Source organism: Hydrogenophaga sp. (assembly GCF_018780075.1).
In the GTDB taxonomy this organism is placed as follows: Bacteria; Pseudomonadota; Gammaproteobacteria; order Burkholderiales; family Burkholderiaceae_C; genus Hydrogenophaga.
Genome location: NZ_JADMKB010000037.1, coordinates 1 through 196,972, shown reverse-complemented (window position 1 = coordinate 196,972; position 196,972 = coordinate 1). Strand labels below are relative to the sequence as shown.

The following is a 196,972-nucleotide window of genomic DNA, read 5'->3' as shown; positions in this document are numbered from 1 at the left end:
TGCAGACCTACTTCACCGCCGGTGTGAAGGAAGTGCGCGCCTGGACCATCCACGTGGGCGACACCGGCCCGCAGGCGGCCGGCGTGATCCACACCGATTTCGAGAAGGGCTACATCCGCGCCCAGACCATCGCGTTCGACGACTTCATCCAGTTCAAGGGCGAGCAGGGCGCCAAAGACGCCGGCAAGATGCGCGCCGAAGGCAAGGAATACGTCGTCAAAGATGGCGACGTGATGAACTTCCTTTTCAGCAGCTGAAGCGCCATGACCGACACCGGCCGGCCCGAACCCCAACGCCTGGCCAAACGCCTGGCGGCCCAGTTGCCCTGTTCGCGCAGCGACGCCGAGAACTACATCGCCGGGGGCTGGGTGCGGGTGGATGGCAAGGTGGTCGAAGAACCGATGGAGCGGGTCAGCGACCACCAGACCGTGACGCTGGACCCCAAGGCCAAGTTGGAGTCGCTGGAGTCGATGACGCTGATCTGGCACAAGCCGGCCACCCGGGTGCTGCCCGACGAGCCGCTGCTGCCGGACGCGCTGGCCGCCAAGTGGTTCACCAACGCCAACCGTTTCAAGGGCGACCGTTCCGGCGTGCGTCCGCTCAAGGCGCACCTGCACAAGCTGCTGCCCGTGGCGCCGCTGGGCACCAAAGCCAGCGGCCTGATGGTGTTCACGCAGAACCCGGGCGTGGCGCGCAAGATGACCGACGACGCCGCGCAGCTGGAGCATGAGTGGCTGGCCGAGGTGGCCGCCGATCCCGAGCTGGAAGACGATGCGAGGCGCGAAGCAGTGCTTCGCTCGCTGGGCAAGGCGCTGTTTTTCGACGGCTGGGCCGTGCCTTCAGCGCGCGCCAGCTGGCAGAGCGAACTGCGCCTGCGCCTGGCGATCAAGGGCAATCGCCCCGGTCAGGTGGCGCACCTGTGTGAGCGTGCCGGCCTGCAGCTCACCGCTTTGCGTCGCCTGCGGCTCGGCCGCATCTCGTTGGCCGGTCTGCCGGTCGGCGAGTGGCGTTACCTGCTGGGTTACGAACGGTTCTGAAACCGGGCGGCCCACACGCTCAGGCCCATGGCCGACAGCATGAGCACGAGGCCGACGTTGTGCAGGTTCAGCATCTGACCCTGCGCAATCAGCAACCCACCCAACGCCGCCCCCAAGCCCTGACCGGCGTAGATGGCCGAGGTATTGAGTGCCACGGTCGCGGGGGCGAGCACGGGTGACAGCTGCACCAGTCGCGCCTGCTGCGCCGAGTTGGCCGCAAAGCAGCCGAGCGCCCAAGGCACCATCACCAGCGCCTGCACCCAGAGGCCGTGGCGGCCCAGTGGCCAGATCGCCAGACTCAGGGCCATCAGGCACAAGGTGAGCCACACCGCGCGCGGCGCGCCCAGGCGGTCCACCCAGCGCGTGAGCGCCACGTTGCCCGCCAGGCCAAACGCACCGAACCACAGGAACAACAGCGAGAGCGTGGTGGCGCTGGTGGCCAGCGTCTGTTGCAGGTAGGGCGCGAAATACGCAAACAGAATGAACTGCCCGAAGCCCGAGAGCAGGGTCACGCCCAGGGTCAACATCAGCGGCGCCGAGCCCAGGGTCTGGCGCCAGGCGTCGCGCGACAGCGCCGCGGGGCGGATGCCGTCGGGCATGGCGCGCCAGACCCAGGCCGCACTGAGCACGGCCATCACGCTCACCAGCCCGAAGGCCCATCGCCAGCCAAACGCGCCACCGATCCAGGCCGAGAGTGGCATGCCCATGACCGAGGCCACCGACCAGCCCATGAAGACGAAGGTGATGGCGCGTCCGCGCCGCTCGGGCGACACCATCAGGCCCACGCTGGCGGCCGCCTGGGGCGTGAAGATGGCGGGCGAGATCACGGCGAGCACGCGCAGCGGCAGCAGCGCGCCGTAGCTGGGCGCCAGGGCGCTCAGGCCCATGAGCAACCCGTACCAGAGCAGCGAGAGCGTGAGCAGGCGGCGCCGGTCCCAGCCCGCGACCAGGGTGGCAAACACCGGCGCGCCCAGCCCCATGAGGATGGCGCCGGCGGTGATCAGTTGCCCGGCCTGCGGGATCGACACGTCCAGCGACCGGCTGATGTCGTTGAGCGTGCCCGGCACGGCCATGATGCCGGTGCCGATGACGAAGTTGCCCATCATCAGGGCCCACAGCGCGGGCGCCGGCGCGGCGCCGGAACGGGGAGGGGTCATGGTGGTGAGGGTGAGGGTGAGGGTGGGGCCGCCAGTATCGGCGCGAACCCGCCCGCGCGCTCAGACCGGGAGTCCCCCCGGGAACACCTTGAGCAGCAGCACCGTGAGCACCAGGTAGCGCAGCAGCTTGCCCGCCGCCATGTAGGCCACACACGGCCAGAACGGGAACTTGAGCCAGCCCGCCACCGCGCACAGCGGGTCGCCGATGAGGGGCAGCCACGCCATCAGGCAGGCCTTGGGGCCGAAGCGCTGCAACCAGCGCAGCGCGTGCAGCTCGGTGGGTTGGTGGCGCGCCTTGTCGATCACCCGGTGCGCGCCCAGCCCCATGAACCAGCTCACCGCGCCGCCCAGGGTGTTGCCCACTGTGGCCACCGCGATGGCGTGCCAGAACAGGTCGGGGTTGAGCTTGAGCAGGCCAAACAGCGCCGCCTCGGACCCCACGGGCAGCAAGGTGGCGGACAGCAGCGACACCACAAACAGCGCCCCCAGACCCGCTTCGGGCATGGCCAGCCAATGGAGCAGTGAAACAAGCCAGTCGGGCATGGGCGGGATGTGCGGTGAAAGAGGCGAGAGCATATCGTCTGCTGAAAAAACAGGCAGATACAATGCCCCTCCCCATCCACGGCTTTGTCGACGGGCGGGGCCCCGCCACACCCCCACCCGAATTCATCCCGCGCCATGCAACTGGGCCCGTACACCCTGCCGAATGCCCTGTTCGTCGCCCCCATGGCGGGTGTGACGGACCGGCCGTTCCGCAAGCTCTGCAAGCGCCTGGGCGCGGGCTACGCGGTGAGCGAGATGGTGACCTCGCGGCCCGACCTGCAGGACAGCCTCAAGACCTCGCGCCGCGCCGACCACAGCGGTGAGCCCGGACCGATCGCGGTGCAGATCGCGGGCACCGACGCGGCCATGATGGCCGACGCCGCGCGCTACAACATCGACCGCGGCGCCCAGATCATCGACATCAACATGGGCTGCCCGGCCAAGAAAGTCTGCAACAAGTGGGCGGGTTCTGCGTTGATGCAGGACGAAGCGCTGGCCATCGAGATCGTTGAAGCCGTGGTGGCCGCCGCCGCGCCGCACGGTGTGCCGGTGACGCTCAAGATGCGCACCGGCTGGTGTGCCGACGGCAAGAACGCGCCGGCCATCGCACTCGCGGCCGAGGCCGCCGGCGTGCAGATGCTGACCGTGCACGGTCGCACCCGCGAGCAGGGTTACAAAGGGTTTGCCGAACACGACACCGTGGCCCTCATCAAGAGCCGGGTGAAGATTCCGGTGGTCGCCAACGGCGACATCACCGGCCCGCAGCAGGCGCGCGACGTGCTCGCCCGCACCGGTGCCGACGCCATCATGATCGGCCGCGCCGCCCAGGGCCGGCCCTGGATCTTCCGCGAGATCGCGCACTTCCTGGCCACCGGTGACATGCTGCCGCCGCCCGACCTGCTGGAGGTCAAGGCCTGGCTGCTCGATCACCTGGAAGACCACCACAGCCTCTACGGCGAGTACACCGGCGTGCGCAGCGCGCGCAAGCACCTGGGTTGGTACGCGCAGGCGTTGCCCCTGCCTGCGGGCGCCGCGGGGGTGTTCCGCCAACGCATCAACGCGCTCACCACCGCGCAGGCGCAGCTGGACTGCGTGCGCGACAGTTTTGACGCCTGGGCCGCCATCGGGCCCGACCACCCCATGACCCGAGAAGACAACTGGAAGCTGGCCGCATGAGCTCACCGAACAACCTGCACGACTGTGTGCGTGCCAGCCTTGAGGCGTATTTTCAAGACCTCGACGGCACCGACCCCGCCGGCCTGCACGACATGCTGGTCAAGGCGGTCGAGAAGCCCTTGCTTGAAGTCGTGATGCAGCAGTCGCAGAACAACCAGTCGCGCGCGGCGCAATGGCTGGGCCTGAACCGCAACACCCTGCGCAAGAAGCTGCTGGAACACAAACTCATCGATTGAGCCGCCCTGGCTTTCCTGCGCGAACCGAATTCAAAACCTCCCCGAGACCCCTTCCCATGCGAGCACTCATCTCCGTCTCCGACAAGACCGGCATCGTCGAACTGGCCCAGACCCTGCACGGTCTGGGCGTGTCCCTGATCTCCACCGGCGGCACCGCCAAGCTGCTGGCCGAGAAGGGCCTGCCCGTGACCGAGGTGGCCGAAGTCACGGCCTTCCCCGAGATGCTCGACGGCCGCGTCAAGACCCTGCACCCCAAGGTGCACGGCGGCCTGCTGGCGCGCCGCGATGTGCCCGAGCACATGGCCGCGTTGAAGACGCACGGCATCGACACCATCGACATCCTGATCGTCAACCTCTACCCGTTTGAAGCCACCGTGGCCAAGGCCGGTTGCACGCTGGAAGACGCGATCGAGAACATCGACATCGGCGGCCCGGCCATGGTGCGCAGCGCCGCCAAGAACTGGAAGGACGTGGCGGTGCTGACCGACGCGACCCAGTACCCGGCCGTGATCGACGAACTGAAGGCCAGCGGCAAGCTCAGCGACCAAACGCGCTTCGGCCTGTCCGTCGCCGCGTTCAACCGCATCAGCCAGTACGACGGCGCGATCAGCGACTACCTCTCGTCCATTCAGTTCGAAGAGGGTGCCAGCGTGCCGAAGCGCACCGAATACCCCGGCCAGTCCAACGGCCGCTTCGTCAAGCTGCAGGACCTGCGTTACGGCGAGAACCCGCACCAGACCGCCGCCTTCTACCGCGACCTCTACCCAGCCCCGGGCTCGCTGGTCACGGCCAAGCAGTTGCAGGGCAAGGAGCTGAGCTACAACAACATCGCCGACGCCGACGCGGCCTGGGAATGCGTCAAGAGCTTCGACGTGCCCGCCTGCGTGATCGTCAAGCACGCCAACCCCTGCGGCGTGGCCGTGGGCAAGGATGCGCTGGAGGCCTACAGCAAGGCCTTCCAGACCGACCCGACCAGTGCCTTCGGCGGCATCATCGCCCTCAACCGCGTGCTCGACGGCGCGGGTGCGCAGGCGATCAGCAAGCAGTTCGTTGAAGTGTTGATGGCCCCCGGCTACACGCCCGAAGCGCTGGAAGTCTTCAAGGCCAAGGCCAATGTGCGCGTGCTCGAAATCGCGCTCCCGCCGGGCGGCCCCACCGCGTGGGACAAGGGCCTGAACCTCAACGACGTGAAGCGCATCGGCTCGGGTCTGCTGATGCAGAGCGCCGACAACCACGTGCTGCAGCGCGCCGATCTGAAGGTGGTCACCAAGCTGCAGCCGACCGAGCAGCAACTCGAAGACCTGCTGTTTGCCTGGAAGGTGGCGAAGTTCGTGAAGTCCAACGCCATCGTGTTCTGCAAGGACGGCATGACCATGGGCGTGGGCGCCGGCCAGATGAGCCGCCTCGATTCGGCCCGCATCGCCAGCATCAAGGCCGGTCACGCCAAGCTGACGCTGCAGGGCACGGCGGTGGCGAGCGACGCCTTCTTCCCGTTCCGCGACGGTCTGGACGTGGTGGTGGATGCGGGCGCGACCTGCGTCATCCAGCCGGGTGGCTCGATGCGCGATCAGGAGGTGATCGATGCGGCCGATGAGCGTGGTGTTGTGATGGTGTATTCCGGCGTGCGCCACTTCCGGCACTGAGCCCTCCCCCGCGCGCCGCACCCTCGGTGCGTCACCCCCTCAAGGGGGCGTCACCTGCCGCCCGGCAAAGCCGGTTCCGCGGCGACCTTGATCCAGACCTTCTCCCGGTCTGCCGGTTCGTTTCTGGAGGGGCGGTGACCGAAGAGCTGCACACAAAAAAAGGCCGGAAACACCGGCCTTTTTTCTGCGGGTGAAGCGGTATCTCAGCCTAGCTGCTTGAACACCTCACGCGCAGCCGCCACGGTGTCCGCAATGTCTGCCGCTGTGTGCGCGGCGCTCACGAACCCGGCTTCGTACAGGGCCGGGGCGATGTACACGCCGCGGTCCAGCAGGCCGTGGAACAGGGTGTTGAACCGTGGGCCGTCGGTGGTCATGACCTTGGCGTAGTTCTGCGGCAGTTCATCGAACAGGAAGAAGCCGAACATGCCGCCCTGGCTGTCGCCGCACAAGGTCACGCCTTCGGCTGCGGCGGCGGAGGTCAGGCCGCTCACCAGCGACTGTGTGGTCGCCGACAACGCTTCGTAGAAGCCGGGCTTCTGGATTTCTTTCAGCGTCGCCAGACCACAGGCCGTGGCCACCGGGTTGCCGCTCAGCGTGCCGGCCTGGTAGACGCCACCCAGGGGGGCGAGCTGCTCCATCACCGCGCGCTTGGCGCCAAAGGCCGCCAGCGGCATGCCGCCTCCGATCACCTTGCCCATCACCGTCATGTCGGGCTCGAAGCCTGGGATCAGCTTGGCGTACACGCTCTGCGCGCCACCGAGCGCGACGCGGAATCCCGTCATCACCTCGTCAAATGCCAGCAGCGCACCGTGTTGCGTGCACAGCTCGCGGCAGCGCTTCATGAACGGCACGCTGGCGCGCACGAAGTTCATGTTGCCCGCGATCGGCTCAATGATCAGACAGGCCACATCGGCGCCGTGCTCGATGAACGCAGCCTCGAGCTGCTCGACGTTGTTGTATTCGAGCACGATGGTGTGCTGCACCACCTCGGGTGGCACGCCGGCACTGGTCGGGTTGCCAAAGGTGGCCAGGCCCGAGCCGGCCTTCACCAGCAGGGCGTCGGCGTGGCCGTGGTAGCAGCCTTCGAACTTGATGATCTTTTTGCGGCCGGTGGCGCCGCGCGCCAGGCGGATCGTGCTCATGCCGGCTTCGGTGCCCGAACTCACCAGTCGCACCATGTCGATGCTGGGCACCAGCTTGATGATCTCTTCGGCCAGCTCCACTTCGCGCTCGGTCGGCGCGCCGTAGGAGAAGCCTTCGAGCACGGCTTTCTGCACCGCGTCCAACACGGCCGGGTGGCCGTGGCCCAGGATCATCGGACCCCAGGAACCGATGTAGTCGATGTACTTCTGGCCGTTGGCGTCCCAGAAGTACGCGCCTTGTGCCCGCTGAACGAAACGCGGTGTGCCACCCACGGCACGGAACGCGCGCACGGGCGAGTTCACACCGCCAGGAATAAGTTGTTTGGCGCGTTCAAACAGCGCGAGGTTGCGGTCGGTCATGGAGCGTGCCTGTCAGGATGCAGAGGGATCAGTGTTTGGTCGTGTCGAGCGGAAAGTCGCTGGAATCCAGCCGACTGTCAGGGGCTTCGCCATCGCGTTCTTCCCCCGGCGCATCGCTGTCCTCGTCGTCTTCATGGGCCCAGAACAGGCGATCGGGCACGGCGTGGCCCATGCCAGGCTGGAATCCGGCGTCCAGGCACTGGTCGAGGTAGGTCAGTGCTTCGGCGCAGGCCGATTGCAGATCCGCGCCCGAGGCGATCAGCGCGCAGAGCGCCGCCGACAAGGTGTCGCCCGCCCCACTGAAGGTGGCGTCGAACCGTTCGTAGCGGGCCGTGGCCAGCACCGCTTCCGGGCTGGCCAGGTGGCTCTCGAGGTACTGGTCGGCGGCATTGAAACCGGTCACCAGCGTGTAGGGCACTCCGTGCACGGCGGCCGCCCGGGCGACCTCGCGCGCGTTCGGTGAGCGGTCACCCTCCCACTCGGGGAGCAGCCAGCGCGACAGCGTGCTGTGGTTGCCCACCAGCACGGTGGTTTGCGGCAGCAACAGTTCGACGCAGGCGTCGAGATAGGTTTCGATCGCCAGCTCGTCCCACCACGACAGATCGGGCATGTAGGTGATGACCGGCACCTCCGCGTAGTCGGTGGTGATGCCCGCGATGGCCGCGAGATTCTCGGGGCTGCCGACAAAGCCGACCTTGAAGGCCTGCACGGGCATGTCTTCGAGCGCTGCGCGGGCCTGGTCCGTCACCGCTTCTTCGTCGAACGCGAAATGGTCGTGGATCTCGGAGGTGTCGCGCACGTAGGTGCCTGTGACCACAGGAAGCACATGGGCCGAGGCGCTGGACATCGCGGTGAGGTCCGCCGACAGGCCGCCCGCGCCGCTCGGATCGTTGGCGTTGAACACCATCACGCAGGGCAGCGAGGTTTCACCGGGCTCCGCGATGGTGTCGGGCGCAGGGGGGGCAGGGGTTTGGGGCATGAAAGTGAGGGGTGCGTGACGCGTTTCACCGAAGCGGTTGTCCTCGGGATTTCCAGCAGAGAGAGTCCACTGGCGGCCCTCTATGGGTCGATACAATGGCCGGATTCTAAGACACTGCCCCCATCACCATGACCGATACCAAGACCTGGATGTGCCTCATTTGCGGCTGGATTTACGACGAGGCCACCGGGTCGCCAGATGAGGGTATTGCGCCCGGAACGGCATGGGCGGATGTGCCGATGAACTGGACCTGCCCCGAGTGTGGCGCCCGCAAGGAAGACTTCGAGATGGTCCAAATCTGAGGATCGCCAGTGTCCTGTCCCGTCTGACCCGTGCGACACTGTTTGGTGATCCGTTCTGAACCGCTTTCTGGAGTGAACCTGCCGTGAACACAACGCCCACTTTCAAGGTCCTCGTGGTGGACGACAGCAACACCATCCGACGCAGCGCCGAGATTTTCCTCAAGCAGGGTGGGCACGAGGTGCTGCTGGCGGAGGACGGCTTCGACGCTCTGGCCAAGATCAACGATTACCAGCCAGATCTGGTGTTCTGCGACATCCTGATGCCCCGCCTGGACGGCTACCAGACCTGTGCCATCATCAAGCGCAATGCGCGTTTCGCCAGCATTCCCGTGGTGATGCTGTCGTCCAAAGACGGCGTGTTCGACAAGGCGCGTGGGCGCATGGTCGGTTCGCAGGAATACCTCACCAAACCCTTCACCAAAGACCAGCTGCTGCAAGCCGTGCAACAGTTTGGCGCCCATCTCACAGGAGCCCCATGATGCCGATCCAAAAAATACTGGTGGTGGACGATTCCAAGACCGAGCTGATGGTCCTGTCGGATCTGCTGGTGAAAAATGGCTACAAAGTTCGAACCGCTGAGAATGCCGAAGAGGCCTTTCGTCGGCTCAGCGAGGAAAAGCCGGAATTGATCCTGATGGACGTGGTGATGCCCGGTCAGAATGGTTTTCAGTTGACCCGTGCGATCGCCCGGGATCCCCAATATTCCGACATTCCGATCATCATGTGCACCAGCAAAAATCAGGAGACCGACCGTGTCTGGGGCATGCGCCAGGGCGCGCGTGATTACGTCACCAAACCGGTGAATGCCGAGGAACTGATCTCCAAGATCCGGGCACTCGACTGAGGCGTCGCCCTCCGTCCATTGAAACCCCTCGAGCATGGCCAAACGACAGTCACTCAAAGATTTGCAGGTGCGTCTGGCGGAGCGGTTGACCGCCGCCAAGTCCGAGGCGGTCACAGCGTCCTGGTTGGCGGTGGAGACGGGAGGTCACCGGTTTTTGGTGCCCCTCGTGCAGTCCGGGGAAATCTTCTCCTGGGCCAACCTGCAAGCGGTGCCCTACACCAAGCCCTGGTACGTTGGCGTGGCCAGCCTGCGCGGGGGGCTTCACGGCGTCGTCGATCTGGGACAGCTCAGCGGTGCGGTGGCGGCAGGCCCCGATGCGCGGGTGTCCGATCGCGTGACGTCCGAGTCGCGTCTGGTCAGTTTGCACGCTGCCCTGGGTGTCAATGCTGTGCTGTGGATTGATCGCCTGCTGGGTCTTCGCAACCCCGCCATGTTTGAACGCCTGGCCGAGAGCCTGCCGAATGCGCCGGCCTGGTTTGCGCGGCGCCTGATCGACGGCGAAGGCCGTTCGTGGCAGGAGCTGAACCTTCAGGCACTGGCGGGTGACACGGAGTTTCTTTCGATCGCGGCCTGACACCGGCTTGATGCTGGCGCTTTCGGTGTTCGTCTTGTTTGGATGACCGGGTCGGTTTCGACCCTGATTTTCAGTTGGAAGGTTTTCTCATGGCCCTGCTTGATCGACTGTTCAAAAACAAAAATGCCGCAGAGCCTGATCTGAGCAATGCATCGCCCGAAGAGCTTGCTCGCGTCGCTGCAGAACGGCTGGCGCCCGCCGATGCGGACGACGACGGCTTCGGCGAAAGTCGGTTGAGTGAGCCACTCGAGGATTCGGCGGGCTCCGGCCTGCTCAGCCTGCCACTGCTGGGCCGCAGGACGGCTGAACAGCATCGACGCATCCTCGGTACCCTGTTGCTGTTCGCGGTGGTGGTGCTTGCGGCGGTGGTGTTTTTCGTCCTGAACAAGACCGACAAAGTGGGTCAGCAGGTGGCGGCCAGCGGCCAGGCCCTGATGCAGTCGCAGCGTCTGGCCAAAAGCGCATCGCAGGCCTTGATCGGCAGCCCTCCGGCCTTTGTCGAAGTGCGGGACAGCTCGGACATCCTCTCCGGCAACGTCGTGGCCTTCCGGCAAGGTGGGAGTGGTGGATCGGGTGCGGCCCAGCAAGCGGCCACCATGGACGCGCTGGCGCCACAGTTTCAAGAGCAACTGGCGCAACTCGGGCCCGTGGTCGAGCGTGCACGCGCCAACGCAGAAGTCATTCTGGGCCAGCAGAAGACCCTGACCCAGGTGGGCGATGCGCTGCGTTCCATCAACCGCCAGTCCTCTGACCTGCTGGAAATTGCGGAGACGGTGTCTTCGTTGAAGTTGCAGCTGGGCGCGCCTGCCACCGAGATTTCGGCCTCCGGCCAACTCGTGATGCTGACTCAGCGCATCGGCAAGTCGGCCAACGAATTCCTGACCATGGAAGGCGTGAGTCCCGAAGCGGTGTTCCTGCTGGGCAAGGACTTGAACACCTTCAAGGAAATCGCCGATGGCCTGCTCAATGGCAGCACCGAACTGCGCCTGAAGTCGTCCAGCGATCCGCAGATTCGTGAGCGTCTTGAGGCGTTGCTCAAGCTGTACGAACAGACCCGAACCGAAGCCGGCGCCATTCTGGGCAACCTGCAAGGGCTGGTGTCGGCGCGCGAAGCGCAGGCCGGCATCATTGCGGACAGCGAGCCGCTCCGGCTCGGTCTGGAGAAGCTCCAGAGCGACCTGTCCTCCAGCGCGGGCGTGGGCGGCACCGAGCTCGCGGCCTTGCTGCTGTCTTCCCTGTTCACGCTGCTGTGCGGTGCCGGTCTGGCGTACCTCCAGCTGCAAGACAGCCGGCAGCGGCAGTTGGTCGCTGAGGGCGAAAAGGTCGTGGCCGAGTCGCAGCAGCAGGACGCCAAACGCGTGAACGACGCCAACCAGGCGGCCATTCTGCGGCTCATGAACGAATTGCAGACAGTGGCCGAGGGCGACCTGACGCAGGAAGCCACGGTGACGGAAGACATCACCGGTGCCATCGCTGACTCGGTGAACTACACCGTGGAAGAACTGCGATCGCTGGTCGGCAACGTGCAGGCCACGGCCACGCGAGTGGCGCAGACGACGTCTGCGGTGGAAAGCACCTCGACCGAGCTGCTGGCGGCGTCCACCGAACAGTTGCGCGAGATCCGTGAAACGGGTCAATCGGTGCTGGACATGGCGGAACGCATCAACCAGGTGTCGGGGCAGGCGCAGGAGTCGGCCCATGTGGCGCGCACGTCGCTGCAGGCCGCCGAGTCCGGTCTTCAGGCTGTGCAGGATGCCATCGGCGGTATGAATGCCATCCGGGACCAGATTCAGGAAACCTCCAAGCGCATCAAGCGCCTCGGTGAGTCGTCGCAAGAGATCGGTGAAATCACGGAGCTGATTTCCGACATTACCGAGCAGACCAACGTGCTGGCCCTGAACGCCGCCATCCAGGCCGCATCGGCCGGTGAAGCCGGTCGCGGCTTCTCGGTGGTGGCGGAAGAAGTGCAGCGACTGGCCGAACGTTCTGCCGACGCCACGCGCCAGATCGCGGCGCTGGTGAAGGCGATTCAGACCGACACCCAAGACGCGGTGGCCGCCATGGAGCGCTCCACCCAGGGTGTGGTCGAAGGGGCCAAACTGTCGGACAACGCCGGTACCGCGCTGTCCGAGATCGATCGCGTGTCGCGCCGACTCGCCGAGCTGATTGAGCAGATTTCCAGCGCGACCTTGCGGGAAGCCGAATCGGCCAACGAGGTGGCGGGCAACATCCAGCACATCTTTGCGGTGACAGAGCAAACCGGCGAGGGCACACGCTCCACCGCCCAGCAGGTGCGTGAACTCTCGGCCATGGCCGAAGAACTGCGCCAATCGGTGTCGCGATTCAAGATCGCCTGATCTCCTTGCCGTCAGGCCTGAAACAACATGCTCGACACCCAGCACGACAGCCTTTCCACGGATGCTCCACTCGCCGATCTGGGCCCTTTGGCCTGGGTCTTTGAAGAGTTGCGCAAATCGCTGGATGGTGCCAACAAGGCCATCAAGCGTTTCGTCCGTGAAACGGAGCAATCCCGGCTGAGCGACCTGGAGGCGGTGGACCCGGGCTCTCTGCGGGTGGCGCGCCAGCAACTGCACCAGGCCGTGGGCGCGCTTGAAATGGTGGGGTTGCTCGCGCCGGCCCAGGTGCTGCGCGGCATGGAGGCCGCGGTGCAGCGGTTTGTGCAGCGTCCTCAGACCTGCACGACTGAAGCGGCGGGCAAGGTGGAGCGCGCCAGTTTCGCCCTGGTCGAATACCTCGAAGCCATCCTCAACAACAAGCAGGTTCAGCCGGTGGCGCTCTTCAGCCAGTACCGCGAGGTGCAGGAGCTGGCCGCGGCCGAGCGGGTGCATCCGTCGGACTTGTGGGCCTTTGACCAGCGTGGCATCGAGGTGGCGGCGCCGGTGGGTGTGGAGCCGCAAAAGGCCGATGCCCAGATGCGTTCGCGGTTCGACCGGGTCGTGTTGCTCATGATCAAGTCGCCGAGCCCTGCCGTCGGGACCCAGCTGGCACGGATGTGCGCCGGGCTGTCGGCCGGTGCGGATGTGCCCAGGGTGGTGACTTTCTGGCGCGTGGCCGCCGCGTATTTCGAGGCGGTGGCGCAGAACCTCGTGCCCTCCGACCTGTACGTCAAGCGCGCGGCTTCGCGCATCCTGCTGCAATTGTCCGGACTGGCACAGGAGAAGACGCGCGGCGACGTGTCAGAGACCCTGCTTCATGACCTGTTGTTCTTTTGCTCGCAGGCCCGACCCAAGGAAGGCGTGGCCGCTCCCCACTTGGTGGCCGTGCGCCATGCTTTTGGTCTGACCGATGCCGTCGCCGTGGACTACAACCAGGCGACGCTGGGGCGTTTTGATCCCGCCCTCCTGGTGCAGGCTCGCAAGCGCATCAACGCCGGCAAAGAGTCCTGGTCGCTGATGGCCGGTGGTGACATGGGCCGTGCGCGGCAGGTGCAGGACCAGTACAGCCTGATCGGTGACTCCTTGCTGCGCTTGCACCCGGCCAGCACCGTGCTGGCCCGTGCGCTGGTCAAGGCGGCCGAACAGGTGGCGCGTGTGCCAGGCACACTGAAGCCGGAACTGTCCATGGAGGTGGCCACCACCACGTTGTATCTGGAAGCGGCGTTCGAGGATTTTGACCCCAACGATCAGGAACTCACCGCCCGCACGCAGGCGTTGGCCGAGCGTCTGGAGCGGGTGCTGGCCGGTGAGTCCGCGCAGCCCCTTGAGCCCTGGATGGAGCAGCTGTACCGGCGCGTGAGTGACCGGCAGACGCTGGGCAGTGTGGTGGGCGAGCTCAAGGTGTCCTTGGGTGAGGTGGAAAAATCGCTGGACCAGTTTTTCCGGGCACCCCGGGAGAAAGCCTGTTTGCATGTGGCGGTCTCGCAGTTGGTGCAGATGCGCGGCGTGCTCTCTGTCCTGGGTCTGGACCAGGCGGTGAACACGGTCGGACGAATGCGCAGCTCGGTGGAGCAGATCCTGGACACCGAGGTGGACGAGGTGATGGCCCGTCAGGCCGGGACGTTTCAGCAGCTGGGCAACAACCTGAGTGCGCTCAGTTTCCTGGTGGACATGCTCAACTACCAGCCCGCGCTGGCCAAGAAGCTGTTTGTCTTCGACGAAGAGTCCGGTGAACTCAAGCCCCTGATGGGGCGCACCGTGGTGGACGTTCCCCGCGCGCAGGCCTCACACGAGGAGGCCCATGCGCTGAGCGCCGACGTGCAGCGAGTGGTCGACAGCGCGCAGAACTCGGTGGACCTGGCCAACCTGAGCGAGCAGCTGGGTTCGCTGGCCGATCAGGCCTCCCTGGTCGAGCAGCCTGGCGTGGCGCGTGCCGCGCGAGAAGCAGCGCAGGCGGTGGTCGGCGAGGATGCGGTGGCCGGCGCTCAGGCGCTGATCGGTCTGGCGCAGACTGGTGGAGAAGAAGCTGCCAGGCCGCCGGTTGTGCCGGTGTTGGATGCGGGTGGAGACGATGACGACGACCTCCTGGACATCTTCCTGGAGGAAGCACGCGAAGTCGTGGACCAGGGGCAGGCTGCCGTGGCGGCACTGGCGCACGAGCCGTCCAATCTGGAGCACCTCAGTACCCTGCGCCGCGCTTATCACACCCTCAAGGGCAGCTCGCGCATGGTGGGCTTGTCGGAGTTCGGAGAAGCCGCCTGGGCGATGGAGCAGGTGCTCAACGCAGCGCTCGCCGAGCAGCGCCCGACCGGGGCGCCGTTGCGATCCTTGGCCGAAGACTCGCTGAACTCGCTGGGTCACTGGGTGGAAGACATTGCCCAACACCGCGACGGCGACCGCAAGGCCCAGCCGTTCCGGGTCAGTGCCCAGGCCTGGCGCGATCACGCCCAGTACCTCCCGTTGGGTGCCGACGTGCAGGCGCAGGAACCGGTCGAGACGGTGGTCAGCGTGGAGGAGCCGGGTGAAGCGCCCGTGCAAGTCGAGACGGAAGACGCGCAGGTCGTCGCTCAGGATGTGCTGGAGGCGCCGGCCGCGGACTTTGGTGATTCCGCGGCAGTGGACCTCGATTTCAGTTTCGATTCGCCGCCGGCGACACCGCCCGTGTCGGATGAGCCAGCACCGTTGCTGAGCGACATCGATTTTGAGGACCTGGCCCAACACGCCTCGAAGCACACCGAGTCTTCGCCCCAGCCGGCACCGGAAGACGATGGCTCCTTATCCGATGACCCGTCCTCCATCTTCGACGACATTTCGTTGGACACCGAGGCCGCGTTGCCGCAGGCTCCCGATTTGCAGGACGGCATGCCGGGGCCACTGTTCCATCCGGACGAACCCGACAGTGTGTTGGTGGAAGAGGTCACCGCTGAGGCCCCGGCATGGGAGGCAGCTCCCGAAGAACCGCTGGAGGTGTCTTTCACTGACGTGGTGGACGTCTCCTTCGAGGCGCCGGAAACGCCTGTTGTGGATCCCATCGGCGATGACGTGCCTGACGAGCAGACCCGCCAGATCGGGCCGTTGCGCATCGGCATCCGGTTGTACAACGTCTACCTCAACGAGGCCGACGAATGGTCGCGCCGCCTGGGCACCTGCCTGTCCGAATGGGCGCTGGAGCGCCACGAACCCGTTCCCGATCAGGCCGAGGCCTTGGCCCACTCGCTCGCGGGCAGCTCCGCCACGGTCGGTTTCCAGCCACTGTCTGACATCGCTCGAGCGCTGGAGCATTCGCTGGCCTCGGTGGCCTTGCACCAGCAGGGCGGACAAGCGGCCACGGCCGAACAGGCCCAGTTGTTCGTGGACGCTGCCGAAGACATCCGACGACTGTTGCACCAGTTTGCTGCCGGTTTCTTCAAGGAGCCCAATGCCGAACTGCTGAACGCGCTGGACCTCCTGCTGCACCTGCCCGCGCCAGCGGACACCGGGCTGGGCGAACCATCGGAAGTCGACGTCCATGTCGAGTCCGACGCCGAGATCCTGGACCAGGAAGAGACCCAACCCGGGAATGATCCGGTGGTGGAGCTGGATCTGCCGGCGGAGGCGGACGCGGGTCCTTCTGCTTTTGCGCCCCCGGACTTCGAGCCGTCCGAGGTTGCTGGACTCGACACGTTGTTGTCCCCGTTGCCTCCGGAGGCTGCCGAGAGGGGGCCGGCGCAAGACATCGACGACGACATCGATGTGCTCGACACGATTGACGTGGACCTGTTCCCGATCTTTGCCGAGGAGGCTCAGGAACTGCTGCCGCAACTGGGTGGTGCACTGCGGCAGTGGATGGGGCGGCCCGACAACACCAGTGCCCGGGGCGAGGTGCTGCGCAACCTGCACACCTTGAAGGGCAGTGCGCGTCTGGCGGGCGCGCTGCGACTCGGCGAGATGGCTCACCGCATTGAAACGGCGGTGGAGCGACTGGGGTCTGAAGCGCCACAGCGAGCCGATCTGGAGCCCCTGCAGGCGTCTTACGATGCCTTGTGCGCGCGCTTCGACCTGCTGCGCCACACCGATGTGGAGTCGCATGGCGTGTTGCAGACCGCCCCCGAGCAGACGTTCGATGCGGCGTCCGTCGGCGTCGCTGCGGTGGAAGATGCGCCTCTGGCGGAAACCATTTCCGAGTCTGAGGCATTGCCGGTCGTCACCAGTGCGCCTGGCGTGCAGGGGTTGACCGGGATGACCCTGTTGCAGCCACCGGTGCTGGTGCCGCAGCGAGCCGGTGCAGCGGTCCGGGTCCGTCCCGAGCTGCTCGACCGCCTGGTCAACCAGACCGGCGAGGTGATGATCACCCGCTCGCGCATGGAGTCCCAGCTGGTGACCTTGCGTGGCTCGCTCAAGGACCTCGCAGGCAACCTCGACCGTTTGCGCCACCAACTGCGCGACATCGAGTTGCAGGCTGAAACACAGATGCAGTCGCGCCTGGCGCAAGCCCGCGACGCGGACCTGTCCTTCGATCCGCTGGAGTTCGACCGCTTCACGCGGGTGCAGGAACTCACCCGCATGATGGCCGAGTCGGTAAACGACGTTGCCACGGTGCAGCGCAACCTGCAGCGGGCGGTGGAGGCGACCGAAGACGGTCTGGTGGCGCAGGGGCGGCAAACCCGTGAGCTGCAACGCGATCTGCTGCGCACCCGCATGGTGGAGTTCGAGGGCATCTCCGAGCGGCTGTACCGGGTGGTGCGGCAGGCGTCCAAGGAGACCGGCAAACAGGTGCGACTGGACATCACGGCGGGTTACATCGAAATGGACCGCGGCGTGCTGGACCGCATGACCGCCGCGTTCGAACACCTGTTGCGCAACAGCGTGGTGCACGGCATCGAAATGCCGGAGCAGCGGCTGGCCTTGGGCAAACCCGCGGAAGGCCACATCGAGATTCGCCTGGCCCAGGAACTCAATGACGTGTCGGTGGTGTTCCAGGACGACGGCGCCGGGCTGGACCTCGTTCGCCTGCGTGAGAAGGCCGTGGCCCAGAACCTGGTCGAGGCCGGTGTGGTGCTCTCCGACGAACAGGCTGCGCAGCTGATCTTCACCCCCGGTCTGAGCACGGCCAGCGAAGTGTCGTCGTTGGCAGGCCGTGGCGTGGGCATGGACGTGGTGCGAAACGATGTGATTGCCCTGGGTGGCCGCGTCGAGACGCACACCCGCGCCGGGCAGGGCACCAACTTCAAGCTGGTGCTGCCGCTCACCACAGCGGTGACGCAGGTGGTGATGCTACGCACGGGTGAGCTGACCATCGGGGTGCCTTCCACGCAGGTGGAACTCGTGCGCCGCGTCGGTACCGACGAGCTGGCGCAGGCTTATTTGAAAAACACCTTGACGGTGGCTGGCGAAGAAGTGCCTTTCTACTGGGCCGGCGCGCTGTTGCAGTCGTCTGCCCAGACCCAGGAAGTCCAGGGACGCACCCTGCCCGTGGTGATTTTCCGAAGCGCTGCGCAGCGGGTGGCCATGCACGTGGACGAAGTGCTCGGCAACCAGGAAGTCGTGGTGAAGAACCTCGGCCCCCAGTTGTCCCGCCTGCCCGGTCTGGCTGGCATGTCGGTGCTCGCTTCGGGCGCGGTGGCGCTGATCTACAACCCGGTGGCGCTGGCCACGGTGTATGGCGATCAGGTGCAGCCGTGGGTGGAGGCGAAGAAGCGGCATGGCTTGCTGAACACGACCAACGACGACACCGGCTTGTCGGTGGAGATGGTGGTCAACGCCGTCCCGCTGGTGCTGGTGGTCGACGACTCGATCACCGTGCGCCGTGTGACGCAGCGCCTGCTGCAGCGCGAGGGCTACCGCGTGTCACTGGCGGCCGATGGCCTGCAGGCACTCGAACGCCTGCAGCACGAGCGCCCGACGGTTGTGCTGTCGGACATCGAAATGCCGCGCATGGACGGGTTCGACCTGGTGCGCAACATCCGCAGCGACCCCCGCCTGTCGGGGCTGCCGGTGATCATGATCACTTCGCGCATTGCCGAGAAGCACCGCGAACATGCGCGCGAACTGGGCGTGGACCACTACCTGGGCAAGCCGTACTCGGAAGACGAGTTGCTGGCCCTGGTGGGGCACTACGTGCAGAGCGCCGCTGCGGAAGTCTGAGCAGGCGCCGGCCTCACCCCCGATCCAGACCCCGGCCCTCGCGCCGGGGTTTTTCATGTGGTCGTCGAACCCGGTTTTTTCACCACCGCGTAGCGCAGCAAGGTGCGCTCGCGCGCCAGGGCATGGTCGACGATGGGGTGCGGGTAGGTCTTGCCCAGCTCGACGCCCGCGCCCACCAGCTCCAGTTCGCGGGCCGTCCAGGGGGCGTGAATCACGGCGTCGGGCAGCTGCGCCAGCTGCGGCAGGTAGCGCCGGATGAACTTGCCTTGCGGATCGAACTTCTCGCTCTGCGTCACCGGGTTGAAGATGCGGAACCAGGGCTGTGCATCGCAGCCGCTGGAGCTGGCCCATTGCCAGCCGCCGTTGTTGGCGGCGAGGTCGAAGTCGATCAGCTTCTCGGCAAAGTAGCGCTCGCCCCATTGCCAGTGGATGCCCAGATCCTTCACCAGAAAGCTCGCCACCACCATGCGCAGCCGGTTGTGCATGTAGCCGGTCTGGTTGATCTGCGCCATGGCGGCGTCCACCAGCGGGTAGCCGGTGCGGCCTTCGCACCAGGCGGCGAACAGCTCATGGGCGTGTTTGCCGTGTTCGAACTTGATGTGGTCGTACTCGGGCTTGAAGGCCTTCTCGACCACGTGCGGGAAATTGGCCAGGATCTGGTGGTAGAAATCGCGCCAGATCAGCTCGGACAGCCAGGTGCTGGCGCCCTGCATGCCTTGCAGGTGCATCTGGTAGGCGAGGGCCGCCAGCTGCCGGATCGACACCGTGCCGAAGCGCAGGTGCACGCTCAGGTAACTCGGCCCCTTGACCGCCGGGAAGTTGCGCGTGGCCTCGTAGCGGTCGATGCGCTCGACAAAGTCGTCCAGCAAGTGCTGCGCGCCGCTGGCGCCGGTGGGCATGGGCAGTTGTGACAGGTTGGTGGGCTCGAAATCGATGTCCGAGAGGCGCGGGACCGGTGCCTCCAGGGCTGCCGGCAGTGGCGCCAGCGAGGCGGCGTACCGCTCCACCGGGTAGGCCTTCAGGTAAAACGAATCCACTTGCTTGAGCCAGGCGTTCTTGTAGGGCGTGAACACGCCGTAGGGGTGCCCCGCCTGGGTCAGCACCTCGCGACGCTCGAAGATCAGGTGGTCCTTGTGGCCTTGGAACACGATGCCGGCGTGGGCCAGTTGACCCCGCACATGGGCGTCGCGCGCGTGCGCCGCCGGCTCGTCGTCGTGGTTGGCAAACACGGCCTGCACCCGCAGCTGCTGGGCCAGTGCCGGGATGTCGTCCTGCGCGCGCGCATGGCGCACGATCAGCCCGGTTCCCTCGCGCCCTGCGGCCCGGCCCAGCTCGCGCAGGCGGGCATCGAGCTCGATCACCGAGGCGTGGATGAACTCGACCCGGCGGTCCGCGCGGGGCAGGGGGTCGAGGATGTCGGTGTCGAAGACGAACACACACCAGAGCTGGCGGCATTGTTTGAGCGCGTGGTGGAGCGCGGCGTTGTCGTCGGCCCGCAGGTCTCGCCGGAACCACATCAGGCCTTGGTCGTAGCGGTTCATGGGGCGCGCTCGGGTGTGGGGAAGGGCATGGGGCCTGGGCATCGGCGGCTTAAAATCACCGCATGTCCGCCGATTCTGCCCCGATCAACCTCACCAATCATTTCCTGATTGCAATGCCCGGGCTCAGCGACGAGCTGTTCGGTCGCAGCGTCGTCTTCATGTGCGAACACAGCGAGCGCGGTGCGCTCGGTCTGGTGATCAACAAGCCCAGCGACATCCTGCTGCCGCGCCTGTTTGAAAAGGTCGATCTCGCGCTCGGGCGCGAAGACCTGGTGAACCAACCGGTGTTCCAGGGCGGCCCGGTGCAGACCGAACGCGGCTTCGTGTTGCACGACGCGATCGACGCCGGGGAGGGGGAAACGGTTTACGCCTCGACGCTCTCCATTCCCGGTGGGCTGGAAATGACCACCTCGCGCGACGTGCTCGAAGCCATGTCCTCGGGCGCCGGCCCGCGCCGCGTGTTCGTGACCCTGGGCTACGCGTCCTGGGGGCAGGGGCAGCTGGAGTCGGAGATCACCGAAAACAGCTGGCTCACGGTGGAGGCCGATCCGAGCGTGATTTTTGATGCGCCTGTGGAGCAGCGTTACGAACGGGCCATGGCCTTGCTGGGGTTGCAGCCCTGGATGCTGTCGCCCGACGCTGGGCACGCATGAAGGGTTGTGAGCCCCCACACTCCGCCGCGTTGCGGGCCGCTGCCCCCCAGAGGGACGGGGCCAGCCTTGGGGGCGGCCCGGCGGCTGTCCCGCCGCCTTCCGACGACCACCCCGGCGGTCCCGACGTCCCGGCCCGGTGCCAGATGTTCATGGCGTTTGACTACGGCCTGAAGCGCACCGGCGTCGCCAGCGGCAACCGCATCACCCGCACCGCCACGCCGCAGGCCACCATCGCCGCCGAGGGCGATGCCCGCTTCGCACAGATCGCGGCGCGGCTGAAAGAATGGCAGCCCGACGCGCTGGTCGTCGGCGTGCCCTTTCACCCCGACGGCGCGCCCCACGAGAACACCGCGCGGGCGCAGAAGTTCGCCCGACAGCTGCGCGGCCGCCATGGTCTGCCCGTGTTCGAGATGGACGAGCGCTACAGCACCACCGAAGCCCACAGCCTGGGCGCCAAGGACGCCGACGCGGCCAGCGCCTGCATCATCCTGGAACAGTTTCTGAGGAGCCTGCCTTGACCCAAACCATCCAGCTCGACGCCGAGCTGCTCTACACCGATCTGCTGCGCGGCGTGCAAACGCTGATCGCTGCCACCGCCCAGCCTGTGGTGCTCGCGGGCATCACCTCTGGGGGTGCCTGGCTGGCCGAACGCCTGCAGCGCGAACTGGGCCTGCCCGGTGACGCGGGCGTCATCTCCTCGTCGATGCACCGCGACGATTTCGCACAGCGCGGCCTGGCCATGTCGGCCCAGACCGTGTTGCCCTTCGACGTGAATGGCGCGCACGTGATCCTGATCGACGACGTGCTCTACACCGGCCGCACACTGCGCGCCGTGATCAACGAGCTGTTCGACTACGGCCGTCCGGCCAGCGTGCAGCTCGCGGTGCTGGTGGACCGGGGCGGGCGCGAGCTGCCGATCCAGGCCAATGTCTGCGCGGCCACCCTGAGTCTGCCGGCCAGCCAGCAGCTCGAACTGGCGCGCGACGACAACGGCCGCTTCCGCTTCGTGCTTGAAAACAAGGATCTCTGACGTGGCTCGCAACCCCCAACTGAACAAAAACGGCGAACTGATCCACCTGCTCTCCACCGAGGGCCTGTCGCGAGACATCCTCACCCAGATCCTCGACACCGCCGCCAACTTCGTGAGCGTGAGCGACCGCGAGGTGAAGAAGGTGCCGCTGCTGCGCGGCAAAAGCGTGTTCAACCTGTTCTTCGAGAACAGCACCCGCACCCGCACCACCTTCGACATCGCGGCCACGCGCCTCTCGGCCGACGTCTACACGCTGGACATCGCGCGCAGCTCCACCGCCAAGGGCGAGAGCCTGCTCGACACGATTGCCAACCTCTCCGCGATGGCGGCCGACATCTTCGTCGTGCGGCACAGCGAGTCGGGTGCGCCCTACCTGATCTCGCAACACGTGGCGCCGCACGTGCACGTGGTCAACGCCGGTGACGGCCGCCACGCGCACCCCACGCAGGGCCTGCTGGACATGTACACCATCCGGCACTACAAAAAAGACTTCACCCAGCTCTCGGTGGCCATCGTGGGCGACGTGCTGCACTCGCGCGTGGCGCGCTCCGACATCCACGCGCTCACCACGCTGGGCTGCCCCGACGTGCGCGTGGTCGGCCCGCGCACCCTGGTGCCGAGCGACCTCTCGCACATGGGCGTGCGGGTCTGCCACACGCTGGAAGAGGGCATCAGGGACTGCGACGTGGTGATCACGCTGCGCCTGCAGAACGAGCGCATGAGCGGCGCGCTGCTGCCGTCCAGCCAGGAGTACTTCAAGAGCTTCGGCCTCACGCCCGAGCGCCTGCGCTGGGCCAAGCCCGACGCCATCGTCATGCACCCGGGCCCGATCAACCGCGGCGTCGAAATCGAGTCGGCCGTGGTCGACGGACCGCAGAGCGTGATCCTGCCGCAGGTGACGTTCGGTATTGCCGTGCGCATGGCTGTGCTCGGCATCGTTGCAGGGAATGAGGCTTGACCCCCACGCTCCACCGCTGCGCGGGTCGCTGCCCCCCGAGGGGGCGCGTTTCGCCTTGGGGCGGCCCGGCGGCGAAACCACGCTTTTCAAGGTAAAGCTATGAAGATATTGATCCAGAACGGCCGCGTCATGGACCCGGCCAGCGGCCGTGACGAGATGGCCGACATCGCCATCGCCGCCGGTCGCATCATCGCCATCGGCAAGATCGCGCCCGACTTCCACCCCAACCGCACCATCGACGCCAGCGGCTGGGTGGTGGCGCCGGGGCTGTTGGACCTCGCGGTGCGGCTGCGCGAACCCGGGCAGGAACACGCCGGCATGCTCGAGAGCGAGACCACGGCGGCCGTGGCCGGCGGTGTGACCTCGCTGGTCTGCCCGCCCGACACCGAGCCGGTGCTCGACGAGCCCGGTCTGGTGGACATGCTCAAGTTCCGTGCCGAGAAGATGCACCGCACCCGCGTGTTTCCGCTGGGCGCGCTCACGCGCGGCCTCAAGGGCGAGGTGCTGACCGAGATGGCCGAACTCACCGAGTCCGGCTGCATCGGCTTCGGCCAGGCGGAGGTGCCCATCGTCAACGCCCAGGTGCTGCAGCGCGCGCTGCAGTACGCGGCCACGTTCGGCTACACCGTGTGGCTGCGGCCGCAGGATTTCTGGCTCGGCAAAGGCGTGGCGGCCAGCGGCCCGCTGGCCACGCGCATGGGCCTGGCCGGCATCCCGGTGATGGCCGAAACCATCGCGCTGCACACCCTGTTTGAACTGCTGCGCGCGGTGCACGGCAAGGGCAGCGAAGCGCGCGTGCACCTGTGCCGCATCAGCAGCGCCGCCGGTCTGGAGCTGGTGCGCCAGGCCAAGGCCGAGGGCCTGCCCGTGAGCTGCGACGTGAGCGTGCACAACCTCCACCTGACCGACACGGACATCGGCTACTACGACAGCCGCACGCGCCTGCAGCCGCCGCTGCGCCAGCAACGCGACCGCGACGCCCTGCGCGAGGGCCTGGCCGACGGCAGCATCGACGCGCTGGTGTCGGACCACAACCCGGTGGACGCCGACGCCAAGACCCTGCCCTTCGCCGAGGCCGAGCCCGGCGCCACGGCCGTGGAGCTGCTGCTCGGGCTGGCCTGCAAGTGGGCGCAACAGGACGGTCTGGGACTGATGCAGGCCTTGACGGTGTTGACCACCGGGCCGCAGGCGGTGCTCGGGCATGCGCTGGGCACCCTGCAGCACAGCGTGGGTCAGATCGCCGTGGGTGGGCAGGCCGATCTCTGCCTCTTCGATCCCGACGCGAGCTGGCGCGTGGACCCCGCCGCGCTGCGCAGCCAGGGCCGCCACACGCCGTTCGAGGGCCACGAGCTGCCGGTTCGCGTGCGCATGACGCTGGTCGGTGGCCAGGTGGCGCACGAGGCGGAACGCCGGCAGGCTGTGGCGTGAGCGCTGGCCGCTCGCGGGCCGGCGCCCTGTGGCGGCTGGTGCGTGCCACGGGGCATGTGCTGCACGGCCTGTGGATCATCCGCAGCGAGTTCGGGAAGCTCACGCCCGCCCAGACCCAGCTGATGGTGCGGGAGTGGACGCGCCAGATGCTGGGCATCCTGGGCGTGGAGCTGGTGGTGCAGGGCACCCCACCGACCCATGGCCCCTTGCTGCAGGTGGCCAACCACATTTCCTGGCTCGACATCCTGGTCATGAACGCCGCGCAGCCGTCGCGCTTCGTCTCCAAGGCCGATGTCCGGCACTGGCCGGTGATCCGCGGGCTGGCCGATGGCGCAGGCACCCTGTACATCGAGCGCGAGTCCCGGCGCGACGCCATGCGGGTGGTGCACCAGGTGGCCGAACGCCTGCGCACGCAGGACGTGATTTCGGTGTTCCCTGAGGGCACCACGGGCGATGGCCAGACCCTGCTGACCTTTCACGCCAACCTGCTGCAGGCCGCCATTGCCGCGGGCGCGCCGGTGTTGCCCATGGCCCTGCGTTACGCGGACCGCGACAGCGGCCAGCGCAGCGACGCGCCGCTGTTCATCGGCGACACCACGCTCTTCCAATCGATCTGGTCCACGCTGCGGGCCGACGGCGTGCAGGCGGTGGTGCGCTACGGCGAGCCCCAGCGCGACCACGGCCGGGACCGCCGCACCTGGGCGCAGGACCTGCGGACCGAGGTGGCCCGACTGATGCAGCCTGGCCAAGCGGGCGACTGAGACTCACGCGGTTTTGCATGGCGCCGGAGCGTCACCCGCACCGCATGAAGCAACCTAACCCAGGGCACCGCCGGGCCGGCTTTGCCGGACGGCCAGTGCCGCCCCCCTGGAGGGGGGTGACGCGAAGCGGCGCGGGGGGTCACTTCTTCATCTTCGCCAGCATCAGCTCGGTGTTGGCCTTGCGGTCGGCGTTGATGCGCTGCACGGTGGGCCGCTCGCCGATGCGCTTGAGGTAGTCGCGCACGGGCAGGTGGGCCATGCAGTCGTGGCCGTAGATCAGCTTGCTGGCGCTGCTCACCAGCGGCAGGTGCACCGCAGCGGCCACATCGGCCAGCGTGAAGCTGTCGCCGGCGAGGAAGGGCGAGTACTTCGCCAGCTTCGCGAACGCGGCGACGCTTTTCTCCAGCTGCACCCCGGTCTTTTCCTTGGCGGCGTCGCTGATCTTGCCGCCGAAGAAGGCCTCGGGGTAGAGGTTGCGCGCCACCAGCTCCATGTGCAGCTCGATGTAGCGCACCAGCTCGCGCGCCTTGGCCGCCGCGAACGGGTCGGCGGGCAGCAGCGGGTGCTGCGGGTACTTCGCTTCGAGGTATTCGAGGATGACGGTGGACTCGCTCAGCGCGCCCTCGTCCGTCTTGAGGTAGGGCACCTTGCCCAGCGGGCTGGCCTCGGGATCGGTCTGACCGACCCAGACCAGTTCTTCATCGAACGGCACGCCTTTTTCGAGCAGGGCGAGCTTGACTTTGCTGTAGTAGTTGCTGGCTGAAAAGCCGCAGAGGGTGAGCATGCATGTCTCCAGTGGGGTGGTGAGTGGCCATCGTAGTGGCGGCCGACGGGGAAGGCCAGTCGCCCAGGGCACTTCGCCTGTCCAAGAGGCGGGCTGATAAACTGCGCCGATGCCGTTTTCGCGCGTCCACCGCCGTTTCACCACCTGGCTGACCCTGCTCGCCATGGTGCTGGGCGCGCTGGCGCCCACGGTGGCGCAGGCCGTGGTGGCTTCGTCGGACCGCGCCGACTGGGTCGAGGTTTGCAGCGTCTCGGGGATGATCTGGGTCCAGGCCGGTACCGACGCCACGCCGTCGGACAGCCCATCGGCACCGGTCGCCGACGCCACCATGCACTGCCCGTGGTGCACCCTGCACGGCGGTGCCGCCCACCTGCCCCCGGTGTCTGCCCTGGCCGAGCCGTTGCCGCGGCAGACCGAGCCACCCCCCGCCTTTTTCCACGCTGTCACGCTCTCTGGCACCTGGGCCGTCGCCCACGCCCGCGCTCCGCCGCTCGCCATCTGAAATCGCCACGGTCGCACATCCCTCAGGGGGTGCTGCGTGTGTTTCCTGGTTTCTGGATGGTTCCATGTTCCGTCAATCCCCTGCTTCGCAGGCGCCTGCCTGCTGTGATCGCCTCGCGTTCAGCGCATGGCTGGGGGCGTTCGCCCTCGCCGGAGGCCTGAGCGCCTGTGACCGCTTGTCCGGTGCCCGCGCGGCGCCGGCGTTCAAAGGCATCGACATCACCGGCGCCCCCTGTGCGCGCGGGTTCACGCTGACCGACTTCAACGGTCAGGCGCGCAGCCTGTTTGACCGCGAGGGCCGCATCCGCGTTGCCCAGCGCCACGAACAGACCGCCGACGACCGCGCCGCCGACGTGAAGCGTCTGCTCCAGGAACAGCCGGCCTGACCGTTCAACCCTTTCCCTTTCCCGTTCCCTTCCCTCAACCTCCACAGGAGTTCCCATGAAAAAAATCCTCATCACCACCCTGCTCGCCGTGACCGCCAGCGCCTGGGCCCAAAGCCCGGCCAGCGTCGAGATCAAAGACCCCTGGGTGCGTGCCACCGTCGCCCAGCAGAAGGCCACCGGCGCCTTCATGCAGCTGACCGCCAAGGCCGACAGCAAGCTGGTCGAGGTCAAGTCCCCGGTGGCCGGTGTGGCCGAGATCCACGAAATGGCGATGGACAAGGACGTGATGAAGATGCGCCAGGTGCCGGGCCTGGCCCTGCCCGCCGGCAAGGCCGTCGACCTCAAGCCCGGTGGTTTCCACGTGATGCTGCTCGACCTCAAGGCGCAGGTGAAGGTGGGCGATGTGGTGCCGTTCACGCTGGTGTTCGAAGGCAAGGACGGCCAGCGCGAGAGCGTCGAGATCAAGGCGCTGGCGCGTCCGCTGAACATCGCTGCCCCCGCGGGCGGCATGAAGGGCGAGATGAAGCCCGCCGAGGCGCACAAACACTGACCCCGTTCGCTGAGCCTCCAGCCGCCCGGTCTTCACCATGTCCCACGCTTGGCCATCCCTGTCGCGGCGCATCGCGCGCGGGCTGGTGTTTGCCCTGTTGCTGGCCGCGCTGGCGCCGGCGGTGTCGCGCACGCTGGCCTCGTGGCGCGCGCCGGGGCAGGGTGGCTGGGTGGAGCTGTGTTCTGCCGACGGCGTGCAGCGCTGGTTGATCGGGGACCCGGGCCCCGAGGCACCGCCCCAGCCCGAGCACGGCACGCTGGAGGCCTGCGCCCTGTGCGTGCTGGCGTCGGAGCGCCTGGCGCCGTTGATGCCCACCCCGTGGGTGGCGCCGCCGATGCGGGGCGGATCGGCGCCGCCCCAGGCCTTGCCCTGGCGGTTCACCGCGTGGTCCACGCCTCGGCCGTCTGCCCGAGGCCCTCCGGTCGTGTCCTGATCCCGGGCGCCGCTCCCCATCGGGAGGGGTGGCCCTCATGGGTGGGCGTTCTGGCTCAGGGCCAGTGCGCCCGCACGTTGTCAGACACCTCCGGAATCGATCGATGAGCTTTTTTGCACCTCCCTCACCCCCCGCCGCCGCCCCGCTGGCGCGCGGCTTTTACGCCACCGCCTGGCGCTGGCACTTCTACGCCGGCCTCTACGTGGTCCCCTTTCTGCTCATGTTGGCCCTCACTGGCCTGGTCATGGTGTTCTTCACCGGTTTCCAGGACCGCCTGGGCTGGACGGTGAAGGTGGTCCCGCAGGCCGAAGCCCAGGCGGTCACGGTGCAGGCCCAGGCCGTGTTCACCCGGTTTCCCCAGGCGAGCCTGAAGGAGTACGTGGCCCCTCGCGGACCCGATGCGCCGAGCTGGTTCGTGGTGAAACACCAGGACACGACCGAGGCCATCGCCGTCAACCCGTACACGGCGGACATATTGAAGGTGGTGGACAAGGAGCACACCCTGTTTGCCTGGGCCGAACGCATCCACGGCACGCTGCTGATCGGCGACGTGGGTGACCGCCTCATCGAGGTGGCGGCGGGGCTGGGCATCGTGATGATCGTCAGCGGCCTCTATCTCTGGTGGCCGCGGGGCGACACGGCCTGGACCCAGGTGCTGGTGCCCAACCTGCGGGCGCGCGGGCGGGCGTGGTGGAAGTCCCTGCACGCCAGCGTGGGCTTCTGGCTCAGCGCGGTGCTGCTGGGCTTTCTGTTGACCGGCCTGTCGTGGACCGGGGTGTGGGGCAGCCAGTTGATGCAACCCTGGGGCAGCTTCCCCGACACCAAGTGGGACAACGTGCCCACATCGGACGCCACGCACGCGAGCCTGAACCCCGACGGCCTGCACGAGGTGCCCTGGGGCCTGGAGCAGACGCGCCTGCCCGCGTCAGGCTCGACCGCCGGCACGCCCGGTGTGCCCGCAGACCAGCCGGTGAATCTGGACGGCGTGGCCCGCCTGGCGCTCACGCTCGGCTTCACCGGCCAGCACCACATCCAGGTGCCCCAGGCCGCCGACGGCGTCTACACCCTCTCGGCCGACAGCATGAGCGGGGACCTGCGCAACCCCTGGGGTGACCGCACCCTGCACGTGGACCGCTACACCGGGCGGGTGCTGGCCGAGGCCCGGTTCGCCGACTACCCGCTGATGGGCAAGGTCATGGCGGTGGGCATCGCGCTGCACCAGGGCGACCTGGGCCTGTGGAGCGCCTGGCTCAACGTGCTGTTCTGTTCGGGTGTGGCGTTCCTGTGCGTCAGCGGCACCGTCATGTGGTGGAAGCGCCGCCCGGCGGGCGCGGGGCGCCTGGCCGCGCCGCCCGTGCCGCAGGACACCGCGCGGTGGAAAACCGGCGCGTTGGTGATGCTGGTGACCTCGCTGGCTTTCCCGCTGTCGGGCGCGGTGCTGCTGGGCGTGCTGGTGCTGGACTGGCTGGTGGTGTCCCGCTTGCCCGGCGTGAAGACCGCGCTGAGCTGAACTTCGAGAGGCGCGCCGCTCAGCGCTGAGCGGCGAGACCCGCCACGCGCGCCACGCCCGGCGCGGGCGGCGAGGTGGCCAGGCCGCCGCGCGCGAAGGTGACCACGTGGTCGACCTCGGCGCGGATGCCGATCCACTCGCCCACCGCGTGGTTGTGGTGCGAGGGCACGTGCGTCATCAGCACCTCGCCACTGGCCAGGCGCAGTGTGTAGAGAAACTCCGAGCCACGAAACGCCTTGCGCAAGATCTGCGCCTTCACCGGCGCGTTGTCGTCGTGCACGATGTCGTCGGCACGCAGCAGCACGTCGCACAGGCCCGAGGCGTAGGCCGTGGGCAGTGGGCATTCGTCCACGTCCTGCAGCGCGCCCAGCGGCGTCTGCACCGAGACCTCGTTGCCGTTCATGCGGATCTGCGCCGGCGCGAACACGCCGTGTCCGATGAACTCGGCCACGAAGCGCGTGGCCGGGCGGTGGTAGAGCGCGTAGGCGTCTTCCCACTGGTGCAGGTGGCCTTCGTGCATCACGCCGATCACGTCGCCGATGGCAAAGGCCTCCAGCTGGTCGTGCGTGACGAACAGCGCCGTGGCGCCAGCGGCTTTCAGGATGCCGCGCACCTCGTGCGCCAGGCGCTCGCGCAGGTCCACGTCGAGGTTGGAAAAAGGTTCGTCCAGCAGCAGCAGGCGTGGGCGCGGTGCCAGCGCGCGGGCCAGCGCCACGCGCTGTTGTTGCCCGCCCGAGAGCTCGTGCGGAAAACGCTTCTGCATGCCGTCCAGGCCCACCAGCTTGAGCACCTCGGCCACCCGCGCGTCGCGCTCGGCACGTGGCAGGCGGTCGATGCCGAAGGCAATGTTCCTGCCCACGTCGAGGTGCGGGAAGAGGGCGTAGTCCTGGAACACCATGCCGATGCGGCGTTGCTCGGCCGGCATGTGGTGCGTGCCGTCGCTGACCTTCTCGCCTTCGAGCGTGATGCTGCCGCCGCTGGCGCGCTCCAGGCCCGCCACCGCGCGCAGCAGAGTCGTCTTGCCGCAGCCCGAGGGGCCGATCAGCACCCCGATGTCGCCCGCGCGCAGCCCGAGCGAGACGCCGTCCACCGCGGCATGGGGCAGGCCGGGGTAGTGCACGCTGAGTTGGGAGACGTTGAGGAACATGGTGGTGCTTGTGGGTGGGTCATTGTAGATAACTACAATTCGCATTTGCATTGATGTGCATCAAAAGCCCCTCGCTGAACGCGGCGGGCCTGCGTGCCATCATCCCGCCCAGCCCTCTGTCTCCTCCCCCACCTCCCCCACTTCATGCTGCGTTGGTTGGCCCTCGCCCCGTTGATCCTGCTCGCGTGCCTGCTCACGCTGCCCGTGCTCTCGCTCGGCGGCTCGTGGTTCCAGTTCGACGCCGCGGCGCGCGACGTGCTCTCTCAGATGGCGCAGACCGTGTTGCCCGAGTACGCGCTCACCACCGTGGCGCTGTGCGTGGCGGTGGCTTTGGGTGTGGCGGTGGTGGGCATGCTCACCGCCAGCGCGGTGACCTTGTTCGAATTCCCGGGCCGGCGCTTCTTTGAATGGGCGCTGCTGCTGCCCCTGGCCATGCCGGCCTATGTGGTGGCCTACGCCTACACCGACTTCCTGCAGTTCAGCGGCCCGCTGCAGACCGGTTTGCGCGACAGCTTCGGGCTGCGCGGTCGGGTGTTTCCCGAAATCCGAAACACCGCGGGCGCGGTCTGGGTGTTCACCTTCTCGCTCTACCCCTATGTCTACCTGCTGGCGCGCACCGCGCTCTCCGAACGCGCCGCGCAGCTGATGGAGGCCGCGCGCCTGCTGGGTGCGCCGCTGTCGCGCCGCATCCGCGAGGTGGCGCTGCCGCTGGCGCGCCCGGCGGTCGCGGCCGGGGTGGCGCTCGCGCTGATGGAGACGCTGGCCGACTTCGGCGTGGCCAGCTATTTCGGCATCCAGACCTTCACCGCCGGCATCTACAAGGCCTGGCTGTCGATGGACATGCCGCTGGCGGCTGCGCAACTCGCCACCATGCTGCTGGCGCTGGTGGCGCTGCTGCTGTGGTTGGAGCAGCGCGCGCAGCGGCGCATGCGTTTCGCGTCGCTGCGGGGCCAGCGCGCCGGCAGCGCCGAGGCGCAACCGGTGCGCCTGCGCGGCGCGCGGGCGGCGGTGGTCTGGGTGGCCTGCGGGTTGCCGATCCTGTTTGGTTTCGTGTTGCCGGTGGTCTTCATGCTGCGCCCGCTGCTCGGCGGCTGGGAATCCCTGCCCTGGACGCAGTTCGTGCAGTGGTCGGGCAACAGCGTTCGGCTGGCGGCCCTGAGCGCCGCGGTGGCCACGGCGCTGGCGCTGGCGCTGGCGTTCGCCGCGCGCGCGCGCCCGGGCTTCGTGACCCGGTTCGTGGTGCAGCTCGCCAGCCTCGGTTACGCGGTGCCGGGCGCGGTGATCGTGGTCGGCCTGCTGCTGCCCGTGGGCTGGTGGATGACCGCGCGCCCCGAGTCCAGCGTGGGCTACTGGATCACCGCCACCGCGCTGGGCATCGTCTGGGCCTACCTGGTGCGCTTCACCGCCGTGGCGCTGCAGTCGGTGCAGAGCGGCTACGCCCGCATCCCGGCCAGCCTGGACGACTCGGCGCGCATGCTCGGCACCACCGGGCTGGGCCTGGCCCTGCGCGTGCACTGGCCATTGCTCAGGCGGTCCACGGCGGCGGCGGCGCTGCTGGTCTTCGTGGACGTGATGAAAGAACTGCCCGCCACCCTGGTGCTGCGGCCGTTCAACAGCGACACCCTGGCCGTGGTCACCTACCAGCTCGCGCGCGACGAGCGGTTGGGTGAGGCGGCGCTGCCCGCGCTCACCCTGGTGCTGGTGGGCCTGCTGCCCGTGATTCTGCTCAGCCGCACCTTGCGCCAGCGCTGAACCGGGCGTGCGTGACGACCGTCACGCAAAGGCAGCCAAAGGTTGCAACCAAGCCCGGAACTGGGGCCATTTCTGTTCGCTTTTCCCCTCAATTCCACGTGTCCATCGACCGATACTTTGTATACAAGTCATTGGAGATGCGCATGAAGAACAAGGGTTTCCGGATCGTCAATTGGGGTGTGTGGGCGCCTGCGGCTGGCCTGATGCGCCAGCTGCGTTTCCCCGGCAAGATGGCGCTGATCTCGGTCGCTTTCCTGTTGCCGCTGGCCTGGCTGCTGATGGGCTTCCTGGCGGGGGAACGCGAAGACCTTGAATTTGTGGCGCAGGAACGGCAAGGCGTGGCCTACAACCAGGCGGTCTACCGGTTGCTGGATGCTTCCGACCAATGGCGCTACGCGGCGCGCACCCAGGCCTATGGCGATGCCGGGGTGGATGTCGCTGCGGCCCGCCAGGCGTTTGACGAGCGCATGGCCTCCCTGCGCCAGCTCAGTCAACCGCACAACGCGCCTTGGGCGCTCGACCCGCTGTGGACCCGGATCGACCAGGACCTGGCGGCGGTTCAGAACGTATCGAAAGCCAACCCCGCCGACATCTACGGCGCCATGACGGGGCTGTCGCGCAGCATTTCGGCCTTGCTGGCCCAGGTGACCGACCGCTCGGGTCTGGCGCTGGACCCGGAGATGTCCTCTTATTACCTGATGAGCGCGACCCTGATGCGCGGTCCGGACATCATCCGCGGCACCAGCGAGTTGCGTGGCCTGGCGGGTGGTGCTTTGCGCGCCGGTCGCATCGAGCCCGAGCAGGCCGTTCGCATGGCCGAGCTGCGCTCCATCGTGGCGCACGAAATGGGCAAGGCGCGTGACGATCTGGGCAAGGTGCAGGGGGCCGAGCCGGTGCTCGCCCAAGACCTCGTGCTGGAAGCGCCTGGGGCCACCGCTGCGTTCATTCAGTCGCTCGACCGCCTCTTTCCATCGGGCGCGACCACGGTGCAGGGCGATGCCAAGGCCCTGATCGACCAGGCCAACCAGACCCTGGCGACGCAATACCGGCAGGTGGACGCCAACCTGGGCGTGCTGGAGCAGTTGCTGGGGCAACGCGCCAACCGCCTGCAGACCCAGCTCTGGATCAACCTCTCGGTGACGGCCATCGGCCTGCTGCTGGCGGTGTTTCTGGCCATGGGGTTTTACCGTTCCATGTTCGGCGGGTTCAAGGCTTTGCGCCGCCATCTGCTGGCGATCAGCATGGGCGACCTGCGCGCGAACATCAATGGCAAAGGCCACGACGAGGTCAGCGACCTGCTGCGCGAAGTGGGCTACATGCAGGCCTCGCTGCGCGAGACGGTGCAGCAAGTGCAGGGCGCCAGCGACTCGGTGGTGCAGGCCAGCATGGAGATCGCCGCCGGCACCCGCGACCTGGCGTCGCGCACCGAAGCCGCCGCCGCTGCACTGGAAGAATCGTCCGCCGCGCTCGAAGAAACCACCTCGTCGGTGGAACACACGGCCGAGTCGGCCCGCCAGGCCTCCCACATCGCCGTGGACAACGCCCAGGTGGCCGAACGCGGCGGCGCGGTGATGACACAGGTGGTTGAAACCATGGAGCGCATCCAGAGCTCGTCGCGCAAGATCAACGACATCATCGGGGTGATCGACGGGATTGCGTTTCAGACCAACATCCTCGCGCTCAATGCCGCCGTCGAGGCGGCCCGCGCGGGTGAGCAGGGCAGGGGCTTTGCCGTGGTGGCGGGCGAGGTGCGCAGCCTCGCCCAGCGCAGCGCGCAGGCGGCCAAGGAAATCAAGGCCCTGATCTCGTCCAGCGTGGACGACGTGAGCAGCGGCATGACCGTGGTGCGCAGCGCGGGCGAGACCATGCACGAGATCGTGACCCACGCCGACCAGGTGCGCCAGCTGCTGGACGAAGTGGCCAACGGAACGCGCGAACAAAGCATGGGCATCGGCCAGATCGGCCAGGCCGTGCAGGACCTGGACCGCAACACCCAGGCCAACGCCACGCTGGTGGACCAGACGGCCGTGGCCGCTGCGTCACAGCGCACGGCGGCCGTGCGCATGGCGGCTCAGGTGGACGAGTTCCGTCTGCCCGGTGCCGGCACGGGCACCAAGGCGCTGGTCGAGGGCGTCGATGTGGACGTCTTCATCGATGCCCACCGTCAGTGGAAGGTGAAGCTGCGCGACGCGATTGAAAGCCGCGACAAGGTGGACGTGGCTGCGTTGTCACGCGACGACTGCTGCGCGCTGGGCAAGTGGATCTATGGCGACGGCCAGCGCCTGAGCGCGCGGTCCGGCTTCGTGGACCTGATCGAGCGCCACAAACACTTCCACCGCGTGGCCGGCGGCGTGGCAGAGATGGTCAACCAGCGGCACTACCGGCAGGCCGAAGACGCCCTGGCACCCGGCACGCCGTTCTCGCAGGCCACCAGCGAGGTGGTGCTGGCGCTGTCGTCGGCCAAGCGGCTGGGGTTCTGAAGCGCCAGCCCTCAGCGGATCTCTTCGATTGACAGCTTTTTGTCCGTCACCACCGGCGTGATCAACCCGTAGCCCTGGTTCTGCCAGTGCACCAGCTCGGTCATGGCCGAGGGCGTGACCTCCACAAACGGCTGCAGGTCTTCGCGCCGGTAGCCGAAGTCTTGCAGCGCCAGGCCACAGACCTTGAACTTCACGCCCTGCTGGGCGTAGTAGCGCATGCGCTGCACCACCTCTTCGTATTTCGCTTCGTTCTTTTTCGCCACCGTCACCAGCTCGGTGCCGTGCAGCACCACGACCACGCTCATGTCTTCGGCAAAGAAGCTGTAGGGCGCCTCGACCAGGGGGTTCATGAACGAGCGCAGCCAGTGCAGCGCCGCCCCCATCTTGGCCGGGTGGTCGAGGTAGATGTCGAACAGCGCCTTGGGGTTCTTGTAGGGCGTCTGCACGAAGCTGGCCTGGGCCAGTGCGGCAGCGGGTGCGGCGGCCAGGCCCAGGGCCAGGAACAGGGCAGGAAGGGGGTTCAGGTGCATGGCGTGTCCAGGTCAAGGGGGTGTGTCAGCCTGCCTCGCCTGAAGGCAGCCGTTCTTCGACGCGCTGCTTCAGTGCCCCGAGCTGCTCGGTCAGCGCGCGCAGATCGGCCGCCCCCAGCGCGCCAAACAGCAGCTCGGCCACACCCGCTTCGGCCTGCTCGAAGCGCCGCACCTTCGCCACACCGGCCGGCGTGGGCAACAGCCGGTGGCTGCGCCGGTCCTCCGGGTGCTCTTCCTTGCTCAGCAGCCCCAGGTCCAGCAGCTCCTTGATCAGCCGCGCCACCTGACCCTTGTCGCGGCTGGTTTGCTGGGCCAGGCCCTGCTGGGTGATGCCCGGGTGGCGCTGGCACAGCTGCAGCATGCGCAGCAGCATGGGCGCCACGGCCGGCTCGGCGCCGTCCTGCAGTTCGTGGCGCAAGGCCTTCTTGACGCTGCCCAGCAACGACATCAGGGATTCCAGGGCGGCGGTCTGCGGGGTCGTGGGGTGGGGATTCATGCTTGACTGGTTGATAAGGTCAACCAAATGCGTTATTGTGTTGATATTGTCAACCAAATCGATCCACATGAAAACCTCTGCCCTGATGTCCTCCGCACCCACAACCCCGGCGCCTTCGCCCACCCCGGGCTTTCGCTGGCGCCGCCTGGTGCCCCTGTTCACCGTCATGCCGGTGATTGGCCTGATCCTCAGCGGCGTGATCACCTGGCTCAACCTGGGCTGGGTCGACGGCTTTTTTGGGCGCTGGATGATGGCGTTTGCCACCGCCTTGCCGGTGATGCCGCTGGGCTTCTTGACCCTGTTGACGCTGGAGCGTGTGCTGGGGCCTCGCCTGTCGGTGTGGCCCCGCGTGGTGGCCCAGGTGCTGCTGGCGCTGTGCACGGCGGTGGTGATGGAGTTGCTGCTGGCCAGTGCCGTGACGCTGAGCAACCAGGGGCTGAGCGCGGCGTTCCCCGGCCAATGGCTGGCGGCCTTCCTTCGCTCCCTGCCGGTCGGTGTGGTGATCGGCCTGGTGATGACCTTCCTGATCAAGCCGCGACTGACCCGCTGGATGGCGGCGGCGTGAGCGTGGTGTGGCGGCCGGGCAACTGGTACACCAACAGGAACCGCAGATAGGCTGTAGACCCGCATAAACGCTGGTTTTCGGCGCGATGGGTGCAGAATGTGCCCCCAAATGTGCCCCCAAACTGCGAAGGATGCCCCTCCATGCCGTTGACCGATGCCAAGCTGCGCACCCTGACCGAGCCCGGCAAACACTTTGACGGTGCGGGCCTGTACCTGGAGCTGACCGCAGCCGGCGGCCGGTACTGGCGCATGAAGTACCGCCACGGGGGCAAGGAAAAGCGCCTTGCCTTTGGGGTGTACCCAGCTGTTTCCCTCAAGGCCGCCCGCGACGCTGCGACCGAGGCCCGCAAGGTGCTGGCCGCTGGCGACGACCCTGGGGCGCTGCGCAAGGCCGCCAAAGCCCAGACCGCCCACGAAAACGCGACCACCCTGGAAGCGGTGGCCGGTGAATGGCTGGCGCACCAGTCGGGGCGCTGGGCTTCAATCACAGCCGACCGCGTGCGGGCCTCCCTTGAGGGGCACATTTTCCCGGCGCTGGGTGCCCGCCCGCTGGCCAGCATCCGGCCCGGTGAAGTCATGGCCGCCATCAAGACCGTGGAGGCCAGCGGCGCTGCCGATCAGGCATCGCGGGTGCTGCAGCGGGTGAAAGCGATCTACCGATGGGCCGTCACGCATGAGCGCATCGAGTCGAATCCCATGCTTGACCTGGTGCCCTCAGAAATCCTCAAGCCGCGACAGGTGGCGCACCGTGCCGCGCTGTCAGACCGGGAGCTGCCCGAGTTCCTGGGCAAGTTGGCCGCCTACGATGGCGACCCCAACACCGTGCACGCCCTGCGCCTGCTGATGTTGACCGCCACCCGGCCCGGTGAAGTGCGCGGCGCACGCTGGGCAGAGTTCGACCTTGAGGCCGCGCTGTGGACCATCCCGCCCGAGCGCATGAAGATGCGCACCGAACACCGCGTACCACTGTCCCGGCAAGCCCTTGAGGTGCTGCGCACCATGCAGCCCCTGAGCGGTGGGCGTGATCTGGTGTTCCCCAGCCCCTTCTATCCGGGCAAGTCCCTGAGCGAAAACACCTTCAATTCGGCCATGGCTCGCATGGGCTACAAGGGCAGCGCCACGGCGCACGGCTTCCGGGCGCTATTCTCCACGGTGGCCAATGAATGCGGGTGGAACCCTGACGTGATCGAGCGCCAGCTCGCCCACGCAGAGCGCAACGGCGTGCGGGCCGCGTACCACCGAAGCACCTACATGCAGGATCGCGAAAAGCTGCTGCAGTGGTGGGCTGACTACTTGGACGGGCGCAAGGCGGGCAAGGTGCTCAAGATGCCCAAGCGGGCCGCCTGAGGTGGCCGCCATGCTTTTACTTCCGGTGCTGATCCCCAAAACACCGGGAACACCGGGAACACCGGGAACAAACCAGCGGAACCCAGCGGGGCTGGGGCATGGCGGCCCGAGTGGCACCGGGAACAGAGCGGGAACAAACAGGGAACAGAGCGGGAACAGAGCGGGAACACTTTTAGATGATGAAAAAGTTCATTCATTCACACAGAGAAGCCGCCCCATGTCTTGCCCTTCTGGGGCTGTCTGCTGGCCATGCCTTCCCGGCCCCGCTGGTCTTGCGCCCTGGTGCCCTGCTACGTGGAGGCTCGCGCACCTTGCCGGAAAGCGGCGCGATGGGCTTCCCCTGGTGCCCATCCCCACCGGGGCGGCGCTCGCGTTCAACGGTGGCCCGTGCCACGAAAAGCCCGGCCCTTCAATTGCAACCCGTAACGCAACGCGATACAATCAAGCCGTGATCAAGTCATTCCGACACAAGGGCCTGCAGGCCTATTTCGAGCGGGGCACCAAGGCCGGAATTCAGGCCGTCCACGCCCCCAAACTGGCCCGGCTACTGGCACGTCTGAATGATGCCCAAAGCCCCACCGATATGAACCTGCCCGGCTGGGGGCTGCACCCCTTGCACGGCAACCTTGCAAACCATTGGGCCGTGTCGGTGAACGGCAATTGGCGGATGACATTCACCTTTGAAGGCACCGACGCGGTGCTGCTGGATTACCTCGATTACCACTGACCGACACACCACCGGAGCACCCGCCATGATGAAGAACCCCCCGCACCCTGGCCTGACCCTGCGTGACGACGTGTTGCCCGCGCTGGGCTTGAACGTCACCCAAGCCGCCGAACAGTTGGGCGTGTCCCGCGTGGCCCTGTCTCGCGTGCTGAACGCCCATGCGGCCATATCCCCCGCGCTGGCATTGCGCCTTGAGGCCTGGCTAGGGGTAGACCGTGGCGGCGCCGCCCGCCTGTGGCTCGCGCAACAGGCCGCCTATGACGAATGGCAAGCCCGTCAGTTGCTCAAGGCCGCGCCGCTGCGCATTCGCCCGGCTCTGGTGCCCGCATAAACCGATTCCCGCCACGCCCAGCGGCGGCGTGAGCTGGGCACACAAGGGGAGCAAGAACATGAGCGGACCGACACAAGCGGGCTTTGAAGAGGCGAGCCGGGCGGAAGCCCGAGAAGTTGCGCACTACGCTATGGCGGCAGTGGCGCGAGCTTTCAATCACTGCGGCAAGGTAGAGGTCCCGTACCGCTACAGCGATGCGGTGCAATCGCGTTTCCAAGCGCTGGCCGCTGAATTGGTGAGGCTTGTAGAACACGGCGCCATCGAACCCAACCCGGAGCACGGGCTTTACCTGAAGGCGCGTGCCGCCCGCAGCGATCCGGCATTGCTGGCATTGATCCGCAAGGCATCGCGCAAGACGCCCATTCGGAGCCGATGAATTCCGCCATGCCCAGCGGCGGTGTGAGCTGGGCAGCAACAGGGGATGACCAATGAACCAGACAAGCGATGAGCAACAGACGGCAGACGGTGAACTTGATGCGCTGTATGAGAAGGTGATGGCCTGCGAGCCGGCGCTGGCGCCGGATCAACTTGACAGAGTTGCCGGCATGGTGATGGATCAAGAGGCAACCGGCCGCCCGTGGCGACTGGCCGCGCTCTTGGCCACGAAGGACGGGGCATTTTTCAAGGACTTGGCGAACGATCCCGAGAAAGCCCAAGCCTTGGCACCCACGGTTTCGATGCTGCAGGACTTTGCAGAGCGGATGCGCGGGGTTGCAGAACTGGCCGAATGCGCAGCGGCCCGCGTCATGGTGGCCGGCTGCAATCACGAGAAGTTCAACGCCTGGGCGGCAGAGGAAGCCTGACACGCCAAGCCCAGCGGCGGTGTTTGCTGGGCACAAAAGGCGGCGGGGCTCGGTGTCACTACCACCGGCCCCGCCTGACCACCACCGAAGAACGGAGCTTCGACAATGGCTGATGTGAATTTTGCAGCAACGCGGGCCACACCCCGCAACCGAGTGAAGGCACGCGAGCTGGTGCCCTGCTACCGGGCCGGCGCCGGGCCTTCATCGTTTCGCCATGGGATGCCTGAGCATGAGCGCAGCGTGATCGATGCGGCCCTTGCCATCCTTGGGCGCTACCTGGGTGAGCCCGGCGCATCGTTCGACAGCCCCGACACGGTCCGGGAGTTCCTGCGACTGCACTTGGGCGCGGAGAAAACCGAGGTGTTCGCGGTGCTGTACCTTGACAGCCAAAACCGGGCCATTGCCTTTGAAACGCCATTCAATGGCACCCTGGCACAAACGAGCGTGTACCCCCGGGAGATCGCCCGCGCAGCTATTGCGCACAACGCGGCAGCCGTGGTCCTGGCGCACAACCACCCGAGCGGAGCGCTACAGGCAAGCCGGGCCGATGAAACCCTTACAGCCACCCTCAAGGCCGCGCTGGCGCTGGTGGACGTGCGGGTGTTGGATCATTTCATCGTGACCGGAAAAGGCTGCGCATCCATGGCCGAAATGGGGCTGGTGTAGCCCTGCGAAGTTTTCGCCACGCCTAGCCCGAGGCTGATCCCCGAGGGTGAAAAGCCGGAATCCTTCACCGGCCTGGCGCTGGCATCCCATGAAGGCCGCACCGTGAAGGGGGTGTGCATTGCGAAAGCCAGATGGCAAGGTTGGGCGGCCCAAGATGAGGGGCCGCGATGCGGCTGTGTTCCTGGCGCGATGGTGGCGGGTGAACTGTTTGCACGAGTCTGTTTCAGACGCTGACCAGTGGATCATTGAACACTGGCGAGAAAACACACAGCAAGGCCAAAAACCCGGCATCACCGATAGCGCCCACATTCGGGCCGCGATACGTCGCTGTGGTGAGACATGGCTGAAGGACGCAAGTTTTTCCCTGACCGATGGCCTGGGTTCCGCTTCCGAATCAACATCAATGGTGGTGCTTGATCCAGATAGGTGTATTTGGCGGGATGTGAGCAGCCTGCCTGGTGACTTCTGTCTTGACGCGTGTTTCATCTCTGCGATGGAGTTCGCCCTTCACGGACGGCCCAAGGTGATGATCTGGGGACCTGGCTTCAGGTCTGTCATACATGGTCACGGCGTTGCCATTGAGGACCGGTTGGGTGAGGTGCCAACGCTTATGGGGGATCGACAAGGACGAACCTTCGTTGCCTGCGCAATCGCGCAATCTGTAGGGCTGTTTCGACTCGGGAGGATTGAGCGGCTTCACGTGCCCAGTGGTAAGAGCTGGCAGTTTGGATCTAAAAGTTAGTGGTTGCACCGGCAAGAAATTAATTTCTTGCCTTTTGTCTTTGGAGGTCGGCAGAGACCATCGCGCCCATGTTCAACCAACATGGAGCGCAACAAGTGCAAACCAACCCCAGCGAACAACAGCGGAAGCCTGAAAAGCTGCTGCGCCTTCCCGATGTTGAGAGCCTGACCGGCCTCAAAAAATCAAGCATCTATGCGGGCATGAAGGCCAGCCCGCCCACCTTCCCCTATTGCGTTCGTCTGTCCACCCGTGCGGTGGCCTGGCGTGAATCCGACATTGCCACCTGGCAAGCCCAGCGCCAGCACACCGGGGGCCACCATGATTGACGCCCTGATATCGGGCCGCCTCCGCGGTGCCCCGTCATTCCGCACCGCTACCAACGGGACCCCCTTCGCTTCCTTCCGCGTGTCTGCCAGCGACCGCAAGGGCGAAAGCCTGCTGTGTTCCTGCATCGCGTTTTCACAGACCGCCATCGATGCCGTGCAACGCCTGAGCGACGGCGACAGCATCGCGGTAACGGGTGAAGCGACCATGACCACCTGGCAAGGCAATGACGGCACCCTGCGTCACGGCCTTGATGTGCTGGTGCATGGCGTGTTGACGGCCTACCACCTGGGCAGGAAGCGCAAGGCCAGCGAGCCCACTGGCGGCGACGACGAACGGGGGCCGCTGTGACCGCGCCCGAGTCACGACCCAAGACCCAGCCCGACGACCGCCCCGCCCAAGCGGTGCGCGTAGCCGACCACCTGGAAAAGCACCCCCACAGCACGCAAAAGGAAATTGACGCGGTTTGTGACACCGGGTGTATTTCCAAGGTGCTGTCAGACATGCCGCGCCCCGAGCTGGTGGGCATGGGCTACGGCCTGGCCTACGGCTGGCGCACCGTGCCATGTGCGAACGGAAGCCGAACGCGACAGGTGCGCACCTATGCCCTGTTGCACCGCCCGCGCACTCAGCCCGATCTCTTTACCCCCACATGACGCAAACCAACATCACGCCCGAGCTGATCCGCGCGGCCCTGGCGCACATACCGGCTAACCTGCAGCGCGACGAATGGGCGCGGGTGGCGATGGCCATCAAAAGTGAGTACCCGGACGGCACTGGCTTTGACCTGTTCGACCAATGGAGCGCCAGCGATCCCGACCGATACGAACCCAAGGCCACGCGGTCAACATGGCGCAGCGTCAAGGCGGGCGGCGGTGTGGGTGTTGCGACGCTGTTGCACCTGGCCAAAGAACACGGCTTCACGCTGCCCAAGGGCACGCAAGCCCCCGTGCCCCCCAGCGCCGAAGAACTGGCGCGGCGTGAGCGTGAGCGGGCACAGCGCCAGCAAGCCGAACAGGCCCGCATTGATGCCGCGCACGCGGCTGCAGCCGAGCAAACGGCGGCGCAGTGGCAGGCCGCCAGTGACGCAGGCAATAGCCCTTACCTGGTGCGCAAGGGTGTGCAGCCCCACGGCGTGCGCTTCGCAGCCGGTGGCGTGCTGCTGGTGCCCTTGCGCGACGGTGCGGGCACGCTGTGGAACGTGCAACGCATCGCGCCCGTGAAGCCCCAAGACGGCGCCCCGGAAAAGCTGTTCCTCAAGGGTGGCCGCAAGTCCGGGCTGTGGCACCTAGTGGGCGACCTGGCCACCAATGCCGCCCCGCCCGTGGTGCTGATTGCCGAGGGCTACGCCACGGCGGCCACGCTGCATGAAGCAACGGGGTACCCGGTGGCCGTGGCCTTTGATGCGGGCAACCTGCAGCATGTGGCCCGCGCCCTGCGCACGCTGTACCCGGCTGCGCTGCTGGTGGTGTGTGGCGACGACGACCGCGCCACCGAAGCCCAGACCGGCACGAACCCGGGCCGCGTGAAAGCTGCAGCGGCGGCCCGTGCGGTGCATGGCCTGGCGCTGTTCCCCAACGGCTTGCCCGATGGGGGTTCAGACTTCAATGACTTGCACCTGCACCACGGCGGGACCGCAGGCCTTGAGGCAGTGCGCGGCATCGTGGCCGCTGTGATCGATGCGCACACAGCCGCACAGCCCGCGCAAGGCACGCCAGCGGGCAAGGCAAGGGGCAGGGCAGGGCAAGCCCCCAGCGGCGGCGCTGGCGGCCCGCCTGCGAAGCCCGAGCACGCCCACGGCGAACCCGCCCCCGAGTGGGACCGATTCACGGTGGCCGATGCTGGCGTGCACTTCCAAGGGGTTGACCGCGACGGCAAGCCCACGGCCCCCGAATGGGTGTGCAGCCGCATGGACGTGGAAGCCCTGACCCGCGATCAAGACGGGCAGGGGTGGGGCTACCTGCTGACCTTTGCCGACCCGGTGGGCAAGCCCAAGCAATGGGCCATGCCCGCCCGGATGCTGGCCGGCGATGGCGGCGAATACCGGGCCGCGCTGCTGGGCATGGGCCTGCGCATCGCCCCGAGCCCCCGAGCCCGCAACCTGCTGACGCAGTACATACAGACCCGACAGCCCGCCGAATACGCCACGTGCACCGATCGCATTGGCTGGCACGGGCGGGCCTTTGTGTTGCCGCACGAGACCATCGGCGACGATGCCGAGCGCATCGTTTTTCAGACCGAGAACGCACAAGAAAACACGTTCCGCGTGAAGGGCACGACCGAGGAATGGGCGCAGCGCATCGCGGCCCCGTGTGCGGGCAATTCGCGCCTGGTGTTTGCCCTGGCCTGCGCCTTTGCCGGGCCGCTGCTGCGCCCTGCTGGTGTGGAGAGCGGGGGTTTTCACTTCCGGGGCGACAGCTCAAGCGGCAAGACAACGGCCCTCAAGGTGGCGGCCAGCGTGTACGGTGGCCCGTCCTACCTGCAGCGTTGGCGCACCACTGACAACGCCTTGGAAGCCATCGCGGCGCAGCACTGCGACGGCCTGCTGATCCTGGACGAACTGGCACAGGTGGACCCCAAGACGGCGGGCGAATGCGCGTACATGCTGGCGAACGAACAGAGCAAGGCCCGAGCGACCCGAACGGGCACGCCACGCGCACGCCTGTCCTGGCGCTTGCTGTTCCTGAGTGCTGGCGAGCTGGGGCTCGCTGATCACATGGCCGAAGGCATGAAGCGAGCCCGCACCGGGCAGGAAGTGCGCATGGCAGACATTCCGGCCGATGCGGGCAAGGGCATGGGCGCTTTTGAGAACCTTCACGACCACGAAGGCGGGTCGAACTTTTCGCGCTACCTGGTGGGGCAGGCGGGCAGCGTGTACGGGGCCACGGGCCGCGCCTGGCTGCAGTGGTTGACCGAGAACGCGGACACCATCAAGGGCCGCATCCGCACGGCATCGGCGGCCCTGGCGCTCCAGATCGTGCCCGAAGCTGCAGGCGGTCAGGTTGACCGGGTGGGCGCACGCTTTGCCCTGGTGGGCGCGGCTGGCGAGCTGGCCACAGCGGCGGGTCTGACGGGCTGGGCAGCGGGTGAAAGCGAGCGGGCCGCCCGTGAATGCTTCAATGCCTGGCTGGCGGCCCGTGGGGGCATCGGTAACGGTGAAGTGGTGGCCATGCTGCGACAGGTGCGGCGATTCCTTGAGGCGCACGGTGAAGGCCGCTTTACGTGGTGGCACCGGGCAGCCGACGACCACAACACCAAGACGTTGCACCGGGCAGGCTTCCGGCGCCTGTTGAATGACAGGGGTGAACCGATCAAGAGCAACCACGACCACGCCACGGACTACGGCGACCGAATGCCATCGGCTATGGGGGAGGGCGTGACCGTGGAGTATTTCGTTTTGCCCGAAGTGTTCAAGGGCGAACTGTGTCAAGGCTTCGACCCACAAGCGGTGGCCCGTGTGCTGTTGGATCATGAATGCCTGGTGCGCAAGGATGCCCAACGCTTCACCGTCAAGGAACGGTTGCCCAGCATGGGGCCCACCTGGTGCTACCGCATCCCGGCCCGCATCTTTGAACTTGACCTTTGAGCCCACCAGCCCGAGCCCGTGCAACGCGGGCCGGGTGGCTCAGGTGGCCACGGCGTGAGCGCCGGGCGGGCCGCCGATGGGCGGTGGTGCGGGAGTTTCTTTCGCGCCGATGTGCCCTTGGTTTGGGGGTACCAGACACCAGACCGAGGGGCGCAAGCGGCAACACCGGAAGCCCGCGCACGTTGCCGGAATGAGTTGTTCCCAGTGTTCCCAGTCGATTTGCGTTTGTTCCCAGTGGCATTGGGAACAGAAAATCTCAATGATGACAATGGGTTGCATGCGTTTTTCGAGTTTGTTCCCAGTGTTCCCACCAAATCAGGGCGACACCCTGAAGGAACCCACTCAAGGCGCACGCTGGCGCTTCCGGTCGCGGGTGGGTTCGGCGCGGCGCTGGAGGGCGGGTTGCTGGGCTTCCCCTGGTTGTGGCACTGGAGAGCCAACCCACTTTGCCGGGTCCTCCCTGGCCATCCTTCCCGAGGGTAATTCGCGCCCCAATGTCAGGTCAGTGAGTGCGGATCAAAAAGGGTGAACGGTGAATGGTGAATGGTGGACGCTGGGCCCTCCCGGTGCTGGCAGGTTAAGGTGCATCCGCATCCGTGTCGGCAGGCCTGTGATGCGACAGGAAGTTCACGGGTCCTCCCTGGTCATGCCGAATGAGGGTAGTTCGCGCCTCAAATTTTTGCCAGTCATGTGCCGGCGCAGGGGGTAAGTAAGCATGGTGATCAAGGGGGGGTCAACGGGTCCTCCCTGGCTTTCTCTGATGCGGGTAATTCGCGCCGCGATGGCGGACTGTTTCACGGGTGGCCCTAAGGGGGTTAAGTGAAGGTCCGGCCTCTTGATCTGTTGCGCCTGACATACAGCTTGGGCGCCGGACAGTGCCACCGGCCCGGGCTGATGCCCACAGATCACGACCATGTGCCCCCTGGCCTGCTCCCGCCCAACCACGGCAAGTCGGTGACCTGGTGCACCTGATCAGCAGCGCCTGCAGCTCGGGTCGGCGCCAGCACCACCGACCCTGAGCCGGTGCCCCCAGCCCTTCGACCTGGTGGGCCTGCTGCTCGGGTCAGATCGCCAGCCCCGGCGCCGGCAGCGCCAGCCCCACGGGCAAGCCCCCGACCTGGTGGACCTGATCGGCGAAGACTGCAGCCATGGCCGCTGCACAGAAGCCCCAGCGCGGCAAGCCCTTGACCTGGTGCGACTGATCGCCAGCCCCATGAGCCGCCCCTGGCCCCGTGGCTGGTGCGGCTGCAGTGGTGGGTGTGACAGCCGGGAGCTTGTGCCCCCTGCACCTTCTGCGCAGCGCTGCGACACGGGCAGGGGAGCGGTGAAAACACAAGGAGGGCAGGGCTTTTGGCCATGTGCCCCCACTTCCGGGCTTGGTGCCCCCAGATGTGCCCCCTTGTGCCCCCGGATGTTGCTAGACTTTCCCGGACCTTATCGCACCACAAATGCGGCGCCACAGAGTGAAAAAGAAAAAAGCCGGAAGGCTTTGGACCTTTCCGGCTTTGAATTTGGTACCACCAACAGGAATCGAACCTGTATCTAGCGCTTAGGAGGCACTCGTTCTATCCATTGAACTATGGCGGCGGGCGGTGGATTGTAAGTGGGGTCCGCGCCCGCTTCAGTCGAAGCGCTGGGTGAAGATCAGGTCGATGGCGTTTTCGGTGCCGGCGCGGGCGCGCAGGGTCAGGCGGCGCGAGAGGTCGTACAGGATGGACACGGTGCTCATCGCCCCGGCCAGGCTCTGTTCGTAGCTCAGGTAGAGGTCGCTGGAGAGGCGTTTGCCGACGGTGAGCGCGGCCTGGGTGGTGGTGCCGTCGCTGCCGGTGCTGGGGGCCGCGAAGCCGATTTCGTCCAGGCCCAGGGTGCGCGCCAGCGCGCCGTCGAGCGGTTCTCCGCCTTGCGAGAGCAGGCGGCGCGCGGCCTGCTGCAGCACGAAGGCCTGCGCCCCGGCCGTCGAGGCCGGGCGCCCCAGCACCAGCCAGGCCAGCTTGTCGGCCTCGGGCATGTCCGGGTCGGCGAACAGGCTCACGCGGGGCGCCTGCGCGTTGCCGCTGATCTGCACGCCCACGCGCTGTTCCACGTTGGCGGGCAGCTTGCGCACCGCGCGGATGTCCAGCGCCGGGTCGTCGTAGGGGCCGGTGAAACGCAGCGCGCCCGACTCGATGTTGAGCTGCTGGTCGTAGGCGCGGTAGGTGCCGCTGGCGGTGCGCACCTCGCCCAGCACGCGCGGCGTGGGCAGCGCCGGTGTGGCCTGCACCGTGAGCTGGCCTTCGAGCCGCGTCTGCAGGCCCTGGCCGCGCACCTCGAAACGCGGACCGAGGTCGAGCTGGATCGAAACGTCGGTCTGCACGCGCTGCGCCGAGCCCGCCTCGGTGGGCAGGGTCCGGGTGCTGCGCACGATCACATCGTTCCCCAAGGTCGGCGCCAGTTCGTCGGGCAGGACGAACATCGCGCTGTCGGCCGTGAGCTGCCCGCGCAGCCGCAGCAACGCGCCTTCGAGCTGGGCGTTGATCTCGCCCGAGAGCGTGAGGCGGCGGTCGGGCCGGTTGGAGACGCGCAGGCGCTGGGCCTTGGCCTGCAGGGTGATGACGGGTTCGCGCGCCAGGCCGTTGGCCGTGGGCCGCCAGGTGGCCTCGCCGCTGGCGTCGAGCGTGCCGCCGCTCTCGGCGCCGCCAGGGCCTTGCAGGCTGAAGCGGTCGACGCGGATGCGGTCGCCCGCGAGCGTGGCGCGCAACTGGCCGTTGGTGAGTGCAATGCCGTCGGCCACCGAGCGCAGGGCCAGCTCGTCGGCCGCCAGCGTGCCGCTCCAGGTGGGCGCGCCACGGGTGCCCGCGACCGTCGCGTCGGCGTTGAGCGTGCCTTGCATGCGCCAGCCGGGTGGCGCCAGCACCGACCACACGCCCACCTGCGGCAGCCGCACCTGCGCGGTGCCCTGGATCGGGGTGTCGGCCGGCCACCAGCGCTCCAGCAGGCCGGCCTCGGACGCAGCGTTGCCCGGGGCGACGGTGGCGTTCAGCTCGGCGCTGGCCTGGCCCAGGCGCTCGGTGTCCCAGCGCAGCTGTGCGCGCCAGCGGCGGTCTTGAAGGGCCAGGCTCACGCGCGCGTCGCGCACGCCAGCGTCGAGCGCCCCGTTGCCGTTGGCGGCCGTGGCGTCGGCCGGACCGGCCGCCCCTCCCCCCTGGCGCCAGCGCAGGCTGCCACTGCGCCGCTGCAGGCTGGCGGTGAGCGCGGGCGGCGTGCCGGCGTCGGCGGGCAGACGCACGTCCCAATCGGCATCGAACAGCAGGTCGCCGCTCAGTCCCGCCGCCTGCAGCGGGCCACGCGCATCGGGTTGCGCGAGGGCGGCGAGCATGTCGACCCAGGGCAGCGACAGGCCCTGCAGCCGGCCCTGCGTCTCCAGCGAGGCGCCTTGCCAGCGCAAATGCTGCCAGGCCAGGGTCAGCGGCGTGTCGGGGGTGGGGGCGCCCGCGTTCAGCGGACGCAGGAGCAAGCTGCCGGTGCCGGCGTCGAGCGACACGCTCTGACCCGGCACGCCCGTCCAGCCTAGGCGCAGCGGCTGCGGGCTCTCCAGCGCCCAGCCCGGCGCGGGGGCTTTCGGGTCGGCAGGGTTGGGCACCGGGTTCAGGCGCAGCGCGAGGCGGCTCAGGTCGATGTGCCCGCCTTCGCGCAGCACCGCGTTGGCGCGCAACTGCCCGGCCGTGTCGATCGAAGCGCGCCACGGCGCCACGGTGGCGCTGCCCTGCGCGCTGAGTTGCAGCGCCTGCAAGGGCCCTTGCGCCTGCAGCGCGATGCCCGCGAGCGCGAGCGGGCCGGTGGCGTCGCTCTCCAGCGCCAGCCGGGGCACGTTCAACGCCGCCTCCAGGCGCAGCGGCGCCACGGCGTCCGGGTCCGCGCCCGGCGCGGCCGGCCAGCCGAGCGCGCCCAGCCCGCCGTTCCATTTCAATGAAGCGTTCGCGTCACCCTCGGCGCTGTGCACGCCCTGCGCCGCGAGCGCCGCGCGCACCCGCTCGCCCACCCAGGGCAGGGTCTGCAGGCTGCGCACCCAGGCCAGCGCGCGCGCCGCGCTCGCGAGTTGCAACGTCGCTTCGCCCTGGCCCTGCGCGTGCGAAGCGAGGCCTTTCCACGCCAGGCCCAGACCGGGCAGCGCCAGGCTGCCCTGGCCGTCGTGGCGCAGCCGCGCCGTGTCCAGTTGTCCCTGGGCGTCGAGCTGCGCGCCCGCGATGGCGATGTGCGCTTCCGCCAGTTGCAGCAGACCGTGCCAGGCCGGTGGCGCAGCGGTGCCCGCCACGGCCGGTGCCGGTTGCCACAGCCCTTTGACCCGCACCTCGCTTTGCCGAAGCGCGGCCAGCGACACGCCGGCCGGCTGGCGCGCCGAGGGCGTGACCCGCGCACTCAGCTCCACGGCCTGCGGCGCGCTGGCGGTGGGCGCGGCGCGCGCGCTGGCCTGGGCGTCCAGGGCCGCCGGTGGCAGGGTGCTCCAGAGCAGGGCCGGGCGAACGCCGCTGGCCGTGGCTTCGCCTTGCCAGGCGCTGGGCAGGCGGGCGCCGCCGGCGGTGTCGAGGTCGAACGCGCCCTGGGCCTTCAACGTTCCGCCACCCAGCTCGGCCTGCAGGTCCGACACGGTCCAGCGCACGCCGCGCTGTTGAACCTCGGCGCTCAGGCTCTGCAGCGGGAGCCGCGCCTTGTCGGCCGGGCCGGGCAGGGCGTTGGCCAGCGTCACGCTCGCGCGCCACGCGGCGCCGTCGGGCTGCGCCTGTAGGCGGCCGCTGAGCGCGGTCATCGGCGCGGTGGGCCACAGCGCCGCGAGGTTCAGCGCCTGGGCGTTGGCGTCGGCACTGACCAGCGGCTGGGTCGCCCAGGGCATCACGCGCGCGGTGAGCGCGAGCGAGGGATGGGCGCCGGGTTCGGTCTTGCCCGTGGGGGTGGCGCTGCCTTGCACCTGGGCCGTGATGTCCAGCGCCGCCGCCGCGCCGCCCAGGTTGCCACGCACCTGCGCCTGGGCCGTGAGGCTCATGGCCTCGCCGTCGGGCACCCGGGTGGGCAGCGTGCCCTGCAGGTCCAGTGCCAGCGGCATGGGCGCCTCGGCACCCAGGGTCAGGGCGCCCTGGTAGCGGCCGTCGGCGAGTTGCAGGGTGTCCAGCCGCAGCCGGTGCGCGAAGGCGAGGCCGGTGGTGGCGGGCAGCGTTGGCGCGTCGCTGGAGGGGTCGAGAAGCCCGTAGTGGTAGTGGCCACGGATGTCGCTGAGCGTGAACGGCGAGGCGTCGGTGCCGATGTGCTCGAAACGGTCCACCGAAAAGGCCAGGCTCACCGGCAGCGGCAGCACGAGCCGCTCCAGCGGCTCGGTGGGCGTGGGTTCGCGGGTGTCGGTGATCCGCAGCAGCCGCAGGTGCGCCGAGCTGGGGTGCACACCCCGCCCGCGCAGGAGGCCGAGCCACAGCGCGTCGTCCCACTGCAGCACCACGCCTTCCGCGTGCACGGCCAGCGCGCCCCGGCGCCAGTCCAGCGCCGCCACCGTCACGCCGCTGCGCACGCTGCCTTCGACGCCCAGGGTGCGCAGCGTGCCCACCGTGTCGGCGCGCCGCTCCATCCAGCGCACGGCCCAGCCCACCGCCTGCGCCGCCGAGCCCGGCGTGCCGGCCCACCACCAGGTGGTGGCCAGCGTGGTGATCACCACCACCAGCAGAACGGCCAGCGAACGGACCACGAACCGGCCGATGCGCCGCCGCGCGCGCGGCGAAGGGGTGGGCGGTGGGGGCGGCGTGTCGTCGGTGGCGCTCATCGGTGTCAGAAGCTGAAGCCCACGTTCAGGTGCAGGCGCAGGCGTTTCGGCGTGACGCCGTAGGCGAGGTCCAGTTGCAGCGGCCCCACCGGGCTGTTGTAGCGCACGCCCGCGCCCACGCCGACCCGCGCCGTGGAGGGCGTGGTGCGGTTGGTGACGGTGCCGGCGTCCACGAACAGCACGCTTTCCCAGTCGGTGCGCACGCCCTGGCGCCAGATGGGGCGCTGCCACTCGAAGCTCGCCACCGCGAGGTAACGGCCGGCGGTCACGCTGCCGTCCGTCTGCATCACGCCGATGTCGCGCAGGCCGTAGCCGCGCACGGTGTTGTCGCCGCCGGTCAGGAACAGCTGCGTGTCGGGAATTGGTGCGTTCTGCTGGGCCAGCACCGCGCCGCCCTGCAGCCGCAGCGCCAGGCGCCCGAGCTGGCTGCGCGCGGCGGTGGTGTCGGAAGGGCGGTTGTCCGCGCCCGTGGCGGGCACGCTGCCCAGCGGCCAGTAGGCCAGCCAGCGGGCCTGGCTGGTGAAGAAGGGCTTGCGCGCGCCGTCCAGCGTCGTGCCCACGCCGAGGGTGAGCCCGAGACCGTAGCCCTCGTTGGGGTAGGGCAGGGTGTCGAAGCGGCGCCAGGTCCAGCCGTAGTTGGCCGACACCGCGGCCTCGTTGCCGTCGGACGAGGCCTGCGCCGAGACGGTGTTGACGGTGCGCGCGCGGTCGTACTGCACGAAATAGCGCCGGTCCAGCCGCGCCGTGGGCTGCGATTTGCCCAGGCTCAGCCGCAGGCTGGAGACGGTGGTCTCGTCGTCGATCTGGCGCGCCAGCCGGCCGCCCGCGAGCCACTGCCATCCCTTGTCTTCGATCGGTGCGGTCCAGTCCGAGGACAGCAACTGGTCGTTGCGTTCGAGCTGCAGCTTGCTCAGGGCCTGCCAGCCCAGGCCGGGCAGGCGCAGGTGCTTGTGTTCGGCGGACAGGCGCGGGCCGTTGTTGGTGCTGCCGCCCACGCCGAGCACGATGCTCTGCAGCGGCGCTTCTTTCACCTGCACCACCACCGGCGCGGGTGAGCCCGGGTCGTTGGCGGTCGTGTCCAGGTCCACGTAGGCAAACACCGAGCTGTAGTAGCCGGTGTCGACGATGCGCTGCTGAGCGTCCTGCAGTCGCGTGAGGCTGTAGTCCGTGCCCGGCCCCAGACCGGCCAGCCGCACCAGCCGCTGCACCGTGACCGGGTCGTAGCGCTCGGCGCCGTTCAGCCGCACCTCGCCCACCTTCACCGGCGCACCGGAGTCGAGTTCGATGTGCCAGAACGCCTGGTTCGCGCGGTTGTCGATGTCGCTCAGGCTGTTGACGATGCGCCCTCGCGGGTAGCGTTCGGCGGTGAGTTCGCGCAGCAGGTCCGACTTCAAGCGGCTCCAGCCGGCCTGCGTGAAGCCCTGGCCCACCGCCTGCTGGCTGCGTTGGCGCAGGGCTTCACGCTGACCGGCGGCCGCGTCGGCGCTGGCGATGTCGCCGCTGAGGTAGGCGGTGGCGGCGGCCACCTGGGTGGTCGGGCCCGGTGTCACGCGCACGAGCACATCGCCCAGGCCGCCGCCCGCCGACGGCTCGCGGGTCACCGAGATCTCGGGGGAAAAATAGCCTTGGGTGCCCAGCAGGTCGCGCAGGTTTTCGGGCGCCGCGACCAGCAGGCGGTCGAGTTCGCCCGTATCGAGATCGGACAGCGTGCGAAACCGCTGCAGTTCCATGTGGCGCAGCAGGAAGGCCTGCAGCGCCGGCGACGGGGTGTCGACGCGGATGCCGAAGCGCTCGCTCGCGGGTGCGTCACCCTCGGCCTCAGGCAACGCGCCTGGCGAAGGTGCCGGGGCGCTGAGGACTGCGGGTTCGGGGCTCTGCGCCACCACCGCGACCGGCCAGAGCGCCAGAAAGCAAAAGAGCCGTGTGCTCACCACACGGCCCCGCAAGCGAAGGTTCATTCGGGTCTATTTCGAGAGCATTCTCATCGTCTCTTCCAGGCCCCTCAAGGTCAGCGGGTGCATGCGCTGGCCCATGAGCTGCTGGATGATGCTGATGCTCTGTCGATACTGCCACACGCCCTGAGGTTCCGGGTTGATCCAGGCAAATTTGGGAAACGCGTGTGTGAGTCGTTGTAACCACTCGGCGCCGGCCTCTTCGTTGTTGTATTCCACGCTGCCGCCGGGCTGCAGGATCTCGTAGGGGCTCATGGTCGCGTCGCCCACGAAGATCAGTTTGTAGTCCTTGTTGTACTTGCGGATGATGTCCAGCGTCGGGAACTTCTCGGCGTAGCGGCGCTTGTTGTTCTTCCACATGAAGTCGTAGACGCAGTTGTGGAAGTAATAGAACTCCAGGTGCTTGAACTCGCTCTTGACCGCGCTGAACAGCTCTTCGACCCGCTGGATGTGTTCGTCCATGGTGCCGCCCACGTCCATCAGCAGCAGCACCTTCACGTTGTTGTGCCGCTCCGGGATCATCTTGATGTCCAGGTAGCCGGCGTTGGCCGCGGTGGCGCGGATGGTGTCGGGCAGGTCCAGCTCGAACTCGTTGCCCTCGCGCGCGAACTTGCGCAGGCGGCGCAGCGCCACCTTGATGTTGCGCGTGCCGAGTTCCTGCGTGTCGTCGTAGTCGCGGTAGGCGCGTTGCTCCCACACCTTCACGCCGCTCTTGTTGCCGCCCTTGCCGCCGATGCGCACGCCCTGCGGGTTCTGCCCGCTGTTGCCGAACGGCGAGGTGCCGCCGGTGCCGATCCACTTGCTGCCGCCCTCGTGGCGCTCCTTCTGCTCTTCGAGCCGCTTCTTGAGCGTCTCCATCAGCTCGTCCCAGTCCATTTTTGGCGCGTTGGCCTTCTGCTCGTCAGACAGGATGCGCTCCATCTCCTGGCGCAGCCAGTCGGCGGGAATGGGCTTGGTGAAGTCCGCGATCATCTCCACGCCCTTGAAGTAGGCGGCGAAGGCGCGGTCGAACTTGTCGTAGTGCTTCTCGTCCTTCACCAGCGCCGTGCGGCTGAGGAAGTAGAAGTCGTCCATGGTGCAGGCGTCGGGGTTGGTCGGGCCCACCACGTCCTGCTTCAAGGCTTCAAGCAGTGTGAGGTATTCCTTGACCGAGACCGGCAGCTTGGCCGCGCGCAGGGTGTAGAAGAAGTCGATCAGCATGGCGAATCCTCCGTATCGAGGTCGCGGGAGCCGTTCAGCGGTTCCGCTGGTTCATGAACACCAGCTTCTCGAACAGCGTGGTGTCCTGTTCGTTCTTGAGCAGCGCGCCCACCAGCGGTGGCACGGCGACCTTGCTGTCGGCGCTTTGCAGCGCTTCGAGCGGAATGTCTTCGGCCATCAACAGCTTGAGCCAGTCGATCAGTTCGCTGGTGCTGGGTTTCTTCTTCAGGCCGGGCAGGTTGCGCACATCGTAGAAGGTCTTCATCGCCACCTTCAGCAGGTCCTGCTTGAGACTGGGGAAGTGCACGTCCACGATCTTCTGCATGGTCTCCGCTTCGGGAAACTTGATGTAGTGGAAGAAGCAGCGGCGCAGGAAGGCGTCGGGCAGCTCTTTTTCGTTGTTGGAGGTGATGAACACCAGCGGGCGGTGCTTGGCGCGCACCAGCTCGCGCGTCTCGTAGCAATAGAACTCCATGCGGTCGAGTTCGCGCAGCAGGTCGTTGGGGAACTCGATGTCGGCCTTGTCGATTTCGTCGATCAGCAGCGCCACCGGCTCGTCGGCCGTGAAGGCCTGCCACAGCACGCCCTTGACGATGTAGTTGTGGATGTCCTTGACCTTTTCGTCGCCGAGCTGCGAATCGCGCAGGCGGCTCACCGCGTCGTATTCGTACAGGCCCTGCTGCGCCTTGGTGGTGCTCTTGATGTGCCACTGCAGCAGTGGCACGTTCAGCGCCTGCGCCACCTCTTCGGCCAGCATGGTCTTGCCGGTGCCCGGCTCGCCCTTGACCAGCAGCGGGCGCTTGAGCGTGATGGCAGCGTTGACGGCCAGCATCAGGTCCTGTGTGGCGACGTAGTTTTCAGAGCCTTGGAATTTCATGGGGGTGACGCGGTTGACGCTGCGGCGGGCCAGCGGATCAGGGTATTCAATAAGCGGTCGGCGATGATCGAGTCTATATAATCGTCTGTTGATTTTTATCAATCGTCCATCTCATTGTGCTTGCAAAATGAACCAACTGTTGCCCCTGATCACCCGTACCGTTGTCGCCGCTGCGACCCTTTTGGTGGCCGCCACGGCCGCTCAGGCTCAGGGCGTGACCGGCTCCGCTGATGCGGGCAAGAAGAAGGCCGAGATGTGCATCGGTTGCCACGGCATCGCGGGGTACCAGAACAGCTTCCCCGAGATCCACAAGGTGCCGAAAATCTCGGGCCAGTCCGACAAGTACATCGTGTCCGCGCTGACCGCCTACAAAAAGGGCGACCGCAAGCACCCGTCCATGCGTGGCATCGCTGCCTCGCTGTCCGAGCAGGACATGGCCGATCTGGCCGCCTTCTACTCGGCTCAAGCGGGCAAGGCACCGGGCGATGCGCCCAAGACCGCCAGCGCCGCAGCCGCCGCACTGATTGAGAAGGGTGCCTGCGCTTCCTGCCACGGCGCCAACTTCGCCAAACCCATCGACCCGACCTACCCCAAGATCGCCGGCCAGCACGCCGACTACCTGTACGTGGCGCTCAAGGCCTATTCGGTGGAAGGCAACAACGTGGTTGGCCGCTCCAACGGCATCATGGCCGGCATCGCCAAGCAGTTCAAGCCGGCCGAAATGCGCGAGATCGCCAAGTACCTCGGCTCGCTGGATGGCGACCTGCAGACCGTGCCGCAATCGCGCTTCCGCTGATCCGCGCCAACGCCCATGAAAAAGCCGCTCTCAGAGCGGCTTTTTTGTTGTGGGGATCTTGAAGCTGAAGCCATGCCGGGAGGTCAATCCTGTGTCGCCCGGCGCCGCACCTGGTCGATGTAGGCCTGGCCGTCGGGCGGGCGGCCGGCCCGCTGGCTTTCCCAGAGCATGGTGCCTAGGCATTCCATCACCTCGTGGTGCGCGGCGTGCAGATCGCCCCGGCGCGCCGCCAGCAACTCCACCGCCTGGCGGATGCCGGGGGGCTGGTCGATGCTGCACTGCTCGCTGATGGACAGGTGCATCGACAGGTGCAGGAACGGGTTCTCGTTGGTGCCGCTGCCCGGCTCCCCCAGGCGGGCCAGCGCAGTGTCCACATCGGACAGCTCGGCGTGGTACTCGGGGTGCTCGGCGATCCACTGACCGGCCAGCGTCTCGATGGCCTCCATGGGTTGTCCGCCCAGGCGCTTGGCGTGGACCGAACAGAAAAAGCGCCGCACATCGGCTTGGGACGGATTGAACATGGATGCATTATCCTGCATGTGTTTTTCGGTTTCGGCGGTGGATGACCTGTCACTTCAACGCCCGACGCGACCCACCACCCTATCGGAGACAAGCCATGACCCAAGCCTACATCTGCGACGCGATCCGCACGCCCTTCGGCCGCTACGGCGGCGCGCTCTCGAGCGTGCGCACCGACGACCTCGGCGCCATTCCCCTTCGCGCCCTGATGGCGCGCAACCCGAACGTCGACTGGGCCGCCATCACCGACGTGCTCTACGGCTGCGCCAACCAGGCCGGTGAAGACAACCGCAACGTCGCGCGCATGAGCAGCCTGCTCGCCGGCCTGCCGCTGGAGGTGCCCGGTGGCACCATCAACCGCCTGTGCGGGTCCGGTCTCGATGCCGTGGGCAGCGCGGCGCGTGCCATCAAGGCGGGTGAAGCCGGCCTGATGATCGCCGGCGGCGTGGAAAGCATGAGCCGTGCGCCCTTCGTCATGCCCAAGGCCGAAAGTGCCTTTTCGCGCAACAACGCCGTGTACGACACCACCATCGGCTGGCGCTTCGTCAACAAGCTGATGAAGGCCCAGTACGGCGTGGACTCGATGCCCGAGACGGCCGAAAACGTGGCGACCGACTTCAAGATCGAACGCGAAGCGCAGGACCGCATGGCCTTGGCCAGCCAGATGAAAGCCGTGGCGGCCATCAAGGCCGGCCACCTGGCGCGCGAGATCTGCCCCGTGAGCATCCCGCAAAAGAAGGGCGATTCGCTGGTGGTGGACACCGACGAACACCCGCGCGAAACCAGCCTGGAAACGCTGGCCAAACTCAAAGGCGTGGTGCGGCCCGACGGCACGGTGACCGCGGGCAACGCCAGCGGCGTGAACGACGGTGCCTGCGCGCTGCTGCTGGCCGACGAAGCCACCGCCGCCAAGAACGGACTCACCCCCAAGGCCCGCATCGTCGGCATGGCCACGGCCGGGGTGGCGCCGCGCATCATGGGCATCGGCCCGGCACCGGCAACGCAGAAGGTGCTTGCCCTCACCGGACTCAAACTCGACCAGCTGGATGTGATCGAACTCAATGAAGCCTTTGCCGCACAAGGGCTGGCCGTGCTGCGCCAGCTCGGTCTGCAAGACGACGATGAGCGCGTGAACGCCTGGGGCGGCGCCATCGCGCTGGGTCATCCGCTGGGCGCCAGCGGCGCGCGCCTGGCCACCACGGCGGTCAACCGCCTGCACGCCACCGGCGGGCGTTACGCGCTGTGCACCATGTGCATCGGCGTGGGGCAGGGCATTGCGCTGATCATCGAGCGCGTGTGAACGGTGACCAACGTGGCAGGGTGTTGGGCAACCGGAAGCGTGGTGTGACGTGCTGCTGATCACCGATCCGCTGTTTTACGCCGTCGCGATTCCCGCGGTGCTGCTCCTGGGCGTGAGCAAGAGCGGCTTTGGGGCCGGCTTCGGCTCGCTCGCCGTGCCGATGATGGCGCTGGCGGTCACGGTGCCGCAGGCAGCGGCGATCCTGATGCCGGTGTTGCTGGTGATGGACCTGCTGGGCATGGCGGCGTTTCGCAACAACGTGGACCGCCAGCTCTTGCGCTTCCTGTTGCCCTTCGGCCTGCTCGGCATCGTGATTGGCACGCTCTTGTTCAAGGTGCTGGATGCGAAGGTGGTGGCGGGCATCGTCGGCGGTTTCACGCTGTTGTTTCTCGCGCAGCGCCTGCTGTTTCCGCCCAAGGCCGACAGCCCACCACCACCCCGGTGGCTGGGGGCGCTGCTGACCACGACCTCGGGGTTCACCAGCTTCATCGCCCACGCAGGGGGGCCGCCGATCAACGCCTACGTGATTCCCTTGAAGCTCACACCGGTGCTGTTCACCGGCACCATGGCGTTCTTCTTTTTCTTCATCAACCTCGCCAAGTGGATTCCCTACGCCTGGCTGGGCCTGCTCGACATGCGCAACATGCTGACCTCGCTGGCGCTGTTGCCGTTCGCGCCCATCGGTGTCTGGGTGGGGGTGCGCATCGCGCACCGCATTCACCCGGTGTTGTTCTACCGGCTGGTGTACACCGGCATGTTCCTCACCGGGATCAAGCTGGTGTGGGACGGCTGGCCGTTAACATAGCAGCCGTTTGTCTTGCGCCCAAGGAGGCTGGATATGCCGGTGGTGGTGATCGCGAATCCCAAAGGGGGTGTGGGCAAATCCACCCTGTCGACCAACGTGGCCGGTTTCTTCGCGAGCCGAGGGCATTCGGTGATGCTGGGCGACGCCGACCGCCAGCAGTCGTCGGCGCTGTGGCTGCGCCTGCGCCCCCAGGCCGCCCGACCCATCCAGACATGGGACCTCTCGGGCGACCAGATCGCCCGGGCACCCAGAGGCACGAGCCATGTGGTGCTGGACACGCCGGCGGGCTTGCATGGTGGGCTCTTCAAGGACGCGCTCAAGCAGGCCGACAAGGTGCTCGTGCCGCTGCAGCCCAGCATCTTTGACATCTACGCCACGCGTGCCTTTCTGGACGAGCTGGCCGAGTCACGGCGTGCCGATAAGCTGCAGGTGGGCATCGTCGGCATGCGTGTGGACGCGCGCACCATCGCGGCCGAAAAGCTGCACGAGTTCGTGAACGGGCTGGGTCTGCCGGTGCTGGGTTTCCTGCGCGACACGCAGAACTACATCCATCTCGCGGCGCGTGGCCTGACGCTGTTCGATGTGGCGCCCAGCCGGGTGGAGAAAGACCTGGAGCAGTGGCAGGGCATCTGCGACTGGCTGGAGCGCTGAACGGTGGCCCGTTGAGGGGCCTGTCGCCGTGCCGACAGCGAGGCCCCGTGGGGCCGACTAGAGTCCTCAGCCATGAGAAGCTTTGAAACCCTGAACGATCTGGTGGCTTGCGTGGGCGAAGAAGTCGCCGTGAGCGACTGGGTGACCGTGACCCAGGACCAGGTCAACCGCTTTGCCGATGCGACCGGCGATCACCAGTGGATCCATGTGGACGTGGAGCGCGCCAAGGCGGGGCCTTTCGGGTCACCGATCGCTCACGGCTTTCTCACCTTGTCCTTGATCCCCGTGTTCTTCGATACGGCATTTGAAATCCGCCAGTCGGGCATGGGCGTGAACTACGGGTTGAACAAGGTGCGTTTCACGGCCCCCGTACCGGTGGGCAGCCGGCTGCGCGCGCGCATGACTTTGATGGCGGCCACGCCCATCGAGCACCACGGTTTTCAGATGACCTGGAGCGTTTCTGTCGAACGCGAAGGGGTCGACAAACCGGTGTGTGTGGCTGAGGCGCTGGTGCGCAGCTACCCCTGAACGCCTATCGTGTGCGCGGCCTACTTGATGCGCACGAGCTGACGGGGTTCGAGCCAGCCCTCAAACGCCGACATCAGGTTGTTGATGCGTTCGGCGGCGACCGCCTGGCTGGTTTGCTGTGAGATGAGTTGATAGGCGTCGTTGCGCAGCATCCAGAGCTCCTGGGCTGTCTTCGTCTGGACGATCTTGTGTCGCAGGCGCTGCGCCTGCACGCTGTCGCAATCGTCCATGCATTGCAACAAGGCGGTGCGAATGGACTGAAGGTCTTTCAGGCTGGCCGTTGCGCTCACGGGCTTGCGCGGCGCCATCTTGCCCTTGATGAGCCTGGTGAGTAGCGGAATCAAACAAATCTCCGGGATGCCTGGTGGGGGAGGCTGAACCATCGGCATGGCCGAGCAGCGGCGCATCGCTGGGCGCGACGGCAGGGTCGTATTGTGTGATCGGGTGCCGGGTCTGTGTGAGGTGCGTACCTCAGCCCATTGGTGAACTGCGTCACGGTGGTGTGGCTCCAAATCCCTGTTGCCGCCAGGCTTCGTAGGCGAGCACCGCCACGGCGTTGGACAGGTTCAGGCTGCGCTGGCCGTCGAGCATGGGCAGGCGCAGTTGCTGGGGGGTGGGAATGTGTTCTCGGACCTCGCCCGGCAGGCCATCGGTCTCCGACCCGAAGACCAGCCAGTCCCCAGGCATGTAGCTTTGCCCATACGCGTTGCCCTGACCTCGGGTGGTCAAGGCGTACATCCGGTGCAGATCGGGTTGTTCTGTCGCGATGAATGTGGACCAGTCGGCGTGGCGGCGCACGCGAGCGTATTCGTGGTAATCGAGACCGGCACGGCGCATCTGTTTGTCGTCCATTGAAAAACCCAGCGGCTCGATGAGGTGCAGATCGCAGCCGGTGTTGGCGCACAAGCGGATCACGTTCCCGGTGTTGGGAGGGATCTGTGGTGCTACCAGAACAATGCGGAACATGGGTTCAATGGACGCGGTTTGGCAGTGTCAACCAGTGGTCTGGTTTTGTGGTGCTCCCCTGCAACGCCGCGATGATAAGCGCATTGTTGTGGGCAGAGACACACCGTGCTCGGTGCGTTGGATTCTGTTCAATCCGATGGTGTGCGTGCCAGCACCAGCGCGGCGATGTCGGCCACGCCCGCCTGTTGCAGGGCCTGTGCCGCGCTGTTCAGCGTGGCGCCCGTGGTGCGCACGTCGTCCACCAGCACCACGCGGGCACCGGCCAGGCGCGGCACGTGATCGGGGTGAGCCGCGAACGCACCGCGCAGGTTGTTCAGCCGCTGTGCCTGCGGCAACCGATGCTGGTCTGGCGCATCGATCACACGCACCAGCGCGTCGGCCAGCGCCGCCCGACCGGTCCGGCGCTGCAACACCTTCGTGAGTTCCCAAGCCTGGTTGTAACCGCGCTCGGCCAGGCGGCGGGACGTCACGGGGATGGGTACCAGGAGCACGCCTGAAGGCAGCAGTCCGCGAGCCATCGCCTGTTCCAGCATCGGTTCGGCCAGAACGGTGGCCCAGCCGGGTTCGCCCCGGAATTTGAACCGCGCAATCAACGCGTCCCATGGGTAGCCATAGTCGACAGCCGCCGCGCAGCGAGCGATCAGCGGCGGTTGCGCGCTGGCAAGGCAACGCCCGCACAGCCCCCAGCCGGATGGGACCGGGCACGCGCACGCCGGGCAGCGCGCCGTCGATGACGCAAAGCGCTGCATGCAGGCCGAGCACACAGGCTGGGCCGGCCACCGTCCGCACACCTGGCAAGTGCCGGGCAGCGAAAACGCGTACTCGAGTGGCGGAAGCAGACGGGTCATGGTGGCGCCAATATACTGGCGCCAGCCCCGCAAGGGCCTTCATCATCACCTGCCTTCCCGTTGAACCACGCACCCGAAGACATCCCTGTGCCCGGCCTCGATCCTGTGGCCGCGGAGCGGTGGTTGGCACGCATCCGCGATCAGAGCCCCTGGCTGCATGAAGAGGTGGCCCGTCGCATGATCGACCGGTTGCAATGGTTTCGCGACCCTCCCGCCAGCTGGCTGCATTGGGAGCCGGTGCTCGGTGGCCTGCAGGCCCATCGCACTCTGGCGGAGCGTTTGCCAGCCGCCCGTTGCCAAGTGGCGGCGCACGACACACCGCGGGCCCTGGAGGCGACCAGGGAACCGGCCCGGCGTTCGTGGAACCCCTTGCAGTGGAAGCGGGGCCATGTCGCTGCCGGGGTCGACACGCCGGTCGCGATGCTGTGGGCCAACATGGCATTGCACCAGGTCGCCCGTCCGCAACCCCTGCTCCGACAGTGGCATGGGCAGATCCAGACCGATGGATTCCTGATGTTTTCCTGCCTGGGGCCCGACAGCCTTCGGGAGCTGCGTGCGGTGTACGCCCGGGCGGGGTGGCCCGATCCTGCGCACGCATTCACCGACATGCACGACTGGGGCGACATGCTGGTGCACAACGGTTTCGCGGAGCCCGTGATGGACATGGAGCGCATCTCGCTGTCCTACAGCGGCGCAGGCCCCTTGCTGGACGAACTTCGATCGCTCGGGCGCAACCTCAACACCGCCCGCTTCGGGGCGCTGCGCGGGCGTGCCTGGCGGCAAGAGCTGGAGCAGGCCATTGACCAGGGCCTGCCGAGGTCCGAGGACGGCCGCCTGCTGCTGACGTTTGAAGTCATCTATGGCCACGCCTTCAAGGCAGCCCCCCGCCCCCCGCGGGGTGACAGCCAGTCGGTGTCGATGGATGAGATGCGCGCCATGCTGCGCGACCGTCGCTCTTGAGACTCAGGGCACCGCCCTGCGCGGCAGGCCCCAAGGGCGGCGGCCGTCAAACCGTGGTTTTCGACGGCTACAATTGACATAAATCAAACCGCTCTGGCGGGTTTTTTGCCACGTCTGTGCGTGTTCGTGCGCCATTGGTGTCCACGTTCTGTCGTCGGGAAAGCATCGGCATGGTGATCTGAATGGCCTCGCTTTGGTGTTCGCCGATGGCGTGCGCCGGATCCTCTGGCGCATTGCTTGGGGTCACCGAGGCAGCTTGGCAGCGGGTCCGTGTTGTGCGCTCCCTGGTGTTGACCTGATTTTCTGGAGCCAAGCATCTCGCAGGTGTTGCCCTTTTCAGCCTTGGAGTTGCTGGAGCCGGGTGCGGTTTCAGGATGCGCGGTGGCGGTCGGTTCATGCAAGCGGGTCGTTTTGTGCGACCCGCATGTGCGTCCTGTGCTGGCCCTCGAATGGAGGGTTGGACCGAGAAGTGTTTGGGTGATGGTTGGGTATTCCCTGAGTGGGCGGCCCCCGGAAATTTTGTTCTAATCAGCATTGATATAAATCAATACTTATATTTGAGGCGTTAAACGTGAGTACGACAAAACAGACGGGTGATTCTTTGCTTGATCGACTGGGTGGCCTGCGCACCATGGCTTCCTCGCTGACCTTCGGTTCTGCGGTCTGGGTGACTGAAGCGGCCCATGCCGTGAATGACCTGCCTGGTGGCCCAGCGGTCAATCAACTCAATTTTGCCCCTGCTGCCACCAAGATCGCTGAAGAGCAGCACTGGCTTCACTGGTTCATGATGATCATCTGCACGGTGATCTTCGTGATCGTCTTCGGGGTGATGTTTTATTCCATCCTCAAGCACCGCAAGTCGGTCGGTCACAAAGCGCAGGAGTTGCCCGAGCCGATCTGGGTCGAACTCGGATGGACCATCGTTCCGCTGCTGATCGTGATCGGCATGGCACTCCCGGCCACCAAGGTGCTGGTGGCCCAGAAAGACACCACCAACAGCGACATCACCATCAAGGCCACGGGCATGCAGTGGAAATGGGGCTACGACTACATCAAGGGGGAGGGCGAGGGCATCGGCTTCCTCTCCACGCTGGACGTGAGCCACCGCGAAATGTCCAACAGCGGCAACCCGCCGGCCACCGACGACTACCTGCTCAAGGTGGACAACCCGATGGTGGTGCCCGTGGGCAAGAAGGTGCGCATCATCACCACGGCCAACGACGTGATTCACGCTTTCATGGTGCCGGCCTTCGGTATCAAGCAGGATGCGATCCCCGGCTTCGTGCGCGACACCTGGTTCCGTGCCGAGAAGACCGGCGATTTCTACGGCCAATGCGCCGAGCTGTGTGGCAAGGAGCACGCCTACATGCCCATCCATGTGAAGGTGGTGTCGGCCGAGGACTACACCAAGTGGGTGGACGGCGAGAACAAGAAAATGGCCGCTTTGGCCGATGATCCTTCCAAGGTGTGGACGCAAGCCGATCTGGTCAAGCGTGGCGAGACCGTGTACGCCGCCAACTGTGCAGCCTGCCATCAGGCCAATGGCAAAGGCGCCGGCCCGATCAAGCCACTGGACGGTTCGGCCGTGGTGCTCGATGCCGACAAGTCCAAGCAGATTGCGGTCCTCCTCAACGGCCAGAACAACGGTGCGATGCCAGCGTGGAAACAGCTGTCCGACACCGAGATCGCTGCCGTGATCACTTACACCAAGAACAGCTGGTCCAACAAGACCGAGCAGTTGGTTCAGCCTGCGGACGTCGTGGCCGCGCGCAAGTGAGCCGGGCACTGATAGCTATTTGAATTCCAAAGGAAACGATGATGAGTGCAGTACTCGATCCCCATGACGCTCACGCGCACGACGACCACCACGATCACCATGCCCCCACGGGATGGCGCCGCTGGGTCTACGCCACCAACCACAAAGACATCGGCACGCTGTACCTGTTGTTCGCGTTCACCATGCTCATGGTGGGCGGCGTGCTCGCGTTGCTGATCCGCGCCGAGCTGTTCCAGCCGGGCCTGCAACTGGTCAACCCCGAACTGTTCAACCAGCTCACCACCATGCACGGCCTGATCATGGTGTTCGGCGCCATCATGCCGGCCTTCGTGGGCTTCGCGAACTGGATGATCCCGCTGCAGATTGGCGCGTCCGACATGGCCTTCGCCCGCATGAACAACTTCAGCTTCTGGCTGATGATTCCGGCCGCCTTGATGCTGGTGTCCTCGTTCTTCATGCCGGGCGGGGCCCCCGCTGCCGGCTGGACGCTGTACGCGCCGCTGACCCTGCAGATGGGCCCCTCGATGGACGCCGGCATTTTCGCCATGCACATCCTGGGTGCGTCGTCGATCATGGGTTCGATCAACATCATCGTGACCATCCTCAACATGCGCGCGCCCGGCATGACGCTGATGAAGATGCCGATGTTCTGCTGGACCTGGCTGATCACCGCCTACCTGCTGATCGCCGTGATGCCCGTGCTGGCCGGCGCCATCACGATGACGCTGACCGACCGCCATTTCGGCACCAGCTTCTTCAACCCCGCTGGCGGCGGTGACCCGGTGATGTACCAGCACATCTTCTGGTTCTTCGGCCACCCCGAGGTCTACATCATGATCTTGCCGGCCTTCGGCATCGTGAGCCAGGTCGTGCCCGCGTTCTCGCGCAAGAAGCTGTTTGGCTACGCCTCCATGGTGTACGCCACGGGCTCCATCGCCATCCTGTCCTTCGTCGTGTGGGCTCACCACATGTTCACCACCGGCATGCCGGTGACCGGCCAGCTGTTCTTCATGTACTCGACCATGCTGATCGCCGTGCCCACGGGCGTGAAGATCTTCAACTGGATCGCGACCATGTGGAAGGGTTCGATGACCTTCGAGACCCCGATGCTGTGGGCTGTGGGCTTCATCTTCGTGTTCACCATCGGCGGCTTCACGGGCCTGATCCTGTCCATGGCGCCGATCGACATCAACTTCCAGGACACCTACTACGTGGTGGCCCACTTCCACTACGTGTTGGTGGCCGGTTCGCTCTTTGCCATGTTTGCCGGCATCTACTACTGGTTGCCCAAGTGGACCGGTGTGATGTACAGCGAAACGCGCGGCAAGATCCACTTCTGGTGGTCGATGATTTCGTTCAACGTCACCTTCTTCCCGATGCACTTCCTCGGCTTGGCCGGCATGCCCCGTCGTTATGCCGACTACCCGATGCAGTTCGCCGACTTCAACGCCATCGCGTCGGTGGGTGGTTTCTTCTTCGGTTTTGCGCAGGTGTACTTCTTCATCGCGGTGGTGATCCCGGCCATGCGCGGTCAAGGCTCCAAGGCTTCGCAGAAGCCTTGGGAAGGTGCCGAGGGCCTGGAGTGGGAAGTGCCTTCGCCGGCGCCGTTCCACACTTTCGAAACCCCGCCCAAGCTCGATGCCACCGCCACCAAGGTGATTGGCTGAATTGCCCCGCGTTGAAGACACAGAATTGGCCATGTCCTCCGACCAAAAAAAGCAGAACGCCCGTCTGGGCCTGATCCTCGCGTCCGTGGCCGTGGTCTTTTTCCTCGGCTTCGTGGGCAAGATGGTGTTGCTGGGCGGCTGATCGGCTTGTATGGGACTGCGTCGAGAAAACTTCAAGATGGTGGGCAAGCTCGGCGTGATCGCGCTGGGCATGTTCGCGTTTGGGTACGCGCTCGTGCCCATTTACAAAGCCATCTGCGAAGCCACCGGCATCAATGTGCTGGCGTTGGCCGAGCGCGAGGTGCCCGGGGCCAAGCCGAAGGCCGCGCTCAACACCCAGGTGGACACCTCGCGCACGATCACGGTGGAGTTCGATGTCAACGCCCGTGGCCCGTGGCATTTCAAGCCTGCGGTGCGGTCGTTGCAGGTTCACCCCGGTGAACTGACCACCGTGATGTATGAGTTCCAGAACATCCAGAACCGGACGATGGCCGCGCAGGCCATCCCGAGTTACGCACCGATGCAGGCCGCGTCCCACTTCAACAAGCTGGAGTGCTTCTGCTTCACGCAGTACACGCTAGCGCCGGGGGAGAAAAAAGCCTGGCCGGTGGCGTTTGTGATTGATCCGCGCCTGCCCAAGGACGTCTCCACGATCACGCTCTCGTACACCTTTTTTGAGGTGGGTGGCAAGGTGCCACAGGCGCCGCAGGATGTGGCCAAGGTACCTGTGGTGGCCCCGGTCGTCGGGCCCGGGGGCGCGGTATGAGCACACCCGCTCACCAGCGCAAGGGCTCGGTGCTGGGCACGGTCAAGGCCGTGCTCTGGGGCTTCCTGGGCGTGCGTCGCAACACGGACTACCAGAACGATGTGGCGCGCCTCAACCCGGTTCACCTCATCGTGGTGGGGATTGTGATGGCGCTGATTTTTGTCCTGTCCCTGATCCTGATTGTCAGCTGGGTGGTGGGTTGAGCCCTTCACCGGTTGTTCATTGATTTCCGATATCCATACAAGCGAAAGCACTTAGGAGTGAGCATGTCAGCAGCAACACACGGCACGACGCCCTATTACTTCGTCCCCGGACCCTCGCGGCACCCGGTGATGGCGGCCATTGGCCTTTTCTTCGTGATCCTGGGCGCGGGCCAGTGGGTCAATGGCGCCGACTGGGGCATGTATTCGCTGGCCTTTGGCATGGCGTTCTGGCTGATCGTGCTGTTCCAGTGGTTCCGTGAATCGGTGTCCGAGAGCGAAGGTGGCATGTACGGTCACAAGATCGACCTGTCGTACCGCTGGAGCATGAGCTGGTTCATCTTTTCAGAGGTGATGTTCTTCGGTGCTTTCTTCACCGCGCTCTGGTGGGCCCGTGTCCACTCGGTGCCTGCGCTCGGCAACATCGAGAACTCCCTGATTTGGCCCGATTTCACCTCGGTGTGGCCGAGCCTGCAGGCCGGTGCCACCGCTTCGCCCGCCGGGATCGTGGAGCCGTTCCAGACCATGGGGCCTTTCTGGCTGCCCACCATCAACACCGCGCTGCTGTTGACCTCCGGCGTGACGCTGACGATTGCCCACCATGCCCTGCAGGCCGGCAACCGCGGCAAGACCATCGCCTTCATGTGGATGACGGTCATCCTGGGCATCGTGTTCCTGTTCGTTCAGGGTTACGAATACGCCCACGCCTACAGTGTTTACAACCTGAAGCTGACCTCCGGCATCTTCGGATCCACGTTCTTCATGCTCACCGGCTTCCACGGCTTCCACGTGTTCGTGGGCATGTTGATGCTGCTGTTCATCACGCTGCGGCTCCAGAAAGGTCACTTCACGGCCCAGCGCCATTTCGGATTCGAAGGCGCGGCCTGGTACTGGCACTTTGTGGACGTGGTCTGGCTTGGCCTGTACATCCTCGTGTACTGGATGTGAACGCCCGGTTCCGGGCGGGATCGCCAGGAACCGGCCCAAAAAAGCGCCTCATGGCGCTTTTTTTGTTTCAACCCTTGAGGGGCAACCCGGTGGGTTGAATCCAGCCCATCCAGTAGCTGATGAGCACGACCAGGAACAGCAGGATGGAAAACCCGACGCGGAACGCGAGCGCGCGCGCCATGTGGTTCTTGCGCGGGGCCTCCGTGGGGTTGTCCGAGGTCGAGCCGCCGCGCATCATGAACACCAGCGCGGCCGCCAGACTGCCCAGGATGGCCACAAAGGCCACAATCACGATGTAGGTCATGGCCGGATTATCGGTGCATTGACCACCTCGGCCGTGCCGCTGCTCCCACCACCCATTGCCCTCGCATGCCTTCCAAGTCCCCCCGCTTCCGCTTCTGGCTCATCACGGTGGCCGCCGTGCTGAGTGCAGGATTGACCGCGTCCCTGGGCCTGTGGCAACTGTCGCGCGCGGCCCAGAAACAGACGCTGGAGGACCGCATCAACGAGCGGGCCGCGCTGTCGCCCTTGGGCGAGACCGGGTTGCCTGACGAAGCCGCTCTGGACGAGGCATTGCACCGACCCGTGCTGTTGCGCGGTGAATGGGTGCCCGAGGCCAGCGTGTTTCTGGACAACCGTCCCATGGGCGGACGCAGCGGGTTCATCCTCGTCACGCCCTTGCGGCTCAAGGGCAGCGGGCGGTCGCTGCTGGTGCAGCGAGGCTGGGTGCCGCGCGACTTCACCGACCGCAGCAAGGTGCCGGTGGTGCCCACGCCCGAGGGTTGGGTCGAGGTGAGCGGGCGATTGGCCCCGCCGCCGAGCCAGCTGTTCGAGCTGGGCGAAGCGGAGCGCGGGCCCATCCGGCAAAATCTCAGCATCGACGGCATGTCCCGGGACACTGGCCTGTCGTTGATGCCCGTGTCGGTGCTGCAGACCGGCGTGTCGCCGGAAGGCCTGCTGCGCGACTGGCCGCGCTTCGAAGCGGCGGTGCAAAAGCACCACGGCTACGCGGCCCAGTGGTTCGCTATGTGCGCGGTCATCGCCGGCCTGTATGTCTGGTTCCAATTGATTTCTCCCCGTCGATCACACTCTTCCCATGGCCCAGACCCCCGATGAACCCCTGACCCTCACGGTCCACAGCCTGCCGCGCGCGGACGTTTCCGACACGGCGGCCATGACCCGTTCTGGTCGCTGGAAGATGCTCCTGCTGCTGCTGGCTTGCGCGGCACCGGTGATCGCGTCGTACTTCACCTACTACGTGATCCGGCCGGAAGGACGGCGCAACTATGGCGAACTCATTGATCCCCAGTTGCCTCTGCCCGCGTTCACCGGTGTGGACGCGAACGGCCGCGCGGTGCCGCTGACCCAGCTCAAGGACCAGTGGCTCTTCATCAGCGTTGCCGACTCGGCCTGCGACGATGCCTGCCAGAAGCACCTGTATGTGCAGCACCAGCTGCGTGAAGGCCTGGGCAAGGACAAGGACCGCCTGGACTGGGTCTGGCTTCGCACGGGGGCGCCTGAACTCGCCGAACCGCTGAAGAAGGCCACCGCCAGCGCCACGGTGTTGCACGTGGATGCGAAGCTGCTGGCGACCTGGCTCACCCCCGCCGCGGGCCAGCGGCTGGAGGACCATCTGTACGTGGTCGATCCGATCGGCAACTGGATGATGCGTTTCCCTGCGCAGGCCGATCCGAAGCAGATCAAGCGCGACCTGGATCGCTTGTTGCGCGCCTCCGCGTTCTGGGACAAAGGCGGTCGAGTGGGTGTGGCGGCCGTGAACGGCGGTTGATGGATGTCCATGAACACGCCCGCCCTGTACGACTTCGCGCCGGTCGCCCGCCTGATGCTGCTGGGTGTGGTGATCGCCTTGGCCCCGCTGGCCTGGGTGTGGCTGCGCAACCGGCAGGCGAGCGTGGCGCACCGGCTGCAGGTGCTCACCCTGCTCACCCTGTTTCTCACCTTTGACCTGGTGCTGTTCGGAGCTTTCACCCGCCTGACCGACTCGGGGCTGGGCTGTCCCGACTGGCCCGGGTGCTACGGCAGCGTGAGCCCGGTGGGGGCCAGCGCCGCCATCACCGCCGCCCAGGAGGCCATGCCCACCGGCCCGGTCACGTTCTCCAAAGCCTGGGTCGAGATGGTCCACCGCTACCTGGCCACGGCCGTTGGCGTGTTGATCCTGGTGCTGGCCGCCGTGAGCTGGGTGGAGCGGCGGCGCTTGAGTGTGTCGTTTGGCTGGCCGCTGCTCACGCTGTTCTGGGTGTGCCTTCAGGGCGCTTTCGGGGCCCTCACGGTCACCATGAAGCTCTTCCCCGCCATCGTCACCCTGCACCTGCTCGGTGGGCTGGTGCTGCTGGCGCTGCTGCGCGCGCAGGCGGTGTCGTATCAAATGACCGCGCCCGACAGCACCGGGCGGGTTCCACTGGACCACCCGACCCGCGCGGCGTTGGTGCTGGTGTACGCACTGCTGTGGATGCAGATCGCGCTGGGCGGCTGGGTCAGCACCAACTACGCGGTGCTCGCCTGCAGCGAGTTCCCCACCTGTCAGGGCGGCTGGTGGCCGCCGATGGACCTGCGCGAAGGTTTCTCGCTGTGGCGCGCGCTGGGCATGAACGCCGAGGGCCAACCCATCACATTCGCCGCGCTCACCGCCATCCACTACGTGCACCGGCTGGCGGCGTATGCCGTGCTGGCCGCGCTGGGCTGGATGGCATGGCGCCTGTGGTCGGTGCCTGCGATGCGGACCACCGCGCGCTGGGTGCTGGCGCTGCTGCTGTGGCAGTTCGCCAGTGGGCTCACCAACGTCGTGTTCGACTGGCCCCTGCTGGCCGCCGTGGGCCACACGGCCGGCGCGGCGGGGCTGGTGATCGTGCTCACTGGCGCCGTGTTCGGCACCCGCAGCGCCCACGACACCGTGAGCGCACCCCGATTCAACGTTTCCCGATCGACCTGATGAGCACCGCGAATCCTTCCACCCTTGCCGCGCCGCTGTCCGTGTGGCGCCAGTTTCATGCGCTGACCAAGCCCCGCGTGATCCAGTTGATCGTGTTCTGCGCGCTGATTGGCATGGTGCTCGCCGTGCCCGGTGTGCCCAGCTGGACGCAGGTGCAGCTGGCGGCCTGGGCCTCGCTGGGCATCTGGCTGGTGGCCGGCGCGGCGGCGGCCTTCAACTGCGTGGTCGAGCAGCAGATCGACGCCAAGATGCGGCGCACCGCCTGGCGGCCCACGGCCAAGGGCGAGCTGGGCAACCTGCAGACACTGAGCTTTTCGGCCGGGCTGTGTGCGCTGGGTTCGGCCATCCTGTATTTCCTGGTCAACCCGCTCACCATGTGGCTGACCTTCGCCACCTTTGTCGGCTACGCGGTGATCTACACCGTGATCTTGAAGCCGCTGACGCCGCAGAACATCGTGATCGGCGGTGCTTCGGGCGCCATGCCGCCGGTGCTGGGCTGGGCCGCCATGACCGGCGTGGTTGCGCCGGAGGCGCTGATCCTGTTCCTCATCATCTTCCTCTGGACGCCGCCGCACTTCTGGGCGCTGGCGCTGTACCGCGTCGAGGACTACCGCAAGTCCGGCCTGCCCATGCTGCCGGTCACGCACGGTTCGGAGTTCACGCGGTTGCAGATCCTGCTCTACACCTTCGTGCTGTTCGCCGCCTGCCTGATGCCCTTCATCATGCGCATGAGCGGCTGGTTCTACCTCGCGGTGGCGGTGGTGCTCAGCATCGGTTTCTGTGGCTACGCCATCGCGCTGTGGCGCCACTACTCCGATGCGCTGGCCCGAAAGACCTTCCGCTTTTCCCTCATCCACCTGTCGCTGCTGTTCGCCGCGCTGCTCATCGATCACTACCTGCCATGATCCGTTCCAACCTTGGCTTTCGCCGGCCATTTCTCGCCCTGTGTCTGGTCGCTGCGGGGCTGGGTCTTGCGGGCTGCAAAGACGCGCCCAGCTTCAGCGCCGTGGACATCACCGGTGCCGACTACGCCACCGGTTTTTCGCTCACCGACCACAACGGCCAGGCGCGCACCCTCGCGGATTTCAAGGGAAAGGTGGTCGTGATCTTCTTCGGCTACACGCAATGCCCTGACGTGTGCCCCACCTCGATGACCGAGCTGGCACAGGCCAAACAGCTGCTCGGGGCCGACGGCGACAAGCTGCAAGGCCTGTTCGTCAGCGTGGACCCCGAGCGCGACACGCCGGAGATCATGAAGGCCTACATGGCGAATTTCGACCCGGGTTTCCTGGCGCTCTACGCGGCCCCCAACGCCTTGCCCGAACTCACCAAGAGCTTCCGCATCTACTACAAGAAGGTCGAGGGCAAGACGCCCACCAGCTACACCATGGACCACTCTGCCGGCAGCTACGTGTACGACACGCAAGGCCGTGTGCGCCTGTACACCCGCTACGGCGGCGGCGCACAGGCACTGGCCGACGACGTGAAGAAGCTGCTGGCGGAGTGAGCGCCGAGGCTTCAGCAACAACGTCGTCGGTAGAATCCCCGCGGGCACCCATCGGGGTGCCTTTTTAACTTCAGGGAGTTGTTGATGTCTCGTTCGTTCGTTCAAGCCGCCGCATGGGGGCTCGTGTCCGTGGTGCTGGTCGCATGTGGTTCCAGCCCCGAAAAATCCGCTGCGTCGTCGGTACCGGAAGCGCCCAGCAAGTACACGCAGGCCTATGTTTCAGCGATCTCAGTCACCCTGGTGGACGCTGCGCCAGACAGCAAGCGTCTTGAGGACAAACAGGTGTTTGAAAAGAAGCTGCCCGGCGTGATCCAGGCGGCATTGAAAGAAAACGGCCTTCAGGTGCTGAGCGAACACCCGGGACAGCGCGAAGGCGCGGTCGTGGTCCAGGCCAAACTCAGCTACGACCCGGGCAATCAGGCCTTGCGCTGGGTTGGCGGCATTGTGGGCGCGGGCAAAGCCACGGTGGACATCACCCTGGAGGCCACGGACGCCAGCTCGGGCAAGGTGGTCGCGTCGAAGCAGGAAAGTGACACCAAACGCGGCGGGATGTTCGGTGGCAACTTCTACGAAGACGCGGCCGAGACGCTGGGGGACACCACCGAAGAGCTGGTCGAGGACCTGGCGGCCATCAAGCGCTGAGCCACACCGCGCGCCTCAATCCACCTTCGCCCCGCTGAGCTTGACCGCGCGCTCGTACTTGGCGCGCTCGCTGTTCAGAAAGCCGGCAAAGGCTTCGGGCGAGCTCGGTGCGGGTTCGGCCATCAAGGCGGCGAAACGGCTCCTGACCTCGGGTGATTTCAGCGCTTCGGTGAACGCGGCGTTGAGCTTGCGCACGGTGTCGGCCGGTGTGCCGGCGGGCGCGACCAGGCCCCACCAGGTGTCGATCTCGAATCCCTTGAGCGTCTCGGCCACCGCAGGCACATCGGGCATCGCCGCGCTGCGTTGCGCGGTGGTCACGGCCAGCGCCCTCAGCTTGCCGGCGCGGATGTTGGCCGAGGCGGTGGCCAGGTTGTCGAAGTTGAAATCGACCTGACCCGAGAGCAGACCGAGCTGCGCCGGGTTGCCGCCGTTGTAGGGAATGTGCACCGCGAACACGCCGGCCTGGTGCTTGAACATCTCGCCCGCCAGGTGGCCCGCGCTGCCGTTGCCGCCCGAGCCGTAGTTGAGCTTGCCCGGGTGGGCCTTGGCGTAGCGGATCAGGTCGGCCAGCGTGGCGATGTTCAGGCGCTGCGCCGCTTCGGCGTTCATCACCAGCACGTTGGGCACGCGCAGCATCTGCGTGACCGGCGCGAAGTCTTTCACCGGGTCGTAGGGCAGCTTGGAGAACAGCCAGGGGTTGATGCCGTGCGACGCGGTGGTCGCGATGCCCAGCGTCAGGCCGTCGGGCGCGGCCTTGGCCACCGCCGCCACGCCGATGTTGCCGCCCGCGCCGGGCCGGTTGTCCACGATCACCGTGCCCAGCGAGCCCTTCACCGTCTCGGCCAGGATGCGCGCCGTCACGTCGATCGGCCCGCCGGCTGCGAAGGGCACGACGATGCGCGTGACTTTGTCGGTCTGGGCCCACGCAAGGGCCGGGGCGGCGGCGACCGCCAGGGTCAGGGCCGTGCGGGCAATCAGCTGGCGGCGGGTGTTCACTGGAAGACCCTCCGTGCTGCGCACTGCGGGGCGAGCGCCCTTCGGAACGGCCGGGCGGGCGCTCATGCTTTGTCCTTGGCGCTGGTGAACGAGTCGGCGTAGAACTCCTCGGGCGGCAGGCCGGCCTGGGCGGTGTACTGCGCACGGGCCGAATCCACCACGATGGGCGCGCCGCAGGCGTAGACCTGGTGGCCCGAGAGATCGGGGAAGTCCTGCAGCACCGCGCTGTGCACGAAGCCGGTGCGGCCGGTCCAGGCGTCTTCGGGCAAGGCGTCCGAGATCACCGGCACATAACGCAGGTTCGGCATGGTGGCCAGCTGGGCCTCGACCCAGGCGTTCTGGTACAGGTCGGACGGGCGGCGGCCGCCCCAGTACAGCGTGGCCGGGCGGGTGATGCCCTTGTGCTGCATGTGTTCGATCAGCGCCTTGATCGGTGCGAAGCCGGTGCCCGAGGCCAGCAGCACCAGGGGCTTGTCGCTGTCTTCGCGCAGGAAGAAGCTGCCGTAGGGTCCCTCGATGCGCAGGATGTCTTTTTCCTTCATGGTGCCGAACGCGTGGTCGGTGAACTTGCCGCCGGGCATGTGGCGCAGGTGCAGCTCGACCCAGTTGCCGCTGGCCTGCGTGTGGGGCGCGTTGGCCATGGAATAGCTGCGGCGGTCGCCGTCGCGCAGCAGGAACTCGACGTACTGGCCCGCGTGGTACTGGAAGGCGTCGGCCGCCGGCAGCTGCAGCTTGAGCACGATCACGTCGTGCGACACGCGCTCCAGGCTGCTCACGCGCACCGGCATCTTTTTGATCGGGAAGGCGCCGGCCTCGGTGACCTGGCGCGATTCCAGCGTCACGTCCGATTGCGCCACGCCGCAGCAGGTCAGCACGTAGCCCGCCGCTTCCTCTTCAGCGCTCAGCGCCTTGGCCTGGTGCGGGCCGTGGGCCACGCTGCCGCTCACCAGCTTGCATTTGCAGGAGCCGCAGGCGCCGTCCTTGCAGCCGTAGGGCAGGCCGATGCCCTGGCGGATGCCCGCGGCGAGGATGGCTTCGCCGGACTCGGCGCTGAAGACACGGCCACTGGGCTCGACGGTGATGGTGAAGGTCATGGTTTGAAAAGGGCTAAAGTGGTTGTCTCGGTGGTGCATGGCTTCGGCGTCGATCGGCCAAGCAACCCGCCATTCTCGCAAATCTGGCTTTGGCATGAACCCTTCTGGCGCTCTCCCTGCACGCTTCCGCCGCGAGCGGGTGCTCATCATCGGCTGCGGCGACGTGGGCCAGCGCGCGGCGCGCGCGCTGGGGTCGGGCCGGCGGATGCGCCTGCTGGCGCTCACCTCGTCGCCCGAGCGCAACGCCGACCTGCGCGCCCAGGGCATCACGCCGCTGCAAGGCAACCTCGACGATCCGCGCAGCCTGCAGCGCCTCGCCGGCCTGGCCACGCGGGTGTTGCACCTCGCGCCACCGCCCTCCGAAGGCCAGACCGACTGGCGGCTCGACCCCCGCACGCGGGACCTGGTGCGCGCCCTGGCCCGGCGCTCGGTGCCGGTGTCGCTGGTCTATGGTTCCACGACCGGCGTGTACGGCGACAGCCAGGGCCGCTGGGTGGATGAAGCCACGCCCACGCAGCCCAAGACGCCTCGGGCCTGGCGCCGTGTTGATGCCGAGGCCTCGGTGCACTGGCTCGGCCGCGCGCTCGGCGTGCGCACCTCGGTGCTGCGCATTCCCGGCATCTACGCCCCCGACCGCGCCGGCGGCACGCCGCGCGAGCGCTTGCAGCGCGGCACGCCGGTGCTGAGGGCGCAGGACGATGTCTACACCAACCACATCCACGCCGACGACCTGGGCCGCGCCTGCGCGCTCGCCCTGTGGCGCGGCCGGCCGCAACGCAACGTCAACGTCGTGGACGACAGCCAGTTCCTGATGGGCGACTACTTCGACATGGCGGCCGACCTGTACGGCCTGCCGCGCCCGCCGCGCATCGCCCGCGACGCGGCGGGCGACCAGCTGCCGCTGATGCTGCTGAGTTTCATGAGCGAGTCGCGCCGGCTGGACAACCAGCGCATGAAGGCCGAACTGCGACTGAGCCTGCGTTACCCGACGGTCAACGAAGGGTTGCGCTCCTGAAGGCGCTCCAAACGGTTTTTCATGGCTCCGGAGCGCCGCGCCGACGCATGAAACGGTGCAACCCAAGGGCACCGCCGGGCCGGCTTTGCCGGACGGCCAGTGCCGTCCCCCTCCCGCCGAAGGCGAGAGAGGGGGGTGACGCAAAGCGGCGCGGGGGGTGTCTCACTTCAGCCCGGTCCCGAGGTGACGATCAACGCGGCGGTGTGCAGCAGGTACACCGCCACCAGCACGCGGCCCGCCGTCTGGCCGAGCTGGGTCGGTCGCTGCGGAACGCGTCCCACCCAGTAGAGGCCCAGGGCCAGCGCGGCCATCACCGCCAGGTCGCGCACCAGCACCGTGGTCTCCACGTCCAGCGGTTCGATCAGGCCCGCCAGCCCGGCCACGGCCAGTGTGTTGAACAGGCCCGCGCCCAGCACATGGCCCAGCGCAATGTCGTCTTCGCCCTTGCGAGCTGCGGCGATGCAGGTGGCCAGCTCGGGCAGCGTGGTGCCCAGCGCCACCACGGTGAAGCCCAGCGTCAGGTCGCTGACGCCCAGCCCGTGCGCCACGTCCACCGCGCCCCACACCAGCAGCGCCGAACCGCCCGCCAGCACCAGCAGCGCGAGCAAGACCCGGCGCACGGCCTGACCCCGAGCCAGCGGGAGGGTGGGCATTTCCTGCGCGGTCTCGCGCGCCAGCTCGTCGGGTTCGCTGCGGCGCGACTGTCGCCACGACCAGACCAGCAGCGCCACGAAACCCGCCAGCAGCAGCGCAGCGTCGAGCCGGGAGAGCACGCCGTCGGCCACCAGCAGCGCGGTCAGCACAATGGCGGCGAGCAGCAGCGGCAACTCGAGGTGCAGCACCGGCGAGCGGGCTGCGATGGGCGCCACCAGCACCGTCACACCCAGCACCAGCGACATGCTCACGATGTTCGATCCCCAGGCGCTGCCCAGCGCCAGCGCCGGGTGGTCCTGCAGCGCCGCCGTGACCGCCACCGCCAGTTCGGACGCCGACGAGCCGAAGCCCACCACCACCAGCCCCACCAGCAACGGCGACCACCCGGCGCGCTGGGCCAACGCCGAGGCGCCGTCCACCAGCCGTTCGGCGCCCCACACCAGCAGGATCAGGCCGGCCAGCAAGGCAGGGATGGACAGCAGCATGGCGCGGGGTTCATGGGTTGTTGGACAATGGGCTCATTGTGTCAGCACCGCGCTGGCCGATGACGCCCTTCGCATGTCAGCCACCCTGCCACCGATCACCGAACCACCACCACCCACGGTCCGTCCGCCCAGCTTCTGGGACTCTCCCTGGCGCGCCCGGGTCGGACTCACGCTGGCGGCGGTGCTGGTCATGCTGTTGCTGCTGTGGTTGTGGCGGCCCTGGCTGCTGTTGCCCGGCACGCAGCCGCTGGTGATGGAAGGCGGCGACCCCTACCTGCGTGCGCTGATGCGCACCATCTCGGCCAGCGAATCCAATGTGCGGCGGCCCTACCACGTGATGTATGGCGGTGACTACGTGGGCACGCTGGACCGGCACCCCAACCGCTGCGAGTCGATCGGCCAGGGGCCGAACCGGGGCAACTGCTCCACCGCCGCCGGGCGTTACCAGCTGCTCTACAGCACCTGGCTGGAGCTGGCGGCGAAGTACCACCCGCAGCGCACCGACGATGCGATGGACGCCGTGGGCCTGAGCTTCGCCCCGGTGTACCAGGACGAGGTGATCCACGCCTGGCTGTCCGAGTCGCGCTGGGGCAACCTGCCGGCCCAGTTGCGCCAGGGGCGTATCCAGCCCGTGTTGCGGCGCCTCTCGGGCACCTGGACCAGCCTGGGCTACGGCATCGAGAACAACAGCATGAGCCGCGAACTGCCCAAGGTGTACCAGGGCCTGGTGAAGGACGAACTCGCGCGCGCGGGCACTGCGGAGAACCGTCCGGTCAAGGACCAGCCCAAAGCCCGCACGGCGAAAACCGACCGGAGCTGAGGGCGCGCGCCCGCGCAGGCCTTCACGCCAGCCTCGGCTTTCAGGGCGCCGCCGGTGCCCGCGCCACCAGCACCACAAACTCGGCCGGCACCGCATACCCGGTCCCCACATGCCACGGGGCGAGCGACGCCAGGTAGCGCTCCCGCACCCGCTCCCGCGTGGCCTCGTCAAAACGCGACCAGGCCAGCGCCACCGGGCCGCCGACCAGCGCGGCGTCACAAGCCTGCCCGCCGTCTTCGTAGGTCAGCGTGCTGCGCAGCCGGTGCTCCTCGACGGGCGCCAGGCTGGCCTCGGCGCACAGCCGTGCCAGCGCCCCCGCCTGCCCGAGGCGGAAAAACAGCGGGCAGACCTCGCTGGACACCTCGGCGTCGACGATGCCCAACACGCCCGCCCAGCCGCAGCGGGCGCGCTCGCCCCACACCGACGCCACCAGGCGACCGCCCGGACGCAGCACGCGCCGGGCCTCGCTCAACACGTGCTCGGGCCCGGGCACATACATCAGACCCAGCGAGCACAGCACCGCGTCCACGCTGCCGTCGGCCACCGCCAGGTGCTCCGCGTCCATGCGGGTGAAGCCGGCGTTGCTCACGCCCTGCCGTTGGGCCTGCTGCGCGGCCAGGGCGACCATCTCGCCCGACAGGTCGGTGCCCAGCGCGTGGCCCGACGGCGCCACCGCCCGCGCCGCCGCGAGGGTCACCAGGCCGGTGCCGCAGGCCAGGTCCAGCACCCGCTCACCCGGCCGCAAGGCCGCGCCGGTCAGCAGCGCCGCCTGCACACCCGCCAGCTGCGCGCCCCACAGCCCTTCGTAGCCCGGGGCCGCGAGGTCCCAGCCGTAGCGCTGGACACGGCGTTGCAGCCTCGGTTCCATGGTTCAGCGCACGGTGATCACGATTTCCAGGTACTCGCTGGGCACGACCAGCGAGGCGGCGCCCGCCCGGTTCAGGCTTTCCAGCAGCTCGATCAGCTCCCGCTCCAGCGTCTGTGCCTGCTCGGCCGGCAGCGCGGCGAAGGCCTTGTGCACCGGCCCGTACCAGTCGCGAAACACCTCGACAAAATGGGCGGCGGAGCGGTAGCGGAAGTTGAAATGGCGCGGCGTCACCTGGAGGCCCGCCGCGCGATCCCCGAACAGGTCCGCCACATGCGGCTCCACCCCCCACAAGGACGGCGGCGACACGCCGGCGGGCGGTGGCAGGTGGCGCCCCAGCACCTTGAACATGCGGCCCACCAGGCTGTCGGGCGTCCAGTTGGCCAGGCCGATGCGCCCGCCGGGGCGGCAGACGCGGGCCATCTCGGCGGCCGCCCGACGCTGGTCGGGCGCGAACATGACGCCGAAGGTTGACAGCACCGCGTCGAAGCTGCCGTCCGCGAAGGGCAGGGCCTCGACATCGGCGACCTGGAACTGCACGTTGAGCCGCTCGGCGCGCGCCCGCTCGGCGCCGCGTTCCAGCAGGCTGTTCACGTAGTCGGTGGAGGTGACGAGGCACCCCCGGCGCGCCGCGGCCAGGGTGGCGTTGCCGTTGCCGGCGGCCACGTCGAGCACCCGCTCGTCGCAGCGCAGGTCACAGGCCTCGGCCAGTTGCTCGCCGACGATCTGCAGCGTGGTGCCGATCACGGCGTAGTCGCCGCTGGCCCATGCGCCTTGTTGCCGGGTCTTGAGGGCAGAGAAATCAACGGGGGCGTTCATGGGGTGTCTCCAGTGGGTTGGGGGTGGAGGCACTGTGGCCCTTCGGGCGCGCCACGTCCTGCCCCGGCGTCGGCCTTGGCTGCTCCATCGTCCGGCCGGGCGGCCTGGCGTGGGTGCACCCTGTCCGAGCGTCCCGCCGCCTTGCCCCTTCGTCCACCGGCGCACGGACGCGGCGCGCGCCACTGGTCAACCCGACCCGCAACTTCCACAATGCGGTCAGACCCCATCCACCGGAGCCTCCCCATGAGCGCCACCGCCATCGCCGCCGCCCTGCAACGGGTGCAATCGGTTTTTCAGCGCCGTCCCGAGGCGGGCCTGCACGAAGACGCGCCTGCCCTGTCGCGCTGGACCGGCGGCATGCGGGTGGTCACGCATCACGCCGATGGCCACGCGGTGAGCACCGACATGCCGCTGGAGCTCGGCGGCAGCGGCGACCAGGTGAGCCCCGGCTGGCTGATGCGCGCGGGTCTGGCCTCGTGCACCGCCACGCGCATCGCCATGTCGGCGGCCACCGAGGGCATCGTGCTCGACCTGCTGGAGGTCGAGGCGGGCAGCCGCAGCGACGCCCGTGGCCTGCTGGGCATGAGCGGGGTGGACGGCCGCCCGGTGCCCGCAGGCCCGCTGGACATGCGGCTGCGGGTGCGGCTGTCCGCCCGGGGGGTGGCGGCCGAGCGGCTGCATGCGCTGGTCGAGGCCAGCTGCCGCCACTCTCCGGTGGGCGGCGCCATCGAAACCGCCATGCCCATCGACCTGCAGATCGACGTGCCGGCCCACTGATGGACGCCCTGTCCGAGACCTTGCGGGTGGTGCGCCTGGTCGGCGCGATCTTCATCCACGGGCGCTTCACCGCCCCCTGGTGCTACCAGTCGCCCCACGCCGACGCTGCGGCGCCCTTGCTGGAGCCCCACGCCGAGCGGGTGGTGATCTTCCACCTGATCACCGAGGGCGACTGCTGGGTCGAACTCGACGGCCAGCCGCCGGTGCATCTGATCGCGGGCGACGCCGTGGTGTTTCCGCAGGGCCACGCGCACCGCATGGCCTCCGAGCCCGGCCTGGCGCCGGCATCGGGCGCGCGGCTCGACGAGGTGCTGTCACGGCGCCCGCGCCTGCTGGCCTATGGCGGCGGCGGTGCGGGTTGCCGGCTGGTCTGTGGTTACCTGGCCTGTGACGCCCGCCTGGCGCGCATGCTGCTGAGCGGCCTGCCCCCGCTGCTGCGCGTCAACGTGCGCGGCTCCAACGCCGGCACCTGGCTCGAAGCCTCGCTGCGTTATGCCCTGGCCGAAGCGCGCTCGCCACGACCGGGGGGCGCCGGCGTGCTGGCCAAGCTGGCCGAAGTGCTGTTCATCGAGGTGCTGCGCATCTACATGAACGAAGCATCGAGCCCGGACGGCCACACCGGCTGGCTGGCCGGCGTGAACGACCGCGTCGTCGGTGCCGCGCTCAAGGCGATCCACGCCGCCCCCGCGCAGGCCTGGACGCTGGAAACCCTCGCGCGTTCGGCCAACACCTCGCGTTCGGTGCTGGCCGAACGGTTTCAGCAACTGGTGGGCAGTTCGCCCATGCACTACCTGGCGCAGTGGCGCATGCTGCTGGCCAGCCACCTGCTGTGCCGCAGCAACGCGCCCCTGGCGCACATCGCCGAAGAGGTCGGCTACCAGACCGACACCGCGTTCAGCCGTGCCTTCCGGCGCGAGTTCGGGCAGCCGCCCGCCACCTGGCGCCGCCAGCACGGTCAGCGCGGCCAACGCGAGGGGTTGCCCCACTGACCGCGTGACAAACAAAAAAGGCCGCACAGCGAAAACTGTGCGGCCTTGTCTGTGGTGCCCGGGGCCGGAATCGAACCGGCACGCCTTGCGGCGGGGGATTTTGAGTCCCCTGCGTCTACCAATTTCACCACCCGGGCGTTGACTGTGTGGAGCGCGAAATTATGGCACAGTGGCGCCCATGAACTATCCGACGATTGAAGATGCCATCGGTCACACGCCACTGGTGGCGCTGCAGCGCATCGGCGCCGCCGACCACCAGGCACGGGGCAATGTGGTGCTGGGCAAGCTCGAAGGCAACAACCCGGCCGGCTCGGTGAAGGACCGCCCGGCGCTCTCGATGATCCAGCGCGCCCAGGAGCGCGGCGAGATCCAGCCCGGCGACACGCTGATCGAAGCCACCTCGGGCAACACCGGCATCGCGCTGGCGATGGCCGCCGCCATCAAGGGCTACCGCATGGTGCTGATCATGCCGGAGGACCTGTCGATCGAACGCGCCCAGACCATGAAGGCGTTCGGCGCCGAGCTGATCCTCACACCCAAGAGCGGTGGCATGGAGTACGCGCGCGACCTGGCCGACAAGATGGAAAAAGAGGGCAAGGGCCGGGTGCTCGACCAGTTCGCCAACGCCGACAACCCGCGCATCCACTATGAAACCACCGGTCCCGAGCTCTGGGAGCAGACCGGCGGGCGCATCACGCACTTCGTGAGCGCCATGGGCACCACCGGCACCATCACCGGCGTCTCGCGGTTTCTGAAAGAGAAGAACCCGGCGATCCGCATCGTCGGTGCGCAGCCCAGCGAGGGCTCGCGCATCCCCGGCATCCGCAAGTGGCCGCAGGAGTACCTGCCCAAGATCTACGATCCCTCCGGCGTGGACGAGCTGGTGCTCGTGAGCCAGAGCGACGCGGAAGAGATGTGCCGCCGGCTGGCGCGCGAAGAAGGCATCTTCGCCGGCATCTCGGCCGCGGGCGCCTGCTGGGTGGCGCAGCAGATCGCGAGCCAGGTCGAGAACGCGACCATCGCCTTCATCGTCTGCGACCGCGGCGACCGCTACCTCTCGACCGGCGTTTTCCCCGCTTGACCGCATGAGCGCCGCGCCGGACCGCCCCAAGCAAGCTCGCACCGCAGCTCGAAGAGCGGAGGTTGCCTGATGAGCGCGGAGTTTCGTTTCTGCCCCAGCTGCGCCACACCGCTGGCCCTCGTCGGCAGCGAGGAAGACGGCGGTTACAAGGAGCGCCTGCGTTGCACGGCCTGCGGCTTCACGCACTGGAACAACCCCACACCCGTGCTGGCCGGCATCGTGCAGGTGGGCGACAAGGTGCTGCTGGCCCGCAACGCGGCCTGGCAGAACCGCATGTTTGCCCTGATCACCGGTTTCATGGAGGCGGGCGAGACGCCGGAAGAGGGCATTCGGCGTGAGATCGCCGAAGAGACGGGGCTGACCGTCACCGCCTTGCGCCTGGTGGGCGTGCACGATTTTCAGCGCATGAACCAGGTGCTCATCACCTACCACGCACTGGCCGAGGGCGAGATCCGGCTGTCGCCCGAGCTGGTCGAATACAAGCTGCTGCCTCCCGAACAGGTCAAGTGCTGGCCCGCGGGCACCGGGCTCGCCATGGCCGACTGGTTGCGCTCCTTGGGCATCGAACCGCAGTTCATGGAACTGCCGCCCAGCTGACACGGCATGGCGGCGCATACCAATTGATACATTTTTGACGGACCAGCGGCTGGCCCGCTTAAAATTTGCCATCTACAGGAAACCGCCATGAACGCCACCAGAGAACTCGATGCCCGCGGCCTGAACTGCCCGCTGCCCATTCTGAAGGCCAAGAAGGCTTTGTCCGACATGACCAGCGGCCAGACACTGAAGGTGATTGCCACCGACGCCGGGTCGGTCCGTGACTTCCAGGCGTTTGCCAAACAGACCGGCAACGAGTTGCTGGAGCAGGCCACCGAGGGCAGCGACTTCATCACGGTGCTCAAACGCCGCTGAAGCGTCGGTTCAGGGGGTTGCGGTGAGCCGCAATCGCCACCGATCTTTACCCCCATGGAAGTCCTGCTGATTGATCCGCTGGTTCCCGAAGCGCTGAGCTGGCTTCAGGAACGGCACGAAGTGACCGTTCTCCCCGAGCTGGGAGACGATCCGATGGCCTTGCGCGCGCAGGTCTACAAAACACGCGCGCTGGTGCTGCCGCCCCATGTGGTGGTGTCCAGAGAGTTTCTGGACTTTGCGCCGCTGCTCAAGGTGGTCGCGCGCATGCAGATCTCCAGCGACAACACCGACTTGGAGGCGTGTGCCCGGCGGCAGGTGCGGGTGGTGCAGGCGCGCAGCGCCACCGTCCGCTCCAACGCGGAGTACCTGCTCTATGGTCTCCTGATGCTGTACCGGCGTGGCATGGTGAGCGCGCTGCTGGGCCGCAAGCTGGCGCAGGTGCGCATGGGGCGCGAGCTGGCGGGCAGCACGGTGGGCCTGCTCGGCCTGGCGCCCGTGGCGCACACGCTGGCGCCCATGCTCAAAGGCCTGGGGGTGCGCCTGCTGGGTTACGACCCCGCGGTGCACCACGCGGCGCCCATCTGGGAGAAGCTGGGCGTTGAGCCCACCTCCGTCACCGATTTGCTGGCCCGTTCCGACGCGATCTCATTGCAGGTGGTCTACGCCTCGCGTTTTCGCGGCTGGATCAACGAGCGACTGCTCAACCATTGCAAGCCGGGGCAGCTCTGGGTGGGCGTGAGCCGCAGTTCGCTGTTCGATGCCGAGGCGCTGGCGCTCGCGCTGACCGATGGGCGCATCGATGCCTGCCTGCTCGACGGAGCCCACCCGGGCCTGGCCGCGCCGGGCACGCCGTTGCACGACATCCCCAACCTGCACCTCACGCCCCGCCTGGGTTCGCACACCCGGGAAGCCAAGCTGCGCGCCAGCTGGTACGTGGCGCACCGCATCCACGAATCGCTGTCGCCCACCGTGGTGCGGAGCGAGTTGCCGCTGAGCGACTTCTCGGTGCTGGACAGCCTGGACAGCTCGCCCGATCCCGAGTGGCCGCAGATCGAGACGCCCTCTCAATGGAGCGCGATGGCCCCGGGTGATGCCCCGCGCTGAGGCATCGCCCGCGGGCTGATCACAGGCGCGCGAGCTGCTCGCGCACCTTGGCCAGCGTGGCCGTGAAATCGGCCAAACGTTTCCTTTCCTGCTCCAGCACCGCCGCCGGCGCCTTGGCCACGAAGGCCTCGTTGCCCAGCTTGCCGTTGGCCTTGACGATCTCGCCTTCGAGGCGCGCGGCTTCCTTGGACAGGCGGACCTTCTCGGCGGCCACGTCGATTTCCATGAACAGGCAGAGGCGGGCGTCGCCCACCACCGCCACGGGCGCGGCTTGCGCGGCAGCGGCCCAGGCGGCCTCGTCGTCAAACACCTTCACTTCGTTCAGCTTGGCGAGGGCCTGCAGCACCGGCCCGGCGGCCTGCATGAAGGCCGTGTCGCCCAGCACATACAACGGCAGGCGCGTGGCCGGCGACACGTTCATCTCGCCGCGCAGCGTGCGGCAGGCGTCCACCAGGCTCTTGAGCTTGGCCACATGGGCCTCGGCCTCGGTGTCGATGCGCTCGGGCTGGCTCACCGGGTAGGCGGCGATGCTGACCGATGCACCGGCACGGCCGGCCACGGGAGCGACCTTTTGCCACAGCTCTTCGGTGATGAAGGGAATGACCGGGTGCGCCAGGCGCAGGATGGTTTCCAGCGTTCGGATCAGGGTGCGGCGCGTGGCGCGCTGCTGCGCTTCGTTGCCGGTGTTGATCTGCACCTTGGCGATTTCCAGATACCAGTCGCAGAACTCATTCCAGACGAAGTCGTAGACCGTGTTGGCCACGTTGTCCAGGCGGTACTCGGCGAAGCCCTGGGCCACCTCGGCCTCGACGCGCTGCAGCTTGGAGACGATCCAGCGATCGGCCTGGCTGAAACTCAGGTAGCCGTGCGCCGGGCCACCGACTTCGCAGTCGGCCTTGGTGTGCTCCTTCAGGCCGCAGTCCTGGCCTTCACAGTTCATCAGCGTGAAGCGGGTGGCGTTCCAGAGCTTGTTGCAGAAGTTGCGGTAGCCCTCGCAGCGCTTGCTGTCGAAGTTGATGCTGCGGCCCAGCGAGGCCAGCGCGGCGAAGGTGAAGCGCAGCGCGTCGGCGCCGTAGGCTGGAATGCCTTCAGGAAACTCCTTTTCGGTCTGCTTGCGCACCTTGGGCGCGGTCTCGGGTTTGCGCAGGCCGATGGTGCGTTTCTCCAGCAGGGGCGCGAGCGAGATGCCGTCGATCAGGTCCACCGGGTCGAGCACGTTGCCTTCGCTCTTGCTCATCTTCTGACCCTGCGCGTCGCGCACCAGGCCGTGGATGTAGACGTGCTTGAACGGCACGCGGCCGGTGAAGTGCGTCGTCATCATGATCATCCGGGCGACCCAGAAGAAGATGATGTCGTAGCCGGTGACCAGCACGCTGCTGGGCAGGTAGAGGTTGTAGTCGTCGGTGGCGGCCTCGCCTTGTTCAGGCCAGCCCATGGTGCTGAACGGCACCAGCGCCGACGAGTACCAGGTGTCCAGCACGTCTTCGTCGCGTGTCAGCACCTTGCCGGCGCCGGCCTGGGCCTGGGCGTCTTCGAGACAACGCGCCACGTAGACCTGGCCCTGCTCGTCGTACCAGGCCGGGATCTGGTGGCCCCACCAGAGCTGGCGGCTGATGCACCAGTCCTGGATGTTGTTCATCCACTGGTTGTAGGTGTTGACCCAGTTCTCGGGCACAAACGTCACCTCGCCCGACTGCACGGCGGCAATGGCCTTGTCGGCGATCGAGGTACCACTGGTGTTGTGTTCATTGCCCTTGGAGGTCATGGCCACGAACCACTGGTCGGTCAGCATGGGCTCGATCACCTGGCCGGTGCGGGCGCAGCGCGGCACCATGAGCTTGTGTTTCTTGACCTCGACCAGCAGGCCCTCGGCCTCCAGCTGGGCGACGATCTGCTTGCGCGCGACGAAGCGGTCCAGGCTCACGTAGGCGGTCGGGATGTCAGACGCTTCGGCGGCAGACACCTTGGCCTCCAGGCTGAAGATGGTCAACATGGCCAGGCCGTGGCGCTGGCCCACCTGGTAGTCGTTCGGGTCGTGGGCCGGTGTGACCTTGACCACGCCGGTGCCGAAGGCCTTGTCCACATACGCGTCGGCGATCACGGGCACGAGGCGGCCGGTGATCGGCAGCTTGACCTGCTTCCCGATCAGGTGGGCGTAGCGTTCGTCTTCCGGGTGCACCATCACGGCGGTGTCACCGAGCATGGTCTCGGGGCGCGTGGTGGCGACCACCAGCGACTCGGTGGAGCCGTCCACGGGGTAGCGGATGTGCCAGAGCGAACCGTCTTCCTCCTCGCTCTCCACTTCGAGGTCCGACACGGCCGACATCAGCACCGGGTCCCAGTTCACCAGCCGCTTGCCGCGGTAGATCAGGCCCTGCTGGTACAGCTTCACGAAGGTGTCGGTGACGACCTTGCTCAGCTTGTCGTCCATGGTGAAGTACTCGCGGCTCCAGTCCACGCTGTCACCCATGCGGCGCATCTGTGTGGTGATGGTGTTGCCACTCTGCTCTTTCCACTCCCACACCTTGGCGACGAAATTCTTGCGGCCCAGGTCGTGGCGGCTGAGCTTCTGCTCCTGCAGCTGGCGCTCCACCACGATCTGCGTGGCGATGCCGGCGTGGTCGGTGCCGGGCACCCACGCGGTGTTGAAGCCGCTCATGCGGTGGTAGCGCGTCAGCGAGTCCATGATGGTCTGGTTGAACGCGTGGCCCATGTGCAGCGTGCCCGTCACGTTGGGCGGCGGCAGCTGGATCGCGAAGTTCTTGCCCTGCGCGGCGGCCTCGGCGCTGGGGGCGGAGGTGCCCCGGAAACCGGCCACGCCGTAGCCGCGTTGCTCCCACTCCGGCCCCCAGTGGGCTTCGAGCGCGGCGGGCTCGAACGATTTGGAGAGCGATTGCAGGCCGGGTTGGAGCAGGGTGTCAGACATGGGGGTGGGCGCAAAAAGTGCAACGGCGCCCCGCAGGGCGCCGTCAGGGAAAGCTCGGGAAGTCCCTGATTTTATTCGAGGGGCTGGCGGGCGGCGGCGATGCACTCGGCAAGCACGCGCGCGTCGCCCACCTGGTTGGCCAGCAGCAGGATCAGGCGGGCGTTGAGCAGCTCGGACGATTCGCGGCTCAGGCCCTGGTGGGCGTCGAGCAGCTGCTCGTAGAAGCCATCGGCGTCCTGGAGGTTCGGGGTGGTTTTCATGGTGTGTCCAATGGGTTCAGCGCAGGCCGAGTGAGCGTTCGATGGCGGCGACCAGCCGGCCGTCCACCGCCTCGCCGGTGGCGGCCAGGTAGCCGTCGGGCCGCACCAGCGCCCAGGCGTGGCCGAACACATGGCAGGCGCCCTGCAGGTGGCCCTTGGGGTCGAGCACGTGTTCCACACACTGCGAGCGACCCTCTGTTGGCACCACCTGCACCGCGCGCAGCGGTGCGTCGGCGCACAGGCGGCGCACCCGCTGCAGCGCCGCGGCGGGCTGGTCGCCGAACACCAGCAGCAGCAGGTCGCCATGCGCCCAGTCGAGCAGGCGGTTGACCGTGCCTTCGCCGCCGTCGGCCCAGGTGAAGCGCACGTTCTGCACGCTCTGGCCGGCCGCGCTGCGGCCACGGTCTGTGTGGGCGTAGGTGCAGGCACCGGAGCCGCTGTAGGGGTTGGCCACGGCCATGCGGCCGGTGTTGACCATGGGGCGCGCGAAGGGGAATTGTTTGGCCAGGCCGATCACGGCGTGGCGGAACACACGCTCGATTCCGTCGGCCGGGCGCAGGAAACGCGCGGTGCGGTGCGTGACGCGCACGTTCTCGCGGGCTGCCTCCAGCCGCTCGTCGTTGAAGCTCTCCAGCAGGCTGGGGTGCGCCTTGCCCTGCAGCACGGCGGCGAGTTTCCAGGCCAGGTTGTCGGCGTCGGACACGCCGGTGTTGCCGCCGCGCGCGCCAAAGGGGCTGACGACCTTGGCCGAGTCGCCCATGAAGAACACGCGACCCTCGCGCATGCGGTGCACGCACTCGCTGCGGTAGGCGTAGGGACCGACCCAGACGATCTCGACACCCGCGTCGGGGCCGAACTGGCGCGCCAGCCGCTCGCGCACCACGTCTTCGCGGCTCACGTGTTCGGGGTCGGCGTTGGGCGCCATCTGGTAGTCGATGCGCCAGACGTCGTCGGCCATCAGGTGCTGCCAGACGGCGCGGTTCTCGTTGAACGGGGCTTCGACCCAGGTGTGGCGCTCGACCGGTGGCTGTTTCGTGAAGCGCACGTCGGCGATGCACCAGCGGTCGTCGCCGCGCTTGGTGTCGGCGGGGATCTGCAGCCACTTGCGCAGTGGGCTGTTGGAGCCGGTGGCGTCGATCACGTGCTCGGCTTCGATGCGGTAGCTGCCGGCGGGGGTGTCGACGGTGAGCGTGGCGTACTGGTCGTTCTGCTCGAAGGCGGTGAGGCGGTTTTGCCAGCGCAACTCGACCGCGCCCAGCGCCTGGATGCGGTCCACGAGGTAGCCCTCGATGTAGAACTGCTGGATGTTGATGAAGGCGGGCTGGCTGGAGAGGTGGAAGTTGCCCTGCTGGCGCAGGTCGAAGCTGTAGACCTCGTCGTCGCCGGCGAAGGTGCGGCCCACGCTCCACTGGATGCCTTTGGCCGCGATGCGCTCGAAGATGCCGAGGCGCTCGAAGATTTCGAGCGATTTCTGGGTGTAGCAGATGCCGCGCGACGAGGCGCCTTTGACGCCGACGGTGTTGTCTTCGTCGAGCAGCACGGCTTGCACGCCGAGGCGCGAGAGCGAGCAGGCGAGGGTGAGACCGGTGATGCCGCCGCCGACGATGACCACCGGGTGTCTGGTGGTCTGTTCGCTGCTGAGTTCGGGTGGCGGGACGAAGGGGTATTCGGGCAGCACGTAGCCGCTGCCCTGGGTGAACTCGTAGCTGTTGGTGTGGGCTGCTTCTTTGTATGTGTTGTGCTGCATCTTTGTCGTCCTCTGTCTTGTTTGGCTGGTTCAGGTTTCGCTCATCTTTCTCGCGGGCTCGGTAGGGCATGGCGCTCTGCTCCGCTCATGTCCCCCGGCTTGGCTGCGCCGTGCCTCCTCCTTTACTTCGCTGCGCAGAGCGCCATGCCCTACCGAGCCACCACATGTGGTTGAGCGGACGGGTACCCAACGTGTGCGCGCCAAAGAGGTCTGCGGCGGCCGGGGTGACCGGCGCAGCGAGGTAAAGGAGGAGACAACGGCGAAGCCGTTGGCGGGGGACACGAGCGGAGCCGGTCACCCCGGCCGCCGCAGACCGGAGTAATGCCAACGGCAAGGTCAATGCCAACCCACATCGGGTCAAGCCAAAGAACGACCCACAAACTCAGGCCGGTCGTTCTGCTGCGGCTTCAACGGCGCAGACGACTTGCCCTCGGCCCGCTCGCGCCGCCACTGCTCCTTGCGTGCGTTCCACTCCGCCAGCCTCGCGTGCGCCGTCTTGCTCTCCTGCAGCATCTCGAACTCATCCGCCAGCTGCGCGGTCAGCTCCATCCGGATGCCGTTCGGGTCAAAGAAATAGATGCTCTTGAAGATGTGGTGGTCCGTCACGCCCAGCACCTCCACACCGTGCGCCTGCAGCCGCACCTTGGTGTTTTCCAGCTCCTGCACCGTGTTCACGCGGAAACTGATGTGGTTCACCCACTTCGGCGTGTTCGGGCTCGGCAGCGCGGCCTCATCGTCGCCCAGGTCGAAAAAGGCGATGAACGAACCATCTTGCAGGCGGAAAAAGAAGTGCGTGTACGGGCAGTACTCGCCCGTGCTGGGCACCACGTCGCTCTGGATGATGTGGTACAGCGGCAAACCCAGGATGTCCTCGTAGAAGCGGCGCGTTTCCTCGGCGTCCTTGGCCCGGTAGGCGTAGTGGTGCAGCTGCTGAACGGCGGCGGGCGGGGGCAGGGCGGTGTTCATGGTGTGTCTCCTGTGATTCAACGGAGCATAACGAATTTATCTAAACGAAATTCTTTGCTGGCCGGTGTCCGCGCCAGTTTGAGGGTTTCCCGAGGGCTTGTCGATGGCGCTGCGAACGGTTATCAGTTGGGTGCTGCCCATAGCCTCGCGCAATGCTGCGCATAGCCCAGAACAATTGACGGCCCTCCGCGAACGGGCGTAAGGTGACCCTCGTCTCAGCGGGTCCGGCCTGTGTTTGGGCGGCCTCGCTGGGCGTTGTTCCACCCACGACAAGGAGATAGACCCATGGCCGCATTGAAAGGCTCGAAAACCGAGCAGTGCCTGAAAGACGCCTTCGCGGGCGAATCGCAGGCCAACCGCCGTTACCTGTATTTCGCCAACAAGGCCGACATCGAGGGCCAGAACGACGTGGCGGCTCTGTTCCGCTCCACCGCCGAAGGCGAGACTGGCCACGCCCACGGCCATCTGGAGTTCCTGGAGCAGTCCGGCGACCCGGCGACCGGCCTGCCCATTGGCTCGACCCGCAACAACCTCGCCTCCGCCGTGGCCGGCGAAACCCACGAGTACACCGACATGTACCCCGGCATGGCCAAGACCGCGCGCGACGAAGGTTTTGACGAGGTGGCCGACTGGTTCGAGACCCTGGCCAAGGCCGAGCGCTCGCACGCGAACCGGTATCAAAAAGCGCTCAACGAGCTGGTGGACTGATTGACTGGAACACCCCCGCCGCGCTGCGCGCGACCCCCTCAAGGGGGCAACGCTGGCGGCCCGGCGGAGCCGGTTCCGCGGCGTTCTGAGACTTCTCTCCGGACGCCGTTTTTGAAAGCGCTTTTTATTTTCTGAGCGCTTTCAAAAACCCACGATCCAACCCGCACAGACGAGGAGACGAGACATGGCCACCGAAGGCAACCTGCAGGCGCCCACGCGCCATGCGCTCGACTGGAAGAACCCCGACTTCTACGACGAAGAGAAGTGCTTGGTCGAGCTGGAGCGCATCTTCGACATCTGCCACGGTTGCCGCCGCTGCGTGAGCCTCTGCGGGTCGTTCCCCACGCTGTTCGACCTGGTGGACAACAGCGAGTCGCTGGAGGTCGATGGCGTGGCCAAGCAGGACTACTGGAAGGTGGTGGACCAGTGCTACATGTGCGACCTCTGCTACATGACCAAGTGCCCCTACACGCCGCCGCACGAGTGGAACCTCGATTTCCCTCACACCATGTTGCGCGCCAAGGCGATCAAGTTCAAGAAGGGTGAGGTCAAGCTCAGCGAGAGGCTGCTGGCCTCGACCGATCTGCACGGCAGCTTCGCCGGCATCCCCATCGTGGTCCAGGTCGCCAACGCGGTGAACAAGACCCAGTTCGCGCGCGGCGTGATGGAGAACGTGTTCGGCGTCGACAAGGACGCCTGGCTGCCCGAGCTGGCGACCAAGAAGTTCCGCTCGGGCACGCCAGCCGCCCAGGCGTCGAAGGTGGTGGACGGCGAAAAAACGCCCGGCAAGGTCGCGATCTTCTCCACCTGCTACATCAACTACAACGAGCCCGGCATCGGCCTGGACCTGCTCAAGATCCTCGACCACAACGAGATCCCGTACACCCTCGTCGAGAAAGAAAAATGCTGCGGCATGCCCAAGCTGGAGCTGGGCGATCTTGACTCGGTGCAGGCCAGCCAAGCCGCCAACATCCCGGTGCTCGCGAAGTACGCGAAAGACGGTTTCGCCATCCTCGCCGCCGTGCCCAGCTGCGCGCTGATGTTCAAGCAGGAAATCCCGCTCATGTTCCCGGACGACGCCGACACGCAGCTCGTCAAGGAACACATGTGGGACCCGTTCGAGTACCTGATGGCGCGCAAGCGCGACGGCCTGCTGAAGACCGAATTCCCGCAGAAGCTGGGCAACGTGAGCTACCAGATCCCCTGCCACGGCCGGGTGCAGAACATCGGCCGAAAGACCGAAGAGATGCTCAAGATGGTCCCCGACACCACGGTCAACACCATCGAACGCTGCTCCGGCCACGCCGGCACCTTCGGCGTGAAGAAGGCCTACCACCAGCAGGCCATGAAGATCGGCAAGCCCGTGTTCAAGGCCATGGCCACCATGAAGGACGGCGCGAAGCCCGACTACATCAGCTCCGACTGCCCGCTCGGCGGCCACCACATCGCCCAGGGCTTCGAGGTCAACGGCCTGGGTGCGCCGGAGCTGCAGCACCCCTTGTCGTTGGTCGCCAAAGCCTACGGTTTGAAATGACCCCCACGCTCCGCCGCTGCGCGGGTCGCTGCCCCCGAAGGGGGCGCGTTTCGCCTTGGGGCGGCCCGGCGGCAAAACCCTGAAAGACCACCATGCAACTCACCGGACACATCACCCCCGACAGCCTCATGGGCCTGGAGGCCTACAGCAAGTGGCGCAAGACCCACAAGCCCGAGGTCATCGCCCACCGCAAGCTGCGCAGCGTGCAGCTCGGCGAACACCTCAACCTGCAGTTCGAGAGCGAGACCACCATCCGCTACCAGATCCAGGAGATGCTGCGCATCGAGAAGATCTTCGAGGAAGAGGGCATCCAGCAGGAGATCGACGCCTACGCGCCGCTGGTGCCCGACGGCGGCAACTGGAAAGGCACGTTGATGATCGAATACACCGACGTCAACGAACGCAAGCGCGAGCTGGCCCGCCTCATCGGCGTGGAAGACCGCCTGTTTGTCGAGGTCGAAGGCATGGCCCGCGTCTATGCGATTGCGGATGAAGACCTCGACCGCGAGAACGATGAGAAGACCAGCGCGGTCCACTTCGTGCGCTTCGAGTTCACGCCCGCCATGCGCGCCGCCATCCAGGCCGGCGCGGCCGTCAAGCTGGGCTGTGACCACACCCACTACCCCGCGCACGTGCAGATTGGGCCGGAGACGCTGGCGAGCCTGGCGGGGGATTTGAAGTAGGCGCCCTCAGCCGGGGGAAGGCATCCCCCAGCGGACCCAGTCGAGGCCGGTGGGGGCTTCAATGCACAAGGGCCGGCCGGTGTGCGGGTGGGCCACCGTCAGCGACACCGCGTGCAGCCACATCCGCTGCACCCCCAGCCACGCCGCCACCGCCCGGTTCAGCGGACCTTTGCCGTGCGTCGAATCCCCGATGATGGGGTGCGAGATGTGTTTCATGTGGCGCCGCAACTGGTGGCGCCGGCCAGTCAGCGGTTGCAGTTCCACCAGCGCGCAGCGCAAGGTCTCGAAGCCGCCGAAGGCCAGCGGCCACTCGTGGCGCTCCAGCGTGCGGTAGCGGGTCTGCGCGTCCTGCAGCTCTTCGCGTTGAGACCGCATGTCGTCGGGCATTCGCTTGAGCGGATGATCGATCAGGCCTTCCTCCGATGGCCAGCCGCGCACCATGGCGTGGTAGGTCTTGCGCAGCCCTTCACCGCTGTCAAACGCCTTGCCCAGCGTGCCCGCGGTGCCCGCGTCCAGCGCGAACAGCAGCACGCCGCTGGTGCCTTTGTCGAGCCGGTGCACCGGCCAGACCGGCTGGCCGATCTGGTCGCGCAGCAGCTGCAGGGCAAAGCGGGTCTCGCCCGCGTCGAGGCCGGTGCGGTGCACCAGCAGGCCCGGGGGTTTGTGCACGGCTGCAAGATAATCGTCCCGATACAGGATTTCCAGCATGTTGTTTCTATTGTCCCCCGCCAAGGCCCTCGACTTCGAGACGCCGGCCCACACCAAGACCCACACCCAGCCGCTGTTCGTCGAGCAGGCGGCGGCGCTGATCGCCGTGCTGCGCGAGAAGTCGCCGTTGCAGGTGTCGGCGTTGATGGATTTGTCCGATCAGCTCGCGGGGCTCAACGTCGCCCGCTACCAGGCCTGGCAGCCGAAGTTCACCGCCAAGAACTCGAAGCAGGCGGTGCTGGCGTTTGACGGCGATGTGTACGGCGGGCTGGACGCGAAGACCCTGAGCGAAGAACAGCTGGGCTGGCTGCAGCAGCACCTGTGCATCCTGAGCGGGCTCTACGGCGTGTTGCGCCCGCTGGACCGCATGCAGCCCTACCGGCTGGAGATGGGCACGCGCCTGCAGACAGAAAAGGGCGCCAACCTCTACCGCTTCTGGGGCAGCCAGGTCTCGGACTACCTGAACCAGCGAGCGCGGGCCGACAAGAGCCCTGTGGTGATCAACCTCGCGAGCGACGAGTATTTCAAGGTGGTGGACCGCAAGGCGTTGAAGCCGCGCGTGGTGACGTGCGTGTTTGAAGAGCGCAAAGGCGAGAAATACCAGATCATCAGCTTCTTCGCCAAGCGCGCGCGCGGCCTGATGGTGCGTTACGCACTGCAGCAGCGCGCCGTGAAGCCCGAGCAGCTCCAGGGCTTTGACCTGGAGGGCTACCGTTATGTGCCCGCCGTGTCCCACCCCGACCGGCTGGTGTTCCGCCGTGAGCAAAAGCCTGCAGGAGCCCTTGCACCATGACCCAGACCGTCACGCCCGAGCTGCGCCAGTGGATCATCGAGCAGTCGTCCGCCGGCTGCCTGCCCGAGGCCGTGCTGGCCTCGATGGTGCAGGCCGGCTGGCGGCCCGAGGTGGCCGAGGCCGCGCTGGAGCAGACCCTGCGCGACCACCTGCAGCAACTGGGCGCGGGCCGGGCGGTGAGCCCTGCGCCCGCCACGGCCGTGCGCGGTGCGGTGGGGGTGAAGGTGCCTGATCTGGCGTTGACCGGTTCGCCGCGCCGCATCGATGCGGGCGACCGCATGGTCGATGTGGTGGTGTCGATGAGCCAGCCGCGCGTGGTGGTGCTCGGCGGCTTGCTGAGCCACGAGGAGTGCGACGGGCTCATCGCGGCCGCTCGCCCGCGCCTGGCCCGCTCGCTCACGGTGCAGACCGCCACCGGTGGCGAAGAGCTGAACCCGGACCGCACCAGCAACGGCATGTTTTTCAACCGGGGCGAGAGCGAGCTGATCCGGCGCCTCGAGGCGCGCATCGCGCACCTGGTGCACTGGCCGATCGAGAACGGCGAGGGCATCCAGGTGCTCAACTACCAGGTGGGCGCCGAGTACAAGCCGCACTACGACTACTTCGACCCGGCCGAGCCGGGCACACCGACCATCCTCAAGCGCGGCGGTCAGCGTGTGGGCACGGTCGTGATGTACCTCAACGAGCCGGCGCGCGGTGGTGGCACCACCTTCCCCGACGTGGGGCTGGAGGTGGCGCCCGTGCGCGGCAGCGCGGTGTTCTTCAGCTACAACCGGCCGCACCCCGGTACCATGAGCCTGCACGGCGGTGCGCCCGTGCTCGAAGGCGAGAAGTGGGTGGCCACCAAGTGGCTGCGCGAACGGGTCTTTGAATGAACGCGCCCCGGGTCGCAAGCCCACCCTGACCCCGTTGCCCCTCCCACCGCCGACCGCCGAGACACCCCCACCGTGAACATGACACCCGACCATTCCCCTCTGGGCAAACCCTCGGCCTACGTCGACCAGTACGACCCCTCGCTGCTGTTCCCGCTGCCGCGCGAACCCAAACGCACCGAGATCGGCATCACCGGCAGCGTGCCATTTCTGGGCGCCGACCTCTGGACCGCGTTCGAGCTGAGCTGGCTCAACCTGAAGGGCAAGCCGCAGGTGGCCATCGCCCACATCACGATCCCCTGCGAGAGCACGCACATCGTCGAGAGCAAGTCGTTCAAGCTCTACCTCAACAGTTTCAACAACACCCGGCTGCAGAGCGCCGACGAGGTGCGCGAACGCATCCGCGACGACGTGAGCGCGGCCATCTGGAGCGGCGGCCCGGTGAAGGCCGGGGCCGGGGTGCGCCTGTTGCTGCCCGAGCTGTTCGACTGCGAGCCGGTCAAGGAGCTCGAAGGACTGTCGATCGACCGGCTCGACGTGGAGTGCGACCGCTACCAGCCCGCCCCCGAGCTGCTGAGTGCCGCGCTGGACGAGAAGCCGGTCGAAGAAACCCTGGTGAGCGACCTGCTCAAGAGCAACTGCCTCGTCACCGGCCAGCCCGACTGGGGCAGCGTGCAGATCCGCTACAGCGGGCCGCAGATCGACCAGGCCGGGCTGCTGCAGTACATCGTGAGTTTCCGCAACCACAACGAGTTCCACGAGCAGTGCGTCGAGCGCATCTACATGGACATCATGGCGCGCTGCAAGCCCGCCAGGCTGATGGTCTACGCGCGCTACACGCGCCGCGGCGGCCTCGACATCAACCCCTGGCGCAGCAGCCACCCGCAGCTGCCGCCGGCGAACGTGCGCATGGCGCGGCAGTAGGGGTTGCTGGCGAGCGGTAGTTCCGTGCAACGCCAGGTCGCGCGGCGCGGGGGCGTCACCTCCGGCGCGACGTGACCCTCACCCAGGATGCGGTGGAACCGGCTCCGCCGGGCCACTCGCATCGCCCCCTTTGAGGGGGTCGCGCGCAGCGCGGCGGGGGTGGGCCATTTCACAACATCTTCTGGATCAGCGCGCCCTTGAACAGCACCGGTCCGGTCGGGCCGGTTTCGCTCGGCACACCGCCCTTGGGCTCGAGGCTGATCGCGAGCGCCGGCACTTCATTCACATCGCGCTGATCGGCCGCGAGCTGCAGCAGCTTCTCCTGGCTCAACACGCCCAGTGAGCGCGGCGCGGCGCCTGGCGGCAGGGCCCAGAGTTGCAGCGACTTGTCGGACGCTTCCTGGTAGCCGCCCACGCGCTGCAGCGTCAGCTTCCGGTTCTTCGGGTCGAAGGTCACCAGCATCGAGGCGCTGGCCTGCTCGTCGTTGAGCACGGCCACGTATTCAATCTGCGGTTGGGCACTGAGCTTCGCTTGCAGCTCGCCGATCTGCGCGCCCAGGTTGTCTTTCAGGCCCACGGCGGTGACCACGGCGAGCACGGTCGCCAGCGCGCCCGCACCGGCCGCGCCACGCCACAGCGCCAGGCTGCGGAACCATCCACCGGCGGTTGTGGCCTTGGCCTCGCGCGCGGCCGCCATTGCAGTCTGCTCGCGCTCGGCCCTGATCAGGTTGTGGATGCGCGTCCACACGGCTGGCGAGGGCTCGGCCTGCGTCTGCAACTCGGTCATGCTGGCCACGCGGCTTTGCCACACCAGCGCGGCCGCCCGCACGGGCGCCCGCTCGCGCGCCAGGGCCTCGAACCGGCGGCGCGCGCCGCCGCGCAGCGTACCGACGGCGTAGGCCGCCGCGAGGCGGTCGAGCAGTTCGGGGTGGTGGTGAATGTTCATGGACAAGCTTCAGTTTTTCATGGCGCCGCAGCACCAACCGCACCGCAAGAAGCGACGCCGCCCGGGGGCACAACCGGCCAGCGAGCGGTCCAACCCAAGGGCACCGCCGGGCCGGCTTTGCCGGACGGCCAGTGCCGCCCCCCTAGAGGGGGGTGACGCGAAGCGGCGCGGGGGGTGTTCATGCAAACCTCGCCATACAGATGCGCAGCTGGTCCAGCCCGCGCCGGATCCAGGTCTTGACCGTGCCCAGCGGCAGCTTGAGCTGCTCGGACAGCTCGCCGTGGCTCAGGTCGCGCAGGTAGGCCAGGCTCACCACCTCGCGCTGCTTGTTCTCCAGCCGCCCCAGGCACTGGTGCAGCGCCCAGGCCTGCTGGCTGGCGAGGCTGGTGTCCATGGGGTTGGGCGAGTCGCCCGCGAGCGTGTCGGCCATGTCATCGTCGATCTCGTCGCGCAGGTGCTCGCGGTCGGCCTTGCGGCGGCGCAGCAGGTCGAGCGAGCGGCTGCGCACGATCAGCCCCAGCCAGGCCATGGGCGGGCTCAGGCTCGCGCGGTAGTCGGGCGCGTTGCGCCAGATCTGCAGAAAGCTGTCTTGCAGCGCGTCTTCGGCCCACTCGTTCTTGCCGAGCACGCGCAGCGCCAGCCCGTAGAGCTTGCCCGAGGTCAGGTCGTAGAGCGCCTTCAGGGCGAGCTCGTCGCGCTGGGCGACGCGATCGATCAGGGTCATCAGGGTCTGGTCGGCGTCCATGGGGGGGATTGAGCGCGGGCGGTGTGATCAGTAGGTGCTGCCGGATTCGAACTGCACGCGCCGTGCTTTGCGTGGCTGCACCTGGGTCGGCACGTTCAAGGCGGTGACGGCCTGCACCTGCACGGTGATGGCGGCCTGGTCGACCAACTGGTCGGGGTGCCAGACCCGCAGGCGCATGGCGCCCTCGGGCACCTCGGCCAACGTGGCCACGCCGGTGTCCGAGGTTTTTGTGGCCCATGGCGAGGGCGAGACGTAGACAAACCCGCGCATGGAGCCGTGCAGGTGGCAGCCCAGCTGGACCGGGCCAGCCTTGTCCAGGGTCACCTCGGCGCTGGGTGGGTTCTGTCCTTGCACACGACCGGCCAGGCGGAGCTCAAAGCCGTAGGTGCCGCTGGCCACCAGGCCGGCGGCACCGCCGCGCACGTGGTGGTCCCAGCGGTCGAGGTTGGCGAACTTCACGCGCGAGCCCTCCGGCACCACGCTCACCGCCGGATGGAACTGCATCTTTTCTTGCGTGATGGTGGGGCTGGTGGGTTGCAGGGCCGGCATGGGTTGGCCCGCCGCCGGTTCGAGCACCACCACCGCATCGGGCAGGGGCTTGCCGTCGCGGGCCAGCACGGTGACTTGCACCGAGGCGGCCTGGGCCGTTTGAAGGCCTGCCGCCAGGCAGAGGGCCACGAGGGAGGGCTTGCGCATGGGTTCTCCAGTGTTCAGTTAACGGACGTTGACCACGTCCCGGTGCATCGGGGCCAGCAGGGCCAGCAGCTGATTCTGCCGGGTAAACGGAATCCCGCGTGCGTCCATGCTCTGCTGCAGCACCTCGACCAGGGCGTTGAAGTTTCCGCGGGTGATGTCCATGCTGGCGTGCGCTTCCTTCATGTTCGGGCCCTTGTAGACGCAGGGACCGCCCGAGAGCTGGCAGACCTGATCGGTCAGTTGCTTGGCGAGGTTCGCGAGGTTGGTCTCCTTGAACTGCTCGCCGATGCGGGCGTCGGCCTTCAGGCGCACCACGAAGTCGTCCATCAGGGCGCGGATGCCGGCCTGCTCGCCGAAGGCCTGGTAGAGGCCGGCGGCGGGTGCCACGGGGTAGGCCGATGCGGGCGTGACGGCCACCATGGGTTTGTCCATGGCCTGTGCGGCGGCGAGACTGCTGCCGAGGGACAGCAGCGAGAAGGCGGTGAGGGCGATGAGTTTTTTCATGATCGTGATCGTGTCGGTGTGAATGGGTGGGGTCGATGCGCTGCGGTCAGAACGCGATCTGGGCCGAGACGTAGGCACCGGTCTGCTTCTTGTTCTTGGTGGTCGCCGGTACGACGGTGCCGAGGTCCACGTAGGCCAGGGTCAGCGAGACGTTTTTGCTCGGCGCCCAGGCGATGAACACGTCTTTCCAGGCACCGGAGCGCAGGCCGTCGCCCAGGCCGGCGGCGGCGCCCGCCTTCTTCAGCTTGTTGGGCATGGCGCGGTACTCGACGCCCACCGCCAGGTTCTTGCGCAGCAGGTAGGCGACCGACAGCTCGGGCATGAACTGATAACCGTTGTCGGCGCCGCCCAGCGTGGCGCCGTGGCCGAGCAGGCCACCCTGGTTGGCCTTGGTGGCGCGCAGCGTGCCGTTCACCAGAACGCCCTGGGCGAGAAAAAGCTTGGTCGCGCTCACGTACACGTCGGTGCCCGAGCGCTTGGCGCCCAGCGCCTGCAGCGTGCTGTCCAGCCCGGTGGAATCCAGGCGCTTGTGCTGCACGCCCACGGCGATCTGCGGCATCAGCGAATCGCTGTCGAGGATCGCGTCGCCCGCCACGCGGAGCTTGGCGCCGACGATGTTCTGTTTCAGGTGCAGACCGGGCAGGCCCAGCAGCGTACCGGTGATGCCGGTGTCGAAGTCCTGGTGGCCGACCGACAGCTCCACGCGGTCGTGGATGCCCACCGCCACGCCGTAGGCGCTCAGGCCGTAATCCTGCGTTTCGGCGCGGCTCGCGTAGGCCGAGACACCGGTTTCACCGCCGGTGGCCTGGCTGCCGATCACGGCCCAGGGTGAGAGGCCGCCGCCGGCCGCGCCTTCGATGGTGCTCACGCCGCCGGTGAGCAGCAGCTTGCCGGTGTCGGCGTGGGCGGGCGCGGCCAGCAGGGTGCCGAGCACGGTGGCCGTGGTGGCCAGCGCCAGCAGGCCGGTCTTGGGGGTGGGGCGGTGGGAGGCGTGGGGTTGTTTCATGGTGGTTGGAAGGTGGGGCGGTGGGGGAGGATGCAGGCCAGGCGCATTCACCGCACCCGACGGACTCACTACGCAGACCGGTCACCGGCGGATTCAGTGGAGGTCAATTCCCCCGGTTTTTGAGGGTTACTTGAATCCAGTGCGTCGGGCCGCTGCGTATCCGGAAGGTCGGTACCGCAATCCATTGGCCGGCTGTTCGCTCCACTCCACACACCTCAAAGGACCCCACGCCATGTCAAGCATCGTCACCACCCCTTCTTCGGTCATCGCCACCCCCGCCTCTCGCCGTGGCTTCATGCGCAGCTCCGGCGCCCTCTCGGCCGTGGCCGTGGCCCTGCTTGCTGGCAAAGACGTGCTGGCGCAGGGCATGAGCGCCGACGTCTCCAAAGACGTGTCCATCCTCAACGTCGCGCTCGGCCTGGAGCACGAAGCCATCAACGCCTACCAGCTCGGCGCCGGCAGCGGCCTGCTGCAGAAGCCGGTGCTCGACATCGCGGTGCAGTTCCAGGGCCACCACAAAGCCCACCGCGACGCGCTGATCGCCACCATCCAGAAGCTCGGCGGCAACCCGGTCGCCGAGAAGAAACTCGACGATTACGCCAAGGCGCTGAACGCCGGTGCCCTCAAAAGCCAGGGCGACGTGCTCGACCTCGCCGCCCGCCTGGAGCTGGGCGCGATCAACGCCTACCTGGGCGTGATCCCCTCGCTGGGCAACAAGGACCTGGCCAAGGTGGCCGCGCGCCTGGCCGCCGACGAGACCATGCACTTCACCGTGCTGACCAGCGCCCTGGGCCGTCCGCTGCCCGCCGGCGCCCTGTCGTTCGGTGCCTGAAGATGCGCGCCGGTGCACTGGCCGGTTGGTCGCTCGCGCTGCTCGCCAGCGCGGGCGCACCGTGGGCCCACGCCCAGGGCGGTGACGCCGTGAAAGGCCGGCAGCTGTTCGAGTCGCGCTGCGTCGGCTGCCACAGCCTCGATCAACACCGCGTCGGCCCCGCGCTGGGCACTGTGGCCGGCCGCGCCGCCGGCAAGGCGCCGGGCTACACCTACTCGCCCGCCCTGGCCCAGGCCACCCACGTGTGGACCGGCGACCAGCTGCGGGCCTGGCTCACCGACCCGGAAGCGCTGGTGCCCGGCCAAGCCATGGGTTACAGCCTGTCGCAGGCGGACGACCGCCGCGACGTGGTCGCTTTTCTCCAGTCGCTGGCCCAGGCCCGCCCGGCCCAGTGACCCTCTTTTTCTCAACCACCCAGGAAACCACCATGTCCCTCCGCACCGCTTCCCTCACCACGCTCGCCACCGGCGCCGTGCTCGCCCTCTCCGCCTGCGCCACCGGCGGCCCGGCCATGGCGCCGAAAATGGCCAGCTTCTCGCAGGATGGCCTGCCCGCCGCCGTGCAGGTGCCCGCCGGCCACAAGGTCGCGATGGAAACCGTGGGCGTGGGCCAGATCACCTACGAGTGCCGCGCCAAGAAAGACATGGCCGGCCAGTTTGAGTGGGTCTTCGTGGGCCCCGACGCCAAGCTGATGGACCGCATGGGCCAACAGGTCGGCAAGTACTACGGCCCGCCCGCCACCTGGGAAAGCATGGACGGCTCCAAGCTCACCGCCACCCAGCTCGCCGTGGCGCCCGCCATGGCCGGCAGCATCCCGCTGCAACTGGTGAAAGCCAACCCCGCCATGGGCATGGGCGCGATGCAGGGCGTGAGCCACATCCAGCGCGTGGCCACCAAGGGCGGTGTGGCCCCAGCCATGGCCTGCGACGCGGCTTCGATGGGCAGCAAGCAGATCGTCAACTACCAGGCCGACTACATCTTCTGGCGGCCGGTGTAACACCCCCCGCGCCGCTTCGCGTCACCCCCCTCCAGGGGGGCGGCACTGGCCGTCCGGCAAAGCCGGCCCGTCGGTGCCCTTGGATTGGCGTTGCTGCTTGCGCAGGGGTTCCTTCTGAGGAAGTCCTGGTCGTCTGACCTCAGATCGAGCGGCAGAAACCTTCCAGCAGGTTGACCGCGTTGACGCCGACCTCGGCCACCGCGTAACCGCCTTCGAAGACGAACACCGTGGGCACGCCGGCCGCCGCGAGCAGGCGGCCCACGGTGTCGTAGTCCTCGCTCTTGAGGGTGAAGCCCGAGATCGGGTCGCCCTCGAAGGTGTCCAGCCCCATGGGCACCACCAGCGCATCGGCGTTGAAGTCGTCGATCGCGTCGATGGCAGTGTCCAGCGCGGCGCACCAGGCCTCGAAACCGGTGCCGCGCGGCAGCGGCAGGTTGAGGTTGAAGCCTTCTCCCGCGCCGGCACCGCGCTCGTCGGCATGGCCGAGGAAGAAGGGGTACTCGGTCGCCGGGTCGCCGTGCACCGAGGCGGTGAACACGTCGGCGCGCTCGTAGAAGATGGTCTGCGTGCCGTTGCCGTGGTGGTAGTCCACGTCCAGCACCGCCACGCGCTGTTTGCCGCCGTCGCGCAAGGCCTGGGCCGCGATGGCCGAGTTGTTCAAAAAGCAGTAACCGCCGAAGAAGTCCGGCCCCGCGTGGTGGCCGGGCGGTCGCGTGAGTGCAAACGCCGCGCGCTCGCCGGCCAGCAGCTCGCGCGCCGCCGCCAGCGCGCAGGCCGCGCCACCGCGCGCCGCCGCCCAGGTGCCCGCCGTCAGCGGCGATCCCGAGTCGTACGAAAACAGGCCGAGGCGCGCCGCGAAGTTCTGCGGCAGCACGTCGGTGCGGAAGGCGTGCCGGTTGCCCAGCGGCCAGACCGAGGGCAGGGCGTCGCGCTGCGCGTTCGCCGGGTCCATCGCCACCCACTCGTCCCACGCGCTGGCGAGGAACTGCGTGTAGCGCGCGTCGTGCACCCGCGCGATGGCGGCGTCCAGCTCGGCGTCGTTCACCTCCGGCGTGTGCAGGCCGCCCAACGAGCGCCGTTGCAGCTCGGCCAGCACATAGTCCAGCCGGGCCGGCACCTCGTGGCAGGGCACCATGCGGCCACGGAACATCTCTTCGCGCCCCTGGTGCAGGGCATGGTGGGGGTTGTGGAAGGTTTTCATCGGCGCAGTGTGTCACGGCGCTCGCCGGCGGTCGAGACCACTTCACTCAGGTGGTGCGGTGCCGGACCGACGGGCGCGGCAGAGCCCACTGTGATGCGTTGCGGCCCATCCCGCGTTCGCCTGCTCCGACCCGCGCCCGCAGCCAGCAACTCGTCGGCCTCGCCGGATGGGTGGCCCTGTGTTTCGCCATCGCCCGGCTGGCTGTTTGGTCCGCCGGTGCGCGCGCCCACCAGCGCCGCCTTCTGGCGCCTCCGGCCGCTGGCGGGCGCGCCTCATCCCACCAGCGCTGGGCTATATTGGCAACAGGAATCGTGGCCCACTGGGGACGTGGGCATCGGCGATGGTGGATGCCTTTGTCTGCTCCCGAGGTGACGGCGATCTATCTGGCGTCCGGCGTCAAAGGATTCGCCGCGTTCCTGGCAGGCTGCCCCACCGCGTGTGGTCACGTTGTCCCGTCGCGCTGAAGTGCCGCATTTGATGCCTCACCCCCTCTTCAAGGAGCCCACCATGTCATCTGGAAAAATCCTCGTCGCCCAGGGCGGCGGCCCCACCGCTGTCATCAACCAGTCGCTCGTGGGCGTGGCGCTGGAGGCGCGGCGCTTCCAGAACGTGAAGCGGGTCTACGGCGCGCGCCACGGCGTGCGCGGCATCGTGGACGAGAACTTCGTCGACCTCACGCAAGAGACCAGCCACAACCTCGAAGCCGTGGCGCGCACGCCGGCCTCGGCCCTGGGCTCCACGCGCGACAAGCCGGACCTGAAGTACTGCCAGGAAATCTTCAAGGTGCTCAAGGCGCACGAGATCGAGCACTTTTTCTACATCGGCGGCAACGACTCGTCGGACACGGTGCGCATCGTGAGCGAAGAGGCGCACAAGGCCAACTACCCGCTGCGTTCGATCCACATCCCGAAAACGATCGACAACGACCTGGTGGGCAACGACCACACGCCGGGCTTCCCCTCGGCGGCGCGTTTCGTGGCGCAGGCCTTTGCCGGGGCGAACCTTGACAACGCGTCGTTGCCCGGCGTCTATGTGGGCGTGGTCATGGGCCGGCACGCCGGCTTCCTCACCGCGGCGTCCGCGCTGGGCAAGAAGTTTCCCGACGACGGCCCGCACCTGATCTACGTGCCCGAGCGGGTGTTCGAGATCCCCAAGTTCCTGGCCGATGTGAAGGCGATGTATGAGCGCCACGGCCGCTGCGTGATCGCGGTGAGCGAGGGCATCCACGACGCCTCGGGCCAGCCCATCATCACCCAGCTGGCCAAGGACGTGGAGAAGGACGCGCACGGCAACGTGCAGCTTTCGGGCACTGGCGCGCTGGCCGACCTGCTGTGCGAGGAGATCAAGAACAGGCTGGGCATCAAGCGCGTGCGCGGCGACACCTTCGGCTACCTGCAGCGCAGCTTCATCGGCTGTGTGTCCGACGTGGACCAGCGCGAGGCGCGCGAGGTGGGCGAAAAGGCGGTGCAGTTCGCCATGTGGGGCAGCGTGGACGGCTCGGTGGCGATCAAGCGCACCGGCTTCTACTCGGCCGACTACGAGCTGCTGCCGCTCGACGCCGTGGCCGGCAAGACGCGCACCATGGAGGACGAATTCATCTCGACCAGCGGCACGGATGTGACCGACGCCTTCCGCCTCTACCTGCGCCCGCTGCTGGGCTCGGACATGCCCGACGCCTACCGCCTGCGCAACAACCCGGTGGCCAAGGTGCTGCGGCCCTGAGCGCGGGCCGATGGAGACACAGCAGCTTCTCGCTGGCGAGGCACGAAGGGCCTTGCGAGCGCTGGCCGGTCACTGACCGCTTCTACCGGCTGCGCATCGTGCCGCCGGGCGGCCTGCTGCGCCGGCGCCACCACCTGCGGCTGACGCGCGACGACCGGGTCTGGCCCGATGATCCTCGCGCTGCGGCGTCGGTCCACGCTCTGGAGAGCCGGCTGGCCGCCGTGCGCGCCGGGCTGTCCCCGATCGACGCGCTGTCGCTGAGCGAACTGATGGACGGTTCGGGCGGCGTGCCCCGGTCCTGACCTGGGTCAAGGGCGGCGCGGCCCGCGGGGCCGACACTCTGCGCCTCCTTCCTCACATCCTGTTCGTCCATGTCGGCATTGCTGCGCCTGTTCCGCTCCTCCGCTTCGGCTGCGCCGCCGCGTTCGAATGCGACCGCGCCCGGGCGCCACAAGCCGCACGAAGACGCGCAGGCGCTGCTGACCGGCACCCTCTTTGTGGCTCTGGGCGTGGTGCTGTTCGGCCACGTGGGGCTGCTCACGGGTGGCACCGCCGGGCTGGCGTTCCTCGTGCACTACGCCACCGGCTGGAGCTTCAGCGCGGTGTTTTTCCTGATCAACCTGCCGTTCTATGCGCTGGCCTGGCAGCGCATGGGCGGGCGTTTCACGGTGAAAACCTTTGCAGCGGTGGCGCTGCTCTCGCTGTGGGTGCACTGGGTGCCGGGCTGGATTCAGATCGGCGCACTGTCGCCCGGCTTCGCGGCCGTGGCCGGCGGCTTGCTGATGGGCGCGGGCATGCTGATGTTGTTCCGGCACCGGGCCAGCCTGGGTGGTTTCAACGTGCTGGTGCTCTACCTGCAGGAGCGGTTTGGCTGGCGCGCGGGCCACCTGCAGATGGCGCTGGACTGCGCCATCGTGCTCGCCGCCTTCTCGGTGCGGGCTCCGCCGCAGATCGCCTGGTCGGTGCTGGGGGCGGTGGTGCTCAACATGACGCTGGCGATCAACCATCGGCCCGGTCGCTACATGGCGGTGTGAGTGGGTCGGCCGGCAAAGCTGGCAGACTCGCGGCCATGTTGTTTCCATCATTTGTTTTCAGTGCGGCGCTGCTGGCGATCGCGGGCAGCGCGACGAGCGCGCAGGATGCCGCCCAACCGGGCTTCCAGTTCCGTGCCGACGGCACCTACGAAGCGCGCGTGACCCGCGTGACCGACGGCGACACGCTGTGGGTCAAGCCGCTGACCGGCGGCAAATACCGCAAGCTGCGCATCGACGGGCTGGACGCGCCGGAGATCTGCCAGGACGGTGGCCCAGCGTCCAAGGCCGCGCTGTCGGCGCGCGTGCTGGAGAAGGTGGTCGTGGTGCGCGAACGCCGCCGCGACGACTACGGCCGCCCGCTGGTGAAGCTGCAATTGGGCGGCGAGGACGTGGCCGGCTGGCTGGTGAGCGAAGGCCAAGCTTGGTCGTACCACTGGCGCCACAGCAACGGCCCCTATGCCGAGCAGGAAGACCAAGCTCGGAAATCACGCAAGGGCCTGTTTGCCCAGGAGCGGCCCGAAGTGCCGCGCGACTTCCGGCGTCGCAACGGGCCTTGTCCCTGGCCCTGAGTATTCGTCTTGCTTCAGTGTGACTGGCCGCAGACCGCACAACCGGGCTGGCGGGGCAGGGCAACCTGGGTGAACGACAGGTCGCGTCCGTCAATCATCAGCAGCTGCCCGGTCAGGCGCGAACCCATGCCACACATCAGCTTGAGGGCTTCGGCCGCCTGCATGGTGCCGACGATGCCGACCAGCGGCGCGAACACGCCCATGGTGGCGCAGCGCGTTTCTTCCACGTCGCTGGTTTCGGGAAACACGCAGGCGTAGCAGGGTGAGGCCGCATCGCGCGGGTCGTACACGCTGAGCTGTCCGTCCATGCGGATCGCCGCGCCCGACACCAGCGGCACGCCGTGGCGCACACAGGCGCGGTTGACCATGTGGCGGGTGGCGAAGTTGTCGCAGCAGTCGATGACCACGTTCACGTCCGGCAGCAGCCGGTCGAGCAAGGCGTCGTCGGCGCGCTGCACCAGCGCGTTCACCTGGGGGTCGGGGTTGATGGCGGCGATGGCGGCGCGCACGGACTCGGCTTTGGGCATGCCCAGGCGGTCCAGGGTGTGCGCGATCTGGCGCTGCAGGTTGGTTTCATCGACCACGTCGTGGTCCACCACGGTGATGCGGCCCACACCGGCACTGCCGAGGTAGAGCGCCACCGGAGAACCCAGGCCGCCCGCACCGATCACCAGCGCGTGGGACGCCAGCAGCTGTTCCTGACCCTCAATGCCCAGCTCGTTGAGCAGGATGTGGCGCGAGTAGCGCAGGAGTTGCTGGTCGTCCAAGGCCGTGGTCCGTCGCGCTGCGATCAGTTGTCTTTCTTCTCTTCTTCGCGCTCGGTCTGCGTCTTGCTGACCAGCACCGGGCGGCCTTTGAGCTTGTTCAGCGCCTGCTGCAGCTGGAAGTCTTTTTCGCTGCCGAACTCGGGGATCAGGCGCTGGCCGGGGTTCTTCTTGGCCTCGTCTTCCAGGCGCTTGCGGGCGGTTTCGCGGTCCTGCTCGCGCACCTGCTCGGCGGCGCGCTGGGCGTCGGTCATCGGTGTTTCGCCCGGCTTGGCTTCCTTGCCGTTGGTCAGGTGCTTGGTCAGGTCGGCTTCGCGGGTGCGCAGCGCGGCAAACACATTGCCTTCCAGTGTCTCGTCGACCATCACGTCGGGCACGATGCCCTTGGCCTGGATCGACTTGCCGCCCGGGGTGTAGTAGCGCGCGGTGGTGAGCTTGAGACCGGTGTCGGGGCCGAGCGGGCGCACGGTCTGCACCGAGCCCTTGCCGAAGGTCTGGCTGCCCAGGATGGTGCCGCGCTTGTGGTCCTGCAGGGCACCGGCCACGATCTCGCTGGCCGAGGCCGAGCCTTCGTTGACCAGCACGACCATGGGCACGTTCTTCAATGCGCCCTTGGTGGCCTCGGTCAGGCGCTTGATCGGGTCGCTGCCGCCACGGCGCAGGTAGTGCTGGGGCGCGGCGGTGTAGACAAACTTGCTGTCGGCGAGCTGGCCGTTGGTCGAGACCACGGTCACGTTCTCCGGCAGGAACGCGGCCGAGAGCGCCACGGCGGCGTCCAGCAGGCCACCCGGGTCGTTGCGCAGGTCGAGCACCAGGCCCTTGATCTTCGGGTCGGCCTTGTACAGGTCTTCGACCTTCTTGGCGAAGTCTTCGATGGTGCGGTCCTGGAACTGCGACACGCGGACCCAGGCGTAACCGGGCTCGACCATCTTGGTCTTCACGCTCTGGGTCTTGATCTCTTCACGGGTGATCGTGACGGGGAAAGTGCGGTTCTCGTCCTTGCGGAAGATGCTCAGCAGCACCTTGGTGCGCGGCTCGCCGCGCATGAGCTTGACGGCGTCGTTGATGCTCAGGCCCTTGACGGCGGTGTCGTCGATCTTGGTGATCAGGTCGCCCGACTTGAGACCGGCACGGAAAGCGGGGGAGTCTTCGATGGGCGACACCACCTTGACCAGGCCGTCTTCCATGGTGATTTCGATGCCCACGCCGACGAAGCGGCCGCTGGTGCCCTCGCGGAATTCCTTGAACGACTTCTTGTCGAAATACTGGGAATGCGGGTCCAGGCTGGCGACCATGCCCGAAATGGCTTCGGAAATGAGCTTTTTCTCGTCCACAGGCTCCACATAGTCGCTCTTGACCATGCCGAACACGGCGGCGAGCTGCTGCAGCTCTTCCAGTGGCAAAGGGGCCAGCGAACCGCGGGCCACAGCCTGCATCTGCACCGTGGTCAGCGCCCCGGCCACCGCGCCCACGGCGATCCAGCCCGCGATCTTCAGCTTGTGACCCACTTGTTTGCCCATCGAAATACCCCAAAAAAGGACGCCAGCTGGACGGTGACGTCACCGGGCTGGCAAATCAATATACACCTTGGAGCAAGGCCCCTTGATTCGGTTCCTTGCTATCGGCCAACTCAGTGTTTGCCTTGAGCGGCGACCGCTGCGGCGGCCTTCGCGGCGGCTTCGGCGTCGCCCAGGTAGTAGCTCTTGATGGGCTTGAGGTTGGCGTCGAGTTCGTAGACCAGCGGGATGCCGTTGGGGATGTTCAGGTTCACGATGTCGGCGTCGGAGATGCCGTCCAGGTACTTGACCATGGCGCGGATGCTGTTGCCGTGCGCCGCGATGACCACGCGCTGGCCGCTGGTGATGGTGGGGGCGAGCACTTCATTCCAGAACGGCATGACGCGGGCCACGGTGTCTTTCAGGCACTCGGTCAGCGGCACGGCATCGGCCGGGAGACCGGCGTAGCGGCGGTCGCTGCGCTCGCTGCGCGGGTCGGTGGCCTCCAGGGCCGGCGGCGGCGTGTCGTAGCTGCGGCGCCAGATCAGCACCTGTTCGTCGCCGTACTGCTTGGCCATGTCGGACTTGTTCAGGCCCTGCAGGCCGCCGTAGTGGCGCTCGTTGAGGCGCCAGTCCTTGACCACCGGCAACCAGCTGCGGTCCATCTCGTCCATGGCGAACCAGAGCGTGTGGATGGCGCGCTTGAGCACACTGGTGTAGGCCACGTCAAAGTCGTAGCCCTCGGCCTTGAGCAGCTTGCCGGCCGACATGGCCTGCGAGACGCCGGTGGGCGTGAGGTCCACGTCGGTCCAGCCGGTGAAGCGGTTTTCGAGGTTCCAGGTGGATTCGCCGTGGCGAATCAGGACGAGTTTGTACATGGGGTGGACGGGCGTTAGGGACGAAAAACAGCGCGCGGTGGCCGGATGCCAGCGCGCGCCAGCCACCCATTCTAAAATCCCAGGCTTAACTGGAAAGGTTGCTTGTGAGTTTCTTTATCGACAATTGGATGCTGCTGCTGGTGGCGTTGAGCTCCGGCGCCATGCTGATGTGGCCTGCGTTGGCCTCGGGTGGGGGCGGTGGCGCTGCCGGTGTCACGCCGGCCGAGGTGGTGCAGCTGATGAACCGCGAAAAGGCGGTGGTGGTGGACATTGGCGGGGCCGACGAGTTTGCGGCGGGCCACGTGGTGGGGGCGAAACACCTGCCGTTGGGCGAGCTGGAGGCCAAACTGACCGGCGCCGTGAAAAACAAGGCCACGCCGGTGGTGCTGGTCTGTGCCTCGGGCATGCGTTCCAAGCGTGCCGTGGCGATCGCCAAGAAGCTGGGCTACGAGAACGCCCGCTCGTTGAACGGTGGCATGGGCGCCTGGCGCGCCGCCAATCTGCCGGTGGAGAAGTGATCTCCCCTGCGCCGCTGCGCGGCGTCCCCCAGGGGGACAACGCGGGTGGCCCGGCGTAGCCGGTTCCACCGCGTTCTGTGTGGCGCACGCGCTCCGGTAATGTCTCTTTTGGAGTTTTGAGATGGCCCAAGTCAGAATTTATTCCAGTGACTACTGTCCTTATTGCAGCCGTGCCAAGGCCCTGCTGCAGCAGCGTGGTGTGACCGACTATGAAGAAATCGTGGTCGATGGCAAGCCCGAGCTGCGCGCCCAGATGACGAAGCTCACCGGCCGCACCAGCGTGCCGCAGATCTTTGTGGGGGAGACCCATGTGGGCGGCTGCGACGACCTGCACGCCCTGGACCGCAATGGGGGACTCGTGCCCCTTCTGCAGGCCTGATTTCCCCGGTGGCGTTGCTGAGATAATCGCCGCCAAAGCCCGCTGCGGGACCTCCGTCCCCTGGCGGGTTTCTGCCTTTTTCACCCTTTCAGAAAGCTTTTATGGCCGACCAAGATCCCATCTTCCAGATCCAGCGCGTTTACCTCAAGGAAGCCTCACTGGAGCAGCCCAACTCCCCGGCCATCCTGCTGGAGCAGGAGCAGCCTTCGGTGGACATCCAGCTGGGCGTGGAAGCCAATCCCGTGGCCGACGGTGTGTACGAAATCTGCGTGACCGCCACCGTGCAGACCAAGATCAAGGACAAGACCGTGTTCCTGGTCGAAGCCAAGCAGGCCGGCATCTTCGAAATCCGCCACCTGCCTCAGGACCAGATGGGCCCGATCATGGGCATCGCCTGTCCGCAGATCGTCTATCCCTACCTGCGTGGCAACGTGGCCGACCTGATCCAGCGCGGCGGCTTCCCGCCCGTGCACCTGGCTGAAATCAACTTCCAGGCCATGTACGAGCAGCAGCAGGCCCAGGCGGCCGAAGACGCACCGCGCATCGTCACGCAGTAAGCCTTCTTGGCGGCCCCGTCGATGAACATCGTGGTGCTCGGCGCGGGTGCCTGGGGCACGGCCCTGGCCATCAGCGCCGCCCGCCATCCCGGTCAACCGCACCGGGTCAGCCTCTGGGCGCGCGACGCGGCCCAGGTCGTGGCCATGCGCGCCTCCGGGGAGAACCACCGTTACCTGCCGGGTGTTGTCTTGCCTGCTGGCCTCATGCTGGCAGGCGACGACGGGCAGTGGCCCTCGGACCTGATCAAGACCGCCGACCTGGTGGTGATCGCGACGCCCATGGCGGCGTTGCGGGCCATGCTGGAGCGGCTCGTGGGCGTGCAGGCGCCGGTGGCCTGGTTGTGCAAGGGTTTCGAGGCCTCTGCGGCCGGGAGCGATGCGCCCGGGTTGCTGGGCCATGAAATCCGTGCGCAGGTCGCGCCCGGCCTTCGGGCGGGCGTGCTCAGCGGGCCCAGCTTCGCGCAGGAAGTGGCGCGTGGCCAGCCCACCGCGCTGGTGGCGGCCAGCGAGGACGCCAGCGTGCGCGAGGCGCTGGTGGCCGCTTTTCACGGCCCGTCCCTGCGGATCTATGCCAATGAAGACAGCGTGGGCGTGGAAGTGGGGGGTGCGGTGAAAAACGTGCTTGCCATCGCCACCGGCCTCTGCGACGGTCTGCAGCTCGGGCTCAATGCGCGCGCCGCGCTGATCACGCGTGGACTGGCCGAAATGACACGGCTCGGAATGGCGCTGGGCGCCCGCGCCGACACGTTCATGGGCCTTTCAGGGCTGGGCGATCTGGTGCTCACCGCCACCGGCGACCTGTCCCGCAACCGCAAGGTGGGTCAGTTGCTGGCCCAAGGCATGACGCTGACGCAGGCGGTGGACTCCCTGGGCCACGTGGCCGAAGGTGTCTACAGCGCCCGCACGGTGGTGCACCGAGCCCACCAACTGGGCGTGGACATGCCGATCAGCGAAGGGGTGGTGGCGCTGCTCGACGGTCAACTGAAACCCGAACAAGCCGTCACTGCACTGATGGGGCGCGATCCGACGGACGAGCAATCCCCCTCGCGCCGCGCTTAAGAGCGCGTCACCTCCCAAGGGGGCGATGCGAGTGGACCGGCGTAGCCAGCTCCACCGCACCCAGGATGAATGCATGCCAAGCCGGAGGGGTTTGCGCCAGGGCACCGCGGAAGCGGCTTCGCCGGGCCGCCAGTGCCGCCCCCTTGAGGGGGTGACGGGAGAAGCCCGGCGCGGGGGTGAACCTAGACTTCGAAGTTGTCGATCAAGCGCGTGCGCCCCAGCCGCGCCGCGCCCAGCACCACCAGCGATTGAGGGGTCAGCGCATCGGCCGCCTTCGGCAGCTGCAGATCGGCCCTGCGCCGCACCGTCAGGTAGTCGGGTTGCCAGCCGCGCATCGCCAATGCGCGCATGGCTCGGGCTTCCAGTCCTTCCAGCTGTTCGGGCATGGCGCCCGTTGCGGCCAGGGCGTCGCGGGCCAGCGCGCGCAATGCCAGCGACAGTTGCACCGCCTCGGCGCGTTCGGCCTCGCTCAGGTAGCCGTTGCGCGAACTCAACGCCAGTCCGTCGGCGGCGCGCTGCGTCTCGCCCGCGATGATCTCGACCGGCATGCCGAACTGCTGCACCATGCGCCGGATCACCATCTGCTGCTGGTAGTCCTTCTTGCCAAACAGCGCATGGCGCGGCCCCTTGGCTTCGGAGAACACGCACTGGAACAGCTTCATCACCACGGTGCACACACCGATGAAAAAGCCCGGCCGGAAGTGCCCTTCCAGGATGTCGGCCAGGTCGGCGGGCGGCTGGATCTTGTAGCCCTGCGGTTCGGGGTAGAGCTCCTTCTCGGCCGGCGCAAACACGATGTCGCAACCGGCTTGTTCCAGGCGGTCGCAGTCTGCCTGCAACGTGCGTGGGTAGGTGTCGAAGTCCTCATGGGGCGCAAACTGCAGGCGGTTGACGAAGATGCTGGACACGGTCACGTCACCCAGCGGCTGCGCCGTTCGCACCAGGTCCAGGTGCCCCTCGTGCAGGTTGCCCATGGTCGGAACGAACGCTGGCGAGTTGAACGGCCGCAGCGCGGAGCGGAGGTCTTGGATGGTGTGGACGAGTTGCATAGGAGCGAGGGGAAGTCTTGTCGAGGGGCGCCGCGGAACCGGCTTTGCCGGGCCGCCAGCGCCGCCCCCTTGAGGGTAGCGCCGAAGGCGCTGCGGGGGTGATCCAGCTACCAGGCGTGCAGCGTGTCGTCGGGGAAGCTGCCGTCTTTCACGGCCGCCACGTAGGCGGCCATCGCCTCGCGCACGCTGCTGGCCCCGTCCATGAAATTGCGCACGAACTTCGGGTTCTTCCCGAGGTTGATGCCCAGCATGTCGTGCATCACCAGCACCTGGCCGGCCGTGCCTTTGCCCGCACCGATGCCGATGGTGTGGCAGGTCTTGAGTTCGTTGGTGATCTCCGTGGACACGGCGGCGGGCACCATCTCGAGCACCATCATGGTGGCGCCCGCGTCCTGCAGCTCGGCGGCATGGCGTCTCAACACGAGGGCGGCGGCGTCGCCGCGACCCTGCACGCGGTAGCCACCCAGCGCGTGAACGGTCTGGGGTGTGAGGCCCAGGTGGGCGCACACCGGGATGCCGCGCTCGACCAGGAAACGCACGGTATCGGCCGTCCAGCCGCCCCCTTCGAGCTTGACCATGTGGGCCCCGGCCTGCATCAGCACCGAGGCGCTGCGCAGTGCCTGTTCCTTGCTCTCGTGGTAGCTGCCAAAGGGCAGGTCGCCGATCACCCAGGCCGTGGCCTGCACGCGCAGCATGCCGCGCACCACGCTTTCGGTGTGGTAGCGCATGGTCTCCAGGCTCACCCCCACGGTGCTGGACAGCCCCTGGCAGACCATGCCCAGCGAGTCGCCCACCAGGATGCACTCCACGCCGGCCGCATCGGCCACGGCAGCGAAGGTCGCGTCGTAGGCGGTCAGCATGGTGATTTTCTCGCCGCGGTCGCGCATTTCCTGCAGCCGCGGCAGGCTCACCGGCTTGCGTTGCGGCAACGGCGATGCCGAGGGCAGGGTGCCGTAGGGCGTACCGGTGGCGGGCTGGGCGGTGGGCTGGCTCATGGTGATGTCCCCTCGGCAGGTGGTCGGAATGGGGCGGACTATAGTCCATCCCGTGTGCCCCTTCCCGTTATGCTTCTGCCCATGAAACACCTGTCAGATTTCACCGCGGCCGACCTGGCCGAACTCGCCCGCAGCGACGTGGCACGCGCCCTGGCCGAAGATGTGGGCAGCGGTGACCTCACGGCGGCTCTCGTGGACCGCACGCGATCTGCCGTTGCGCGCATCCTCGCGCGCGAACCCGCCGTGATCTGTGGCGTATCCTGGGTCGAGGCCGCCGTGCTGGCGTGTGACCCCTCGGCGCGGCTGACCTGGCACGTCGGTGAAGGCCAGCGCTGTGTGACCGATCAGGTGGTGCTGGAGATCGAGGGCAACGCCCAGGCGCTGTTGACCGCCGAGCGCACCGCGCTCAACTTCCTGCAGCTGCTCTCGGCGGTGGCCACGAAGACGGCGGTGTTCGTCGATGCCGTCCAGGGCACGCGCGCGGCCATCGTGGACACGCGCAAGACCCTCCCCGGGCTGCGGCTCGCGCAGAAATACGCGGTCAAGACGGGTGGTGGCGTGAACCACCGCATCGGCCTCTACGACGCGGTGCTGATCAAGGAAAATCACATCGCCGCTGCCGGTGGTGTGGGCGCTGTGTTGAAGCGGGTGCAGGACACCGCCCCCCAGGCGCGTTTCGTCGAGATCGAGGTCGAGACCCTGGCGCAGCTGGATGAAGCACTGGATTGCGGGGCGCAGATGGTGCTGCTGGACAACATGGACATCCCCACGCTGCAGGAAGCCGTGCGCCGCAATGCGGGCCGGGCCATCCTTGAAATCTCGGGCGGCGTGAACCTTCAGACCGTGCGCGCCCTGGCGGACACCGGTGTGGACCGCATCTCCATTGGGGCTTTGACCAAGGACGTCAAGGCCATCGATTTTTCCATGCGGATGGAGCAACGCTCATGAGCAACGAAGCGATCATCGACGTCGAATACGAGCAGCCGGCCTGCCCGACGAAACACGCCTGGGCGCGGGTGCCGGTGGAGCCCGGCCCGAAGCAGCGTGCCGAACTCAAGGAGCGCATCCGTGCCCTGCTGAAAGAACGCAACGCGGTCATGGTGTCGCACTACTACGTGCACCCCGACCTGCAGGACCTGGCGGTCGAAACCGGCGGCATTGTGAGCGATTCGCTGGAGATGGCGCGCTTCGGCCGCGACCATGCGGCGCAGACACTGGTGGTCTCGGGCGTGCGCTTCATGGGCGAGACGGCCAAGATCCTGAGCCCGGAAAAAACCGTGCTCATGCCCGATCTGGACGCCAACTGCTCGCTCGACCTAGGCTGCCCCATCGACGAGTTCAGCGCGTTCTGCGATGCCCACCCCGACCGCACCGTGGTGGTCTACGCCAACACCAGCGCCGCGGTGAAGGCGCGCTCCGATTGGCTCGTCACGTCCAGCTGCGCACTCGACATCGTGAAGGCGCTCAAGGACAAGGGCCACAAGATCCTGTGGGCGCCCGACAAGCACCTGGGTGGTTACATCCAGCGCGAAACCGGCGCCGACATGCTGATGTGGAACGGTGCGTGCATCGTTCACGACGAGTTCAAGGCCTTCGAGCTGGAGGCGCTGAAAAAGGAACACCCGAAGGCCAAGGTGCTGGTGCACCCGGAAAGCCCGGCCGACGTGGTGCGACTGGCCGACGCCGTGGGGTCGACTTCGGCCATCCTGAAAGCCGCGCGCGAATTGGATGCCAGCGAATTCATCGTCGCCACCGACAACGGCATGATGCACATGCTGCGCCAGCAGAACCCGGGCAAGGTGTTCATCGAGGCGCCCACGGCGGGCAACAGCGCCACCTGCAAGAGCTGCGCGCACTGCCCCTGGATGGCCATGAACGGGCTGGCCGGTGTGGCGCAGGTGCTGGAAAAAAACCTGAATCAGATCCACGTGGATCCGGCGCTGATCCCGCTTGCCCGCCAGCCCATCGACCGCATGCTGGCGTTCACTGCCGCATTGCGCAACGGTCAGAACGCCGGCGCATTGGTGCCGAACATCGGCGCCGCCTGAAGGCTGTCGGTAGCGCCCATGAAAAAGCCCGCTGGCAGCGGGCTTTTTCATGGGCGTCTGAGGTTCAGAGCGGCACTTTTTTCAGCATTTCCAGACCGATCTTGCCTTCGGCGATTTCGCGCAGGGCGGTCACGCCGGGCTTGTTCTTGCTGTCGATCTTGGGCGCGTGGCCCTGGCTCAGCATGCGGGCACGGTAAGTCGCTGCCAGCACAAGCTGAAAGCGGTTGGGGATCTTTTCCAGACAGTCTTCGACGGTGATGCGTGCCATGTGCGGGCCTCGGTAAATGCGGTGGGGTTCAGAGGATGTTGAGCGCTTTGAAGGTATCGCTGCGGGCGATACGCTGGGCGGCGAACTTGAGCCGCTGGGCATGGACGATGGCCTTGAGGTCAAACAGGGCCCGCTCGAACAACTCGTTGATTATAACGAAGTCGAATTCTTTGGCGTGCGTCATCTCGTGAGCGGCGTTCTGCAGCCGGACTTCGATGACCTCGGCGCTGTCCTCGGCGCGCCGCTCCAGCCGGGAGCGAAGCTCCTCCCAGCTCGGGGGCAGGATGAAGATGAGCACAGCGTTGGGGAAGATGCGTTTGACCTGGATCGCACCCTGGAAATCGATCTCCAGCACCACGTCTGCGCCCTGTGCCATGCGCTGTTCGATGGCCTGCTTGGACGTGCCATAGCGGTTGCCATGCACCAGTGCCCATTCCAGGAAACCGTCCTGCAAGACCATCTGGTCGAAGGTCTCGCGGCTCACAAAGTAGTACTCGCGCCCGTGCAGTTCCTGACCGCGCGGGGGGCGCGTGGTGTGGGAGACCGATGGCACGACGCGTGCGTCGAGCTCCATCAGGGCCTTCACCAAGCTGGATTTGCCTGCCCCACTCGGGGCGGCGACGACAAACAGGTTTCCGGGGTATTCCATGGAATGGCTTATTCGATGTTCTGGACCTGTTCGCGCATCTGTTCGATCAACACCTTCATGTCGACCGAAATGCGGGTCAGTTCCAGGCTGGAGGATTTGGCGCCCATTGTGTTGGCTTCGCGGTGCAGTTCCTGGATCAGGAAGTCCAGCCGTTTGCCGACCTCGCTGCCTTTTTTGATCAGGCGCTCGATTTCTTCCAGGTGGGAATCCAGGCGGGTCAACTCTTCGGCCACGTCGATCCGGATGGCGAAGGCCGTGGCTTCGGTGAGGGCCCTGTCCTGAACGGTTTCGCTGGTGAGGGTGTTGGCGGTGCCACCGGCGGCTGCGCTGGCGTTCAGCGCCTCGTTCCAGCGGTCGATGAACCGCTGGCGCTGTTGCGCGACCAGCTGGGGAATCAGCGGTTGCGCGTCCCGCGCCAGCTGGCGCAACTGCTTCAGTCGGTCCAGCAGCATGTCGGCGAGGCGCTTGCCCTCGCGCTCCCGGGCGGCGACAAAACCGTCCAGGGTGGTCTGGGCCAGTTCCAGCAGGTGCTCGTGCAGGCCGCCGGGCAGGGCTTGCTGGCGCGACGTCAATTGCAGCACCTCGGCGACCGAGAGCGGTGCGGCCTTCGGGCACCAGGCCTGGATGCTGTCCTGCAGCCCCACCAGTCGCTGCAGGTCGGCCACGGAAGGTGGACGCACGGCGCCGTCCGAGCGGCCTTCGATCCAAGCGCGGACTTCCACCTTGCCGCGTTTGAGGCGTGCACCCAGCAGCTCGCGCAGCGCGGGCTCGGTGCCGCGCAAGTCGTCCGACAGCTTGAATGTGAGGTCAAGGAAGCGGCTGTTCACCGAGCGAATTTCCATGCCGAGACCCGGCTGGGCCTCTCCGGCGCTGGCGGCCTGAGGGCCGCCCGACTGGGCTGTGGCGTAGCCGGTCATGCTGTAAACTGCCATTGGACTGGGGCCCGATCCGAGTGAATGGTCCAAAACGAGCGTTCCGGAAACCACCCGAATTATGTCAAAGGTCAAACCTGCTTCCTTGCCACCGGACACCGTCATCGGCGGCTACCGCATTGTGCGCAAGCTGGCGGCAGGGGGATTTGGCGTGGTTTACCTCGCGGTTGACACCGAAGGCCAGCAGGTGGCGGTGAAGGAGTACCTGCCATCGTCCCTGGCCAGTCGTGGGCCGGGTGAGTTGTTGCCACAGGTGCAGCCTGAGAAGCTCTCCCTCTATCGCCTGGGTCTCAAGAGCTTCTTCGAAGAAGGCCGTGCGCTGGCCCAGATCTCCCACCAGTCGGTGGTGAGCGTGCTCAATTTTTTTCGCGAAAACGAAACCGTCTACATGGTGATGAACTACCTGGAGGGGTCTTCCCTGCAGGAATTCATCATCACCGCCCGCGAGCTGAAAAAGCAGAAGGTCTTCCGTGAATCGACCATTCGCTCGCTGTACGACGAGGTCTTGCGGGGGCTGCGCATCGTGCACCAGCACAAGATGCTGCATCTGGACATCAAGCCCGCCAACATCTTCGTGACCGACGACAACCGCGCGGTGCTGATCGACTTCGGCGCAGCGCGCGAGGTGCTGAGCAAGGAAGGCAACTTCATTCGTCCCATGTACACGCCCGGCTTCGCCGCGCCCGAGATGTACCGGCGCGATTCGAGCATGGGCCCATGGACGGACATCTACGCCATTGGAGCCTGCATCTACGCCAGCATGCAGGGTTACCCGCCCAACGACGCACCGCAACGGCTGGAGAAAGACCGGCTGTCGCTCGCACTCTCCCGCTTGCGCGGTGTCTATTCCGACAACCTGATCGAGGTGGTGGAATGGTGCATGTCGCTGGACCCGTTGTCGCGCCCGCAGTCGGTGTTTGCTCTGCAGAAAGAGCTCAGCCGCGAGACCGAACGCAGTTACACCAAACTGACCGTGGCCGAGAAGATGCGGCTGCAGTTTGACAACATCGTCTCCGACAACAAGAAATCACCGCGCAAATCGACCGTGGCCGGCACGAAGTTCAAATGAAGTTTTCGGTTTACCAGATCAGCCGTCAGGGAGGCCGTGAGCGCAACGAAGACCGGATGGGCTACGCCTACACGCGCGAGTCCGGACTGTTCGTGCTGGCCGATGGCATGGGTGGACATCCCGAGGGAGCGATGGCGGCCCAGCTGGCTTTGCAGACGTTCTCGGCCTATTTCCAGAAGGCCGCCAACCCGACGGTGCGCGAGGTGCCCGAGTTCCTCTCCAGCGCGTTGATGGCGGCGCACCACCAGATCATCCGTTACGCCGCCGAAAAAGGCATGCTCGACACGCCCCGGACCACGCTCGTGGCGGCCGTGATGGAGCGGGGCAACATGCACTGGGTCCATTGCGGTGACTCCCGCCTCTACTTGGTTCGCAACGGTGAATTGCTCACCCGCACCCGCGATCATTCCTACATGGAGCAGCAGGCCCACCTGGGTCGGGCCACGTCGCACATCAACCGCAACATCCTGTTCACCTGCCTGGGTTCGCCGGCCAAGCCCGTGTTTGACCTGTCCGGTCCGGTGCAGCTGCAGCAGGGTGATCGCGTGCTGCTGTGTTCCGATGGCCTGTGGGGCACGGTGAAGGATTTTGAGATCGCCTCCGAGCTGGCCAACCAGTCGCTGGAGCATGCCGTTCCCGACCTGGTGGAAATGGCGCTCAAGCGCGGTGGACCACGCTGCGACAACGTCACGGTGCTGGCGATGGAGTGGGAAACGCCCGGCGAGTACCAGACCACGCGCATTTCCACCGAAGACATCGAAGACGGTGTGTTCGCTTCCACCATCCAGTCGGGCGTGCTCGACTCGACCATCGAAGACCTGGACGACGAGGCGATCGAACGCTCGATCGCTGAAATCAACGAAGCGATCCGGCGCACCGCTGAAAAGAACGCTTAGGTAGGATCCCCCCGCGCCGCCTGCTGCGTCACCCCCAGGGGCGGTGCGAGCGGCCCGGCGGAGACGGTTCCGCCGCACGCTGGACCTGGCTGCCTTGTGCGCCTGAAGCTCCCCCGCTCATTGATTGTTCAACAGTTTGATAGAGGTTTTCATGACCGTTTCTTCCCGCCCCGGCCAACGGGCCGCCGACGCCCTGCGTCCCGTGCGCATCACCCGCGGGTACACCATCCACGCCGAAGGTTCGGTGCTGATCGAATTCGGCAACACCAAAGTGCTGTGCACCGCTTCGGTGGAAGAAAAAGTGCCGCCGCACAAAAAGGGCAGTGGCGAAGGCTGGGTGACGGCCGAATACGGCATGCTGCCGCGCGCCACCCACACCCGCAGCAGCCGCGAGGCCGCCAAAGGCAAGCAGAGCGGGCGCACGCAGGAGATCCAGCGCCTGATCGGTCGCTCGCTGCGTGCCGTGTTCGACCTGAAGGCCCTGGGTGAACGCACCATTTCGCTCGACTGCGATGTGCTGCAGGCCGACGGCGGCACACGCACCGCCAGCATCACCGGCGCCTTCGTGGCGGCGCAGGATGCGGTGAACAAGCTCCTGGCCGAAGGAAAAATTGTTGCCTCGCCGATCAAGGGCCCCGTGGCCGCCATCTCGGTGGGCCTTCTGGACGGCCAGCCGTTGCTGGACCTGGAGTACGTGGAAGACTCGGTCTGCGACACCGACATGAACGTCGTGATGACCGGCGCCGGGCATTTCGTGGAAGTGCAGGGCACCGCCGAGGGCGTGGCCTTCACGCGTGCGGAGATGGACGCGTTGCTGGCGCTGGCCGAAAAGGGCATCGGCGAACTGGTGGTGCTGCAGAAGCAGGCACTCGCATCATGATGCACCCACGCTCGTCACGTCGTGCGCTCGCTGCCCCCGTGGGGGGCGAGGGCTGGTTTGGCACGGCCCCGCGCTGCGACCGTTCATGAAACTGGTTCTGGCCTCCAACAACAAGGGCAAGCTGTTTGAACTGCAGGCGCTGTTTGCGCCGCTGGGCGTCGAGCTCGTGCGCCAGGCCGATCTGGGCATTCCCGAAGCCCCCGAGCCACACCGTACCTTCATCGAGAACGCGCTGGCCAAGGCGCGCCATGCGGCGCAGGTGAGCGGCCTGCCTGCGCTGGCCGACGACGCCGGGCTGTGTGTGGAGGCCTTCGGTGGGTTGCCTGGTGTGGACACCGCCTACTACGCGACGCAGTTCGGCTACGCCAAGGGCGATGACAACAATGTGCGCGCGCTGCTGGAGCAGATGGACGGTGTGAGCGACCGGCGCGCGGCGCTGGTGAGCACGCTGGTCGCCCTGCGCAGCGCCGACGACCCGGAGCCGTTGGTGGCCTCGGGCCGGGCGCCGGGGCTGATCACGCGAGAACCCATCGGCGAGAACGGCTTTGGGTTCGACCCCGTGATGTTCCTGCCGCAATTCGGTTGCACCTTTGCCCAGTTGAGCGACGAAAAAAAGAACGCCAACAGCCACCGTGGCAAGGCCGCCCAGCAGATGCTGGAACTCATGCGCACGCGCTGGTTTCAACCACCCGAAGCATGAGCGATACACCCCACTGGAGCGACATCCGCCACTGGATGCGCCCGGGCACGCTGCAGCTGCAGGGCCTGCCGCCGCTCTCGCTGTACATCCACCTGCCGTGGTGCCTGAAGAAGTGCCCTTACTGCGACTTCAATTCGCACGAATGGAGCGCCACGTCCGCGCCCGGTCAACCCATGCCGGAGCAGGCGTACCTCGACGCGCTGCGTGCCGACCTGGAGGCGGCCCTGCCGCTGATCTGGGGCCGGCAGGTGCACAGCATCTTCATCGGCGGCGGCACGCCCAGCCTGTTTGCCCCCGAGGCGATCGACCGCTTGCTGGGCGATGTGCGTGCGCTGCTGAAGCTGGATGCCGACGCCGAGATCACGCTCGAAGCCAACCCGGGCACGTTCGAGAAGGACCGCTTCAAGGCCTTCCGCGCGGCGGGCGTCACGCGCCTGTCCATCGGCGTGCAAAGCTTCAACGACGCGCACCTGAAGGCGCTGGGCCGCGTGCACGACCGGGCGCAGGCCATGGCCGCGGTGGAAGAGGCCGCGCAGGCCTTCGACACCTTCAACCTCGACATCATGTACGCGCTGCCGGGGCAGAACCTGGCGCAATGCGAAGACGACATCCGCACCGCGCTTTCGTTCAAGCCGCCGCACATTTCGATCTACCACCTGACCATCGAACCCAACACGGTGTTCGCCAAATTCCCGCCGCAGGTACCGGAAGACGACGACGCCTACGCCATGCTCGACCGCATCACCGAGCTGACGGCCGAGCAGGGTCTGGGGCGCTACGAGGTGTCGGCCTACGCGCGCAACGGGCACCGCTGCTGGCACAACCTGAACTACTGGCAGTTTGGCGACTACCTCGGCATCGGCGCCGGCGCACACAGCAAGCTCAGCTTCGCCCACCGGGTGGTGCGCCAGGTGCGTGCGCGCGAACCGCGCCTGTACATGGACAAGGCGCGCGCGGGCGATGCGGTGGTGAGCGTGGAAGAGGTGGCGCGCAAGGAACTGCCGTTCGAGTACATGCTCAACGCGCTGCGCCTGCGCCACGGTTTCGAGTTGCAGCAGTTCACGGACCGAACCGGTCTGCCGCTCTCCAGCATCCAGCCAGCACTGGACCAGGCGGTGCAGAAGGGCCTGATCGAATCGGCAGGCGGTGTGGTGACCCCGACCGAACGCGGTTTCGATTTTCTCAGCGACCTGCAGGGCCTGTTTCTGTCGAACTGACCTGCTGCCATCGCAGCGTCTGTCCTCTGAAGCCAAAACCCGGCGCGAGACCGGGTTTGCAGTTCTTGGCGGAGAGCAAGACCACCCACTTTGTGTGCCGCCGAAGTGCCGGAAGGCGCCCTCCAATCCTGGCGGCCAGGCCGATTGGCGCTCGTGCAGGAACATGGCGACGAAGGTGCGCCGGGAGTCGCCCAGCGTCGCTACGAACAAGTGAATCTTCAGCGGTTCATCGGCCACCGGCACACGCACGGTGCCGAAGTCGATCTGCAACTGGTGACCGGGTGGTGTCTCGTCGCGCACCGTGGCAACGCTCTGCGCCAGGACCTCGCGTCGAAGGTGTGCCAGGCACGTCCAACGGCGCGAACCTTGAGCGCTTCGCGCTGGAATGTCAGGCCGTTTCGTTCGTTGTGCCGGACACGTGGCGCATCACGTCCATGAACGCCAGCGCGGCCGGCGTGGGGGTTTCGCCCAGGCGGGTCAACATGCCGTAGTCGGGCATGCGGTCGGGCAGTTCAATGGGGATTCGCGTCAGCAGCCCCCGGTTGAAATAGCGCTCGACCAGGGCTTTGGGCTGCAGCGACAGCATGTCGGTGGTCTGCATCATCTCCAGGGCAAACAGGAATGAGGGCGTCTCAACCGTGCCCGAGGTGAGCGTCAGTCCGTTGCGGCCGAAGATGTCATCGGACACCTTGCGCACAGCGGTGGAGGAGGGGTAGAGGATCCAGGGCCAGTGCGACAGCTCTGCCAGGTCCAGATCGGGGGCGCCGCGCAAGGGGTGGTGGGCACCCGCCACCACCTGCATGGGCTCACTGGACAGTCGCTCGTATTGAAACTGGGTGCGCTGGGTCTCATCGGTGAACCGCCCGATCATGAGGTCGATCTTGCGCTCGGCCAGCCAGACCACCAACTGGTCGCTGCTTTGTTCCAGCACCTTCAACACCAGCAACGGGCGCAAGCGCTGAATTTCCGCGACAGAGGCGATCAGCGCATGGGCGGCCGAGCCCGTGATGGCGCCGATCGAAAGGTGACCGTGCCCACCTTGTTTGAGTGCATTGAATTCATCCACGAACTTGCGGTGATCTGCCAATGCGCTGGCGGCGTAGCGCAGCGTGAAAAGGCCCAGCTCGTTGGGGCGCATTCCGCGCGGCAGGCGCTCGAACAGCCGGGCCTCCAGGATCCCTTCGATGTCCATCAGGATCTTGGTGGCCGCGGGTTGCGTGATGTGCATCTGCTCAGCCGTCAAGCGCAGGTTTCGGGCCTGACCCAGGATGTCCAGGAACTGCAGGTGCTTGAAACGCAGGCGCGCGCAGGCTTGTGCAAGGGACACGGGTTTACCCGAATAGGGATCGTGACTCATAAGCATTTGGAATGGATGCTAGCAAAAAAGTCAGTGGACCCGCGGTATCCGCAAACCTAATCTCACGCCTGCATCGGGAGCCCAGAGGCCCGATGGCGCATTCCAGCGCGACCCATCATTCTTATTTGGAGACATTCATGAAATTCAAAGCCATGGCCCTGGCGGCCACGATCCTGGTTGCCATGTCCACACCGGTTGCGGCCCAGATCAAAGAACACGCTTTCAAGGTGGGCATCGGCCTGAGCGATGACCATCCCCAGGCCCTGGCTGTCAAATATTTTGCCGAGCAACTCGCGGCCAAAAGCGGCGGAAAGATGACCGCCAAGCTGTTTGCCAGCGGCACGCTGGGCAACGACGTGAGCATGACCTCGGCGCTGCGCGGCGGTACCCTGGAGATGACGGTGCCGGACAGTTCCACGCTGGTGTCCCTCTCCAAGCCCTTCGGTGTCATCAACCTGCCCCTGACCTTCAACAACGAGCAAGAGGCCGATGCGGTGCTCGACGGCCCGGTGGGCCAGAAGATGCTCGCCAATCTGCCGGAGAAGGGTCTGATCGGTCTGGGCTTCTGGGAAAACGGCTTTCGCCATGTGACCAACTCGCGCCGCCCTATCTCCAAGGCCGAGGACCTGGCCGGCCTCAAGCTGCGCGTGATCCAGAACCCGCTGTTCCTCGACACGTTCGGCGCCCTGGGTGCCAACGCCACGCCGATGGCCTTCACCGAGCTGTACACGGCCATGGAGCAGGGAGCGGTGGACGGTCAGGAGAACCCCCCCGCCACCATTCTGGCCAGCAAGTTCTACGAGGTGCAGAAGCACCTGGTGCTGTCGCGCCACATGTACAGCGCCTGGGTCCTGCTGATGTCCAAGAAGACCTGGGATGGGCTGTCGGTGCAGGAGCAAAAAGTCGTGCAGGACGCCGCCCGTGAGGCCACGCTGTACGAACGCAAGACCATCCGCGCCTTTGGCGACAAGGCGCTGGGCGAGTTGAAGAAGGTGGGCATGCAGGTCACCGAGCTGCCCGCCGCCGAGCAAGCCAAGCTGCGCACCAAACTGCAGCCGGTGTTGGCCAAGTACGCCAAGGAGTTTGGCGAAGACACCACCAAGGAAATGATGGCCGAGCTGGCCAAGGCCCGCACCAAGTAACAGCCTGACGCCATGATCAAGACCCCACGCCGCCCCTTCCGCTCCCGCGAGTGGTTCGCCGACCCGCAGCGGTCGGACATGACCGCGCTCTACCTGGAGCGCTTCATGAACTACGGGCTCACGCCCGAGGAGCTGCGTTCGGGTCGCCCCATCATCGGCATTGCGCAGACCGGCAGCGATCTCTCGCCGTGCAACCGCATCCACCTGGACCTGGCCAAGCGGGTGCGCGACGGCATCCGCGACGCGGGGGGCATCCCGATGGAGTTTCCCGTCCACCCGATCTTCGAGAACTGCCGCCGCCCCACCGCCGCGCTGGACCGCAACCTCGCCTACCTGGGCTTGGTGGAAATTCTGTACGGCTACCCCATCGACGCCGTGGTGCTGACCACGGGCTGCGACAAGACCACCCCCGCGGGTGTGATGGCCGCGTCCACCGTGGACATTCCGGCCATCGTGCTGTCGGGCGGCCCCATGCTGGACGGTTGGCACGACGGCGAGCTGGTGGGATCGGGCACGGTGATCTGGCGCAGCCGCCGCCAGCTGGCGGCGGGCGAGATCGACGAAGAAGCGTTTCTGCAGCGCGCCTGCAGCAGTGCCCCGTCGGCCGGCCACTGCAACACCATGGGCACGGCCTCCACCATGAACGCCGTGGCCGAGGCGCTGGGCCTGTCGTTGCCCGGTTGTGCGGCCATCCCGGCACCGTATCGCGAACGCGGCCAGATGGCCTACGAGACCGGGCGGCGCATCGTGGACATGGCCTACGAAGATTTGCGCCCCTCGCGCATCTTGACGCGTGAGAGCTTCCTCAATGCGTTGTCGGTGGTGAGCTGTGCCGGTGGCTCCAGCAACGCGCAAGTGCACATCATGGCCATGGCCCGCCACGCAGGCGTCGAGCTGAAGGCCCGCGACTGGACTGAGCATGCCTACGACCTGCCACTGCTGCTCAACATGCAGCCGGCCGGCCAGTTCCTCGGCGAGCGCTTCTTCCGCGCCGGTGGTGTGCCGGCCCTGATGTGGGAGCTGCAGCAGGCGGGCAAGCTGCACGGCGATTGCCTCAGCGTCACCGGCCGCAGCATGGCCGAGAACCTGCAAGGCCGCGAAACCCGCGACCGCGAGGTCATCAAGGCCTTTGATGCGCCGTTGATGGAGAAGGCCGGCTTCCTGGTGTTGAGTGGCAACCTGTTCGATTTCGGCATCCTCAAGACCTCGGTGATCTCGGCGACCTTCCGCGAGCGCTACCTGAACCGTCCGGGGCAGCACGGCATCTTCGAGGCCCGTGCCGTGGTGTTTGAAGGCGGGGACGACTACCACCACCGGATCAACGACCCGGCGCTGAACATCGACGAGGGTTGCATCCTGGTGATGCGCGGCGCCGGTCCCATCGGCTGGCCGGGCTCGGCCGAGGTGGTCAACATGCAGCCCCCCGATGCGCTGATCCGCCGTGGCATCAGCACCTTGCCCACGCTGGGGGATGGCCGCCAGTCCGGCACCGCGGACAGTCCGTCCATTCTCAACGTGTCGCCCGAAAGTGCGGTGGGTGGTGGGCTGAGCTGGCTGTTGAGCGGCGACATCATTCGCGTCGATCTCAACGCGGGAACCTGCGATGCGCTGGTGGCGCCCGAAGAAATCGCACGCCGTCGCCGCGAGCTGCCCGTGCCACCCGTGCCGCCCAGCCATTCGCCCTGGGAGGCGCTGTACCGGGAAAAAACCGGCCAACTCGCCGATGGCGCCACGCTGGATTTCGCGCTGGATTTCCGCCGCATTTCCGAACAGACCCCGCGCCACAACCACTGAACCTGGCCTACGCGGCAGGCCCGCCTGCACCCAGGCGGCGCTGCGGCATGGCCGAAACAACCCATCAATCAAAGGACCTTTCATGAATCCCGTTGTCGCCGCCGCCTGGACCCCTGGCCAGCACCCCTCCCAGATCCTGCCCGATGACGGCGTCGAGGGCACCCTGGTGGGGCGCGTCTGGCTCGGAGGCGCGCAGCCTGGCCCCGCCGTGGTGGTCCTGCGCCCCGATGGCGTGTTCGACCTGAGCACGCACTTCCCGACCATGAGCGCGTTGCTCGACACCGCGCAACCCGCCGACGCTGTGCGACAGATCGCCGGCCAGCGCCTGTGCGGCGTCGATGAGTTGCTGTCCAACAGCCTGCCCGGTCGCCGCGACGCATCGCTGCCCTGGTTGCTGGCGCCCTGTGACCTGCAGGTGGTGAAAGCCGCCGGCGTGACCTTTGCCGCCAGCCTGGTGGAGCGCGTGATCGAAGAGCAGGCCCGTGGCGATGCCAGCCGCGCCCAGCGTCTGCGCCAGCAGGTGACCGAGCTGATCGGCGCGCGCCTGACCGACATCCAGCCGGGCTCGCCGCAGGCCATGGCGTTGAAGGCGCTGTTGCAGGAAAAAGGCCTGTGGTCGCAATACCTGGAGGTGGGCATCGGCCCGGATGCCGAGGTCTTCACCAAGGCGCCGGTGCTGGCATCGGTGGGCTGCGGTGACGACATCGGCATCCGCGCGGATTCGGCCTGGAACAACCCCGAGCCCGAGGTGGTGCTGGCGGTGAACAGCCGCGGCGACATCGTCGGCGCCACGCTGGGCAACGACGTCAACCTGCGCGACATCGAAGGCCGCAGCGCACTGCTGCTGGGCAAAGCCAAGGATAACAACGCTTCCTGTGCCATCGGCCCCTTCATCCGGCTGTTCGACGAAGGCTTTGGTCTGGACCAGGTGCGTGGTGAGACCGTGCACCTGCGCGTGCTCGGTGCCGACGGCTTCGAGCTGCGCGGGATCAACACCATGGCCAGCATCAGCCGCGACCCGGCCGACCTGGTGGCCCAGACGCTGACCGCCCACCAGTACCCGGACGGTTTCATGCTGTTCCTGGGCACGCTGTTCGCCCCCATCGAGGACCGTGACCAGCCCGGTGGCGGCTTCACACACAAGCTGGGCGACGTGGTCACCATCCACAGCGCCTGGCTGGGGGCGCTTCACAACCGCGTGACCCACAGCGAAACGGCGCCGCCCTGGCGCTTCGGCCTGCGCGCCTTCATGGCCAACCTGGCGGCGCGCGGCCTTCTGAACGAAAAAACACGCTGATTCAACCCATCGACGGCGCAGACCTCGAGACGGAGACCCCCATGATCAACCACCTGATCGACCGGTATTGCCGGGTCGTCGAAACACTCATCGCGCTGGCCCTGGCTGTGATGGTGCTGCTCGTTTTTGGCAATGTTGTCCTGCGCTACGTCTTCAACTCGGGGATCGCCATCAGCGAGGAAATGTCGCGCTGGCTGTTTGTGTGGGTCACCTTCATGGGCGCCGTCGTGGCCGTCAAGGAAAAGGCCCACCTCGGCACCGATTTCCTGCTCGTCAGGTTGCCACCCTTTGTGCAGCGCACCTGCCTGGTCATCAGCTACCTGCTGATGCTGTACTGCACCTGGTTGTTGTTCAGTGGCGCGTTGACCCAGACCCTGATCAACGCGGACGTGGAAGCGCCAGTCTCTGGTTTCTCCATGGCCATCTTCTACGCCTCGGGCGTGTTTTTCGCCGTCTCTTCGGGGCTGATGCTGTTGCGTCAGCTCTGGCTGGTGCTGTCGGGCCAGGTGCGTGACGAGGACCTGGTCCACATCCAGGAGTCAGAAGAGTTGACCCAGATCGACGGGCTGCATCTCGATCGCAGCGACACGTACAAGTGACTCGACTTCACGGAGACAACACACCATGACCGTTTTCATCTTTCTGGGCTCGCTGCTGGCCGTCATGGCCATCGGCGTGCCCATTGCCTATGCGCTGCTGGTGTCGGGTGTTGCCCTGATGTGGCACCTGGACCTGTTTGATGCCCAGATCCTGGCGCAGAACGTGATCAACGGTGCCGACTCGTTCCCGCTCCTGGCCGTTCCGTTCTTCATGCTGGCCGGCGAAATCATGAACGTGGGTGGGCTGTCCAGCCGCATCGTCAAGCTCGCGCTCACCCTGGTGGGCCACAAGCGCGGCGGCCTGGGCTTTGTCGCGATCCTGGCGGCCTGCTTGCTGGCCGCGCTGTCGGGCTCGGCCGTGGCCGACACCGCCGCTCTGGCCGCATTGCTGCTCCCCATGATGGTCAAAGCCGGCCACGACAAGGCCCGTGCCGGTGGCCTGATCGCGTCCGCCGGCATCATTGCCCCTGTGATCCCGCCCTCGATCGGTTTCGTGGTGTTTGGCGTGGCCGGCAACGTGTCGATCAGCAAGCTGTTCCTGGCGGGCATCGTGCCGGGCCTGATGATGGGGCTGGCCATTGCCCTGGCCTGGTACGTTGTTTCGCAAACCGAGAACGTCACCCCGCCGCCCAAGGCCACCTCGGCCGAGCGCCTGCAAGCGTTCAAGGAATCGACCTGGGCGCTGTTCCTGCCGGTGATCGTGCTGGTGGGGCTGAAGATGGGCGTGTTCACGCCCACCGAAGCCGCGGTGGTTGCCGCGGTGTATGCGTCGTTGGTGGCCACGCTGGTTTACCGGGAACTGCATTGGCACCAGCTGCGCGAGGTGTTCGTCAGTGCGGCCAAGACCACCGCCGTGATCATGTTCCTCGTGGCGGCGGCCATGGTCAGTGCCTGGCTGATCACGGTGGCCGATATTCCGAAGCAGCTGATTGCACTGCTGGCGCCGCTGCTGGACAGCCCGACGTTGCTGATGATGGCCATCATGGTGCTGGTGATCGCGGTGGGCACGGCCATGGACATGACGCCCACCATCCTGATCCTGACCCCCGTGCTGATGCCGGTGGTCAAGGCCGCCGGCATCGATCCGGTGTACTTCGGTGTGCTGTTCATCATGAACAACGCCATCGGCCTGATCACACCCCCTGTGGGCACGGTGCTCAACGTGGTGGCTGGTGTGGGCAAGATGCGCATGGACGAAGTCACCCGTGGCGTCATCCCCTTCATGACCGCGCAGTTCATCGTGATGTTCCTGATGGTGCTGTTCCCGTCCCTGGTGCTGGTGCCGATGCGTTGGTTCATCAACTGAGCAGCCACTTCGGACCGTGAATTTGGTGACGCAGATGTCGCGACAAGGTCGATCCAGGCCGCACATTTGATGCGCAACGATGGGTTCTTGAAGCAAGACCGAGTCGGCCTGTCTTGGGTGGCCGGCATGCAGGTGGGCGGGGTCACCGCCAGCGACCAGCCATCTGCTGGCCGGCCATCGTGGCGAAGAAGGCCGCTGTTGGAGCCTTGTACCTGTTGAGTCCATCGCCTCACCAGGTGCCACAACGTGCCGCCGCCGACGATGGGCTGGGTGATGGGCAGAAAGCAGAAACGGGCCGCGAGGGCCCGTTTTTCTGGATGTCCTGGCGGAGACGGTGAGATTCGAACTCACGGACCCTTGCGGGTCGGCGGTTTTCAAGACCGCTGGATTAAACCACTCTCCCACGTCTCCGGGGTGGCAGGCATTGTAGCCGCCAGGGCGCTGGTCAAGGGGTGACCGGGCCCGGTTGCAGCATGCCGCGCTGTTCGATGAAACGCACGACCTCGTCGACACCGGCCAGGGTCTTGAGGTTGGTCATCACCCAGGGGCGGCGAGCGGTGTCTGGTCGCATGCGCGCGGTGTCTGCTTTCATGACCTCCAGGTCGGCGCCCACGTGCGGGGCCAGGTCGGTCTTGTTGATGACGAACAGGTCGCTCTTGGTGATGCCGGGGCCGCCCTTGCGCGGGATCTTCTCGCCCGCGGCGACGTCGATCACGTAGATCGTCAGGTCCGAGAGTTCGGGGCTGAAGGTGGCGGCCAGGTTGTCGCCGCCCGATTCGACGAACACGATGTCGGCGTTGGGGAAGTCGCCCAGCATGCGGTCGATGGCTTCGAGGTTGATCGAGCAGTCTTCGCGGATCGCGGTGTGCGGGCAGCCACCGGTCTCCACGCCCATGATGCGTTCGGCCGGCAGCGCGCCGCTGACGGTGAGCAGGCGCTGGTCTTCCTTGGTGTAGATGTCGTTGGTGATGGCGACCAGGTCGTACCGCTCGCGCATGGTCTTGCACAGCATTTCGAGCAGGGTGGTCTTGCCGGAGCCGACGGGGCCGCCGATGCCCACGCGCAGCGGGGGCAGGGTTTTGGTGCGGTTCGGGATGTGGTGCAGGGCGCTCATGGGGCGGGTCTTCAGGAACGGAACAGACGGGAATACTGGGTTTCGTGGCGGGCGCTGAGGATGGCGAGCCCGGGCGTGAAGGCCTGGCGCTCACCGTCTTCGAGCGCCAGGGCATGGTCCGCCGCGGCGGGGATCTCGCGTGCCAGGCGCGCGAGCATGCGTTGCCCGGCGCTCTGGCCCAACGGCACCGACTTGATGGCCGCCTGCACCATGTTCTCGGCCCAGCCGAAGGCGAAACCGAGCAGGCTGTCGCGGGTGCTGGCGCCGCTGCGGGCCGCGGCGCAGGCCATGGCCACCGGGTAGCAGGGCGGGTTCAGGCCGGCGGCCAGCAACTGTTCGAACACGCCCTCGCCGAGCTCACCCAGCGAGCGCGCCCACTCCAGCATCGAGCGGCCCATCTGTTCGGTCTGCAGGCGAAACTCGTGCGTCTCGCGCGTGCTCAGCACCCAGGCGTTGAGCTGGCGGATGCGGGGTTGGTCGCCCGCCTGCCAGGCGGGAATGGCCTGCGCCACCACGGCCAGGTCGCAGCGCGCGAGGCCCAGGTGCAGCTGGTCGACCAGCCAGCCCGCGGCGCTGGCTTCGTCGGTCACGAGCCCGGCATCAACGGCCGCCTCCAGCCCTTCGGAATACGAGAAACCACCCACCGGAAGCGTGGGCGAGGCCAGCCACAGGAGGTGCAGCAGGCCGCCGGCCGCCCGCGTGGGCGGCTCAGCCGTGGTCATGGCCGTGGTGGTCGTGCGGGTGGTGACCGTGGCCCGCGTGGCCATGGCCATGACCCTGGTGGGCATGTCCACCCGCCGGTGCGCTGCCGTGCGCCGCGTAGGCACCGCCCTCGGGCTCGAAGGCTTCGCGCACCTCGGCCACCGTCAGGTGCATGGCGCGCAGCATGTCGGCCAGCACGTGGTCGGGCTCGATCTTGAGGTGATCGGGTTTCAGCTCGATGGGCACGTGCCGGTTGCCCAGGTGGTAGGCGGCACGCATGAGGTCAAACGCGCTGTCGTGCGCATGGCCGTGGCTGTGATCGGTGCAGGCGGTGACCTTGAGCACCACCTGGGGGGCGGCCACCACCCGCAGCAGTGAGCCGTCTTGCGTGATCAGCACGTCGCCGCCGCGCACCACCGTGCCGCGCGGCAGGAACACGCCCACGCTGCGGCCATCGGACGCGGTCGCGTCGAAGCGGCTTTTCTGGCGCACATCCCAGTCCAGTTCCAGGTGCGCGGCGCGGCGCACCAGCACCGGCGCGAGCCCCTGGCCTTGGGGAATGAGCTTGGACACTTGAAGCATGAAAATATGAGCGATAAAGTTTTAAAACAAGAAGTATCGCTGAGCCATGGGCAACTTGCTGGCGGGCTCGCAGGTCAGCAGCACGCCGTCTGCACGCACGGTGTAGCGCTGCGGGTCGATCTCCATCTTGGGCAGGTAGCTGTTGTGCACCATGCTGGCTTTGGTGACACTGCGGCAGCCCTGCACCGCCACGGTGGCTTTTTGCAGGCCGTAGCGCTCGCCCACGCCGGCGCGCAGGCCGGCCTGCGAGACGAAGGTGAGACTGCCCTTGGCCAGCGCGCTGCCGAAGGCGCCGAACTGCGGCCGGTAGTGCACCGGCTGCGGGGTCGGGATGGAGGCGTTCGGGTCGCCCATGGCGGCCAGCGCGATGCTGCCGCCCTTCAAGACCAGGGCGGGTTTGACGCCGAAGAAGGCGGGCTTCCAGACCACCAGGTCGGCCCACTTGCCGACTTCGAGTGAACCGACGATGTGCGAGATGCCGTGTGCGATGGCCGGGTTGATCGTGTATTTGGCGATGTAGCGCTTGGCGCGGAAGTTGTCGTTGCGCGAACTGTCTTCGGGCAGCGAGCCGCGCTGGCTCTTCATCTTGTCGGCCGTCTGCCAGGTGCGGATCACCACCTCGCCGACGCGACCCATGGCCTGGCTGTCGCTGCTCATGATGCTGATGGCGCCTATGTCGTGCAGGATGTCTTCGGCGGCGATGGTCTCGCGGCGGATGCGGCTCTCGGCAAAGGCCAGGTCTTCGGGGATGCCGGCGTCCAGGTGGTGGCAGACCATCAGCATGTCGACGTGTTCGTCGAGCGTGTTGACGGTGTAGGGCATGGTCGGGTTGGTGGACGAGGGCAGGAAGTTGGCCTCGCCGACCACGCGGATGATGTCGGGCGCGTGGCCGCCGCCGGCGCCCTCGGTGTGGAAGGCGCAGAGCGTGCGGCCCTTGGTGGCCGCAATCGTGTCTTCCACAAAGCCCGATTCGTTGAGCGTATCGCTGTGGATCGCCACCTGGGTGTCGGTTTCCTCGGCCACGTCCAGGCAGTTGCTGATGGCGCTGGGCGTGGTGCCCCAGTCTTCGTGCAGCTTGAGGCCGATCACGCCGGCGTGAATCTGCTCGCGCAGCGGCGCGGGCTGGCTGGCGTTGCCCTTGCCCAGGAAACCCAGGTTCATGGCAAAGCCGTCGGCCGCCTGCAGCATGCGCTCGATGTGCCAGGGGCCGGGCGTGCAGGTGGTGGCGAAGGTGCCGGTGGCCGGGCCGGTGCCGCCGCCGAGCATGGTGGTGATGCCCGAGGTGAGCGCCTCGTCGACCTGCTGCGGGCAGATGAAGTGGATGTGGCTGTCGATGCCGCCGGCCGTGACGATGTGGCCTTCGCAGCTGATGACCTCGGTGCCCGGGCCGATGACGATGTCCACGCCGGGCATGGTGTCGGGGTTGCCCGACTTGCCGATGGCGACGATGTGCCCGCCCTTCAAGCCGATGTCGGCCTTGACGATGCCCCAGTGGTCGATGATGAGCGCGTTGGTCAGCACCGTGTCCACCGCGCCTTCTGCGCGCGTGCGTTGCGACTGCGCCATGCCGTCGCGGATGGTCTTGCCGCCGCCGAACTTGGCTTCTTCGCCGTAACCGCCCGCGGCCAGGGTGAAGTCTTTTTCCACCTCCACGATCAGGCCGGTGTCGGCCAGTCGCACACGGTCGCCGACGGTGGGGCCGAACATGTCGGCATAGGCGCGTTTGGGGATGCTGGCCATGGTATTTTTTCTGGCTGGGTTGTTCGCTGGAATGAGATCGGCGCGTGACAGTGGAGCGGCCACGGTAACGACCGTACACAGTCCTTTCGTTTGTCGGCTTGCTTCCGAGGGCCTTTGGTGCCTATAGTCTTCGGAATCGGTTGGTGCATGAATCGTGCCAAGGCTCACAACCCACCGGACCAGTCCAACCCTTTTTTCCTTTCCGAGTGTCTATGAGGTTGTCTGCTGTTTCTCCTCTCGTTGTCATGGCCGTTGCGCTACCGTTTCTTCTGGCCGCATGCGGCGGAGGTGGTGACGGGGACAGTAGCGCCGATGGCGGAAATGGAGGCGGCAGTGATGCGACCACCGGCACTCCGATCAATGCCGGCGCACCGGGCGGCCGGGTGACGGTACCGGCGGCGGGCCGGGCGGTGGACACCAGCCAGTCCGACCAGGTCGTTGGCACAGGCACCGTGGCCAGCTGCACAGGGGAGGCGGTGGTGCAGGCGGTGGCCCAGGGGGGCAAGATCCGGTTCAGCTGCGGGCCAGACCCGGTCACCATCACCCTGCCGCAAACAGCCAAGGTGTTCAACAACCGACCGGACGTGACACTGGATGGAGGCGGGCTGGTGACGCTCAGCGGCGGCGGCCGGGTGCGGATTCTCTATCAGAACACCTGCGATCCCGAGCAGGTCTGGACAAGTTCGCAGTGCAATAACCAGGAAACGCCCCGGTTGACGGTGCAGAACATCGGCTTCACCCAGGGCAACTCCATCGGCCAGCTCACCGATGGGGGCGGTGGCGGTGCCATCTTTGTGCGGGGCGGGCAGTTCAAGATCGTCAACAGCCAGTTCACCCGCAACCGGTGCGAGACCACCGGACCGGACATCGGCGGTGGCGCTGTGCGGGTGCTGAGCATCTACCAGAACCGGCCGGTCTATGTGGTGGGCAGCACCTTCGGCGGCGCAGCGGGTCAGGGCAACCGCTGTTCCAACGGCGGTGCGCTCAGCGGCATCGGTGTGTCCTACAGCGTCTACAACAGCGTGCTGTCGCACAACGCCGCGCTCGGCAATGGCGCCAATCCGGCGCAGGCGGGCACACCCGGTGGTGGCAGTGGTGGGGCCATTTACAACGACGGCAACTTCTTCACCCTGTCGGTCTATGGCAGCACGGTCAGCGACAACACGGCGGTCGAGGGCGGCAGCGCCGTGTTCTTCGTCAGCAACGACCGCAGCGGGCGCATGAACCTCAGCGACTCGGTGTTCGCGCGCAACCCGGCCACGAATTTCGGCACCGCCGGTCTGCCGGGTTTCTTCGTGCTGGCCGCGCCGGGCCAGCCGGTGGTGACCCGCACCACCTTCTCGCACTGAGGCACCGGCAGCAAGGGCTGGCTGGCGCTCAGGTCAGCGGGCCCTGCACCAGGCCGCGAAAGCCGACCACGATGCGGTCGCCGGCGAAGTCCACCAGCTCCACGGTGCGTTGTTGTCCGGGTTCGAAGCGCACGGCGGTGCCCGCCGCGATGTTCAGGCGCATGCCTTTCGCGGCATCGCGGTCGAAGCCGAGCGCGGCGTTGGTTTCGGCAAAGTGGTAGTGCGAGCCCACCTGCACCGGCCGGTTGGCCGTGTTCTGCACCACCAGCGTCAGCGTGCGGCGGCCGGGGTTGAGGGGGTGTTCCCCTGCGTCCACAAAATATTCACCGGGGATCATGGCGACTCCCTCACTTCTTCGACAGCCAGACCGCCAGCGCGATCAGGCCGGCGACCGCCACAAAACCCAGCGCGTCGGTGGGGTGCCAGTGGCTGCCGAACAGGCCGTGTCCATCATGGGCGAAGGCGGGCAGAGACGCAAAGGCAGCGGACAGGGTGAGCAGCGATTTCATGTCAGGGCTCCAAAAAAAGAAGGCGGTCGGCGCGAAGTGTCTGAGTCCGGGGATGCGGTGGAACCGGCTCCGCCGGGCCACTCGCATCGCCCCCTGGGGGGTGACGCGCGCAGCGCGGCGCGGGGGTTAAACAATGGGATCGTGCACCGTCACCAGCTTGGTCCCGTCCGGGAACGTGGCCTCCACCTGGATGTCCGGGATCATCTCGGCAATGCCCTCCATCACATCGGCGCGGGTGAGCACATTGCGGCCTTCGCTCATGAGCTGCGCCACGGTCTTGCCGTCTCGGGCGCCCTCCATCACGGCGGCCGAAATCAGGGCCACCGCTTCGGGGTAGTTGAGCTTCAGGCCACGCGCCATGCGCCGCTCGGCCAGCAGGGCGGCGGTGAAGATCAGCAGCTTGTCTTTCTCACGCGGAGTCAGTTCCATTTTTTCGCTTCGCTCAATTGGCGCGCGCGGCCGCACTTGCAGGCCGAACACGCGGGGTCAGTTCCACGCTGGGCTCGGGTTTCGATTCGTGAGACTGTCGAGCAAATTCCGTGCCCTTGCTGTCAGAGTCGGGCCAGCAGCTCGGCCTTCTTGGTGCTGTATTCGGCGTCGGTGAGCATGCCTTTGGCGTGCAGGCCCGCCAGGCGTTCGATGGCGGCGAAGGTGTCGGTGGCACCGGCTTCGGGTACCGGGTGGTACGCCATGCCGCTGGGCTGCGGCGCAGGTGGCTGCACCGCCATGCCATCGCGCGAAACCACCGGCAGGCTGGCCACGTCGATCAGACCGTACTGGCTGGAAAAACCCAGCGTACCGCCCGCGGATTGCTGCTGCGAAAAGCCGCCGATCTGGTGGTCCAGCGTGTCATAGACCGTGACCGATCCGTGGACCTCGATCGCCAGGCGCCGCGCCTGCGCAAAGTACGCGTAGCGCACGTTGTTCTGCGCGCCCGTGCTGTTGGGCCAGCGCAGGTCGGCCGGCCACCAGTCGCCACTGGTGCCGGGCGCGGGCGGCACGAACAGGCTGTTGGCGCCGAAGCCGCTGTCGCCCTGGCTTTGCATGCCACCACCCGAGTGGTTGGCCTGGATCTGGTGGTGGCCGCTGCCGCCCTGGCTTTGGCTTTGAAAGCTGCCGCTGCGCAGCAGGTCGGGCTGGTTGGCGATCAGGTTGGACAGCTCGCTGCAGAGGTTGTCGACCCGGCCCTTCAGGTGGTTGTTGAACATGTCCGAGACCATGGTCATGCCGCCGCGCATCCACTGGCCCGAGCCGCTGAATTCGGGGTGGTTGAACTGCGCCATGCTGCCGTTGCCGTTGATCACGGATTCGAGCATGGAGAGCGTGGCGTCGAAGCTGAAGCCGTGGCGCTGGGCGATGTCGTTGAGGGTCTGCTGACCCTGGGGGGAGAGTTGTCGCATGCTGAGGGTGTCTGGTGTGTGGTCTCGCAGTTTCGCAGAACCCCACTGGAAAATCAGCCTTGGCACGAATGCTGCGCAAAGCCTAGGGTGAACCTTGAACCCCACACCGCAATCGATCCACCGCCGGGCCGCCCCAAGGTGGATCAGCCCCCTTGGGGGGCAGCGACCCGCGCAGCGGCGGAGCATGGGGGCCATGACCCGGCTCCCCAACGCATCATCAAGGTGCGCCGCGACTACAACAGCTGGGTCGGCAGCGAGACCATGGAAGACTACGCGCTGCGTTACACGCCGCAGCGCTTTCGCAAGTGGTCCGAGTGGCGCGTGGCGAACACGGCGTTCGGCGCGGCCTCGTTCCTGATCCTGGAGGCCGTGGGCGCCACGCTGCTGGTGCAGTACGGCTTCGTCAACGCCGCGCTCGCCATCCTGGTCACGGGGCTGATCATCTTCCTGGCGGGCCTGCCCATCAGCATCTACGCCGCGCGCTACGGCGTGGACATGGACCTGCTCACGCGTGGCGCGGGCTTCGGCTACATCGGCTCCACCATCACCTCGCTGATTTACGCCTCGTTCACCTTCATCTTCTTCGCGCTCGAAGCGGCGGTCATGGCCTACGCGCTGGAGCTGGCGCTGGACATCCCGCCGGCCTGGGGCTACCTGATCTGCGCGCTGGTGGTGATCCCGCTCGTGACCTACGGCGTGTCGGTCATCAGCCGCTTCCAGGTCTGGACCCAGCCGCTCTGGCTGGTGATGATGCTGGTGCCGTTCGTGGCGGTGTGGACGCTCGATCCCGGTGCGTTCTCCAACGTGGTGCATTACGGGGGCGAATCTGGTGCGGGTGTGGCGTTCGATTGGCACCTGTTTGGTGCTGCTCTCACGGTCGGCATCGCGCTCATCACGCAGATGGGCGAGCAGGCCGACTACCTGCGCTTCATGCCGGCGCCCGAAAAAGGCCGGGCCTGGCGCTGGTGGGCCGGCGTGCTGGCCGGCGGGCCGGGTTGGGTGATCCTCGGCGTGCTCAAGATGCTGGGTGGCGCGCTGCTCGCCTACCTCGCCATCAGCCACATGGTGCCGCCCGACCGCGCGGTGGACCCGAACCAGATGTACCTCGCGGCCTACGAGTACGTGTTCCCGAACTACGGCTGGGCGGTGGTGGCCACGGCGCTGTTCGTGGTGGTGTCGCAGCTCAAGATCAACGTCACCAACGCCTACGCCGGTTCGCTGGCCTGGAGCAACTTCTTCTCGCGCCTCACGCACAGCCACCCGGGCCGCGTGGTCTGGGTGGTGTTCAACACGCTGATCGCCTTCATGCTGATGGAGATGAACGTGTTCCGCGCGCTGGGCGAGGTGCTGGGGCTCTACAGCAACCTCGCCATCGCCTGGATCATGGCCGTGGTGGCCGACCTCGTGATCAACAAACCCCTGGGCTGGAGCCCGCCGGGCATCGAGTTCAAGCGCGCCCACCTCTACGACATCAACCCCGTGGGCGTGGGCGCCATGGGCCTGGCTTCGGCGCTCTCGATCGCGGCGCACATGGGGTTGATGGGCGACACGGCGCAGGCGTTTTCGGCGGTGATCGCGATGGTGACGGCGCTGGTGGCATCGCCGCTGATCGCGTGGGCGACGCAGGGGCGGTATTACATTGCTCGCACCTCGCAATCCTGCGACAAAGGTTCTTGCGATGGTTGTGCGGGAAGCGGGGTAGCCCTCCCAGAAACACCGCGGAACGGGCTTCGCCCGGCCGCTGGTGTTGCCCCCCTTCAGGGGGGTGACGCCGCAGGCGGCGCGGGGGGTGCACTCCTCCGCTGCGTGATTTGTGAGCGTGAATACGAAGCGCCCGACATGGCGCACTGCCCGGCTTACCAGGGCCACATCTGCTCGCTGTGTTGCACGCTGGACGCGCGCTGTGGCGACCTGTGCAAGCCGCACGCGCGCCTGTCAGAGCAGTGGCAGGGCGCTTTGCGCACCGTGATGCCGCAGCGCATGTGGCCTTACCTCGAAGCGGGCCTCGCGCACTACCTGCTGCTCATGCTGGTGGTGGCGCCGGTGCTCGCGGCCGTGCTGGGGCTGCTGTACCGGCAGCAGGTGCAGGGCCTGGGGCAGCGTCTCGAAGCGGTGGCCGACGCCAGCCTGCTCGACGCCGCGCTGCGCTCGGGCTTCCTGCGGGTCTACGCCGTGCTGCTGCTGATCGCCGCCACCGTGGCCTGGTGGCTGGTGCTGGCGCACAAGAGCCGCGAGGTGGCGCAGGAAGAGTCGAACCGGCAGACGCGCCTGCTCATGCAGGAGATCGAATCGCACCGCCTCACCGACGAGGCCCTGCAGCAGGCGCGCCTGGCCGCCGAGCAGGCCAACCACGCCAAGACGCGCTACATCAGCACCATCAGCCACGAGCTGCGCACACCGCTCAACAGCATCCTGGGCTACGCGCAGCTCTTGCAGGAAGACACCGGCATGGCGCCCCACCGCGCGCAGGCCATCCGCGTGATCAACCGCGGCGGCGAACACCTGCTCTCGCTGATCGAGGGCACGCTGGACATCGCGCGCATCGAGTCCGGCAAGCTCGCGCTCGACGTGAAGCCCATGGCCTTCGCCGACGCCATGCGCGAGGTGGCCAGCATGTTCGAGCTGCAGGCCGCGGCCAAGGGCCTGCACTTCGCGTTCGAGACCGGCAACCGCCTGCCCGACGCCGTGCGCGCCGACGACAAGCGGCTGCGCCAGATCCTCATCAACCTGCTGGGCAACGCGGTGAAGTTCACGCGCGAAGGCGGGGTGCGGCTGCGCGTGACGCACGCGCGCGAGATGGCGCTGTTCGAGGTGCACGACACCGGCCCGGGCATGGGCGCGCCCGAGCTGGACCGCGTGTTCGAGCCGTTCGCGCGCGGCCAGGCCGAGGCCGCCGTGGCCTCGGGTGGCACCGGCCTGGGCCTGACCATCGCCAAGATGCTGACCGACCTCATGGGCGGCGAGATGACGGTGCGCAGCACGCCGGGCGAGGGCACGGTGTTCAGCGTGCGCCTGTTCCTGCCCGAGCTGCACGGCGCCGTGGTGCGGCGCGACGTGGCGGCACCCGCGATCACGGCCTACGAGGGGCCGCGCCACCGCGTGCTGGTGGTGGACAACGAAGAGAGCGACCGCGAGCTGATCGCGCGCTGGCTGCAGCCGCTGGGCTTCGAGGTGCTGCTGGCCACCAGCGGCCACGACGCGCTGGCCATGCTCGACGCACTGGACCCGGCGGGCGAGGGTGCGCCCCACGCCGTCTTCATGGACCTCGCCATGCCCGGCATCGACGGCTGGGAAACCCTGCGCCGCCTGCGCGCGCGCGGCTGGGGCGGCGTGCCGCTGGCCATCGTCTCGGCCAATGCGTTTGACAAGGGCCTGCAGATCGAAGGCGAAGGCGATCAAGGCCACCGCCCGCAGGACTTCTTCGTCAAACCCGTGCGTCGCGACGACCTGCTGGCCTGGCTGGGCCAGCGCCTGGGCCTGCAATGGACCCGGGGCGACACCGCCACGCCGGCCCCCGCCCACACCCCCCAGGCCCCCGCCGCCAGCAGCGAGGCCGAACTCGCGCCGCTGCTGGAGCTGGTGCGCCTGGGTTACTACAAGGGCATCGTGAACTGGCTCGACGACTGGGTGCGCCAGCGCCCCGAGCAGGCCGACTTTGCTCAGGGCCTGCGCACGCTCGCGCGCGAGTTCCGGTTCGAAGCCATCGAGCAGCGCTTGCTGGCGCACGGCGCCGCGCCTTCGGTGCCCGGTTCGCCATGAGCTGGAACGCCCGCTGTTGAACACATGAACCCCGCATGAACCGCCTTTCCCTGCCCGAGCCCCCCCGCGAGCACCTGAGCGACGCGCTGGTGGTGCTGATCGTGGACGACGTGCCCGACAACGTCGCCCCGCTGCACGACGCGCTCGACGAAGCCGGCTACACCGTGCTGGTCGCGCTCGACGGCGAGGCCGCCATCCGCCGCGCCACGCAGGCCCTGCCCGATGTGATCCTGCTCGACGCGGTCATGCCCGGCATCGACGGCTTCGAGGTCGCGCGCCGCCTCAAGGCCGACCCGGCCACCGCGCAGATCCCCATCATCTTCATGACCGGCCTGACCGAGACCGAGCACCTGGTGGCCGCGCTCGACGCGGGCGGCGCGGACTACGTGACCAAGCCCATCAAGCCGCGCGAGGTGATCGCGCGCATGGGTGTGCACCTGCGCTCGGCGCGCCACGCGCGCCAGGGCGCGGTGGAGCGCCGGCAGGCGCGTTACGCGCTCGACGCCTTCGGCTACGCCACCATCACCGTGCGCGAGCGCGACGGCCGCCTGATGTGGCAGACCCCGCTGGCGCGCGACCTGCTGCAGCGCTACTGCGGCACGGTGGCGCCCGACACGCCAGCCGAAGTTCTGCAATGGCTGCGCCGCCACCTGAGCGACGCCCAGGCCCAGCGTGAACCGCCCAGGCTCACGCTGGAACAGGGCCCGCGCCGCCTCACCTTCCGCCTGCACCAGCGCGTGGGCGACCAGGACGGCGCCGAGACGGTGGAAGCGCCGGGCGAAGGCGGCGACTGGCTGATCGTGATGCAGGAAACCTCGGACGCCGCCGTGCTCGAAGCCCTGGCGCAGTCCTTCGGCCTGACCGCGCGCGAGGCCGAGGTCTTGTACTGGGTGGTCAAGGGCAAGATCAACCGCGACATCGGCGACATCCTCGGCTCCAGCCCCGCGACAGTGAAGAAGCACCTCGAGCGCATCCACGCCAAGCTGGGGGTGGAGACGCGCACGGCGGCGGCGGCGATGGCGATCAACCGGGTGCCGTTGTTGCAGCCGAGGGGTGGTTAGGCGACACGCAGTGTGTCCCTCATTGGGCGCGGTTCCAGGGCAACAGGGCCCTAACAGTCGCCCAGGCGCCGAGCCCGCGTGACGCTCGACATCGGCGGCTGGCTGCCGCCGGAAGCCGACTCTTCCAAGACGTAGGCGTCCTCGCCAGAGACTTCGAGCGTTTTCATGTAACGCCGGTCCATGGCCAGGGCGTCGATCTTGCAAGTCGAGGCCTGGGTGTAGCGGTTGCCGCTGCGACGGGTGTCTTCGTAGGTGCAGCCGACTTTGGTCATGGACTGCTGCCAGAACGACATGGTCGAAACCGGATCGGTGCAGTTCTGGGTGGTGACGTCCTTGTTCGCGCCGTTGATCACGAAACTGCGGCGAAATTCCCACAAGCCCCGGCGCAACTTCGGAGCGACGCTGGAGGCCGATGAACCGGCCACCCTGCCCGGCAGAACGCTTGCTTTGGCGCCCTGGTTCGGCTCGGGAGGCTGGTCGCTGTAGGTGACCTTGCCGTCAGGGCCGATCACCTTGTGAACCTGAGCCAGTACTGCAGCCGGCCAGGCGATGGAGACACAAGTCGCTGCAATGGTGGTTGCACGAAGGAAGCTGGAGAATGTCATGTTTCACGCAGGTCCCACCTGGAAGCGTTGCGAGTGACACGTTCGCCCAGGGTGACCGCAGTAGCCTTTGATGGGCCATATTGTTGCTCACCCGAGGTCAGCTGCCCTGGCTGAAGCGATCGGTGCCGAATCGGAACACTGTTCGCGCTGAGAAGGGCCGATCGATCGACACGCGGTTGAGCGGAAACGCCGGGCAGTTCATGGCGTTGGGGTATTGCTGCGGCTCCAGGCAAATGCCGGCGCGCGGGCGGTGCACAACGCCCTGTTTGCCGATGTCGGGCACCGCGCCCGTGCCCAGCGGGTCGGCGGTGTAGACCTGCAGCACCGGCTCGGTGGTCCAGACCTGCAGCGTGCGGCCGCTGGCCTCGCTGCTCAATGTGGCGCACCACCGCTCGCCGCCGGTGCCGCCGGCGGTCAGCCGGTAGGCGTGGTCGATCACCAGCGGGGGCTCGCCGGGCGCCGCGCCACCCAGCCGGCGCGGTGAGCGCAGGTCCAGCGGGTGACCGCCGAGCGGCGCGAGGGCACCCGTGGCCACGTTGTCGGCGTCGGTCACCAGGCACTCGCCCGCGTCCACCTGCAGGCGGTGGCCGTCGATGGGGCGGTGGCCCGGGCCGTCGAGGTTGAAGAAGATGTGCGGCGTGAAGCTGGCCGGCGACGGCGGGCTGGCGTTGCAGACCGCCACCGCTTCGTGCTCCACCACCAGCGCGTGGTCGTCGGTGAGGCGGTAGGTGAGTGTCAGGTCCAGGATGCCCGGGTGGCCATCGTTCGACGGCTCGAAGCGCAGCCGCAGCGTGAGCTGGTCGGGCGCGTCCTGGTGGGCCGAGAACACGCGGTGGCGCGAACCGTTCGGTCCACCGTGGAGGGTGTGCGGGCCGGCGTTGGCGTCCAGCGGGTAGGTGGTGCCGTCCAGCGTGTAGCGCGCCTGCGCGATGCGCCCGGCGTAGCGCCCGATGAACGCGCCCATGGAAGGCGCGCCCGCCTGCAGCGCGGCCAGGCTGTCATGGCCCAGCGCCACATCGCCCAGCACGCCGTCACGGTCGGGCACGAGGATCTGCAGCACCTTGGCGCCCAGGTTGCAGACGGCGACCTCCATGCCGTTTGCATGGCGCAGGCGAAAGAGCGCGACGGGCTCGCCGCCGATCTCACCAAAGAAGCGCTGTGGGTCCAGGCGCAGATCCATCGCAGATGGCTCAGACCCGGCCACCGACTTCAGCGCGCTCGCGCGTCCATGCCCGCGCCTGCTCGCTCAGCGACAGCCCCAGGCCGGGGCGCGTCGGCACCCGCATGCGGCCGTTGGCGATTTCGATGCGCTCGTTGAACAGCGGCTCCAGCCACTCGAAGTGTTCGACCCAGGGCTCGGTCGGGTAGGCCGCGGCCAGGTGCACGTGCAGCTCCATCGCGAAGTGTGGCGCCAGCATCAGCCCCGCGTGATGCGCCAGCCCGGCCACCTTGAGAAAGGGTGTGATGCCGCCCACGCGCGGGCCGTCGGGCATCAGGTAGTCGGCCGCGCGGTGGCGGATCAGGTCCCAGTGCTCGCCCGCGCTGGTCAGCATCTCGCCGGTGGCGATCGGGGTGTCAAACTGCAGCGCCAGCGCCGCGTGGCCTTCGTGGTCGTAGGCGTCCAGCGGTTCCTCGATCCACACCAGGTTGAAGCCTTCGAGCGCGCGGCACATGCGCTGCGCGGTCGGCCGGTCCCACTGCTGGTTGGCGTCCACCATCAGCGGTACGGCGTCGCCCAGGTGTTCGCGCACCGCCTGCACGCGCTGCATGTCGATGCGGCCGTCGGGTTGGCCCACCTTGAGCTTGATGCCGCCGATGCCGCGCGCCACCGAGGCGGCGGCGTTCACCTTGAGCTGGTCGATCGGTGTGTGCAGGAAGCCGCCCGAGGTGTTGTAGCAGCGCACCGACTCGCGGTGCGCGCCCAGCAGCTTGGCCAGCGACAGGTTGGCGCGCCGCGCCTTCAGGTCCCACAGCGCCACGTCGAAGGCGCCGATGGCCTGTGTCGACAGGCCACTGCGCCCCGCCGACGCACCGGCCCAGCACAGCTTGTCCCACAGGCGCGCGATGTCGTTCGGGTCTTCGCCGACCAGGGCGGGCGCGATCTCCTGCGCGTGCGCGAACTGGCCCGGCCCGCCGGCGCGTTTGCTGTAGCTCAGGCCCAGGCCCTCGTGGCCCTGCTCGGTCTGCAGTTCGACGAACAGCATCGCGATTTCGGTCATGGGCTTCTGGCGCCCGGTCAGCACCTTGGCGTCGCTGATCGGGGTGGCCAGGGGCAGGTAACAGGACGAGATACGCATCCAGGCGATGCGGTCGGCGGGCGTGCTCATGTGGGGCAGCGCTCCGGGCTTACTGCGGCTTGATGCCGGCGGTTTTGATCACCTTGGTCCAGCGCGGCAGTTCGCTGGCGACGAAGTCCGTGTAGGGCTTGGCGCCTTGCACCGGCACCACGAAACCGTTGCCTTCCATCTTCTGCTTGATCGCGGGCGAGGCCATCACCTCCTTGAACGCGGCTTCGAGCTTGGCGACGATGGGCGCGGGCGTTCCCTTGGGCACCGACATGCCCGACCAGCTCAGCGCCTCGAAGCCCGGGTAGCCGGACTCGGCGACGGTGGGCACGTCGGGGTAGAGCGAATTGCGCTGCAGGCTGGAGACCGCCAGCGGACGCAGCTTGCCGGCCTTGATGTGGGGCAGTGCCACGTCCTGGTTGATGAACATCATCGGGATCTCGTTGCCCAGCAGCGCGGTCATCATCGGGCCGCCGCCGCGGTAGGGGATGCCGGTCATGAAGATGCCCGCGGTCTGCTTGAACAGCTCCATCGCCATGTGGCCCGAGGCCGCGTGGGTGTAGCCGTAGTCGAGCTTGCCGGGGTTGGCCTTGGCGGCCTTCACCAGGTCGGCCAGGGTCTTGTAGGGCTGGCTGGCGTTGACCACCAGCACGTTGGGGCCGCTGTGCACGTGGCTGATGTGAATGAAGTCCTTGATCGAGTCGTACTTGAGGTTGGGGTCCAGGCCGTGCGCCACGGCGTTCTGGCCCACGCCGGTCTGGATCAGGGTGTAGCCGTCGGCGGGCGCCTTGGCGCCGCGCTCGGTGCCGATCACGCCCCCGGCGCCGCCCACGTTCTCGACCACCACCGGCTGGCCCAGCGCCTTGGCCAGCGGCTCGGCCACCATGCGGCCCATCACGTCGCTGGTGCCGCCGGGCGGGAAGGCCACGATGATCTTGATGGGTTTGTTCGGGTAGTCGCTCTGCGCCAGGGCGATTTGGGGCAGGGCGGTGCCCAGAGCGGCCAGTGCGGATGCGGCGATCAGTTGTCGGCGGTGGTTCATGGTGTGTCTCCGTGGTGGATGGAAAGAGTCGCCGGTCGTGTCGCCGGCTTCAGGGGAAAACAGGATCGGAGCGGCGCCACCCAGGGCACCGCCGGGCCGGCTCCGCCGGACGGCCAGTGCCGCCCCCTTGGGGGTGACGCGAAGCGGCGCGGGGGGGGGTCATGTGATCGGCGCAGGGTTGAACAGCACCAGCGCGTTGTGCAGCTTCCAGCGCTCGGCCCAGGTCCTCTGGCCGCTGGCCACCGCGAGCATCAGCTCAAACAGCTCCTGGCCCACGCTTTCAATCGTGGCATCGCCGCTGGCGATCTGCCCGGCGTTCAGGTCCATCAGGTCGTGCCAGCGACGCGCCAGGTCGTCGCGCGTGGCGACCTTGATCACCGGGCACTCGGCCAGACCGTAGGGCGTGCCCCGGCCGGTGGTGAAGATGTGCAGGTTCATGCCGGCGGCGAGCTGCAGCGTGCCGCAGATGAAGTCGCTCGCGGGCGTGGCGGCGAAGACCAGGCCCTTCTGTGTCACCTTCTCGCCCGGGGCGATCACGCCGTGGATGGGCCCGTTGCCGCTCTTGACGATGGAGCCCATGGCCTTCTCGACGATGTTCGAGAGACCACCCTTCTTGTTGCCGGGCGTGGTGTTGGCGCTGCGGTCGGCCTGGCCGCGCGCGAGGTAGGCGTCGTACCAGCCGAGCTCGCGCACGATCGTGTCGGCGACGTCCTGCGTCGCCGCGCGGCGCGTGAGCTGGTCCACCGCGTCGCGCACCTCGGTGTTCTCGCTGAACATCACGGTCGCGCCGGCGCGCACCAGCAGGTCGGTGGCGTGGCCCACCGCCGGGTTGGCCGTGACGCCGGAAAACGCGTCGCTGCCGCCGCACTGCACGCCCACCACCAGATCGGACGCCGGGCAGGTTTCGCGCTGGCGGCGGTTCAGGCGCTCCAGGTGCACGCGCGCCTGCCGGAGGATGCTGTCGATCATGGACATGAAACCCACGTGGGCCTCGTCCTGCAGCACGACCACGTCGAGCTCGCTGCCGCGCTGGTCGCTGATCGGGATGGCCCCCGGAGGCAGCAGGCGCTCGGGCTGCAGCTTCTCGCAGCCCAGGCTCAGCACCATGACCTCGCCGCCGAAGTTGGGGTTGCTCGCGATGTTGCGCAGGGTGCGGATGGGGATGATGGCGTCGGGCGCGTCGATGGCGACGCCGCAGCCGTAGGTGTGTTCCAGGCCCACCACGCCGTCCACGTTGGGGTACAGCGGCAGCAGCTCGGCCTTGATGCGCTCCACCGCCACGTCCAGCACGCCGGCCACGCACTGCACGGTGGTGGTGATGGCCAGCAGGTTGCGCGTGCCCACGCTGCCGTCGGCGTTGCGGTAGCCCTCAAAGGTGTAGCCGTCCAGCGGCGGCAGATCGGCCGGCGGGGTGGGCGCGGGCAGGCCCTGCAGCGACACCGCGGCGGGCATCACCAGCCGCTGCTCGTTGACCCAGCCGCCGGCGGGAATGTCCACCGCCGTGTGGCCGATCACCACGTTGTAGCGGCGCACTTCGCTGCCGGCGGGCAGGTCGGTCAGCGCGACCTTGTGGCCCTGCGGCACGGCGTGCACCAGCACCGGCCCGTCGGCCAGCTGCGTGCCTGGCGGCAGGCCGCCCTGGTTGACGACCACCGCCACGTTGTCGGCTGGGTGGATGCGGATGGTGCGGGGGGCGGGGGTGTCCATGGCGGGTGCGTCGGGTTGAAAGGTCAGGGGGTTGGCGAGGGCAGCGGTTCACCGGCCAGGCCGGCGCGCAGGTTGGCGAGGGTGAGGTCGGCCATGGCCTGGCGTGTGTCGCGCGTGCCGCTCGCCATGTGCGGGGCCAGCACCACCTGTTCCATGTCGATCAGGGCCTGGGGCACGCGCGGTTCGTCGTCGAACACGTCCAGCGCGGCACCGCCCAGCTCACCGCTGTGTAGGCAGGCGATCAGCGCGGACTGGTCCACCACGCTGCCGCGTGCCACGTTGACCAGCAGGCCGTGGGGGCCCAGCGCGCGCAGCACCCCGGCGTCGATCAGGTGGCGGGTGTCGGCGCCGCCGGCCACGGTGAGCACCAGAAAATCGGCCCACTGCGCGAGCGCCAGCAGCGAGGGCTCGTGGCGCCAGTTCACGCCCTCGGCCGGGCTGCGCTTGGTGTAGGCGATGTCCATGTCGAAGCCGGCCGCGCGCCGCGCCACGGCCTGGCCGATGCGGCCCAGGCCCACGATGCCCAGCCGCTTGCCGCTCACCTTGGTGGCGAGCGGGAAGCGGCCCTGCAGCCAGTCGCCCCGGCGCACGAAGCGGTCGGCCGCGGCGATGCGGCGCGCACCGTCGAGCAGCAGGCCCATGGCCAGGTCGGCCACACAATCGTTGAGCACGTCGGGCGTGTAGCCCACCGGGAGGCCGCGCGCGCGACAGTCGGCCAGCGGCAGCTGGTCCAGGCCCACGCCGAAGGACGAGACCACTTTCAAGGCGGACAGCTGCGGCAGCCACGCGGCCGGCACGCCCACCGGCGCCGAGGTCACCACCGCCGTCGCGCGCGCCGCGTCGGCGGCGTTCGCCAGGGGGGCGCCGGCGTTCAGGGCCTGCGCGGGCAACACCTCGTGGTGTTCGCGCAGCGTGGCGTCCAGCGCGGGCATCAGGGGGCCGATCTGCAGGATCACGGCGCGGGGAGCAGCGGGGGCGGTCATGCGGTGGTGAAAGCAGACAGAAGGGTCAGACGGCGCCGTGCGATTCGACGTAGAGCGCGTACAGCGAATGGCAGCTGGCCATGTAGAGGCGGTTGTTCTTTGGGCCGCCGAAGCAGAGGTTGGCGCAGCGCTCGGGCAGGCGGATGTGGGCCAGCGGCTTGCCGGCGGGGCTGAACACCATCACGCCGTCCAGGTCTTCGGGCTTGCCCTTGAGCTGGTAGACCTTGCGGCCGCCCACGTCGCTGGGCTCGGCGTTCAGGGCGCCGTTGCTGCCCCAGCCGCACCAGAGGTTGCCGTCGCGGTCCACCTTGAAACCGTCGAGCGCACCGAAGTCGGCCGCGTCGATGAGCTTGCTCTTGTTGGCCAACGTGCCGTCGGCGTTGACGTCGTAGGCCCAGATGCTGCGGTTGGGTGTGCCCTTCCACTCCACCACGTAGAGTTTCTTCTCGTCGGGGCTGAAAGCCAGGCCGTTGGGGTTGACGAGGTCGGTGATGACGGCGCTGAGCTTGCCGTCGGCGGCGATGCGGTAGACGTTGGTGGTGGCCTGCTCGGGTTTGGCCCGGCTGCCTTCCCACTCGCCGTTGATGCCGAACAGCGGGTCGGTGAACCAGATGCTGTCGTCGGACTTCACCACCACGTCGTTGGGCGCGTTCAGGCGCTTGCCTTCGAAGCTGTCGGCCAGCACGGTGATCTTGCCGTTGGTCTCGGTGCGGGTGACGCGGCGCGTGACCGAGTGTTCGCAGGTGATCAGGCGGCCCTGGCGGTCGCGGGTGTTGCCGTTGGCCCAGTTGGCCTTGTCGCGGAAGACGCTGAAGGCGCCGGTCTTCTCGTCGAACTTCATGATGCGGTTGTTCGGGATGTCGCTGACCAGCAGGTGGCCCGGGGCGCCGTTGGCGCCGGGGAAGTAGGCCGGTCCCTCGGCCCAGCGCATGCCGGTGGCCACCTGCTCGATGGTGCTGCTGTAGATGCGGTACTTGGCGAACGACGGGTCGAGGATCTGCACCGACGGGTCGGGGTAGCGCTGGTTGGGCGTGAAGGCGAAGGCCTGCGCGAAAGCAGGTGCACCGGTGGCGGCCAGACCGGCCGCGCCAGCGGCCATGAGGAACTGGCGGCGGGTGTCGGGATGGGCGTTGTTCATGTTTGTCTCCTCTTGTTGTTCATCACTTCGGCTATCGATGACCCACCCGCAGCGATCGCGTCCAGGATGCCGCCGATCGGGCTTCGCCCGTCGGCAGGCATCGCCCCCCGGGGGGTGACGCGAAGCGGCGCGGGGGGTACTTCATCTGACCAGGCAAGGTTTCTTGTTGTCGAACTTCCAGCCCGGGATCAGGTACTGCATGGCGGTGGCGTCGTCGCGCGCGCCCAGGCCGTGCTGCAGGTAGAGCTGGTGGGCCTTCTCGACCTCGGCCATGTCGATCTGGATGCCCAGGCCGGGCTTCTTGGGCACCTGCACGTAGCCGCCTTCGATCGTCATCGGCTCTTTCGTCAGGCGCTGGCCGTCCTGCCAGATCCAGTGGGTGTCGATGGCGGTCACCTTGCCCGGTGCGGCCGCGCCCACGTGGGTGAACATGGCGAGCGAGATGTCGAAGTGGTTGTTGCTGTGCGAGCCCCAGGTCAGACCCCAGTCGCGGCAGGTCTGCGCCACGCGCACGCTGCCGGCCATGGTCCAGAAGTGCGGGTCGGCGAGCGGAATGTCCACGCTTTGCAGCGCCAGCGAATGCGCCAGCTGCCGCCAGTCGGTGGCGACCATGTTGGTCGCGGTGGGCAGGCCGGTGGCGCGGCGGAACTCGGCCATCACCTCGCGGCCGCTGAAACCGTCTTCGGCGCCGCACGGGTCTTCGGCGTAGGCCACCACGCCGCGCATCTTCTCGCCCAGGCGGATCGCGTCTTTCAGCAGCCAGCCGCCGTTCGGGTCCAGCGTCACCCGCGCGTCGGGAAAGCGCTGGTGCAGCGCGGTCACGGCCTCGACCTCTTCGTCGCCGCTGAGCACGCCGCCCTTGAGCTTGAAGTCCTGGAAGCCGTAGCGCTTTTGCGCCGCCTCGGCCAGGCGCACCACGGCCTCGGGCGTCATGGCTTTCTCGTGGCGCAGTCGGCACCAGTCGTCGGCCTGGTCCGGCTCGCTGGCGTAGGGCAGGTCCGTTTTCAGACGGTCGCCCACGAAGAACAGATAGCCCAGCATCTGCACCGCGTCGCGCTGCTGGCCTTCGCCGAGCAGGGCCGCGACCGGCACGCCCATGTGCTGGCCTTGCAGGTCGAGCAGCGCCGATTCCACGGCGGTGACGGCGTGGATGGTGGTGCGCAGGTCGAAGGTCTGCAGGCCGCGCCCGCCGCTGTCGCGGTCGGCGAACTTCGTGCGCATGGCGTTCAGGATCGCCTGCAAGTTGCCGACGGTCTGGCCTTCGACCAGTGGTCGTGCGTCCTCCAGCGTCTGGCGGATCTTCTCGCCGCCCGGCACCTCGCCCAGGCCGGTGTGGCCCGCGTTGTCGGTGACGATGACGATGTTGCGCGTGAAGAAGGGTGCGTGCGCGCCCGAGAGGTTGAGCAGCATGCCGTCCCGGCCAGCGACCGGGATGACACGCATCGATTGGACGATCGGTGCGGTCATGGGGGACTCAATCTGCCTTGATGTTTCTGGACGTGATCAGTTTTTGCCAGCGCGCAAATTCGCTGGCCTGAAAGGCCGCGAACTGCTCGGGCGTGTTGAGCACCACCTCGAAGCCCAGCTCCAGCAGCTTGGGCGTGACCGACGGGTCGTTGATGGTCGCCACCACGGCGTCGTACACGCGCTTCTTCACGTCGGCGGGCAGGCCCTTGGGCGCGGCCACGGCCTGCCAGGACTGCACGCCCGCGTCTTTCACGCCGCTCTCGTCCAGCGTGGGCACGTCGGGCAGCAGGGGCGAGCGTTTGGCGCTGGTGATGGCCAGGGCGCGCAGCTTGCCGGCCTTGATCTGCGGCATGGCGGTGTTGATGTTCATGAACGACGACTCCACCTGGTTGCCCAGCAGGTCGCTCATCACCGGGCCACCGCCCTTGTAGGGCACGTGCACGCCGCTGGTGCCGGTCTGTTGCCAGAAGAGTTCGGCGGTGAGGTGGTCGCTGCTGCCGTTGCCGGAGGAGGCGAAGGTCATCTTGCCGGGGTTGGCCTTCTGGTAAGCGATCACTTCGGCGACCGACTTGCGCGCCGAGGCGGCGGGCACGACCAGCACGTTGGGCGCCTGCACCACCACGGTGATGGGGTCCAGGTCCTTGAGCGCGTCGTACTGCACCTTGAACAGGTGCGGGGCGATCACGAAGGGGCCGAGCGAGGACACAAACAGGGTGTGGCCATCGGCCGGCGCGCGGGCCACATGGGTGGCGCCGATGGTGCCGGTGGCGCCGGCCTTGTTTTCCACGATCACGGTGGCGCCGCCGCCGAGCTTCTCGCCCATCTTGGCCGAGAGCGTGCGCGCGATCAGGTCGGTGGAACCGCCGGGCGGGAACGGCACGACCAGGGTGATGGGTTTGTCGGGCCAGGCGAAGGCGCTGAGGCTGGCGGCCGCCAGGGCCAGGGCAATCAGAGGTTTTTTCATGGTGAGGGTCTTCCCTTTGGTCATTCGATGGTGATTTTTTCTTCGCGCACGACCTGCGCCATCTCGGGCAGTTCGGCCTTGATCCAGGCGGCGAATTCGGCGCTGCTCATCTTCGAGGGCTCGGCGCCCAGGGTCTGCAGTTTTTCCTTCACGTCGGGCAGGGCGGTGATGCGTTGCACCTCGGCGTGGATCAGGTCCACCACGGCCTTGGGTGTGCCGGCGGGGGCCAGCAGGCCCTGCCAGCTGCCGGTCAGGAAGCTGGGTGTGGTCTCGGCCACGGCGGGCGTGTCGGGCAGCTCGTCCCAACGCTTGGCCGAAGACACCGCCAGCAGCTTGAGCTTGCCGGCCTTGACGTGCGGGTAGGTGGCGACCATGCCGTTGAAGGTCACGTCCATGTGGCCGCCGACCAGGTCGGTCATGGCCTGAGAACCGCCCTTGTAGGGCACGTAGTTCCACTGGATGCCGTTGCGGCGGGCGAACTGCACACCGGCCATGTGGGTGGCGCTGCCCATGCCGGCGGCGGCCGCGAAGTTCAGCTTGCCGGGGTTGGCCTTGGCGTACTTGACGAACTCGGCGAGGTTGTTGGCCGGCACCTTGGTGCTGGCCACCAGCAGGTGCGGCGAGTAGCCCACCATGGCCACCGGCACGAAATCTTTCTGCACGTCGAACGGCAGCTTGTACAGCGCCGGGCTGATGGTCAGGTTGCCCACGTCCATCAGCACGAAGGTGTAGCCGTCGGCGGGCGACTTGGCCACCAGATCGGCGCCCAGGTTGCCCGCGTTGCCGGCCTTGTTCTCCACCACCACCGGCTGGCCCAGCTTCTCGGTCATTTTCAGGCCGATCAGGCGCGCCAGCACGTCGGAGGTGCCACCGGCCGGGAAGGGCACGACGATGCGGATGGGTTTGTTCGGGTAGGCCTGGGCCAGGGCGGCGGTGCTGCCTAGGGCGAGGGTGGCGGCCGCAGCGGCCAGCAGGAAATGTCGTTTGTTCATGGTGTCTCTACTTGATGGTGGTGAAAGAGGGGGAGCCAGCCCAGGGCGCCGTGGAACCGGCTCCGCCGGGCCACCAGCGCCGCCCCCTGGGGGGTGACGCCGCAGGCGGCGCGGGGGGCGCTTCTATTGCGGGCCGAGTGCGTCGATCAGCGCCTTGAGTTCGTCCATCTCGGACGGCTTGAGGTCCGACAGCGGGGCGCGCACCGGGCCGGCGTCGTGGCCGACCAGCTTGGCGCCGGCCTTGATGATGCTCACGCCGTAGCCTTCGACGCGGTTGCGGATCTTCAGGTAGGGCATGAAGAACTGCCTGAGCAGCTGGTGTTGTGTGGCCATGTCGTCGGTGCGCACGGCTTCGTAGAACTGCATCGCGGTCTTGGGGATGAAGTTGAAGACGGCGGACGAATACACCGGCGTGCCCAGCGCCTTGTAGGCGGCGGCGTAGACCTCGGCCGTGGGCAGGCCGCCCAGGTAGGCGAAACGGTCGCCCATCTTCATGTAGATGGAGGACATCACTTCGATGTTGCCCATGCCGTCCTTGAACCCGATCAGGTTGGGGCAGCGGTCGGCCAGGATGGCCAGGGATTCGGGTGTGAGCTTGGTGCGGTCGCGGTTGTAGACGATGACGCCGAACTGCACGCTCTTGCAGACCGCTTCCACGTGGGCGATCAGGCCGTCCTGGCCGGCTTCGGTCAGGTAGTGCGGCAGCAGCAGGATGCCGTGGGCGCCCAGGCGCTCGGCTTCCTGGGCGTGGGCGATGGCCGTTCGGGTGGGGCCGCCGGCGCCCGCGATGATCGGCACCTTGCCGCGGCAGGTGTCCACCGCGGTCTTGATGACCTGGCCGTACTCCTCGCCGTACAGCGAGAAGTACTCGCCCGTGCCGCCGGCCGCGAACAGCGCGGTCGCGCCGTAGGGCGCCAGCCACTCCAGGCGGGCGGCATAGGACTTGGCGTTGAAGTCGCCCTGGGCGTCGAAGTCCGTCACGGGGAAGGACAGCAGGCCGGAGGACATGACTTGCTTGAGGTCTTGGGGGGTGTATTGCATGGTGGGCTTTCGTGTGAGAAAGAGGGAAAAGGAAGCGGTCAGAAGAGGGCTCAGAACCGCGGTTGATGGCCGGTGAACGACGGGTCGTACTTGCGCATCTGCGCCAGGTCGTCCCGGTTGCGGATGGGGGTGTTCAGGTAGTTGTCGTGCAGGCGGGCCAGGGCTTCGCGGTCGATGCTCACGCCCAGGCCGGGCGTGGTGGGCACGCGCAGGCTGCCGTCTTCAAACTTCAGGCGCCCGCCCTGCACCACCTCGTCGTCCTGCCAGGGGTAGTGCGTGTCGCAGGCGTAGGACAGCAACGGCACCGAAGCGGCCAGGTGGGTCATCGCGGTGAGGCTGATGCCCAGGTGCGAGTTCGAGTGCATGGACAGGCCCAGGCCGAAGGTCTCGCACATCAGCGCCAGGCGCTGCGTGGCGCGCAGGCCGCCCCAGTAGTGGTGGTCGGAGAGCACGATCTTCACCGGGCAGCCCATCTCCGCGTTGCGGCGGAATTCCTTGAGGTCGGTGACCACCATGTTGGTCGCCAGCGGCACGTCACACGCAGCGGCCACGGCCGCCATGCCGTCCAGGCCCGGGGCCGGGTCTTCGTAATACTCCAGCACGCCGCGCAGCTGCTCCACCACCTTCAGGCTGGTGGGCACGGTCCAGTTGCCGTTGGGGTCGATGCGCAGCGGCGCACCCGGGAAGGCCTTGGCCAGGGCCAGCAGGCCCGCCACTTCCTGATCCGGTGGCAATGCGCCGGCCTTGAGCTTGATGCTCTTGAAGCCGTACTGGTGAATCATGCGGCGCGCCTGGGCTACCAGCTGCTCGGGCGTGATGCCCTCGCCAAACGGGTCGGGTGCGTAGGGCTTGTCGATGTGCTCGGCGTACTTGAAGAACAGGTAGGCGCTGAACGGCACGGCGGGGCGCGCCGCGCCGCCCAGCAGGTCCACCACCGGTGCGTTGGCCAGCTGGCCCTGCAGGTCCATCATCGCCACTTCAAACGCGCTGATCACCTTGGCCACGGTCTTGGAGACGTGCGTGCCGGGCGCCAGCGAGACCTGCTGGCCCAGGAACTCCGAGGCGGTCTGCTTCGGTGTCACCAGCGCGGCGACGCGGGTCTCCATCTGATTCAACGCCCAGGGCGAGAGCCCGGTGAGCGCGGGCGCGGCCTGGGCCAGCGCGTCGAGCATGGGCAGGTCGCCGTAGCTTTCGTTGATGCCGACCAGGCCCGAGTCGGTCTCGATCTGAATGATCGAGCGCAGGGCCCAGGGCTCGTGGATGCCCGCGGCATTCAGCAGCGGCGGGTCGCGGAACGCGATCGGCGTCACGCGCACATGGCGGATGGCGTGGGAGGTCATTTCAGCAGCAGCCCTGGGAGCCAGAGCGACAGCGCCGGGATGTAGGTGACCGCGACCAGCACCAGCAGCAGGGCGCCGAAGAAGGGCATGAGCGCCTTCACGACCTGCTCCATCGGCAGCTTGGCCACGGCCGCGCCCACGAACAGCACACCACCCACGGGCGGGGTCAGCAGGCCGATGCCGAGGTTGACCATCATGATCATCCCGAAGTGCACCGGGTCCACGCCGATGCTGGTGATCACCGGCAGCAGGATGGGCGTGAGGATCAGGATCAGCGGCGCCATGTCCATCAGCGTGCCTAGCACGAGCAGCAGCACGTTGATGAGCGCGAGGATCACGTAGCGGTTGTCCGACAGCGCGGTCAGCGCGGTGGTGATCTGCAGCGGGATCTGCATCAGCGTCATGATGTAGCCGAAGCTCGCGGCGAACGCGATCAGGATCATCACGATGGACAGCGTCTTCACCGTGCGGTGCACCAGCTTGGGCAGCTCGCTCCACCGGTAGTCGCGGTAGATGAACATCGTGACGAAGAAGGCCCAGACCACCGCGATGGAGGCCGACTCGGTGGCCGTGAACACGCCGGAGAGGATGCCGCCCAGGATGATCACCATGGTCATCAGGCCCCACAGCGCGTCGGCGCAGATCTTCAGCGCCTGCTTCATCGGGATCACGTCACCCTTGGGGTAGTTGCGCTTGCGCGCCATGTAGAGGCACATGACGGCCAGCGTCAGCCCCAGCAGCAGGCCGGGCAACACCCCGGCGATGAACAGCGACGCGATGGACACCGTGCCGCCCGCGGCCAGCGAGTAGATCACCGCGTTGTGGCTGGGCGGGATCAGGATGGCCTGCACCGAGCCGCTCACCGTGACGGCGGTGGCGAAGTCGCGCGGGTAACCCTTCCTCTCCATCTCGGGGATCAGCACCGTGCCCACCGAGGCGGTGTCGGCCATGGACGAGCCGGAGATCGCACCGAAGAAGGTGGAGGCCAGGATGTTCACCAGCGACAGGCCGCCCTGGATGAAGCCGACCAGCACGTTGGCGAACGCCACCAGGCGCCGCGCCATGCCGCCTTCGGCCATGATGGCGCCGGCCAGCACGAAGAAGGGAATCGCGAGCAGCGAAAACTTGTTGACGCCGTTGGCGATGGCGATCATCACCGCGTCGAGCGGGATGTCGATGTACCAGGCGCCGATCAGCGCCGCCATGCCCATGGCGTAGGCCACGGGGGTGCCGATCAGGATCAGCACGAAGAAACTGCCGAGCAGGACGTAGGGTTCCATCACAGGGCTCCTGTTTCTGCGGATTCGTGGTCGAACGTGACCACGGCGCGCTGGCTCTGGTCACCCAGGAACATGTGTTCCAGCACGAAGAGGGCGGTCACGGTGCCGCCGATCGGCACCGGCAGGTAGCTGAAGCCCACCGGCATCCAGGGCAGCTCGGGAATCGACTGGCCCCAGGTGCCCATGCACAGCTTCACGCCGTACCAGAGGGTGAAGAGGCTGATGGTCAGCATCAGCGCGTGCACCACACCGCGCAGCGGGTGGCGCAGGTGCTCGGGCAGGCGGTCGGTGACCATGGCGACGGCGATGTGGCCGCCCGCGCGGTAACTCACCGCAGCGCCCAGGAAGGTGAACACCACCATGAGCAGGATGGAGATGGGCTCGGGCCACTGCGAGCCGGTGCCCAGCACGTAGCGCGAAAAAATGCCCCAGGGGATGAAGAGCGACATCGAAACGATGCACGCCCCCGCGACCCAGATGCAGGCCAGGTAGACCGCGTCAAGCGCGCGTGAGACGGGGTGTCCGCCCGGTTGGTGGTGACTCATAAACGAATCCAGAAGAGAAAGAAGAAGCAGAAGGAGCGGTGGAGCGAAACACCCAGCACACACCGAGGAACCGGCTTCGCCGGGCCTCTGGTGTGGTCCCCCCACCGGGGGGAAGCCGCGAAGCGGCGCAGGGGGGGTTACTTCACCGCCGCGATGCGGTTCATCAGGTCCACGTGCTTGGCGCCGTACTTGGCGCGCACCGGGGCGGTGGCGTCAAAGAAGGGCTTGTTGTCGATGGCGATGAACTCGACACCGGCGGCCTTGAGCTTGGCGGAGTACTCCTCCACGCTCTTGTCCCACAGCACGCGCTGCTCCATCTGCGCTTCGCGGGCCAGCTTTTTCACCAGCGTCTGGTCGGCCGGGGTCAGCTTGTCCCAGGTGACCTTGGACATCACCAGGATCTCGGGAATGATCAGGTGGTTGGTCTGGCTGTAGTACTTGGCCGGGGTGGTGTAGTGGTTGGCGGTGAAGTAGCTCGGCGGGTTGTTTTCCGCGCCGTCGATCACGCCGGTCTGCAACGAGGTGAACACCTCGCCGTAGGCCATGGCGATGCCGTTGCCGCCCATGGCGTTCATGGTGTCCACGAACAGCGGGTTGCCCATCATGCGAACCTTCTGGCCCTTGAGGTCGGCGGGGGTGCGCACCGGCTTCTTGGTGTAGAGGCTGCGCGCGCCACCGTCCATCCAGCCCAGGGCCACCAGGCGGGCCGGGCTGGCCGTGACCTTGGCCAGCAGTTCGTCGCCCACGGGGCCGTCGATCACGGCGCGCATGTGCTTGATGTCGCGGAACACGAAGGGCATGTTGAACACGTCCACCTCAGGCACCACCGGGCCGATCACGCCCAGCGAGATGCGGGCCATCTGGATCGCGCCCAGCTGCACCTGTTCGACGGCTTCCTTCTCCTGGCCCAGCACCGCGCCCGGGAAGGTCTGGACCTTGATGCGGCCTTGCGTGGCGGCATCGAGCTTCTTGCCCATGCTCTCCACGGCGGCCACGGTCGGGTAGCCGGCGGGGTGCGTGTCGTGCGACTTCAGCACGGTCTGTGCGTGGGCGGTCAGGGGCAGCAGGGTGGCCAGGACCATGCTGGCAATGAGTCGGCGTTGCAGTTTCATTGATGTCTCCGTTGGTGGTTGGGTTGAGGTGAAAAAAACCGTGCCGCCGCGTCAGGCGACGCAGCGTGGCTCGTCCAGGCCCCTCACGCCGGGACGCAGTGCAAAAACGCCGCCGGCCAGCGGCTGATCGGTGAGATCGCCGCCGGGCCGGATAGACGTGACGAACAGGATGTCGAGCCCGGCGCCGCCGAAGGCGCACATGGCCGGCTTCTTGACCGGCACGGCCAGCGAGCGGTCGAGCGTTCCGTCGGGCGTGAAGCGGTGCACCAGGCCCGCGTCGTTGCCGCAGATCCAGTAGCACCCGTCGGCGTCCACCGCGGCGCCGTCGGGGCGGCCGGGCAGGGGCTTGAAGTCGATGAGCACGCGGCGGTTGTGGGGCGTGCCGGTGTCGGTGTCGTGGTCGTAGGCCCAGACGGTCTGCACGTTGGGGTGCGAGTCCGAGAGGTACATGGTCTTGCCGTCGGGGCTGAAGGCCATGCCGTTGGGCGTGATGAAGCCGCCCTGCAGCGCGCGCAGCTCCGCGCCATCCAGCGCGTACAGGGTGCCCGAGGCACGCGCCAGCGACATGTCCATCACCATGGTGCCGGCGAGCAGCCGGCCCTGGCGGTCGCAGCGGCCGTCGTTGAAGCGCATGCCCGGCTCGGGCTGTTCGATGCGCGTGATCCACGCGCAGTCCACCGTGCCGTCGGCCTGCGGCGTCAGGCGCGCGATGCCGGTCTCCATGGCCGCGATCCACTGGCCGTGGGGCAGGGCGTCGCTGCCCGCGGCCAGGGCGATGCAGCCGGTCTGTTCGGGCGTGGGCCAGTGGCGGGCCTGGCCGCTGGCGCTGTGCCAGCACCACAGCGCCCGGCCCGGGATGTCCACCCACCACAGGCTCTGGCGCACGCTGTCCCAGACGGGGCTCTCGCCCACGCCGTTGCGCGCGTCCAGCAGCAGTTCGGCCTGTGGGGTGCTCATGTCAATGACGATGGAGAAGGGTTTGTTCCAGCACACACCACGGAACTGGCTTTGCCAGGCCGTAGGTGTGGTCCCCCCGGGGGGAAGACGCGAAGCGGCGCAGGGGGGTGTTCATTTGTTCGGGTCGGCCTTGACGAAGCCGCCGCCCTGGTAGATGGCCGCCGGGTCGTTCAGATCGGGTGCCGAGGTGCGCGCGAACACCGCGTCGCGGAACACGTCCGAGCTGTCCTGCGGCACGTAGCCGATGTGTTTGGCGCGGCTGTTGTCCCACCAGGTCACGGCGTTGTCCGACATGCCGAACACGATGCTGTGGCCCAGCACCGGGGTCGAGAGGCAGGCGCCGATCAGGCGGTGCAGGTCGTCGAAGCTCAGCCAGGTGGCGAGCATGCGGCGGTCGCGCGGCTCGGGGAAGGACGAGCCGATGCGCACGCAGGCGGTCTCGATGCCGTAGCGGTCGAAGTAGAAGCGCGAGAGGTCTTCGCCATAGGCCTTGCTCAGGCCATAGAAGCTGTCGGGCCGGGCCGGGTGGTCGGCAGTGATGGTCTCGCTCTGCTTGTAGAAACCGGTCACGTGGTTGGAGCTGGCGAACACCACGCGCTTGACACCGTGCTGGCGCGCCGCTTCGTAGAGGTGGTACACGCCCAGGATGTTGGCCTGCAGGATGGCCTCGAACGGCGCCTCGACCGAGATGCCGCCCAGGTGCACGATGGCGTCGCAGCCGGCCACTATGGCGTCGACCTCGGCCGCGTTGGCCAGGTCGGCCAGCACCACCTCTTCGCCGGCTTGGGCTTCGCCAATCGGCGACTTGTCAGACAACCTGAGCACATCGCAGTTGGCGGCCAACCGGGGGCGCAGGGCGGCACCGAGGCCGCCGGCGGCGCCGGTCAACAGCAGTCTGTGGTGCGTTTTCATAGGGTTTACCATGACAATGAAGGCTTTTTTGAGAGGGGTTGCACAGAGGTCTGGGGCTTTGCTACAGTTCGTTCATCCCGCCGACGTCTGTTGTGTGTTGTCAGACAACTGGGCGGATTGTGAAAACCCGCACGCCGGCTGTCAAGGAAAAAAACATGGACCCCGTGAAAACCCTAGGTGAGGAGACCGCTGTCACGGTCGCTGTGCCGGACCGCCCCCGCCGGGCGCGCGGCCTGGTGTCCGAAATCGTGGTCTCGCTGGGGGCCGACATCCGCGAGGGCCGGCTGCTGCCCGGGCACAAGCTGCCCACCGAGTCCGAGCTGGTGGGGCGCTTCGACGTGAGCCGCACGGTGGTGCGCGAGGCGATCTCGCGCCTGCAGGCCTCGGGCCTGGTCGAGACGCGCCACGGCATCGGCACCTTCGTCATGACCCCGCGCGCCATGCAGGCCACCTTCCGCATCGCGCCCGAGGACGTGGCCACCGCGGCCGACGTGATCGAGCTGCTGGAGCTGCGGATCAGCCTGGAGAGCGAGGCGGCCGCGCTGGCGGCGCTGCGGCGCTCGCCCGAGAGCCTGTCGGCGATGGCCGCGGCGCTGGCCGCGTTCAAGGTCGCGATCCACGCCGACTCCGACGCCGTGCCCTCGGACTTCCAGTTCCACGTGGAGGTCGCGCGCGCCACCGGCAACCGCCACTTCGCCGACCTGATGACCTACCTGGGCACCATGATCATTCCGCGCACCCGGCTCAAGACCGCCGCCAGCGCGCCCGAGGGGCGGCTGCCCTACCTGGAGCGCGTGCACCACGAACACGAGAGCATCCTCGACGCCATCCGGCGCCACGACCCCGAGGCCGCGCGCGCGGCCATGCGCACCCACCTCTCCAACAGCCGCGAGCGCCTGCGCCGGGCCCAGCCCGCCGACGATGCCGTGAACAACTGATCCTTCCCACCATTCCCTTTTTTCTTTTCTGCCAACAGACACCGGAACATGAACACCCTGCAATCCATCAACGCCCGCACCGGCGAAGCCCACGGCACCCCCCTGACCCCGTCCACCGCGCAGGACATCGACCGCGCCGCCACCGCCGCGCACGCCGCCTTCGACGCCTGGGGCCGCAGCAGCGGTGAACAGCGTGCGGCCCTGCTGCGCGCCCTGGCCGACGGACTGGAAGCCGAGCGCGAGACGCTGGTTCCCCTGGCCGACCTTGAAACGGCGCTCGGCCCGGTGCGCCTCAACGGTGAACTCGACCGCACCACCTTCCAGCTGCGCCGCTTCGCCGACATCGCCTTGCGCGGCGAGCCCTTTGCCGTGCTGAACGATCCGGCCGTCGCCGGGGGCCCGCCCGCCGGCCACCCGGCCATGGTGCGCCAGCGCATGCCGCTGGGCCCGGTCGCGATGTTCGCGGCCAGCAACTTCCCGTTCGCCTTTTCCGTGCTCGGTGGCGACACCGCCTCGGCGCTGGCCGCCGGCTGCCCGGTCGTGGTCAAGGCCCACCCCGGCCACCCCGGCCTGTCGCAGGCGGTGTTCGCCATGATCCAGCGCGTGCTGCAGGCGCAGGGCCTGCCCGCGGGCCTGATCGGTTTCGTGCAGGGCGCCGGCATCGAGGTCGGTGTCGGCCTGATCCGCCACCCGCTGATCGCCGCCGGTGCCTTCACGGGCTCCACCCGCGGCGGCGCCGCGCTGCAGGCCGAGGCCAACGCGCGCCCGCGCCCGATCCCGTTCTACGGCGAGCTGGGCTCCATCAACCCGCTGGTCGCGCTGCCCGCCGCGCTTGCCGCCAAGGGCGCCGAGCTGGCGGCGACGCTGGCCGGGTCCATCGCGCTGGGCTGCGGCCAGTTCTGCACCAACCCCGGCCTGCTGGTGCTGGTGGATGGCCCCGAGACCGATGCCTTCATCGGGCAGCTGACCCCCTCGCTCGCCCTGCAGAAGCCGCACCCGATGCTGACCGCCGGCATGCGCAAGGCCTTCGACACCGGCGTCAAGGCGCTGTTGGACGCGGGCGCGTCGCCCCTGCTGCAGGGCGAGGGCGTGGGCCCCGCGCCCGGCCCGCAGTTGCTGCAGGTCAGCGCCCAGCGCTTCATCGAGCACGCCGAACTGCGCGAGGAGGTGTTCGGCCCGAGCAGCCTGATCGTGCGTTGCGCCAGCGCGGCCGAGGTGCCGCAGGTGCTGGCCGCCGTGGGCGGCAGCCTCACCGTCACCGTCTGGGGCGCCGACGAGGACACGGCCGCGCACCGCGCCATCGTGCGCAGCGCCACCGAGATCGCCGGGCGTGTGCTGTTCGCCGGCGTGCCCACCGGCGTGGCCGTCACGGCGGCGCAGCAACACGGCGGCCCCTGGCCCGCGAGCACCTCGCCCATGACCACCTCGGTGGGCGACGCCGCGCTGGAGCGATTCCTGCGGCCGGTGTGCCTGCAGGACGCGCCGGCGTGGCTGCTCGCGCGCGGCGGCGTGCCGTGCTGAGCGGCCACCCCCCCGACGCCCACGGCACCCGATTCTTCAGCCGACCACGCCACGTGGTCTGGATCGCCACGCTCTGCTGCCTGCTCTGGGGCAGTGCCTACCCGGCGATCAAGGGCGGCTACGCGCTGCTGGACATCGCCCGCGGCGACACGGCCGCGCAGCTGGTGTTCGCGGGCTGGCGCTTCCTGCTCGCGGGCGGCCTGCTGCTGGTGATCGCGCGCCTGATGGGCAAACCGGTGACGGCGCTGGCGCCCGCGCAGTGGCGCCAGGTGACCCTGCTCGGGCTGGCGCAGACCTCGCTGCAGTACGTGTTCTTCTACGTCGGCCTGGCCCACACCACCGGCGTGAAAGGCTCCATCCTCAACGCCACCGGCACCTTCTTTTCCGTGTTGATGGCGCACTTCATCTACGCCAACGACCGGCTGAGCCGGCGCAAGGCGCTGGGCTGTGCGGTCGGCTTCGTGGGCGTGATGGTGGTGAACCTGCGCGGCGCGCAGGGGCTGGACGCCAGCTTCACCCTGCTGGGCGAAGGCTTCATCGTCATTGCGGCCTTCGTGCTCTCGGCCGCGAGCATCTACGGCAAGCGCGTCTCCCAGCGGCTGGACCCGATGGTCATGACCGCCTGGCAACTGGCCATCGGCGGCCTGGTGCTGCTGCTGGGCGGGCTGGGCGGTGGCGGCGCCATCGCCGGCTGGGGCGCCGGGTCGCTGGCCCTGCTGGGCTACATGGCGGTGCTGTCGGCGGCGGCGTTCGCGCTCTGGGCCGCGCTGCTCAAGCACCACCGGGTGGGGCAGGTCACGGTGTTCAACTTCCTGATCCCGGTGTTCGGCGCGCTGCTCTCGGCCCTGTTTCTCGGCGAGGCGGTGTTCGAGTGGCGCAACCTGATCGCGCTGGCGATGGTGTGCGGGGGCATCTGGCTCGTGACCACCGAAGCCGCGGCCACACCCGCACCGGCCGGCTGACGCAGCGCTCGGTCTGCCAGCGCACAGACGCACCGCGCGCTGGCGCCTAAGGTCCATCCATCTCATTGATGGATGGACCCCCATGCTGAAAAACAAAGTGGTGATCGTCACCGGTGCCGCCTCCGGCATCGGCCGCGCGATCGCCCTCGTGGCCGCCCGCGAAGGCGCGCACCTGGTGCTGGCCGACGTGGACGCCCACGGGGGCAACGAGACCCTGAATCAGGCGCGCGAGCTCGGCGCCGAGGGCCTGTTTGCGGCCTCCGACGCCGGCAAACCCGACGACGCGCAGGCGCTGGTGGACCAGACCATGGCGCACTTCGGCCGCCTCGATGTGGCCTGCAACAACGCCGGCATCGGCGGCGCCACCGCGCTGCTGGCCGACTACCCGCTCGACGCCTGGGCCGAGGTGATCAGGGTCAACCTCTCGGGCGTGTTCTACGGCATGAAACACCAGATCCCCGCCATGCTGCTCAACGGCGGCGGCGCCATCGTCAACACCGCGTCCATCCTCGGTGCGGTGGGCATGGCCACCGCGCCCGCCTACACCGCCGCCAAACACGGCGTGCTCGGCCTCACGCAGGCCGCCGCCATCGCCTACAGCGGCCAGGGCGTGCGCGTCAACGCGGTCGGCCCCGGCTTCATCCACACCCCCATGGTCCACGCGCTCGAAGACGACCCCGTCGCCCGGGCCGCGCTGATCGCCGCACACCCCATCGGCCGCCTCGGCCTGCCCGAAGAGGTGGCCGAGCTGGTGGTGTGGCTCGCCTCCACGCGGGCGTCCTTCGTGACCGGCTCTTACCACCCGGTCGATGGCGGCTACCTCGCCCGCTGAACCTCTGCCTTTTTCAGGAGCACCCTCATGACCCTTCGCCACCCCATCCGAACCGCCGTCCTGGTGACCAGCCTGAGCGCCCTGGCCCTGCTCGGCGCCTGCAGCAAACCCGCCGAACCCGAGGTCGTGGCCACGCCCGCGCCGCCCATCACCCTGGGCACCCAGGTGGACGACACCGTGATCACCTCCAGCGTCAAGTCGCTGCTGCTGGCCGACGAGCTCGTGAAGTCCTTTGACCTGCAGGTCGAGACCCGCAAAGGCGTCGTGCAGCTCAGCGGCTTCGTGGACAGCCAGGCCCAGATCGACCAGGCCGTGTCCCTCACCCGCGCCGTGGCCGGCGTGACTGACGTCGAGAACGGCGTGACCCTGAAGGGCGGCACGACCACCGTCGGCACCAAGATCGACGACGCCTCCGTGACCGGCCGCGTCAAGACCGCGCTGCTGGCCGATCCGGCCATCAAGAGCTTCGACATCAGCGTGGTCACCTTCAAGGGCGAGGTGCAGCTCACCGGCTTCGTCAACAGCCAGGACCAGATCGAACAGGCCGGCAAGCTCGCCAGCGCCGCCGAGGGCGCGACGGGCGTGAAAAACGAACTCATGATCAAGCAGTGAACACCATGACCACCATGAATACCTCCCACAAACTCACCTCGGTCGAAGACCTGCGCAGCCAGGCGCGCAAACACATTGAACGCGGCGCCGTCACCGCCGGCTACACCGCCGACCGCAGCAAGGTGCTGAAGATGCTCAACGAGGCGCTGGCCACCGAGATCGTCTGCGTGCTGCGCTACCGGCGCCACCACTTCATGGCGCGCGGCATCCACGGCCAGGGCGTGGGCGCCGAGTTCCTCGTGCACTCCAACGAAGAGCAGGGCCACGCCGACCAGCTGGCCGCGCGCATCGTGCAGCTCGGCGGCGAGCCCGACTTCTCGCCCGACAGCCTGAGCGAACGCAGCCACGCCGAATACGTGCCCGCCAAGACGCTGCCCGACATGATCCGCGAGAACCTCGTGGCCGAGCGCATCGCCATCGACAGCTACCGCGACATGGTGCGCTACCTCGGCGACCAGGACCCGACCACCAGCGACCTGCTCAAGCAGATCCTGGCGGTGGAAGAGGAACACGCGGACGAGCTGGCCGATTTGCTGGAAGGCATGCCGGCGGGCGAGGGCTGATTTTTCGGGATGACGCAAACCTCCTTGGGGCCATGCGGCGACGCATGGCCCTTTTTTTTGGGGCGACCACAGGTGCCCGGTTGCCAGACACCTCGCACCCCGCGTACGCCACCCGGCGTACATACGCCCTTCAGGGTTCTCCCTAGCATCCCCGGTGTCCGCTGTGAATCCCTCTTGCGAGGGCGGTCCGGCGGCCAGAGTCACCCCACCAACGGATGTTTTTTAGAACCCCTGGAGAAGCGCCATGATGCAACGTCGATTCACCCTCAAAGCCCTGACGGTCGCCACCGCCCTGGGCGCCTTCGGCCTCTCGGCCCACGCGGCCGACACGATCAAGGTCGGTGTGCTGCACAGCCTGTCGGGCACGATGGCCATTTCGGAAACCGTGCTGAAGGACGTGGCCCTGATGGCCATCGACGAGATCAACGCCAAGGGCGGCGTGCTCGGCAAGAAGCTCGAGCCCGTGGTGGTGGACCCGGCGTCCAACTGGCCGCTGTTCGCCGAAAAGGCCAAGCAGCTGATCGACCAGGACAAGGTCGCCGCCGTGTTCGGCTGCTGGACCTCGGTCTCGCGCAAGTCGGTGCTGCCGGTGTTCGAAGAGAAGAACAACCTGCTGTTCTACCCGGTGCAGTACGAAGGCGAAGAGCTGTCCAAGAACGTGTTCTACACCGGCGCCGCGCCCAACCAGCAGGCCATTCCCGCGGTGGAATACCTGATGAGCAAGGACGGCGGCTCGGCCAAGCGCTGGGTGCTGCTGGGCACCGACTACGTCTACCCGCGCACGACCAACAAGATCCTGCGCGCCTTCCTGAAGGCCAAGGGCGTGAAGGACGAGGACATCATGGAGGAGTACACCCCCTTCGGTCACTCGGACTACCAGACCATCATCGCCAACATCAAGAAGTTCGCGGCCGCCGGCAAGAAGACGGCCGTGGTCTCCACCATCAACGGCGACTCCAACGTGCCGTTCTACAAGGAACTGGGCAACGCCGGCCTCTCGGCCAAGGACGTGCCTGTGGTCGCCTTCTCGGTGGGTGAGGAAGAGCTGCGCGGCGTGGACACCAAGCCGCTGGTGGGCCACCTGGCCGCCTGGAACTACTTCATGAGCGTGAAGAGCCCGACCAACGCCGAGTTCACCAAGAAGTGGGCCGCCTACGCCAAGGCCAAGGGCATCGCCGGCCACAAGGACAAGCCGCTGACCAACGACCCGATGGAAGCCACCTACATCGGCATCAACATGTGGGCGCAAGCGGTCGCCAAGGCCAAGTCCACCGACACCGACAAGGTCATCGCCGCCATGGCCGGCCAGACCTTCAAGGCCCCGGGTGGTTTCACGTCCACGATGGACAAGGAAAACCACCACCTGCACAAGCCAGTGTTCATCGGCGAAGTGAAGGCCGACGGCCAGTTCAACGTGGTGTGGAAGACGCCGGGGCCGGTGGTGGCCGATCCCTGGAGCGACTACATCGCCGAGAACAAAGGCAAGGCCAACATGCCCGTGAAGAAGTGAGGGTCTGACGATGCGCTGGCTGCGTTCCTGCCTGGTGTTGCTGTGCCTGTGTGGCGCAGCCAGTGTGCAAGCCCTGACCCCCGCCGACGCGCTCGCGCTGGCGGCGGGTGAGAGCGATGCCCGCATCGCCACCCTCAACCGCCTCGCGGCGGCCCCCGATGAGAAGGCCGTGGCGCTGATGCAGGCGCTGGCCAACGGTGCCGTGAAGGTGCAGGGTGAGCAGGTGCTCATCCTGGCCGACGACGGCAGTGGCACCGACGCCGTGACCGGCGCGGCCGTCAACCCGGCAGACGATGCCGAAGACGCCATCGTCAACAACCGCATCCGCGGCGCGCTGGAAACGGCCCTCGCCGTGCGCGACCTGTTCCGCCCCGATCCCGGCCCGCAGCGCGAAGCGGCCGCCCTGCTGCAACGCAGCGCCTTTGACGAACCCGACGCCAGCCAGTTGCCGCTGGTGGAAAAAGCCCTGGCGGGTGAGCTCGACCCCGCCGCCCGAGACAGCCTGGAGCTGACGCGCGCCGCCATGCAGCTCGCCAGCGAAGACGAGGCGCAGCGCCTCGCCGCCGCACAGACCTTCGCCGAGATGGGCCAGCCTGCGCTGCGCCCCCTGCTCGCCAAACAGCTGGAGGCCGAATCCAGCGCCGCCGTGAAGGCCGCGCTCAGCGCCGCCTTGGCCTCGCTCGACCGCAGCCTGGCCGTGAGCAGCGCGCTCTCGCAGGCCTTCACCGGCATCAGCCTCGGCTCCATCCTGCTGCTTGCCGCGCTCGGCCTCGCCATCACCTACGGCCTGATGGGTGTGATCAACATGGCCCACGGCGAGCTGATCATGATCGGCGCCTACGCCACCTGGCTGGTGCAGGCCTTCTTCAAGGAAGCGCTGCCCGGCCTCTTCGACTGGTATTTGCTCGCGGCCCTGCCCGTGGCCTTCATGGCCTCGGCGCTGGTGGGCGCGGCCATGGAGCGCACCGTGATCCGCTTTCTCTACGGCCGGCCGCTGGAGACGCTGCTCGCCACCTGGGGCATTTCGCTGGTGCTGATGCAGGGCGTGCGCACGCTGTTCGGCGCACAGAACGTGGGCGTGGAAAACCCGAGCTGGATGAGCGGCAGCGTCACGCTGCTGGGCAACCTCACGCTGCCCTGGAACCGCATCATCATCGTCGCGTTCGCGGCCACCGTGCTGATCGGCGTCACGCTGCTGATCACCCGCACGCGCCTCGGCCTCTTCGTGCGCGGCGTGACGCAGAACCGGCCGATTGCCAGCTGCATGGGCGTGAACACCGCGCGCATCGACACCTACGCCTTCGCGCTCGGCTCCGGCATCGCCGGCCTGGCGGGCTGTGCACTGAGCCAGATCGGCAACGTGGGCCCCGACCTCGGCCAGAACTACATCGTGGACTCGTTCATGGTGGTGGTGCTCGGCGGCGTGGGCCAGCTCGCCGGCACGGTCTACGCCGCGCTGGGCCTGGGCATCCTCAACAAGCTGCTCGAAGGCTGGGCCGGCGCAGTGCTGGCCAAGATCGCGGTGCTGGTCTTCATCATCGTCTTCATCCAGAAGCGCCCACAGGGCATCTTCGCGATGAAGGGCCGCAGCGCAGAGGCATGAACACCATGACGACACAAGCCATTTCCCCTTCTGTCACCCTGCCGCAAGCCGGCCCCTTGCTCACCCGCACCGGCTGGAGCGGTGCGCTGGTCGCGCTTCTGATGGTCTGCGCCGTGGCGCCGGCGCTCAACCTGCTGGTGCCCGAAGGCAGCGTGTTCCATCTCTCCGACTACATGGTCGGCCTGCTGGGCAAGATCATGTGCTACGCCATCTGCGCGCTGGCCATGGACCTGATCTGGGGCTACACCGGCATCCTGAGCCTGGGCCACGGCCTGTTCTTCGCGCTCGGCGGCTACGTGATGGGCATGTACCTCATGCGCCAGATCGGCACCGACGGCAACTACAAGAGCGAGCTGCCCGACTTCATGGTGTTCCTGGACTGGAAGGAACTGCCCTGGCACTGGGCGCTGTCGGACAGCTTCATCGCCACGCTGGCGCTGATCGTGCTGGTGCCGGGCGTGGTGGCCTTCGTGTTCGGCTACTTCGCCTTCCGCTCGCGCATCAAGGGCGTGTATTTCTCCATCATCACGCAGGCGCTCACCTTCGCCGCGCTGCTGCTGTTCTTCCGCAACGAGACCGGCATGGGCGGCAACAACGGCTTCACCGATTTCAAGCGCATCCTGGGCATGCCGCTGGCCACGCAGCAGATGCGCATGACGCTGTTCGTCATCACCGGCCTGGTGCTGCTGGGCTTCTTCCTCTGGGCGCGCTGGCTGGTCAACAGCAAGTTCGGCCGCGTGCTGCAGGCGGTGCGCGACGCCGAAAGCCGCGTCATGTTCTGCGGCTACAACCCGCTGCCCTACAAGCTCACCATCTGGACGATCTCGGCCGTGATGTGCGGCATCGCCGGCGCGCTGTACGTGCCCCAGGTCGGCATCATCAACCCCGGCGAGATGAGCACCGCCGCCAGCATCGAGATCGCGGTCTGGGCCGCGGTGGGTGGCCGCGCCACGCTGGTCGGCCCCATCATCGGCGCCTTCATCGTCAACGGCGCCAAGAGCTGGCTCACCGTGAGCTTTCCCGAGTACTGGCTGTACTTCCTGGGCGCGCTGTTCATCGCCGTCACCTTGTGGATGCCGCAGGGTGTGGTGGGGCTGGTCAAGAAACTGCGCATGGGCAAAGGAGCCAAGGCATGACGCCCGACCTGATGGAAGAAGGCGCGCAGCGCTACCAGAAAATTCACGCGCTCGACACGTCGGCGCAGACCGAGTCGGGGGGCCGCGCCGCGGCCTATGGCCGCATCCACACGCCCGGCGAGGTGGACATCACGCACGGCCGCATCCTCTACCTCGAAGACGTGCACGTGAGCTTCGACGGCTTCAAGGCCATCAACGGCCTGAGCCTGGACATCGCGCCCGGCGAGCTGCGCTGCATCATCGGCCCCAACGGCGCCGGCAAGACCACGATGATGGACATCATCACCGGCAAGACCCGGCCCGACAAAGGCCAGGTGTTCTTCGGCAGCACCATCGACCTGCTGCGCTACCGCGAGCCCGAGATCGCCGCGCTGGGCATCGGCCGCAAGTTCCAGAAGCCCACGGTGTTCGAGCAGCTGAGTGTGTTTCAGAACCTGGAGCTGGCGCTGGCCACCGACAAGCGCGTGCGCCACAGCATGGTCTTCCGCCCCACCGGCGAAGAGAAAGACCGCCTGGGCGAGGTGCTCACCACCATCCACCTCGCCGGCAGCGCGGCGCGTCTGGCGGGCAACCTGAGCCACGGGCAGAAGCAGTGGCTGGAGATCGGCATGCTGCTGATGCAGGACCCGAAGCTGCTGCTGCTGGACGAACCCGTGGCGGGCATGACCGACGAAGAAACGGAGCGCACGGCGCAGCTGTTCCTGACGCTGAAAGGCAAACACTCTTTGATGGTGGTCGAGCACGACATGAGCTTCATCCGCACCATCTCCGAGAAGGTCACGGTGTTGTGCGATGGGTCCGTGTTGGCCGAAGGCACGCTGGATGAGGTGCAGGCCGATGAGCGGGTGATCGAAGTCTATTTGGGCCGTTGAGCCGCACACGGAGAACACCATGAGCCTGCTCGAAGTCAAAGACGTCAACCAGTACTACGGCGGCAGCCACATCCTGCGCAACGTGAACCTCACCGCCGAGCTGGGCCAGGTGACCGTGGTGCTGGGCCGCAACGGCGTGGGCAAGACCACGCTGCTCAAGTCGCTCATGGGCCTGGTGCCCATCAAGAGCGGCAGCATCACGCTCGACGGCGTGGCCATCGACAAAGCCACGCCCTACGAACGCGCCCGCATGGGCGTGGGCTTCGTGCCGCAGGGGCGCGAGATTTTTGGCCGCCTCACGGTGCAGGAAAACCTGCTGATGGGCCTGGCCTACAAGAAGGGCAGCACGCCGATTCCGGCCGAGCTGTTCGAGCTGTTCCCGGTGCTGAAGCAGATGCTCGGCCGCCGCGGTGGCGACCTCTCGGGCGGTCAGCAGCAGCAGCTGGCGATCGCGCGGGCGCTGGCCGCCGGCCCCAAGCTGTTGATCCTCGACGAACCCACCGAAGGCATCCAGCCCAACATCATCAAGGACATCGGCAAGGTGATCCGCATGCTGGCCGACCGCGGCAACATGGGCATCGTGCTGGTGGAGCAGTACTACGACTTCGCCGAAGAGCTGGCCGACCGGTACGTGGTGATGGAGCGCGGCGAAGTGATCGCCAGCGGCCCGGGCAGCGAGATGCAGAGCAAAGGCATCCGCCAGCTCGTGGCGATCTGACGAAAGGCAACCTGAAGATGGACACGAGCCTTGCCGGAGCACGTGCCCCAGCCGGGAACCCGGCGGAACCGGCTTTGCCGGGCCGCATCGGGTTGCCCCTTGAGGGGCGGAGCGGCCACACGCAGTGAGCCGCGATGGGGGTGGGCCTGGCTACCGGCTTTGCCGGGCCGCAGCTGTTGCCCCCTTGAGGGGGTGACGCCGCAGGCGGCGCGGGGGTGCTCCTACCCTACAGCGTTGACCTGCGCCAGCAAGCCTTCGTTCCGCGCCGGTGGCTTGTAGCCCGCCGGCAGCGACATGCCGCCCGCCGCGCGACCGGTGTGGCTCTGTTCGCCCAGCCCGGCGTGGATGTCGGTGGTGCGGTAGCGCTCGCGCAGCGTTTGCGCCTGCAGGCTGAGGGCCGCGTGATCGGGAATGCGCTCCTCGTGGCGGTGCAGCACCAGGTGGGCCGATTCGATCAACTTGGCGTTGAGCGTCAGTTCGCCGTGTTCGAGCAGCCGGAGCACCGCCGCCTGCGGGTCGCCCTTGAGGCTCAGGGTCATGGCCTCTTCGGTGAGCTTGAGGATCTGCGCATGGCCGGCGTGCACACGGTTGATGAAGTCGCTGCGACCCACGGCCGCGCAGGCCAGCAACTCGGTGAGCGCGCGGCTGGTGCAGAAGCGCACCGCCATGGTGTCCACCGCCGCGTCCACTTCGTAGAGCTGGATGGAACGGGCCGCGAGCCGCGTCATCAGCGCCAGCAGGTTGCTCGCCGACTCAAAATCGAACGTGGGTTGTGAGATGGTCTTGGCCATGCGGCGCACCTCGTCGAGGGCGCGCGCGGTCTGGTATTCCTGGATCGCCAGCAGGGCCTCGATCACGTCCTGCAGGCGCTGGTTGCGCTCGCTGGTGGGGTTCTTTTCCCGCAGGTGTTCGAGCTGCTCCCGGCATCGTTGCAACCCCCGCTGGTCGTTGCTGTCCAGCCTCGCGAAAGCGAGCAGCACCAGCGCCTGGGCGTCGTAGAGCTTGGAGTCCAGGCCGATGCGGGTGGCGCGGTCGAGCATCTCCACGCCTTCGTCGCGCTCGCCCGCGTACCAGGCCATCATGCCGTGCTTGAGCAGGCGGTTGACCGACGAGGGCGTGAGCTGGGTGGCCATCTTGAAGGTGGACAGCGCGTTCTTGAAATTGCCCAGCTCGAACTGCGCCCGGCCCATGATGTCGTAGGCGTCGGTGTAGCCGGGCTCGGTTTCGATCAGGCCCGCCAGCGTGGTGGTCGCGCGCTGGGGGTAGCCGCCTTCGAGCTGCGCGCGCGCCACGCCGAGTTTGGCCCAGGGCAGGGTCTTGGCCTGGACCACCGCTTCGTAGAGCTTCTCGGCGTCGGCCATGTGGCCGTTGCGCAGCATCAGCTCGGCGCCGATGCGCGCGGCGTACAGCCAGTAGGGTTTTCGGGCCTCAAAGTGCTGTTTGCACAGCTCGCCGGCTTCGTTGAACTGCTCGGCCTCGATGGCGGTGAAGATCTCCCGGAGCACCTGCTTGCGGTCCCGCGCCTGGCGGATGCGTTCGACCAGGCCGGCCGCCGTGTGGGGCTTGAGCAGGTAGGCGTCGAGCGCCGATTCGGCCGCCTCGGCCACCTTGCTGTACGAGGCCTCGGAGGTCACCATCACGAACACCGTGAAGAACGGCAGCAGCTGGTTGCGGCGCAGGTCGTCCAGCAGGTCTTGCCCGGTGGTGTTTTCGCGTTCGAAATACTGTTCGGAGATCACCACGTCGTAGGTGCCCATCTCCAGTTTGTTGCGCGCGTCGACCAGCCGCGAGCACTGCACGATGAAGCCCACGCCGGCCTCGCGCAACTGGTTCACGATGATGGAACGCGATTGCGGATGGCCGTCGATGACGAGCGCGCGGGCGTCGTAGAGATCGGTCGCGACGGGGTCCATGGGCAGGTCGGGTGGGGCGGTTCGGAGGATGGCGGTGCAACGGGAGCGCGGAACGCTCGGTGTCCTGCCACCATTGTGGGACGCCCGCCTCGGGCGCTATCGGCCGAACAGGGCCGCAAAAGCCGCCTTGTTCCGGCGCCGGGGCGCCACGCCGCTCACACCCGCCAGATGCGGGGCGGGGTGGCCGGCAGGCCCCAGGCGGCCGTGCGCAGGGCCGCCCAGGCCTGCTGCAGGCCGGACATCAGCGGCTCCACCAGTGGCGCCATGGCGCGCAGCACCAGCATCTGCGGGTTCGGGCAGGTGGCGGCGGCCTGCACCCCCGCCGGTCCGTCGGCGATGGCCGTGCGCACCGTCTCCAGCAGCTGTTCCTGCCGCGCGCGCCCGAGCGGGTGGCCGCAGGCCAGCAGCAGCGTGCCCATGCAGCGCTGGCCGCCCAGGCCCAGCGGGGAGTCGAGCAGGCGGATGTCGGCGGCGTCGATGCGCGCCTGCTCCAGCCAGAGGCCGGGCAGCTCCAGCCGCTGGCTGAAGCGGCCTTCGCTGAACGGCTGGCCGGCGGTGGGCAGGCCCAGCGCGGTGACGTCCCAGGCGAGCAGTTCGGCGCCTTCGGCGAGCGTCGCGGTGAGCGTGTTGTGGGCCTGGCAGCCGGGGTAGGCGATGGCTTCGAGCGGCAACCACTCCAGGCGCGCCCCCGCGTCCAGCGTCAGCGCCACCTGCTGCGTGGTGGGCAGGCCATCGCTGGCATAGAAGCGCGTGGCCCCCGGGGTGCTGATGAGGCCGTGAGCCCCGCTGCCCACCCGCACCTTCACGTCCAGCACGTCGCCACCCACCAGCCCGCCGGGCGGGTGGATGATCACGTTGTGGCAGATCGCATCGCCCTCGGGGTAGAGGCTCTTGAAGATGCGCAGCGGGCCGTTGTGGTCGTGGCGCAGCACGGTGCGCTGGGCGTCGAGGCGGTAGTCGAGATTCAGGTGGGCGTGCCAGGGCATCGGGCGAGTTTAAGGGGCGTGTTTGCGCACGCCGGAGGGCTCAGGCCTTCCAGAAGCCCTGGTGCGGCCCGCTCGCCTCGTCGATCAGCGCCGGGCCGATGCACTCGATGGCGTGGGGCGAGGCGTTGAACACGTCACGGCACGACAGCTCGGCGTCGCGCTGCTCGCCGCGTTCCCCGCGAAACACGCGCAGGCGCACCGCGTCGATGCCGAACACCACGCGGCCGATGGCGCTCCAGAAGATCGCGCCCGCGCACATCACGCAGGGTTCGGCCGACGAGTACAGCGTGGCGCGCGAGAGCGTCTCGCGGTCCACCGACGCGCCGAGCTGGCGCACCGCGTTGGTCTCGGCGTGGCCGGTGCAGTCACCGGTTTCGCTGGTGTTGCACCAGGCCTCGGCGAGCACGCGGCCGTCGTCGGCCACGACCACCGCGCCGAAGGGCCGGTTGCCGCGCTCGCGCGCCACGCGCGACCAGGCGATGGCCTGACGCAGGTAGCGGCCGTCGCGCTCGTCCAGCGGGCTTTCGGGCCGTGTCATGCCTTCACTGTGCGGGTGCTGGCGGCGGGCAGCATCGCGCGGTTGAACACGCTCTCGGTGCCCGGGCGGGACTTGAGGCCGAACACGTCGACCACGTCGTCCACCTGCTGCTCCAGCGTGCGCTTGAGGACGTCGCCCAGGCCGTGGCCACGCGTGTCGGCCGCGGCGATGTACTGCTGCGTGATGCGCCAGCGCTCCAGTTCCACGGCTTCGTTGAGGATGGGTTCGCGCAGCTTGGTGGCGGCGATGGCGGCGGTCGGGTCGGCCATGCTCTCCAGGATGGCGCGGTTGGTGGCGCGCAGAAAGGCGGCCACCACGGCCGGGTTCTGCGTGGTGAGCGCGCTGCTCGCGAGGATGGCGTTGCCGTACAGGTTCACGCCGGCCTGTGTGTAGGGCAGCACCGAGAGTTCTTCCTGTTTCATGCGCGCGAACAGCGAGACCGCGGAGTCGTGGAAGTAGGTGGCGCCGTCCACGTCACCGCGCACCACCACGTTGTCGCGCGAGGCGAAGTCGGTGGTGGACCAGGTGAACAGGTCGTTCTTCACGCGCAGCTTGCGCGCCACCATGGGCCAGGCCCTGCGCGTGGACTCGACGGCCGCGGCGGCGATCTTCTTGCCTTCGAGGCTGCGGAAGTCGGTGGTGATGCCGCGGTCCTTGCGGCCGACGATCACAAACGGTGCGCGGTTGTAGTACTGGTAGACCGCCTGCACCATCGGTGTGCCCGGGGTGTTGGCCTGGAACTCGATCAGCGAGCTGATGTCTCCCAGGCCCATCTGGTAGACGCCGCTGGCGATGCGGGTGATGGAAGCGACCGAGCCGGCGCCCACGTCGATGCTGACGTCCAGGCCTTCGTCCTTGTAGTAGCCGCGCTGTTGCGCGAGGAAAAACGGCGAGGTCTGGCCGGTGATGCGGAAGTCCAGCGTGAACTTGATCGGGGTGAGTTTGGGGGCCGACTGGCTCCAGACGGCGGGGGCCGCAAGGGCCGACACGGCGGCGGCGGAAGAGGCGAGGAAATGGCGGCGTTGCATGGTGGTGCTCCGGAATGGGCTTGTTGAAACCCCTGGCAAGCGGGACCGCCACCAGGGACACACAAGAGCAATTTCCGGGCGGGTGCGGCGGGTGCACCACGCTGAACGCTTCTACTCTTCAGCGACCGGTGCATGCACAAGCTGTGCCAGCGTTTGATCTGCGTCAAGGTGCGGCCCGGGCCGACCGGTGAACCGATGTCGCTGGGCTGGCTGGCCCAGGATTTGCATGATTTGTGGCGAGAGTAGAAGCGTTCACCAGCCTTGTGCACACCGCGCGCGCAGGCACCCCGCCTCTTCAGGCTGGCCGGAAATTGCTCTTGAAGTGTTCAACTTTCAGGAGTCTCCAATGACCAACGCTCTCTATGAATTCACCGAACTGCAAAAGGAATCGCGCATGGGCGCGATGGGTTCGGAAACGCATGCACGCGAGATCCGCGTGATCGACCTCTCCGACTTCGAGGCCCGCCGCGCCGAGATCGCCGACCAGCTCTGGAGCGCCGCGGTCGATGTCGGTTTCTTCCAGCTGGCTCACCACGGTGTGCCGCTCGACCAGATCCGCCACGCCTTCGCCATGAGCGAGCGCTTCTTCGCGCTGCCCGACAGCGTGAAGGCCCAGTACCCGCTGTCACGCAACGCCGGCTGGGAAAGCCGTTCGCAGGTGCGCCCCTCGACCGGCACGCCCGACCAGAAAGAGAGCTACCAGATCACGCGCCCGCGCATGGACGGTCTCTACCCGAGCGAAGAAGAGCTGGCGGATTTCAAGGCCACGATGCTGGCGTTCGAAGCCGCGAGCTGGAGCGTGGGCATGAAGGTGCTCTCGTGTTTTGCCGACAAGCTGGGCTTCGACCGCGAGTTCTTCACCCGCGCGCACGACCCGGCCAGCGAGACCTACCAGAGCACGCTGCGCCTGCTGCACTACTACGCCATCCCGCCCGAGGCGCAGGACTCGCTGGAACTGTGGCGCGCCGGCGCGCACACCGACTTCGACTGTCTGACCATGCTCTACCAGCGCGAGGGCCAGGGCGGCCTGCAGGTGTGCCCGGGCAAGGAATACGAAGCGCAGGAGTGGACCTCGATCCCGCCGAACGAGGACACCATCACCTGCAACATCGGCGACATGCTCATGCGCTGGAGCGACGACCAGCTGCCCAGCAACTTCCACCGCGTGAAGAACCCGGTGCCCGGCGAGTCCATGGGACCGCGCTACAGCCTGGCCTTCTTCTGCCAGGCCAACACCGACGCGCTGATCACGTCGCCCTCGGGCAAGTACCCGCCGATCACGGCCGGCGACTACCTGGCCGAGCGCATTCGGGCGAACTTCAACAAAAGGTATTGACGCCCCCCGCGCCGCCTTCGGCGTCACCCCCCACTGGGTGGCGGCACTGGCGGCCGGGCAGAGCCCGTTCCGCGGTGCCCTGGGTGAGGACATCGCTGTCCTCGTTGCCTATCCGCGCTTCGACCAGAAGCCCTGGTGTGTGGCGACCATCTCGGCTTCGACCTCGGCCACCGGGCCGATGACTTCGATGGCTTTCTGCCCGCGCGCGATGACCTCGCGGCAGGGCAGGGACAGCGTGGGGTTTTCTGCGTGGCTGCCGGTGAGCGCGAGCAGGGCTTCTTCGCTCGCGCCGTAGACGATGCGGCCGATGTTGGCCCAGTAGACCGTGCCGGTGCACATGGCGCAGGGCTCGAAGGTGGTGACCAGGGTGCACTGCGCGAGGTAGGCGCCGGGCCAGTTGTCCGCCGCCGTGCGCGCCAGCGTGGACTCGGCGTGGTTCACCGTGTCGATGTTGCCCTGCTCGGCCAGCACCGTCTCGCCATCGGGCGCGACCAGCAAGGCGCCGAACGGGTGGCGGCCCATGCTGGCGGCGCGCTGCGCCACGGCGTTGGCGCGGCGCAGGTGGCGAAGGGTCTGATCGGGGTTCATGGCGAGAAGACGAGACGGAGACAAGGTGGCCGGAGCGAGAGGGCGTTCATTCGGGGGCACCGCGGAACCGGCTCCGCCGGGCCGCCAGTGTCGCCCCCCAGTGGGGGGTGACGCCGCAGGCGACGCGGGGGGCGTTCAAGCATCATCCCTGGCTGCCTCGGTGCGCCCAGCCGGTGGTGTGTTTCTCAATGAAGCTGAACAGCTCGTACATCGCCATCGCCATCGCGCCCACCACCAGCAGGCCGCTGAAGGCTAGGCCCATCTGCATGGAGCTGCCGGCCGAGATCAGCAGGTAGCCGATGCCTTCGTTCGAGGCCGTCATCTCCGACACCGTGGTGCCCACGAAGGCCAGCGTGATCGCGACCTTGAGCGAGCCGAAGAAGTAGGGCATGGAGCGCGGCAGGCCGACCTTGGTGAGCACGTCCCAGCGCTTGGCGCCAAGCACGCGCAACACGTCTTCCAGCTCGGGCTCCAGCGTGGCGAGACCCGTGGCGATGTTCACCATGATGGGGAAGAAGCTGATGAGAAACGCGGTCAGGATGGCCGGGCCGACGCCGATGCCGAACCACACCACGAGGATGGGCACGAAGGCCGCCTTGGGCAGGGCGTTGAACGCCGTCATCAGCGGGTAGATCGCGGCGTAGGCCAGGCGCGAGCTGCCGATGAGAAAGCCCCCCAGCACGCCCACCACGATGGCGATGCCAAAGCCGGCCATCGTCACCCAGAAGGTGCGCCAGGCGTGGCCGAGGATGGTGACCTTGTGCTCCATCGTCTGCTCCCAGATGCGCGACGGGCTGGGGAAGATGAACTCGCTGACGCCGAAGCCGCTGCAGATCACCTCCCAGATGACGACGATGGCCAGCAGCAGCAGAAAGGGCGACCAGGTTTCGACTTGTTTTTTGTTCATGGTGAGAACTCCAAAGCGGAAGAGAGAAAAAGCGGCGAGCGAGATGTCTTCGAGCCAGAACACCGCGGAACTGGCTTTGCCAGGCCGCTGGTGTTGCCCCCTGGGGGGTGACGGCCGTCAGGCCGGCGCGGGGGGAGCCCCTCTCATCGCCCCGATGTGGCCCCTGAGTTCATGCACGATGTCCGTGAACTGCGGCGTGTACGTCACCTCCAGGTCGCGCGTGCGCGGGATCTCGATCTCGCGCTTCACCACGAAGCGACCCGGGCTCTTGCTCATGCAATACACCGTGTCGGCCAGGAACACGCTCTCGCGCAGGTCGTGCGTGACCAGGATGACGTTGAAGCGCTGCGCCTCCCAGAGGTCGCGCAGCGTGCACCAGAGTTCTTCGCGCGTGAACGCATCGAGCGCGCCAAAGGGCTCGTCGAGCAGCAGCATCTTGGGCTCGTGGATCAGCGCGCGGCAGATGCTGGCGCGCTGCTGCATGCCGCCCGAGAGCTCCCAGGGATACTTCTTCTCCATGCCGCCCAGGCCCACGCTGGTGAGCAGCTTGCTGGCTCTCTCTTCGAATTCTTTGCGGCGGTCCTTGAACTGGCTGCGGAAGGGCTCCACGATCTCCAGCGGCAGCAGCACGTTGTCCAGCGTGGTGCGCCAGGGCAGCAGCGAGGGCGCCTGGAAGGCCATGCCCGAGATCTTCAGCGGGCCGGTGACCGGCTGGCCGTCGATGGTGATCTTGCCCATGCTCGGCATCTTCAGGCCGGTGGTGAGCTTCATGAAGGTGGACTTGCCGCAGCCGGAGGGGCCGACGATGGCGATGAACTCGCCCTTCTTGACCTTGAGGTTGATGTCCTCGACGGCGAAGAGGTTCTTGGCCAGCAGGTCGTCGTTGTAGGCGAGCCAGACCTGGTCAAAATCGACGAAGGGTTTTTCGGTGCTGGAAGGGGTCGGGGCGTCGGTCATGGGGCGGTCCTGAAAAAAAGGCCAGCCACAGGTGTGCGGCTGGCCCAGGCCAAAAACGGTGGGCGCGAACCGCGCTTATTTCTTCGCGGGCGGCAGCACGTTGAGCTCGGCGGCGGTGGGCAGCATGGAGCCGTCCCAGACCGCCTTGGGGTCCACGCGGTTCTTGGTGCCGTAGGCGTCCGACACCTGCGAGGCCATTAGGCTCATGCGGCCCGGGTTGACCTGGCCGAAGCCTTCCTTGCGCGCGTCGGGGCTGGCGACCACCGAGTCCACGGCGAGCTGCAGGCGGCGCGTTTCCAGCGCCACGTTGATGATGCCGTCGCGGGCCTTCACGGTCTCGATGCCGGCGGCCGGATTGGCCATGACCTCCTTGGCGCCCTTGGCGAACGCGGCGAGGAAGGCCTTGACGGCGGCGGGGTTCTCCTTGATCAGCTTGGGGCTGGCGATCACCACGTTGCCGTAGAGCTTCACGCCGTAATCCGCGTAGGGCAGGATCACCACGTCTTCGGCCTTCACGCCGCGTGCTTCCAGGTTGAGCAGCGAGGTGAACGAGAAGCCGGTGATGGCGTCGATGTCACCACGCACCAGCATGGTCTCGCGCAGCGGCGGGTCCATCGAGGTCCAGGCCACGTTGGTGACCGCGTTCGCCTTCTGGAAGATCGGGAAGGCCTTGCGGCCGGCGTCGAACACCGGGGCACCGAGCTTCTTGCCGTTCAGGTCGGACGGTTTGGTGATGCCCGTTTTCTTCAGGGCCAGCACCGCTGCGGGCGTGTTGTTGTAGACCATCATCACGGCCACGGGCTTGTTGGGCGCGTCCGGGTTGTTGGCGTGGAATTCCATCAGCGCGGCCATGTCGGCAAAACCCATGTCGTAGGTGCCCGAGGCCACCCGCGTCACGGTGCCACCCGAGCCGTTGCCGGAGTCGATGGTCACGTCCAGGCCGGCGGCCTTGTAGTAGCCCTTGGCGGCCGATTGCAGGAACAGCGCGGCCGGGCCTTCGAAGCGCCAGTCGAGCTGGAACTTGATGGCGGTCTGTGCGTGGGCGGAGCCGAAGGCGGCAACGGCGGCCAGGGCGGCGGTGGTCTGGAGGAAGAAGCGCTTGTTCATGACGGTTCCGTTCAAGGGATGGATGGGTCGGCGGGCCACAGGCGGGGTTGGGGGATCTGTTAGCAAGTTGGATACCAGCGGACGACACGATCCGGAAACTGAACACACTATTTGTATACAGCGTTTGCGCGCATGTCTGCCCACCGATAGTTCCATTGCGGCTCAGGATGGTGCACGACTTCCCGTGCGGCACCAATCGGGGGCATCCCGAGGGTCGGCCATGAAAAAAGAGCCCTGAAGGGCCCTTTTCATGTGCTCGGTTCGCGCGGCCTTCAGGCGGGCATGGCGAATTCGGGGCCGTTGTAGTCGACCGGCACCTTGATCTGGCCAGCTGCGATGCCACGCGCCGTGGCCGCCACCCGCTCGCGCACCGGCGCGGGCACGTCCGGCGCCATCGACAGCCGGACGGCGCGTTCGTTCGCGATGCCGATGTGCTGGACCTGACCCGCGGGGAAGTGACCCGCCTGCGCGTCCTTGATGGCTTCGTACATGCCGATGCTGACGTCGGCGATGGCCGAGGCGACAAACACCTTCGGGTCGACGGCCACCCAGTCGATCACGTTGCCGATCTGGCGCGCGCCACTGGCGCGGCAGGCCTGGGTCACGCCATCGCGACCGGCGTTGAGCATGGTGAAGATCACGTCCGCGCCCGCCGCGATCTGGGCCGACGCGATGCGCTGTGACAAGGCGTTGTCGTCCTGATTGCCAGAGAAATTGGTCAGGACGCGGATGTCTGGCCGGGCGGCCTTGGCACCCGCCACGTAGGCGGCGCGGCCCTTGAGGCCTGGCCGCACGCGGATGCCGGACATGTGACCGATGACGCCGGTGCGGCTGGTCAGGGCCGCGAGCACGCCGCCCAGGTAGGCCGATTCTTCCTGGAGCACGTCGTAGCTGCACAGGTTGGCGGACTGGACCGCGCCCTGGGTGACGGCAAAGCGCACGCCGGGAAACTTCGCGGCCACCTCTGCGCAGGCCTCGTTGTTCTGCCCGCCATGGGCCACCACCAGATCGACCTCCGAGCCGGCCAGCTCGGTGAGTGCCGCCATCAGCTGCTCCTTTTTCGGCGGGATGTTGTCGATGTGGCGCGTCTGCACGCGCAGTTCGGTGCGCGCGCGCTCAAGCCCCGACCATCCCGCTTCCATGAAGCCCCGGTCGTTGATGCGACCGGCCAGCAGGGCGCCGACCTTGAAGTCGGGTGCGGCTTTCGCGGGGCCGGCGCAAGCCGTGATGACGGGCAGGGCGCCCAGGCCGGCCGCGCCCAGGACAAAACGCCGGCGGGTGGATGTGGAAGCAGGGAACTTGATTATGCTGGTCATTCGCACAGGGAGGGATGGTGGGAGTGGCGGGGTGGCCTGGACGCTTGCCGTTCAGTGTGCCTCGGCCTGTTGTGCGGCCCGGATCGCCGCCGCCTCGTCCGCTTGGCCACCGTTGAAGAAGAGGTTCAGCAACACCGCCGCGATGGAAGCAAGCAGGATGCCCGATTCGATCAGCGGGTGGATGCCGTGCGGCATCCACTGCTTGAAGTTGGGGGCGATCAGCGGAATCATGCCCACGCCGATGGCGATGGCCACGATCATGGCGTTGAAGCGGTTGCTCTTGAAGTCCACGCCCGCCAGGATGCGGATGCCGGTGGCGGCGACCATGCCAAACATCACCAGCCCCGCGCCGCCCAGCACCACCGTGGGCAGCGACTCGACCAAGGCCGCCATCTTGGGCAGCAGGCCCAGCACGATCAGGATCACACCGCCCGCCACGCAGACGAAGCGGCTTTTGACGCCGGTGACCGCGACCAGACCCACGTTCTGCGAGAAGCTGGTGTAGGGAAAGGTGTTGAAGATGCCGCCGATGAGGGTGCCCAGGCCATCGGTGCGCAGGCCGCGCGTGAGGGCGGCGCCGTCCACCTGGCGGTCGGTCATTTCGCCCAGCGCGAGGAACATGCCGGTCGACTCGATCATCACCACGATCATCACCAGCGTCATGGTGAGGATCAGGATGGGGTTGAACACCGGGGTGGCGATCTCGAAGGGCAGCACGATGTCGATCCAGTTCGCCTGGGCCACCTTGTCAAAGTTCATCAGGCCCATGGCCGCAGCGGCGATGCCACCGATGACGATGCCCAGCAGCACCGAGATGTTGGCCAGGAAGCCCCTGGCGTAGCGCGCGATCAGCATGATCGACACCAGCACCAGCGCCGCGATGCCCACACCGGTGAGGTCGGCGTACTTGGGGTTGGGCAGCTTGGGCACCAGGGCCAGGTCCTTCGGGATGGCCGGAAGCACCGAGCCCGGGGCGCCGGCCGAGGCGCTCACCTGGGCCAGCCACTGGGCGTGTTCGGGGCTGACGATGCTCGGCGCGGTCGGGCCGACCGGGTTGCCGAAGATCCAGTTGATGCCCACACGCATGAGGCTGATGCCGATCACCAGGATGATCGAACCGGTGACCACCGGCGGGAAGAAACGCAGCATGCGGCTGACCAGCGGCGCGATCACGATCGAGATCACGCCCGCGCCGATGATGGCGCCAAAGATCAGGCCCGCGCCTTCGGTGCCGGGGTTGCTGTTGGCCATGGCGACCATGGGCGCGACGGAGGCGAAGGTCACGCCCATCATCACCGGCAGCTTGATGCCGAACCACTGCGTGGCACCGAGCGACTGGATCAGTGTGATCAGGCCGCAGCAGAACAGGTCGGCCGAGATCAGCATTGCCACCTGCTCGGGGCTGAGCTTGAGCGCGCGGCCCACGATCAGCGGCACCGCCACCGCGCCGGCGTACATCACCAGCACGTGCTGCAGGCCCAGGGCCGTGAGCTTGCCGGCGGGCAGGACTTCATCCACTGGATGAACCGTTGTGGTCATGGAGGTCTCCTCATTGGGTGGGCTGTTTGCGACGGCGCACAGCCTGGATGGTATGTAAAACTGTATACAAATTATGTGTACGATCAGGTGATGGGTCGATAGGGAAAACCCCGGCTCGACCGATGGAGGGCAAAAAAAAGGACGCCGCAGCGTCCTCTTGTGCACCGGCGAAAAACGCTCAGCCGCGCGGGCTGGCGGCCGCGGCGAGCGCCGTCATGTTGAGCACCCGGCGCACCGTGGCCGCGGGCGTGAGGATGTAGGCCGTGCGGGCCACACCCATCAGCACCGGGCCCACGGTCACGCCACCGCTGGTGGTGGTCTTGAGCACGTTGTAGAGGATGTTGGCGGCGTCCAGGTTCGGGCAGATCAGCAGGTTGGCCGAACCGCTGAGCGTGGAGTCGGCCATGTAGGCGTTGCGGATCTCCGGGTTCAGCGCCGCGTCGCCGTGCAGCTCGCCGTCGCATTCGATGCCCGGGTGCTGGGCCACGAAGAGGTCGCGCGCGGCCCGCATCTTCTTGGCCGACGGGCGCTTGCTGGAGCCGAAGCTGGAATGCGAGAGGAAGGCCACCTTGGGCGGGATGCCGAAGCGCTGCACCTGCTGCGCCGCCATCCAGGCGATCTCGGCCAGCTGTTCGGCGCTCGGGTCTTCGTTCACGTAGGTGTCGGCGATGAACAGCGGGCCGCGGTCGGTCATGAGCGCGTTGACGGCGGCGTAGTTGGTCACGCCGGGCTGCTTGCCCAGGATCGCGTCGATGCGCTCCAGGTGCGTCGAATAGGTGCCGACCAGGCCGCAGATCAGCGCGTCCGCGTCACCCAGCGAGACCATCAGCGAACCGATGATGGTGTTGGAGCGGCGCACGGCGGCCTTGGCCACCTCGGGTGAGGCGCCGTTGCGGGCCATGAGCTTGTGGTACTGCTCCCAGTACTGGCGGAAGCGCGGGTCGCCTTCGGGGTTGACGTTCTCCACATCCACCCCCAGGCGGATGCGCAGGCCGGCTTTTTCGATGCGCGCGGCGATCACGGCCGGGCGGCCGATCAGGATGGGCTTGGCCAGGTTGTCGTCGATCGCCATCTGCGCGGCGCGCAGGGCGCGCTCGTCTTCGCCGTCGGCGTAGGCGACGCGCTTGCGGTTTTCGGGCAGGGCCTTGGCGGCGTTGAAGATCGGCCGCATGAGGATGCCGGTCTGCGTGACGAAACGGCCCAGGCTTTCCTTGTAGGCCTGCATGTCGGCGATCGGGCGCGTGGCCACGCCCGAGTCGGCGGCGGCCTGCGCCACGGCCGGCGCGATCTTCAGGATCAGGCGGGTGTCAAAGGCCTTGGGGATGATGTAGTCGGGGCCGAACACCAGCTCCTGGCCGGCGTAGGCGGCGGCCACCTCGTCGCTGATCTCGCTCTTGGTCAGGTCCGCGATCTGGCGCACGCAGGCCATCTTCATTTCTTCCGTGATCTTGGTGGCGCCGCAATCGAGCGCGCCGCGGAAGATGTAGGGGAAACACAGCACGTTGTTGACCTGGTTCGGGTAGTCCGAACGGCCGGTGGCGATGATGCAGTCGGGCCGCGCGGCCTTGGCCACTTCGGGCCGGATCTCCGGCTCGGGGTTGGCCAGCGCCAGGATGATGGGCTGCGTGCCCATGCTTTTCACCATGTCGGCGTCCACCACACCGGCGGCGGAGCAGCCCAGGAACACGTCGGCGCCGTTCATGGCGTCAGCCAGCGTGCGCGCGGTGGTGGTGCGGCAGTAGCGCTGCTTGGATTCGTCGAGCTTGCCGCCCACGGCGTCGGCGCGCTCGGTGTGGATCACGCCCTTCGAATCGCAGACCAGGATGTTCTCGATGTTCACGCCCAGGTTGACCATCAGGTCCAGACAGGCGATGGCCGCGGCGCCCGCGCCCGACACCGCCATCTTGATCTGGCCGATGTCCTTGCCCACCAGCTCCAGCCCGTTGATGAGGGCCGAGCTGGAGATGATGGCCGTGCCGTGCTGGTCGTCGTGGAAGACCGGGATCTTCATGCGCTCGCGCAGCTTCTTCTCGATGTAGAAGCACTCGGGCGCCTTGATGTCTTCGAGGTTCACGCCGCCCAGCGTGGGCTCCAGCGCGGCGATGATGTCGACCAGCTTGTCCGGGTCGCGTTCGGCGAGTTCGATGTCGAACACGTCGATGCCGGCGAACTTCTTGAACAGGCAGCCCTTGCCCTCCATCACCGGCTTGCTCGCCAGCGGGCCGATGTCGCCCAGGCCCAGCACGGCGGTGCCGTTGGTGATCACGCCCACCAGGTTGCCGCGCGAGGTGTACTCGGCCGCCAGCGAAGGGTCGGCTTCAATGGCCAGGCAGGGGTAGGCCACGCCGGGCGAGTACGCCAGCGACAGGTCGCGCTGGTTGGAGAGCGGCTTGGTGGGGTTGACGGAAATCTTGCCGCGGTTGGGCGAGCGGTGGTATTCAAACGCGGCGTCGCGCAGGGCTTGTTCGGCGGGGGTCATGGTGTCTCCAGAATCGGGCCGCCCGGCGTGGGCGGGCGGTCATTGTGGCACGCGGTCGACCAGCGATCTGCTGGGACATTCCACAGGAGGGTCAGTCGGTTTTCAGCAGGTCCAGCAGCGTGCGCGCGACCACCTTGGTGGCCCGCCTCAGGTCTTCCAGCACCAGGTTTTCGTCGGCGCGTTTGGCGTTCGACTCGCGCACGGTGTGCGGGCCGGCGCCGTAGATCACGCCCGGGATGCCGTGTTCGCCATAGAGGCGCACGTCGGTGTAGAGCGGTGTGCCCACCGCCGGGATGGTTTCGCCAAACAGTTCCTGGCCGTGTTTCTGGATCGCGCTGACCAGCGGCTGGTTGCCGGGCAGGGGCTTGAGCGCCCGCGCCAGCAGGATGCGCTTCACGTCCACGCTGATGGCGCGCCCCCCGCGTGGCGGGTTGAAGCTGGCGGCGGCCTCGGCGATGGTGCGTCGCAGGGCGGCCTCGACCTCGGTCGGGTCTTCCTCGGGGATCATGCGGCGGTCCACCTTGAGCACCACCTTGCCGGGGATCACGTTGGTGTTGGTGCCGCCGATGATCTGGCCCACGTTGAGGTAGGGGTGGGTGATGCCCTCGACGCTGGAGGTGACCTTCAGGTAGTCGGCATTGAGCGCGTACAGCGCGTTGAGGATGTGCACCGCGCCCTGCAGCGCGTCGGTGCCGCTGTCGGGGATGGCGGCGTGCGCCATGTCGCCGTGCACCGTCACCTCCAGCTGCAGGCAGCCGTTGTGCGCCACCACCACCTGGTAGCTGAAGCCGGCCGCGATCATCAGGTCGGGTTTCGTCAGGCCCTTCTTCAGCAGCCAGTCCGGGCCGACCTCGCCGCCGTATTCCTCGTCGTAGGTCACGTGCAGTTCCACGCCGCCCTGGAGTGGGGCGCCCAGCGATTCCACGGCCCGGATGGCGTGGGTGAAGGTGGTGATGTCGCACTTGCTCACGGCCGTGGCGCGGCCGTAGATCCTGCCGTCCACGATCTCGCCGCCATAGGGGGCGTGCGTCCAGCCTTCGCCGGGCGGCACCACGTCACCGTGCGCATTGAGCGCGATGGTCCGGCCGCCGTCGCCGTAGCGGCGGCGCACGATCAGGTTGGTGATGGTCTCCAGGCCGGCGGCCTTCACCTCGGCGTCGGGCACAGCGTGTTTTTCGGCGGTCAGGCCCATGGCGGCCAGCAGCTCGGCGGTGCGTTCGGCGTGCGGCGCGTTGTTGCCGGGCGGCGTGTCGGTGGGCACGCGCACGAGCGCCTGCAGGAAGCTCACCTGCTCGTCAAAGTGGGCGTCGATCCATTGGTCGAGTTGTTGGTAGGCGGTGGTCATAGGGTGTTGCGGTGGGTGGGGGCTTGGGCAGGCTCGCCCGAACGGTGAAAGAAGGGTTCAGTGGCCGGCGGCGAGCTGGTCGATCAGGTGCGCGAACGCGCGCACGCAGAGGTCCATGTCGTCGCTGGTGGTGGATTCGAGCGGGTTGTGGCTGATGCCGCTGTTGAGACCCCGCACGAACAGCATGGCCTGCGGCATCACCTCGTGCAGCTTCATGGCGTCGTGGCCGGCGCCGCTGGGCAGGCGGTGCAGCGGCACGCCGAGCGAGGCCACGGCGGCTTCCCAGCGCGCCTGCCAGGCGGGGGCGCTGGGCGCGGCGGCGGCGCGCATGGTTTCTTCCAGCAGGTGGCGCACGCCGCGGCGTTCGCAGATGGCCTGCAGCCGCGCGAGGATGTCGCGCGCCAGTGCGTCGCGCTGCGCATCGTTCGGCGCACGCAGGTCGATCGAAAACCGGCAGGCGCCGGGCACCACGTTGATGGAGCCGTTGGGCACCTGCAGCATGCCGATGGTGGCGACCGAGTCGCCGTCGGCCGCGGCGCGCTGTTCCGCGAAAAGCGCCAGCTCGGCCACGGCGCAGGCCGCGTCGCGGCGGCGGTCCATGGGCGTGGTGCCGGCGTGGCTGGCCATGCCGATCACTTCGCCCAGGTAACGCACGCTGGCGTTGATGGAGGTGACGACGCCCAGCGGCAGGTCGAGCTCGTTGAGCACCGGCCCCTGCTCGATGTGCACTTCGACAAAGCCGAGGTATTTCGAGGGGTCGCGCTGCAGCGCGGCAATGGCGTCCAGCGTCGCGGGCAGGCCGGCGTGCTGCATGGCCGCGCGCATGGTGATGCCGTCGGCGTCCTGCTGGTCCAGCCAGGCCGGGTTGAAGTGGCCGGTGAGCGCGCCCGAGCCCAGGAAGGTGGCTTTGTAGCGCTGGCCTTCTTCTTCGGCAAAGCCCACCACCTCGATGGCAAAGGGCAGGCGCCGGCCGGCCTGCTTCAGCTGCTGCACGCAGGCCATGGGCACGAAGATGCCGAGGCGCCCGTCGTACTGGCCGCCGTTGCGCACGGTGTCGTAGTGGCTGCCGGTGAGCAAGGCGGGCGCATCGGGCGTGTTGCCGTGGTAGCGGCCCACCACGTTGCCCACCGCGTCGATGTGCGCCTCGTCAAACCCCAGCGCCAGCATCTGCCGCTGCAGCTGCGCCGCACAGGCGCGGTGCGCGTCGGTCAGGTAGGTCACGGTGAGCTGGCCGAGCTCGGCGTAACCCGGGTCGGTGTGGCGGGCCAGGTCTTCGTGCCAGTCCCACACCGCGTTGCCCAGCGTGGGCTCGAAGCCGAACTTGTCGTTGAGCCGGATCTCGGCGATGCGGTGGATGTTGCGCAGGCACTCGGCGCGCTCGAAGTCCACCGGGTGGTGCAGGCGGCGCTCGAAGGTGGCGATGATCTGTGCCTTGGCGAGTCCCGTGCCGCGGGGTCCACGCACCGCGAGGATGAACGGGAAGCCGAACTTCGCGTTGTAGTCGGCGTTGAGCCGCTGGATGAGCGCGAACTCCTCGGGCGTGCAATGGGTCAAGCCGGCCTTGGTCTGCTCGTTCGTGGACTCGGCGGTGAGCGACTGGCTCACCATGGCCTTGCCCGCGAGCTCGGGGTGGGCGCGGATCAGGGCGAGCTGCGGCTCCACGCCGGCGCCGTCCAGCACGCGCACCATGGCGTGTTTCAGCGCGGCCAGCGACGCGAACGGCCGCTGCTGCAGCGCGGCCTCGGCGATCCAGGGCGAATGCTCGTACAGGCCGTCGAGCAGCATCACGGCTTCGGCCAGTGGCGCGGCGTTGAGTTGGTCCAGGGTGAGGGGCATGGCGGCGATCTCAGGCAGCGTTCAGGGGGTGCGTGGCGGTCCAGTGCCGCGCGATGTCCAGTCGGCGTGCCACCCACACCTTGTCGTGCGACTGGATGTGGTCGAGGAAACGCTGCAGCGCGGTGATGCGGCCCGGTCGTCCGAGCAGGCGGCAGTGCATGCCGATGCTCATCATCTTGGGGCGGTCCAGACCGTCCGGGTCGCCTTCGGCGTACAGCGCATCGAACGTGTCCTTCATGTACTGGAAGAACGGGTCGGCGTGCGAATAGCCCTGGGGCAGCGCGAAGCGCATGTCGTTGCAGTCCAACGTGTAGGGCACGATGAGCTGGTGCGCGTCGCTGCCGTCGGTCTTGCGCACCTTCATCCAGAACGGCAGGTCTTCGCCGTAGTAGTCGCTGTCGTATTCGAAGCCGCCAAAGTCGGCCACCAGGCGGCGTGTGCGGGGGCTGTCGCGGCCGGTGTACCAGCCCAGCGGGCGTTCGCCCGTCAGGCGCTGAATGATCGCCATCGCCTCGGCCATGTGGGCGCGTTCGGTCGCTTCGTCGATGGCCTGGTAGTGGATCCACTTCAGGCCGTGGCAGGCGATGTCGTACCCGAGTTCCTTGAACGCCGCGGTCAGCTCGGGGTGCTTCTGCAGCGCGGTGGCGACGCCGAACACGGTGAGCGGCAGGCCGCGCTGTTCGAACTCGCGCAGGATGCGCCAGACCCCGGCCCGCGAGCCGTACTCGTAGATGCCTTCCATGCTGATGTGGCGTTCGGGGAACGACGCCGGGTTGAACATTTCCGAGAGGAACTGCTCCGAACCCGCATCGCCATGCAGCACCGAGTTCTCGCCGCCTTCTTCGTAGTTCAGCACAAACTGCACCGCGATGCGGGCGCCATTCGGCCAGCGCGCGTGCGGCACGTCGCGGCCGTAGCCAATCAGGTCGCGGGGGTAGGGGGCGGTGGCGTCGTAGATCATGGGGACAGGGCCATGGAAATGTCGTTGGTCGGCAGCTTGCGGTCGAAGGTCAGGCCTTCTTCCACGTGCATCAGGTGTTGGTCCATCAGGCGCACGGCGGTGGCTTCGTCTTTCGCCGCCAGGGCCTTGACGATGGCGGCGTGCTCCTCGTTGGAGTGCTCGGCCGCGTTCGTGCTCTGGTACATCAGCGTGATGAGGGCGCAGCGCGAGATCAGTTCACGCAAGAGTTCGGCCAGCACCTGGTTGCCCATGAGCTCGGCCATGTGCACGTGAAAGTCGCCCAGCAACTCGGTGCGGCCGGGCACGTCCTGGTTGTCCACGGCCTGCTTCTCCTGCGCCACGTGCTCGCGCAGGGCCTTGATCTTGCTAGGGGTCACCTGGCGCACGAAAGCGCGGGTCATCTCGGCTTCGAGCATGCGGCGCACGGCAAACACCTGTTTGGCTTCGTCCACCGACGGCGCCGCGACAAAGGCGCCGCGCGCGGGCTCCAGCCGTATCAGTCGGTTCTGCGAGAGCTGGAACAGGGCTTGGCGCACCAGGGTGCGCGAAACGCCGAAGTGGTCAGCGAGCTTCTGCTCGGCCAGCTTGGTGCCCGGGTGCAACCGGTGCTCCACGATGGCCTTGGTGAGCGACTCGACAATCTGGCGGGTGCTGGAGGTTTCCATGCGGTCATCATAGTCAGAAAAACAAAAAGTGTATACACTTTCAGTCGACTGAATTCAACCTGGGAAAAAAGCGATGGGCCTCAGCACACATGTTCTGGACACGATGAACGGCTGCCCCGCGGCTGGCATGACGGTCGAGCTCTACACCACCGAGGGCGACGCGGCCACGCTGGTCAGGCGGTTTGCCCTCAACGCCGATGGCCGCAACCCGGACGGGCCGCTCTACGACAACGCGAGCCTGAAAAAAGGCACCTACCGATTGGTGTTTGACGTGAAGGGCTACTTCGCGGCCCAGGGCGTGGTCTTGCCCGAGCCGAATTTCCTCAACCGCGTGGCGCTGGACTTCGGCGTGGCCCACACCGACCAGCACTACCACGTGCCGCTGCTGGTGAGCCCTTGGAGTTATTCCACGTATAGGGGCAGCTGACGCTGCACCCCCCCCGCGCCGCTTCGCGTCACCCCCCAAAGGGGGGCGATGCGAGTGGCCCGGCAAAGCCGGTTCCACCGCATCCTGGGTGAAGGCATGTCGCGCCGGAGGGGGAGTTTGTTTCAGGGCACCGCCGGGCCGGCTTTGCCGGACGGCCAGTGCCGCCCCCCTTGGGGGGTGACGCCGCAGGCGGCGCGGGGGGTGTTACTTGCTTCTTTGTCCTTCGGTCAGCGTGTCGAGCTGGAAGTTGCCGCTCTTGTCCCAGAGCCACACCTCGGTGTAGGTCACGCCGCCCAGCCGAACCGGGGCGGGGAAGGGGGCGGCCTCATGCACCGTGCGTTCGATTTCCTGCACCACGTCGGGCGCGTGGCTGGGTGCCCGCATCCAGTTGAGGCGCCGCACCAGGCCCCGGTTGTCGAGTTCGACCTGCAGCACGCCGACCGCGTGCATCAGGGGTGGCATCTTGCCTTTGAAGATGCGGTGGGCGTTCTTGCCATAGAGGTGGCGGGCGCCGTCCTGACGGTATTCGCGGGGCGTGATCGCCTCCGATACCAGGGTGGGCGGTGGGAGGGTGTCCGCGATCGGGGCTTCGATCACCGGCGGCAGGTCTGGCAACACGTCCGGTGCTGGGGGCTTGGGCGCGGCGCAGGCCACCAGCAGCAGGGCGGTGCAGACCCCCAGCAGGCCCGCCGTGCGCCGGAGGGTCGCGGCCCAGTCTGCTGAGAACGAGGGAGTGGTCGGTGATGTGCTCATGGCGGTCTTTCGGTGGGTCTTCCTGGCGGCACGGCACCGCGGGAGGGTCGCGCCGGGCCGTCCCGACCCGGAGCCATACGGGCAGAGAGATGCAGTGTATGGGGCTTTGCCCATCCTCCCAAGGGGGGTGCCGGTGGATACTGCGCGCTCGCGTTCAAGTTGACGTTTCCTTACCGATTGTTCGGCAATCACGCCACACACACCCATGGAACTGGCCCTATTTTTGCAGCGTCTGGCCATCGAGGCCGCCGTCCTGGTGACGGTGGTGCAGGCGCGCGGCTCGGTGCCGCGCGAGGTCGGTGCCTGGATGGCGGTCTGGCCCCAGGGGCAGCTGGGCACCATTGGTGGTGGTCACCTGGAGTGGGACGCCCTGCGCCGCGCGCGGGAGCGCCTGGCCTCGGGCGAAGGCGGCGCCTGGGAGCACAGCGTCACGCTCGGTCCCAGCCTCGGGCAATGCTGCGGCGGCGCGCTGCGGCTGCGTTTCGAACCCGTGGGACCTGCGCAGGTGGAGGCGCTGCGGGCGCGGCTGGCGCCGGCGCTGACGCCGCTGGCGCTGTTTGGCGGGGGCCATGTGGGGCGGGCCATCGTCCAGGCACTCGCGCCGCTGCCGTATGCCGTGAGCTGGGTGGACAGCCGCGATGGCGTGTTTCCCGAGCCTCCGCTCGCAGGGGTGCATACCGAACACTCCGACCCGGTGCAGGCGGCGGTGCGCGAGCTGCCCGGTGGCGCGATGGTGCTGATCATGAGTTTCTCCCACGCCGAAGACCTCGACATCGTGGCCGCCTGCCTGGAGCGCCAGCGCGCGCAGGCCGACCTGCCGTTCGTGGGCCTGATCGGCAGCCGCACCAAATGGGCGACGTTCCGGCGGCGCTTGTCGGAACGCGGTTTCGCGGACAGCGAGCTGGACCACATTACCTGCCCCATCGGGCTGCCGGGCATCGTGGACAAAGCCCCGGCCGTCATCGCGGCCGCGGTCGTGGCGCAGTTGTTGCTAGTTCGTGACACCGCCGCCCCGGCCTGAGCCGCGGTCGTCTGGGGGTTTTCACGGGCCCGTCTGTCTTCAAAAAGTGTATACACTTTGAGGTCTGGTCGCAGCGGAGCTGGGTGTCTTTCTGATGAAGGCACGCCATCGCGGCCCTCAGTCGACTCAGAGCGCCCGCGGTGGTGAGTTGCAAACCCTGACGGCCGGGTCCGTCATGTTGAGGTGCCATGGAAACCTACCTGCTCGATTGGGCCAACCTGCTGGTGCGCTGGCTGCACGTGATCGTCGCCATCGCCTGGATCGGCTCTTCCTTCTATTTCGTCTTTCTCGACAGCAGCCTCACGCCGCCCGAAGACGAGCAGCTCAAAAAAGACGGTGTCAGCGGCGAGCTGTGGGCTGTGCACGGCGGCGGCTTCTATCACCCGGTCAAGTTCGCGGGCGCGCCACCCAAGCTGCCCGAGCACCTGCACTGGTTCTACTGGGAGAGTTACTCCACCTGGCTCTCGGGGTTCGCGCTGTTCCTCATCTCCTACCTCTGGAGCCCCAGCGTCTACCTGATCGACCCGCGCATCATGGAATGGAGCCCGGCGGGCGCGATTGCCGCCGCGCTGGCGTTCCTGGTGGTGTTCTGGCTGCTGTACGACGCCATCTGCCGCACACTGGGTCAGAGCGAGAACGGCGACGCCAAGGTGGGCGCGCTGGTGCTGGTGCTGGTCTGCATCGCGGCCTACGCCGCCACACAGATGTTCGCGGGTCGCGCCGCCTTCCTGATCGTGGGGGCCATGCTCGCCACGACCATGAGCGCCAACGTGTTCTTCTGGATCATCCCCGGCCAGCGCACCGTGGTGGCCGACATCCAGGCCGGCCGGCCGGTGGACCCGATCCATGGCCAGCGCGGCAAGCAGCGCAGCGTGCACAACACCTACTTCACGCTGCCGGTGCTGTTTGCCATGTTGAGCAACCACTACAGCTTCACCTACGCGAACGAACACAACGGGGTGGTGCTGATCGGCATGATGTTCGCCGGCGCCGCCATCCGCCAGTTCTTCGTCATGCGCCACGGCTTCAAGCTCGGCCGCAATCCGCACCCCTGGCCTTACGCGGCGGTGGGCGTGGTGGCGCTGCTGGCGCTGATCGTCTGGCTCAGGCCCGCGCCGGTGGCGGCGGTGGCCGTGCCCGAGACGGTGGGCTATGCGCAGCTCAAGCCGGTGATCGAGCAGCGCTGCGTCATGTGCCACGGTGAGGCCCTGCAGTCCAAGGGCGTGCGGCTGGACCAGCCCGCTGCCGTCAAACAGCACGCTCAAATGATCTATCAGCAGGTCGTGGTGATGAAGCTCATGCCCATGAACAACGCCACCGGCATCACCGATGCCGAGCGTGCCCTCATCGCGAAGTGGTTCAAGGACGGCGCACGGGTGGAGTGACCTCGGTGCTCAGGGGCGGCGTTGTTCTGCGGTAACCTCTGTGCCGCCGTCACAACACCACCCCCAAGACCATGAAAACCAAAGCCGCCGTCGCCTGGAAAGCAGGCCAGCCCCTGACCATCGAAACCGTGGACCTGGAAGGTCCGAAATTCGGCGAAGTGCTGGTCGAGATCAAGGCCACCGGCATCTGCCACACCGACTACTACACGCTCTCGGGCGCCGACCCCGAAGGCATCTTTCCCGCGATCCTGGGCCATGAAGGCGCGGGCATCGTGGTGGACGTGGGCCCCGGCGTGACCTCGCTCAGGAAGGGCGATCACGTCATCCCGCTCTACACGCCCGAATGCCGCCAGTGCAAGTTCTGCCTGAGCCGCAAGACCAACCTCTGCCAGCTGATCCGTGGCACGCAGGGCAAGGGGCTGATGCCCGACGCCACCAGCCGCTTCAGCCTGGACGGCCAGCCCATCTTCCATTACATGGGCACCAGCACCTTCAGCAACTACACGGTCGCTGCCGAGATCTCGCTGGCCAAAATCCGCGAAGACGCACCGTTCGACAAGGTCTGTTACATCGGCTGCGGCGTCACCACTGGCATCGGCGCCGTGATCTTCACCGCCAAGGTGGAAGCGGGCGCCAACGTGGTGGTGTTCGGCCTCGGCGGCATCGGCCTGAACGTGATCCAGGGCGCCAAGATGGTGGGCGCCGACAAGATCATCGGCGTGGACCTGAACCCCGAGCGCGAAGCCATGGCGCGCAAGTTCGGCATGACCCACTTCATCAACCCCAAGGACCACGCCAACGTGGTGGACGCCATCGTGCAACTCACCGATGGCGGCGCCGACTACTCGTTTGAATGCATCGGCAACACCAAGGTGATGCGCGACGCGCTGGAGTGCACGCACAAGGGCTGGGGCCGCAGCATCATCATCGGTGTGGCCGAGGCCGGCGCCGAGATCAGCACCCGCCCGTTCCAGCTCGTCACCGGCCGCAAGTGGGAGGGCTCGGCGTTCGGCGGCGCACGCGGCCGCACCGACGTGCCCAAGATCGTGGACTGGTACATGGAAGGCAAGATCAACATCGACGACCTGATCACCCACAAGCTCAAGCTGGAAGACATCAACAAGGGGTTTGAGTTGATGAAGAGCGGCGAATCCATCCGCAGCGTGGTCGAGTTCTGACCATGGCGTTTGACCGTCTTGAATTGGTGAGTGAGCACGGCAGCTTCGGCGGCGTGCAGCGGTTTTACAAACACGCGTCGAGCGAAATCGGTTTGCCGATGCGTTTTGCGCTGTACCTGCCGCCGCAGGCGCTGGCCGGGCAACAAGTGCCTTTGCTCACCTTCCTCGCGGGCCTGACCTGCACCGAAGAGACCTTCACCATGAAGGCCGGGGCGCAGCGGCTGGCGTCGCAGCTCGGCCTGGCCTTGCTGATGCCCGACACCAGCCCGCGCAACACCGGCGTGGACAGCGAAGACCACCACTGGGACTTCGGCGCGGGCGCCGGCTTTTACCTCGACGCCACGCAGGCGCCCTGGTCGGGCCACTGGTGCATGGAGAGCTACCTGCTGAAGGAGTTGCTGCCGGCGGTGACCAACGAGTTCAAGCTGGATGACCAGCGCCAGAGCCTGTTCGGCCACTCCATGGGCGGCCACGGTGCGCTCACTCTTGCGCTGCGCCACCCGGGCGTGTTCCAGAGCCTGTCGGCCTTCGCGCCGATCTGTGCGCCCACGCAATGCCCCTGGGGCCACAAGGCGTTCACCGGTTACCTGGGGCAGGACGAGAGCACCTGGGCCGCACACGACGCCAGCCTGCTGATGACGGCGCAAACCAGCGCGCCGTACCCCGGCGGCATCCTGATCGACCAGGGCCTGGCCGACAAATTCCTCGCCGAACAGCTGTACCCCGAGGCGTTTGAGGCAGCCTGTGCGAAGGCGGGTCAACCACTCACGCTGCGCCGCCAACCCGGCTACGACCACGGCTACTACTTCATCAGCAGCTTCATCGACGACCACCTGCG

Annotated in this window: 193 protein-coding genes, 3 tRNA genes and 1 pseudogene; 110 read left to right on the top strand and 87 right to left on the bottom strand. The window is 67.3% G+C overall.

All coding sequences use genetic code 11. From position 1 onward, the window contains the following. The coding region (locus IV088_RS09250; RefSeq protein ID WP_291100844.1) for a DUF933 domain-containing protein at window positions 1–257 on the top strand (257 nt) is incomplete at its 5' end. A gap of 6 nt (window positions 258–263) precedes the next feature. Then, on the top strand, window positions 264–1,037 hold the full coding sequence (locus IV088_RS09245; protein WP_291100841.1) for an RNA pseudouridine synthase: 774 nt from the start codon (window positions 264–266) through the stop codon (window positions 1,035–1,037). Here IV088_RS09245 and IV088_RS09240 read toward each other — a convergent pair. Continuing rightward, window positions 1,022–2,194: an MFS transporter gene (locus IV088_RS09240; protein ID WP_291100837.1), complete on the bottom strand. Its 1,173-nt coding sequence runs from the start codon at window positions 2,192–2,194 to the stop codon at window positions 1,022–1,024. The two genes, IV088_RS09245 and IV088_RS09240, sit on opposite strands and share 16 nt — an antisense overlap. A gap of 60 nt (window positions 2,195–2,254) precedes the next feature. Further along, window positions 2,255–2,737 carry a YqaA family protein gene (locus IV088_RS09235; RefSeq protein ID WP_291100833.1) on the bottom strand — a complete coding sequence of 161 codons (483 nt, stop codon included), beginning with the start codon at window positions 2,735–2,737 and terminating at the stop codon, window positions 2,255–2,257. 135 nt (window positions 2,738–2,872) lie between these two features. Here IV088_RS09235 and dusB point away from each other — a divergent pair, with 135 nt between their 5' ends. The 3 genes from dusB to purH are packed head-to-tail and all read left to right on the top strand — an operon-like array spanning window position 2,873 to window position 5,792. Then, window positions 2,873–3,913, top strand: a complete 1,041-nt coding sequence (gene dusB, locus IV088_RS09230) for a tRNA dihydrouridine synthase DusB (RefSeq protein WP_291100830.1) — start codon at window positions 2,873–2,875, stop codon at window positions 3,911–3,913. Beyond that, on the top strand, window positions 3,910–4,149 hold the full coding sequence (locus IV088_RS09225) for a helix-turn-helix domain-containing protein (RefSeq protein WP_291100827.1): 240 nt from the start codon (window positions 3,910–3,912) through the stop codon (window positions 4,147–4,149). The genes dusB and IV088_RS09225 overlap by 4 nt, the downstream gene beginning before the upstream one ends. A gap of 56 nt (window positions 4,150–4,205) precedes the next feature. Next, window positions 4,206–5,792: a bifunctional phosphoribosylaminoimidazolecarboxamide formyltransferase/IMP cyclohydrolase gene (gene purH / locus IV088_RS09220; RefSeq protein WP_291100824.1), complete on the top strand. Its 1,587-nt coding sequence runs from the start codon at window positions 4,206–4,208 to the stop codon at window positions 5,790–5,792. Between the two features lie 203 nt (window positions 5,793–5,995). Here the strand turns inward: purH and hemL are convergent, their stop codons facing one another. Further along, window positions 5,996–7,294 (bottom strand): glutamate-1-semialdehyde 2,1-aminomutase, encoded by a 1,299-nt coding sequence (gene hemL, locus IV088_RS09215; protein ID WP_291100821.1) that lies wholly within the window; start codon window positions 7,292–7,294, stop codon window positions 5,996–5,998. A gap of 28 nt (window positions 7,295–7,322) precedes the next feature. Beyond that, complete coding sequence (locus tag IV088_RS09210; RefSeq protein WP_291100817.1) at window positions 7,323–8,273, bottom strand: bifunctional hydroxymethylpyrimidine kinase/phosphomethylpyrimidine kinase; 951 nt, start codon at window positions 8,271–8,273, stop codon at window positions 7,323–7,325. Window positions 8,274–8,401: 128 nt separating this feature from the next. On the opposite strand from IV088_RS09210, the gene IV088_RS09205 reads away from it, so the two are divergent. The 6 genes from IV088_RS09205 (at window position 8,402) to IV088_RS09180 (ending at window position 18,512) form a co-directional block, all read left to right on the top strand. Beyond that, on the top strand, window positions 8,402–8,575 hold the full coding sequence (locus IV088_RS09205; RefSeq protein ID WP_291100814.1) for a rubredoxin: 174 nt from the start codon (window positions 8,402–8,404) through the stop codon (window positions 8,573–8,575). Window positions 8,576–8,658: 83 nt separating this feature from the next. Next, window positions 8,659–9,054: a response regulator gene (locus tag IV088_RS09200; protein ID WP_236962318.1), complete on the top strand. Its 396-nt coding sequence runs from the start codon at window positions 8,659–8,661 to the stop codon at window positions 9,052–9,054. Then, entirely contained in the window at window positions 9,054–9,419 is a 366-nt protein-coding gene (locus tag IV088_RS09195; protein WP_291100870.1) for a response regulator, read from the top strand. Before IV088_RS09200 ends, IV088_RS09195 begins: the two co-directional genes overlap by 1 nt. Before the next feature lie 34 nt (window positions 9,420–9,453). Then, window positions 9,454–9,993, top strand: coding sequence for a chemotaxis protein CheW (locus tag IV088_RS09190; protein ID WP_291100810.1), 540 nt, complete (start codon window positions 9,454–9,456; stop codon window positions 9,991–9,993). 89 nt (window positions 9,994–10,082) lie between these two features. Next, window positions 10,083–12,350, top strand: coding sequence for a methyl-accepting chemotaxis protein (locus IV088_RS09185; RefSeq protein WP_291100807.1), 2,268 nt, complete (start codon window positions 10,083–10,085; stop codon window positions 12,348–12,350). A 27-nt stretch (window positions 12,351–12,377) separates the two neighbouring features. Further along, a complete protein-coding gene (locus IV088_RS09180; protein ID WP_291100805.1) occupies window positions 12,378–18,512 on the top strand; it encodes an Hpt domain-containing protein in 6,135 nt (2,044 codons plus the stop codon). A 53-nt stretch (window positions 18,513–18,565) separates the two neighbouring features. Here the strand turns inward: IV088_RS09180 and IV088_RS09175 are convergent, their stop codons facing one another. After that, window positions 18,566–20,053 carry a deoxyribodipyrimidine photo-lyase gene (locus IV088_RS09175; RefSeq protein WP_291100803.1) on the bottom strand — a complete coding sequence of 496 codons (1,488 nt, stop codon included), beginning with the start codon at window positions 20,051–20,053 and terminating at the stop codon, window positions 18,566–18,568. A 62-nt stretch (window positions 20,054–20,115) separates the two neighbouring features. Between IV088_RS09175 and IV088_RS09170 the strand changes: the two genes are divergently transcribed. The 6 genes from IV088_RS09170 (at window position 20,116) to IV088_RS09145 (ending at window position 24,883) form a co-directional block, all read left to right on the top strand. Then, the gene (locus IV088_RS09170) at window positions 20,116–20,706 is read left to right on the top strand and encodes a YqgE/AlgH family protein (protein WP_291100800.1); all 591 of its coding nucleotides are present in this window, start codon (window positions 20,116–20,118) and stop codon (window positions 20,704–20,706) included. Between the two features lie 143 nt (window positions 20,707–20,849). After that, window positions 20,850–21,224: a Holliday junction resolvase RuvX gene (gene ruvX / locus IV088_RS09165; protein ID WP_291100797.1), complete on the top strand. Its 375-nt coding sequence runs from the start codon at window positions 20,850–20,852 to the stop codon at window positions 21,222–21,224. Next, window positions 21,221–21,736 (top strand): bifunctional pyr operon transcriptional regulator/uracil phosphoribosyltransferase PyrR, encoded by a 516-nt coding sequence (gene pyrR, locus IV088_RS09160; RefSeq protein WP_291100794.1) that lies wholly within the window; start codon window positions 21,221–21,223, stop codon window positions 21,734–21,736. The genes ruvX and pyrR overlap by 4 nt, the downstream gene beginning before the upstream one ends. Then, the gene (locus tag IV088_RS09155; protein WP_367171577.1) at window positions 21,729–22,694 is read left to right on the top strand and encodes an aspartate carbamoyltransferase catalytic subunit; all 966 of its coding nucleotides are present in this window, start codon (window positions 21,729–21,731) and stop codon (window positions 22,692–22,694) included. Before pyrR ends, IV088_RS09155 begins: the two co-directional genes overlap by 8 nt. Before the next feature lie 99 nt (window positions 22,695–22,793). After that, on the top strand, window positions 22,794–24,122 hold the full coding sequence (locus IV088_RS09150) for a dihydroorotase (protein WP_291100788.1): 1,329 nt from the start codon (window positions 22,794–22,796) through the stop codon (window positions 24,120–24,122). Then, complete coding sequence (locus tag IV088_RS09145; protein ID WP_291100785.1) at window positions 24,119–24,883, top strand: 1-acyl-sn-glycerol-3-phosphate acyltransferase; 765 nt, start codon at window positions 24,119–24,121, stop codon at window positions 24,881–24,883. Before IV088_RS09150 ends, IV088_RS09145 begins: the two co-directional genes overlap by 4 nt. A gap of 139 nt (window positions 24,884–25,022) precedes the next feature. On the opposite strand, the gene IV088_RS09140 is transcribed toward IV088_RS09145, so the two are convergent. Then, window positions 25,023–25,667, bottom strand: coding sequence for a glutathione S-transferase family protein (locus IV088_RS09140; protein WP_291100783.1), 645 nt, complete (start codon window positions 25,665–25,667; stop codon window positions 25,023–25,025). Between the two features lie 109 nt (window positions 25,668–25,776). Here IV088_RS09140 and IV088_RS09135 point away from each other — a divergent pair, with 109 nt between their 5' ends. The 5 genes from IV088_RS09135 (at window position 25,777) to IV088_RS09115 (ending at window position 29,047) form a co-directional block, all read left to right on the top strand. Beyond that, the gene (locus tag IV088_RS09135) at window positions 25,777–26,169 is read left to right on the top strand and encodes a DUF2946 domain-containing protein (RefSeq protein WP_291100782.1); all 393 of its coding nucleotides are present in this window, start codon (window positions 25,777–25,779) and stop codon (window positions 26,167–26,169) included. Window positions 26,170–26,233: 64 nt separating this feature from the next. Then, complete coding sequence (locus IV088_RS09130; RefSeq protein WP_291100780.1) at window positions 26,234–26,554, top strand: hypothetical protein; 321 nt, start codon at window positions 26,234–26,236, stop codon at window positions 26,552–26,554. A gap of 55 nt (window positions 26,555–26,609) precedes the next feature. Next, window positions 26,610–27,104 (top strand): copper chaperone PCu(A)C, encoded by a 495-nt coding sequence (locus IV088_RS09125; protein ID WP_291100778.1) that lies wholly within the window; start codon window positions 26,610–26,612, stop codon window positions 27,102–27,104. A gap of 37 nt (window positions 27,105–27,141) precedes the next feature. Beyond that, window positions 27,142–27,537 (top strand): DUF2946 family protein, encoded by a 396-nt coding sequence (locus tag IV088_RS09120; RefSeq protein ID WP_291100776.1) that lies wholly within the window; start codon window positions 27,142–27,144, stop codon window positions 27,535–27,537. A gap of 103 nt (window positions 27,538–27,640) precedes the next feature. Further along, window positions 27,641–29,047, top strand: coding sequence for a PepSY domain-containing protein (locus IV088_RS09115; protein WP_291100774.1), 1,407 nt, complete (start codon window positions 27,641–27,643; stop codon window positions 29,045–29,047). Between the two features lie 19 nt (window positions 29,048–29,066). On the opposite strand, the gene IV088_RS09110 is transcribed toward IV088_RS09115, so the two are convergent. Beyond that, complete coding sequence (locus IV088_RS09110; protein ID WP_291100771.1) at window positions 29,067–30,194, bottom strand: ABC transporter ATP-binding protein; 1,128 nt, start codon at window positions 30,192–30,194, stop codon at window positions 29,067–29,069. Window positions 30,195–30,338: 144 nt separating this feature from the next. Between IV088_RS09110 and IV088_RS09105 the strand changes: the two genes are divergently transcribed. Together IV088_RS09105 and IV088_RS09100 are read left to right on the top strand one after the other, a co-directional pair. Then, the gene (locus IV088_RS09105) at window positions 30,339–31,946 is read left to right on the top strand and encodes an iron ABC transporter permease (RefSeq protein ID WP_291100769.1); all 1,608 of its coding nucleotides are present in this window, start codon (window positions 30,339–30,341) and stop codon (window positions 31,944–31,946) included. Window positions 31,947–32,089: 143 nt separating this feature from the next. Then, window positions 32,090–34,426: a methyl-accepting chemotaxis protein gene (locus IV088_RS09100; protein ID WP_291100767.1), complete on the top strand. Its 2,337-nt coding sequence runs from the start codon at window positions 32,090–32,092 to the stop codon at window positions 34,424–34,426. A gap of 11 nt (window positions 34,427–34,437) precedes the next feature. Here IV088_RS09100 and IV088_RS09095 read toward each other — a convergent pair whose 3' ends face one another. Beyond that, entirely contained in the window at window positions 34,438–34,956 is a 519-nt protein-coding gene (locus IV088_RS09095; RefSeq protein WP_291100765.1) for a DsrE family protein, read from the bottom strand. Window positions 34,957–34,981: 25 nt separating this feature from the next. Continuing rightward, window positions 34,982–35,452 carry a MarR family transcriptional regulator gene (locus IV088_RS09090; protein ID WP_291100763.1) on the bottom strand — a complete coding sequence of 157 codons (471 nt, stop codon included), beginning with the start codon at window positions 35,450–35,452 and terminating at the stop codon, window positions 34,982–34,984. A 67-nt stretch (window positions 35,453–35,519) separates the two neighbouring features. Between IV088_RS09090 and IV088_RS09085 the strand changes: the two genes are divergently transcribed. The 11 genes and pseudogenes from IV088_RS09085 (at window position 35,520) to IV088_RS09035 (ending at window position 44,542) form a co-directional block, all read left to right on the top strand. Further along, complete coding sequence (locus tag IV088_RS09085; protein ID WP_291100760.1) at window positions 35,520–36,017, top strand: DUF2798 domain-containing protein; 498 nt, start codon at window positions 35,520–35,522, stop codon at window positions 36,015–36,017. A 140-nt stretch (window positions 36,018–36,157) separates the two neighbouring features. Beyond that, entirely contained in the window at window positions 36,158–37,363 is a 1,206-nt protein-coding gene (locus IV088_RS09080) for an integrase arm-type DNA-binding domain-containing protein (RefSeq protein ID WP_291100757.1), read from the top strand. Between the two features lie 448 nt (window positions 37,364–37,811). Beyond that, window positions 37,812–38,090 (top strand): type II toxin-antitoxin system RelE/ParE family toxin, encoded by a 279-nt coding sequence (locus IV088_RS09075; protein WP_291100755.1) that lies wholly within the window; start codon window positions 37,812–37,814, stop codon window positions 38,088–38,090. Between the two features lie 25 nt (window positions 38,091–38,115). Continuing rightward, entirely contained in the window at window positions 38,116–38,421 is a 306-nt protein-coding gene (locus tag IV088_RS09070; RefSeq protein ID WP_291100753.1) for a HigA family addiction module antitoxin, read from the top strand. Window positions 38,422–38,479: 58 nt separating this feature from the next. Then, on the top strand, window positions 38,480–38,797 hold the full coding sequence (locus IV088_RS09065) for a hypothetical protein (protein WP_291100750.1): 318 nt from the start codon (window positions 38,480–38,482) through the stop codon (window positions 38,795–38,797). 52 nt (window positions 38,798–38,849) lie between these two features. Beyond that, a complete protein-coding gene (locus tag IV088_RS09060; protein WP_291100747.1) occupies window positions 38,850–39,224 on the top strand; it encodes a hypothetical protein in 375 nt (124 codons plus the stop codon). A gap of 297 nt (window positions 39,225–39,521) precedes the next feature. Next, window positions 39,522–39,890 (top strand): annotated as a pseudogene (locus IV088_RS09055) (JAB domain-containing protein); the annotation flags it as partial. Window positions 39,891–40,700: 810 nt separating this feature from the next. After that, on the top strand, window positions 40,701–40,958 hold the full coding sequence (locus tag IV088_RS09050) for an AlpA family transcriptional regulator (RefSeq protein ID WP_291100745.1): 258 nt from the start codon (window positions 40,701–40,703) through the stop codon (window positions 40,956–40,958). After that, window positions 40,951–41,307 carry a single-stranded DNA-binding protein gene (locus IV088_RS09045; protein WP_291100742.1) on the top strand — a complete coding sequence of 119 codons (357 nt, stop codon included), beginning with the start codon at window positions 40,951–40,953 and terminating at the stop codon, window positions 41,305–41,307. The genes IV088_RS09050 and IV088_RS09045 overlap by 8 nt, the downstream gene beginning before the upstream one ends. After that, complete coding sequence (locus IV088_RS09040) at window positions 41,304–41,612, top strand: hypothetical protein (protein WP_291100739.1); 309 nt, start codon at window positions 41,304–41,306, stop codon at window positions 41,610–41,612. Before IV088_RS09045 ends, IV088_RS09040 begins: the two co-directional genes overlap by 4 nt. Then, window positions 41,609–44,542, top strand: coding sequence for a DUF927 domain-containing protein (locus tag IV088_RS09035; RefSeq protein WP_291100736.1), 2,934 nt, complete (start codon window positions 41,609–41,611; stop codon window positions 44,540–44,542). The genes IV088_RS09040 and IV088_RS09035 overlap by 4 nt, the downstream gene beginning before the upstream one ends. Before the next feature lie 1,512 nt (window positions 44,543–46,054). Here IV088_RS09035 and IV088_RS09030 read toward each other — a convergent pair. From IV088_RS09030 to IV088_RS09010, 5 genes are all read right to left on the bottom strand, one after another. After that, window positions 46,055–46,129, bottom strand: a tRNA-Arg gene (locus IV088_RS09030). Window positions 46,130–46,163: 34 nt separating this feature from the next. Continuing rightward, window positions 46,164–50,324: a translocation/assembly module TamB domain-containing protein gene (locus IV088_RS09025; RefSeq protein WP_291100733.1), complete on the bottom strand. Its 4,161-nt coding sequence runs from the start codon at window positions 50,322–50,324 to the stop codon at window positions 46,164–46,166. A 5-nt stretch (window positions 50,325–50,329) separates the two neighbouring features. Further along, window positions 50,330–52,282 carry an autotransporter assembly complex family protein gene (locus tag IV088_RS09020; protein WP_291100731.1) on the bottom strand — a complete coding sequence of 651 codons (1,953 nt, stop codon included), beginning with the start codon at window positions 52,280–52,282 and terminating at the stop codon, window positions 50,330–50,332. 6 nt (window positions 52,283–52,288) lie between these two features. After that, a complete protein-coding gene (locus tag IV088_RS09015; RefSeq protein WP_291100729.1) occupies window positions 52,289–53,476 on the bottom strand; it encodes a VWA domain-containing protein in 1,188 nt (395 codons plus the stop codon). A 34-nt stretch (window positions 53,477–53,510) separates the two neighbouring features. Then, complete coding sequence (locus IV088_RS09010) at window positions 53,511–54,353, bottom strand: MoxR family ATPase (RefSeq protein WP_291100726.1); 843 nt, start codon at window positions 54,351–54,353, stop codon at window positions 53,511–53,513. Between the two features lie 127 nt (window positions 54,354–54,480). Here IV088_RS09010 and IV088_RS09005 point away from each other — a divergent pair, with 127 nt between their 5' ends. After that, window positions 54,481–55,149, top strand: a complete 669-nt coding sequence (locus IV088_RS09005) for a c-type cytochrome (protein ID WP_291100723.1) — start codon at window positions 54,481–54,483, stop codon at window positions 55,147–55,149. Window positions 55,150–55,232: 83 nt separating this feature from the next. Here IV088_RS09005 and IV088_RS09000 read toward each other — a convergent pair whose 3' ends face one another. Next, window positions 55,233–55,670, bottom strand: a complete 438-nt coding sequence (locus IV088_RS09000) for a DUF1841 family protein (protein ID WP_291100720.1) — start codon at window positions 55,668–55,670, stop codon at window positions 55,233–55,235. 95 nt (window positions 55,671–55,765) lie between these two features. Between IV088_RS09000 and pcaF the strand changes: the two genes are divergently transcribed. The 4 genes from pcaF (at window position 55,766) to IV088_RS08980 (ending at window position 58,952) form a co-directional block, all read left to right on the top strand. Then, window positions 55,766–56,968: a 3-oxoadipyl-CoA thiolase gene (gene pcaF, locus IV088_RS08995; RefSeq protein WP_291100717.1), complete on the top strand. Its 1,203-nt coding sequence runs from the start codon at window positions 55,766–55,768 to the stop codon at window positions 56,966–56,968. A gap of 49 nt (window positions 56,969–57,017) precedes the next feature. Then, window positions 57,018–57,773 carry a sulfite exporter TauE/SafE family protein gene (locus IV088_RS08990; RefSeq protein ID WP_291100714.1) on the top strand — a complete coding sequence of 252 codons (756 nt, stop codon included), beginning with the start codon at window positions 57,018–57,020 and terminating at the stop codon, window positions 57,771–57,773. Window positions 57,774–57,806: 33 nt separating this feature from the next. Continuing rightward, window positions 57,807–58,424 carry a ParA family protein gene (locus IV088_RS08985; RefSeq protein ID WP_291100711.1) on the top strand — a complete coding sequence of 206 codons (618 nt, stop codon included), beginning with the start codon at window positions 57,807–57,809 and terminating at the stop codon, window positions 58,422–58,424. Between the two features lie 72 nt (window positions 58,425–58,496). After that, entirely contained in the window at window positions 58,497–58,952 is a 456-nt protein-coding gene (locus tag IV088_RS08980) for a MaoC family dehydratase (protein ID WP_291100707.1), read from the top strand. A gap of 20 nt (window positions 58,953–58,972) precedes the next feature. Here IV088_RS08980 and IV088_RS08975 read toward each other — a convergent pair whose 3' ends face one another. From IV088_RS08975 to IV088_RS08965, 3 genes are all read right to left on the bottom strand, one after another. Continuing rightward, window positions 58,973–59,296, bottom strand: coding sequence for a hypothetical protein (locus IV088_RS08975; protein ID WP_291100705.1), 324 nt, complete (start codon window positions 59,294–59,296; stop codon window positions 58,973–58,975). Window positions 59,297–59,444: 148 nt separating this feature from the next. After that, window positions 59,445–59,918: a tRNA (uridine(34)/cytosine(34)/5-carboxymethylaminomethyluridine(34)-2'-O)-methyltransferase TrmL gene (gene trmL, locus IV088_RS08970; RefSeq protein ID WP_291100703.1), complete on the bottom strand. Its 474-nt coding sequence runs from the start codon at window positions 59,916–59,918 to the stop codon at window positions 59,445–59,447. A gap of 128 nt (window positions 59,919–60,046) precedes the next feature. Then, window positions 60,047–60,436, bottom strand: a complete 390-nt coding sequence (locus IV088_RS08965; protein ID WP_291100700.1) for a ComF family protein — start codon at window positions 60,434–60,436, stop codon at window positions 60,047–60,049. 390 nt (window positions 60,437–60,826) lie between these two features. Between IV088_RS08965 and IV088_RS08960 the strand changes: the two genes are divergently transcribed. From IV088_RS08960 to IV088_RS08930, 7 genes are all read left to right on the top strand, one after another. Then, on the top strand, window positions 60,827–61,726 hold the full coding sequence (locus tag IV088_RS08960; RefSeq protein WP_291100698.1) for a biotin synthase: 900 nt from the start codon (window positions 60,827–60,829) through the stop codon (window positions 61,724–61,726). Window positions 61,727–62,357: 631 nt separating this feature from the next. Beyond that, a complete protein-coding gene (coxB, locus tag IV088_RS08955) occupies window positions 62,358–63,503 on the top strand; it encodes a cytochrome c oxidase subunit II (RefSeq protein WP_291100868.1) in 1,146 nt (381 codons plus the stop codon). 41 nt (window positions 63,504–63,544) lie between these two features. Continuing rightward, window positions 63,545–65,170 carry a cytochrome c oxidase subunit I gene (ctaD, locus tag IV088_RS08950; protein ID WP_291100696.1) on the top strand — a complete coding sequence of 542 codons (1,626 nt, stop codon included), beginning with the start codon at window positions 63,545–63,547 and terminating at the stop codon, window positions 65,168–65,170. Window positions 65,171–65,201: 31 nt separating this feature from the next. Next, entirely contained in the window at window positions 65,202–65,312 is a 111-nt protein-coding gene (locus IV088_RS08945) for a cytochrome oxidase small assembly protein (protein WP_291100694.1), read from the top strand. Window positions 65,313–65,321: 9 nt separating this feature from the next. Next, window positions 65,322–65,936, top strand: a complete 615-nt coding sequence (locus IV088_RS08940; protein ID WP_291100691.1) for a cytochrome c oxidase assembly protein — start codon at window positions 65,322–65,324, stop codon at window positions 65,934–65,936. Continuing rightward, window positions 65,933–66,139, top strand: coding sequence for a DUF2970 domain-containing protein (locus IV088_RS08935; RefSeq protein WP_291100688.1), 207 nt, complete (start codon window positions 65,933–65,935; stop codon window positions 66,137–66,139). The genes IV088_RS08940 and IV088_RS08935 overlap by 4 nt, the downstream gene beginning before the upstream one ends. Before the next feature lie 63 nt (window positions 66,140–66,202). Continuing rightward, window positions 66,203–67,084, top strand: a complete 882-nt coding sequence (locus IV088_RS08930) for a cytochrome c oxidase subunit 3 (protein ID WP_291100685.1) — start codon at window positions 66,203–66,205, stop codon at window positions 67,082–67,084. Window positions 67,085–67,151: 67 nt separating this feature from the next. Here IV088_RS08930 and IV088_RS08925 read toward each other — a convergent pair whose 3' ends face one another. Further along, entirely contained in the window at window positions 67,152–67,388 is a 237-nt protein-coding gene (locus IV088_RS08925; protein ID WP_291100682.1) for a twin transmembrane helix small protein, read from the bottom strand. 65 nt (window positions 67,389–67,453) lie between these two features. Here IV088_RS08925 and IV088_RS08920 point away from each other — a divergent pair, with 65 nt between their 5' ends. The 6 genes from IV088_RS08920 to IV088_RS08895 all read left to right on the top strand — a co-directional run bounded on the left by IV088_RS08920 (window position 67,454) and on the right by IV088_RS08895 (window position 72,183). Further along, window positions 67,454–68,200 (top strand): SURF1 family protein, encoded by a 747-nt coding sequence (locus IV088_RS08920; RefSeq protein WP_291100679.1) that lies wholly within the window; start codon window positions 67,454–67,456, stop codon window positions 68,198–68,200. Then, window positions 68,181–68,873 (top strand): hypothetical protein, encoded by a 693-nt coding sequence (locus IV088_RS08915; protein WP_291100676.1) that lies wholly within the window; start codon window positions 68,181–68,183, stop codon window positions 68,871–68,873. The genes IV088_RS08920 and IV088_RS08915 overlap by 20 nt, the downstream gene beginning before the upstream one ends. Window positions 68,874–68,882: 9 nt before the next feature. Next, window positions 68,883–70,034 (top strand): heme A synthase, encoded by a 1,152-nt coding sequence (locus IV088_RS08910; RefSeq protein WP_291100674.1) that lies wholly within the window; start codon window positions 68,883–68,885, stop codon window positions 70,032–70,034. Further along, on the top strand, window positions 70,034–70,939 hold the full coding sequence (gene cyoE, locus IV088_RS08905) for a heme o synthase (RefSeq protein ID WP_291100671.1): 906 nt from the start codon (window positions 70,034–70,036) through the stop codon (window positions 70,937–70,939). The genes IV088_RS08910 and cyoE overlap by 1 nt, the downstream gene beginning before the upstream one ends. After that, window positions 70,936–71,541 carry an SCO family protein gene (locus IV088_RS08900; RefSeq protein WP_291100668.1) on the top strand — a complete coding sequence of 202 codons (606 nt, stop codon included), beginning with the start codon at window positions 70,936–70,938 and terminating at the stop codon, window positions 71,539–71,541. Before cyoE ends, IV088_RS08900 begins: the two co-directional genes overlap by 4 nt. 84 nt (window positions 71,542–71,625) lie before the next feature. Continuing rightward, window positions 71,626–72,183, top strand: a complete 558-nt coding sequence (locus tag IV088_RS08895) for a DUF4410 domain-containing protein (RefSeq protein ID WP_291100666.1) — start codon at window positions 71,626–71,628, stop codon at window positions 72,181–72,183. A 15-nt stretch (window positions 72,184–72,198) separates the two neighbouring features. Here the strand turns inward: IV088_RS08895 and IV088_RS08890 are convergent, their stop codons facing one another. Beyond that, window positions 72,199–73,179 carry a tripartite tricarboxylate transporter substrate binding protein gene (locus IV088_RS08890; protein ID WP_291100663.1) on the bottom strand — a complete coding sequence of 327 codons (981 nt, stop codon included), beginning with the start codon at window positions 73,177–73,179 and terminating at the stop codon, window positions 72,199–72,201. Window positions 73,180–73,241: 62 nt separating this feature from the next. Further along, on the bottom strand, window positions 73,242–74,273 hold the full coding sequence (locus tag IV088_RS08885) for a CDP-6-deoxy-delta-3,4-glucoseen reductase (protein WP_291100660.1): 1,032 nt from the start codon (window positions 74,271–74,273) through the stop codon (window positions 73,242–73,244). Window positions 74,274–74,367: 94 nt separating this feature from the next. Here IV088_RS08885 and IV088_RS08880 point away from each other — a divergent pair, with 94 nt between their 5' ends. After that, on the top strand, window positions 74,368–75,288 hold the full coding sequence (locus tag IV088_RS08880; RefSeq protein ID WP_291100657.1) for an SDR family oxidoreductase: 921 nt from the start codon (window positions 74,368–74,370) through the stop codon (window positions 75,286–75,288). A 167-nt stretch (window positions 75,289–75,455) separates the two neighbouring features. On the opposite strand, the gene IV088_RS08875 is transcribed toward IV088_RS08880, so the two are convergent. Further along, on the bottom strand, window positions 75,456–76,427 hold the full coding sequence (locus IV088_RS08875; protein WP_291100654.1) for a calcium/sodium antiporter: 972 nt from the start codon (window positions 76,425–76,427) through the stop codon (window positions 75,456–75,458). 73 nt (window positions 76,428–76,500) lie between these two features. On the opposite strand from IV088_RS08875, the gene IV088_RS08870 reads away from it, so the two are divergent. Next, window positions 76,501–77,247 carry a glycoside hydrolase family protein gene (locus IV088_RS08870; protein WP_291100652.1) on the top strand — a complete coding sequence of 249 codons (747 nt, stop codon included), beginning with the start codon at window positions 76,501–76,503 and terminating at the stop codon, window positions 77,245–77,247. A 40-nt stretch (window positions 77,248–77,287) separates the two neighbouring features. On the opposite strand, the gene IV088_RS08865 is transcribed toward IV088_RS08870, so the two are convergent. Together IV088_RS08865 and IV088_RS08860 are read right to left on the bottom strand one after the other, a co-directional pair. Beyond that, the gene (locus IV088_RS08865; RefSeq protein WP_291100650.1) at window positions 77,288–78,115 is read right to left on the bottom strand and encodes a methyltransferase domain-containing protein; all 828 of its coding nucleotides are present in this window, start codon (window positions 78,113–78,115) and stop codon (window positions 77,288–77,290) included. Window positions 78,116–78,118: 3 nt separating this feature from the next. Next, window positions 78,119–78,931, bottom strand: a complete 813-nt coding sequence (locus IV088_RS08860; RefSeq protein WP_291100647.1) for a class I SAM-dependent methyltransferase — start codon at window positions 78,929–78,931, stop codon at window positions 78,119–78,121. 243 nt (window positions 78,932–79,174) lie between these two features. Between IV088_RS08860 and IV088_RS08855 the strand changes: the two genes are divergently transcribed. Together IV088_RS08855 and IV088_RS08850 are read left to right on the top strand one after the other, a co-directional pair. Beyond that, window positions 79,175–79,708 carry an OsmC family protein gene (locus IV088_RS08855; protein ID WP_291100644.1) on the top strand — a complete coding sequence of 178 codons (534 nt, stop codon included), beginning with the start codon at window positions 79,175–79,177 and terminating at the stop codon, window positions 79,706–79,708. Next, window positions 79,708–80,697, top strand: a complete 990-nt coding sequence (locus IV088_RS08850; protein ID WP_291100641.1) for an AraC family transcriptional regulator — start codon at window positions 79,708–79,710, stop codon at window positions 80,695–80,697. The genes IV088_RS08855 and IV088_RS08850 overlap by 1 nt, the downstream gene beginning before the upstream one ends. A gap of 52 nt (window positions 80,698–80,749) precedes the next feature. Here the strand turns inward: IV088_RS08850 and IV088_RS08845 are convergent. Next, window positions 80,750–80,834: transfer RNA gene (locus IV088_RS08845), tRNA-Leu, on the bottom strand. Between the two features lie 41 nt (window positions 80,835–80,875). On the opposite strand from IV088_RS08845, the gene cysM reads away from it, so the two are divergent. The 4 genes from cysM to IV088_RS08825 all read left to right on the top strand — a co-directional run bounded on the left by cysM (window position 80,876) and on the right by IV088_RS08825 (window position 83,794). Beyond that, complete coding sequence (cysM, locus tag IV088_RS08840) at window positions 80,876–81,778, top strand: cysteine synthase CysM (RefSeq protein ID WP_291100639.1); 903 nt, start codon at window positions 80,876–80,878, stop codon at window positions 81,776–81,778. 69 nt (window positions 81,779–81,847) lie between these two features. Continuing rightward, window positions 81,848–82,375, top strand: a complete 528-nt coding sequence (locus IV088_RS08835; protein ID WP_291100636.1) for an NUDIX domain-containing protein — start codon at window positions 81,848–81,850, stop codon at window positions 82,373–82,375. Between the two features lie 87 nt (window positions 82,376–82,462). After that, on the top strand, window positions 82,463–82,690 hold the full coding sequence (locus IV088_RS08830; protein ID WP_291100633.1) for a sulfurtransferase TusA family protein: 228 nt from the start codon (window positions 82,463–82,465) through the stop codon (window positions 82,688–82,690). A 54-nt stretch (window positions 82,691–82,744) separates the two neighbouring features. Next, on the top strand, window positions 82,745–83,794 hold the full coding sequence (locus IV088_RS08825; RefSeq protein WP_291100630.1) for an NAD(P)-dependent oxidoreductase: 1,050 nt from the start codon (window positions 82,745–82,747) through the stop codon (window positions 83,792–83,794). A gap of 19 nt (window positions 83,795–83,813) precedes the next feature. Here IV088_RS08825 and IV088_RS08820 read toward each other — a convergent pair whose 3' ends face one another. The 4 genes from IV088_RS08820 to IV088_RS08805 form a co-directional block, all read right to left on the bottom strand. Beyond that, window positions 83,814–86,720: a valine--tRNA ligase gene (locus tag IV088_RS08820; RefSeq protein WP_291100627.1), complete on the bottom strand. Its 2,907-nt coding sequence runs from the start codon at window positions 86,718–86,720 to the stop codon at window positions 83,814–83,816. A gap of 71 nt (window positions 86,721–86,791) precedes the next feature. Then, the gene (locus tag IV088_RS08815) at window positions 86,792–86,980 is read right to left on the bottom strand and encodes a DUF2783 domain-containing protein (RefSeq protein WP_236962254.1); all 189 of its coding nucleotides are present in this window, start codon (window positions 86,978–86,980) and stop codon (window positions 86,792–86,794) included. 16 nt (window positions 86,981–86,996) lie between these two features. Next, window positions 86,997–88,727 (bottom strand): FAD-dependent oxidoreductase, encoded by a 1,731-nt coding sequence (locus IV088_RS08810; RefSeq protein WP_291100622.1) that lies wholly within the window; start codon window positions 88,725–88,727, stop codon window positions 86,997–86,999. 357 nt (window positions 88,728–89,084) lie between these two features. After that, entirely contained in the window at window positions 89,085–89,693 is a 609-nt protein-coding gene (locus IV088_RS08805; RefSeq protein WP_291100620.1) for a VOC family protein, read from the bottom strand. A gap of 285 nt (window positions 89,694–89,978) precedes the next feature. Between IV088_RS08805 and IV088_RS08800 the strand changes: the two genes are divergently transcribed. The 3 genes from IV088_RS08800 (at window position 89,979) to IV088_RS08790 (ending at window position 92,618) form a co-directional block, all read left to right on the top strand. Further along, the gene (locus IV088_RS08800) at window positions 89,979–90,401 is read left to right on the top strand and encodes a rubrerythrin family protein (protein ID WP_077328371.1); all 423 of its coding nucleotides are present in this window, start codon (window positions 89,979–89,981) and stop codon (window positions 90,399–90,401) included. Window positions 90,402–90,585: 184 nt separating this feature from the next. Further along, on the top strand, window positions 90,586–91,935 hold the full coding sequence (locus IV088_RS08795) for a heterodisulfide reductase-related iron-sulfur binding cluster (protein ID WP_291100616.1): 1,350 nt from the start codon (window positions 90,586–90,588) through the stop codon (window positions 91,933–91,935). A gap of 92 nt (window positions 91,936–92,027) precedes the next feature. Next, on the top strand, window positions 92,028–92,618 hold the full coding sequence (locus IV088_RS08790; protein WP_291100613.1) for a DUF3501 family protein: 591 nt from the start codon (window positions 92,028–92,030) through the stop codon (window positions 92,616–92,618). 6 nt (window positions 92,619–92,624) lie between these two features. Here IV088_RS08790 and IV088_RS08785 read toward each other — a convergent pair whose 3' ends face one another. Further along, complete coding sequence (locus IV088_RS08785) at window positions 92,625–93,326, bottom strand: pseudouridine synthase (protein WP_291100611.1); 702 nt, start codon at window positions 93,324–93,326, stop codon at window positions 92,625–92,627. On the opposite strand from IV088_RS08785, the gene yaaA reads away from it, so the two are divergent. The 3 genes from yaaA (at window position 93,325) to queF (ending at window position 95,915) form a co-directional block, all read left to right on the top strand. Further along, entirely contained in the window at window positions 93,325–94,119 is a 795-nt protein-coding gene (yaaA, locus tag IV088_RS08780; RefSeq protein ID WP_291100608.1) for a peroxide stress protein YaaA, read from the top strand. The genes IV088_RS08785 and yaaA overlap by 2 nt on opposite strands. Continuing rightward, window positions 94,116–94,994 carry a 2OG-Fe(II) oxygenase gene (locus tag IV088_RS08775; RefSeq protein WP_291100606.1) on the top strand — a complete coding sequence of 293 codons (879 nt, stop codon included), beginning with the start codon at window positions 94,116–94,118 and terminating at the stop codon, window positions 94,992–94,994. The genes yaaA and IV088_RS08775 overlap by 4 nt, the downstream gene beginning before the upstream one ends. Before the next feature lie 78 nt (window positions 94,995–95,072). Next, entirely contained in the window at window positions 95,073–95,915 is an 843-nt protein-coding gene (queF, locus tag IV088_RS08770; RefSeq protein ID WP_291100866.1) for an NADPH-dependent 7-cyano-7-deazaguanine reductase QueF, read from the top strand. Between the two features lie 169 nt (window positions 95,916–96,084). Here queF and IV088_RS08765 read toward each other — a convergent pair whose 3' ends face one another. The 5 genes from IV088_RS08765 to IV088_RS08745 form a co-directional block, all read right to left on the bottom strand. Beyond that, window positions 96,085–96,861 carry an anti-sigma factor gene (locus IV088_RS08765; RefSeq protein ID WP_291100603.1) on the bottom strand — a complete coding sequence of 259 codons (777 nt, stop codon included), beginning with the start codon at window positions 96,859–96,861 and terminating at the stop codon, window positions 96,085–96,087. 178 nt (window positions 96,862–97,039) lie between these two features. Further along, window positions 97,040–97,606 (bottom strand): sigma-70 family RNA polymerase sigma factor, encoded by a 567-nt coding sequence (locus IV088_RS08760; RefSeq protein ID WP_291100600.1) that lies wholly within the window; start codon window positions 97,604–97,606, stop codon window positions 97,040–97,042. Window positions 97,607–97,633: 27 nt separating this feature from the next. After that, the gene (locus IV088_RS08755; protein ID WP_291100597.1) at window positions 97,634–98,302 is read right to left on the bottom strand and encodes a plastocyanin; all 669 of its coding nucleotides are present in this window, start codon (window positions 98,300–98,302) and stop codon (window positions 97,634–97,636) included. Window positions 98,303–98,320: 18 nt separating this feature from the next. Further along, complete coding sequence (locus IV088_RS08750; RefSeq protein ID WP_291100594.1) at window positions 98,321–98,806, bottom strand: group 1 truncated hemoglobin; 486 nt, start codon at window positions 98,804–98,806, stop codon at window positions 98,321–98,323. 46 nt (window positions 98,807–98,852) lie between these two features. Beyond that, window positions 98,853–99,812, bottom strand: a complete 960-nt coding sequence (locus IV088_RS08745; RefSeq protein ID WP_291100592.1) for a DUF3034 family protein — start codon at window positions 99,810–99,812, stop codon at window positions 98,853–98,855. Window positions 99,813–100,044: 232 nt separating this feature from the next. Between IV088_RS08745 and IV088_RS08740 the strand changes: the two genes are divergently transcribed. Genes IV088_RS08740 through IV088_RS08730 form a run of 3 tightly spaced genes read left to right on the top strand, consistent with a single transcriptional unit; the run spans window position 100,045 to window position 101,641 of the window. Continuing rightward, window positions 100,045–100,644 carry a ferritin-like domain-containing protein gene (locus IV088_RS08740; protein ID WP_291100589.1) on the top strand — a complete coding sequence of 200 codons (600 nt, stop codon included), beginning with the start codon at window positions 100,045–100,047 and terminating at the stop codon, window positions 100,642–100,644. A 2-nt stretch (window positions 100,645–100,646) separates the two neighbouring features. Next, window positions 100,647–101,039 (top strand): c-type cytochrome, encoded by a 393-nt coding sequence (locus IV088_RS08735; RefSeq protein ID WP_291100586.1) that lies wholly within the window; start codon window positions 100,647–100,649, stop codon window positions 101,037–101,039. A 32-nt stretch (window positions 101,040–101,071) separates the two neighbouring features. Next, entirely contained in the window at window positions 101,072–101,641 is a 570-nt protein-coding gene (locus IV088_RS08730; protein WP_291100583.1) for a DUF3455 domain-containing protein, read from the top strand. Window positions 101,642–101,780: 139 nt separating this feature from the next. Here IV088_RS08730 and IV088_RS08725 read toward each other — a convergent pair whose 3' ends face one another. Further along, the gene (locus tag IV088_RS08725; protein WP_291100580.1) at window positions 101,781–102,842 is read right to left on the bottom strand and encodes a histone deacetylase family protein; all 1,062 of its coding nucleotides are present in this window, start codon (window positions 102,840–102,842) and stop codon (window positions 101,781–101,783) included. 507 nt (window positions 102,843–103,349) lie between these two features. Here IV088_RS08725 and IV088_RS08720 point away from each other — a divergent pair. From IV088_RS08720 to IV088_RS08705, 4 genes are all read left to right on the top strand, one after another. After that, window positions 103,350–104,564 carry a 6-phosphofructokinase gene (locus IV088_RS08720; RefSeq protein WP_291100577.1) on the top strand — a complete coding sequence of 405 codons (1,215 nt, stop codon included), beginning with the start codon at window positions 103,350–103,352 and terminating at the stop codon, window positions 104,562–104,564. Between the two features lie 98 nt (window positions 104,565–104,662). Next, entirely contained in the window at window positions 104,663–104,866 is a 204-nt protein-coding gene (locus IV088_RS08715) for a hypothetical protein (RefSeq protein WP_291100574.1), read from the top strand. 69 nt (window positions 104,867–104,935) lie between these two features. Next, entirely contained in the window at window positions 104,936–105,598 is a 663-nt protein-coding gene (locus IV088_RS08710) for a YitT family protein (protein WP_291100571.1), read from the top strand. A gap of 35 nt (window positions 105,599–105,633) precedes the next feature. Next, entirely contained in the window at window positions 105,634–106,167 is a 534-nt protein-coding gene (locus tag IV088_RS08705) for a thermonuclease family protein (RefSeq protein WP_291100568.1), read from the top strand. A 14-nt stretch (window positions 106,168–106,181) separates the two neighbouring features. On the opposite strand, the gene IV088_RS08700 is transcribed toward IV088_RS08705, so the two are convergent. The 3 genes from IV088_RS08700 to gpmA form a co-directional block, all read right to left on the bottom strand. After that, window positions 106,182–106,934: a HesA/MoeB/ThiF family protein gene (locus tag IV088_RS08700; RefSeq protein WP_291100565.1), complete on the bottom strand. Its 753-nt coding sequence runs from the start codon at window positions 106,932–106,934 to the stop codon at window positions 106,182–106,184. 23 nt (window positions 106,935–106,957) lie between these two features. Continuing rightward, window positions 106,958–108,439 (bottom strand): S41 family peptidase, encoded by a 1,482-nt coding sequence (locus tag IV088_RS08695; protein WP_291100863.1) that lies wholly within the window; start codon window positions 108,437–108,439, stop codon window positions 106,958–106,960. 122 nt (window positions 108,440–108,561) lie between these two features. Then, window positions 108,562–109,305: a 2,3-diphosphoglycerate-dependent phosphoglycerate mutase gene (gene gpmA / locus IV088_RS08690; protein ID WP_291100562.1), complete on the bottom strand. Its 744-nt coding sequence runs from the start codon at window positions 109,303–109,305 to the stop codon at window positions 108,562–108,564. 104 nt (window positions 109,306–109,409) lie between these two features. Between gpmA and IV088_RS08685 the strand changes: the two genes are divergently transcribed. The 4 genes from IV088_RS08685 to IV088_RS08670 all read left to right on the top strand — a co-directional run bounded on the left by IV088_RS08685 (window position 109,410) and on the right by IV088_RS08670 (window position 111,818). Continuing rightward, a complete protein-coding gene (locus IV088_RS08685; protein WP_291100559.1) occupies window positions 109,410–109,823 on the top strand; it encodes a rhodanese-like domain-containing protein in 414 nt (137 codons plus the stop codon). Window positions 109,824–109,944: 121 nt separating this feature from the next. Further along, a complete protein-coding gene (gene grxC, locus IV088_RS08680) occupies window positions 109,945–110,202 on the top strand; it encodes a glutaredoxin 3 (protein WP_291100556.1) in 258 nt (85 codons plus the stop codon). 101 nt (window positions 110,203–110,303) lie between these two features. Continuing rightward, a complete protein-coding gene (gene secB / locus IV088_RS08675) occupies window positions 110,304–110,759 on the top strand; it encodes a protein-export chaperone SecB (protein WP_236962227.1) in 456 nt (151 codons plus the stop codon). Between the two features lie 21 nt (window positions 110,760–110,780). Beyond that, window positions 110,781–111,818, top strand: a complete 1,038-nt coding sequence (locus IV088_RS08670; protein ID WP_291100860.1) for an NAD(P)H-dependent glycerol-3-phosphate dehydrogenase — start codon at window positions 110,781–110,783, stop codon at window positions 111,816–111,818. 182 nt (window positions 111,819–112,000) lie between these two features. Here IV088_RS08670 and panC read toward each other — a convergent pair whose 3' ends face one another. After that, window positions 112,001–112,867: a pantoate--beta-alanine ligase gene (panC, locus tag IV088_RS08665; RefSeq protein ID WP_291100550.1), complete on the bottom strand. Its 867-nt coding sequence runs from the start codon at window positions 112,865–112,867 to the stop codon at window positions 112,001–112,003. A gap of 107 nt (window positions 112,868–112,974) precedes the next feature. Further along, on the bottom strand, window positions 112,975–113,862 hold the full coding sequence (gene panB / locus IV088_RS08660; RefSeq protein WP_291100547.1) for a 3-methyl-2-oxobutanoate hydroxymethyltransferase: 888 nt from the start codon (window positions 113,860–113,862) through the stop codon (window positions 112,975–112,977). Window positions 113,863–113,943: 81 nt separating this feature from the next. Here panB and nadC point away from each other — a divergent pair, with 81 nt between their 5' ends. Next, window positions 113,944–114,810: a carboxylating nicotinate-nucleotide diphosphorylase gene (nadC, locus tag IV088_RS08655; RefSeq protein WP_291100544.1), complete on the top strand. Its 867-nt coding sequence runs from the start codon at window positions 113,944–113,946 to the stop codon at window positions 114,808–114,810. After that, entirely contained in the window at window positions 114,807–115,910 is a 1,104-nt protein-coding gene (gene nadA / locus IV088_RS08650; protein WP_291100541.1) for a quinolinate synthase NadA, read from the top strand. Before nadC ends, nadA begins: the two co-directional genes overlap by 4 nt. A gap of 64 nt (window positions 115,911–115,974) precedes the next feature. Here nadA and rpoZ read toward each other — a convergent pair whose 3' ends face one another. Genes rpoZ through IV088_RS08635 form a run of 3 tightly spaced genes read right to left on the bottom strand, consistent with a single transcriptional unit; the run spans window position 115,975 to window position 117,759 of the window. Continuing rightward, complete coding sequence (gene rpoZ, locus IV088_RS08645) at window positions 115,975–116,178, bottom strand: DNA-directed RNA polymerase subunit omega (RefSeq protein WP_077334860.1); 204 nt, start codon at window positions 116,176–116,178, stop codon at window positions 115,975–115,977. Between the two features lie 28 nt (window positions 116,179–116,206). Further along, a complete protein-coding gene (gene gmk / locus IV088_RS08640; RefSeq protein WP_291100537.1) occupies window positions 116,207–116,827 on the bottom strand; it encodes a guanylate kinase in 621 nt (206 codons plus the stop codon). An 8-nt stretch (window positions 116,828–116,835) separates the two neighbouring features. After that, window positions 116,836–117,759 carry a YicC/YloC family endoribonuclease gene (locus tag IV088_RS08635; RefSeq protein WP_291100534.1) on the bottom strand — a complete coding sequence of 308 codons (924 nt, stop codon included), beginning with the start codon at window positions 117,757–117,759 and terminating at the stop codon, window positions 116,836–116,838. Between the two features lie 61 nt (window positions 117,760–117,820). Here IV088_RS08635 and IV088_RS08630 point away from each other — a divergent pair, with 61 nt between their 5' ends. From IV088_RS08630 to hemW, 5 genes are all read left to right on the top strand, one after another. Beyond that, a complete protein-coding gene (locus IV088_RS08630) occupies window positions 117,821–118,828 on the top strand; it encodes a serine/threonine-protein kinase (protein WP_077334863.1) in 1,008 nt (335 codons plus the stop codon). Continuing rightward, complete coding sequence (locus IV088_RS08625; RefSeq protein WP_291100530.1) at window positions 118,825–119,724, top strand: protein phosphatase 2C domain-containing protein; 900 nt, start codon at window positions 118,825–118,827, stop codon at window positions 119,722–119,724. The genes IV088_RS08630 and IV088_RS08625 overlap by 4 nt, the downstream gene beginning before the upstream one ends. A 151-nt stretch (window positions 119,725–119,875) precedes the next feature. Then, window positions 119,876–120,604 (top strand): ribonuclease PH, encoded by a 729-nt coding sequence (gene rph / locus IV088_RS08620; protein ID WP_291100528.1) that lies wholly within the window; start codon window positions 119,876–119,878, stop codon window positions 120,602–120,604. A gap of 85 nt (window positions 120,605–120,689) precedes the next feature. Then, entirely contained in the window at window positions 120,690–121,304 is a 615-nt protein-coding gene (gene rdgB, locus IV088_RS08615; protein ID WP_291100525.1) for an RdgB/HAM1 family non-canonical purine NTP pyrophosphatase, read from the top strand. After that, on the top strand, window positions 121,301–122,521 hold the full coding sequence (hemW, locus tag IV088_RS08610) for a radical SAM family heme chaperone HemW (RefSeq protein ID WP_291100522.1): 1,221 nt from the start codon (window positions 121,301–121,303) through the stop codon (window positions 122,519–122,521). The genes rdgB and hemW overlap by 4 nt, the downstream gene beginning before the upstream one ends. A 388-nt stretch (window positions 122,522–122,909) precedes the next feature. Here hemW and IV088_RS08605 read toward each other — a convergent pair whose 3' ends face one another. Further along, on the bottom strand, window positions 122,910–123,884 hold the full coding sequence (locus IV088_RS08605; RefSeq protein WP_291100519.1) for a LysR family transcriptional regulator: 975 nt from the start codon (window positions 123,882–123,884) through the stop codon (window positions 122,910–122,912). 131 nt (window positions 123,885–124,015) lie between these two features. On the opposite strand from IV088_RS08605, the gene IV088_RS08600 reads away from it, so the two are divergent. The 5 genes from IV088_RS08600 (at window position 124,016) to IV088_RS08580 (ending at window position 130,016) form a co-directional block, all read left to right on the top strand. Next, window positions 124,016–125,020 carry a TRAP transporter substrate-binding protein gene (locus IV088_RS08600; protein WP_291100516.1) on the top strand — a complete coding sequence of 335 codons (1,005 nt, stop codon included), beginning with the start codon at window positions 124,016–124,018 and terminating at the stop codon, window positions 125,018–125,020. 12 nt (window positions 125,021–125,032) lie between these two features. Beyond that, entirely contained in the window at window positions 125,033–126,814 is a 1,782-nt protein-coding gene (locus tag IV088_RS08595) for an IlvD/Edd family dehydratase (protein ID WP_291100513.1), read from the top strand. 82 nt (window positions 126,815–126,896) lie between these two features. After that, entirely contained in the window at window positions 126,897–128,111 is a 1,215-nt protein-coding gene (locus IV088_RS08590; RefSeq protein WP_291100510.1) for a fumarylacetoacetate hydrolase family protein, read from the top strand. A 41-nt stretch (window positions 128,112–128,152) separates the two neighbouring features. Further along, complete coding sequence (locus tag IV088_RS08585) at window positions 128,153–128,710, top strand: TRAP transporter small permease (protein ID WP_291100508.1); 558 nt, start codon at window positions 128,153–128,155, stop codon at window positions 128,708–128,710. A 25-nt stretch (window positions 128,711–128,735) separates the two neighbouring features. Next, window positions 128,736–130,016 (top strand): TRAP transporter large permease subunit, encoded by a 1,281-nt coding sequence (locus IV088_RS08580; RefSeq protein ID WP_291100505.1) that lies wholly within the window; start codon window positions 128,736–128,738, stop codon window positions 130,014–130,016. A gap of 323 nt (window positions 130,017–130,339) precedes the next feature. Here the strand turns inward: IV088_RS08580 and IV088_RS08575 are convergent. The 5 genes from IV088_RS08575 to ureC form a co-directional block, all read right to left on the bottom strand. Then, a tRNA-Ser gene (locus tag IV088_RS08575) sits at window positions 130,340–130,427 on the bottom strand. Window positions 130,428–130,461: 34 nt separating this feature from the next. Further along, window positions 130,462–131,130, bottom strand: a complete 669-nt coding sequence (ureG, locus tag IV088_RS08570; RefSeq protein WP_291100502.1) for an urease accessory protein UreG — start codon at window positions 131,128–131,130, stop codon at window positions 130,462–130,464. Between the two features lie 11 nt (window positions 131,131–131,141). Beyond that, window positions 131,142–131,852 carry an urease accessory protein UreF gene (locus tag IV088_RS08565; RefSeq protein ID WP_291100857.1) on the bottom strand — a complete coding sequence of 237 codons (711 nt, stop codon included), beginning with the start codon at window positions 131,850–131,852 and terminating at the stop codon, window positions 131,142–131,144. After that, a complete protein-coding gene (gene ureE, locus IV088_RS08560) occupies window positions 131,839–132,414 on the bottom strand; it encodes an urease accessory protein UreE (protein WP_291100501.1) in 576 nt (191 codons plus the stop codon). Before ureE ends, IV088_RS08565 begins: the two co-directional genes overlap by 14 nt. Window positions 132,415–132,435: 21 nt before the next feature. Next, entirely contained in the window at window positions 132,436–134,154 is a 1,719-nt protein-coding gene (gene ureC / locus IV088_RS08555; protein WP_291100498.1) for an urease subunit alpha, read from the bottom strand. Window positions 134,155–134,564: 410 nt separating this feature from the next. Between ureC and IV088_RS08550 the strand changes: the two genes are divergently transcribed. Then, on the top strand, window positions 134,565–135,503 hold the full coding sequence (locus IV088_RS08550) for a hypothetical protein (protein WP_291100497.1): 939 nt from the start codon (window positions 134,565–134,567) through the stop codon (window positions 135,501–135,503). Window positions 135,504–135,531: 28 nt separating this feature from the next. On the opposite strand, the gene IV088_RS08545 is transcribed toward IV088_RS08550, so the two are convergent. The 4 genes from IV088_RS08545 to IV088_RS08530 form a co-directional block, all read right to left on the bottom strand. Continuing rightward, the gene (locus tag IV088_RS08545) at window positions 135,532–135,840 is read right to left on the bottom strand and encodes an urease subunit beta (protein ID WP_291100494.1); all 309 of its coding nucleotides are present in this window, start codon (window positions 135,838–135,840) and stop codon (window positions 135,532–135,534) included. Between the two features lie 10 nt (window positions 135,841–135,850). Further along, window positions 135,851–136,012, bottom strand: a complete 162-nt coding sequence (locus IV088_RS08540) for a hypothetical protein (RefSeq protein ID WP_291100492.1) — start codon at window positions 136,010–136,012, stop codon at window positions 135,851–135,853. A 126-nt stretch (window positions 136,013–136,138) separates the two neighbouring features. Beyond that, window positions 136,139–136,441, bottom strand: coding sequence for an urease subunit gamma (locus tag IV088_RS08535; RefSeq protein ID WP_291100489.1), 303 nt, complete (start codon window positions 136,439–136,441; stop codon window positions 136,139–136,141). A gap of 122 nt (window positions 136,442–136,563) precedes the next feature. Further along, window positions 136,564–137,412, bottom strand: a complete 849-nt coding sequence (locus IV088_RS08530) for an SHOCT domain-containing protein (protein ID WP_291100487.1) — start codon at window positions 137,410–137,412, stop codon at window positions 136,564–136,566. A 261-nt stretch (window positions 137,413–137,673) separates the two neighbouring features. Here IV088_RS08530 and IV088_RS08525 point away from each other — a divergent pair, with 261 nt between their 5' ends. Both IV088_RS08525 and IV088_RS08520 read left to right on the top strand, forming a co-directional pair. Beyond that, window positions 137,674–141,171: an ATP-binding protein gene (locus IV088_RS08525; protein WP_291100854.1), complete on the top strand. Its 3,498-nt coding sequence runs from the start codon at window positions 137,674–137,676 to the stop codon at window positions 141,169–141,171. Between the two features lie 35 nt (window positions 141,172–141,206). Continuing rightward, window positions 141,207–142,232: a response regulator transcription factor gene (locus tag IV088_RS08520; protein WP_291100484.1), complete on the top strand. Its 1,026-nt coding sequence runs from the start codon at window positions 141,207–141,209 to the stop codon at window positions 142,230–142,232. A 50-nt stretch (window positions 142,233–142,282) separates the two neighbouring features. On the opposite strand, the gene IV088_RS08515 is transcribed toward IV088_RS08520, so the two are convergent. The 17 genes from IV088_RS08515 to IV088_RS08435 all read right to left on the bottom strand — a co-directional run bounded on the left by IV088_RS08515 (window position 142,283) and on the right by IV088_RS08435 (window position 160,602). After that, window positions 142,283–142,837 (bottom strand): DUF3617 family protein, encoded by a 555-nt coding sequence (locus tag IV088_RS08515; protein WP_291100480.1) that lies wholly within the window; start codon window positions 142,835–142,837, stop codon window positions 142,283–142,285. 97 nt (window positions 142,838–142,934) lie between these two features. Beyond that, window positions 142,935–144,017 carry an aldose epimerase family protein gene (locus IV088_RS08510; RefSeq protein WP_291100478.1) on the bottom strand — a complete coding sequence of 361 codons (1,083 nt, stop codon included), beginning with the start codon at window positions 144,015–144,017 and terminating at the stop codon, window positions 142,935–142,937. A gap of 10 nt (window positions 144,018–144,027) precedes the next feature. Beyond that, complete coding sequence (locus IV088_RS08505; RefSeq protein WP_291100476.1) at window positions 144,028–145,164, bottom strand: mandelate racemase/muconate lactonizing enzyme family protein; 1,137 nt, start codon at window positions 145,162–145,164, stop codon at window positions 144,028–144,030. Window positions 145,165–145,183: 19 nt separating this feature from the next. Beyond that, window positions 145,184–146,164, bottom strand: coding sequence for a tripartite tricarboxylate transporter substrate binding protein (locus IV088_RS08500; RefSeq protein ID WP_291100474.1), 981 nt, complete (start codon window positions 146,162–146,164; stop codon window positions 145,184–145,186). A 159-nt stretch (window positions 146,165–146,323) separates the two neighbouring features. Beyond that, a complete protein-coding gene (garD, locus tag IV088_RS08495) occupies window positions 146,324–147,871 on the bottom strand; it encodes a galactarate dehydratase (protein ID WP_291100472.1) in 1,548 nt (515 codons plus the stop codon). Window positions 147,872–147,894: 23 nt separating this feature from the next. Next, entirely contained in the window at window positions 147,895–148,854 is a 960-nt protein-coding gene (locus IV088_RS08490; RefSeq protein ID WP_291100469.1) for a 2-hydroxyacid dehydrogenase, read from the bottom strand. 25 nt (window positions 148,855–148,879) lie between these two features. Then, on the bottom strand, window positions 148,880–149,992 hold the full coding sequence (locus IV088_RS08485) for an SMP-30/gluconolactonase/LRE family protein (protein ID WP_291100466.1): 1,113 nt from the start codon (window positions 149,990–149,992) through the stop codon (window positions 148,880–148,882). Between the two features lie 141 nt (window positions 149,993–150,133). Next, window positions 150,134–151,459 carry a glucarate dehydratase gene (gene gudD / locus IV088_RS08480; protein ID WP_291100463.1) on the bottom strand — a complete coding sequence of 442 codons (1,326 nt, stop codon included), beginning with the start codon at window positions 151,457–151,459 and terminating at the stop codon, window positions 150,134–150,136. A gap of 7 nt (window positions 151,460–151,466) precedes the next feature. Then, complete coding sequence (locus IV088_RS08475; RefSeq protein ID WP_291100461.1) at window positions 151,467–152,423, bottom strand: tripartite tricarboxylate transporter substrate binding protein; 957 nt, start codon at window positions 152,421–152,423, stop codon at window positions 151,467–151,469. A 20-nt stretch (window positions 152,424–152,443) separates the two neighbouring features. Next, the gene (locus tag IV088_RS08470) at window positions 152,444–153,415 is read right to left on the bottom strand and encodes a tripartite tricarboxylate transporter substrate binding protein (RefSeq protein ID WP_291100458.1); all 972 of its coding nucleotides are present in this window, start codon (window positions 153,413–153,415) and stop codon (window positions 152,444–152,446) included. 123 nt (window positions 153,416–153,538) lie between these two features. Next, on the bottom strand, window positions 153,539–154,456 hold the full coding sequence (kdgD, locus tag IV088_RS08465) for a 5-dehydro-4-deoxyglucarate dehydratase (RefSeq protein ID WP_291100455.1): 918 nt from the start codon (window positions 154,454–154,456) through the stop codon (window positions 153,539–153,541). 50 nt (window positions 154,457–154,506) lie between these two features. After that, on the bottom strand, window positions 154,507–155,796 hold the full coding sequence (locus IV088_RS08460) for a glucarate dehydratase family protein (protein ID WP_291100452.1): 1,290 nt from the start codon (window positions 155,794–155,796) through the stop codon (window positions 154,507–154,509). Further along, window positions 155,793–157,076 (bottom strand): TRAP transporter large permease, encoded by a 1,284-nt coding sequence (locus tag IV088_RS08455; RefSeq protein WP_291100450.1) that lies wholly within the window; start codon window positions 157,074–157,076, stop codon window positions 155,793–155,795. The genes IV088_RS08460 and IV088_RS08455 overlap by 4 nt, the downstream gene beginning before the upstream one ends. Then, window positions 157,076–157,621 carry a TRAP transporter small permease gene (locus IV088_RS08450; RefSeq protein WP_291100447.1) on the bottom strand — a complete coding sequence of 182 codons (546 nt, stop codon included), beginning with the start codon at window positions 157,619–157,621 and terminating at the stop codon, window positions 157,076–157,078. The genes IV088_RS08455 and IV088_RS08450 overlap by 1 nt, the downstream gene beginning before the upstream one ends. Window positions 157,622–157,758: 137 nt before the next feature. After that, window positions 157,759–158,733, bottom strand: a complete 975-nt coding sequence (locus IV088_RS08445) for a TRAP transporter substrate-binding protein (RefSeq protein WP_291100443.1) — start codon at window positions 158,731–158,733, stop codon at window positions 157,759–157,761. A 51-nt stretch (window positions 158,734–158,784) separates the two neighbouring features. Next, on the bottom strand, window positions 158,785–159,690 hold the full coding sequence (locus IV088_RS08440) for an SMP-30/gluconolactonase/LRE family protein (protein WP_291100440.1): 906 nt from the start codon (window positions 159,688–159,690) through the stop codon (window positions 158,785–158,787). Window positions 159,691–159,801: 111 nt separating this feature from the next. Continuing rightward, window positions 159,802–160,602, bottom strand: coding sequence for an NAD(P)-dependent oxidoreductase (locus tag IV088_RS08435; RefSeq protein WP_291100438.1), 801 nt, complete (start codon window positions 160,600–160,602; stop codon window positions 159,802–159,804). A 155-nt stretch (window positions 160,603–160,757) separates the two neighbouring features. Here IV088_RS08435 and IV088_RS08430 point away from each other — a divergent pair, with 155 nt between their 5' ends. The 11 genes from IV088_RS08430 to urtE all read left to right on the top strand — a co-directional run bounded on the left by IV088_RS08430 (window position 160,758) and on the right by urtE (window position 171,869). Further along, a complete protein-coding gene (locus tag IV088_RS08430) occupies window positions 160,758–161,540 on the top strand; it encodes a FadR/GntR family transcriptional regulator (protein ID WP_291100436.1) in 783 nt (260 codons plus the stop codon). Between the two features lie 48 nt (window positions 161,541–161,588). Next, entirely contained in the window at window positions 161,589–163,061 is a 1,473-nt protein-coding gene (locus tag IV088_RS08425; protein WP_291100433.1) for an aldehyde dehydrogenase (NADP(+)), read from the top strand. Beyond that, the gene (locus tag IV088_RS08420; protein ID WP_291100850.1) at window positions 163,058–164,023 is read left to right on the top strand and encodes a DMT family transporter; all 966 of its coding nucleotides are present in this window, start codon (window positions 163,058–163,060) and stop codon (window positions 164,021–164,023) included. The genes IV088_RS08425 and IV088_RS08420 overlap by 4 nt, the downstream gene beginning before the upstream one ends. A gap of 82 nt (window positions 164,024–164,105) precedes the next feature. Continuing rightward, window positions 164,106–164,855 carry an SDR family oxidoreductase gene (locus IV088_RS08415; RefSeq protein WP_291100430.1) on the top strand — a complete coding sequence of 250 codons (750 nt, stop codon included), beginning with the start codon at window positions 164,106–164,108 and terminating at the stop codon, window positions 164,853–164,855. 27 nt (window positions 164,856–164,882) lie between these two features. Next, window positions 164,883–165,467: a BON domain-containing protein gene (locus IV088_RS08410; RefSeq protein ID WP_291100429.1), complete on the top strand. Its 585-nt coding sequence runs from the start codon at window positions 164,883–164,885 to the stop codon at window positions 165,465–165,467. Window positions 165,468–165,481: 14 nt separating this feature from the next. Next, window positions 165,482–166,030, top strand: a complete 549-nt coding sequence (locus IV088_RS08405; RefSeq protein WP_291100427.1) for a ferritin-like domain-containing protein — start codon at window positions 165,482–165,484, stop codon at window positions 166,028–166,030. A 244-nt stretch (window positions 166,031–166,274) separates the two neighbouring features. After that, window positions 166,275–167,540 (top strand): urea ABC transporter substrate-binding protein, encoded by a 1,266-nt coding sequence (gene urtA, locus IV088_RS08400; RefSeq protein ID WP_291100424.1) that lies wholly within the window; start codon window positions 166,275–166,277, stop codon window positions 167,538–167,540. Window positions 167,541–167,550: 10 nt separating this feature from the next. Next, entirely contained in the window at window positions 167,551–169,143 is a 1,593-nt protein-coding gene (gene urtB, locus IV088_RS08395) for an urea ABC transporter permease subunit UrtB (RefSeq protein ID WP_291100421.1), read from the top strand. 5 nt (window positions 169,144–169,148) lie between these two features. Then, on the top strand, window positions 169,149–170,279 hold the full coding sequence (gene urtC, locus IV088_RS08390; protein WP_291100418.1) for an urea ABC transporter permease subunit UrtC: 1,131 nt from the start codon (window positions 169,149–169,151) through the stop codon (window positions 170,277–170,279). Further along, a complete protein-coding gene (gene urtD, locus IV088_RS08385) occupies window positions 170,276–171,151 on the top strand; it encodes an urea ABC transporter ATP-binding protein UrtD (RefSeq protein WP_291100415.1) in 876 nt (291 codons plus the stop codon). The genes urtC and urtD overlap by 4 nt, the downstream gene beginning before the upstream one ends. 25 nt (window positions 171,152–171,176) lie before the next feature. Then, window positions 171,177–171,869 carry an urea ABC transporter ATP-binding subunit UrtE gene (gene urtE, locus IV088_RS08380; RefSeq protein ID WP_291100847.1) on the top strand — a complete coding sequence of 231 codons (693 nt, stop codon included), beginning with the start codon at window positions 171,177–171,179 and terminating at the stop codon, window positions 171,867–171,869. A 221-nt stretch (window positions 171,870–172,090) separates the two neighbouring features. Here urtE and IV088_RS08375 read toward each other — a convergent pair whose 3' ends face one another. The 4 genes from IV088_RS08375 to IV088_RS08360 form a co-directional block, all read right to left on the bottom strand. Beyond that, window positions 172,091–173,782, bottom strand: a complete 1,692-nt coding sequence (locus IV088_RS08375) for a response regulator (protein ID WP_291100412.1) — start codon at window positions 173,780–173,782, stop codon at window positions 172,091–172,093. A 155-nt stretch (window positions 173,783–173,937) separates the two neighbouring features. Then, window positions 173,938–174,768: an urease accessory protein UreD gene (locus IV088_RS08370; protein ID WP_291100409.1), complete on the bottom strand. Its 831-nt coding sequence runs from the start codon at window positions 174,766–174,768 to the stop codon at window positions 173,938–173,940. 40 nt (window positions 174,769–174,808) lie between these two features. After that, complete coding sequence (locus tag IV088_RS08365) at window positions 174,809–175,306, bottom strand: nucleoside deaminase (RefSeq protein ID WP_291100406.1); 498 nt, start codon at window positions 175,304–175,306, stop codon at window positions 174,809–174,811. Beyond that, entirely contained in the window at window positions 175,303–176,334 is a 1,032-nt protein-coding gene (locus IV088_RS08360) for an ABC transporter substrate-binding protein (protein WP_291100404.1), read from the bottom strand. Before IV088_RS08360 ends, IV088_RS08365 begins: the two co-directional genes overlap by 4 nt. Window positions 176,335–176,680: 346 nt before the next feature. Here IV088_RS08360 and IV088_RS08355 point away from each other — a divergent pair, with 346 nt between their 5' ends. Beyond that, complete coding sequence (locus tag IV088_RS08355; RefSeq protein WP_291100401.1) at window positions 176,681–177,670, top strand: 2OG-Fe(II) oxygenase family protein; 990 nt, start codon at window positions 176,681–176,683, stop codon at window positions 177,668–177,670. Between the two features lie 108 nt (window positions 177,671–177,778). On the opposite strand, the gene IV088_RS08350 is transcribed toward IV088_RS08355, so the two are convergent. From IV088_RS08350 to IV088_RS08300, 11 genes are all read right to left on the bottom strand, one after another. After that, window positions 177,779–178,258, bottom strand: a complete 480-nt coding sequence (locus IV088_RS08350; protein WP_291100398.1) for a nucleoside deaminase — start codon at window positions 178,256–178,258, stop codon at window positions 177,779–177,781. A 142-nt stretch (window positions 178,259–178,400) separates the two neighbouring features. Further along, on the bottom strand, window positions 178,401–179,165 hold the full coding sequence (locus IV088_RS08345) for an ABC transporter permease (RefSeq protein WP_291100395.1): 765 nt from the start codon (window positions 179,163–179,165) through the stop codon (window positions 178,401–178,403). A gap of 117 nt (window positions 179,166–179,282) precedes the next feature. Next, window positions 179,283–180,122, bottom strand: a complete 840-nt coding sequence (locus IV088_RS08340; RefSeq protein ID WP_291100393.1) for an ABC transporter ATP-binding protein — start codon at window positions 180,120–180,122, stop codon at window positions 179,283–179,285. A gap of 75 nt (window positions 180,123–180,197) precedes the next feature. Next, window positions 180,198–181,229: an ABC transporter substrate-binding protein gene (locus IV088_RS08335; RefSeq protein ID WP_291100390.1), complete on the bottom strand. Its 1,032-nt coding sequence runs from the start codon at window positions 181,227–181,229 to the stop codon at window positions 180,198–180,200. A gap of 272 nt (window positions 181,230–181,501) precedes the next feature. Continuing rightward, window positions 181,502–182,545 (bottom strand): BMP family protein, encoded by a 1,044-nt coding sequence (locus tag IV088_RS08330; RefSeq protein ID WP_291100387.1) that lies wholly within the window; start codon window positions 182,543–182,545, stop codon window positions 181,502–181,504. A 51-nt stretch (window positions 182,546–182,596) separates the two neighbouring features. Beyond that, the gene (locus tag IV088_RS08325; RefSeq protein WP_291100384.1) at window positions 182,597–184,084 is read right to left on the bottom strand and encodes a nucleobase:cation symporter-2 family protein; all 1,488 of its coding nucleotides are present in this window, start codon (window positions 184,082–184,084) and stop codon (window positions 182,597–182,599) included. A 178-nt stretch (window positions 184,085–184,262) separates the two neighbouring features. Then, complete coding sequence (locus IV088_RS08320; RefSeq protein ID WP_291100381.1) at window positions 184,263–186,563, bottom strand: NADP-dependent malic enzyme; 2,301 nt, start codon at window positions 186,561–186,563, stop codon at window positions 184,263–184,265. Window positions 186,564–186,654: 91 nt separating this feature from the next. Beyond that, window positions 186,655–187,908: a M20/M25/M40 family metallo-hydrolase gene (locus IV088_RS08315; RefSeq protein ID WP_291100379.1), complete on the bottom strand. Its 1,254-nt coding sequence runs from the start codon at window positions 187,906–187,908 to the stop codon at window positions 186,655–186,657. 57 nt (window positions 187,909–187,965) lie between these two features. Then, window positions 187,966–189,744: a 2-oxo-4-hydroxy-4-carboxy-5-ureidoimidazoline decarboxylase gene (gene uraD / locus IV088_RS08310; RefSeq protein ID WP_291100376.1), complete on the bottom strand. Its 1,779-nt coding sequence runs from the start codon at window positions 189,742–189,744 to the stop codon at window positions 187,966–187,968. Window positions 189,745–189,754: 10 nt separating this feature from the next. Further along, on the bottom strand, window positions 189,755–190,705 hold the full coding sequence (puuE, locus tag IV088_RS08305) for an allantoinase PuuE (RefSeq protein WP_291100373.1): 951 nt from the start codon (window positions 190,703–190,705) through the stop codon (window positions 189,755–189,757). Continuing rightward, window positions 190,702–191,370, bottom strand: a complete 669-nt coding sequence (locus tag IV088_RS08300; protein ID WP_291100371.1) for a GntR family transcriptional regulator — start codon at window positions 191,368–191,370, stop codon at window positions 190,702–190,704. Before IV088_RS08300 ends, puuE begins: the two co-directional genes overlap by 4 nt. A 73-nt stretch (window positions 191,371–191,443) precedes the next feature. Here IV088_RS08300 and uraH point away from each other — a divergent pair, with 73 nt between their 5' ends. Next, a complete protein-coding gene (gene uraH / locus IV088_RS08295; protein WP_291100368.1) occupies window positions 191,444–191,797 on the top strand; it encodes a hydroxyisourate hydrolase in 354 nt (117 codons plus the stop codon). A 204-nt stretch (window positions 191,798–192,001) separates the two neighbouring features. Here the strand turns inward: uraH and IV088_RS08290 are convergent, their stop codons facing one another. Beyond that, window positions 192,002–192,550: a hypothetical protein gene (locus tag IV088_RS08290; protein ID WP_291100365.1), complete on the bottom strand. Its 549-nt coding sequence runs from the start codon at window positions 192,548–192,550 to the stop codon at window positions 192,002–192,004. 205 nt (window positions 192,551–192,755) lie between these two features. Between IV088_RS08290 and xdhC the strand changes: the two genes are divergently transcribed. The 4 genes from xdhC to fghA form a co-directional block, all read left to right on the top strand. Beyond that, the gene (xdhC, locus tag IV088_RS08285; RefSeq protein ID WP_291100361.1) at window positions 192,756–193,571 is read left to right on the top strand and encodes a xanthine dehydrogenase accessory protein XdhC; all 816 of its coding nucleotides are present in this window, start codon (window positions 192,756–192,758) and stop codon (window positions 193,569–193,571) included. A 188-nt stretch (window positions 193,572–193,759) separates the two neighbouring features. Beyond that, the gene (locus IV088_RS08280; protein WP_291100358.1) at window positions 193,760–194,956 is read left to right on the top strand and encodes a urate hydroxylase PuuD; all 1,197 of its coding nucleotides are present in this window, start codon (window positions 193,760–193,762) and stop codon (window positions 194,954–194,956) included. A gap of 71 nt (window positions 194,957–195,027) precedes the next feature. Continuing rightward, window positions 195,028–196,134, top strand: coding sequence for an S-(hydroxymethyl)glutathione dehydrogenase/class III alcohol dehydrogenase (locus tag IV088_RS08275; protein ID WP_291100355.1), 1,107 nt, complete (start codon window positions 195,028–195,030; stop codon window positions 196,132–196,134). Between the two features lie 2 nt (window positions 196,135–196,136). Continuing rightward, a partial coding sequence (fghA, locus tag IV088_RS08270; protein WP_291100352.1) for an S-formylglutathione hydrolase occupies window positions 196,137–196,972 on the top strand: 836 nt, incomplete at its 3' end.

Coding starts and splice junctions, on each gene's coding strand:
- hemL (WP_291100821.1), bottom strand. CDS start 7,294: ATGACCGACCGCAACCTCGCGCTGTTTGAACGCGCCAAACAACTTATT.
- IV088_RS08375 (WP_291100412.1), bottom strand. CDS start 173,782: ATGGACCCCGTCGCGACCGATCTCTACGACGCCCGCGCGCTCGTCATC.
- IV088_RS08710 (WP_291100571.1), top strand. CDS start 104,936: ATGTCGGCATTGCTGCGCCTGTTCCGCTCCTCCGCTTCGGCTGCGCCG.
- IV088_RS08930 (WP_291100685.1), top strand. CDS start 66,203: ATGTCAGCAGCAACACACGGCACGACGCCCTATTACTTCGTCCCCGGA.
- IV088_RS08630 (WP_077334863.1), top strand. CDS start 117,821: ATGTCAAAGGTCAAACCTGCTTCCTTGCCACCGGACACCGTCATCGGC.
- rdgB (WP_291100525.1), top strand. CDS start 120,690: ATGAAACTGGTTCTGGCCTCCAACAACAAGGGCAAGCTGTTTGAACTG.
- IV088_RS08320 (WP_291100381.1), bottom strand. CDS start 186,563: ATGACCCCCGCCGAACAAGCCCTGCGCGACGCCGCGTTTGAATACCAC.
- IV088_RS08785 (WP_291100611.1), bottom strand. CDS start 93,326: ATGCTGGAAATCCTGTATCGGGACGATTATCTTGCAGCCGTGCACAAA.
- IV088_RS09100 (WP_291100767.1), top strand. CDS start 32,090: ATGAAGAACAAGGGTTTCCGGATCGTCAATTGGGGTGTGTGGGCGCCT.
- ureE (WP_291100501.1), bottom strand. CDS start 132,414: ATGCTTCAAGTGTCCAAGCTCATTCCCCAAGGCCAGGGGCTCGCGCCG.
- IV088_RS09195 (WP_291100870.1), top strand. CDS start 9,054: ATGCCGATCCAAAAAATACTGGTGGTGGACGATTCCAAGACCGAGCTG.
- garD (WP_291100472.1), bottom strand. CDS start 147,871: ATGGACACCCCCGCCCCCCGCACCATCCGCATCCACCCAGCCGACAAC.
- IV088_RS09005 (WP_291100723.1), top strand. CDS start 54,481: ATGAACCAACTGTTGCCCCTGATCACCCGTACCGTTGTCGCCGCTGCG.
- IV088_RS09130 (WP_291100780.1), top strand. CDS start 26,234: ATGTTCCGTCAATCCCCTGCTTCGCAGGCGCCTGCCTGCTGTGATCGC.
- dusB (WP_291100830.1), top strand. CDS start 2,873: ATGCAACTGGGCCCGTACACCCTGCCGAATGCCCTGTTCGTCGCCCCC.
- IV088_RS08365 (WP_291100406.1), bottom strand. CDS start 175,306: ATGACACGGCCCGAAAGCCCGCTGGACGAGCGCGACGGCCGCTACCTG.
- ureG (WP_291100502.1), bottom strand. CDS start 131,130: ATGAGCGCCCTGCACCACATCCCGAACCGCACCAAAACCCTGCCCCCG.
- uraD (WP_291100376.1), bottom strand. CDS start 189,744: ATGCCCCTCACCCTGGACCAACTCAACGCCGCGCCACTGGCCGAAGCC.
- IV088_RS08790 (WP_291100613.1), top strand. CDS start 92,028: ATGCAACTCACCGGACACATCACCCCCGACAGCCTCATGGGCCTGGAG.
- IV088_RS08530 (WP_291100487.1), bottom strand. CDS start 137,412: ATGCGACAACTCTCCCCCCAGGGTCAGCAGACCCTCAACGACATCGCC.
- rph (WP_291100528.1), top strand. CDS start 119,876: ATGACCGTTTCTTCCCGCCCCGGCCAACGGGCCGCCGACGCCCTGCGT.
- IV088_RS09085 (WP_291100760.1), top strand. CDS start 35,520: ATGAAAACCTCTGCCCTGATGTCCTCCGCACCCACAACCCCGGCGCCT.
- IV088_RS09245 (WP_291100841.1), top strand. CDS start 264: ATGACCGACACCGGCCGGCCCGAACCCCAACGCCTGGCCAAACGCCTG.
- IV088_RS08445 (WP_291100443.1), bottom strand. CDS start 158,733: ATGAAACTGCAACGCCGACTCATTGCCAGCATGGTCCTGGCCACCCTG.
- IV088_RS08605 (WP_291100519.1), bottom strand. CDS start 123,884: ATGCTTATGAGTCACGATCCCTATTCGGGTAAACCCGTGTCCCTTGCA.
- ruvX (WP_291100797.1), top strand. CDS start 20,850: ATGTTCATGGCGTTTGACTACGGCCTGAAGCGCACCGGCGTCGCCAGC.
- IV088_RS08425 (WP_291100433.1), top strand. CDS start 161,589: ATGAACACCCTGCAATCCATCAACGCCCGCACCGGCGAAGCCCACGGC.
- IV088_RS08910 (WP_291100674.1), top strand. CDS start 68,883: ATGAACACGCCCGCCCTGTACGACTTCGCGCCGGTCGCCCGCCTGATG.
- IV088_RS08765 (WP_291100603.1), bottom strand. CDS start 96,861: ATGAACATTCACCACCACCCCGAACTGCTCGACCGCCTCGCGGCGGCC.
- IV088_RS08775 (WP_291100606.1), top strand. CDS start 94,116: ATGACCCAGACCGTCACGCCCGAGCTGCGCCAGTGGATCATCGAGCAG.
- nadA (WP_291100541.1), top strand. CDS start 114,807: ATGAGCAACGAAGCGATCATCGACGTCGAATACGAGCAGCCGGCCTGC.
- IV088_RS08835 (WP_291100636.1), top strand. CDS start 81,848: ATGAGCGCGGAGTTTCGTTTCTGCCCCAGCTGCGCCACACCGCTGGCC.
- panC (WP_291100550.1), bottom strand. CDS start 112,867: ATGCAACTCGTCCACACCATCCAAGACCTCCGCTCCGCGCTGCGGCCG.
- IV088_RS08880 (WP_291100657.1), top strand. CDS start 74,368: ATGAACCCTTCTGGCGCTCTCCCTGCACGCTTCCGCCGCGAGCGGGTG.
- IV088_RS08980 (WP_291100707.1), top strand. CDS start 58,497: ATGAGAAGCTTTGAAACCCTGAACGATCTGGTGGCTTGCGTGGGCGAA.
- cysM (WP_291100639.1), top strand. CDS start 80,876: ATGAACTATCCGACGATTGAAGATGCCATCGGTCACACGCCACTGGTG.
- IV088_RS08985 (WP_291100711.1), top strand. CDS start 57,807: ATGCCGGTGGTGGTGATCGCGAATCCCAAAGGGGGTGTGGGCAAATCC.
- secB (WP_236962227.1), top strand. CDS start 110,304: ATGGCCGACCAAGATCCCATCTTCCAGATCCAGCGCGTTTACCTCAAG.
- purH (WP_291100824.1), top strand. CDS start 4,206: ATGCGAGCACTCATCTCCGTCTCCGACAAGACCGGCATCGTCGAACTG.
- IV088_RS09060 (WP_291100747.1), top strand. CDS start 38,850: ATGAACCAGACAAGCGATGAGCAACAGACGGCAGACGGTGAACTTGAT.
- IV088_RS08855 (WP_291100644.1), top strand. CDS start 79,175: ATGAGCGCCACCGCCATCGCCGCCGCCCTGCAACGGGTGCAATCGGTT.
- IV088_RS09120 (WP_291100776.1), top strand. CDS start 27,142: ATGTCCCACGCTTGGCCATCCCTGTCGCGGCGCATCGCGCGCGGGCTG.
- panB (WP_291100547.1), bottom strand. CDS start 113,862: ATGAGCCAGCCCACCGCCCAGCCCGCCACCGGTACGCCCTACGGCACC.
- gmk (WP_291100537.1), bottom strand. CDS start 116,827: ATGGAATACCCCGGAAACCTGTTTGTCGTCGCCGCCCCGAGTGGGGCA.
- IV088_RS09095 (WP_291100765.1), bottom strand. CDS start 34,956: ATGCACCTGAACCCCCTTCCTGCCCTGTTCCTGGCCCTGGGCCTGGCC.
- IV088_RS08300 (WP_291100371.1), bottom strand. CDS start 191,370: ATGGAAACCTCCAGCACCCGCCAGATTGTCGAGTCGCTCACCAAGGCC.
- IV088_RS09065 (WP_291100750.1), top strand. CDS start 38,480: ATGAGCGGACCGACACAAGCGGGCTTTGAAGAGGCGAGCCGGGCGGAA.
- IV088_RS08455 (WP_291100450.1), bottom strand. CDS start 157,076: ATGGAACCCTACGTCCTGCTCGGCAGTTTCTTCGTGCTGATCCTGATC.
- IV088_RS09000 (WP_291100720.1), bottom strand. CDS start 55,670: ATGTTCAATCCGTCCCAAGCCGATGTGCGGCGCTTTTTCTGTTCGGTC.
- IV088_RS08895 (WP_291100666.1), top strand. CDS start 71,626: ATGTCTCGTTCGTTCGTTCAAGCCGCCGCATGGGGGCTCGTGTCCGTG.
- urtC (WP_291100418.1), top strand. CDS start 169,149: ATGACGACACAAGCCATTTCCCCTTCTGTCACCCTGCCGCAAGCCGGC.
- yaaA (WP_291100608.1), top strand. CDS start 93,325: ATGTTGTTTCTATTGTCCCCCGCCAAGGCCCTCGACTTCGAGACGCCG.
- gudD (WP_291100463.1), bottom strand. CDS start 151,459: ATGACCGCACCGATCGTCCAATCGATGCGTGTCATCCCGGTCGCTGGC.
- IV088_RS09140 (WP_291100783.1), bottom strand. CDS start 25,667: ATGCTCACCCTCTGCGGCTTTTCAGCCAGCAACTACTACAGCAAAGTC.
- IV088_RS08355 (WP_291100401.1), top strand. CDS start 176,681: ATGACCAACGCTCTCTATGAATTCACCGAACTGCAAAAGGAATCGCGC.
- IV088_RS08670 (WP_291100860.1), top strand. CDS start 110,781: ATGAACATCGTGGTGCTCGGCGCGGGTGCCTGGGGCACGGCCCTGGCC.
- IV088_RS09015 (WP_291100729.1), bottom strand. CDS start 53,476: ATGCTGATCGACTTCTTCTACACCCTGCGCGCGGCCAAGCTGCCGGTC.
- IV088_RS08735 (WP_291100586.1), top strand. CDS start 100,647: ATGCGCGCCGGTGCACTGGCCGGTTGGTCGCTCGCGCTGCTCGCCAGC.
- IV088_RS09010 (WP_291100726.1), bottom strand. CDS start 54,353: ATGAAATTCCAAGGCTCTGAAAACTACGTCGCCACACAGGACCTGATG.
- IV088_RS08565 (WP_291100857.1), bottom strand. CDS start 131,852: ATGACCACGGCTGAGCCGCCCACGCGGGCGGCCGGCGGCCTGCTGCAC.
- IV088_RS08490 (WP_291100469.1), bottom strand. CDS start 148,854: ATGACCGCCCCCGCTGCTCCCCGCGCCGTGATCCTGCAGATCGGCCCC.
- IV088_RS09090 (WP_291100763.1), bottom strand. CDS start 35,452: ATGAATCCCCACCCCACGACCCCGCAGACCGCCGCCCTGGAATCCCTG.
- IV088_RS09180 (WP_291100805.1), top strand. CDS start 12,378: ATGCTCGACACCCAGCACGACAGCCTTTCCACGGATGCTCCACTCGCC.
- IV088_RS08525 (WP_291100854.1), top strand. CDS start 137,674: ATGGAAGACTACGCGCTGCGTTACACGCCGCAGCGCTTTCGCAAGTGG.
- IV088_RS08280 (WP_291100358.1), top strand. CDS start 193,760: ATGGAAACCTACCTGCTCGATTGGGCCAACCTGCTGGTGCGCTGGCTG.
- IV088_RS08815 (WP_236962254.1), bottom strand. CDS start 86,980: ATGAAAACCACCCCGAACCTCCAGGACGCCGATGGCTTCTACGAGCAG.
- IV088_RS09080 (WP_291100757.1), top strand. CDS start 36,158: ATGCCGTTGACCGATGCCAAGCTGCGCACCCTGACCGAGCCCGGCAAA.
- IV088_RS08800 (WP_077328371.1), top strand. CDS start 89,979: ATGGCCGCATTGAAAGGCTCGAAAACCGAGCAGTGCCTGAAAGACGCC.
- trmL (WP_291100703.1), bottom strand. CDS start 59,918: ATGTTCCGCATTGTTCTGGTAGCACCACAGATCCCTCCCAACACCGGG.
- IV088_RS09175 (WP_291100803.1), bottom strand. CDS start 20,053: ATGAACCGCTACGACCAAGGCCTGATGTGGTTCCGGCGAGACCTGCGG.
- IV088_RS09150 (WP_291100788.1), top strand. CDS start 22,794: ATGAAGATATTGATCCAGAACGGCCGCGTCATGGACCCGGCCAGCGGC.
- IV088_RS08415 (WP_291100430.1), top strand. CDS start 164,106: ATGCTGAAAAACAAAGTGGTGATCGTCACCGGTGCCGCCTCCGGCATC.
- rpoZ (WP_077334860.1), bottom strand. CDS start 116,178: ATGGCACGCATCACCGTCGAAGACTGTCTGGAAAAGATCCCCAACCGC.
- coxB (WP_291100868.1), top strand. CDS start 62,358: ATGGCTTCCTCGCTGACCTTCGGTTCTGCGGTCTGGGTGACTGAAGCG.
- IV088_RS08940 (WP_291100691.1), top strand. CDS start 65,322: ATGGGACTGCGTCGAGAAAACTTCAAGATGGTGGGCAAGCTCGGCGTG.
- IV088_RS08590 (WP_291100510.1), top strand. CDS start 126,897: ATGAATCCCGTTGTCGCCGCCGCCTGGACCCCTGGCCAGCACCCCTCC.
- queF (WP_291100866.1), top strand. CDS start 95,073: ATGACACCCGACCATTCCCCTCTGGGCAAACCCTCGGCCTACGTCGAC.
- IV088_RS08500 (WP_291100474.1), bottom strand. CDS start 146,164: ATGAACCACCGCCGACAACTGATCGCCGCATCCGCACTGGCCGCTCTG.
- grxC (WP_291100556.1), top strand. CDS start 109,945: ATGGCCCAAGTCAGAATTTATTCCAGTGACTACTGTCCTTATTGCAGC.
- IV088_RS08760 (WP_291100600.1), bottom strand. CDS start 97,606: ATGGACGCCGACCAGACCCTGATGACCCTGATCGATCGCGTCGCCCAG.
- IV088_RS08315 (WP_291100379.1), bottom strand. CDS start 187,908: ATGACCACCGCCTACCAACAACTCGACCAATGGATCGACGCCCACTTT.
- urtD (WP_291100415.1), top strand. CDS start 170,276: ATGACGCCCGACCTGATGGAAGAAGGCGCGCAGCGCTACCAGAAAATT.
- IV088_RS09115 (WP_291100774.1), top strand. CDS start 27,641: ATGAGCTTTTTTGCACCTCCCTCACCCCCCGCCGCCGCCCCGCTGGCG.
- IV088_RS08540 (WP_291100492.1), bottom strand. CDS start 136,012: ATGAAATCGCTGCTCACCCTGTCCGCTGCCTTTGCGTCTCTGCCCGCC.
- IV088_RS08935 (WP_291100688.1), top strand. CDS start 65,933: ATGAGCACACCCGCTCACCAGCGCAAGGGCTCGGTGCTGGGCACGGTC.
- IV088_RS08705 (WP_291100568.1), top strand. CDS start 105,634: ATGTTGTTTCCATCATTTGTTTTCAGTGCGGCGCTGCTGGCGATCGCG.
- pcaF (WP_291100717.1), top strand. CDS start 55,766: ATGACCCAAGCCTACATCTGCGACGCGATCCGCACGCCCTTCGGCCGC.
- IV088_RS08875 (WP_291100654.1), bottom strand. CDS start 76,427: ATGCTGCTGTCCATCCCTGCCTTGCTGGCCGGCCTGATCCTGCTGGTG.
- IV088_RS08410 (WP_291100429.1), top strand. CDS start 164,883: ATGACCCTTCGCCACCCCATCCGAACCGCCGTCCTGGTGACCAGCCTG.
- IV088_RS08360 (WP_291100404.1), bottom strand. CDS start 176,334: ATGCAACGCCGCCATTTCCTCGCCTCTTCCGCCGCCGCCGTGTCGGCC.
- IV088_RS09170 (WP_291100800.1), top strand. CDS start 20,116: ATGTCCGCCGATTCTGCCCCGATCAACCTCACCAATCATTTCCTGATT.
- IV088_RS08435 (WP_291100438.1), bottom strand. CDS start 160,602: ATGAAAACGCACCACAGACTGCTGTTGACCGGCGCCGCCGGCGGCCTC.
- IV088_RS08535 (WP_291100489.1), bottom strand. CDS start 136,441: ATGGAACTGACTCCGCGTGAGAAAGACAAGCTGCTGATCTTCACCGCC.
- IV088_RS08510 (WP_291100478.1), bottom strand. CDS start 144,017: ATGGATCTGCGCCTGGACCCACAGCGCTTCTTTGGTGAGATCGGCGGC.
- IV088_RS08520 (WP_291100484.1), top strand. CDS start 141,207: ATGAACCGCCTTTCCCTGCCCGAGCCCCCCCGCGAGCACCTGAGCGAC.
- IV088_RS08720 (WP_291100577.1), top strand. CDS start 103,350: ATGTCATCTGGAAAAATCCTCGTCGCCCAGGGCGGCGGCCCCACCGCT.
- IV088_RS08730 (WP_291100583.1), top strand. CDS start 101,072: ATGTCCCTCCGCACCGCTTCCCTCACCACGCTCGCCACCGGCGCCGTG.
- uraH (WP_291100368.1), top strand. CDS start 191,444: ATGGGCCTCAGCACACATGTTCTGGACACGATGAACGGCTGCCCCGCG.
- IV088_RS09045 (WP_291100742.1), top strand. CDS start 40,951: ATGATTGACGCCCTGATATCGGGCCGCCTCCGCGGTGCCCCGTCATTC.
- IV088_RS08335 (WP_291100390.1), bottom strand. CDS start 181,229: ATGAACAAGCGCTTCTTCCTCCAGACCACCGCCGCCCTGGCCGCCGTT.
- IV088_RS08870 (WP_291100652.1), top strand. CDS start 76,501: ATGTCAGCCACCCTGCCACCGATCACCGAACCACCACCACCCACGGTC.
- urtA (WP_291100424.1), top strand. CDS start 166,275: ATGATGCAACGTCGATTCACCCTCAAAGCCCTGACGGTCGCCACCGCC.
- IV088_RS08830 (WP_291100633.1), top strand. CDS start 82,463: ATGAACGCCACCAGAGAACTCGATGCCCGCGGCCTGAACTGCCCGCTG.
- IV088_RS08825 (WP_291100630.1), top strand. CDS start 82,745: ATGGAAGTCCTGCTGATTGATCCGCTGGTTCCCGAAGCGCTGAGCTGG.
- puuE (WP_291100373.1), bottom strand. CDS start 190,705: ATGATCTACGACGCCACCGCCCCCTACCCCCGCGACCTGATTGGCTAC.
- IV088_RS09020 (WP_291100731.1), bottom strand. CDS start 52,282: ATGAACCTTCGCTTGCGGGGCCGTGTGGTGAGCACACGGCTCTTTTGC.
- IV088_RS09070 (WP_291100753.1), top strand. CDS start 38,116: ATGATGAAGAACCCCCCGCACCCTGGCCTGACCCTGCGTGACGACGTG.
- IV088_RS09135 (WP_291100782.1), top strand. CDS start 25,777: ATGCCGTTTTCGCGCGTCCACCGCCGTTTCACCACCTGGCTGACCCTG.
- xdhC (WP_291100361.1), top strand. CDS start 192,756: ATGGAACTGGCCCTATTTTTGCAGCGTCTGGCCATCGAGGCCGCCGTC.
- IV088_RS09125 (WP_291100778.1), top strand. CDS start 26,610: ATGAAAAAAATCCTCATCACCACCCTGCTCGCCGTGACCGCCAGCGCC.
- IV088_RS08740 (WP_291100589.1), top strand. CDS start 100,045: ATGTCAAGCATCGTCACCACCCCTTCTTCGGTCATCGCCACCCCCGCC.
- IV088_RS08865 (WP_291100650.1), bottom strand. CDS start 78,115: ATGGAACCGAGGCTGCAACGCCGTGTCCAGCGCTACGGCTGGGACCTC.
- IV088_RS08625 (WP_291100530.1), top strand. CDS start 118,825: ATGAAGTTTTCGGTTTACCAGATCAGCCGTCAGGGAGGCCGTGAGCGC.
- IV088_RS08545 (WP_291100494.1), bottom strand. CDS start 135,840: ATGATCCCCGGTGAATATTTTGTGGACGCAGGGGAACACCCCCTCAAC.
- IV088_RS08515 (WP_291100480.1), bottom strand. CDS start 142,837: ATGACATTCTCCAGCTTCCTTCGTGCAACCACCATTGCAGCGACTTGT.
- IV088_RS08635 (WP_291100534.1), bottom strand. CDS start 117,759: ATGGCAGTTTACAGCATGACCGGCTACGCCACAGCCCAGTCGGGCGGC.
- IV088_RS08485 (WP_291100466.1), bottom strand. CDS start 149,992: ATGAACAACGCCCATCCCGACACCCGCCGCCAGTTCCTCATGGCCGCT.
- IV088_RS08440 (WP_291100440.1), bottom strand. CDS start 159,690: ATGAGCACCCCACAGGCCGAACTGCTGCTGGACGCGCGCAACGGCGTG.
- IV088_RS09110 (WP_291100771.1), bottom strand. CDS start 30,194: ATGTTCCTCAACGTCTCCCAACTCAGCGTGCACTACCCCGGCCTGCCC.
- IV088_RS08915 (WP_291100676.1), top strand. CDS start 68,181: ATGGCCCAGACCCCCGATGAACCCCTGACCCTCACGGTCCACAGCCTG.
- IV088_RS08505 (WP_291100476.1), bottom strand. CDS start 145,164: ATGAGCACGCCCGCCGACCGCATCGCCTGGATGCGTATCTCGTCCTGT.
- IV088_RS08405 (WP_291100427.1), top strand. CDS start 165,482: ATGAATACCTCCCACAAACTCACCTCGGTCGAAGACCTGCGCAGCCAG.
- urtB (WP_291100421.1), top strand. CDS start 167,551: ATGCGCTGGCTGCGTTCCTGCCTGGTGTTGCTGTGCCTGTGTGGCGCA.
- IV088_RS08340 (WP_291100393.1), bottom strand. CDS start 180,122: ATGACCGACGCCCCGACCCCTTCCAGCACCGAAAAACCCTTCGTCGAT.
- IV088_RS09205 (WP_291100814.1), top strand. CDS start 8,402: ATGACCGATACCAAGACCTGGATGTGCCTCATTTGCGGCTGGATTTAC.
- IV088_RS08475 (WP_291100461.1), bottom strand. CDS start 152,423: ATGAAAAAACCTCTGATTGCCCTGGCCCTGGCGGCCGCCAGCCTCAGC.
- IV088_RS08450 (WP_291100447.1), bottom strand. CDS start 157,621: ATGAGTCACCACCAACCGGGCGGACACCCCGTCTCACGCGCGCTTGAC.
- IV088_RS08850 (WP_291100641.1), top strand. CDS start 79,708: ATGGACGCCCTGTCCGAGACCTTGCGGGTGGTGCGCCTGGTCGGCGCG.
- IV088_RS08820 (WP_291100627.1), bottom strand. CDS start 86,720: ATGTCTGACACCCTGCTCCAACCCGGCCTGCAATCGCTCTCCAAATCG.
- IV088_RS08920 (WP_291100679.1), top strand. CDS start 67,454: ATGCCTTCCAAGTCCCCCCGCTTCCGCTTCTGGCTCATCACGGTGGCC.
- IV088_RS08860 (WP_291100647.1), bottom strand. CDS start 78,931: ATGAACGCCCCCGTTGATTTCTCTGCCCTCAAGACCCGGCAACAAGGC.
- IV088_RS09225 (WP_291100827.1), top strand. CDS start 3,910: ATGAGCTCACCGAACAACCTGCACGACTGTGTGCGTGCCAGCCTTGAG.
- IV088_RS08900 (WP_291100668.1), top strand. CDS start 70,936: ATGATCCGTTCCAACCTTGGCTTTCGCCGGCCATTTCTCGCCCTGTGT.
- IV088_RS08430 (WP_291100436.1), top strand. CDS start 160,758: ATGGACCCCGTGAAAACCCTAGGTGAGGAGACCGCTGTCACGGTCGCT.
- IV088_RS08325 (WP_291100384.1), bottom strand. CDS start 184,084: ATGACCACAACGGTTCATCCAGTGGATGAAGTCCTGCCCGCCGGCAAG.
- IV088_RS08795 (WP_291100616.1), top strand. CDS start 90,586: ATGGCCACCGAAGGCAACCTGCAGGCGCCCACGCGCCATGCGCTCGAC.
- IV088_RS08810 (WP_291100622.1), bottom strand. CDS start 88,727: ATGCAGCACAACACATACAAAGAAGCAGCCCACACCAACAGCTACGAG.
- IV088_RS08350 (WP_291100398.1), bottom strand. CDS start 178,258: ATGAACCCCGATCAGACCCTTCGCCACCTGCGCCGCGCCAACGCCGTG.
- IV088_RS08755 (WP_291100597.1), bottom strand. CDS start 98,302: ATGCGCAAGCCCTCCCTCGTGGCCCTCTGCCTGGCGGCAGGCCTTCAA.
- IV088_RS09240 (WP_291100837.1), bottom strand. CDS start 2,194: ATGACCCCTCCCCGTTCCGGCGCCGCGCCGGCGCCCGCGCTGTGGGCC.
- IV088_RS08925 (WP_291100682.1), bottom strand. CDS start 67,388: ATGACCTACATCGTGATTGTGGCCTTTGTGGCCATCCTGGGCAGTCTG.
- hemW (WP_291100522.1), top strand. CDS start 121,301: ATGAGCGATACACCCCACTGGAGCGACATCCGCCACTGGATGCGCCCG.
- IV088_RS08600 (WP_291100516.1), top strand. CDS start 124,016: ATGAAATTCAAAGCCATGGCCCTGGCGGCCACGATCCTGGTTGCCATG.
- IV088_RS08945 (WP_291100694.1), top strand. CDS start 65,202: ATGTCCTCCGACCAAAAAAAGCAGAACGCCCGTCTGGGCCTGATCCTC.
- IV088_RS09210 (WP_291100817.1), bottom strand. CDS start 8,273: ATGCCCCAAACCCCTGCCCCCCCTGCGCCCGACACCATCGCGGAGCCC.
- IV088_RS09105 (WP_291100769.1), top strand. CDS start 30,339: ATGCTGCGTTGGTTGGCCCTCGCCCCGTTGATCCTGCTCGCGTGCCTG.
- IV088_RS08965 (WP_291100700.1), bottom strand. CDS start 60,436: ATGGCTCGCGGACTGCTGCCTTCAGGCGTGCTCCTGGTACCCATCCCC.
- IV088_RS08585 (WP_291100508.1), top strand. CDS start 128,153: ATGATCAACCACCTGATCGACCGGTATTGCCGGGTCGTCGAAACACTC.
- IV088_RS08370 (WP_291100409.1), bottom strand. CDS start 174,768: ATGCCCTGGCACGCCCACCTGAATCTCGACTACCGCCTCGACGCCCAG.
- ctaD (WP_291100696.1), top strand. CDS start 63,545: ATGAGTGCAGTACTCGATCCCCATGACGCTCACGCGCACGACGACCAC.
- IV088_RS09035 (WP_291100736.1), top strand. CDS start 41,609: ATGACGCAAACCAACATCACGCCCGAGCTGATCCGCGCGGCCCTGGCG.
- ureC (WP_291100498.1), bottom strand. CDS start 134,154: ATGGCCAGCATCCCCAAACGCGCCTATGCCGACATGTTCGGCCCCACC.
- IV088_RS09185 (WP_291100807.1), top strand. CDS start 10,083: ATGGCCCTGCTTGATCGACTGTTCAAAAACAAAAATGCCGCAGAGCCT.
- IV088_RS08595 (WP_291100513.1), top strand. CDS start 125,033: ATGATCAAGACCCCACGCCGCCCCTTCCGCTCCCGCGAGTGGTTCGCC.
- IV088_RS08275 (WP_291100355.1), top strand. CDS start 195,028: ATGAAAACCAAAGCCGCCGTCGCCTGGAAAGCAGGCCAGCCCCTGACC.
- IV088_RS08745 (WP_291100592.1), bottom strand. CDS start 99,812: ATGAAACAACCCCACGCCTCCCACCGCCCCACCCCCAAGACCGGCCTG.
- nadC (WP_291100544.1), top strand. CDS start 113,944: ATGAAACACCTGTCAGATTTCACCGCGGCCGACCTGGCCGAACTCGCC.
- IV088_RS09050 (WP_291100745.1), top strand. CDS start 40,701: ATGTTCAACCAACATGGAGCGCAACAAGTGCAAACCAACCCCAGCGAA.
- IV088_RS08805 (WP_291100620.1), bottom strand. CDS start 89,693: ATGAACACCGCCCTGCCCCCGCCCGCCGCCGTTCAGCAGCTGCACCAC.
- IV088_RS08290 (WP_291100365.1), bottom strand. CDS start 192,550: ATGAGCACATCACCGACCACTCCCTCGTTCTCAGCAGACTGGGCCGCG.
- IV088_RS09235 (WP_291100833.1), bottom strand. CDS start 2,737: ATGCCCGACTGGCTTGTTTCACTGCTCCATTGGCTGGCCATGCCCGAA.
- IV088_RS08470 (WP_291100458.1), bottom strand. CDS start 153,415: ATGAACAAACGACATTTCCTGCTGGCCGCTGCGGCCGCCACCCTCGCC.
- IV088_RS08330 (WP_291100387.1), bottom strand. CDS start 182,545: ATGACCAGCATAATCAAGTTCCCTGCTTCCACATCCACCCGCCGGCGT.
- IV088_RS08750 (WP_291100594.1), bottom strand. CDS start 98,806: ATGAAAAAACTCATCGCCCTCACCGCCTTCTCGCTGCTGTCCCTCGGC.
- IV088_RS08725 (WP_291100580.1), bottom strand. CDS start 102,842: ATGAAAACCTTCCACAACCCCCACCATGCCCTGCACCAGGGGCGCGAA.
- cyoE (WP_291100671.1), top strand. CDS start 70,034: ATGAGCACCGCGAATCCTTCCACCCTTGCCGCGCCGCTGTCCGTGTGG.
- IV088_RS08460 (WP_291100452.1), bottom strand. CDS start 155,796: ATGACCTCCCACGCCATCCGCCATGTGCGCGTGACGCCGATCGCGTTC.
- IV088_RS08580 (WP_291100505.1), top strand. CDS start 128,736: ATGACCGTTTTCATCTTTCTGGGCTCGCTGCTGGCCGTCATGGCCATC.
- IV088_RS08885 (WP_291100660.1), bottom strand. CDS start 74,273: ATGACCTTCACCATCACCGTCGAGCCCAGTGGCCGTGTCTTCAGCGCC.
- IV088_RS09025 (WP_291100733.1), bottom strand. CDS start 50,324: ATGAGCGCCACCGACGACACGCCGCCCCCACCGCCCACCCCTTCGCCG.
- IV088_RS08345 (WP_291100395.1), bottom strand. CDS start 179,165: ATGAACAAAAAACAAGTCGAAACCTGGTCGCCCTTTCTGCTGCTGCTG.
- IV088_RS09190 (WP_291100810.1), top strand. CDS start 9,454: ATGGCCAAACGACAGTCACTCAAAGATTTGCAGGTGCGTCTGGCGGAG.
- kdgD (WP_291100455.1), bottom strand. CDS start 154,456: ATGCAATACACCCCCCAAGACCTCAAGCAAGTCATGTCCTCCGGCCTG.
- gpmA (WP_291100562.1), bottom strand. CDS start 109,305: ATGTACAAACTCGTCCTGATTCGCCACGGCGAATCCACCTGGAACCTC.